This is a genomic window from Streptomyces sp. NPDC091279, from assembly GCF_044757465.1.
GTDB lineage: Bacteria > Actinomycetota > Actinomycetes > Streptomycetales > Streptomycetaceae > Streptomyces.
The window spans coordinates 56,529-287,214 of sequence record NZ_JBIVVA010000003.1 but is presented as its reverse complement, the minus strand read 5'-3'; the positions used below and the strand labels follow the sequence as shown (position 1 = coordinate 287,214).

Sequence of the window (230,686 nt, the reverse complement as noted above, 5' to 3'; positions counted from 1 at the left end):
CTCACCGCGCTCCTCCAAGTCCTCACCGGGGACTTCTGGAACGTGGAATTCCGGCCCCTCACCAGTCACTACGTCCAGGAGGCGCTGGTCTCTCCCGAAGACCCGCGAGCCTCAGAAGTCGCGCTGTTCTCCGGCGGACTGGATTCCCTCAGCTGGGCCGCCACCCGTTCGCGCGCCGACGACGCCCGACCGCTGCTGCTCGTGATGTTTCGCGAGATCGGCCTGCTGCGTCTCCAACAGCGGGTGTACAAGGCCGTCGAGCGACTGGTCAGAGTACGGCCGGTTCTGCTGTTACCGATGAGCCAGACCCCGGCGGGCGATGGCTCCGGCCTGCGCTTGGAAACCTCCTCCCGCACCCGTGGTCTGCTGTATGCGGCGGGCGCGATCCGCGCCGCCACCGCACACGGGGTGGACACCGTGCACATTCCCGAGAACGGCCAGCTCGCCCTCAATCCGCCCCTGACACCGGCGCGTTCGGCCGCTTGTTCCACGCGTTCCGTGCACCCACGCACGCTGGCCAGTCTGAACGCCTTGGTAACTGCCGTGAGCGACACGGGGAGCGCGGTGAAGGTGGTCAATCCCTTGGCGCAGCTCACGAAAGGCGAGGTGTGCAAAGCCGGACGCGATGCGGGCCTTACCTCGTCCGACCTGGAGTCCACCCTGAGTTGCGGCAAGCCGCCAACCCGCCGAAACGGCGGCCCTCCCATCGCCAATTGCGGCGTCTGCTTCCCGTGTCTCGTGCGCCGCTCCGGACTACTCCACGCTAACGGCACTGACGGCACCCGGTACGAGGCATTGCCGTGGGCGGACGGTCTACCGCTTGATCGGGGTGCCGACTGGCGGGCGTTGCAGCGGTGGCTGCTGGGTCAGTACACCCTTACGGATGTCCTCACCGATACTCCGCTGCCGCGGGACATGGATCCCGCGGTTGCCTTTGGCTTGATCAGGCGGGGGAGGGAGGAGCTGGAGCGCTTGCTTCGGATCGCGGCTGTCGCCGGGGACGCTGACGCGGCGTAGGCGGCAACCTGGAGTGAGAGCCAACAGCACATTTACGAAGGCCAGTTGGGACGTACTCTTCTCTCTGGGCTGAGAGCTGCGGCAGGGATGACGGTTCTGTATCCGTTCCTTGCCGTGAGCGCCGGGCAGCAGAGGTAACAGGGGGAGACGTCGTGGAGATCCAGATCACCGTCGATGCGCAGGGCGACGACGCAGCGGCGCATGATCTGTACTACTGGCTCCGCCAGGATCATGAGCTCCGGCGTCATGCGGAGATCCAACTGGCAGGAGCTCCCGAAGTTTCTGACCGCATGAGCGCGGGCGAGATCATCAACATGTTCGTCAGCAATGGCATTGCTGCCGCGAGCCTGTTGGTGAACATCGTGGTCGCCTGGCGAGCGGCCCGCCCTTCGCCGCCGGGAGCCGTGACTTTCGAACGCGGAGGCATGACGGTGACCGTGCACGATACGTCGGACGAAACCTTGCGCCGAGTCGCAGTGCTGTTGGCTCCCGAACCCCACAGAGGGAACCCGGAACTCGCTGGTCCGGGACAGCCGACCGCCACGTCAGTTTCGGGGAATCGGTGATGGGGCTGCCTGACCCTGACGCAACACGTGTGGTGCTGATCGGTGCGGACGAGTACCAGAACTTCCCGGACCTGCCGGCGGTGCGCAACAACCTCGCCAGGCTGGCGGAGCTGTTCAGGTCCTCGGACGTGGGAGGTCTCCCCGCGGGACATGTCGTGACGGTGTGTAATCCTGCCGATTATGAGGAGGTACTTGACGTCGTCCACCAGGCCGCGAGCGAGGCGACGGACACGCTGGTGGTGTACTTCGCCGGCCACGGTATGCGATCGCCCGATGGCCTTCTCCATCTCGCACTGGGCTATTCCGAGCAAGGCCGGAAGCTGTACAAGTCGGTGGCGTTCAGCCATCTCCGCGCCGCAGTGCTGGAAAGTACGGCGCCCAGAAAGGTCGTGATCCTGGACTGTTGCTACAGCGGTGCCGCGCTGGAGGGTTACATGGGAGGGGCGGACGACTTTGCGGACCAGACCGCCATCGAGGGCACCTGTGTCATGACCGCCTCGGCCGCGACGCAGGCCGCCATGGCTCCTGCGGACGCGCGTTACACCGCGTTCACGGGTGAACTCGTGAAAGCCATTTCCGAGGGCGTCCCAGACGTGCTCGATCCACTCGACATGAACTCCCTCTACCGTCACGTCAGCCGCGAACTGTCGTCAAAGGGCATGCCCAAACCTCAGCAACGCGCCGGTGACCAGGGGCACACGATCGCGCTGTTCCGAAACAAGTGGAGGCCGCCTCAGGAGAAGCCCACGCTCGCGGCACTGCGTGAGGAGTGGTTCCACGCGATCCAAGAGGGGTTGCTCTGGCATGTCAGGAATATCCCGGCACTTGGCAAGGGCCGACTGCGTATCGACTTCGGCGCGCCCGATCTCGTCGGATCCCTGCTGGTAGTGCGAATCGCCGCCCAGCTCGCTCGTGGTGAGAGCACGGCGCATATCCGTGACACGCTCGCCGACAGCCCGTTTTTCACTGCGCCTGGCCCCGACCGCGATGAGCTCACCGAACTCATCGCCAAGGTCCAGTCCGGCTTCGAGCGCGACGGGCTGGCCACCACCGTGGTGGTCCTCGACGGCCTGGGACTGATCCCCTGGAGTCCGGAGAGCACGGACATGCTCCTCCTCGAATACTGGACTGCCCAGCGAGGACGTACGGTGTTCCGCACACGCGTGGAGCGTGAACTCAGGGAGTTGTGGGACAGCACGGACACGCGTGTTCACGAGGCACTCTCGGCGTTGCCGTCCTCCCCGCTGGAGGCATACCCCGACGTGTGGGAGAGGCTGAAAGACGAGCCCGACTTCCGTGTCGGAAACGTAGGAGCCATGGTGCTCGGGCAGCGTGGTGGCGGCGACCGTGCCTGGGATCGGTGGATGTCCACCCGTACCTGGAGCATTCTCAAGGCGCGCCACCTGGTCCGCCTCGGCGGAGATCTCGCCCGCTGCCAGGCCGCGCAGCATGCTCTCGGACGTCTTCTCGATCAGGCTCCTCCCGGCGATGAGTTCAGCGGTGTTCTTGAGCGGGCTGAAAAGATCGTTCAGGAGCAGTTGGAGCACATCGCCCTGGCAGTGGAGGGTATGAGTGCCATCGAGTACGAGCTGCTGCGCGAGCGCAGCCGGGACGAGCACTTCCAGGACAGGTGTCTCGTCACCTTCCAACAGCATCTGCGGGGGCGGTACCGATCCTTCGACTCTTTCCCCGAGCACGTGACCGCACACGGAATGTGGGGCCCCCTTCCATGGTGGTCGATCGCCCTGCACGGCGAGCGCGAACAGTCGGCGGCGCAGGAACTGCTTGCCCGCGGCGGCATGCAGATGAGCGTCACCGCGAAGAGCCGTGACGCCGACGAGGTCGTCATCACCTGCCAGGAGCCCGGTCCCGGCCCCTCGCGCGTCACAGCGCGTCTCGGCTTCGATCTCCTCGACGCCGTACACGCCTGTGAACTGCTCCTTCTTGCCCGCCGACAGTCGGTGACGGTGGATTTCGTTACGGAACACATCGACGAGTGGGACTACCACGAGGTCAACCTCATCGGCACGTTGCCCATCGACATAGGCGCCGACACCGGAGCCGTCCTTGCCGACATCGCGACTCGTGCCCTGCGCCGGCTCTTGCCAGGCGCATCGGGCTCGGCGTTTCACGATGAAGCGATCCCGTCGCTGGAGAGCCTTCTGAAGGCATCACGGCTCCCGCGGGTCTGCCGCTACCCCAGGTAGCGGCGAGCCTGGACACCCCCTTGCGGTCCGGGCCCAGTCTCTCCGGCTTTGTGGCGGGGGTGCGCGTGCGTGCGTTTGCTCCTGCCGCTGCACGCGTCGTCGTCACGTGCTTCCGATGCCGCGCCAGGGTGCCACTGACCCGCGTGGTCGTAGGGCGCATGCGGTCACCACCAGTGCGTGGCCGAGACGGCATGGACGCGCCTGACGTGGGCTCGTCCTCCGTCCACAAACCGGTCTCGGCCGGTTCCGCGCGCGATAGGCTCGACCAGGCACTTTGCACAGTGGTCCGTGAGGAAAGCCTGGGGAGGCCGGACGGTGACAGCTCAGGGAGGCAGGTCGGCACCGGGGGCCGGTGCGCCCAAGCCGGGTCCGCCGCGCCCTGCCCGCCAGTGGTTCCAGGAGCGCCCCTCGCCTTATCCGTGGGAGCAGGACGCACTGGACCAGGTGCGCGCCCTGATGCCGCAGGCCGAGCCCTACCGTGCCTGGGCCACGTTCTCCTTTACCGCCATGTCCGGCCGGGTCAACGAGTGCGACCTGCTGATCGCCGTTCCTGCCGGTCTGTTCCTCGTCGAGATCAAGGGACACCCAGGGCAGCTCCACAACACCGGGTCGACCTGGAACTTCCAGGGGCCCGACCGCATGCGGACCATCAACAACCCCCTGCACCTGACCGACCTGAAGTCCAAGGAGCTGAAGAGCCAGCTCCAGTGGGCGGCGCGCAAGCTGGGCATCTCCGAGCGGGCGGTACCGCGCGTCGAGCCCGCGGTCTTCCTGTCATCGCCCGACTTGGAAAGCCATCTGGACGAGGTCCAGCGGATCAAGGTCTACGGCCGTGACGACGGCGGCAGCGGCCTGAAGCGGATCTGGCAGGACTTCCTCGGCCTGCCCCCGGACCGTCCCGAGCGACGCGTCACCCCGGAGTTCTCACGGCACACCCTGCCGCAGCTGCTCAAGGCGATCGGCATCCGCCAGTCCACGGCCCACCTCCGTTTCGGCGATGCCTGGAAGATGGAGCCGCACCCGCTCGACGCGGGACCGTCGTGGGAGGACCGTCTGGCCACCCGGGACGACGGGCTCGTCCAGGAGGAGGGCCGCGTCCGTATCTATCTGGTGAGCCAGATGGCGACGGAAACGGCCCGCAGAGCCACGGAACGGGCCGCACGCCGCGAATACCAGGTGCTGCAGGGCATCACGCACCGCGGCATCGTCGACGCCCTCGACTACCGCGAGCACCAGGGCGGACCGGCGATCCTCTTCCGGCACCGTCATGGTGATCTCCGCCTCGACCAGTACCTGGACACCTATGGTGGCAGGCTCACGCCCGAGATTCGTCTGGACCTGGTCAGGCAGCTCGCCGAGGCGGTCCGTTACGCGCACAACCGCTCGCTCTACCACCGGGCCCTCGCGGCACGCTCCGTCTACGTGTCTTTCCGGGCCGACGGGGCGGGCCCCGAGCTGCGGATCACCGACTGGCAGACCGCGGCCCGGGACTTCGACAGCAACGCCACGTTCTTCCGCTCCATCGGAGGCTCCGCCCTCGACGCCGCCCTGATCGAGGACGCGGCCCGCGTCTATCTCGCCCCAGAGTCGGACCAGCCGTACGCGGACCCGGCCGATCTGGACATCTTCGGCCTCGGTGCCGTCGCCTATCTAATCCTGACCGGCCAGCCCCCGGCCACCCAGCGCAGCGGCCTGGCCGAGCGGCTCCGCACGGACGCGGGGCTGCACTTGTTCGCGGTGACCGATGGCCTGCCCGAGGCACTCGACGACCTGGTCTTCCGGGCGACCCGAGCCGACGTCAACGAAAGGCTCGGATCGGCCGAGGCGTTCCTGGACCTGCTCGACCAGGCGGAACGCGCCAGTATCCTCCCGGACTCGCCGGCAGCGGCCTGCGTCGACCCGCTGGAAGCGGTGCCCGGACAGTCGCTCGACGCGGAATGGTCGGTCCGCCGTGTCCTGGGCACCGGCGCCACCGCCCGCGCCCTGCTTGTGGAGCGGGCCACCGAGGACGAGGACGGCCGCACCCAGATCGACGAGCATGTCTTCAAGGTCGCCCTCGACGAGGAGAAGGCCGGGCGGCTGCGCGCCGAGGAACGGGCGCTGCGCAAGGTCGGCGGCGGCTCCGTCGTCCAGCTGCGTGGAGAGGGGCTGCGGGAACTCGGCGGGCGGACCGTCCTGGAGCTGGAGTACGCCGGCGAGCAGTCGCTCGGCGCCCGCCTGCGCGGCAAGGGGCGGCTGACTTACCACGAACTGGAGCGCTTCTCCGACGACCTGTTCCACGCCCTCGACCAGCTCGCCGCGCAGGGCGTACGCCACCGCGACATCAAGCCGGACAACCTCGGCATCCAGCGCCGCAAGGACCGCACCTGGCAGCTCAAGCTGTTCGACTTCTCCCTGACCGACGCCTCCGACCGGGACGTGAAGGCCGGCACGCGCGGCTATCTCGATCCGTTCCTCGGCTCGATGCGCCGCGCCCACTACGACGACCACGCAGAACGGTACGCCGCGGCCGTCACCCTCCACGAGATGGCGAGCGGTGAGCGCCCCTTGTGGGGCGAGGGACAACTCGACCCGCTGACCAACGAGTCGGCACAACTGCACATTGCCACCGAGCTGTTCGAGCCCGCACTGCGCGACGGACTCACCGCCTTCTTCCAGCGTGCGCTGCACCGGGACACCGAGTACCGCTTCGACACTCTGCGGCAGATGTGGGACACCTGGCGGGCCGTGTTCCGGGCGGCCGACGCGACCGCGCCCGCCACGACTCCCTCCACCGTCGGCACGTCGTCCGACGACCCGGAGGAGGCCCGCGACCGCGCCGCTGCGGCGGCCGAACTGACGACGCCGCTGGAGGCCGCCGGGCTGTCCCCCCGGGCCGTGTCGGTGGCCGGCGGCCTAGGCGCCACCACGGTCGAGCAGCTGCTGGACATCCAGCCGTACGCGATCTCGAAGGCTCGGGGCGCGGGAGCCCTGGTCCGCAAGGAACTCAACCGGCGCCGCAAGCAGTGGGCGTCCGCGCTGCGCCCGGCGGCGCCCCACGCACCCCCTCGGCGCACACCCGACGACACTGCCCCCACGCCACCGACCCCCGGTTCCGACGAGGTCCGCATCCTGTCGATAGACGACATGGCTGCCTTCCTCGCTCCCGAGCCCGGCCGCAAGGGCTCGCACCGCGCTGAGGTCGTACGCCTCACCCTGGGGCTGCCGCCCGAAGACGGCGGACTCTCCCCCCTCGGCTTCTGGCCCGTGCAGGCCCGGATCGCCGACCACCTGGGTATCAAACAGACATCCGTCTCCCGGCACCACCGCATCGAGATCAGGAAATGGGCGGAGACGCACTGGCTGGCGCCGGTCCGCACCGAACTGACCGAGATCATCCAGTCAGTCGGCCGGGTGATGACCGCCGACGAGGCCGCGGTCGAACTGCGGGCCCGGCACGGCGCCGGGTCCGACACGGCCGAGCGGACCTTCGCCGGCGCCCTGGCTGTCGTACGGGCCGCGGCCGACGCGGAGACCGCCGAGCGCCAGGAGGAGGACGCCGCCGAGCAGCACGAGCCCAGGTTCGCCGTGCACCGGCGTGGCGACACGGTCCTGCTCGCCTCCGAGTCCCTGCCGGGGGCAGACGATCCCAGCCCGCGCGAGCTGGCGGACTACGCGGCGCTCCTCGGCCAGGCGGCCGAGCGGCTGGCCGGACAGGACCCCCTGCCCGGCCGCGGCGAGGTCCTGCGCATCCTGCGGTCCGTTCCCGCGCCCGACGGACTGGCCCCGCTCGCGGACACCCGCCTGGTCTCCCTGGCCGCCGCGACGGCTCCAGGCGTCGCGGCCACCCCCCGGCTGGAGCTGTATCCGCGTGACCTGAGCCTGGAACGGGCGCTGCGGATCTCCCAGGCGGGCGCGGGCATCCGCCGCGACCGGGGGATCACCGTCGGCGAGCTTGTGGCCCGCCTGCGCGCACGCTTCCCCGCCCTGGACCTGCTATCGGGTGGACAGGAACCCACCCACGTGGAGCTGCTGGACGCCTTGGAAGGCGCGCGCTTCGACCTCGTGTACGACGACGAGGCCGAGAAGTTCTTCCCCAGGCCGCCGGAGTCGGTGGGTCCGTGGAGCTCCACCGGCGCCCTCACCAGCTACCAGCCGCCCACGCCCCGCACCCGCGCCGACCGCGAGGACCCGCACGGCCCGCTGCGGGACTGGCTCACCGGGCTGGCGGAGCGGGGCGGGTTTCTCGCCCTCACCGTGAAGGGAACGTCGTTCGCGGGGGCGGCGGAGGCGGTGGCTGCCGCCTTCCCGGTCGAGGCGGTCGACCTTTCGGCCGTGTTCCTCACCGCCTTCCGTGCCCTTGCCACCGAGAAGGGGCAGGACTGGGAGAAGGTCCTGCGCGCCGACAGCCTCTCCACTCCCGGTGGCATCAAGCCGGGACTGGCGTCCTTCGTGCGGGTGGTCTGGCAGCGCGTGGAGCAGACGGTGCTCGCACGGGCCGACGCGCCGCGCACTGTCCTGTTCCTCCACGACGCGGGACTGATCGCCCGTTACTGGGACGAGGGCGGTCACGCCTTCCTGGTCCGGCTCCAGAACGCGGCCCGCCGCCCGGCCGACGTGCCGCACGGCCTGTGGCTGCTGTGCCCGGTCGAGAACCGTGCCCAGGGCGCGGCACTCGACGGCCGCACGGTTGAGGTGATCGGTGGGGACGGGGAAAAGGAGCCTCTGGACGGGGAGTTCCTCAAGTCGCTGGAGCCGCTTCGGGGGTGAGCCGCCGACGCTGGTCGGCGGCTCACGACTTGCGCGGAACCCCGCCCTTGCGGCCGATGTTGAACGCCAGCCGGTATACGTCGGGCAGGTCCAGGGCGCCACTGGCGCGTTCGGTGAGTACGCCGAGGGCCACGAGTTCCTCTATTAGCGCGAAGGGGTCACCGGGGTCACGGGGGCCGCTGCCGCCTTCGGGTTCTTCCTCGTCCTCGGACCCTTCGCCGCCTCCGTCGGCCTCGGCCATGTCCCGCAGGATGTCGGTGAGACCACCCCGCTCCCACAGAAACCGGACCTGGGACGGCTCCATGGGCACCTGTACGCCCTCGAACTGTTCGATCGCGGTGGCGGCCCAACCGATGTCGTCCCTCAGTTCCGCCACCCGCAGATTCGAAGCGGCGTGCAGGCTGTCTCGGATCGCCTCGTAGTACAGCGGCTGCGGGTGCCCGGCATGCTGTTCGGCCGTCAGGGTCGCGGCGGTGCGCAGGGCGAGCAGCCAGGTTCTCGGGCTCACCCGCCCTTTGCCGTCCTGGAGATGGTTGGGCACCCAGGTGAACGTGTGGCCCTTGCGCCGGTCGGTTCCCATGTAGGGCCCGGCCAGTGTGATGAAGACCTGCTCCTGGCGCTTCTCGTCGGCGATGACGTCGACCGGGGCGATGAACCGTCCCTCGCCTTCAGGCTGCCACTTGCCGTGCTGCTCGCGGAACTTCTCCGCCTCCGGGCTCTGGTGGTTGCCCAGCTGGTGGAAGAGCAGCCCGTACAGGTTCTCCCGGCTCCACTCCAGGTCGGTAGCGTTCGCCCCCAGCTTCGAGGCGTCCGGGAATGTCCTAGGCGCGCTGTCGTACATGTCGGGGCGTACGAAGATCTTGGCGCGCAGTGCTCCCGTGGTCAGCCGCAGCTCCAGCGCGACCTGGAACAGCGCCGACACCAGCAGGTCGGCGGTCCTGCGGTCTCGGTGCAGGTGGTCCAGGGCGTCGAAGAGCAGCACGCGCGTCTCGCCGCTGTCCCGGGCCTCCCGGTCCGCCTTGCTGAGCGCGTCGTCGTATGCGTCCTCGTTCTCCTTGGCCCACCGGATGCGGTCGGCCCAGTCGGGGATGCCCGCGATCTCCGGTACGCCGAGCGCCATCATCACGACCGAGTGCCAGAAGATCTCGAACACCTCGGGATCGGCTCCCTCCCCCAGCAACCGGGCGATCTTACGCTTGCCGGGATACGGGGTTCCGGTGTTGCCCCCCGTAGTGAACCCCGTGGTGACCCGGACCCGCCGCAGCCGCGGCATCATGTACGACCTCGCGGCCACCTCCCGCAAATCGGGGTCGGCCAACGCCTTCGCCCAGTACGTCTTGCCCGTGCCGCGCGCTCCGCGGACCACGGTCACGTCCGGGTCGAGGGCGAGGCGGTGACTGGACGGGGTGAACAGCCGCCGCAGGTCGGGACCCTCCGTGTCCGCGTCGAGCGCGACACCGAGGGCCCTGGTGATCAGGGTGCGGTACTCGTCGGTGGTCGGGACGGCGGTCATGAGGACTCCGGGGCGGGGTGTGGTTCCGGCAGCAGGCGTTCCACCGTAGTCGTGAACGTCCGGTATGCGGCTTCGACGAACGGCAGCTCCGGCCAGTCGCGGCTGCGGAGGGGGTCGAGGCCGACCAGGTCGTTGCCGAACAGGATGGGGATGGGGGAGTGCGGGGCGTCGTCATCCTCCAGAGGAGGGTGGTACGGCTCTTCGTCCTCGTCCCCACTGCCGGTGGCGTCCGTGTCGAGCTGGTCATAGAGCGTCGAGGCGAACAACTGCTGGGCCCGGTCACGCAGCGCGGGCAGCCGCTTCGCGTCCCCGGCGGAGTGGAACATGGCCGCCACGATCCGCAACCGCTCCCGCAACTCCCGGGCTAGGTCGGGGCGCTGCCGCCACTGCTCGAAAAGCATCCCGTACCCCTCCCAGGTGGAGGGATTGTCCACCGCGAACAACAGCGCGAGCCCGCTGAGACGGGTCAGGGTGACTGCCGCGATGTCGTGCATCCCGGCCCTGCTGTCCAGTAGGACGATGTCCGGTGGCCGCGACAGTTCGGTCACCTGGTCCTCGCAGGCGGCGATCGCCTGCTCCAGCCGCAGGGAGAAGGGGCGTTCGCCGTCTCCGGGGCTGAGCCCGGCGAGGTCGCTGTAGATGCGGTTGAGCTTGGCGAGATAGTCGTACGACTCTCCCGCCAGCGGAGAACCACCGGCGGGCGCGAGCCACACTTCCCCGTTGCCCTCCTTGAAGCGCAACGCGGTGCTGCGCGCCACCAGCTCCAGCCCCTCGGCGTTCCCGACCCCGGCCTCTATCAGATGGTCGACGATGCCGTGGCGGGGGATACCGGCGGGGTCCTCCAGCAGGTTCGAGATGCCCGGTGACTCCAGGTCGAGGTCGACCACGAGCACGCTGCGGCCCTGTCCGGCCAGATGCCGGGCGAGGACGGCGGTGGCGGTGGTGCGTCCGACGCCGCCCTTGAAGCCGTACATCGCCACCCGCCGGTCCCGGCGCCCGGCGGTTCCAGTGGAGGGCGGAGGGGCGGTCCGGGCCCAGTCGGTGCCGATGACGGTCCGTTCCAGCGCGTGGACACTGCCGGTGCCGGCGCCCTGCGGGGGGCTGATCTCGACGCGGTCGTCGGCGTCGAAGTACAGCTCGGGCGCGAACAACTTGTTGCCGTACAGGAGCGGTTCGAGTCCGGTGAAGGGCTTCGTGGCGGCCGTGAACGTGTCCCGAAGCGCCACCACTCGCGTGTCGTCGTGCGTGAGGGGGTTTCCCCGGTCATCGATGATGAGACAGGCCCGGCCCAGCACGTCCCGGGTCACGACGACATCCATGCCGAACTGCGCCGCGGCCTGCCGGGCGTGCTCGAGGGCGGCCTGCCAGGCGGTGTCGAACCGCACGGGGGTACGGCTCATGCGCGGGTCCTCGTTCCCAGGATGCCGGCCTGTTCATGGGCGGCGATGAGGTCGTACGCGGCCTTCAGGTGCCGGTCGAGGATGGTGTCGGTGATCGCGGTGCCGTCGCAGTAGCGGTCTCCGACGTCCCAGTCGGCGAACGGATTCTCCCAGATGAGCTGTGTGAACAGCGCACCCGACCCGCCGCCTCGGCGGCGGTGGGCGACGGCGGTGAGGTGTTCCCAGAGCTCGGGGAGGTGGCCGTGCTTGTTCGTCCACTGCGGCGTCCTCCGGGAGCGGTCCAGGTACTTCACCTCTGGATGCTCTGGCATGTTCCGCGCGTTGAGCCGGGAGCCTAGGAAGTCGATCAGGATGGCCTTGACGGCACACTCAGCCGCCAGCCCGGCCAGATGGTCGGCAGATATCCGCAGGTCCTTCTCGGAGGCCAGCGTGGCCGCGCGATAGTGGTTCCTGCTCGCCGCCGCGAAGGCGGGCGGCTGTGCCGCGGTGGATGTGGAGGGTGTCGAGGCCGTCACGACGATCACCTTAACGAGCTGGCCAAGGGAGTGGCGGGGGCTTTTCCCAGATCGCGAAGGCCCTGAGCCCTCGTGCGGGGGCGCGGGTGCGGCAGGATGGGAGGTCCGGTCCGCGGGGACGCGGTGGGGTTCTTACGCGGTGCATGGAGAAGGAAGCGAAGAGTGACGGTGACGACTGAGGGTGCCGAGCGTGCTCAGGGCGTGGACAAGGTGGCCCTGCTCAAGGACCTGAAGAAGCTGGTCGTCAAGCTGGAGGACGACCTGCGAGCCCGCAGCGAGTCCGAGGAGGAGTTCCGCACCGGTCTGGACCGCGAGTGGCGTGAGGCCAAAGAGGCCCAGCGTACCGCCCTCTCCTATTCCGCCTGGCGCGACGAGCGTGTGACTCAGGCAGCGGTGGCGTGGGTGCTTGGCTGCGTCTTCGTCCGCTTCTGCGAGGACAACGGCTTGATCGACGAGCCGTTCCTTGCCGGCCCCGGCGAACGCCTGGCTGAGGCGGAGGCGAGGCACGAGGCGCATTTCCGCACCTACCCGCACCACAACAACCGCGACTGGCTCATCACGGCGTTCCGCCACCTGGCGAGTACTAACGAGACGGCCGCTGGTCTCTTCGACGAGGCACGCAACCCGCTCTGGGGCCTCACCCCTGGCTACGAAGCGGCCACGGAACTCCTGACGTTCTGGCGCCGCTGGGGCGCGGACGGCGAGATCCGCTACGACTTCACCGACCCCGAGTGGGACACGCATTTCCTCGGTGACCTCTACCAGGACCTCAGCGAGCACGCCCGCAAGACGTACGCGCTGCTCCAAACCCCCAAGTTTGTCGAGGAGTTCATTCTTGACCTGACTCTGGAGCCAGCGATCGCCGACGACGGGAAGGGCTTCGGCCTGAACCCCGTTTGGACCAGCCCTGACGGCAGAGAGCGCCGCGGCCTGCGCACTATCGACCCGGCGTGTGGCTCCGGCCACTTCCTGCTCGGTATCTTCGACCGCTTGCTCGACAAGTGGCGGCGTGCCGAACCCGGCACGGACAACTGGACATTGGTCCGGCGCGTTCTGGAGTCGGTACACGGTTGCGACAAGAACCCCTTCGCGGTGAGCATTGCCCGCTTCCGGCTCCTGGTCGCCGCGATGCGCGCGGCAGGCGCCGAGCGGCTGGCGGACGTACGACCGTTCCCGATCAACGTGGCTGTCGGTGACTCGCTGCTGCACGGCCGGGACGCGGCGGGTATTCAGACTGACCTGGACACGCTGTTCGCGGAGGCGGTCGTGGGGCGTGAGGAGGGGGCTTATGCGTATGCCACGGAGGATGTGTGGGAGTACGCGAAGAGGGTCGACCTGCTGGGGCGGGGGTCGTATCACGTGGTGGTGGGGAATCCGCCTTACATCACGGTGAAGGACAAGCAGGAGAACGAGAACTACCGGGCGGCGTACGACGCGTGTGCGGGGACCTACGCGTTGTCGGTTCCGTTCGCTCAGCGGATGTTCGAACTCGCGGTGAAGGGGCCGGGCGGGCGGCTGGGCGGCGGCGGGTTCGTGGGGCAGATCACGGCGAACTCCTTCATGAAGCGGGAGTTCGGCAAGAAGCTGATTGAGGTCCTCTTCCGAAATCGGGTCGAGCTGTCGCATGTGATCGACACCTCGGGTGCCTACATTCCGGGGCATGGGACTCCGACCGTGATTCTGGTCGGGCGCAATCGCATTCCCAGCCCCGAACGGACGTTGCGGGCGGTGCTGGGTGTACGGGGTGAGCCCGCGCAGCCGGAGGAGGCGTCGCAGGGGGCTGTGTGGCGAGCGATTGTCGAGCAGGTGGGCAGGCCGGGAAGTGAGTCGGAGTGGGTTTCGGTGGAGGACGCGGCGGCGGTTGGGTTCTCTACGCATCCCTGGTCTGTAAGCGGTGGTGGTGCCGGGGCGCTTGTCGAGTATGTGGCTGCTCATGGCGAACCGATGGAACGGCGCATCTCAAAGCCGATCGGTCGTGCCATTCGGGCAGGTGCTGATGAGGCGTATATGCGCCCGATGCGTTCGACCTACACACCGCGGGCCGACAAGCGTGCCCTGCGGCCGTTGATGGTCGGAGAGATCGTCCGCGACTGGAGGGCAGCTCCTGACGTCGCCATCTGGAACCCCGACTCAAAGTCGATTCATGAGGAAGGGCTCGGCGAGGAATTGTGGCCTTGGCGTGCCACGCTGGCCGCTCGCAAGACCTTCCAAGGGAGCATGGAGGACGCGGGCCTGGAGTGGTGGGACTACATGCAGTACACCTCGTCCGCCTACGCGACTCCGCTGTCCATCTCGTTCGCGTTCGTGGCGACGCACAACCACTTCGTGCTGGACCGGGGCGGGAAAGTATTCAACCGTTCCGCTCCCGTGATCAAGCTGCCTGAGGGGGCTGGGGAAGATAGGCACCTGGAGCTGCTGGGGGTGCTGAATTCTTCGGCGGCTTGTTTTTGGCTGAAGCAGGTAAGCCAGGGCAAGGGCGGCAGTGGACTTGGCCGAGGGCTTCAGGATGAGGAGTGGGAGGAGCGGTACGAGTTCACCGGCACCAAGCTGCAAGAGTTCCCTCTCCCGGCCAAGCTCCCGCTCCACCTTGGCCGCGTCCTCGACGCGCAAGCACAGAAGCTCATCAAGCTGGAGCCATCGGTCGTGTGCGCCAAGCGCGTTCCGGAACGGCACGCGCTCCTTGAAGCCAAGGTCGACTACACCAAAATCCGTCGGCGCATGATCGCTCTCCAAGAGGAACTGGACTGGCAGGTCTATGGTCTCTACGGGCTGCTCAACAACGCCGAGACAGTCCGAACCGTGATGCCGTCGCCCGATCCTGACACCATCCCTGAGGTCAAGCTCGGTGAGCGTGCCTTTGAGATCGTGCTCGCGCGGAAAGTCGAGGCCGGCGACCTGGACACAGCCTGGTTCACGCGCCATGGCTCAACCCCCGTCACCGAGATTCCCGCTCGCTGGCCTGACTGGTACCGGAAGATCGTCGAGGCACGCATCGACCTCATCATTACCAGCCGCAAGGACATCGCCCTGATCGAGCGCCCCGAGTGCAAGCGGCGCTGGGCTGCCGACACCTGGGAGAAGAAGGAACGAACCGCGCTGCGGAGCTGGCTGCTAGACCGCTGCGAGGACGAGGGCCTGTGGTTCGAGGTACGTGACGGGCTGCGCCGCCCCCGGACGCTGACCGTCAACAACCTTGCTGACAGGCTTGGTTCGGACCCTGACTTCGCCTCCGTCGCCGCCCTCTACGCCGCCGATCACCTGAAGAAGCCGGACCTCCCCCTCGCGCAGATCCTTAGCGAGGTCATTGCCGACGAGCACGTGCCCTACCTAGCCGCCATGCGCTACAAGGACTCGGGCCTCCGCACCCGCCGGGAGTGGGAGAAGGTGTGGGAGAAACAGCGCGAGGAGGACCGCAACGGTACGCGGCTCGACATCGACCCACCGACGAAGTACAAGTCCTCCGATTTCCTCAGGCCGTCCTACTGGAGTCACCGTGGCAAACTCGACGTTCCCAAGGAACGGTTCATCTCCTACCCGGAGGCAGGCCCGGACAGCGACTCCACGCTGATGCTCGGCTGGGCCGGTTGGGACCACAAGGACCAGGCGGTGGCCATCACGCAGCTCATCGAGACGCGCGTCAGGAACGACGCGTGGGGCGCCGACCGGCTCGTTCCGATGCTCGCGGGACTGCGTGAGGTCATGCCGTGGTTGCACCAGTGGTACAGCGTGCCCGACGACGAGTGGGAGGGTGGCTCGCCGGCGGAGGAACTGGAGGCGGAGTTCCGGCGCATGCTGCGGACGCACGCCGTGGGCGAGGCGCAGATGAAGGACTGGCGTCCGGTGCGGAAGACGCGCGGCCGGAAGGCAGCTCAGCCCGACAAACAGACCGAACAGCCCGCGTTGGACGACGAGTAGAGCAGTGTCAGGGGAGAGAGGTGTCACTCTCCCCGGGCCTTTCTACAGCGGGATCAACAGCGGCATCGTTGGATCGCGCCCAGCGAGCTTCGTTTTACGGCTTCTCCGCATCCTGTCGCGCTTCTATACGTCGAGGTGTCTGAGACCCACCACGCCCTGCCGGTGTAGTCCGTCGCGGTCAGTGGCATGGAATCCGCAGCCGCGGGCCGGAGCCTGCCTTTGATCGACGTCCAGCCCTCCTGCTGGAGTACGGCCGGACTGGGCAAGACGGCTTGGGCGGAGGTGGACCTCCAGACCGGGCCAGCGCTACCGGGTAGCCACACCAGGCGATCCATCCCAGTCCTGTCACCCACCGTGACCTCCTGCCGTGAAACCCGTTGCGATCTCCTCTCCCGCCGTCGGACCCACCTGGCAAGATGGACCGTGCGCCGCACCGAGGGGGGCGCTGTCCGGCCGGCCGCCAGCACAGTGAGGGACTGATCACCCGATGTCGACCACAGAGCTGTTCCTCCGCGATGTCATCGACATCAAGGAGGACGTCCACGCGGGCGATTTCAAGGTCGACCTCTCCCAGGGCTTCCACGAGGCCGACGAGCGGGTGGCGGAGTACGTCGTCACCGAGCAACTACAGAAGGCGTTCCGCAAGGCGCTCGGCCTCGTCGCGAAGGCCGTACGCACCGGCGACTCGCACGCCGCTTACCTGCACGGTTCGTTCGGCGCCGGTAAGAGCCACTTCCTGACCGTGCTGCACGCCGTGCTGAACGGCCATGAGGGGGCCCTGAACAAACGGGGGCTGAGGGAGGCCGTCGCCGAGCACGGCGACTGGCTGGGCCGCAAGCGGTTCCTGATGGTCCCGTACCACCTCGTCGGTTCGACCGACCTCGACTCTGCGCTGCTCGGCGGCTACGTGCACACCGTGCGGGAGCTGCACCCGGATGAGTCGACCCCTGCCGTCTACCGGGCGGACGCGCTGCTCGCCGACGCGGACCGACAGCGGACGTTCCTCGGGGACGACGACAAGTTCCGGCAGTGGCTCGGGGCTGGCGCGGACGCGACCGCGTCTAACGGGGGAGGGGCGTCCGGAGCGGACGACGAGGACGACCTGCCGGGCATCGACGGCAGCGCGGACCTGCCCGGCGCGGGCGGTTGGAGCACCGCCGAACTGGACCGCGCCTTCGCCGCGCCGCCCGGCAGCGAGGACCGCGAGCGGCTGGTGTCGGCGCTGCTGACCGGGCCCATGGCCGCCTACACCCAGGCCGCCCGCGGCGACGCCCGCTCCTTCATCCCGTTGGAGAACGGCCTCAGGGTCATCTCCCGGCACGCCCAGTCGCTCGGCTACGACGGCGTCGTCCTCTTCCTCGACGAGCTGATCCTGTGGCTCCAGGCGCACATGGGCGACCAGGACTTCGTCCGCGACCAGGTGCAGCGGCTGGTCAAGCTGATCGAGTCCGCGGACAGCGGCCGGCCCGTGCCGATCGTGTCCTTCGTCTCCCGCCAGCGTGACCTGTCCCAGCTGATCGGCTCCGACGTGGCGGGCGCGGACGTACAGAACCTGGAGCAGCAGGTCGACTACCTCGCCGGCCGGATCGACGTCGTGGAGCTGGAGGACAGCAACCTCGTCGAGATCATCAAGCACCGGGTGCTTGCTCCCCGTTCGGGCATGGAGCAGGCACGTGACGACGCGTTCAAGATCGTGGAGTCGTCGCGGGACGAGGTGCGGCAGGTGCTGCTCGACGCGCAGGGGCGCACCGAGGCCGACTGGGACGACTTCCGCACCCTGTACCCGCTCTCGCCGGCCCTGCTCAATGTGCTGGTCGACCTCTCCGGGGCTCTCCAGCGCGAGCGGACCGGTCTCAAGCTCGTGCAGGAGCTGCTGCGTCGGCGGCGCGACGACCTGAGGCTCGGCCAGCTCGTCCCGATAGGCGATCTGTGGGACGTCATCGCCGCGCGGACCGGTGAGGCGTTCACCGCGAAGCTCCGCAAGGAGTCGGAGATCGCCCACCGTTTCCACGGCCGCGTCCGCGACCACCTGCTGACCAAGTACGGCTCCGAGGACGACAAGCGCTTCCAGACCGACGACCGGCTGGTGAAGACGCTGCTGCTGGCCTCCCTCGCGCCCAACGTGCCCGCCCTGATCCGGCTCACCGGCGGCCGGCTCGCCGCGCTGAACCACGGGACCATCAGGACCCGGGTGGGGGATGCCGGGAGCATCGCCGTCCAGCGCCTTCAGGAGCTCCAGGCCGAGGGGTTCGACGGCGAGTTGCGCAGCGAGGGCGACTCCGCCGACCCGGTCTTCCATCTCCACCTGTCCGACCTGGACGTGGAGCCGCTGCTGGAGGAGGTGCAGGGCGTCGCCGACCAGGACGGCTACCGCCGCCAGTGGATCAAGGATCAGTTGTGGGCGGCGCTCGGCATCTCCGACGCCCAGGCGTTCGTCTGCGAGCGGACGGTCGTCTGGCGCGGCACCAAGCGCACCGTCGAGTTCGTCTTCGGCAACGTACGCGATCCGCACCTGCCCGACGCGGAGTTCACGCCGCAGAGCGAGGGAAACATCCGATTCGTCTTCGACTACCCCTTCGACGACCACGGCCGCTCACCGATGGACGATGTACAGCGGGTGGAGCGGATGAAGCGGGCCGGGAGGACGGCACCGACGATCGTCTGGCTGCCGCACTTCCTGTCCGAGCAGAAGGCCCGCAACCTCGGCCGTCTACTGAAGATCAATTATCTGCTGGAGCGCGACCGGCTCGACGACCACACGGCGACCCGCCCCGCAGAGGAACGCGTCCAGATCCGCAACCAGCTCAAGGCGTCCCGCGACAGCCTGACCAGCCAGCTCACCGAGGCACTGCTCCAGCTCTACGGCATCGCCCGCACCGAGCCCGGGACCGCCGGTGCGGAGGTGCCCGAGGGGCATCACCTGATCTCGCTCCAGCCGGGCTTCACCCGTACCAGACCCGAACCGGCGGTCGGCTTCGAGGAGAACCTGTTCCTGCTCGCCGACGGGCTTCTCGGCGCCCTGCACCCCAAGCACCCCGACTTCGATCCGCGGCTCACCCGCAAAGCCATCACCACGCGAGAACTGAAGACCACGCTCGAATGGATCACGAGGGCGATGGAGGATGGCTCCCGGCGCGTCGTGGTCGACAGCCAGCAGATCCCGATGGTCCGCAAGATCGTGCACGCCCTCGGCCTGGGCGAGGTCCACGACGGGCCGCTGAACGTCACCACCGACTGGCGCCTGCGCATCAACAAGAAGGCGGCGGAAACCCCGGACGCCGGTCCGGACCTGTCCGTCGACGACATCCGTCGCTGGATCGAGGACCTCGGTTACACCGGCCTGGACCGTCACGTCAGCAACCTGATCATTGCCACGTACGCCCTGCTCGACGATCGTACGTGGGTCTACCAGATCTCGCCCCTGCCCAAGGCCCCGGAGCTGGAACGGATCGCCTCCGGATACGGACTGCGGGCGGTCGAGCTGCCCACCGAGGACGAGTTCCACACCGCGCTCGGCCGTGCCGGGACCATCTTCGGCAAGACCGTCTCGCGGGTCCTGTTCGCCCGCAATGTCGCCCGGCTCGCCGAAGGCGTGCGCGCGGTCGCGGAGGAACACCGCGTGGCCCTCGGCGAGACACGCACCCTGCTGACGGAGAACGCCGCTCACCTTGGACTGACCGGACCGGACGGCGCCGACGCGCCCCGCATGAGGTCCACCAAGGCCGCGGCCGACCTCGTCGCTCGGCTGCTGCGCACCACCGAACCGGCCCCGTTCGTGCGGGAGCTGGCCGCCGCCGCGTACGACGTGACGGACGAGGAGATCGCCGCGGCCCTCCGGTACGCTCCGGAGGTCGCCGCCGCGCTGCGCCGCACCGAGTGGTCCCTGCTGGCGGAGACCGTACGTGACCTCGCCGGACGCGAGGACAGCGTCGGCGAACGGGCGGCCCGGTTCCGCGACGAGGTGCACCGCACCGCCCGCGAGCACGAGCAGGCCGTTTCGCTCGTGCCCGTTCTGGACCGGCTCCCCGACACCGTCATGGCGCTGATGCGGGAGGCCACCCGCCTCACTCAGGGAGCGCAGCCGGCCCAGCCGACCGCTCCGCCGGTCACGCCCCAGCCGACCGCCGAGGACATCAGCTTCACCACCCACGGTGAGCCCCCTGTCCCCTCGACGCCCACCACCCCCACGCAGCCTTCCGCGTCGGAGCCCGACGACACCACCCGGGACGGGGGCGACGCGCAGAACGCCCGCCCGCGTGCCGTCCACCTCATCGAGCCCACCCATCTGGAGACGTCGCTGGCCAGCACGGTCGCCGAGCTCGGCACGGAGATCCGCGCCTATATCGCGGCCCATCCCGGCACCCGTATCAAGGTCTCCTGGCACCCAGTCACCGAGTCCGAGGGCTCGAACGGACCCGCCACGGAACCGGGCGACGGGGACACCGACTGATGCCCCCGGCCCTGCCCCGGGTGGGCCGCCGTACCGTCGAGGCCCTGCTCGCCGCGAACGCCGAGGCGCTGCGCGAGCGCACCCTCGTGCTCGTCCACGGTCAGTACGCGCCCGGCGCCCCGATGCGGTTCACCGTCACCCTGCACGGCGAGGCACGCCGCGTCCAGGTACGGGACGAAGCCTCCGTCCTCGGTGTCCTCACCGCCCTGCACGAGCACCGGAGCACGGCCTCTGCCTCCGCCTCCTCTGCCGACGTACTAGTGGTCACGACGGGCGTCGACGACGAGCAGCTCGGCTGGGACGTGCGCGGCAGGGCCGTACGGCGCAAGACCCTGACCGTCGAGAACGCCGAGGTCGTCCTCCAGCGTTTTGGCGCCACTGCCTTGGACCCGCGCATGTACCGCGAGCGATGGCTTCTGGACGCCCTTGTCGAAGCCGAGCCCGCTGACAGCGGCTGGCCCCGGGTCGGCGGTGTGCTGACCCGGGACGCGGCACTACGCGCGCTGACCGTCGAACGGCTCGGGCTGCGCACGGCGGGCGGCTCCAGCGGCCAGGATGGGCAGGCAACGCTCGACGCCGACACACTCCTCGCCTGGTCGCGCACTCCCGCCGGCCCCCGGCGGTTCGCCGAACTGGGCGCCACCGAACGGACCGAGCTGAAGAAGTGGCTCGCGGAAGTCGCCGGGCCCGCCGTCCCCGTTCTCCTGTCCCTCGCCGAGACCGGGCTCGGGCACGATGCCCTGGCGCTCGGCCTGCTCGGCGCGGTACTGCGGGACTCGTCCGTCGAACCCGACACGGTACTCGCGCTCGGCGGCCTGTTCGGGCAGGTCATGCCCCGCCGGTCGGAACTCGCCGCGTTCACCGACGCCGTGGAGGGAACCCTCACCCGCTGGATCGCCGACGCCCGGACCAGCGAGGACGCCCGTCGGAGGGTCGTCGCCGTACTCGAACGGGCCGACGAACTGGCCGACACGGCCGGCCTCACCCCGGGGCTCGCCGCAAGCCGCTTCCTCCCGTCCAGCTTCACGGCACAGCTCCGCAGGACCGTCGCGGACGCTCGCGTCTCCCCGGCTGCGGGCGAGGCCGCGCTGGACGACCTGCTCGGACACAGCCTGGCCGCCCTGCGCCCGGACCACATCCAGGCCGCCGAGACGGCCGTGCGGGTCGCACGCTGGCTCAGCGGCCCCGAACCCACCGTCCCCACCGTGGCCGCCGGGGTACGAGCCCATGTCTCCGACTGGGGCTGGGCCGACCGCGCGCTCACCGTGTTGTGGGCGGGCGACCCCGACGGTGACCTGGAAACCGGCCGTGACCTGAACGCCCTGTACGAGCAGGCACGCGAACGCAGACAGCGCCTCGACGAACAGTTCGCCGCGCGGCTCGCCGCCTGGGCCGTACACGCCACCGCCGAGCACCCCGAGGGCTGCCTCGTCATCGAGAACGTGCTGGACACCGTCGTACGCCCGTTGGCGGGCCGGACCGCACCGCTCCTCCTCGTCCTCGACGGCATGAGCAGTGCCGTAGCCGCTCAGCTCGGCGAGGAAGCCGAACGCGACGGCTGGCGTGAGATCGTGCCCCGCCCGGAGACGGGAGAGGCCCCGGTACGCCTCGCGGCCGTTTCCATGCTGCCCTCGATCACCAGGGCCAGCCGCGCATCGCTGCTGGCGGGCGAGGCGACCGCAGGAGGCCAGTCCGCCGAAACCGCGGGCTTCAGCGCCCTGTGGAAGGGGCGACGCAAGGCGGCAGTCCTCTTCCACAAGGCCGCCATCGGCGGCGAAGCGGGCCACGCCCTCTCCCACGAACTTCTGATCGCGCTCGCCTCGGACGCGGTGGTGGGCGTGGTCCTCAACACCATCGACGACGCTCTGGACAACGGCCGGCAGGGCCGCGGCACCACCTGGTCTCTCACCGACGTCACCCACCTGCGCGAACTGCTCGCCGCCGCCCGCAACTACGGCCGTCCCGTCGTCATCGTCTCCGACCACGGACACGTCCTGGAGCGCGGCAGCCGCGACGACACCCCGCCGGTTGAGGCCGACGGTGCGGAGGCCGCCCGCTGGCGCACCGGTGGCTCGGCGGGCGAGGGGGAGGTCGCCGTCCACGGCTGGCGCGTGCGGGAAGGCTCGGGGGCGGTGATCCTGCCGTGGCGCGAGGACATCCGCTACACCGGACGCCGAGCGGGGTATCACGGTGGCGCGTCGCTGGCCGAGGTCACCGTCCCGGTACTCGTCCTGCTCCCGGCCGGGGAGGAGGCCCCGAAGAACTGGGTGCCGCTGCCGCGCGAGCTGTCGACGCCGGGATGGTGGCGGACACCGGCTGCCGGTGCCACTGCGGCCTCTGCTGCCGTGGCGACCGGCCAGGCGTCACCTGTCGCCCCCGAGCGGCCCGCGCAACCGGCGTCGCACTCGCAGGACGCACCTGCCACCGAGGCGCGGCCGTCCACAGGACCGGAGGCCGGCCGCCGGGCCGCCGGGTCGCTGGGAGCGACGGTGGTGACCAGCGAGGTGTACTCGGCACAGAAGGAGTACGTCCGCAAGGCGCCCGAGGCGAACGTGGTGTCCGCGGTCATCGACGCACTCGTCAGCGCGGGCGGGACCATGTCCCCGGCAGCGCTCGCCGCGGCGATCTCCGCGACCGGACGGGTCCGCCGAAACATCGAGGGGTTCATCGCCACGGTGCAACGGCTACTCAACGTCGAGGGCTACCCCGTCCTGGGGTTCATCGACGGTGGGCACGCCGTGAAACTCGACGTGCCGCTCCTGCGCGAGCAGTTCCTGCCGAAGCAGAAGGACGGGGAGAACGGAGACATGACCGAGGGCGGGAAGCGGGAGGAGACGGCATGACCGACTCCGCCTCCGTGAGCGCGGTCCGCCGCCGCGAGGTCATCGACGCCCTGCGTCGTGGCACGGTCCCGCAGTCCGGCCTCGACCTGTTCGCGGTGGGACTGGACCGGTTCGAAGCCGCCCTGGACGACGATCTGGCCACCGTCACGCGCGGTGGCGCGGCCTTCCACGCCGTGCGTGGCGACTACGGCTCCGGCAAGACCTTCTTCGCTCGGTGGCTGGCCGAGCGGGCCAAGCGCGCGGGACTTGCCACCTCGGAAGTGCAGATCTCCGAAACGGAGACGCCGCTGCACCGGCTGGAAACCGTCTACCGCAGGCTTACCGAGCGCCTTGCCACCGCGACCCACCAGCCCAGCGCGTTGCGCGCCGTCGTCGACTCGTGGTTCTACACCCTGGAGGAGGAGGTCCTCGACGGCTCGGAGATCGACGAGGACGACGAGGAAGCCCTCGCCGCGGCCGTGGACACCCTGATGGAGCGTCGGCTCGCCGACGTCGCCCGCACCACACCCGCGTTCGCCGCCGCCCTGCGCGGTTACCGTCAGGCCGTCGTAGCCGGGGACGGCGCGACCGCGGAAGCCCTGATCGCCTGGCTCGGCGGCCAGAAGTCCGTGGCCGCCTCCGCGCGCCGGGCCGCCGGTGTGCGCGGAGACCTGGACCACTTCGCCGCGCTCGGGTTCCTCCAGGGACTGCTGACCGTGCTGCGCGACTGTGGTCATCCCGGACTGCTCCTCGTGCTCGACGAGACGGAGACCCTGCAACGCGTCCGTGGTGACGTCCGGGAGAAGGGGCTCAACGCGCTGCGCCAGCTCCTGGACGAGATCGACGCCGGACGCTTCCCCGGACTCTTCCTCGTCATCACGGGAACCCCCGCGTTCTACGACGGGCAGCAAGGCGTCCAGCGGCTCCCGCCCCTGGCCCAGCGGCTTGCCACGGACTTCACGACTGACGCCCGCTTCGACTCTCCCAGGGCTGTCCAGCTGCGACTGCCCGGCTTCGACCTGCCGCGCCTGGTTGAACTCGGCCGGAAGACGCGCGACCTCTACCGGGGAGCGGCATACCATCCCGACCGGGTCGCCGCGCGGGTCGACGACGCCTACGTCAGTGAACTGGCCACCGCCGTCACCGGAGGACTGGGTGGCAATGTCGGGATCGCCCCCCGGGTCTTTCTCCGCAAGCTCGTCGCCGACGTCCTAGACCGCGTCGACGAGTTCGCGGACTTCGACCCGCGTGAGCACTACCAGCTCACCGTCTCGTCTGGTGAACTCACCGACATCGAACGCAACGCAGCTGCTGACCGGGCGGACGCCATTGAGCTGGAACTGCCATGAGCGCCGCCGACGCCCTGGAACCGGCGCTGGTCCACCACATCGTGAACACCCTGAGCTGGAAGGGACTGCGCCCGCTCCAGGAGGCTGCTGTCGCGCCGCTGACCGCGGGTGAGGACGCCCTGCTGCTGGCACCGACGGCGGGTGGGAAGACGGAAGCGGCCTGCTTCCCGCTGCTCTCCCGGATGCACGCCCAGGGCTGGTCCGGCACGTCGGTGCTGTACGTGTGCCCGCTCAAGGCACTGCTGAACAACCTGCTGCCGCGGCTGGAGACGTACACCGCTTGGCTCGGCCGGACGGCGGCTCTCTGGCACGGTGACACACCGGCCGGTACCAGACGGCGCATCCTTGCGGCCAGGCCCGACGTACTGCTCACCACTCCCGAGTCGCTGGAAGCCATGCTGGTCAGCGTCAACGTCGACCACGCCTCCTTCTTCTCCGGGCTGCGCACCGTGGTGGTCGACGAGGTCCACGCCTTCGCCGCCGACGACCGCGGCTGGCACCTGCTGGCAGTTCTGGAACGCCTCCAGCGAGTCGTGGGCCGCTCCGTGCAGCGCGTCGGCCTCTCCGCGACCGTAGGCAACCCCGAAGGACTACTCACCTGGCTCCAGGGTTCGGGTGCCGGAAAACGCCCAGGCCGAGTGGTAGCGCCTCACCTGACCGAGGCACAGCCGGCGCAGCAAACCGCGCCGACCTCTGTGCCGTCCGGTGACATCCAGCTCGACTACGTCGGCTCGCTCGACAACGCGGCCACGATCATCAGCGCCCTCCACCGGGGCGAGAAGCGTCTTGTCTTCTGCGAGTCACGACGTCTCGTCGAAGAACTGGGCGCCAAACTTCGCGCCAAGGGCGTGACCACCTTCCTGTCGCACGCCTCACTGTCCCTCGACGAACGCAGACGCGCGGAGACCGCTTTCGCCGAAGCACGCGACTGCGTCATCATCTCCACAAGCACCTTGGAGCTGGGCATCGACGTCGGAGACCTCGACCGGGTCATCCAGATCGACGCGCCCGCTTCCGTCGCCTCCTTCCTCCAACGCTTGGGGCGCACCGGGCGCCGCGCCGGAACAACCCGCAACTGTCTCTTCCTCGCCCTCGACCAAGGCGGGCTCCTGGCCGCCGCGGGACTGCTTCTGCAATGGTCGCGAGGCTGGGTGGAACCGGTGACCGCACCGCCTGAGCCACGGCACATCGTCGCCCAGCAGTTGCTTGCCCTCTGCCTTCAGGAACACCGTGTCGGAGATCGGCTCTGGCAGGAGTGGTGGAACGGCCTGGGACCGTTCGGCGGGTCGGCGGAACCGATCGTCCGGCATCTGGTCGAGCAGGGATACCTGGACCAGGACGGCGGCATGCTGTTCATCGGTCCTGAAGCCGAACGACGCTTCGGCCACCGCCACTTCATGAACCTCACCGCCGTCTTCACCGCACCCCCGCAATTCACTGTCCTCCAGGGCCACACCGAGATCGGCCGTACCGATCCCGCGCTGCTCACCGAGCAGGTCATCGGCCCCCGCCGCCTCCTTCTCGCCGGCCGAAACTGGCAGGTCACCTACATCGACTGGCGACGTAAGCGCTGCTTCGTCGAACCGGTCGACGGCGGAGGCAAGGCGAAGTGGAGCGGCACGGGATTCGGCCAGGGCGCCTCCTTCGAGATCACCCGAGCCGTGCGCGAGGTATTGCTGGGGGCGGATCCGCCCGTTGCCCTGACCCAACGCGCCATCACTTCACTCAAGGAGGCACGCGACGTCTTCCTGGAGAAGGTCCACCCGGGCGGCACGCTGATCGTGCGGGGGGACGGAGGACAACTGCGTTGGTGGACCTGGGCAGGTCACCGGGCGAACGCCACTCTGTCCGCCACGCTGGAGGGGGTAGCGGTGCCGGCCCAGCGGATCAATGATCACTGGATCCGTCTACGGGAAGACCTCACCCCACCAGTGTGGAAAGAAGCCCTGAGCGATGCCCCCGATCGACTCTGCCTTCCCGCTGTCGACGAACGAGCGGTGCGAGGACTGAAATTCGGGGACGCGCTGCCGCCTCGGCTCGCAGAGGCGACGCTGTCGGCCCGATTGGCGGAGCTGGACTCCGCTGCGGCAGTACTCGCCGAACCTGTGCGATTCGTCTACGAGGTCTCGTAGGCTCTTGGCATTGCGACGACAAGGTCAGTAGCCGCCACTGCATCAGCGATCTTCGAAGCGCTCCGATCAGCGAGGGCACACGCAGATCGCCAGCTCTTCCGATAATGTGGTTTGGAGATCGAGGTGTGGGTTCGCCGCTCAAGTCCCAGTTTCTGGCGGCACCCCTTGTTCCAGGTAGGCGGTCAGGCTGGCCGCGCGAGCTTGGAGCCCGGCGGTGATCCGGCGTACGAGGCGGGGGATAGTGAGCTCTGGCAGCTGCTCGGCGTCGTGGAAGTCGTAGCTGCGGAGCTCGTCGGCCTGCAACGCGATTTTCTGGCGCTGGTCCGCGCTGAGACGGCCGCCGTCGAAGAGGTAGAGGACCTTATCTCCCTCCCCTGGATTCGGCGCCCAGTCCACGACGAGCAGGCGGCCGATGTGTGGCTTGATGCCCAGCTCCTCGTGGACTTCACGGAGGCAGGCTTGTCGGGGAGACTCCCCCTGCTCGACGTATCCGCCGGGGATGTCGCGGTAGTCCTTGTATGAGGGTTCGACGAGCAGGACTCGGTCGGCGTCGTCGAAGAAGAGTGCGCCGGCCGCCATACGTGGGTGGGCCATCTTCGCTTCGTGCTCGTTCTCGGTCACGGGACGGACTTTAACCGCCGACGACGCCGAGTCTGCGTGCCAGGTCTGCCACCGGCTGGGATGGGTGGCCTCGGGTGCCTCGAATCGCGTCGTGCAGCGCATGCCGGTAGGCATAGATACCGGCCTCCTGCAGCATGGCGGTCTCATCGGCGTTGACGATCTGGGCCTGCAGTTCGGCGAGCCGCCGCTCGGCGCCGAAGACGTCCTTGCGGTGCCGGTCGGCCTCCTTGCGGACCCGCTCGGTCTCCTTCGCCGTCCGGCGCGCGTCGCCGAGAATCTCCTTCGCCGTCTCGCGCGCGTCCTTGAGGATCCCCTCGGCCTCCTCGGCGGCTTCGGCGGACATCCGCTCACGCAGCTCAGCGGCCTCCGCCTCGACCTGCCGCACAAGGCCGGCGACCCGCGCGGCATCCAGTCCCTGCGTCTGTGCGATCCACGCCCGCAGCTCCTCGGCCTCGGACACCGCATCCGAACGCCGGCGCCCGAACAGCCCTCCCTTCCGAGGAGCCGGCACCGCGGTCGTGCTCCCGGGAGCGGCCGCGACTGGCACCGCAGAGGCTCCCGTGGCAGGGCCCACAGCGAGAGCGTCGGTGGTGGAGTCGGCCTCAGGAACCCACAGCTGCCATCCCGCCGGCATCGGGGGCCACAAGGGGTCGGGCCGCCACTCAGGCGGCGGCATCCATCCCGCGGGTGGCACAGGCCAACCCGGCGGCGGATTGAAACGGTAAGTAATCATTCCCCACCCCCTCGCCCCTGAGGCTCCCCAGCACACAGGACGCCGGATATTCCCGGCAAACGTAGAGTGACATTTTCTTGGTGATCAGCCACTTGATCACCCGCATATTCCACCTCGTAACCATCCTGTGACTATGTGTGAGGGTCTCTCCGGGGGAGGGACACGACTTCCAGGTGGAACGCGACGAAGTCCCCGGCCGGGCGAACTGGCCGACGAGCCAATGAGTCTCGTACGTGGACGGAGCGTCGTCCGGTGAGACACGCTACGAGGGACAGCGCGGATGGCCGGACGTGCTGCTGTGTCCCCTTGCGCTTGCTGCCGGGCGAAGACATCTCGCGCGATGCATCGCAGGGCGGCGTCAACTTGGTGATGAGGAGCCGGTGCCGGTAGTTATGGCAAACGCCCAGTGATGGGTCCAACAGACCTGGCTCAATAGGCACATGGAGATTGGCGAGCACTGGGCCTACCGCGCGAGGCCGAAGGAGCTGGGCGGCGCGGTTCGCCAGGTGGAGGTCGTTCGCGTGGGCGGCCCTGGCAGGTCTGGCTGGGTCCACATGCGGTTTCTCGAAGGCGATGCCGCCGGCCTGCAGGAGTGGGTCAGTTCCGGCTCCCTCGTAGCGCCGTGGGCGGATGTCGATACGTTCCGCGCGGACGACGCAGCAGAGTTGACGCTGGTGGAGTCCTCACGCCACGTCCGGGGCAGCACGGAATTCGAGGCCGCCCGCATGATCCTCGGATTCGTTCGCCCGAAGAACAGGTTGCGACTGCGCCGAACGGTGGCGGACGCAGGCGTTCTGGAGCTGAGCCGCCTCGACGAGACTGCACCGCTCATCGGCATGGACGCCGCCGAACTACGCGGCGACACCATGGTGTTCGAGAACCACCGCGGAATGTGCCTGGCCGGGTGGCCGGTCACCGAGCGCATCGCCCGCCACGTGGCCGGACGCCTCGCCGACGAGATCCTTCCGGAGGTGGACCGCAAACAGCAGGACATCGAGCAGGAGCGTGCCCAGTCCTCCTGGTACTCCTACAGCCGGCGTGACGAGCGCAAGTTGGACGCGGAGGCGGCAGTCCTTCGCACCGTCCGAGCGTGGTGCGGCCAGGACAAGGCTGACCGCTACGACGAGTTGGTTGCGCTGCGCGCCGAGGTCATCCGGCTCGGGGAGTTGGTCGAGAAGGCGGTCAAGGCCCTACGCGACCGCGGCCATGGCGTCATCGCCTCCACCATTGAGCGCGACCTGGGCGTCCATATCTCCAGCCTTGATCCTGACGTGCGTCGATGAGACCGCGCCACGGATCTGGCTCCGCCCTAGGTGGTGCCGGCTGAGCAGGAGGCTTCGTCTCCTGCTCCGGCCGGTGTGGGTGCCAGCCGTCGAGGAACGGCCGCAGTTGATCTCCCGTCGGCTCCGCATGAAAGTTGAGAGAAGCCAAGCCCTTGTTGCTAAGGGTGGGGTCGAGCCGGTCGGCCTCCGCCTTCCCCCAAGCCGACCACTCTCGCAGCCTCTTGGCTTCGAGGGCGTCTTTCGACGCCGCGGCGGCTTCATCCAGAGCGGCACAGAACATTCGGATCTCCCCTGCGGCCTGCCACTGCTCAAGGGCCGTGCCGAAGCGCTCGGCCCGTACCGCGTGAACCGCCTTGACCGAAGCCACGCTGACGGCGGCCTCCCACTCCCGCCGCTCCCGCTCCTCTCGCTCCGCTTCCAGCCGCCGGCGCTCGGCCTCCTGACGCTCCCGCTCCTCTCGCAGCCGCTGTTGCTCCGCCTCACGTTCCAGCCGAGCCCGTTCCTGTTCCTCCGCACGGGCCTTCAGCGCCCTCAGGACTGAACCGATCTGGTCCTCCAGCGGCTTCTTGGCGGTGTCGGCCCACTCCTTCTTCCAGCCGTAGCTGTAGCCCGATTGCTGGCTGACCAGCAGCTCCAGCTCGCCGGACGGCTCGAACTTCTGGGCTGGGGTGACACGTTGCCAGTCGTATGTACGGCGGCCTGGCTGCTTAGGAACGTACCGGACCGGCTTCTGCCGTTCGCGGAAGCTGACCTCGTACGTCCTGCCGTGGACGGTGAGCAGCGGCCTCGGCTGTCTGCGCTTCTTCGACACCGCGATCTCGCCGTGGCGTGCGAGGGCTTCCTCGGCGAGGAGCCGGAGCAGCGAGAGCACCCGGGGGAGGACCTCCTCCGAGATCTCGAAGGCGCTGTGGTCCGCGCTGACTGCGGCGATCACGTCCTCGACATCGGTGATCACACGGCTGCGCGCCAGCCGGATACGGTTCCACTCGGTTTCGTCCTCGCCGGTCACTCGGAGCAGGCCGAGGAAGAAGTCCCCCTTCGCCCGCCCGCTGTACTTCAGGCTGTATCCCTCGGGGGCACACTGCCGCGCCGCGTCGAACGCCCTGCGGTAACGGGCCCGCTCCTCGTCGCTGGGGTTCGGGATCCGGAGGATCCGCCCAGCCTGCTGTACCTCCGCGATCAAGGCGGCTCCGACTTCCGCCGGCGACAGCTGGGGGGCCTTGGGGGCGCGCTTCGACGCCGGCTTCGTTGCGGACGGGGCTGCGTCTTGCTTCTGTGGCGGAGGGGTCGGTCGTGCCGGTTGGTCGGAACCTGTTGACCGCTGCTTGCGCTGAGCTGGTTCCGGCCGGTCCGGGTGATGGCCGTGTTCCAGGTAGAAGCGTCCCGCGTCGGTGATATCCGCCTGCCATTTCCCATCCTGCTTGGGCATGGTGATCAGACACCGCTCCTTCAGCGCGCGAGCGGTGAGAGCGAACTCGGGGCTGTCCGACGTGACGGGGTCGGCTCCATCCCCGATGCGGGTGAGGAGTGCGAGCTGCCGGTCATTTAACGGAGACCATCGGTGCATGTCGATCGTCGTACCGTCTGTTGTCTCCTCGGCACAAGCCGTGGGGAGGACTCCTGCGGAGCGCACGGCGTACTCGGAGGCGGAACACCTCTCGCTGGGAGCCGCCGGGGAGCCGCTCCCCGAAGTCGGCTCCCAAATGGCTCCCAAAACGGGGCCGCAACGCAAATCAGGCCCGGCACTGATCTCTCAGTACCGAGCCTGACCTGGTGTTTCGGCTGTCGGGGTGGCGGGATTTGAACCCACGACCTCTTCGTCCCGAACGAAGCGCGCTACCAAGCTGCGCCACACCCCGATGTCGCTGCTTGTCGCGGCGACGTCGTTTACTTTAGCCCACCGGTGGCTAGAGACGAAATCCGGTTTTGGCGCGGTGGTGGACGGTGTTGGGGCGGGCGTGGTCGACGGCGACGAGGACGACCGCGAGGGCGTAGCAGGCCAGGCCCAGCAGGAGCGCGTTGCTCAGAACGCTCTTGTAGCCGTGGAGGTCGATGTCCAGGAACGGGTAGAGATAGCGGCCCGACGTCCCCGGCAGGATCAGTTCGCCCCGGGTGAGGGTGAGGGCGAGGTAGATCAAGGGGTACAGCATCCACGTCGATGCCTGGCGTACCCGAAGGCGGGCCGGCGGTGTCAGCAGCAGCCAGTCCAGTGCCGCCGCGACGGGCGTCACCGTCTGGAGGAGTTGGCTCGCCAGTGAGGCCCAGCCGGACGGGCCGTGCACCGTCGGCGTCATCGTGAACGGGGGAGTGCCGTCGGCCAGGAGCAGGTGGTACACCGCGCCGGTGATCATGACGTACAGCAGCGTCGCGCCGGTCAGGGCGGAAGGGAGCGGGCGCCTGGCCGACCAGGCCCTGCGGGCCGCCGAGACGCAGACCAGCGCCAGTAGGATGTTCGACTGGACCGCGAAGAAGGTGAGGACGCGGACCGGGCTGCCGAGGAACAGTTCGATCGTCACGCCCGTCACCGCGGCCAGGGCGATCAGCAGACGGTAGACGGCTGTCAGGGGGTGTCGTACGGGGGCCACCACCGCAGAGGCGGGGACCGGCGCGGGCAGCAGCGCGGGGATGCCCGGGACCACGGGAAGGTCCGGGATGTCCCTCGGTATCGGGGTGGTCATGCCCTCACGCTAAGCAGGTTGGGCGAAACGGGCGATACAGGGCAAGCCGTGTGGGTTACACGGGCCCACCCGCCAGCCGAGCACCGCGCTCCTCAGCCCCCCTCACGACGCCGAGCGGCCCAGCCCCTTCCCCGCCCCCGCGACGCCGAGCGGCCCAGCCTCTTCCCCGCCCCGCCCCTCACCGACCCCCCCGCACCCCCCCGCCCCCTCACCGAACCCGGCGTCCCCCGCCCCGTTCCACCAGTGTCAGCAGGGTTGCTTCCGGGGGGCAGGCGAAGCGGACCGGGGTGTAGCGGTTGGTGCCGCAGCCCGCCGAGACGTGGAGGTAGGACGTACGGCCCTCCGCGTCATGCGTGGAGAGGCCCTTCACGCGGTCCGTGTCCAGGTCGCAGTTGGTGACGAGGGCGCCGTAGAAGGGGATGCAGAGCTGGCCGCCGTGGGTGTGGCCGGCCAGCACCAGCGGATACCCGTCCGCCGTGAACGAGTCCAGGACCCGCAGGTACGGCGCGTGCACCACGCCCATCGAGAAGTCCGCCGCACCGGACGGACCGCCGGCCACCTGCGCGTACCGGTCGCGCTTGATGTGCGGGTCGTCCAGTCCCGTCAGCTCCAGCGACGTGCCCTCGATCTTCAGGGTGCCGCGTGTGTTCGTGAGGTTGAGCCAGCCCGCGGCGTCGAAACCGTCGCGCAGGTCCTCCCACGGGTTGTGGATCGCGCCGGTGGCCGGCGGGTTGCCGTTGAGACCGGTGCGTCCGCTCGCCTTCTCCAGGAGGTAGCGGGCGGGGTTGCGCAGCTTGGGGCCGTAGTAGTCGTTCGAACCGAACACATACGCGCCCGGGAACTCCATCAGCGGGCCGAGCGCGTCCAGGACCTCGGGCACGCCCTCCGGGTCGGACAGGTTGTCGCCCGTGTTGATCACGAAGTCGGGGCGCAGGCCGGCCAGCGAACGCAGCCAGCGCTGCTTCTTGTACTGCCCGCCGACCATATGGATGTCGGAGACCTGGAGCACGCGCAGCGGGCGCATCCCGGTCGGCAGCACCGGGATCGTCACCCGCCGGAGGCGGAAGGAGCGGGCCTCGAAGCCCGCCGCGTACAACACACCGGCGGCGCCAGCCGCCGCGAGGGACAGAGGTACTCCGTATCGCGCGCGCATTCCTCCATCGTGTCAGACGGGTCTGACAGTCCACGCCCCACCGCCCCTCCCGCCGAGGCGCCCCACGGCCCCAAAACAAGGGGCGTCGCTCCTCGCGCACCTGCGACAATCGGGCCATGACCACCAACCTCAAGTCGAAGCTGCACGAAGACCTCAACGTCGCGATCAAGGAGCGGAACGAACTGCGCTCCTCGACGCTCCGGCTGACGCTCACGGCGATCACCAAGGAGGAGGTCGCGGGCACCGAGAAGCGTGAGCTCTCCGACGACGAGGTCCAGACGGTGATCGCCAGGGAGGCGAAGAAGCGCCGCGAGGCGGCCGACGCGTTCGCCCAGGGCGGCCGCGCCGAGCAGGCCGAGCGCGAGAAGGCGGAGGGCGAGGTCCTCGCCGAGTACCTGCCCAAGCAGCTGAACGACGACGAGCTGAACGGCATCGTCGCGCAGGCCGTCGCCGAGGCCAAGGCCGCCGGTGCCGAGGGCCCGCGTGCCATGGGCACCGTCATGAAGATCGTGAACCCCAAGGTGGCCGGTCTCGCCGAGGGCGGCCGGGTCGCCGCAGCCGTCAAGAAGCTGCTCGCGGGCTGAAACAACGCCTCTCTCTCAGATGACGACGGCCGCCGCCCGATCCAACTCGGGCAGCGGCCAACGTCGTTCCCACCGAGTCGGCAGGCCGGGTGCCGCACGCGCAACGCGCTGCCCGCCAGCCGTCGTTCCCGCCCTACCGGGCCGCCCGCGCGCTGGTACCCGGAACGGCCGATCGGCCCGCCTCGGGACTGCGAGGTGGGCCGATCGGTCAGGAAGCGGAAGCGGAAGCGGCCAGGTCGGCCGGGGCTCAGCCCCTCCGGCCGCCACGGCCGCCGTTGCCGTTGCTCGTGCCCTGGAACAGGTTGTCCGGGATCGAGAACGTCGGCGTCGGGAAGGTGGTACCGCCGGTCGTGCCGCCGGTGCTGGCGTCGGTGCCCCCGGTCACGCCGCCCGTGCTGGTGCCGCCGACGAGGCCGCCGATGAACCCGGTGTCGGTGCCGCCGCCGTTGTTGCCGTCGTCGTTGCCGGGGTTCTTGCTCTTGCCGCCGTCGGGGATGTTGACGAGATTGAAGTCCGGCGCGGGCTTGCCCTGGAGGGCGCCGGTCATCATGTCGCGCCAGATCGGGCCCGGCACCTCGCCGCCGTACACCTTGTCGTGCGGGACGCCGCCGATGGTGATGTTGATCATGCGGCGCTTGTGGGCCGGGTCGCCGACCCAGACCGCGCCCGCCATGTTCGGCGTGTACCCGACGAACCAGGCGGCGTAACGGCTGTCCGTCGTACCGGTCTTACCGGCGCTCGGGCGGCTGCCGAGGCCCGCCTCCTGGCCCGTACCGTCCTCGACGACGCCCTTGAGGAGCGTGCTGACGGTGTCGGCCGTGGTCCGCGACATCGCGCGCGAGCACGTCGACTTGGGCACCTGGAGCGACTTCTTCTGGTTGCCGACGGTCTGCGTGATCGACTGGATGGCGACCGGCGTGCAGTACATGCCGCGCGAGGCGAACGTCGCGTACGCGCTCGCCATGGTCAGCGGGGACATCTCCTGGGTGCCGAGCGCGATGGACGGCGCCTGGACGATCTTGCCGCCGTCCGCGCGGCTGACGCCCATCTTCTTGGCCATGTCGACGACCGGGCAGATGCCGATGTCGCTGATCATCTGCACGTAGTAGGTGTTGACCGACTTCGCGGTCGCTTCCTTCATGGAGTACGGGCCGTGCTCCGACTCGTCCTCGTTGGTCAACTTGGCCGGTTTGGCGGGGTCGTTGCGCCAGTTCTTGCCGCCACAGATGGAGACCGGACTCGGGTACTCCATCTCGTACGGCGACGAGTACGACTTGGTGGCCGGCATCCCGCCCTCCAGCGCGGCGGCCGCCACGATCGGCTTGAACGTCGAACCGGGCTGGTACCCCGCGCCGCCGCCCATGCTCTGGTTCACCGACAGGTTGATCGTCGTCTGATGGTCCTTGACGTCGATGCCGTACGGCCGGGACTGGCCCATCGCCAGGATCTTGCCGGTGCCGGGCTGCACGATGGTCGCGGCGGTCGCCACGTCGTCGCTCTTGTAGACGTGCTCCGCGATGGACGTCTGCGCCGACTCCTGCGCCTGCGGGTCCAACGTCGTACGGATCGTCAGGCCGCCCTGGTTCCAGACCTTCGCGCGGGCCTCGCTGGTCTTGCCGAAGACCGGGTCGGTCAGGAACACCTGGCGCACGTAGTCGCAGAAGAAACCGGCGCCCTTGACGGCGGTGATGCAGCCGTTCTTCGGGCGGCTGGTGTTCAGGCCCAGCGGCGCCTTCATGGCCTTGTCGGCCTCCGCCTTGGAGACGTCGCCGACCTCCGCCATCCGCGCGAGCACGGTGTTGCGGCGCTTGGTGGCCTCCTCCTCGTCGTTGACCGGGTCGTACCGGCTGGGCGACTGGACGATGCCGGCGAGCAGCGCCGACTCCTGGAGGTTCAGATCCTTGGCGGGCTTGGAGAAGTAGCGCTGGGCGGCGGCCTCGACGCCGTACGCCTGCTCACCGAAGAACGTGATGTTCAGGTAGTTCTCCAGGATCTTCTTCTTGCCCAGCTCCTCCTCGACCTGGATCGCGTACTTCAGTTCCTTGATCTTGCGGCCGAGGGTCTGCTGGGTGGCCTGCGCGACCTTCGTCGGGTCGTCACCGGCCTCCTCCACGAAGACGTTCTTGACGTACTGCTGCGTCAACGTCGAGGCGCCCTGGGCCACCCCGCTGCTGCGCACGTTCTTGTTGAGCGCGCGCAGCACGCCCTTGAGGTCGACCGCGCCGTGCTGATAGAAGCGCGAGTCCTCGATCGCGACGATCGCCTTCTGCATGTACGGCGACATGTCCGTGAGCGGCACGACGGTCCGGTCACGCGAGTAGACGGTCGCGATCTGCCCCCCGTCCGCGTCGAGGATCGTGGTGCGCTGACTCAACGGCGGTGTCTTCAGGTTCGTCGGGAGCTCGTCGAAGCTCTCCACCGACCCCTTGGCCGCGAGTCCGAGCGCGCCGAAGGCGGGCAGGGCGATACCGGCCAGGACGGCACCGGCGAGCACGCTGACACCGAGGAATTTGGCGGCCTGCTGCGTAGGGGACAGACCGCCGCCCGAGCGCTTCTTTGGCATGAGGGCAGCCTACGTTCTCATTCGCCGGACACGCGTATATGCCTTGGCCTAAGCTGCTCTCACCTGTCACAGCAGTAGGACTACGTATCAATACGTCCCGCGACCCCGAATCGTTCCGGACGTACCTCATATTTTTGGGGAAGGCGTGTCCGAATCCGCCTTGTGTGTCACCCGAAGTCCGTTGCGTCTCAACAGAACTGCCCCGGTTTGCCGGGATGATCACGCTTGTCGCCCGCTCACTCCCCCGGGTGATCTGCCGCTTACCCATAGTCCGTTCGGGCCATTCAAGATTGGGCCCGACGGGGGTGTTGCGCTGTCTCCGCCTTCCGTAACGTCCTCAACTGGCTGCGGTGAATATGCCGCTGCCGCCGTGGGGGAGCCTCGATTCGGGAGAGGACGGCGCCGGTATGGGCTGGGTAACCGACTGGAGTGCGCAGGCTGCCTGCCGCACTACCGATCCGGATGAACTGTTCGTTCAGGGAGCAGCGCAGAACAGGGCCAAGGCGGTGTGCACCGGATGCCCGGTCCGCACCGAGTGCCTGGCCGATGCGCTCGACAACCGCGTCGAGTTCGGCGTGTGGGGAGGCATGACGGAGCGGGAGCGTCGCGCACTGCTGCGCCGGCGGCCCACGGTGACCTCGTGGCGCCGGCTCCTGGAGACGGCGCGCACGGAGTACGAGCGCGGCGCGGGCATCCTGCCGCTCGACGACGACGAGATCTACGAGAACTACGCGGCGGTGGGCTGACCCACCCCGCACCCCCACGGCCCACGGTCACCGACGACCGGTCTCCGATCGCCGATCTCCGATCACCACCGGTCTCCGATCACCACCGGTCTCCGAATCGCTGGTCAACAGCCGGGGAGGCATGGGCCGTTGACCCAACGTCCTTGACGGCCCCGACGGTTTCGGCGGACTCGCGCGCTTCGACCGGCCAGGCGGCCTCGACCCACTGACTCGGCCTACTGGCGCACTGGCCCACCGTGTCGCTCGATACGGCCTGACCCCTTTCACGGCTTCGGCCGGTACGGCCTGACGCGTTCCATGGTTTCGGCCGCTACTACGGCTTCGGTCGAACACCTCTTCAGTCGAACGTCCTTCAGTCGAACGTCCTTCGGCCGGGCGGTCTCCGGCAGGGCGCTCCTCGACCGGACCGCCCTCGGCCGACGGACCGCCCTCGGCCGACAGGACGCCCCTGGGCGGCCGTCTCCCGGCCCGTCGGCGTCGACGGGTCAGCCCTCGGCGGCGTCGGGGCGTTCGGCCGTGAGACGGCCGCCGATGGCCCGCAGCCCCGCGAGGTCGTGCACATCGCCGGGGAGCGCGGCGACCTCCGCCACGGCCACCTCGGGGTGGCGGGAGGAGAAACGGTCCCGCGTGCGCTGCTCGCGGGAGAGCAGCCGCATCCGGTCGGCGTGCAGCCTCAGCAGGCCCGCGGTGAGCCGGTCGACGCTCTGGGTGTCCTGGTCGTGGTGGCCGGTCCGGCCGTCCTGCTCGGGACCGGGGGGATCGGTCCTGGCGGCGGACGCCGTGCCGGAGGCCTCGGGGGGAGCCGTCGAGGTGGTCGAGGTGTCCGAACCGGCATACGTGTCGGGAGTGTTACGAAGACGAGCTTTCCCGCCGTCCTGATCCACAATGCGGGGCTCCACAAGATTTTCCGCGGCGGCGAGCGCCCGCTCGGCCGACAGCCGGTCGGCGCCGCTGCCGTGGACCCGGTTGAGCACCAGACCGGCGAGCGGCATCGACTCGGCGGCCAGCCTCTCCACGAAGTACGCGGCCTCCCGCAGCGCGTCCCGCTCCGGCGCCGCGACCACCAGGAACGCCGTCCCGGGCGCCTGGAGCAGCTTGTACGTGGCGTCCGCGCGGGTACGGAAACCGCCGAACATCGAGTCCATCGCCGCGACGAACGTCTGCACGTCCTTGAGCAGTTGCCCGCCGAGCACCTTGCCGAGGGCGCCGGTCATCATCGACATGCCGACGTTCAGGAACTTCATCCCGGCCCGCCCGCCGACCTTCGCGGGCGCCAGCAGCACCCGGATCAGCTTGCCGTCCAGGAACGAGCCGAGCCGCTTGGGCGCGTCCAGGAAGTCCAGCGCCGAACGGGACGGCGGGGTGTCGACGACGATCAGGTCCCAGGCGTCGCGGGCCCGCAACTGGCCCAGCTTCTCCATCGCCATGTACTCCTGGGTGCCCGCGAAACCCGCCGACAGCGACTGGTAGAAGGGGTTCGACAGGATCGCGGCGGCTCGCTCCGGGTCCGCGTGCGCCTCGACGATCTCGTCGAACGTGCGCTTCATGTCGAGCATCATGGCGTGCAGTTCGCCGCCGGCCGTCTCGTCGATGCCCTTCACCCGGCGCGGGATGTTGTCCAGCGAGTCGATGCCCATGGACTGGGCGAGCCGACGGGCCGGGTCGATGGTCAGGACGACCACCTTGCGCCCCCGCTCGGCGGCCCGCAGGCCCAACGCCGCCGCCGTCGTCGTCTTGCCGACCCCGCCCGAGCCGCAGCACACCACGATCCGCGTCGTGGGGTCGTCGAGCAGCGGGTCGAGGTCGAGCACGCGCGCGGAGGCGAGCCCGGGACGCGCGCCGGTGCTGTCGTCGGTGGGCGTCGGTTGTGGACTCATGACATCCCCTGTTCGCGCAGCTCGGTGGCGAGTTCGTACAGGCCCGCGAGGTCCACGCCCTCGGCGAGCAGCGGCAGTTCGCGCAGCGCGAGCCCCAGCTCGCCCAGGGCCGCGCGCTGCTCCTGTTCCAGCGCGTGCCGCTCGGCGTACTCCGCCGCCTGGGCCAGCAGCGGGTCCACCAGCTGCTCCGCCTTGCCGCCGCGCCGGGCCCCGCCGAGCCCCGCGTCGGACAACGCGCGGGCGACGGCGGTGCGCGGCACCTTCCGTACGTGTTCCAGGTCTGCCGGGTCCAACACCTCCGGGCGCACCATGTTCACGATGATCTCGCCCACCGGCAGCCGCGCGGCGCGCAGTTCGGCGATGCCGTCGGCGGTCTCCTGGACGGGCATCTCCTCCAGCAGCGTCACCAGGTGCACGGCCGTCTCCGGCGACTTCAGCACCCGCATCACGGCCTGCGCCTGATTGTGTATCGGGCCGATCTTCGCGAGGCCCGCCACCTCGTCGTTCACGTTCAGGAAGCGGGTGACCCGGCCGGTCGGGGGCGCGTCCATCACGACGTGGTCGTAGACGAACCGGCCGCTCTTGTCCTTGCGCCGGACCGCCTCGCACGCCTTGCCGGTCAGCAGGACGTCCCTGACCCCCGGCGCGATGGTGGTGGCGAAGTCGATCGCGCCGAGCTTCTTCAGGGCGCGGCCCGCGCTGCCCAGCTTGTAGAACATCTGGAGGTAGTCCAGCAGCGCCAGTTCGGGATCGATGGCGAGGGCGTACACCTCCCCGCCACCGGGAGCGACGGCGATCTTCCTCTCCTCATAAGGCAACGCCTCCGTCTCGAAGAGCTGCGCGATGCCCTGCCGACCCTCGACCTCGACGAGAAGCGTCCGCTTCCCCTCCGTCGCGAGGGCCAGCGCGAGGGCTGCGGCGACCGTCGTCTTTCCGGTCCCGCCCTTGCCGCTGACGACCTGGAGCCTGCTCACGTCTTCGAGCCTAACCAGTCCCTGTGCCAACCACGCGACAGGCTGTGGATAACTCGGTGTCCTTCGGCCGGGGCTGAGCCCTCCCGGGCAGCGGCTAGAGTCGGCCACATGACCAAGTGGGAATACTCGACCGTGCCGCTGCTCGTCCACGCCACGAAGCAGATTCTGGACACCTGGGGCGAGGACGGCTGGGAGCTGGTGCAGGTCGTGCCCGGGCCCAACCCCGAGCAGCTGGTGGCCTACCTGAAGCGGGCCAAGGCATGAGCGGCGCCGTCGAGGCACGGCTTGCCGAACTGGGCCTGACCCTGCCGGACGTCGTGCCGCCGCTGGCCTCGTACCAGCCGGCCGTGCGCTCCGGCGGCTATGTGTACACCTCCGGCCAGCTGCCCATGGTGGCGGGCAAACTCCCCGTCACCGGTAAGGTCGGCGGGGAGGTCACGCCGGAGGAGGCCAAGGAACTCGCCCGCGTGTGCGCGCTGAACGCCCTGGCCGCCGTCAAATCGGTGACTGGCGATCTCGACGCCATCGCGCGCGTGGTGAAGGTCGTGGGCTTCGTCGCCTCCGCGTCGGACTTCACCGGCCAGCCGGCCGTCGTCAACGGCGCCAGCGAACTCCTCGGTGAGGTCCTCGGCGACAAGGGCGTGCACGCGCGCAGCGCCGTGGGCGTCGCGGTGCTCCCGCTGGACGCACCGGTCGAGGTCGAGATCCAGGTGGAACTCGTCCCGTAGTCCCGTAGTCCCGTGGTTCAGGCCCGTGGTTCACGGTCCCGCAGGCGTTCGTCAGGCAGGCGTTCGGCGAGCGGCACCGACGAGGTGGGCGGGAGGAACGAGGCGGCGGCCCCGCGGTCGTCCCTCCTGCTCCGGCCACCTCTCGAACATTCGCGCGCCACGGGATAGCCTCCGCCCATGGCGAATGGGCAGTGGTTCCCCGAGGAGTGGCCGGAACGCATCCGCGCGCTCGCGCGGGGCACACTCACCCCGGCCGTCCCCAAGAGGGCGGCCACCGTCATGCTCCTCAAGGACACCGACGCCGGACCCGTCGTCCATATGCTGCGCCGACGCGCCTCCATGGCTTTCGCCGGGGGCGCGTACGCGTATCCGGGCGGCGGCGTCGACCCGCGCGACGACGAGCCCGGCATCCGCTGGGCGGGCCCCACGCGCGCGTGGTGGGCACGGCGGCTCGGGGTCGACGAGGCCGAGGCCCAGGCCCTCGTCTGCGCCGCCGTGCGCGAGACCTACGAGGAGGCCGGCGTCCTGCTCGCCGGGGACGCCCCCGACACCGTCGTCGGCGACACCACCGGCGCCGACTGGGAGGCCGACCGCGCGGCCCTGGTCGAACGGGAGCTGTCCTTCGGTCAGTTCCTGGAGCGCCGGGGCCTGGTGCTGCGGTCCGACCTGCTCGGCGCCTGGACGCGCTGGATCACCCCGGAGTTCGAGCCGCGCCGCTACGACACGTTCTTCTTCGTCGCCGCCCTCCCGGCCGGGCAGCGCACCCGCAACGCCTCCACCGAGGCCGACCGCACCGTGTGGACGCGCCCCGCGGAGGCCGCCGCCCGCTACGACCGGGGCGAGCTGCTGATGATGCCGCCCACCCTCGCCACCCTGCGCCAACTGGTCCCGTACGCCAGCGCCGCCGACGCCCTCGCCGCGGCCCCCGCGCGGGACCTCACCGCCGTTCTCGCGCGGGCCCGCCTCGACGGTGACGAGGTCGTGCTGTCCTGGCCGGGACACGACGAGTTCACCCGGCGCGTCCCGACCGACCTGCCGACCGGTGGAGCCCCCGTATGACGGACGCGGCAGCCCTCCCCGGCCAGCCCCGGGACGCGGTCCTCTCGGGGCCCGCCACCGCGCGCGCGGTCAACGTGCTCGCGCCCAACGCGTCGGCGATGACCCTGGACGGCACCAACACCTGGCTGCTCGCCGAGCCGGACTCCGACCTCGCCGTCGTCGTCGACCCGGGGCCGCTGGACGAGGGTCATCTGAGGGCCGTCCTGGACGCGGCGGAACGTTCCGGCAGGCGGGTCGCGCTGACCCTGCTCACCCATGGCCACCCCGATCACGCGGAGGGCGCCGCCCGGTTCGCCGAGCTGACCGGCACCCGGGTGCGGGCCCTGGACCCGGCGCTGCGCCTCGGCGACGAGGGACTGGCCGCCGGGGACGTCGTCACCGTCGGCGGCCTGGAGCTGCGGGTGGTGCCCACCCCGGGCCACACCTCGGACTCGCTGTGCTTCCATCTCCCGGCCGACCGGGCCGTCCTCACCGGCGACACCATCCTGGGGCGCGGCACGACCGTCGTGGCCCACCCCGACGGCCGCCTGGGCGACTATCTGGACTCGCTGCGGCGGCTGCGGTCCCTCGCGGTCGACGACGGCGTCCACACCGTGCTGCCGGGCCACGGCCCTGTCCTGGAGGACGCGCAGGGCGCCGTGGAGTTCTACCTCGCCCACCGCGCCCACCGGCTCGCCCAGGTCGAGACGGCGGTCGAGGACGGCCACCGCACCCCGGACCAGGTCGTCGCCCACGTCTACGCGGACGTCGACCGCTCCCTGTGGCCGGCCGCCGAACTCTCCGTACGGGCCCAGCTGGACTACCTGCGCGAGCACGGCATCATCTAGGCCGCCTCGTCCGGCCGGGGTGCCTTGATGCCGTGCACGCGTGCGTACTCGTCGGCGAGCCAGGGGCCGAGGTCGTCGACGTAGCGGCGCAGCACCGCCGGGTCGCCGTTCGGTTCGTGGCCGAGTCCTGCGGCGGTCTGCATCTCCCACGCCCGCTGCTCGTAGTACGACCCGAACACGTCGGCCATCTCGGTGAGGTCGCTGGTCCAGCCGTTCCAACGGGGCATCACGAGCGTGAACCCGGTGCGCACGAGGTGGCGGGACAGGAAGCGCACGAGGCGCCGCCTGGCCGCCTCGGACGCCGGGTCGGCCGCGTTCCCGGCCGCCTCGATCCGCCGGCGCCAGCGGGGCAGCAGCAGCGCGAGATCGCCGTTGGTCTCCCGGGCGAGGTGGGAGTCGGGGCGGTAGCGCGGCAGGTACTCGGCGAGATCGTCGCCGAGCAGCGGGGTGCACAGGCAGGCGACGAACCAGCCCAGGTCGTAGGTCTCGGCGTCGCTCAGCAGCCGTTCCCTGCCGTACAGCAGCGCGGCGACCCCGTCGACCTCGGGGAACTCCCGGTCGACGGCCGCGCCCAGCGCCGCAGCGGCCGCCCGGTCCGCCGCCGTGGGCTCCTCATGCAGGGCGACGAGCAGATCCAGGTCGCTGCGCCCCACGCGCGCGGTGCCACGCGGGACCGAGCCGTAGAGGTAGGCGCTGTGCAGCCGGGCCCCGAAGGCGTCCAGGAGCCGGTCACGGGCGAGCGCGACGACCGGCCGGAACGTGGACGGCACGCGCGCGAGGGAGCCTTCCCGGGCGATGTACCCCTGGGCGTCGAGCCCTCTGGAGGGAGCCTTTTCAGCCATGAGCCCACTCTGCCAAGCCCGGCCCACCCGGACCCCGGGACGGGGCCGTTCGAGCGGGAATGAGCCGAGCGGCGCCTCCTAGGGCCCCAGCAGCGTCCACGCACGCGTGACCGGCCCCACCACCGCTGTGAGGCACAGCCCGGCGCCGAGAAGCCCCCACACGCGCGTGGAGGCCCCATGCCGAAGGTGAGGGCCAGCCCCGCGCAGCGCCGAAGCCTCCACACGCGCGGGGACAGCCCCGAGGCCGGGGAGGTGTCGGCATGAGCCGCCTGGAAGCGCCCACACGCGCGGGAACAGCCCGGCCGGGCTGTTCCTCTCGGCACGGGGTCCGTCATGAAGCCTCCACACGCGCGGGGGCAGCCGACGCCACGACCCCGCAAACCCACGACTCCACCAGAAGCGTCCACACGCGCGGGGGCAGCCCGACGACCACCGTCACCCGACGGGCCGAGGCCCTGAAGCGTCCACGCGCGTGCGGACGCCCTCGTCGATGCTTCTGGCCACGGCCCAGCTCCTGGGAAGCCTCCACGCGCGCGTGGACAGCCCTTCACGCCCCGGCGCCCAGTCGCGCACCGGACCGAAGCGCCCACGCGCCCGACGACTGCCCCGGCGGGCGGCACCGCCAGCCCCACCCGCCGCCAGGACGCCCCCGCACGCGAGAACGGCCCCCGAGCTTCTCGGAGGCCGTCACGCGCGCGTAGGGGCGGGCGTCAGCGTGAGCGCTTCGCGAGCCGCTCGACGTCGAGCAGGATCACGGCCCGCGCCTCCAGGCGGAGCCAGCCGCGCTGGGCGAAGTCGGCCAGCGCCTTGTTCACCGTCTCCCGGGAGGCGCCGACCAGCTGGGCCAGCTCCTCCTGCGTGAGGTCGTGCACCACGTGGATGCCCTCCTCGGACTGCACGCCGAACCGGCGCGACAGGTCCAGCAGGGCGCGCGCCACGCGGCCCGGCACGTCCGAGAAGACCAGGTCGGACATCTGGTCGTTGGTCTTGCGCAGCCGCCGGGCGACGGCGCGCAGCAGGGCGCCGGCCACCTCGGGCCGTACGTTCAGCCAGGGCTGGAGGTCGCCGTGGCCGAGGCCGAGCAGCTTCACCTCGGTCAGCGCGGTGGCCGTCGCGGTGCGCGGACCCGGGTCGAACAGCGACAGTTCGCCGATCAGTTCGCCGGGGCCGACGACGGCGAGCATGTTCTCGCGGCCGTCGGGGGAGGTGCGGTGCAGCTTGACCTTGCCCTCGGTGACGACATAGAGCCGGTCACCGGGGTCGCCCTCGTGGAAAAGGGAGTCCCCGCGCGCGAGGGTCACCTCACTCATGGAGGCACGGAGGTCCGCGGCCTGCTCGTCGTCGAGCGCCGCGAAGAGCGGGTTGCGCCGCAGAACGTCGTCCACGAGTACTCTCCTTGTCGACCTGCTCAGGGGATGTTCTTCCCCCACTTACCAGGGGACCGTGCTCCCCATCTTGCCGGACGGTCCAAACAGTGTGATCTGTCACAAGGATGCCGCACAGGTGTCCCGAGGTAAGCGGCAGGGGTCCAATCGGGGGCTGATCTTCCGGCTCCGGGGCGGATGTCAGTGCCGGGCTCTAGGCTGGCCGGGTGTCCAAATCGCCGGTGAGAGCACAGGCCAAGGGGGCTGGGCAGGTGGCAGTACGTCGTGATTCCGCTGTGGGCGAACAGGCGTCCGACGGGGGAGAGAAACCGGCAAAAGCAGCAAAGAAGGCGGCCGTGACGAAGACGGCGTCCGCGCGGAAGGCGGTCGCCGAGGGGGCGCCCCCGGCGCGCGGGGCAGTGGTGAAGAAGGCCGCACCGGCGCGCACGGCGGCCGACGGGAAAAGCGCTCCGGCGCGCAAGACGGCGACGGCGAAGAAATCCGCCCCCCTGAAGACGTCCGCGCCCGCGAAGACGTCGGCGCCCGCGAAGAAGTCCGCCGTCGCGAAGGCAGCCGCTCCGGCGAAGGCGACGTCGACCGCCGCGAAGAAAGCCGCCTCCGCGAAGAAAGCCGCCCCCGCCAAGAAAACGGCCCCCGCCAAGAAAGCCGCGAAGTCCGCCCCCGCGAAGACCTCCGCGCCTCCCTCGGGCGAGTCGCACACCGCGCTCGTCCGCCGGGCCCGCCGGATCAACCGCGAGTTGGCCGAGATCTACCCATACGCCCACCCCGAGCTGGACTTCGAGAACCCGTTCCAGCTCGTCGTCGCCACCGTGCTGTCCGCCCAGACGACCGACCTGCGCGTCAACCAGACCACCCCGGCGCTGTTCGCCAAGTACCCCACCCCCGAGGACCTGGCCGTCGCCAACCCGGAGGAGGTCGAGGAGATCCTGCGCCCCACCGGGTTCTTCCGGGCCAAGACGAAGTCCGTCATAGGGCTCTCCAAGGCGCTGACCGAGCAGTTCGGCGGTGAAGTGCCCGGCCGCCTGGAGGACTTGGTCAAACTGCCCGGCGTCGGCCGCAAGACGGCGTTCGTCGTTTTGGGCAATGCTTTCGGCAGGCCGGGCCTCACTGTGGACACGCACTTCCAGCGGCTGGTGCGGCGCTGGCAGTGGACCGGCGCGACCGAGCCCGACAAGATCGAGGCCGCCGTCGCCGAGCTGTTCCCGGCGAGCGACTGGACGATGCTCTCGCACCACGTGATCTTCCACGGCCGCCGCATCTGTCACGCCCGCAAGCCCGCGTGCGGCGCCTGCCCCATCGCCCCGCTCTGCCCGGCCTACGGCGAGGGCGAGACGGACCCCGAGAAGGCCAGGAAGCTGCTCAAGTACGAGAAGGGCGGCTTCCCCGGCCAGCGTCTCAACCCGCCGCAGTCGTACCTCGACGCGGGCGGCAAGCCGGCCCAGCCGCTGGCGGCCGGATGACGCCACGCCGGGCGGCACGGGCCGCGGAACGATCAGGGGGCGGTCACGGGTGGCAACGGGCAGAACGGGGGCGGCGATGAGGCGTACGAGTCATACGCGGGAGGCCGGACCGGTGGTGGTCAGCGACGAGGGCCTGCCCGACTGGCTCGACCCGGTGGCACGGGCCGCCGAGACGCTCGAACCGGCCCAGCTCAGCCGTTTCCTGCCGCCCGAGGACGGCGCCGGGCGGCAGTCCGCGGTACTGGTCCTGTTCGGCGAGGGCACGCGCGGACCCGAGCTGCTGCTCATGGAGCGGTCCAGTTCGCTGCGCTCGCACGCGGGCCAGCCGTCCTTCCCCGGCGGCGCCCTCGACCCCGAGGACGGCGACCCGGCGGCCGACGGACCGCTGCGGGCGGCGCTGCGGGAGGCCGAGGAGGAGACCGGCCTCGACCCGTCCGGCGTCCAGCTCTTCGGCGTGCTGCCCCGCCTCTACATCCCCGTCAGCGGCTTCGTGGTGACGCCGGTGCTCGGCTGGTGGCGCACCCCGAGCCCGGTCGGGGTCGTCGACCCGGCGGAGACCGCACGCGTGTTCACCGTTCCCGTGGCGGATCTCACGAATCCGGCCAACCGTGCGACGGTCGTGCACCCCGGCGGCCACCGAGGTCCGGCATTTCTGGTCGAATCGGCCCTGGTGTGGGGCTTCACGGCCGGGATCATCGACCGTCTGCTGCACTACGCGGGCTGGGAGCGGCCATGGGACCAGCACAAGCAGGTCCCGCTCGACTGGCGGTCGTGACAGGGTGTCTGCCGTGCTCTGTTCGGTGACGAGGCGAGGCAAGAAGCGGTGAACGTGCTGGACATCCTGTTGCTGGTCGCCGCCGTGTGGTTCGCGGTCGTCGGTTATCGCCAGGGCTTCGTGGTCGGCATCCTGTCGGTGATCGGCTTCCTGGGCGGCGGTCTGGTGGCGGTGTACACGCTGCCGGTCCTGTGGGGCGCCCTGACGGACAACGCGGAGGTCAGCACGACCGCCGCCGTCGTCGCGGTCGTCGTCGTCATCGTCTGCGCCTCCGTCGGGCAGGCCCTGACCACCCATCTCGGCAACAAACTCCGCCGCTACATCACCTGGTCGCCCGCGCGCGCCCTGGACGCGACCGGCGGCGCCCTCGTCAACGTCGTCGCGATGCTGCTGGTGGCCTGGCTGATCGGCTCCGCGCTGGCCGGGACGACGCTGCCGACGCTCGGCAAGGAGGTGCGCAGCTCCAAGGTGCTGCTCGGCGTCTCCCGGGCGCTGCCCACGCAGGCCGACAACTGGTTCGCGGATTTCTCCACCGTCCTCGCGCAGAACGGTTTCCCGCAGGTCTTCAGCCCCTTCTCCAACGAGCCCATCACCGACGTGCAGCCCCCGGACCCGGCCCTGGCCGGCAGTCAGGTGGCCGCCGACGCGCGCCGGTCCATCGTCAAGGTGACCGGCACGGCGACGAGTTGCGGCAAGGTCCTGGAGGGCTCCGGCTTCGTCTTCGCCGACCGGCGTGTCATGACCAACGCGCACGTGGTCGGCGGCGTCGACGAACCCGTCGTGCAGGTCGGCGGCGAGGGCCGGCGCTACGACGCGAAGGTCGTCCTCTACGACTGGCACCGCGACATCGCCGTCCTGGACGTGCCCGAACTGGACGCGCCCGCCCTGCGGTTCACGTCCACCGACGCGCGCAGCAGCGACGGCGCGATCGTCGCCGGGTTCCCGGAGAACGGCGGCTACGACGTCCGCTCGGCCCGGGTGCGCGGCCGCATCATGGCCAACGGCCCGGACATCTACCACCGTGGCACCGTCCGCCGCGACGTCTACTCGCTGTACGCGACGGTCCGCCAGGGCAACTCCGGCGGCCCGCTGCTCACCCCGCAGGGCCAGGTGTACGGCGTGGTCTTCGCCAAGTCCCTGGACGACGCCGAGACCGGCTACGCCCTCACCGCCGACGAGATCCAGGAGGACATCGTCAAGGGGCGCACCGCGAACCAGCAGGTGGACAGCGACAGCTGCGCCCTCTGAGGACGGACGACGGCGACACCATCGCCAACGGCGCCGAGGCCGCCGTTGGCGGGAGTCAGTTGCGCGGGTGGCGCAGGCGTACCGAGACCCAGCGGGCCCGGCGGCGCAGGATGCGCGGAATCCCCACGCGCGGATCTGCCTCCTGTGTCTGCGAAGCGCCCCCTCGCTGGTGGGGGCTCAGGCCACCCACCGGGCGGCGATTACGTGCTGCGTCACTGTGGTCGTGCGTCCAGCCCATACCCCGTCCTCTGCCCCCGCCCCAAGGTCCATAACCACCTCGGGGGCGCTCAATTGGCCTATGCGCGAGGCAAGTCGGTGTTCGTAGGACAGGCGTTCCGTTCCGGATACCGGGCGCATCGGGCCGGTCACCGATCGGGTTCGGGGTCTTTCAGCCAGTTGACCAGTTCGGTGGAGAACGCGACCGGGTCCTCCTCGTGCGGGAAGTGCCCGAGCCCGTCGAACAGCCGCCAGCGGTAAGGGGCTTCGACGTACTCGCCGGAGCCGGCCGCGCTGCGGATGCGCAGCACGGGATCGAGCGAGCCGTGCAGATGCAGCGTCGGCACCCGCAGCGGCCGTTTCATCCGTCGGTTGAACTGGATGCCGTCCGGCCGGGCCATCGACCGGACCATCCAGCGGTACGGCTCGATCGAACAGTGCGCGGTCGACGGGATGCACATCGCCCGGCGGTACACGTCCACCGCGTCGTCCTGCGGCGGGCGCGGCCCCGACCAGTCCCGGATCAGCCGGCCCACCAGTTCGCCGTCGTCGGCGGTCAGTTGCCGTTCCGGAATCCAGGGCCGCTGGAACCCCCAGATGTAGGAACCGGCGTTCGACTGCTTGACGTCCGAGAGCATCGCGGAGCGCCAGCGCCGGGGGTGCGGCATCGACGCGACCGCCAGTCGGCGCACCAGCTTGGGGCGCATCACGGCCGCCGTCCAGGCCAGATAGCCGCCCAGGTCGTGCCCGACGAGCGCGGCGTCCGGCTCGCCCAGGGAGCGGATCACGCCGGTGATGTCGAGCGCCAGGTTGGCCGGGTCGTAGCCGCGCGGGGTGCGGTCGCTGCCGCCGACGCCCCGCAGATCCATGGCGACGGCCCGGAAGCCCGCGTCGGCGAGCGCGGTCAGCTGGTGCCGCCAGGTCCACCAGAACTGCGGGAAGCCGTGCAGCATCAGGACCAGCGGGCCGTCGCCCACCTCGGCGATGTGGAAGCGGGCACCGTTCGCGGCGACATCGCGGTGCGTCACCCGGGTCCCGTCGGGGAGGGTGTCCGGTCTGACGACCGAGGCGGGCTGCGCCGAAGGTGTGGCGGGGTCGGTCATGAGGTCGAGCGTGCCACAACCGTGACGGTGGCGGGCGGGTGCTCCTCGATCGCCGCGGGCTGCGGGCGCGGGTGCGGCTTCGCGTTCTGGAGGACGCCGGCCGACTGCTTCACGGACGCGGCGACCTTCTGCGGCCCCTGGCCCCTCTTCGCCTTCTTCAGGAAGACGACGCCGATCAGCGCGAGCCCGACCGCGAGCAGCACGTTCGCCGCGAACGACAGCAGGAAGCAGAGGGCGAGATTCCAGTCGGTCCAGGTCCTGATGCCGTACGCCAGCGCGAAGTTGAGCATCGGCAGCGAGAACACCAGCACGAACAGGGCGACCACGAACGCGCCGCTGCTCACCGCGCCCCGCTTGACGTCCTGCTTCAGCTGCGCCTTGGCCAACGCGATCTCGTCGTGCACCAGCGCCGACATCTCGGTCGTCGCCGAGGCGAACAGTTGGCCGATGCTGCGTTCGGCGCCGACCGGGCTGCCGTCGGGTGCGCTCATCGCCGTCTCCCTCGTATCACTTTGTACCGTCCCGTCAGATCATGCCGGACGGTCGTCCTCATCGCCTGCCCCGCCCGTCACTTCGGCACGCCCGTGGCGCGCCGCGGCGGTCTCCTGCGCGCGCCGCCGGTGCTCGGCGGCCTTGCGCTCGTGGATCTGCGCCATCCGCAGGTGGTACGCCGGATCGTCCTGCTCGTAGACGTCGGGGACGCCGTCGCCGTCGTCGTCGCGCTCCTCCGCCTCGCACAGCCGGCGGTACTTGGTGTTCCGTATCTTCAGCAGCACGGTCGCCAGCAGGGCCGCGATCAGGGAGCCGGTGAGGACGGCGGCCTTGACCTGGTCGGTGAGGGCGGTGTCACCGGCGAAGGCGAGTTCGCCGATGAGCAGCGACACGGTGAAGCCGATGCCGGCCAGCACGGCCACCGCGAACACGTCCGCCCAGGCGAGGTCGTCGCTGAGCGAGGCCCGGGTGAAACGTGCCGTCAGCCAGGTGCCGCCGAAGACGCCGAGCGTCTTGCCGACGACCAGACCGAGCACCACCCCGAGCGTCTCCGGCCGCGTGACCACGTCGACGAGGGCGCCGCCCGACACCGTGACACCGGCGCTGAACAGGGCGAACAGCGGCACCGCGAGCCCCGCCGACAAGGGGCGCACCCGGTGCTCGACGCGTTCGCCCGGGGAGCGCGTCTCGTCGGCGCGGGTGGTGCAGCGCAGCATGAGGCCCATGGCGACGCCCGCGATGGTGGCGTGGACGCCGCTGTTGTACATCAGCCCCCAGATCACCAGGGCGAGCGGCACATACACGTACCACCCGCGCACGCCCCGGCGCAGCAGCGCCCAGAAGACGACGAGGCCGACGAACGCGCCCGCCAGCGCCACGAAGCCGATGTCGCTGGTGAAGAAGACGGCGATGATCAGAATGGCGAAGAGGTCGTCGACGACGGCGAGGGTGAGCAGGAAGGCGCGCAGCGCGCTCGGCAGCGAGGTGCCGATGACCGCGAGCACCGCGAGCGCGAACGCGATGTCGGTCGCCGTCGGCACCGCCCAGCCGCCGAGCGCACCACCGCCGATGCCGCTGGTCAGGGCGTAGACCAGGGCCGGAACGGCCATGCCGCACAGCGCGGCGGCCACCGGCAGCGCCGCCGCCCGGGGGTCGCGGAGATCACCGGCGACCAGTTCGCGTTTCAGTTCGATGCCGGCGACGAAGAAGAAGACGGCGAGCAGGCCGTCGGCCGCCCAGTGCGCCACCGAGAGGTCGAGGCCGAGGGCGCCGGGACCGAAGTGGAAGTCGCTCACGCGCTGGTAACTGGCGTGCAGTGCGGGGACGTTCGTCCAGATCAGCGCGGTGACCGCGGCGACGAGGAGGAGGACGCCGCCGACCGTCTCGGTGCGCAGCGCGTCCGCGACGAAGGTCCGCTCGGGCAGGGAGAGCCGGCCGAGCGCCCGGCGGGCGGGGGTGGTGCGGGGGGCGGGCACGGCGGGGTCCTTCGGTCGGAGGGCAGCGCGAATCGCTTGCCGACCAGACTTCCCGGCGCACCTATCGACGTACTGTACCCAGCATGCCTGCCGGGCAGTCGGGCGATCTCCACAGTAGGGAGGAAAGGGGCATCCGGCATGTCCGGCCGGACGCCCCTCCGTCGTCGCCCGGGTGCTCAGTCCTCGCTGGGGGTGGCGGGGAGCTTCGCCTGGATAACGTCCATAACTCCTGAATCGGTCAGGGTGGTGACGTCGCCCAGCTCACGGTTCTCCGCGATGTCGCGCAGCAGGCGGCGCATGATCTTGCCGGACCGGGTCTTCGGCAGCTCCGCCACCGGCAGAATCCGCTTCGGCTTGGCGATCGGGCCGAGCGCGGAACCGACGTGGTTGCGTAGGTCGGCGACGAGCTTGTCGTCCTCGTGCGCGGTGCCGCGCAGGATGACGAACGCCACGATCGCCTGGCCGGTCGTCTCGTCCGCCGCGCCGACCACGGCCGCCTCGGCGACCGACGGGTGCGAGACGAGCGCGGACTCGACCTCGGTGGTGGAGATGTTGTGGCCGGAGACGAGCATGACGTCGTCGACCCGGCCGAGCAGCCAGATGTCGCCGTCGTCGTCCTTCTTGGCGCCGTCGCCCGCGAAGTACTTGCCTTCGAAGCGGGACCAGTACGTGTCGAGGAACCGCTGGTCGTCGCGCCAGATCGTGCGCAGCATGGACGGCCACGGCTCGGTCAGGACCAGGTAGCCCCCGCCGCCGTTCGCTACCTCGTGCGCCTCGTCGTCGACGACGGTCGCGCTGATGCCGGGCAGCGGGGTCTGCGCCGAGCCGGGCTTGGTCGCGGTGACGCCGGGCAGCGGCGAGATCATCATCGCGCCGGTCTCGGTCTGCCACCAGGTGTCGACGATGGGCGCCTTGTCGGCGCCGATGTGCTTGCGGTACCAGATCCACGCCTCGGGGTTGATCGGCTCGCCCACCGAGCCCAGCACGCGGAGGCTGGAGAGGTCGAACTTGGCGGGGATGTCGTCGCCCCACTTCATGAACGTCCGGATCGCGGTCGGCGCCGTGTACAGGATCGTCACCCCGTACTTCTGCACGATCTCCCAGAACCGGCCCTGGTGCGGGGTGTCCGGGGTGCCCTCGTACATCACCTGCGTCGCGCCGTTGGCGAGCGGCCCGTAGACGATGTAGGAGTGCCCGGTGACCCAGCCGACGTCGGCCGTGCACCAGTAGACGTCGGTCTCCGGCTTGAGGTCGAAGACGGCGTGGTGGGTGTACGACGTCTGGGTGAGATAGCCGCCCGAGGTGTGCAGGATGCCCTTCGGCTTCCCCGTCGTCCCGGAGGTGTAGAGGATGAACAGCGGCTGCTCCGCCCCGAACGCCTCCGGGGTGTGCTCGGTCGACTGCCGCTCGACGATCTCGTGCCACCACACGTCCCGCTCGCCGTCCCAGGCCACCTCCTGGCCGGTACGGCGGACCACCAGCACGTGTTCGACGCTCGGCACGCGCGCGACGGCGCCGTCCACGGCGGGTTTCAGCGCGGACGGCTTGCCGCGCCGGTACCCGCCGTCGGAGGTGATGACGACCTTGGCGTCGGCGTCCTCGATGCGGGTCGCGAGCGCGTCGGCCGAGAAGCCGCCGAACACCACGGAGTGCGCGGCGCCGATCCGGGCGCACGCCAGCATCGCGATCGCCGTCTCCGGGATCATCGGCATGTAGACGGCGACCCGGTCGCCCTTCTGGACGCCCAGTTCGAGGAGGGCGTTGGCGGCCTTGGAGACCTCGTCCTTCAGCTCGGCGTAGGTGAGGGCACGGCTGTCGCCGGGCTCGCCCTCGAAGTGGATGGCGACCCGGTCGCCGTGCCCGGCCTCCACATGGCGGTCGACGCAGTTGTACGCGACGTTCAGCTCGCCGTCCTTGAACCACTTGGCGAACGGCGGGTTCGACCAGTCCAGCGTTTCGGTCGGCTCCTTGGCCCAGGTCAGGCGGCGCGCCTGCGCGGCCCAGAACCCGAGCCGGTCAGCCTTGGCCTGCTCGTACGCCTCTGCGGTGACGTTGGCGTGTGCGGCCAGGTCAGCCGGCGGCGCGAAGCGTCGCTCCTCCTTCAAGAGGTTGGCCAGGCTTTCGTTGCTCACGACATCTCCCTTTCCCAGGGTGTCCGTTGTGTCCCAGGCCACAGCTCATCAGACCCGGGGGTCCGGTGACAAGGGTCGACCAGCAAATTGGTTTAGACCTGTCCGAATGCAGATCCCCACCAGGTCAACCGGGGCATCAACACGCACGGACGCCCCCCGAAACCAGTTCAGCCTTCCCCCTTCACCCTGCGTACACACCAGCGGCGCGCGGCTCCCACCTCAACGGGCCCGCGCACCGCACCCGTTGTTCACCCGGACCGCTCGGCCGCCTCCACATGGTCGAACACCGTGGCCCGGCCCTCCCCGGCGAGCAGATACGCCTGCGCCTCGCCCACGTGGAAGTACATCCCGTGCAGCTCCAGCCCGCCGCCGAGCAGGGCGCGGGCGACCGACTCGTGCGCGCGCAGATGCGCCAACTGCTGCACCACGTTGGTCAGGCACAGCTGCTCGACCGCGTCGGCCGCCGCCCGCCCGGCCAGCCGCGCCCGCGGGCGACGCCGGTCGGCCATCCGCTCCACGCTGGGCAGCCCGTGCCGCAGCCACCGTTTGAGCGGCGTCTGCGGGCCGCCCGGCTCGGCGTCGAGCAGCGCCTGCATGGCCCCGCACCCGGAGTGCCCGCAGACCGTGATGGACCGCACCTTCAGCACGTCCACCGCGTACTCGATGGCCGCCGCCACCGAGTCGTCGCCGCTCTCCCGGCCCGGGGGCGGGACGAGGTTGCCGACGTTGCGCACCACGAACAGGTCGCCGGGACCACTGGAGGTGATCATCGACGTGACCAGCCGCGAGTCGGCGCAGGTGAGGAAGAGCTGCGAGGGCCGCTGCCCCTCCCGCGCCAGCCGCGCCAGCTCACCCCGGACCAGCGGGGCGGTGTTCCGCTGGAACGCGCTGATGCCACGGGCCAGTTGGTGAGCACGCGGAGTGTCGGCAGCGCCGGGCGCGCTGTCGGTGCCGTCGGCCCCCGGGGCGGCCGGGGTGGCCGGGGTGGCCGGGGTGGTGTCGGGACGCGTGGTCGGTGCGGGGGAGCGCGGGTGGTCGCAGTGGTGGTTGCGCCAGGGCGTCCAGGGACGGCACCGGCAGGAGGTGGGCGGCGTGGGCTGGACGGTGCCGGGGGTGCCGACGGGGGTGGTGTCGCCGTTGTCCGTCCTGCTCTCGGTGCCCTGTCCGCGAACTCCGGTGCGGCGGCCGGTCAGTTCGACGGTGCCGCCCCGCGCGGTGTGCGTGTTCTGCCAGTCCTGAAGGGACTCGTAGGCCGCGTGGTCCATGAAGGACCCGTCCAACTCCACGACGGCACGGGTGCCGTGGGGTACCAGGTGCAGGGCCCGGGTCAGGCGGGGCACCGCGAGGAACGTCAACTGCCCTCGGACGTGTACGTGATGGGCTCCTTCCTTCTCCTCGTGGGTGATGCGGGTGCGGGCGAGGCGGTGCAGGGCGACGGCGACCGCGACGGCGACCCCGAGGCAGACGCCCTCCAGGATGCCGAAGAGGACCACGCCGAGGGTGGTCACGACATAGACGAGCACTTCTCGATGGCGCGTCACCGTGCGGATGTGGTGCAGGGACACCATCTGGATGCCGACGGCCATCACCAGGGCGGCGAGTGCGGCGAGCGGGATCAGATCCAGGACCGGGACCATCAGCAGCGCGGCGATCACTACGAGAACGCCGTGCAGCATCGTGGAGTTCCGGCTGACGGCACCCGCGTTCACATTCGCCGAACTCCGCACGGCCACACCGGCCACGGGCAGTCCGCCGAGGGCGCCGGAGACGATGTTGGCGGCGCCCTGGCCGAGCAGCTCGCGGTCGAGGTCGCTGCGGCCGACGCGGGTGGTCAGGCCGGGGCGGGCGGCCACCATCTTGTCGACGGCGACCGCGCCCAGCAGCGACTGCACACTGCACACCAACGTGGTGGTCAGGACGGCGGCGACGACGCCGAGCACCGGGCCCTCGGGCAGTCCGGCGAGGGCGTGACTGCTCCAGGACGGCAGGTCGACCCTGGGGACGTCGAGGCCGGTGAGCGCGGCGGCGGCGGTGGCACCGGCGACGGCGACCAACGGCGCCGGGACGCGCCGCAGCAGGCGTCCGGTGCGGCCGGGGACGCGGGGCCAGAGCAGCAGCAGGGTCAGGGTCAGAGCGCTCACCGACACGGCCTCGGGCTGGAGCCCCGCCAACTGGGCGGGCAGCGCACGGAGGTTGTCGAGGACGGAGCTCTGCGGGGTGCCGCCCAGCACGATGTGCAACTGCGCGACGGCGATGGTGACACCGATGCCGGCCAGCATGCCGTGCACGACGGCGGGGCTGACGGCGAGTGCGGTGCGGGCCACCCGCAGGCAGCCCAGGCCCAGTTGGGCGAGACCGGCGAGGACCGTGATGGCGCAGGTCACGCGCCAGCCGTAACGGTGGATGAGGTCGGCGGTGACCACGGTGAGACCGGCGGCCGGGCCGCTGACCTGGAGCGGGCAGCCGCCGAGCCGGCCGGCCACGAGCCCGCCGGCCGCGGCGGCGACCAGGCCCGCCTGGAGCGGGGCGCCGGTGGCCAGGGCGATGCCGAGGGACAGCGGGAGCGCGATCAGGAAGACCGCGATCGAGGCGGACAGGTCGGCACCGGCGATCCGGAACCGGCCGGTCGGGGGCGGTGGGGGGCTGTGTGAGTGGTGGATGTTCTTCGTCCGAGTCGGGTCGGTGGCGTGGGTGGTGGCGCAGGCTGACATGGTTCCCGTCTCCTCCGGGGCAGCGCGGTCGCGGAACAGGTGAACCCCCGTCGGGGACGGAGGGCGGGTCGCGGCCGTGGGTCACGGCGTGCAGCGGCGGGATGAATCAACGCTTGGTAAACGAATCGTAATCCAGAGTAAAGGCATGGCATAGCTTTTCGGAGCAAACGGCGCAATGCATCACCTAGGTGAGTGAACCAAGCATTTTGTCGGCTTGTCGTATTAATTCCTTCTCGGCCTCGTGCGACCTTGGCGGCGCTGTCGGCCTGGCCCGGCACATCACCAGAAAACGCCCTGATCGGCGTTGGCCTGAGAGAAGGAAGAAGGTGGGCGGAAGATGGCCGCCACCCAGAGGATCGCCGTCGGCGCGGTGATCACCGCGACCTGCGCCGCGTCGCTCGCCGGCTGCGGACTCGGCTCCGACACCACATCCGGCGCCCCCGGTCCGCAGAAGGACAAGCAGGGTCACGCTCCCGGGAGCGTGACCCGCCTGATCGGCGACGGCTCCACCGCGTACACGGGTGCGCAGCCGCACCTGCCCCGGGCCGAGCGGCTCAAGCCCGGCCAGAAACCACCGCAGTTCGTCGTCTTCTCGTGGGACGGCGCCGGGGAGGACAGCCAGAAACTGTTCTCCCACTTCAGGAAGGTCTCCAAGGCCAACCACGCCACGATGACCTACTTCCTGAGCGGCGTGTACCTGCTGCCGGAGGACAAGCGCGACGAGTACAAGCCGCCACAGCACTCACCGGGCCGCTCCGACATCGGCTTCAACGACGAGCAGGGCATCGCCGACACCGTCAAGCAACTCCGCCTGGCCTGGCAGGAGGGCAACGAGATCGGCACCCACTTCAACGGCCACTTCTGCGGCGCCGAGGGCGGCGTCGGCACCTGGTCGGTCGAGGACTGGAAGAGCGAGATCGCTCAGGCGAAACGTTTCGTGAAGTCCTGGAAGACCAACTCCGGGATGAAGAAGGCGGCTCCGCTGCCCTTCGACTACGACAAGGAACTCGTCGGCGCCCGCACGCCCTGCCTCGAAGGCCAGAAGAACTTCATGAAGGCCGCCCGCGAGCTGGGCTTCCGCTACGACACCAGCGGCGTCAACAACCAGCTCTGGCCCGGCAAGAAGGAAGGGCTCTGGGATCTGTCCATGCAGCTCGTGCCGTTCCCCGGGCACTCCTACGAACAGCTCACCATGGACTACAACTTCATGGTCAACCAGTCCGGCACCGAGACCCAGGGCGACCCCGACAAGCAGGCCTACTGGGGCGACCAGATGCGCGACGGCCTCCTCCAGGGCTTCCAGCGCGCCTACGACGGCAACCGCGCGCCGCTGATCATCGGCAACCACTTCGAGTCCTGGAACGGCGGCACGTACATGAACGCCATCCAGGAGGTCGTCGAGAACGTCTGCAACAAGTCCGACGTCCGCTGTGTCTCCTTCCGGCAACTGGCCGACTGGCTGGACGCCCAGGACCCGCAGACCCTGGCGAAGCTGCGGTCCCTGAAGGTCGGCCAGGCCCCGAAGCAGGGCTGGGCGCCCTTCCTGTCGGCCCAGCCCGCCCCCGCTCCCAAGGGCGTGCCCGGGGCACCGGCCGTCAAGCAGTGAACGCCGGGGCGTTCGGCGCCGTCAGACGTCGGCCGTGACGCCCTCGCGGAGCACGAACCCGGGGTCGACCTGCGCCGCCAGGTCGGCCCCGGTGCGCGCGTTGCCCCAGGAGGCGGCGTTCTTCAGATGGAAGTGGACGGTCTGCCGGGTGTAGCGCTCCCAGTCACGCCGCTCGTACGCCGCGTCCGCTGCGGTCTGAAGGGCGCGCAGGGCACGGCGGTTGGTGTCCTCAAGGAACTCGAACCGGGGCGGGCGGCCCTTTTCCATGGCGCGCACCCAGTCCGAGTGCCCGACGGTCACCAGCAGGTCGTCCCCGACCTCGGCCCGCAGGAAGTCGAGGTCGTCCTCGCCCTGCACCTTGTTGCCGACGACCTTGAGGGCGACGCCGAAGTCACGGGCGTACTCCTTGTACTGGCGGTAGACGGAAACCCCCTTGCGGGTCGGTTCGGCGACGAGGAACGTCATGTCGAAGCGGGTGAACATGCCGGAGGCGAACGAGTCCGAGCCGGCCGTCATGTCGACGACGACGTACTCGTCCCGGCCGTCCACCAGGTGGTTCAGGCACAGCTCCACCGCTCCGGTCTTGGAGTGGTAGCAGGCGACCCCCAGGTCGGCGTCGGTGAAGGGGCCCGTGACCATCAAACGGACGGCGCCGCCGTCGAGTTCCACCGGCCGGGCGCAGGCGTCGTAGACCGGGTTGTTCTCGTTGACCCGCAGCAGCCGGGAGCCCTCGCCGGGCGGGGTCGTCTTGATCATCGTCTCGACGGAGGCGATGCGGGGGTTGGAGCCGCGCAGATAGTCCTTGATCAGCGGCAGCCGCTCACCCATCGCGGGCAGCGCGGCGGCCTGGGTCTCGTCCAGGCCGAGAGCGGCCCCCAGATGCTGGTTGATGTCGGCGTCGACGGCGACGACCGGCGCCCCGGTGGCCGCGAGGTGGCGGATGAACAGGGAGGACAGAGTGGTCTTCCCGCTGCCGCCCTTCCCGACGAAAGCAATTTTCATGTTCACAAAGGGTAGTCGGTCAGTGGCTTTGCGTGGCATGCCTTCGTGAAGAACACCACTCCTTCGTGGGGCGGGCAGCCGGGGTGCGTAGGGTCGTACTCATGAGTACGACAGGCGCGACCGCCGATCCGCTCGCGGCCCTGGGCTCACTGCCCGGCGTGCCCGAATCCGTGGAGTCCGTGCGCAAGTCCGTGGACCGGGTCTACGGGCACCGCATCATGCGGCGCCGCAGCAACGAGATCACCGGCGAGGCGGCGCTGCGCGGAGCCCGCGGTTCCGCCGCGCTGTCCGGCGCCGACTGGGCGCTCGAAGAGGTGCGTCGGCGCACCGACTTCAGCGGTGACGACGACGCGCGCGTGGTGGGCGCCGCGCTGCGGCTGACCGCCGAGGCGGGTCAACTGCTGTCCATCTGGCGGCAGTCGCCCCTGCGGGTGCTGGCCCGGCTGCATCTGGTGGCCGCGGCGGGACGGGCCGACGAGATCGGCCGCCCGCGCCAGGAAGGCGAGCCCGTCGACGAGCCGCTCATCGAACTGCCGGCGCCGAGCGCCGCCGAGGTGCACGGCCGCCTTGAGGGCCTGTCCGAGCTGATCATCGCGGGCAGCGCGGCACCGGCCCTGGTGACGGCCGCGATCGTGCACGGCGAACTGCTCGCGCTGCGCCCCTTCACCTCGCACAACGGCCTGGTCGCGCGCACCGCCGAACGCATCGTCCTGGTCGGCAGCGGCCTCGACCCGAAGTCCGTCTGCCCGGCGGAGGTCGGCCACGCCGAACTGGGCCGCGCGGCCTATCTGGCGGCCCTCGACGGCTATGTCTCCGGCACACCCGACGGCATGGCCGCCTGGATCGCCCACTGCGCCCGCGCGGCCGAGCTGGGCGCACGCGAGTCGACGGCCGTGTGTGAGGCGCTCCGGCGCGGAGCGGCGTAGGGCGGCGAAAAGGCCCCCCGCGCGCGGGGGGCCCGAAAAGGGTTGCGGCGGTACGGGATGCGTACCGCCGCCAGCATGTCGGCCGAGTTACCAAGCGTCCTCGATATATGCCCATCAGGCCGGGGACTCTGCCCGTGCCTGGTGCGGCTGGCCCGTAATCGACGGGTCGACGTCGCGTGGGTGCCCGGTGTCCATGCGCGGTCCGTGGGGCCTTGTGCGTCGGTGAAGGTGATCCTCTCGGATGTCCTTGGTCTCGCGGGCCGTTGCATCCTTTGTACTCCAGCACCGCAGCAAGCGGAACCCCTGCCTACGGTTCTTTACTTTTCCGCTCAATCAGGTGCGAAACGGGCGGGTTTCGGACGCGGCTGCCCGGTGAGCGGGCGGCGCGCTGTCAGAGGGCCGTCGTGCGGCGCCGGTTCGCGTACCAGACGAGGCCCGCGGTGGCCGCGGCGGCGCCTATCGCGGCGGCGGCGACCAGCGCCGGGCGGGGCGGCACGGAGAACGACGGGATGCGTTGCTTGAGCCGCACCGGGCGGTGGAAGTCCAGGATCGGCCACGCGCGCGTGAGGGCCTCGCGGCGCAGCGCCCGGTCCGGGTTCACGGCGTGCGGATGCCCGACACTCTCCAGCATCGGCAGATCCGTCGCCGAGTCGCTGTAGGCGTAGCAGCGCTCCAGGTCGTACCCCTCGGACTCGGCCAGCTCCCTGATCGCCTCGGCCTTCGTCGGGCCGTACGCGTAGTACTCCACCTCGCCGGTGAAGCAGCCGTCCGCGCCGACCACCATGCGGGTCGCCACCACGCGGTCCGCGCCGAGCAGTTCGCCGATCGGCTCGACCACCTCGGCGCCCGACGTCGACACGATGACGACGTCACGGCCGGCCGTGTGGTGCTCCTCGATCAGGGAGGCGGCCTCGTCGTAGATGATCGGGTCGATCAGATCGTGCAGCGTCTCGGCGACGATCTCCTTGACCTGTTCGACGTTCCAGCCGCGCACGAGCCCGGAGAGGTACTCGCGGGTGCGTTCCATCTGGTCGTGGTCCATACCGCCGACGAGGAAGACGAACTGTGCGTAGGCGGCCCGCAAGGCGGCCCTGCGGTTGATCAGACCGCCTTGGTAGAACGACTTGCTGAAGGTGAGCGTGCTCGACTTGGCAATGACCGTCTTGTCCAGGTCGAAGAAGGCAGCCGCGCGGGGCAAGGACCAGTTATCCACGACCCCGAGCATAGGCGCAGCCCATTCGGCGTAAGGTGGGGCGCGTGGGTTTGCCTGAGAAGGCTCTCGGGTACACCATGGAAGTCACGGATCGTTCGCGACCGTGCGAACCCGGCCCGACTCCTCCCCCCCCCGAGTCTGGCCGTGGGGACGACCCCCGCTCTCCCCCCCGGCGGGGGTCGTCGCACGTCCGGGTGGGTTTTCTCCTCTCTCCAACGGCTGTGAAGCCGTCCCGAGGCGGCTGCGGCCGCCCCTTTCGCATGCCCACGACCCGTCACTGTGCGTGACTGATTTGCTGCTCTGCGGAAGGCTTTTCGGGGGCGCGCAAGGGGTGTGCAAGGGGTGGCGGGGCGCGGTGCCCGGTGCGGTGCGGTCATCACCGGTATGGGTGACGGAGATATTCACAGGACCTGAGTCATCCACAGTTTTCGACCAAGATCCACATCATTTCCGAGATCCCCTCATCGTGATTCCCAACCCGCCCGGCTCGCGCCGAGTTCATGACCGGAGCCGGTTTGTCGGACGGGGTTCGGCCGGTTTCCACCTGCCGTGCATAGGGAGGCCGCTTTTCCGGTTCTTCCCGCCTTTGGGAATCGCGTGGCCGCACGGGCGGCACGTCAGACACAGCGATGGGGGACGCAGACCATGGCAGGAGCCGTCACACACGAACCACCGCCCGCCGCCTCCGGGCGGCAGGCCGGACCACTGATCGTCACCGAGGACGTCCAACTCCTCGACGACCTGCTGCGGCTGTGCGCCGCGGCCGGAGCGACACCCGAGGTCCACCCCACCGTGCCGGAGCGCGCGGGCAGGTGGGAGGCGGCGCCGCTCGTGCTGGTCGGGGACGACGCCGCACTGCGGGTGCGCGGGGCCGCGCGCAGAAGGGGAGTGGTGCTGGTCGGCCGCGACCAGGACGACTCGGGCGTCTGGCGCCGCGCCGTCGAGATCGGCGCCGATCACGTCCTGATGCTTCCCGACGGGGAACAGTGGCTGGTCGACCGCATCGCCGACGTGGCCGAGGGCGTCGGCCGCCCCGCCCTCACCGTCGGCGTGATCGGCGGGCGGGGCGGCGCCGGGGCCTCCACGCTCGCGTGCGCCCTCGCCGTCACCTCCGCCCGCGAGGGGCTGCGCAGCCTGCTCGTGGACGCCGATCCACTGGGCGGCGGACTCGACGTACTCCTCGGCGGCGAGACCGCCGACGGGCTGCGCTGGCCCGCCTTCGCCGCCTCGCGCGGCCGGGTCGGCGGCGGCGCCCTGGAGGAATCCCTGCCCCGACTGCACTCCCTACGGGTGCTCAGCTGGGACCGAGGAGACTGCGTCACCATCCCGCCGCAGGCCGTCCGGGCGGTGCTCGCCGCGGGCCGACGGCGCGGCGGCACGGTCGTCGTCGACCTGCCCCGCCGCCTCGACGAGGGGGTCGCGGAGGCTCTCGCCCAGCTCGACCTCGGTCTCCTCGTCGTCCCGGCCGAACTGCGCGCCGTCGCGGCGGCCGGGCGGATCGCCTCCGTCATCGGCATGGTCGTACGGGACTTGAGGGTCGCCGTCCGTGGGCCCTACGCCCCCGGACTCGACGACCGTGAGGTGGCCCGGCTGCTCGGGCTGCCGCTGGCCGGCGAGGTACCGGTCGAGTCGGGGCTGCTGCGCCCCGGCGAGGGCAGGACGCCCCCGGGAGGGGCCGGGCGCGGTCCACTGGCCCGCTTCTGCAAGGGGTTCTGGGAGCGGGCGTTGATGGAGGCGGGGAACGCGTGAGCGGGTCCGGGGTGACGCGTCGACGGGCGGAGCGGAATCCGGCGGGCGCCGGAGCGGACGGCTCGCCCGGACTGCTGGACGGGGTGCGGCAGTGGCTGGTCGAGAGCGGGGCCGAGCCGACCCCCGCACGGGTGGCGCAGGCGCTGCGGCACCAGGGGCGGGTGCTCGGGGACGCCGAAGTCCTCGGCGCGGCCGAACAGTTGCGCTCCGAGCTGGTCGGCAGCGGGCCGCTGGAGCCGCTGCTCGCCGACCCCTCGGTGACCGACGTACTGGTGTCGGCGCCCGACCGGGTCTGGGTGGACCGGGGCGGCGGCCTTGAGCTGACCGCGGTCGCCTTCCCGGACGCGGCGGCCGTACGACGCCTCGCCCAGCGGCTGGCCTCGGTCGCCGGACGACGACTGGACGACGCACGGCCGTGGGTCGACGCCCGGCTGCCCGACGGGACCCGGCTGCACGCGGTCCTGCCACCGGTCTCCGTCGACTGCGCCTGTCTGGCCCTGCGGGTGGTCCGGCCGAAGGCCTTCACGCTCGGCGAACTGGTCGCGGCGGGCACCGTGCCGCCCGGCGGGGACCGGCTGCTGCGGGCGCTCCTGGAGGCCCGGCTGTCGTTCCTGATCAGCGGGGGCACGGGCTCCGGGAAGACGACGCTGCTGAGCGCGCTGCTCGGACTGGCCGGACCGGGGGAACGGGTCGTCCTCGCCGAGGACTCGGCGGAGCTGCGCCCCGACCATCCGCACGTCGTCCGCCTGGAGACCCGGCCCGCCAACCAAGAGGGCGCCGGACTCGTCACCCTCCAGGACCTGGTCCGGCAGGCCCTGCGGATGCGCCCCGACCGACTGGTCGTCGGCGAGGTACGTGGGCCCGAAGTCGTTCATCTGCTCGCCGCGTTGAACACCGGCCACAGCGGCTGCGGCACCGTCCACGCGAACGCGGCGGCCGACGTACCGGCCCGCCTGGAAGCGCTCGGCACGGCGGCCGGGCTCGACCGGGCCGCGCTGCACAGCCAGTTGGCCGCGGCGCTGTCGGTGGTCCTGCATCTCGTGCGGGACCGGGCCGGGCGGCGGCGGATCGCCGAGGTGCACGTCCTGGAGCGGGACCCGACCGGCCTGGTGCGGACGGTACCGGCGCTGCGATGGGGCACGCGGGCGTTCGTCCGCGAGCCGGGGTGGGGGCGGTTGCGGGAGTTGCTGCGGGACGCGAACGCCCTCGACGTCGACGAGGAACAGGAGGCGGAACGGTGACGGTGACCGGGGTGGCCATGGCGTGTGCCGGGGCGGCGGTGTGGCTGTTCGGGGAGTGGAACTCGGGGGCCAGGCGGGCGCGGTTGCTGCTCGCGGGCGGCGGCGTGGTGGGCGCCGGGCAGCCTCCCTGGGGGGAGTTGGCGGCGGGACTGCGGCGGGTTCGGGGGCGACTGGGGCCCGAGTGGTGGGCGTTGGCGGCCGGTCTTGTGCTCGCGGTGCTGGGCGCCTCGGTGGTGCCGGTCGTCGCGGGGGCGGCCGGGGTGCCGGTGCTGCGGCGGGTGCGGCTCGCGCGGGCGGCCCGTGCGGCACGGGAGCGCCGGGGGGACGCGGTGATCGCCCTGTGCGGGGCGCTCGCCGGGGAGGTGCGGGCCGGACGGCAGCCGGGGGAGGCGCTGCTGCGGGCGGCGTGGGACTCCGGCGGGCTCGGTGAGGCGCAGCCCGCAGTGCTCGCGGCGGCCCGGTTCGGCGGTGATGTGCCGGGCGCGTTGGCCTCGGCGGCACGGGAGCCGGGCGCGGCGGGGCTGCGGGGCCTGGCGGCGTGCTGGCGGGTGGCCGTGGACCAGGGGGCGGGCCTCGCGGCCGGACTCGACCGGCTCGAAGGGGCGTTGCGCGCGGAACGGGACCAACGTGCCGACCTGCGCGCCCAGTTGGCGGGCGCCCGATCGACGGCCCTGATGCTGGCCGCGCTGCCCGTCCTGGGCCTCCTCCTCGGCACGGCCCTGAACGCCGACCCCCTGCACGTCCTGCTCCACACCGCCGCCGGCCTGGGCTGCCTGATCACCGGCGGCGCACTGGAGGCGGCCGGGATGTGCTGGGCGACCTGGATCGTACGGAGGGCGGAGGCGGGGTGAGGGGCGCCGAGGGGGCGGGCGGGACTCGTGCGGGGCCGGGGCTAGGCGAGGCGATGCGGGCGGGACTCGTGAGGGGCGGAGGTCGGGGGCTGCGGCGGCAGCGGGGCGGGTGGAGGGTGCGGGCGGCGGCGGTGGTGAGCGCGCGGGTGGATCTGGCGAGGGGCGGAGGCCGGGGTGACGGCGAGCCGGGGTGGATGAAGGGAGCGGCAGGTCGGCGTGAGGGGAGGCGGGCGGAACTTGTGAGGGGCGGGGCCCGGGTGATGGCGGGGCGGGGCGGTGAAGGGGACTGGGGGCCGGGGTGAGGAGACGGGCGGGTCTGGCGAGGGGCGGGAGGCCGGGGTGATGCGGGGTCGGTGGGCCGAAGGGGACCGGAGGCGCGGGCGGGGGCGGAGTTGGCGAAGGGGTGGGTGCGGGGGCGTTGTGCGGAGGCGGTCAGTGGCGGTGTGTGAGGAGGACGGTGTGGTGAGCGGGGAAGTTGTCCACAGGGTGGGGGTGGTCCTGGGGGTGTTGGTCGGGGCCGGGTGGCTGGTGCGGAGAGGGGTGGCCGCGCGGTGGGAACGCAGGGTGCGGCGGCGACTGGCCGACCTGGTGGCGGGCGCGGAGGCGGTCCCCGGTGAGGTGCGGGTCGAGGCGCGGGAGGTCGTCCGGCGGTGGGCGCCATTGGCCGGGGTGGCCGGTGCCGGGTGGGTGCTGGTCGGCGGTGTCGCCGGGGTCGCCGTGGGGGTGGGGGCCGCGGCGGGGTTGTGGTGGTGGCGGGCACGGCAGAGGGCGCGCGGTGCCCCGGAGTACGACGCGGGGGAGGCGGCGGATCAACTACCGCTGGCTGCCGACCTGTTGGCCGCGTGCATCGCCGCCGGTGCGGGTCCCGTCGTTGCCGCGCACGCCGTCGGGGAGGCGCTGGGCGGCCCGGTCGGGGACGCGTTGGCGCGGGGCGCGGCAGAGGTGCGGCTCGGCGGGGAACCGTCCGAGGCCTGGCAACGGCTCGGCGCGCTGCCCGGCGCGGGCGGGCTGGCCCGGCTGCTTGAGCGGGCCGGTGAGTCCGGGCTGCCCGCTGCGGGACCGGTGACCCGGCTGGCGGCGGACGCCCGCGCCGACTGGACCCGCACCGCGACGGCCCGGGCCAGACGGGCCGCCGTCATGGTCACGGCACCGGTCGGACTGTGCTTCCTGCCCGCGTTCATCGCGGTGGGCATCGTGCCCGTGGTGATCGGCCTCGCGGGCGGGGCGCTGGGAGGGGGTGGTCGATGACGGGCGGCACGGGAGCGGGCGGCAAGGACTGACGCCGGGCCGAATCAGCGGGTTCGGCGGCAGGTGGTGAGACCAACGGAACTGATCTTCATGGGGGTTGAGATGTACCAGGCGGTGCGGGCGCGGTGGTGCGCCCTGGTGTGCGGGACGCGCGGGGCACGACGGGACGCGGGGATGGTCACTTCGGAGTACGCGATGGGCATCGTGGCGGCGGTGGCGTTCGCGGTGGTGCTCTACAAGGTGGTGACCAGCGGGGCGGTCAGCGCCGAGTTGCAGGCGATCGTGAAGCGGGCGCTCGATGCGGGGATGTGAGCGGCGGCACGACGCCGGGTTCGTGACGGCGGAGTCGGCCATGGTGCTGCCCGTGCTGGTGATGTTCGTACTGGCGCTGCTGTGGGGCCTGTTGATGGTCGTCACGCGGATTCAGTGCGTGGACGCGGCCAGCGCGGGAGCCCGGGCGGCGGCCCGGCAGGACCCGCACGAAGCCGTCGTCCGGGTGACCCGGGAGGTCGCGCCGCGCGACGCCAAGGTCACGATCGGCCGGGAGGGGGAGCAGGTCCGCGTGGTCGTCGTGGCCCGGCCGCGCGGGTTGGGCGCTCTGCCGTTCGAGGTGCGGGAGGAAGCGGTCGCGGCGGCCGAGGACGCCGAGGTCGGAGTGGAGGGCGAACGGTGAGGAGGGTGCGGGGCGTGACGGGGGCCGACCGGGGCTCCGCCACTGTCTGGAGCGTCGGCGCGATCACCCTGCTGTGTGTGGTGTTCGGGGGCGTACTGGCCGTGGGGCAGGCCGCGGTGACCCGGCACCGTGCCGCCGCCGGTGCGGACATGGCGGCGCTGGCGGCGGCGGACCACTGGGCCAGGGGCGCCCCGGAGGCCTGCGCCCGGGCCGACCGGGTGGCCCGGGCCCAGGGCGCGCGGCTCGTGCGGTGCGTGGTCGTCGGCGATGTGTCGGATGTGACGGTGGGTTCGGGCGGGGGCCCGTTCAGGGCGGAGGTGAGGGCACGGGCTGGGCCGGGGCGTGCCGCAGGAGTGTGGTGAGGAGGCGGATGGCGCCTCGTTTGTGGAGGGGGTCGTTGCCGTTGCCGCATTTGGGGGACTGGATGCAGGACGGGCAGCCGGCGTCGCACTCGCAGCCGGCGATGGCCTCACGGGTGGCGGTGAGCCAGGCGTGGGCGGTGTGGAAGGCACGCTCGGCGAAGCCCGCGCCGCCGGGATGGCCGTCGTAGACGAAGACCGTGGGGAGGAGGGTGTCGGGGTGCAGGGGGATCGAGACGCCGCCGATGTCCCAGCGGTCGCAGGTCGCGAAGAGGGGCAGCAGGCCGATGGAGGCGTGCTCGGCGGCGTGCAGGGCACCGCCGAGGATCTCCGGGTTGATCCGGGCCTCGTCCAACTGGTCCTCGGTGACCGTCCACCACACCGCGCGGGTGCGCAGGGTACGAGGAGGGAGGTCGAGTCTGGTCTCGCCGAGCACCTCGCCGGTGAGGACACGTCGACGCAGGAAGGAGACGACCTGGTTGGTGACCTCGACGGAGCCGTAGCAGAGGCGGCCGTCGCCCCACGGGATCTCGGTGTCGGTCTCCAGGACGGAGATGGCCGTCGTGTCGCGGGCGACCGTCGAATACGCCGGGTCGGCCCGCTCGACCAGGGCGACGGACTCGTCCAGGTCCAGTGAGCGCACCAGATAGGTGCGGCCCTGGTGCAGATGGACCGCGCCCTCGTGGACGGTCGTGTGCGAGGACCCCGCGTCGACGGTGCCGAGGAGGCGGCCGGTGCCGTTCTCGACGATCTGGACCGGCGGTCCGCCCTCGCCACGGATGTCGGTGAGGTCGGCGGCCCGTTCCCGGCGCGTCCAGTGCCAGGCCTTCGTGCGGCGGCGCAGCAGCTTCGCGGCCTCCAACTGGGGCAGGAGTCCGGCCGCAGCCGGGCCGAAGAGGGTGAGGTCCTCCTCGGTCAGCGGGAGTTCCGCGGCGGCGGCGCACAGGTGCGGAGCGAGGACGTACGGGTTGTCCGGGTCCAGGACCGTGGACTCCACGGGCCGTTCGAACAGCGCCTCGGGGTGGTGGACGAGAAAGGTGTCCAGGGGGTCGTCGCGGGCCACCAGGACGGCGAGGGAGCCCTGCCCGGCCCGTCCCGCGCGGCCCGCCTGCTGCCACAGGGACGCGCGCGTGCCCGGGTACCCGGCGATCAGCACGGCGTCGAGGCCGGAGACGTCGATGCCGAGTTCCAGGGCGGTGGTGGCGGAGAGGCCGAGGAGTTCGCCGGAGTGCAGGGCCTGTTCGAGGGCGCGGCGCTCCTCGGGGAGGTAGCCGCCGCGGTATGCGGCCACCCGCCGGGCCAGCGAGCGGTCGACCTCGGCGAGGCGTTCCTGGGCGATGAGGGCGATCAGTTCGGCGCCGCGCCGGGAGCGGACGAAGGCGACCGAGCGGACGCCCTGCACGGTGAGGTCGGTCAGCAGGTCGGCGGTCTCGGCGGTGGCGGTGCGGCGGACCGGGGCGCCCTTCTCGCCGTGGAGCTCGGTGAGCGGGGGCTCCCAGAGCGCGAACACCAGTTCGCCACGTGGTGAGGCGTCGTCGGCGACCTCCACCACGGGCAGGCCGGTCAGGCGGCGGGCGGACACCGCGGGCTCGGCGGCGGTCGCGGAGGCCAGCAGGAAGACCGGGGAGGCGCCGTACCGGGCGCACAGGCGGCGCAGCCGACGCAGCACCTGGGCGACGTGCGAGCCGAAGACACCCCGGTAGGTGTGGCATTCGTCGATGACGACGTACTGGAGCGACTTCAGGAAGGAGGACCAGCGGGGGTGGGACGGGAGTATGCCCCGGTGCAGCATGTCCGGGTTGGTCAGGACGTAGTTGGCGTACTGGCGGACCCACTCGCGTTCCTCGAACGGGGTGTCACCGTCGTAGACCGCGGGGCGGACCGCGTTTCCCAGCGGTTGTGAAAGTTCCTTCACGGAACGCAACTGGTCGGCGGCGAGCGCCTTGGTCGGGGCGAGGTAGAGGGCGGTGGCGCCACGGCCGTTCGGCGCCTCGGAGCCGTCCAGGAGGGCCGACAGGACGGGCGTGAGGTACGCCAGGGACTTCCCCGACGCCGTGCCGGTGGCGACGATCACCGAATCGCCGTCCAGGGCGTGTTCGGCGGCCTGTGCCTGGTGGGCCCAGGGGTGTTCGATGCCGGCGACCTGGACCGCGGCGATCACTTCGGCCCGAATCCGGTCAGGCCAGACGGCATGACGACCCGCCCGCGGGGGCAAGTGCTCCGTATGGGTGATGCGCGAAGCCCGGCTCGGCCCGGAGGCGAGTCGGCCCAGGATCGTGCCCGGTGCGAGCCGGGAAACGGGGTCCGTCGGGGATCTTTCGGGTCGGTGATTCTTGGCCATTGGCACCGAGTGTGTCACTGGCGTGACGGACAATGGGACCAAGGCGTCGTGCGGGCCCGCCGGTAAGTGATTGAATGCCATCGCGGCTGGCGAACCGTTCCGGGGGCTCCGCCGAGGTGTCCCGAGGGACGACCGCTCGATAGCAAGGTGCTGGAGGAACCGTGGACCTGTCCCTGTCGACCCGTACCGTCGGCGATCGTACGGTCGTCGAGGTCGGTGGCGAAATCGACGTATATACCGCGCCCAAGCTGCGTGAGCAGCTGGTCGAGCTGGTCAACGACGGGAATTTTCATCTCGTCGTGGACATGGAGGGCGTCGACTTCCTCGACTCCACCGGGCTCGGCGTGCTGGTCGGCGGACTGAAGCGGGTGCGTGCCCACGAGGGCTCGCTGCGCCTGGTCTGCAACCAGGAGCGCATTCTCAAGATCTTCCGTATCACCGGTCTCACCAAGGTGTTCCCGATCCACACCTCGGTCGACGACGCGGTGGCGGCCACCGACTGACCGCCGGCCCGGGAACGGCACCACCGCGACCGGGCGGAAGAAGTCCAGCGAGGGGGTCCGGGCGTTCGGTGGCCCGGCCCCCCGACAGCACGTCCCGTAGTTTCGAGGGGGATGCATGGCCACCGTCGAGCTCCGCTTCAGCGCGTTGCCCGAGCACGTCAGGACCGCCCGTCTGGTGGCGGCAGCGGTGGCGCGCAGGGCCGGAGTGGACGAGGCCGTCCTCGACGAGGTCAGGCTCGCGGTCGGCGAGGCCTGTAGCCGAGCCGTCGGACTGCACCAGAACGGCGGCATCGACGCGCCGATCCAGGTGCTGTTGATCGAGGAGGAGAAACAGTTCTCCATCGAGGTCGGCGACGAGGCACCCCGCTCGACCCCCGGTGCCGGTGGACCGGGCGCCGCCGGGGACGACGTCGATACCGAGGAGGACGAGATGGGCCTCGCGGTCATCAGCGGCCTCGTCGACGACGTCGAGGTCACCGCCGGGGAGCACGGCGGGTCGATCCGTATGACCTGGCCGACCACCCCGCACATCGTGCCGGTCGCCTGACGCCGAGCCGGCGTCGTACGCACGCACTGTCCAGGGCCCTGCCGACGCGGGGCCCTGAGTCTTTTCCGGCCGCCGCCGAATTCGTGAAGGAATTCACGACCGCCGGCGATCATTCGGGTTCGAATGGCCGATGCTGTGATCACGCTGCATAGTGGTGCCCATATAGGAGTTGATGTCGGCGTCCATGCCTCCGGGGCGTTACCGCATTATGGTCGCGCAACCGGACGTCGATCATTTGCCGATGGCGAATGAAGGCCAATTCCCTTTGCCGTGCCCTGTATTGATCAGGTTCCGCTCCCTACAATCCGTCCACGTCTTGAGCTCAGTCCAAGCGTCAAGGAGGACGAATGGCGGGGCTTTCCGTCTCTCGGCAGTTGGATCACTCCACATCCCTCGCGGCAGCGGTACTGACCGACGACAACCGGATCATCGTGGTGGTCATCGCGGTCGTCGCGCTGGCCGCCCTCGTGGTGGCGGGCGTCCTGGTGCGTCAGGTGCTCGCGGCCGGCGAGGGCACCGACCGGATGAAGGAGATCGCGGCGGCCGTCCAGGAAGGCGCGAACGCCTATCTGGCACGGCAGTTGCGCACCCTCGGCGTATTCGCCGTCGTCGTGTTCTTCCTGCTCCTGTTGCTGCCCGCGGGCGACTGGAATCAGCGCATCGGACGATCACTGTTCTTCTTGATCGGCGCCGGATTCTCGGCGGCCACCGGCTATATCGGGATGTGGCTCGCCGTGCGCAGTAATGTGCGCGTCGCCGCGGCGGCCCGGGAAGCGACTCCGGCGGCGGGTGAACCGGAAAAGGATCTCACCGCCGTCGCCCACCGGGCGATGAAGATCGCTTTCCGTACGGGCGGCGTCGTCGGCATGTTCACGGTGGGGCTCGGGCTGCTGGGCGCCTCCTGCGTGGTGCTGGTGTACGCGGCCGACGCGCCGAAGGTGCTGGAGGGGTTCGGCCTCGGCGCCGCCCTCATCGCCATGTTCATGAGGGTGGGCGGCGGCATCTTCACCAAGGCCGCCGACGTCGGCGCCGACCTGGTCGGCAAGGTCGAACAGGGCATCCCGGAGGACGATCCGCGCAACGCCGCGACCATCGCCGACAACGTGGGCGACAACGTCGGGGACTGCGCGGGCATGGCCGCCGACCTCTTCGAGTCGTATGCCGTGACGCTGGTCGCCGCGCTGATCCTCGGCACGGCGGCCTTCGGCGACTACGGGCTCGCCCTTCCGCTGCTGGTGCCGGCGATCGGTGTGCTCACCGCCATGATCGGCATCTTCGCGGTCGCCCCGCGCCGGTCCGACCGCAGCGGCATGTCCGCGATCAACCGAGGCTTCTTCGTCTCCGCGGTGATCTCGCTCGCCCTGGTCGCGGTGGCCGTCTTCGTCTACCTCCCCGGCAGCTACGCCGGTCTGCACGGCGTCAGCGACGCGGCGATCAGGGCGAAGGACGGCGACCCGCGGATCTTCGCGCTGGTCGCGGTGGCGATCGGCATCGTCCTCGCCGCCCTCATCCAGCAGCTGACCGGCTACTTCACCGAGACCAACCGCCGCCCGGTCCGCGACGTCGGCACGTCCTCGCTCACCGGCCCGGCCACCGTCGTCCTCGCCGGTGTCTCCCTGGGGCTCGAATCGGCCGTCTACACCGCCCTGTTGATCGGCCTCGGCGTGTACGGGGCGTTCCTGCTCGGCGGAACGTCGATCATGCTCGCGCTGTTCGCGGTGGCGCTGGCCGGCACCGGGCTGCTCACCACGGTCGGTGTGATCGTCGCCATGGACACCTTCGGGCCGGTCTCCGACAACGCGCAGGGCATCGCCGAGATGTCCGGCGACGTCGAGGGCGCCGGTGCGCAGGTGCTCACCAACCTGGACGCCGTCGGCAACACCACCAAGGCCATCACCAAGGGCATCGCCATCGCCACCGCCGTCCTGGCGGCGGCGGCGCTCTTCGGGTCGTACCGGGACGCGATCACGACCGGCGCGGCCGACGTGGGCCAGAGACTCAGCGGCCCGGGCTCGCCGCTGACCCTGTCCATGGACATCTCGCAGCCCAACAACCTCGTCGGGCTCATCGCGGGCGCCGCGGTCGTCTTCCTCTTCTCGGGCCTCGCGATCAACGCCGTGTCGCGGTCGGCGGGCGCGGTGGTCTACGAGGTGCGGCGGCAGTTCCGCGAGAAGCCCGGGATCATGGACTTCAGCGAGAAACCCGACTACGGCAAAGTCGTCGACATCTGTACCAAGGACGCGTTGCGGGAGCTGACCACGCCGGGGCTGCTCGCCGTGCTGGCGCCCATCTTCGTCGGGTTCACGCTCGGCGTCGGCGCGCTGGGCGCCTATCTCGCGGGCGCGATCGGCACGGGCGCGCTGATGGCCGTGTTCCTCGCCAACTCCGGCGGCGCGTGGGACAACGCCAAGAAGCTCGTCGAGGACGGCCACCACGGCGGCAAGGGCAGCGACGCCCACGCCGCGACGGTGATCGGCGACACGGTCGGCGACCCCTTCAAGGACACCGCGGGGCCCGCGATCAACCCGCTCCTGAAGGTCATGAACCTGGTGTCACTGATCATCGCCCCGGCAGTGATCAAGTTTTCCTACGGGGCGGACCGGAGCCTCGGACTGCGGATTCTGGTCGCCGCGCTCGCCCTGATGGTCATCGTCGGCGCCGTGTATGTCTCCAAACGGCGCGGAATCGCCGTCGGCGACGACCCGGACGCCGGGCAGGGCACCAAGTCGGCGGACCGGGCGGCCGTTTCGTAGGCGGCTCCGACGGGCCTCCGGCGGCCGGGAACAGCGGCTGCCGGGCGGCGGAACGGCCCAAGAGGCGGGCGGGCGGCGCGTGTTGACGCGTCGTCCGCCCGGCCGGTGTCGCGGCCCTCGCCGTGAGGCTTCTCTCTCTTGGTGCAAATGGCTGCAATAAGGGGCCTACCGGATGGCTGGGCGGCAGGGGGCGGGCGTCTGCCGTGTAGGGTCCGGGGGCTCAGAGCCATGGAAGGGACCAATCCGGTGAACAAGAAGCTCGCGGCCACACTGTCCGGCGGGGCGGTACTGGTACTGGCACTGTCGGGATGCGGCAGCAGTGACGACAGCAACGACAAGCTGGACGCCTGGGCCAAGCAGGTCTGCGACGCGGTCCAGCCGCAGGCCAAGAAGATCGAGGCCGCGAACGCCGCGATCCAGAAGGAGAGTTCCGAGAACAGCCCGGCGAAGGACGTCAAGAAAGCAGACGTCCAGGCCTTCCAGGACATGTCGGACGCGTACAAGGCGATCGGTGCGGCCGTGCAGAAGGCCGGCGCTCCCGACGTCGAGAACGGTGCGAAGAAGCAGAAGGACGCCGTCAAGGAACTCGACGGCATCGCCTCGGCGTACGCCTCCCTGAAGAAGCAGGTCGAAGACCTCGACACCAAGGACCAGGCGAAGTTCGCCGACGGTCTCAAGGGCATCGCCACCGGCCTCGACAAGCTGGGCAAGACCGGCAACGACGCCCTCAAGGCACTGGAAGAGGGCGACGTCGGCAAGGCGATGGCCAAGCAGGCCAGTTGCAAGAGCGCGTCGGCCCCGGCCCCGTCGGCCACCTGACGTTCCCGGGCGGAACGAACCCGGCACGGAGAACGGTCCGGCAGACCCCGAAAGCCTCGGTACCCGCGCGTACCGAGGCTTTCGCGCGTGCGGGTGTCGGACGGGCGCTTCCGACGGCGTACGCGCGTGTGCCTCGTCGGCTCGTGTGGGCGTTCGCGATGTCAGTGGGAGCGGACACAATGGGGAGCGTGAGTGATTCCGGTCTGTCCTCCCTGCCCGTCCTGCCCGCCTCCGACCGCCCCGAGACAGCCGCCCGGCTGCGGGACGCCTTCCTGGCCGCGTCCTTCACCGCCGACGGTCTGCTCGATCTGCTCGGCGCCCCCGCGTACGCGGCGCTGGCCCGCAGCGAGACCGTGCCCGCGCTCCGGGCGACCCGCGGGGACACCTCGCTTGAGGTGCTCGTCCGGCTCTTCCTGCTGCGGCAGCCCGCGCCGCACGCACGCGTGGCCGACGTCCTGCCCGTCGCCGAGTGCCTGGAGAGCGGCTGGCTCACCACCGTCGGCGACGACGAGGTCGCCGCGACCGTCGACGTGCGGCCCTACGGCGGACCCGACGGCGAGGACTGGTTCATCGTCTCCGACCTGGGCTGCGCGGTCGGCGGCGCCAGCGGGATCGGCAACCGCGCCGAGGGGGTCGTCCTGGGCGTCGGCGGTGCCTCCACGACGCTGGCCGGCATCACCGTCCGCACGCCGGTCCCGGCCGCCCTCGACCTCGGCACCGGCTCCGGCATCCAGGCGCTGCACGCCACCCGCCACGCCACGCGCGTGACGGCGACCGACCTCAACCCGCGCGCGCTGCATATCACCGCCCTCACCCTGGCGCTCTCCGGCGCGCCCGCCGCCGATCTGCGCGAGGGGTCGCTGTTCGAGCCGGTCGCGGACGGCGAGACGTACGACCTCATCGTGTCCAACCCGCCGTTCGTCATCTCGCCGGGCGCGCGACTCACCTACCGGGACGGCGGGATGGGCGGGGACGATCTGTGCCGCACGCTCGTTCAGCAGGCGGGGGAGCGGCTGAGCCGGGGCGGGTTCGCGCAGTTCCTCGCCAACTGGCAGCACGTGGAGGGGGAGGAGTGGCAGGACCGGCTGCGCGCGTGGGTGCCGCGCGGCTGCGACGCCTGGATCGTGCAGCGCGAGGTGCAGGACGTCACCCAGTACGCCGAGCTGTGGCTGCGCGACGCCGGGGACCACCAGGGGGACTCGGCCGCGTACCAGGCGCTGTACGACGCGTGGCTGGACGAGTTCGAGGCGCGCAAGGTGAAGGCGGTCGGCTTCGGGTGGATCACGTTGCGCAGGAGCGACGCCGCCGAGCCGTCGGTCACCGTGGAGGAGTGGCCGCACTCGATCGAGCAGCCGCTCGGGGACACCGTCCGCGCGCACTTCGACCGCCTCGACTACCTGCGCGTCCATGACGACGCCGCCCTGCTCGAAGGCCACTTCAGGCTCGCCGCCGAGGTCGTCCAGGAGCAGGTCGGGCTGCCCGGCGCCGAGGACCCCGAGCACGTCGTGCTGCGCCAGCACCGGGGGATGCGGCGGGCGACCAAGGTGGACACGGTCGCCGCGGGCTTCGCAGGCGTGTGCGACGGCTCGCTGAGCGCCGGTCGCATCCTGGACGCCATCGCCCAACTGGTCGGCGAGGACCCGATCCTGCTGCGCGACCGCACCCCCGCCCAGCTCCGCGTCCTCGTGGAACAGGGCTTCCTCGAACCGGCGTGAGGGGAGCGGGCAGGGAGCGGGAGGGGCGCGCGGGAGGGCGCGGTACAGGGGGAGCCGGGCGCCGGGTCGGGCACTCGTGCCGGGGTGGGCTGATGCGGGCGGGCGCGGGGCCCGGGCGGCGGCGCTGGGGCTCCGGGGCTGACTGATGCCGGGGCACGTGCGCGTGGGCCCGGGAGCAGCGGGTGCCGGGGCACGTGCGCGTGTGGGCGTCGGGCTCGGGGCCAGTGGGGGCCGGGGCAGGTGGGCTCGCGGCGGGCTGGTGTGCGCCCCGGGGCGGCATGGTCGGCAGGGGGGAAATCGGCCAACATCCTGGCGGGGGTGTGAGGTGCCGGGTGCCTTGGGCGCTGGGGGCGGTGGGGCACGCGCGCGGTGGAGGCATGCGCGCGATGGAGCACGTTGCGGGCGGGGCGTGCGCGCCGTGGGCACGCGCGCGGGTGGGGGGCGTGGACCGGCGGGGTGGGTGGCGTGACGGTGCCGTCATGGCCGTTGGCGTGCGGGGGAACGGGAAGGGCGTGCGGAGTCGGCCGGGAGGGAGCCGGTGCTCAGGGGGCGTTCCCTCGGGCGCGGGGGCGTACGACCAGCGGGTTGGGGGGCGTGGGGCAGGGGGTGGCGGTGGTGCGTTCACCTCTGGTTCGCCGGGGCGCCGTCCGTGCGTGCCAGTCTGCCCGGGCGAGGTGCGTGTCGACGGGGAGAAAAGGGGCAGGGGAGCCATGGAGAGCGGACCGGCGATCTTCGCGGGCGCGGTGTTCGCCCTGTTCGGAGGCGCGCTGCTGGTGTGGACCGGGGTCCGGGCGCGGCAGGGCGAGCCCGTCGCGCACGATGTGAACCCCGTCGCATCCCTGACCCTCGCGAGCCTCTTCGCGCTGATCGCGCTGATCCTCTCCGCGTGGTGCTTCACGCGACTCTGAAGGACCGCGCCGAGCTGGGGCGCCACCGCCAGATCGTGATCGTCCGGATCGGCTCGAACAGGCCGGTGGGTACTCCGGGCGGCAGGAATGGCGGTAGTCGGGTTACCGTTCGAGTGGCCGTTGCGGGCTTTTCCCGTTTGACACGGGGGCGGGATGTACCGTCACACTCCGCAGCGACACCATGACCCGACCCCGGGACGAAGGCCTGGGGAGGCCACAGCACCGACCGGAGAGAAGAGCGAAGTTGTCCCCGACCAGCGAGACCGCACAGGGCGGGCGTCGACTCGTCATCGTCGAGTCGCCTGCCAAGGCGAAGACGATCAAGGGCTACCTCGGCCCCGGCTACGTAGTCGAAGCGAGCGTCGGGCACATCCGCGACCTTCCGAACGGCGCCGCGGAGGTGCCCGAGAAGTACACCGGCGAGGTCCGTCGCCTCGGTGTGGACGTCGAACACGACTTCCAGCCGATCTATGTGATCAACGCCGACAAGAAGGCGCAGGTCAAGAAGCTCAAGGACCTCCTCAAGGACTCCGACGAGCTCTTCCTCGCCACCGATGAGGACCGGGAGGGCGAGGCGATCGCCTGGCACCTCCAGGAGGTCCTCAAGCCGAAGATCCCGGTCAAGCGCATGGTGTTCCACGAGATCACCAAGGACGCGATCCGGGCGGCCGTCGCCAACCCGCGTCAGCTCAACCAGAAGCTCGTCGACGCGCAGGAGACCCGCCGCATCCTCGACCGCCTCTACGGCTACGAGGTCTCGCCGGTCCTGTGGAAGAAGGTCATGCCGCGGCTGTCCGCCGGGCGTGTCCAGTCCGTCGCCACCCGGCTCGTGGTGGAACGGGAACGCGAGCGCATCGCTTTTCGTTCTGCTGAGTACTGGGACCTGACGGGCACCTTTGCGACCGGCCGCGCGGGGGACTCGTCGGACCCGTCGTCGCTGGTCGCGCGCCTCCAGACCGTCGACGGCAGGCGGGTCGCGCAGGGCCGCGACTTCGACTCCCTGGGACAACTCAAGAGCGAGCAGATCCTCCACCTCGACGAGGCGAACGTCCGTGCGCTCGCCGCCGCCCTGGCGGACACCCGGTTCGCCGTCCGCTCCGTCGAGTCCAAGCCGTACCGCCGCTCGCCGTACGCCCCGTTCCGTACGACGACGCTCCAGCAGGAGGCCAGCCGCAAGCTCGGCTTCGGCGCGAAGGCGACGATGCAGGTGGCCCAGAAGCTGTACGAGAACGGCTTCATCACCTACATGCGTACGGACTCCACGACCCTCAGCGACACGGCGATCACCGCCGCCCGCACCCAGGTCACCCAGCTGTACGGCGCCGACTACCTGCCGCCCCAGCCGCGCACGTACGCCGGCAAGGTCAAGAACGCCCAGGAGGCGCACGAGGCGATCCGTCCCTCGGGCGACCGCTTCCGCACCCCGGCCGAGACCGGCCTGACGGGCGACCAGTTCCGTTTGTATGAGCTGATCTGGAAGCGGACCGTCGCCTCCCAGATGAAGGACGCGACCGGCAACAGCGTCACGGTCAAGATCGGCGGCACCGCGTCCGACGGCCGCGACGTCGAGTTCAGCGCCTCCGGCAAGACGATCACCTTCCACGGCTTCCTCAAGGCCTACGTCGAAGGCGCCGACGACCCGAACGCGGAGCTGGACGACCGCGAGCGCCGCCTGCCGCAGGTGGCCCAGGGCGACGCGCTGACCGCCGAGGAGATCACGGTCGACGGGCACGCCACCAAGCCCCCGGCCCGCTACACCGAGGCCAGCCTCGTCAAGGAGCTGGAGGAGCGGGAGATCGGCCGCCCGTCGACGTACGCGTCGATCATCGGCACCATCCTCGACCGCGGCTACGTCTTCAAGAAGGGCACGGCGCTCGTCCCGTCGTTCCTCTCCTTCGCCGTCGTCAACCTCCTGGAGAAGCACTTCGGGCGGCTCGTCGACTACGACTTCACCGCCAGGATGGAGGACGACCTCGACCGCATCGCGCGCGGTGAGGCGAAGTCCGTGCCGTGGCTGAAGCGTTTCTACTTCGGCGAGGGCACGGTCGCCGGTGTGGCGGCCGACGCGGGCAACGGCGACGGCGACCACCTCGGCGGCCTCAAGGAACTGGTGACCGACCTGGGCGCGATCGACGCGCGCGAGGTGTCGTCGTTCCCGGTGGGCAACGACATCGTGCTGCGGGTCGGCCGGTACGGCCCCTACATCGAGCGCGGCGAGAAGGACTCCGAGAACCACCAGCGCGCCGACGTGCCCGAGGACCTGGCGCCGGACGAGCTGAGCGTCGAGCACGCCGAGGAACTGCTCGCCAAGCCGAGCGGCGACTTCGAGCTGGGCGCCGACCCCGAGTCGGGGCACCAGATCATCGCCCGTGACGGCCGTTACGGCCCCTATGTCACCGAGGTGCTCCCCGAGGGCACCCCGAAGACCGGGAAGAACGCCGTCAAGCCGCGCACCGCGTCCCTCTTCAAGTCCATGTCCCTGGACACGGTCACGCTGGCGGACGCGCTCAAGCTGATGTCGCTGCCGCGTGTCGTCGGCGTGGACGCGGAGGGCGTGGAGATCACCGCGCAGAACGGCCGCTACGGCCCGTACCTGAAGAAGGGCACGGACTCGCGGTCCTTGCAGACCGAGGACCAGCTCTTCACGATCACCCTGCAAGAGGCGCTGGAGATCTACTCCCAGCCCAAGCAGCGGGGCCGCGCCGCCGCCAAGCCGCCGCTGAAGGAGCTGGGCGAGGACCCGGTCAGCGGGAAGCCGGTGGTAGTGAAGGACGGCCGGTTCGGTCCGTATGTCACCGACGGGGAGACCAACGCGACCCTGCGCTCAGGCGACAGCGTCGAGGAGATCACCCCGGAACGCGGATTCGAACTCCTCGTCGAGAAGCGGGCGAAGACCCCGGCGAAGAAGACGACCAAGAAGGCGCCCGCGAAGAAGACGGCCGCCAAGAAGACCGCCGCGAAGAAGGCCGCCCCGGCCAAGAAGGCGACGGCGGCCAAGAAGACCACGGCGAAGTCGACGACGGCCAAGAAGACGACGACCGCCAAGAAGGCGACCGCCGCCAAGTCCGCGGAGGACTGAGGCGGTTCGCTCGCCCCGCCGATTCCCGGCCCCGCGGCCCCGCCGCCCCCTGACCTCCGGATCAGGTGGGCGGCGGGGCCGCGGAGTTGTCAGGGGCGCGAGCCGTTGTCAGGGGGCGCGGGCGGTGGGTCTTCCCTTGGACTGCGGCGCCGCACGATCCGTATGACCGGTTGGTCCGGACGGCTGGTCCTGACCGGATGGCTGGTCCTGAGCGGAAGGCGATCGGGCCTGAGTGGAATCGGTCCGGGTCGGGCTGGTTGCGTGACGGAACCGTTCGCGAAAAGAACGCCCCGACAACGCTTTGGTGTCGGGGCGTGCGTACGTTCGGACAGGTACGACTGGTTGTCAGTGGCTGCCGATAGGCTGAAAGCATGACGCGAGCCGAGCAGCCAACGGCCCACCACCCGGCCCCCGACGACGCACTGGTCGCGGACTCCCGCGAGCGTGCCGTCCGCGCCTTGCTGCGCGAACCGCAACTGAAGCGGCTGTGGAGCGCCCAACTCGTGGGCGGAGTCGGCGACATCCTCGCCCTGCTGGTGGTGGTCCTCCTCGTCCTCCAGGCAGCCATCGCCGAGGGAGCCTTCGGCGGCGGCTACCGCGGCGTGGCGTTCGCAGTGGCGACCGTTTTCGCCGTGCGGATCTTCGCGACGATCCTCTTCGGGGCGGTGCTTCTCGGCCCGCTCGCCTCGCTCACCTCGCAGGAGGGCCCACTCGACCGCCGGTGGACGATGGTCGGCGTCGACGGGCTGCGGGCCGTGCTGCTCCTCATCGCGCCCCTGTGGATCGACTGGACGCCGGACGACGCGCCGGCCGTCCTGCTGGTCACGGCCTTCGTGACCGGGGTCGCCGAGCGCTTCTGGACGGTCTGCCGGGAGAGCGCGGCCCCCGCGCTGCTGCCCGCCCCGCCGCTGGAGGGCGCGACGGTACGGCCGTTGCCCGACCATCTGGACGCGCTGCGCCGGCTCTCCCTGCGCACCGGGTTCGTGGCCGTGCCGCTCGCCGCCGCCGCGCTCGTCGCCGCGTCCCTCGTCAACAACCTGCTGGGCGCCGGGATCGACTGGTTCGCCCAGCACCAGGCGGCGCTGGCCTCCTATGTGGCGGCCGGGCTGTTCGCCGCGTCCCTCTCGGTGCTGACGTTCCTGGAGCTCCCGGCGTCGCGCACGCCACGCGCGCGTTCCCCGCTGGAGGGGCTGCGCCGCCCCAAGTCGGGCAACGACATCGACAAGGGCCGCACGGGCACGATCCCGCTGCTCGTCCTCGCCTCGGCGTCCGTCGCGGGCGCGATCGCCGCCGCCGTCGCCGTCGCCGTGCTGCACGCCAAGGAACTGGGCGGCGGCCCCGTCCTGTACGGCCTGCTGGTCCTCGGGCTGACCGGCGGTGTCGTCGTCGGCATCCGCACCGCCCCGAAGGTGCTCGTGACGCTGTCCAGGCGTCGGCTGCTCGCGCTGGCGATCGCCTTCACCGGCGTCGCGCTGCTGGCCGCCGGGCTCGTCCCGGACGTCACCACCGTGGTCCTGATCGTCGCGCTGGCCGGTGTCGGCGCGGGCGTCGCGGCCAACACCGGGCACACCCTGCTCGACCAGGAGGCCGAGGAGTACCGCCGCGCGCGGACCACCGAGCACCTGCACGCGGTGGTCCGGGTCTGCGTGGCGCTCGGCGCGCTGGTCGCCCCGCTGGTCGCCGCGGCGATCGGCCCGCACCGCCTGGAGAACGGCAAGTTCGTCTTCGCGCACGGCGGCGCCGCCTTCACCCTGATGCTCGTCGGCGCGCTGCTGCTGCCGGTCGCCGCGCTGGTCCTCGCCAAGGCCGACGACCGTTCCGGCGTCCCGCTCCGCAACGACCTGCGGGACGCGCTGCTCGGCGGCGACGACCGGGCGACGGGCCGCGCGACGAGCGGCTTCTTCATCGCCCTGGAGGGCGGCGACGGAGCAGGCAAGTCCACCCAGGTCGAGGCGCTCGCCGAGTGGATCAGGGCCAAGGGCCACGAGGTCGTCGTCACCCGCGAGCCCGGCGCGACGCCGGTCGGCAAGCGGTTGCGGTCGATCCTGCTCGACGTGTCGAGCGCCGGGCTCTCGCACCGCGCGGAGGCGCTGCTGTACGCGGCCGACCGCGCGGAGCACGTCGACACGGTGGTCAGGCCCGCCCTGGAGCGCGGCGCCGTCGTCATCTCCGACCGGTACGTCGACTCCTCGGTCGCCTACCAGGGCGCCGGGCGGGACCTGTCGCCCACCGAGATCGCCCGCATCAACCGCTGGGCCACGGACGGACTCGTTCCGCATCTGACGGTGCTTCTCGACGTTTCGCCGGAGATCGCGCGCGAACGGTTCACCGAGGCGCCGGACCGGCTGGAGTCCGAGCCGGCGGAGTTCCACGCGCGCGTGCGCTCCGGGTTCCTCACGCTGGCCGCGGCCGCCCCCGGCCGGTACCTCGTCGTGGACGCGGGCCAGGAGGCCGAGGCCGTCACGACGGTCGTCCGGCACCGCCTCGACCAGCTGCTGCCGCTCTCCGAGGCCGAGGTGAAGGCCCAGGAGGAGGCGCGCAGGCAGGCCGAGGAGGACGCCCGCCGCAAGGCCGAGGAAGAGGCCGCCCGCAAGGCCGAGGAGGAACGGCTGGAGCGCGAGCGCCAGGAGCAGCTCGCCCAGCTGCGCGCCGAGGAGGAGGAGCGCAAGCAGCGCGAGCTGGAGGAGGCGCAGCGACGCGAGGCCGAACGGCAGGCCGAGGAAGCCCGGTTGCGGGCCGAGGAAGCGCGCCGCCGCGCGGAGGAGGAGCGGGCCCGGCTGCTCGCCGAGGAGAAGGCCCGCGCGGAGGCGGAAGCCCGCCGCAAGGCCGACGCGGAACGGCGTCGTCAGCAGGCCGAGGAGGAGGCCCGGCTGCACGCCGAGGCCGAGACCCGGCGCCTGGAGAAGCAGCGCAAGGCCGAAGAGGCGCTCCTGCGCGCGGAGGAGGCCCGCCGCCTCGCCGAACAGGCCGCGACCGCAGCGGAACGGCGCCCCAAGAAGTCGAATCCGTCGGCGAGTTCGGGACCGGGGGACGACGCGGCGACGGTGACCACGCCGATGGTCACGCCGGAGGAGGCCTCCGGGGCCGCGGGTGCCGGTGCGCGATGGGGCCGGGGGTCCGTGGACCCGGACTCCGGCTCGGACTCCGGCTCCGGCTCCGGCTCCGGCTCTGGCCCTGGCTCGGAAGGGTCTGGTGGGGCGGGCGGTTCGGGTCCGGGGCGGGGTTCGGGTCGTCCCGAGGGGGCGGCGTGGGGTTCGGGCGGTGCCTCTGATGAGACGGCTGTGCTGCGGCCGGTGCGGGACGGTTCCGGGCGGTCCGGCGGTGAGTCCGAGTCCGAGGTGACGGCGACCCTGCCGAAACCGCCGGTTCCGGAGGGCTCGGCCGAGGAGACGGCGGTGTTGCCGCCGGTCGTGCCGGGTGCGGCTGAGGAGACGGCGGTGTTGCCTCCCGTGGTGCCGGGTGCCGCCGACGAGACGGCTGTGCTGCCGCAGGTGCCGCCCGCGAGCGCCGACGAGACCGCGAAGCTGCCTCCCGTGCGGGGCGGCGACCCTGCCGACCGGGTGCCGCCGGGGTTCTTCCGGGACGAGTCGGGCGCCGGCGCGGCTCCGGGGCAGCGGTACGGCGATCTGGGCGAGGACCGGACACGCGAGCTGCCCCAGGTCGGCGCGGACGTGCCGCCCGCCGGTGCGCAGGCGCCGCGCCGCAGGCCTCGCTCGGACTGGGCCGAGGAGACGCCGTTGGACGACCTGCCGTCCCTGGCCGACGAGTTGCTCGGCCCGCGCGAGGATGAGCGCGGCGATGACGCGGGGCGACGCGGGGGGCGCGGGCGCTGAGCGTCGGCGGGAGCGGGAGTTGACGATGCGCCGAGGGTGGTGAGGCGGCGCGGGAGTTGACGGCGGGGCGGTGTCCACGGGAGTGGGGGCCGCCCCGGTTGTGTTTGGTGGGGGTGGTGGTGTGTGTGGGGGCGGGTGCTGGGGCTGTCGGGGGTGCTGGGGTTGTCCGGCTTGATGGGTTTGATGGGCTTGCGCTCGGGGATTGGGCGGGGCTGGTGGAGGTGGGCTCCGGTCGGTGGGGGCGGGTGGTGGCGCTTGCGGTCGGGTGGGGTGGTTGGGGGCTGGCCGGTGGGCGGTGGTGGGGTGTGGGCTGGGCGGTGCGGTGGGCGTCGGATGCGCCGGCTCGGGGAGGCCGGTGGGCGTCGGTTGTGGTGGCGTCGTTTGCCTTGGTGTCGTTCGGGCTGTTCGGGTTGGGGTTCGGTGGTGTTCGTTCTGGGGTGGGTGCGGGTGTGATTCTGCTGGTGGGCGGCGTTGTCAGTGGTAGCCCGCACAATGGGGGGCGGAACGTGGGACGTGACGAAAGGGCGGGGTGACGTATGACGGTGTGGGACGACCTCGTCGGTCAGGAGAAGGTGGCCGAGCGGCTCGACGCGGCTGCCCGGGACGCCGACGCCCTGGTCACCGCGGCCTCCGCGCGCACGCCCCCGCCGGAGGCCTCGAAGATGACGCACGCGTGGCTGTTCACGGGGCCCCCGGGCGCCGGGCGTACGCACATGGCACGGGCGTTCGCCGCAGCGTTGCAGTGCGTGTCCCCGGACCGCGCGCTCGGCGGCTCCCCGGGCTGCGGGTTCTGCGACGGCTGCCACTCCGCGCTGATCGGCACGCACGCGGACGTCACCACGGTCGCCGCCGTCGGTGCGCAGATCCTCGCCGACGACATGCGGGACACCGTACGGAAGTCGTTCACCTCACCCGCCAACGGCCGTTGGCAGATCATCCTCGTCGAGGACGCCGAGCGGCTGAACGAGAAGTCGGCGAACGCCGTCCTCAAGGCCGTCGAGGAGCCCGCCCCCCGCACCGTCTGGCTCCTGTGCGCGCCCTCCCTGGAGGACGTGCTGCCCACCATCCGCTCCCGCTGCCGTCACCTGAACCTGCTGACGCCCTCCGTCGCCGCCGTCGCCGACATGCTCGTACGGCGCGAGGGCGTCGAACCGGACGTGGCCGCCGCCGCAGCCCGAGCCACGCAGGGCCACGTCGACCAGGCTCGCCGCCTGGCCACCGACCCGGCCGCCCGGGCGCGACGTGCCGCCGTGCTGAAGCTGCCGTTGCGGGTCGAGGACGTCGGCAGCGCGCTCAAGGCCGCGCAGGAACTGGTCGACGCGGCCGCCGACGACGCCAAACAGCTCGCCGAGGAGATGGACGGCAAGGAGACGGACGAGCTGAAGGCGGCGATGGGCGCGGTGCAGGGCGGGCGGATGCCGCGCGGCACGGCGGGCGTGATGAAGGACCTGGAGGACATGCAGAAACGGCGCCGGACCCGTACCCAGCGCGACAGCCTCGACCTCGCCCTCACCGACCTGACCGGCTTCTACCGGGACGTTCTCGCCCTTCAGCTCGGCTCCCGGGTGGCGATCGCCAACGCCGACGCCGAGGACGCCCTCGAACGGCTCGCCCGCAGCGGCTCCCCCGAGGCCACACTCCGCCGCATCGAGGCGATCGGCGCCTGCCGCGAGGCCCTCGACCGCAATGTGGCGCCGCTGCTGGCGGTGGAGGCGATGACCATGGCGTTGCGGGCGGGGTGACGGGGGCGGGGCGTGGGGGTGGCGTGGGGGTGGGTGCTGGTGGGGGTGGTCGGGCTGGTCGACGTTGGTCGGACTGGTCGGCTTGAGCGGTTTGGTCGGCTCGACCTGGCTCGATCTGGCTTGGTCGGGTGGATCGGTTTGGTTCCGGTGGGCTGGCTCGGCGGGATTAACGGGCTTTACGGGTTCGGTGGGCTCGACCAGTTCGGTGGGGCGACGGTTTGGTGGGTTCGGCCGGGTGGGGGCTTGAGGGGGCAACTGGCTTGCTGGGCGCCTCGGTTGCCCTGTATGCGGGGCTGCGGGCCTGCGGGCCTGCGCGACCTGCGTGACAGAAGTGGCCTGCGTGGCGGGGAAGGCCCTCGTGACGGGGAGGGGCTGCATGGCAGGGATGGCCCTGCTGACGGGGATGGCCCTCGTGACGGGGGTGTCGGGGTGGTCGGGATGATCAACGGGAGGTTGACCAGGTAGCTCGTACGGGGCAGTTCGGATACAGAGAGCACTTCATCGATCGCACAGAGTTAGGGTCGTTTGATGCACATCAGGCGAACTCCCCGCCCGACCACCCCGTCCTCCGGCCCCGGGCGTCACGCGACCGGCGCGCTGCTCGCCGTTGCCGCGCTGCTCGTCGCCGCCTGCTCGCCCTCGGGCTCGGTGGACTCCGCCGAGGGGGCGGCGTCGGTGACCCTGGCCGCGCTGCCGAAGGCCACGCCGGCGGCGTTGTCGCCGTACTACGCGCAGAAGTTGGCGTGGCGCAGCTGTGGAGTGTCCGGCTTCGAGTGCGCGACGATGAAGGCGCCCCTCGACTACGACGCTCCGGCCGCCGGTGACATCAAACTGGCCGTCGCGCGCAAGAAGGCGACGGGCAAGGGCGCGCCGCTCGGCTCCCTGATGGTGAACCCCGGCGGCCCGGGCGGCTCCGCGATCGGCTACCTCCAGCAGTACGCCGGCATCGGCTACCCGGCGAAGGTACGGGCCCGTTACGACATGGTCGCGATGGACCCGCGCGGGGTCGCCCGCAGCGAGCCGGTCGAGTGCCTGAGCGGGCGCGCGATGGACACGTTCACGCAGACCGACACCACCCCCGACGACCAGCGGGAGACCGGCGAACTCGTCGACGCGTACAAGAAGTTCGCCGAGGGCTGCGGGGAACGTTCGTCGAAGATGCTGCGCCATGTGTCCACCGTCGAGGCGGCCCGGGACATGGACATGCTGCGCGCCGTGCTGGGGGACCGGAAGCTGACGTACGTGGGGGCGTCGTACGGGACGTTCCTGGGGGCGACGTACGCGGGGCTTTTCCCGGACCGGGTCGGGCGGCTCGTGCTGGACGGCGCGATGGACCCCTCCCTGCCCGCGAGCCGCATGAACCTCGACCAGACGGCGGGCTTCGAGACGGCGTTCCAGTCGTTCGCGAAGGACTGCGTTCAGCAGTCGGACTGCCCGCTCGGCGGCAAGGGCACCACGCCCGCGCAGGTCGGCGACCACCTGAAGGCGTTCTTCCGGAAGCTCGACGCCCATCCGATCCCCACCGGCGACGCGGACGGCCGCAAGCTCGGCGAGGCCCTCGCCACCACCGGCGTCATCGCGGCGATGTACGACGAGTCGGCGTGGGCGCAGTTGCGCGAGGCGCTGACGTCGGCCATGAAGGAGAAGGACGGCGCCGGTCTGCTGGTCCTGTCCGACAGCTACTACGAGCGCGACGCCGACGGCCACTACGCGAACCTCATGTACGCCAACGCCGCCGTCAACTGCCTCGACCTCCCCGCCGCCTACTCCACGCCGGAGCAGGTGAAGGACGCGCTGCCCGCCTTCGAGAAGGCGTCGCCGGTCTTCGGTGAGGGCCTCGCGTGGGCGTCGCTGAGCTGCGCGTACTGGCCGGTGAGGCCGACGGGGGAGCCGCACCGGATCGAGGCGAAGGGCGCGGCGCCCATCGTGGTCGTCGGCACCACGCGCGACCCGGCGACGCCCTACCGCTGGGCCCAGGCCCTCTCCCGTCAACTGTCCTCCGCCCGCCTCCTCACCTACGAGGGCGACGGCCATACGGCGTACGGGCGGGGCAGCGCGTGCATCGACTCGGCGATCGACACCTACCTGCTCCAGGGGACCCCTCCGGCGGAGGGAAAGCGCTGCTCATAGCGCGTGTCGGCGGGGCGGGCCGGGGGCGTCGCGGGGTGCTCCGAGGGGTGGCGCGGAGCACCCGCGAAACTGTGTAGACTTACCGTCGTTGCCGACCGCACCATGGTGCGGAGAGCGCGCCGCCTTAGCTCAGATGGCCAGAGCAACGCACTCGTAATGCGTAGGTCTCGGGTTCGAATCCCGAAGGCGGCTCTGTGGAAGCCCCAGGACTCACTCGCCGTGACCTGGGGCTTTTGCTTTTTTCGCCCCCGGCGTCGGCCGACCCAGCCTCCCCCGGCGTCGGCCTACCCAGCCTCTCCCGGTGTTGGTCGGCGCGGCCTTCTCCGGTGTTGGTCGGTGCGGCCTCTCTCGATTGGGTGGTCGAGTCTGGCGAGGTTGAGGTGAAGGCGGGCCGGGGTTCTCCGGTTCGTGTGCTGTGTGGGCGCATGGTTGGCGTTCCTCGTTGAGTTGCTGTGGGCCGGGCTGTCCAAGCGTTCAAGATCTCTCTACCGTGGGTGTCCGACTGCCCTGCGGGGCTGGATGGGCGAAGGGGGCTGTGTGGAAGTCGAGTTGGGGGCTCTCGCGGTATCGGGGGCGACAGCACTGGTCGAGCTGCTCGTGTCGGAGGCGTATGAGCGGGCGAAGAACGGACTGGTCCGGATCTTCGGACCGCGCTCTTCGGATGAGGCCGCCGCAGAGGAACTGCAAGCGGATCGTGAGGAGTTGGACAGGGCGCGGGAGGAAGGTGACACGGACGCCCAGGGCCGTGTCCGGGAGCGTCTGGAAGGGCGACTGTCGGGAATCTTCCAGCAAGATCCGGGGTCCGTGGAGGAGCTGGCGCGGCTGTTGTCCGAGCTGGCGCCGGATGCCTCACGTACCTTCGTCAACCTGGTCAGCGGCGGTGTGAACCACGGTCTGGTCCTTCAGGGTTCGCCCGTTCACGGTGACATCCACTACCACGTTGCGCCGGCACCTTCGCCGGGGTCGGGCCGTTCTGTCAGGCCCGACCAAGTGCCGGTCGTGACCGGGCCGTTCAGCAACCGGACCGATGAACTCGCGGCCTGGGAAGCGCGACTCGGCATGCTGGAGGGCAGCTCCGTCGGTATCGATGTACTGGTCGGACCTCCCGGAGTCGGCAAGACGGCCATGGCCTGGCGGTGCGCGGAAAGGGCCAGAGAACGGTTCCCGGACGGGCAGCTGTACGTGGATTTCGCGGCCCTGCGTGACCAGGTCACGCCGCTCAGCGGGCCCGGTGGGGACGTCTCCGAGGCGCTGGCCATGTGTCTGAGGGCCCTGCCGGGCGGTGACGTCGGCATTCCGGACTCGCTCCTCGACCGGACCAACCTGTTCCGGTCGCGTACGGCCGACCTGCGTATCCTCCTCGTCCTCGACGACGTCAACCAGGCCGCGCAGGTTCGTGCTCTGATTCCCAAGGGGCCGGGCAGCGCCGTACTGGCCACGAGTCAGGGCCGGATCGGTGACCTGACCGTTCGCAGCGGCGCCCGGTTGACACCCGTCAAGCCACTGAATGCGCACGGCGGGCTGGAACTGCTGACGGACCAGTGCGGTGCGGAGGCGGTCGAGGCCGAACGGGAGGCGGCGGAACGCCTGGTGGGCTTGTGTGACGGGTTACCCGTGGCCTTGCAGGTCGTGGCGGCGCGGCTCGACGACGAGCTCCTGACCATGGCGGAACTGGCCGCCGAACTCGAAGACGAGGCCGGTCGACTGGCCGGACTGGCACTGGACGGGGAGGAGTCCTCGGTGTCCGCTGTATTGGGCCCGTCCTACCGGTTGCTGCCGCCCGCTGCGGCGCGGCTCTACCGGCTGCTCGGGTGGCTGCCGTTCGGTATTTTCGACGTCGGCGTGGCCGCGGTCGGCGCCGGTATCGACCCGGGGAGCGCGAAGCGCCTGCTGGGCGTGCTGGTGAAGGCCAGCCTGCTGGAGAAGATGCACGACGGCCGGTACCGCATGCATGACCTCATTCGGCTGCATGCCCGGGAGTGTGCGGTCGAGGTGGAGCCGGCGACCGAGCAGGCGGCGCTGACGAAGCGGGTGGGCACGCACTACCTCGTTCTCACCGCGTTCGCCGACCGGGCGCTCAGGAAGGAGCGGCTGCGGATCGCCGACCTCGCGGACCTGCTGCGGGACGCCGACGACCCCTTCGCCGCGGCCGGCGGGCCACCGCCGCTTGAGTGGCTGGACACCGAGCGTTCCGCCATCCTCGCGGTACTGCGCGGCGCTGTCCGGCACGGACTCCACGCCCTGGCCTGGCGTCTGGCCGAGGCGTTCTCGGTGCTGTTCCTGTACCACCGTTATCTCAGGGCGTGGACGGAAGCACTCGAACTGGGCATCGAAGCGGCTGCGGCAGCGGCGGCCTCGGCGGACACGGCGGGCGAGGTCGAGGAGGCGACGGCAGGCGAGGCCCGGCTACGCAGCCTGCTGTCACGCCCGTTGCTCGACCTCGGTGAGAACGACCGGGCGGGAGTGCAGCTGGAGCGGGCCGTCGCGCTGGCCGAGACGACCGGGCGCCTCGCCCTGCGCGCCTCCGTGCAGGAGTTCCTCGGCCGATACCTGGACGTTGTCGACCCGCCCGAAGCGGTCGGGGCGTATCGGTGCTCCCTCGAACTCAACGAACGTGCCGGGGAGACCCGCGGAGCCGCCCTCGTCACCTTCTTCCTCGGGTGCGCGCTGGATGTCCGGGGCGATCACGCGGACGCCCTGGTCCTGCTGCGCCGGGCGCAGCGGGACCTGGAGAACCGGGTGGAGCCCGACCTGCGGATGGCGGCCCGGGTGAAGGCTGCCATCGGCATCGTGCACGGTCATCTCGGCGACACCGGGCAAGCGCTCCGTGACCTGCTGGCGGCGGCCCGTGCGCTGGCCGGGGTGGCGGACGGGATGCAGTACGAGGCGCAGGCCCGGGTGCAGCTCGCCGACGTCGCCGAGCGGGCGGGCGGCCAGGAGGAGCTGGTGCGTGAGTGTCTGAGCCGGGCCGCCGACATCTACGAGGCACGCGGCAACCGCCGCCTGTCGGAGGAACTGCGGCAGCGGTTGAACGATCTCGACGGCTGACCCACTGATCCGCTGACCCACTGACCCGCTGAGCCACTGACCCGCTGAGCCTGGTTTCCGGTGTGGGTCGGCGGTCAACTGGTCAGCGGGTCGGCAGGGCGGGACGGAGACGCAGGACGACGTCCTCGTCCCGCAGGTCGCCGATGCGCAGCGTCACATGGGTTCCGTCCAGCGGAATCCCCGCACGCAGACAGGCATGGACGACTGCGGCGGGCACACCCGGGTCCAGTTCCGGACCGGTGGTCGCCGCCTCCACGACCCGGCCGTCGCTGAGCCCGATCAGACAGCCGCCGCCACGCACCGCCGACGCCGCGACCAGGCTTCCGGGCAACTGGGCGAGGGTGTCCTCGATCCAGCGCAGGGCCCCGACCGAGGTGGGCGCGGCGTGGCGGCGGACGAGGACCGAGGCGCTCTCGGTCAGCCGGAGGTCGCGTTCGTCGTCCGCGCAGGCCAGATGCGTGAAGAGGGTGTCGGAGTCCGGAGGCGTCCTGCCGTGTGCGGCGACGGTTGCTGGGAAACGGCGCATGGTGACGGTCGGCGCTGTCCGGTCCCCGGCGACGCTGGTGGTCACCTCCCATGAGGTGACCGGTGTGTCGGGTGGATCTGGAACCGGCAGTACCAGGGCGGTCGGGGGCGAGGAGGTCGGTTCCGGCAGCTTCAGCAGGCGGTAGAGGGCGGTGCGGAGCCGGGCGAGGGCCTGCCCCGGCTCGGCGAAGGCCTGCGCGGCGACCGCCGCGTACCGCTCGGGCGGGTGCTCGCGTACGACGTCCTCGACCTGTCGGCGCAGGTCCCCGCGCGGATCGAGCCGGGGTGCGACGGCCGCCAGGTCGTGGACGGCGGTTCCTGGCACCGCGTCACCGCCGAACGTCGCCAGCAGCAGCGGGGTGCCTGCCGCCGCCCCGTACAGGGTGACCGAGCCGTGATCGCCCACGAGGACGTCCGCGGCGACGAGCGCGGGCCGCCAGGCATGGACGGTCGGCATCAGCAGCAGCCCCGCGTCCAGGGCGGCTGCCTGCACGGTGCGGATCTGCCAAGTCCCGTGGGCCGACCACACGTTGGGGTGGACGATCGCGCCGACCCGGTATTCGTCGTAGGGAAGTCGCGCGATGAGGTTCGGCAGGAGATCCGGGTGGCGGCCCAGGAGGGAGGTCGGCCCCCAGGTCGAACTGATCATGACCAGACGCTGGTGTTCCGTGACACCCAGAGCCTCGCGGTACGCCTTCCTGCGCGGCCGGCTGGTGGTCAACTCGTCGAAGCAGGGGTCGCCGACCAGCAGCGTGCGCCCGGCCGCTTTCGGATGGGCGGCGAGCAACTGTTCCTCCTGGGCCGGGTGGGAGACCGCCAGCCAGGCCCGTCCCGACTCCAGCAGGGAGTCCGGTACGACCCCGGAGAGCCTCTCGTGCGGACTCCGGGAATCCGGCACGAGCTTCTGGAAGCCGACGCCGTGCGGCAGCACGAGCACCGGACAGTCGCCTTCCGGCACGTCGATGTTCTCGCTGGCGGAGAGGATGAGGTCGGGGGCGATGTGCCCCAGCTGCTCCCAGGGCATGACCCGGCATCCGGCATGGTGGAGGAGGTCGAGGACGCCGGAGCCGAAGGCGGACGTGGGGTCGTGGGCGAAAACGACGGTCACACGGGGGTCGCCGCGCACGAGCAACGGCAACGTTTCCAGGACGCGTACGGTCGAGGTGACCGTACGGGCGGCGACGACAAGGGTGCGTTCGCCAGGGAAGGTGCTCCAGCGGTGGGCGTCCCGCCCCACGGGCACGCGGAGCGGCCGGCTACCGGACAAGGCGCCCGCCTCTAACAAACCCGCTCCTCCAGCTGGTCAGAGGCTCGCGGCTCGCGGCTCGCGGCTCGCGGCTCGCGGCTCGCGGCTCGCGGCTCGCGGCTCGCGGCGATGGTGCTTTTATCGCTTTTCAAGCCGGTTGGCAATCTTTCGGGAAGTTTCATGGCGAGTAAGTGCACGTGTGAACTCGTACACGGTAGCGAATCACGCCGACCGCAACGTAAGCATCGGTCAGGTCGGGCCGTTCCTGCCGTTGTAGACACCGAGGCCGATGTGGTGGGTGCTCTCCGTCGGTCGAGTTCGGCGTGGGCGGCAGGCGTTTGATGTCGGTCATCGCTCGTGGCCGAGGTCGGTCGATAGGTGGTTCAGGAGGGTGTGTGCCGCGTTGGGGATGACCGTGCCGGGTGGGAAGACGGCTGCCGCTCCCATCTCCAGGAGGGTCGGCACGTCCTGGGGTGGGATTACTCCGCCTACGACGATCAGGATGTCTTCGCGGGCTTCCTTGGCCAGTTCGTCGCGTAGGGACGGGATCAGGGTGAGGTGCCCTGCGGCGAGGGAGGAGACGCCGATGATGTGGACGTCTGCTTCTACCGCTTGGCGGGCCACCTCGGCCGGGGTCTGGAAGAGGGGGCCGACGTCGACGTCGAAGCCGAGGTCGGCGAAGGCGGTGGCGATGACCTTCTGGCCCCGGTCGTGGCCGTCCTGGCCCATCTTGGCGACCAGGATGCGCGGGCGGCGGCCCTCGGCCTCGGCGAAGGCGTCGACCAGGGAGCGGGTGCGGTCGACGGCGGCGGAGTCGCCCGCTTCCTTGCGGTAGACGCCCGAGATCGTGCGGATCTGGCTTGCGTGGCGGCCGTAGACCCTTTCCAGGGCGCCTGAGATCTCTCCTACCGTCGCTTTCGCGCGGGCCGCTTTCACCGACAGTTCCAGGAGGTTGCCCTCGCCTGCGGCTGCTTGGGTGAGGGCGTCCAGTGCTTGCTGGCAGGCCTTCTCGTCGCGTTCCGCTCTGAGGCGGCGCAGTTTTTCTGTCTGTTGGGTGCGTACCGACGTGTTGTCGACCTTCAGTACGTCGATCTGTTCGTCGGTTTCTACGCGGTACTTGTTGACGCCGATGACCGGCTGACGCCCGGAGTCGATGCGGGCCTGGGTGCGGGCTGCGGCTTCCTCGATGCGGAGTTTGGGGATGCCCGCGTCGATGGCCCGGGCCATGCCGCCCGCCCGCTCGACCTCCTCGATGTGCTGCCAGGCCCGCCGGGCGAGGTCATAGGTGAGCCGCTCCACGTAGGCGCTGCCGCCCCACGGATCGATGACGCGGGTGGTGCCCGACTCCTGCTGGAGGAGGAGTTGGGTGTTGCGGGCGATGCGGGCGGAGAAGTCGGTGGGCAGGGCGAGGGCCTCGTCGAGGGCGTTGGTGTGCAGCGACTGCGTGTGGCCCTGCGTCGCCGCCATCGCCTCCACGGCTGTCCGCGTCACGTTGTTGAAGACGTCCTGCGCGGTCAGGGACCAGCCCGAGGTCTGTGAATGGGTGCGTAGGGAAAGGGACTTGGGGTTCTGCGGGGCGAACTGCCGTAGCAGTTTGGCCCATAGCAGGCGGGCTGCCCGCAACTTGGCGATCTCCATGAAGAAGTTCATGCCGATCGCCCAGAAGAACGACAACCTGGGCGCGAACGCGTCTACGTCCAGGCCCGCTTCCCGGCCCGCCCGGATGTACTCGACGCCGTCGGCGAGGGTGTATGCCAGCTCCAAGTCGGCTGTCGCGCCCGCCTCTTGCATGTGGTAGCCGGAGATGGAGATGGAGTTGTAGCGGGGCATGCGCTGGGAGGTGTAGGCGAAGATGTCGGAGATGATCCGCATCGACGGTTTCGGCGGGTAGATGTAGGTGTTGCGGACCATGAACTCTTTGAGGATGTCGTTCTGGATGGTCCCGGCCAACTTCTCGGGCGGGACGCCCTGTTCCTCGGCGGCGACGATGTAGAGCGCCAGCACGGGGAGCACGGCGCCGTTCATCGTCATCGACACCGTCATCCTGTCGAGGGGGATGCCGTCGAAGAGTTGGCGCATGTCGTAGATCGAGTCGATCGCGACGCCCGCCATGCCGACATCGCCGGTCACGCGGGGGTGGTCGCTGTCATAACCCCGGTGGGTCGGGAGGTCGAAGGCGACCGACAGGCCTTTCTGGCCGGCGGCGAGGTTGCGGCGGTAGAAGGCGTTGGACTCCTCCGCTGTGGAGAACCCGGCGTACTGGCGGATGGTCCAGGGCTGGTTGACGTACATCGTCGGGTACGGGCCGCGCAGGAACGGGGCGATGCCCGGGTAGGTGTCCAGGAAGTCCAGGCCCTCCAGGTCGTGGCCCGTGTACAGCGGCTTGACCTGGATGCCCTCCGGGGTCTCCCACAGCGGCGCGGCCTCGCCGGTGGCCTGTTCGGCGGCCTTGGACCAGTCGTCGAGGTCGGCGTCGGCGGCCGGGGTCCCCAGCTCGATGCCGGTGAAGTCGGGGATGTGCCCCATCGTTGCCATCAGGACACTCCCATGCGGTCGAGGGTGGTGGAGAGCACGGCTACGGCGTCGCAGCCCGCGAAGACATAGGTGTCGACGTCGGAGTACGGTCCGGGGCGGCCCGCGAGGAACACGTGCCCGGCACCGGCCGCCCTCAACTCCCCGGCGACCAGGGCCGCTTGCTCCTCGTACAGGGCGTCGCTTGAGCAGAGGCACGCCTCGGTGGCGCCGCTCTCCGCGAACTCGCCCTCGGTGACCGGCTCGATGCCGCCCGCCTGGAAGAGGTTCGACGCGAAGGTGAGGCGGGCTGTGTGCGCGGCGGCCGGGCCGAGGGCGGCCAGGTAGATCCGGGGGCGGGCGCCGGTGGCGGCGAGATGGGCGTCGGAACGGGCACGCAGCGCCTCGTAGGCCTCGTCGCGCCGGACGCGGGGGAGGCCTCCGGAGGGCGGCGCGGGGGCGGGTGCGCGGGCGACGGGTCTCTCCGTCAGGTGGGGGAACTCGCTGACGCCGGTGATGGGTTCGCGGCGCTCGGCGAGCTTCGCGCTCCGGGCCGACCAGGTCTCGGCGAGGCGTTCGGCGATCATTCCTGATGTCAACGCGGCTTCCTGGCCGCCCACTTGCTCGATCTGCTGGAAGAACTCCCAGGCTGAGTGGGCCAGTTCATCGGTCAGCCGCTCCGCGTACCAGGAGCCGCCCGCCGGGTCGATCACCCGTGCCAGGTGTGATTCCTCGATGAGGATCGTCGACGTGTTGCGGGCGATCCGGCGCGCGAACGCGTCCGGCAGGCCCAGCGCATGGTCGAACGGCAGCACGGTGACCGCGTCCGCCCCGCCCACCCCTGCTGCCAGCGTCGCGACCGTCGTGCGCAGCATGTTCACCCACGGGTCGCGGCGCGTCATCATCACCGGCGAGGTCACCGCGTGCTGCACCTGCGCTCCGGCTGCCGGTGCCCCGCACACCTCGGCCACCCGGGCCCAAAGGCGCCGCGCCGCACGGAACTTGGCGATCGTCAGGAACTGGTCGGCGGTGGCCGCGTACCGGAACTCCAGCTGCCCACAGGCCTGTTCGACACTCAGACCGGCGCCGGTCAGCTCCCGCAGATACGCCACGCCGGTCGCCAGGGAGCAGCCCAGCTCCTGTGCCGCCGAGCCGCCCGCCTCGTGGTACGGCAACGCGTCCACGGTCAACGCCCTTAGCCCCGGGTACGTTTCGGCGCAGCGCCGGGTGAGGTCGGTGAGGGGCGGGATGCTGGAGGGGCGGCCGGTGCGGGCTTGGTGGGCCAGGGGGTCGGCGCCGAGGTTGCCGTGGACCAACTCCGGGGGGATACGCCGTTCCGTGCAGAGGCGTAGTAACGCGCTTGCGGCCGGCCCGACTTCGGCACCCGCGTCCAGGACGATCGGCGCCAGGTCGAGGTGGACGCCGTTCAGCACTTCGGGGAGGGACGCGAGCGGGATGGCGTTCGGGCCGATGGTGAGCCAGAGGGACGTGGCGCCGTTCTCCAGGTCGGTGAGGACGGCGTCGTTGTCCGCGATCGTGTGGCGTTGGCGTACGTCCCAGCCGCTGACGGTGTTGCCCTCGGGCCTGCTGCCCCGGAGGTAGGGGGCGAAGCCGGGGAGGCCGGGGGCGGGGGCCCGGTCGCGCGCGGTGTAGAGGGGGCGGGTGGTGAGGCCGTCCTCCAGCGGCGTGGACAGCGCGGCCTCGGCTGCCTCGGCCGTGACCTCCCTGCCCGACTTGCGCAGGACGCCCGCCACCAGCTGCTGCCACTCCTCATGGAGTGGGGGAGGGGACGGGGGCTCGGGGCTTGTCCGCATGGGGGCTCCTTTCCTTGGTGGAGCGGTGACTTGGGCGCTTCAGCCGGTCGGGAGCGCGGTGCGGGCGAGGATCGTGCGGATGCGGGTGATGACGTCCGGTGCGCGGTCGGCCAGGTAGAAGTGGCCGCCGGGGAAGACGTGCATCTCGAAGGTGCCGTTGGTGTGTTCGCGCCAGGCCTCGGCGTCGTCGAGCGGGACCTTCGGGTCGGCGTCGCCCGTGAGGGTGACCACCGGGCAGCTCACCCGGTGGAAGCGCTCCGGCTGGTAGGTCTCGGCGGCGCGGTAGTCGGCGCGCAGGGCCGGGAGCACCATGCGCAGCATCTCGTCGTCGCCGAGGATGCGGGCGTCGGTGCCGGACAGCTGCTTCAGCTCGGCGACGAGGGCCTCGTCGCCCAGCGTGTGGACGTACTCGGGGGACAGGCGCGAGGGCGCGCGGCGGCCCGAGGCGATGAGCACGGCGGGCGGCGTGCCCGCGCGCTCCAGCAGACCGGCGAGTTCGAAGGCGACGGAGGCGCCCATGCTGTGCCCGAACAGGGCCAGCGGCCGGTCCGTCCAGCCGTCGAGCAGGACGGGCAGGAGCCGGTCGGCCAGCTCGGTGACGCTGCTCGCGCACGGCTCGGTGCGCCGGTCCTGGCGCCCCGGGTACTGCACCGCGAGCACGTCGGCCACCGAGGACAGCGCGCGGGCCACCGGCAGGAAGAAGCCCGCGGAACCGCCGGCGTGCGGCAGGCACAGCAGCCTGGCGCCGCTGTCGGGCGCCGGGTGATAGCGGCGTATCCAATGCCCCGGTTCGAGCGAATTCGCGTCCACACTCGGCTCCGTTTTCCGTGGTTTTTTCTGATTTCGGATTGCTGAGGAAAATGAGGCAGCGTCATTTTCGCAGGCGGCTTCAATGTATCACTCAAGGGTCGCTCAAGGAATGCTCAGGAATTACTCTTGATGGCGTTTGCGCGCATGTGACCTGTAGTTCTTGTTGGCCGCGATGAAGTGAGAAAGTGCGGTGAAAGAGGGGTGGAAAAGGAGAGCTGTACGGTCCTGGCAGAGTCGAACTATGTGGAATCGAAAATCCGTCCTTCCGTGTGGATCTGATTTCTCTTCTTTCGCCGATGTGTCCGCCGACCGAGGGTGCACGCCATGTCGTCTAATGACCCGATCGCGATTATTGGTCTGTCGTGCAGGCTGCCCGGCGCACCCGACGCCGAGGCGTTCTGGCGCCTGCTGCGGGACGGGGGTGACGCCGTCGCGCGGGGGTCGGGCGCGACCGGTCCGCGGGAGTGCCGGCTGCCGGCCGGGCTCCTGGACGGCGTCGACCTCTTCGACGCCGAGTTCTTCGGCATCTCCCCGCGCGAGGCCGCGGCCATGGACCCGCAGCAGCGCCTGATGCTCGAACTGAGCTGGGAGGCCCTGGAGGACGCCGGGATCGTGCCCGCCGTTCTCGAAGGGGCCGAGGTCGGCGTCTTCGTCGGCGCGGTCTGGGACGACTACGCCACCCTGCTGCACCGGCACGGCGCGGACGCGCTCACCCATCACACGATGACCGGCGTCCAGCGCGGCATCATCGCCAACCGGATCTCCCACGTCCTGGGCCTGCGGGGCCCCAGCATGGCCATGGACACCGGACAGTCCTCGTCCCTGGTCGCCGTCCACCTGGCCTGCGAGAGCCTGCGCCGCGGCGAGTCCACCCTCGCCGTCGCCGGTGGCGTCAACCTCATCCTCACCCACGAGAGCACGGACACCGTCAGCGCGTTCGGCGGGCTTTCCCCGGACGGCCGTTGCTACACCTTCGACGCGCGGGCCAACGGCTTCGTGCGCGGCGAGGGCGGCGGCGTGGTGATCCTCAAACCGCTGGCCGCCGCCCTGGCCGACGGCGACACCGTGTACGGCGTCGTCCGGGGCAGCGCCGTCAACAACGACGGTTCCGGCGAGGGCCTGACCGTGCCGAGCCGGCATGCCCAGGCCGCCGTGCTCGAACGCGCCTACCAGCGGGCCGGGGTGGACCCGGCCGACGTGGGGTACGTCGAACTCCACGGCACCGGCACCAAGGTGGGCGACCCCGTCGAGGCGGCGGCGCTCGGCGCGGTGCTCGGCGTCAACCGGCCGGACACGGCTCCCCTGCCCGTCGGCTCGGTGAAGACGAACATCGGTCACCTGGAGGGCGCCGCGGGCATCGCCGGGCTCCTCAAGGTGGTGCTGGCCCTGCGCCACCGACAGCTCCCGCCGAGCCTGAACTTCACCCGCCCCAACCCCGCGATCCGCCTGGAGCAGCTGAACCTCCGCGTGCAACGGGAACTCGGGCCCTGGGCGGACACCGACGGCCCCCTGACGGCCGGCGTCAGCTCCTTCGGCGTGGGGGGCACCAACTGCCATGTGGTGGTGAGCGCGGGGCCCCTGGGGGGAGGCGGGAGCGAGCCTGGACGGGAGACCGTGGGTGCCCCCGAGAGCGAGGGTGGGTGCGGGAATCCGCCCAACTCCGGTTCTGGCGTGCTGCCTTGGGTGGTCTCGGGGCGTTCGGGCGACGCGGTGCGGGGGCAGGCGGAGCGGTTGCTCGGGCATGTGCGGGAGCATCCCGGGCTCGCTCCGGCCGACCTCGGGGTCTCGTTGGCCAGTACCCGTACCGCCTTTCGGCATCGGGCCGTGGTGCTCGGCGCCGACCGGGCGGACCTCGTGGCCGGGCTGGGCGCGCTGGCGGGCGGGGAGGTCTCCGCAAGTGTGGTCAGCGGCACGGCCGTTGAGGACACCGGGGTGGTGTTCGTGTTCCCGGGGCAGGGGTCGCAGTGGACGGGGATGGCCGTTGAACTCCTAGCTTCAGCACCGGTGTTCGCTCGGCGGATGCGGGAGTGTGAGGCGGCGCTCGCTCCCTACGTCGACTGGTCGTTGGCCCAAGTGCTGGGCGACGACGAGGCGTTGGGGCGCGTGGATGTCGTTCAGCCCGTGCTGTGGGCGGTGATGGTGTCGTTGGCCGAGCTGTGGCGGTCTTACGGGGTGGAGCCCGCTGCTGTGGTGGGGCATTCACAGGGGGAGATCGCCGCCGCCTGTGTCGCGGGGGCGTTGAGTCTTAGTGACGGGGCGAAGGTTGTTGCGCTGCGGAGTCGGGCGCTGGTGGCGTTGTCCGGGTCCGGTGGGATGGTTTCCGTTCCTCTGTCCGTGGACGAGGTGGCCCAACTGCTGCCTGGCGGGGTGTCCGTGGCTGCCGTGAACGGGCCCGCGTCGGTCGTGGTCGCCGGTGATCCGGCGGGCCTCGATGCCGTGCTGGACCGGGTCGAGGGGGCGCGGCGGATTCCCGTCGACTACGCCTCGCACTGCGCCCATGTGGAGGAGGTCGAGGAACGGCTCCTCGCGGAGTTGGCGTCGGTGCGGCCCAACTCGCCCCGGGTGCCGCTGTGTTCGACGGTGACCGGCGAGTGGCTCGACGACGCCGGCGTGGACGCCGGGTACTGGTACCGGAATCTGCGGCAGACCGTACGGTTCGAGGAGGCGACGCGCGCCCTGCTGGAGCGGGGGCATCGGACGTTCGTCGAGGTGAGCCCGCATCCCGTGCTGGCCATGGCGATCCAGGGGACCGCAGAGGAGGTCGGCGCGCAGGCCGCCGTGGTGCCGTCGTCGCGGCGCGGTGACGGCTCCCTGCACCGGGTGCTGACCTCGCTGGCCGAACTGCATGTGCGGGGCGCCCACGTCACCTGGGAGCAGGCGTTCCCGGCGGACGCGCGCCGGGTCCCGCTGCCCACCTACGCCTTCCAGCGCCGGAGCCACTGGCTGGACACGTCGGCGGCGCCGTCGGCTCCCCGTCCCGTGACCCCGGCCGTGACCCCGGCCGGGCCCGCGACCGCCCCCTCGGCCGACCTGCCCGAGCAGCCGGGCGGGGCTGAACTCCTCGACCCCGGAAGGGCGTTGGAGCTGGTCCGCGCGCACGCCGAGGTCGTTCTCGGACACTCCGGGGTCATGGCCGGCCACTCCGGGCCCGGGGCGATCGAAACGGACCTGACCTTCAAGGAACTGGGCTTCGACTCGTTCATGTCCGTCGAACTGCGCAACCGGCTCGGCGCCGCGCTCGGCCGCCCCCTCCCCGTCGGCCTCCTCTTCGACCACCCGACGCCGCAGGCCCTCGCGGCGTCCCTGGCCGCGCCGGAGCAGGCGGTTGCGCCCGTGGCGGTGGCGTCGAGGTCGGACGAGCCGATCGCGATCGTGGGGATGAGCTGCCGTTATCCGGGTGGGGTGGGGTCGCCGGAGGAGTTGTGGCGGGTGGTGGCGGACGGGGTGGACGCCACCGGGGAGTTCCCGACCGACCGGGGCTGGGGCCTCGACACGCTCTACGACCCGAACGGCCAACGCCCCGGCACGAGTTACACCCGCTCCGGCGGTTTCCTGGACGACGTGGCCGGGTTCGACGCGGCCTTCTTCGGCATCTCGCCCCGGGAGGCCCTCGCCGTCGACCCGCAGCAGCGGCTGCTCCTGGAGACCACCTGGGAGGTCTTCGAACGCGCGGGCCTCGACCCCGAGACCCTGCGGGACAGCGACACCGGCGTCTTCGTCGGCGCCATGGCCCAGGACTACATGCCGCGCCTGCAAGAACTGCCCGTGGAGTTCGACGGCTACGGCCTGACCGGCAGCACGGGCAGCGTCGCCTCCGGCCGGCTCTCCTACGTCCTGGGCCTGCGCGGCCCTGCGGTCACCGTGGACACCGCGTGCTCGTCGTCCCTGGTCGCCCTGCATCTCGCGGCGCAGTCCCTGCGGCAGGGTGAGTGCACGCTCGCGGTGGCGGCCGGTGTGACGGTCATGTCCACGCCGGGGATGTTCGTGGAGTTCTCCCGGCAACGGGGGCTCTCGGCGGACGGGCGCTGCAAGGCGTTCGGCGCGGGCGCGGACGGCACCGGGTGGTCCGAGGGCGTGGGCGTGCTGCTCCTTGAGCGGCTGTCCGACGCCGAGCGCAACGGCCACCCCGTCCTTGCGGTGGTGCGGGGCAGTGCGGTGAATCAGGACGGCGCGTCCAACGGCCTCACCGCGCCCAACGGTCCCGCTCAACAGCGCGTGATCCGGCAGGCGTTGGCCAACGCCCGCCTCGAACCGTCGGATGTGGATGCCGTGGAGGCGCACGGTACCGGCACGACCCTTGGCGACCCGATCGAGGCGCAGGCGTTGCTTGCGGCCTACGGGCAGGATCGTGAACGTCCGCTGTATCTGGGGTCGTTGAAGTCCAACATCGGGCACACGCAGGCCGCCGCCGGGGTCGGGGGCGTCATCAAGATGGTGCAGGCCATGCGCAACGGGAGGTTGCCCCGGACGCTGCACGTGGACGAGCCGACGCCGCATGTCGACTGGGCGTCGGGCGCGGTCGAGCTGCTGACCGAGGAGCGGGACTGGGTGGTCGACGGGCGTCCGCGCCGGGCCGGGGTGTCGTCCTTCGGCGTGAGCGGGACCAACGCCCACGTGATCATTGAGCAGGCGGCGACGGTCGGGGGGCGGTCTGGGGTTGCCGTTGGGCGGGCGGGCACGGTTGACGATCGCCCCGTCAGCCCCGTTGGGCGGGCTGTCATCGGCGCCGACCGGCCCGGCGTTCCCGTCGCGCAGGCGGTGGCGGGCGTCGACTCGGCTGCCGTTCCCGGTGGCGGAACGGATCACGCGCCGGTGGTGTGGGCGTTGTCCGGGCGGACCGATCGGGCGTTGCGGGCCCAGGCCGGGCGGTTGCGGGGGCACCTTGCCGAGCACCCCGGTCTCGCCGTGGGGGACGTCGGCCAGGCGCTGGCCACCACCCGGTCCGGTTTCAATCACCGGGCGGTGCTCGTCGGGCGCGACGGCGATGAGTTCGACGCCGGGTTGCGGGCGCTGGCGGCCGGGGAAGAGGTCGCAGGACTGGTGCGGGGGACGGCCGTTGAGGACACCCGGGTGGTGTTCGTGTTCCCGGGGCAGGGCTCCCAGTGGACCGGGATGGCCGCCGAACTCCTCGCTTCAGCGCCGGTGTTCGCTCGGCGGATGCGGGAGTGTGAGGCGGCGCTCGCGCCCTACGTCGACTGGTCGTTGGCCGAAGTGCTGGGCGACGAAAAGGCGTTGGGGCGCGTGGACGTCGTTCAGCCGGTGCTGTGGGCCGTGATGGTGTCGTTGGCCGAGCTGTGGCGGTCCTACGGGGTTGAGCCCGCTGCTGTGGTGGGGCATTCCCAGGGGGAGATCGCCGCAGCTTGTGTGGCGGGGGCGCTGTCGCTGGAGGACGGGGCCAAGGTCGTCGCCCTGCGCAGCCAGTTGATCCGCGCCGAACTCGCCGGGCACGGCGGCATGGCCTCCGTGAACCTGTCCTACGACGCCCTCGCACCCCATCTCGCCGACTGGGCAGGCCAGTTGTCCGTCGCGGCCGTCAACGGTCCCGCCTCCCTCGTCGTGAGCGGCGACGACGAAGCACTCACCGGGCTCCTCGACCGGCTCTCGGCAGCGCAGGTCCGCACCCGCCGTATCCCGGTGGACTACGCCTCCCACTCCGCCCAAGTGGAGTCGATCCGCGAGGAGTTGCTCACCGCGCTGGCGGAGCTGCGGCCGAGCGGCTCCCGGGTGCCGTTCTGGTCGGCGGTGACCGGTGAGGCGATCGACACGGCCGGGCTCGACGCCGCGTACTGGTACACCAATCTGCGGGCCACCGTGCGTTTTGAACCCGCCGTACGGGATCTGCTGGACCACGGGCACGGTGTGTTCATCGAGGTCAGCCCGCATCCGGTGCTGGTGCCGGGCATCCAGGAAGCCGTCGGGAGCACGGGCGGCCCTGCGGTCGTCCTCGGCTCGCTGCGCCGTGGCGACGGCGGTGGGCGCAGGTTCCTGACCTCCCTCGCCGAGGCCCACGCGCACGGCGTGCCGCTGGACTGGAACGCCGTTCACCCCGGCGCGTCCGCGACCGGCGTCGAACTGCCCACGTACGCCTTCCAGCACGAGCGGTACTGGCTGCCGTCCGCCCCTGCGCGCGGGCGGGGCGCCGGTGGCCCGGACGACTGGCGCTACCGCGTCACCTGGCGTTCGCTGCCCGTCGCCGCGTCGTCGCGACTGGACGGCACCTGGCTGCTGGCCGTCCCCGCGAGCCGACAGGACGACCCCCTCGTGGCGAACTGCACGCGCGCCCTCAGCTCCGCCGGGGCGACGGTGGTGCGCTGGACGGTCAGCGACGACCACCTCGGCAACGTCACTGCCGTTGCCAACGGCGGTGTGGGCGACGGCAGTGTCGTCAAGGGCGGTGTCGCTAACGACGGCGTCGTCAACGGCGGTGTGGGCGACGGCCGTGTCTTTAACGGCGGTGTGTCCAACGGTGGTGTCGGCAACGTCAGTGACGTCACCAACGGCCTTGTCGGCGGCGGCGGTTCGGTATTGGCGGGCCCGCTCGGTCTGCCGTTGCCCGGCGTTTCGTCGACCGGCGTGGATCTGGCCGGTGTGCCGTTGCCCGGTCTGGATCTGGCCGGTGTGGTGCCGTCCGGCACGTCGTTGAGCGGTGTGTTCTCGTTGCTCGCGCTCGATGAGCGGCGTCTTGCGGGGTCGGCCGCGCCTGCCGGGTTCCATGGCACGCTCGCCCTGTTCCGCGCCCTGGACGGTGCGGATGCCGGGGATGTGCCGGTGTGGCTGGCGACCTGTGGTGCCGTCGCCGTTCGCCCCGATGAGCCGTTGCCGAGGCCGGATCAGACGCTGGTCTGGGGGCTCGGCAGGGCCCGTGCGCTGGAGCGGCCGCAGGTCGGGGGCGGTCTGCTCGACCTGCCTGGCGATACCGATGCCGATGCCGGCGTCGGCGGCGATGCCCTCGCCGTGTTGCCGGCCGTGCTGGCCGGGGTGGATCACGAGGACCAAGTCGCCGTTCGCGAGGGGCGGTTGTACGGCCGTCGGCTGGTGCGTCCGGGGGCCCGGCAGGCGTCCGGACGGCCCTGGCGGGCGCGGGGCACCGCTCTGGTCACCGGGGGCACCGGCGCACTCGGCGCCCAGGTCGCCCGATGGCTCGCGCGGGCCGGGGCCGAACACCTGGTCCTCACCAGCCGCCGTGGCCCCGACGCCGACGGGGTGGCCGAACTCCGTTCAGAACTCGTCGAGTTGGGCGCCGAGGTCACCGTCGTCGCGTGCGATGTCGCCGACCCGGAGCAACTCGCCCGGCTGCTGGACTCGTTGCCCACGGACCGTCCGCTGCGGACCGTGGTGCACGCCGCCGGGACCCTGGTCGAGGCACCGCTCGGGGAGGTGACCGCCGCCCAGGTCGAACAGGTGCTGCGGCCCAAGGTCGAGGGCGCCCGGCACCTGCACGAACTGACCCGCGAACGGGGCCTCGGACTGGACGCGTTCGTGCTGTTCGCCTCGGGTTCGGGGGTCTGGGGCAGCGCCCGCCAGGGTGTCTACGGCGCGGCCAACGCCTACCTGGACTCCCTCGCCCGGCACCGCCGTGACCAGGGACTTCCCGCCACCTCCGTCGCCTGGGGCGCCTGGGGCGGCGGCGGTATGGGGGCCGTGGACGGGGCGGCGGACGCCTGGCGCGGGCTCGGCGTGCTGCCGATGGACCCGGACGCGGCCGTCACCGCCCTCGGCCACGCCCTGGACGCCGACGAGAGCGCCCTCACCGTCGCGGACATCGACTGGAGCCGGTTCGCCCCGGTGTTCGCGTCCGCCCGGCCCCGGAAACTCCTCGCCGACCTGGCCGAGGCCCAACGCGCGCTGACCGATGGGGAAGGTGACGAACTCGACTGGCCTGGAGGGGAGTTGGCCGAGCGGCTGGCCCAACTCACCTCATTCCGGCGGGTCGACGCTCTGCTCGAACTCGTTCGCGGTGCGGCAGCAGCCGTTCTCGGGCACGCCGACGAGCAGGCTCTCCAGCCCGAACGTGCCTTCAGGGACGCCGGGTTCGACTCGTTGACCTCCGTCGAACTCCGCAACCGCCTGAACGCGGCCACCGGCCGCACCCTGCCCGCCACCCTGGTCTTCGACCACCCGTCCCCCCTCGCCCTGGCCCGCTTCCTCGACGCCCTCCTCTTCAACCAGGAGCGGGACGCCACCGCCACCGCCACCGCCTCCGCCGACGCGGGGTCCGCCGTGGCGGTGGCGTCGAGGCCGGACGAGCCGATCGCGATCGTGGGGATGAGTTGCCGTTATCCGGGTGGGGTGGGGTCGCCGGAGGAGTTGTGGCGGGTGGTGGCGGACGGGGTGGATGCCACCGGGGAGTTCCCGACCGACCGAGGGTGGGACCTCGACGCGCTCTACGACCCCGACCCGGCGCACGCCGGAACCTCCTACACGCGCCGGGGCGGCTTCCTCCAGAACGCGGCACTCTTCGACGCCGAGTTCTTCGGGATGAGCCCGCGCGAGGCGGTGGCGACCGACCCGCAGCAGCGGCTGCTCCTGGAGACCACCTGGGAGGTCTTCGAACGCGCGGGCCTCAACCCGGCTGCTCTCAGGGGGAGTTCGACCGGCGTCTTCATCGGTGCCATGGCCCAGGACTACGGCCCCCGCATGCACCAGGCCCCGCAGGAACTGGAGGGCTACCTCCTCACCGGCAACATCGGCAGCGTGGCCTCGGGCCGCATCTCGTACACGTTCGGCCTTGAGGGCACGGCCATGACGGTCGACACTGGGTGCTCCGCCTCGCTGGTGGCACTGCACCTCGCGGCGCAGGCGCTGCGGCAGGGCGAGTGCTCCCTCGCGGTGGCCGGCGGCGTCACCGTGATGCCGACACCCGGCGTCTTCGTCGAGTTCTCCCGGCAACGGGGCCTGTCGGTGGACGGCCGCTGCAAGGCGTTCGGGGCGGGGGCGGACGGCACGGGGTGGTCCGAGGGGGTGGGGGTGCTGCTGCTTGAGCGGCTGTCCGACGCCGAGCGCAACGGCCATGAGGTGCTGGCCGTGGTGCGGGGCAGCGCGGTGAATCAGGACGGCGCGTCCAACGGCCTCACCGCGCCCAACGGTCCCGCTCAACAGCGCGTGATCCGGCAGGCGTTGGCCAACGCCCGCCTCGAACCGGCGGACGTGGACGCTGTGGAGGCGCACGGTACCGGCACGACCCTCGGTGACCCGATCGAGGCACAGGCGCTGCTTGCCGCGTACGGGCAGGGGCGTGAACGTCCGCTGTATCTCGGGTCGTTGAAGTCCAACATCGGGCACACGCAGGCCGCCGCCGGGGTGGGCGGCGTCATCAAGATGGTGCAGGCCATGCGGAACGGGACGTTGCCCCGGACGCTGCACGCGGACGAGCCGACGCCGCATGTCGACTGGTCGGCCGGAGACGTCCAGCTGTTGACCGAACCCCTGCCCTGGCCAGAGACCGGCCGACCCCGCCGCGCCGGCGTCTCCGCATTCGGAGTCGGCGGAACCAACGCTCACGTGATCATCGAGGAGCCACCGGAGGGGAGTGAGCGGGGGGCGGGGCTCGCGTCGCCCTCGGCTGGGGCGGGGGTGGCTGTGCCGGATGGCGGTGGGGCCGTGTCGGGTGGTGTCGCGCTCGGCGCTGCCGCGTCGGCATCGGGCGGTGTCACGCTCGCGTCCGGCGCTGCCGTGCCCGTACCCGGTACCGCCGAGCCCGAGCCCGAGCCCGCCGCACCCGCATCCGGTGCCGCCACCTCCGCCCTCGGTGCTGGCGCCGCCACCCCCGAACCCGCCACCCCCCTCCCCTGGATGCTCTCCGCCCGCACCCCCCGGGCCCTCCACGCCCAGGCCGACCGGTTGCGGAGCCACCTCCAGGAACACCCCGGCCTCTCCCCGGCGGACGTCGGGTTCTCTCTGGCGACGACGCGGGCGCCCTTTCCGCATCGGGCCGTTGTGCTGGGCGCTGGGCGTACCGAACTGCTAGGCGCCCTCGATGACTTGGCGTGCGGCAGGGACGCTCACGGTGTGGTTGGAGGGGTGGCTGCTGATGACGCCCGGGTGGTGTTCGTGTTCCCGGGTCAGGGGTCGCAGTGGACGGGGATGGCCGTTGAACTCCTCGCTTCAGCGCCGGTGTTCGCTCGGCGGATGCGGGAGTGTGAGGCGGCGCTCGCGCCCTACGTCGACTGGTCGTTGCCTCAAGTGCTGGGCAACGAAGAGGCGTTGGGGCGTGTGGATGTCGTTCAGCCTGTGTTGTGGGCTGTGATGGTGTCGTTGGCTGAGTTGTGGCGGTCTTATGGGGTTGAGCCGGCCGCTGTGGTGGGGCATTCGCAAGGGGAGATTGCTGCTGCCTGTGTCGCGGGGGCGTTGAGTCTTGGCGATGGGGCGAAGGTTGTTGCTCTGCGGAGTCGGGCCCTTGTTTCGTTGTCCGGGTCTGGCGGGATGGTTTCCGTTCCGTTGCCCGTGAGCGACGTGGGCGAGCTGCTGCCTGCCGGGGTGTCCGTGGCCGCCGTGAACGGGCCCGCGTCTGTGGTCGTGGCCGGTGATCCGGCCGGGCTTGATGTCGTGCTGGACCGGGTCGAGGGTGCTCGCCGGGTTGCTGTGGACTATGCCTCGCACTGTGCCCATGTCGATGCCGTTCAGGGGGAGTTGAGCGAGGCGCTCGCCGGTGTCAGTGGCCTTCGGCCCCTGGTGCCTTGGTGGTCTTCCGTGACCGGGGCGTGGGTTGAGGAACCCGTTGAAGAGGGGTACTGGTTCCGGAATCTGCGGCAGGCGGTGTTGTTCCAGCCGGCCATCGAGGCGCTCGTTGCCGCCGGGCACGGGGTGTTTGTCGAGGTCAGCGCGCATCCGGTGTTGACGGCCGCCGTGCAGGACATCGTGGCCGGGCTCGGGGCGTCGGCTGTGGCGCTGGGGAGTCTGCGGCGCGGGAAGGGTGGGCTCGGCCGGTTCCTGACCGCGCTCGGTGAGGCCTACGTGGCCGGGGTGCCGGTCCAGTGGGCCGGTGCGTTCCCGGCGGGCGCTCGTCGGGTGCCGTTGCCTACCTATCCCTTCCAGCAGCAGCGGTACTGGCTGACCTCCGCGTCGACCACCGAACGGCACCCCCTCGCGCTGACGGCCACCGCCCTCGCAGACTCCGGTGAGATCCTGCTGACCGGGGACTGGTCGCGGCGGACCGCGCCCTGGCTGTCGGACCACGCCGTGTCCGGCACCGTGCTGCTGCCCGGCACCGCCTTCGTGGAACTCGCCGTCCAGGCCGCCGACCAGGCGGGTTGCGACCAGGTGACCGAACTCGCCCTGCACAACCCGCTGACCCTGCCCGCCGACGCCACCGTGACCCTTCAAGCGCTGGTCGGCGCGGCGGACAGCACCGGGCGACGGACCCTGGTGATCCACTCCCGCACCGGCGCCGACGGGCCCTGGACCAGGCACGCCAGCGGCCAACTCGGCGCCGCCGACACGGCCGTTGAGCGGTCGGAAGAAACGGCAGAACCGGCAGAACCGGCCGGGGTTTGGCCGCCGGGTGGGGCGGTGCCGGTTGACACCGGTGGGTTCTATGAGCGGCTTGCCGTGGCCGGGTATGAGTACGGGCCGGCTTTTCGGGGGCTGCGGGCCGTCTGGCGGGACGGTGACGAGTTGCTCGCCGAGGTGGCGTTGCCCGATGAACAGCGGCTGGATGTAAGGGCGTTCGCGCTGCATCCCGCGCTGCTCGACGCCTGTCTGCACACCATGGCGGCCGACGCGGTTCTCTCCGACGCGGCCGGAATCCGGCTGCCGTTCGCCTGGAGCGGGGTGCGCGTGCGCGCTGCGGGCGCGACGACCGTCCGGGTGCGGGTCCGCCGACTCGGTGAGGACAGCGTGTCGGTGACGGTCACCGATCCCGGCGGAGCGCCGGTGGCGACCGTGGAGCGGCTGGCGCTGCGGCCCGTCTCCGCAGGGCAGTTGCGTGACGCGGAGCGGCGTCAGGAGCACCACGACGCGCTGTTCCGGGTCGAGTGGACCCCCGAGCCGTCCTCAACCGACCCTGCCCCGGCCCCCGTTCACACCTTCACCGACCTCGCCGCACTGCGGGCCGCCGTCACCGGGGACACGCCCCTCACCGGCACCGTCGTGCTGACCATCGACGGCGTGCCCGGCGACCCCATCGCCGCCGTACGGAACGAGACGGCCCCCGTCCTCGACCTGCTCCACGCCTGGCTCGACGACGAACGCCCCGTGCCCGCACGGCTGGTGGTGGTCACCCGGGGTGCCGTCGGCGTACGGGACGACGAGGACGTCATCGACCTGGCGCACGCCCCGCTGTGGGGGTTGATCCGCTCCGCGCAGACCGAGCATCCGGGCCGGTTCGTGCTCGTCGACACGGACGGGGACCCACGTTCCACGGCCCGGCTCGCCGCCGCCATAGCCCGCGACGAACCCCAACTCGCCCTGCGAAAAGGCGAATTGCTCGTCCCCCGGCTGGCCAGGGTCACGCCGGGTCACCCCGTCGACGGGCCCGTCTGGGACCCCGACGGCACCGTACTGATCACCGGCGGCACCGGAACGCTCGGCGGCCTCGTCGCCCGGCACCTCGTGGCCGAACACGGTGTACGCCACCTGCTGTTGGCCGCCCGGCGCGGTCCCGAAGCCCCGCGAGCGGCCGAACTCCTCCGTGAGCTAACCGAGTTGGGTGCAGAGGTGACCGTCACCGCCTGTGACGTTGCCGACCGGGACGCGTTGGGCGCGCTGCTCGCCGCGATTCCCGCCGACCATCCGCTGACCGCCGTTGTCCATACGGCCGGTGCCGTCGACGACGGCGTCCTCACCGCGCTCGACGCCGACCGGCTCGACACCGTGGTGCGGCCCAAGGCGGACGCCGCCGTCCACCTGCACGAACTGACCCGGGATCTCGATCTGTCGGCGTTCGTGCTGTTCTCCTCGGCGTCGGCCACCTTCGGCACCGCGGGGCAGGCCAACTACGCGGCGGCCAACACCTTCCTGGACGCCCTCGCCCACCACCGCCGCTTCCACAGCCTGCCCGCCACCTCCCTGGCCTGGGGTTACTGGGCTGAGACCAGCGAACTCACCAGCGGGCTCGGCGACAACGACGTGAACCGGCTGGCCCGCACCGGCGTGCTGCCGCTCTCCGCCGCGCAGGGCCTGAGCCTGTTCGACGCGGCCCAGGAACACCCCGACGCGCTCCTGGTGACCGCCCGCCTGGACCTCCCGGCGCTCCGGGCGGCCGCCGGACCCGTCGCCGCCGTCCTGCGCGGACTCGTACGGACCCCGGTCCGCGCCCAGGCCGGGACCGGACCCGCGGCCGCCGGTGCCCCGGCCGGACTGCGCGGCCGCCTCGACGGGCTGTCGTCGGCCGAACAGGCCTCCCTGGTAACGGAGTTGGTGCGCACACAGGTGGCCCTGGTGCTCGGCCACGGCGGCGCCGACGACGTGGACCCGGAACGCGCCTTCAAAGACAGCGGCTTCGACTCCCTCACCGCCGTCGAACTCCGCAACCGGCTCGGCGCGGCCACCGGCCTCACCCTCCCGGTCACCCTGGTCTTCGACCACCCCAACCCCGGCGCGCTCGCCGCCGACCTGGTGGCCCGGCTGCTGGGCACCACGGCCGAGCGGACCCCGCCGACGGCGGCCGGGACGCCCGCCGACGAGCCGATCGCGATCGTCGGCATGGCCTGCCGCTACCCCGGCGGCGTCGGTTCCCCCGAGGAACTCTGGGATCTGGTATCCGCAGGTCAGGACGGTGTTGCCGGGTTCCCCGCCGACCGGGGCTGGGACCTCGACGCGCTCTACGACCCCGACCCGGACCACGCCGGCACCGCGTACACCCGGCAGGGCGCCTTCCTCTACGACGCCGCAGACTTCGACCCGGGCCTGTTCGGGATGAGCCCGCGCGAGGCGGTGGCGACCGACCCGCAGCAGCGGCTGCTCCTGGAGACGACCTGGGAGGCCTGCGAGCGCGCCGGCATCGACCCGACCGCCCTCAAGGGCACCCCGACCGGCGTCTACATGGGCGTCATGTACAACGACTACGCCTCCCGCCTCCAGCACGTCCCCGACCACGTCGAAGGCCAGCTGCTGACCGGCAGTTCGGGCGCCGTCGCCTCCGGGCGGCTGGCGTACACCTTCGGCCTCGAAGGCCCCGCGGTCACCGTCGACACCGCCTGCTCGTCGTCGCTGGTCGCCCTGCATCTGGCGGCGCAGGCGCTGCGGCAGGGCGAGTGCACCATGGCCCTGGCCGGTGGCGTGACCGTGATGGCGTCGCCGGGTGTCTTCGTGGAGTTCTCCCGGCAACGTGGACTCGCCGCCGACGGCCGCTGCAAGCCGTTCGCCGCCGCAGCCGACGGCACCGGCTGGGGCGAGGGCGTGGGCGTGCTGCTCCTGGAACGGCTCTCCGACGCCCGCCGCCACGGCCACGACGTGCTGGCCATCGTGCGCGGCAGCGCGGTGAACCAGGACGGCGCCTCCAACGGCCTCACCGCCCCCAACGGCCCCTCCCAACAGCGCGTGATCCGGCAGGCGTTGGCGAACGCCCGCCTCGAACCGTCCGACGTGGATGCCGTGGAGGCGCACGGTACCGGCACGACCCTTGGCGACCCGATCGAGGCACAGGCGCTGCTTGCCGCGTATGGGCAGGATCGTGAACGTCCGCTGTATCTCGGGTCGTTGAAGTCCAACGTCGGGCACACGCAGGCCGCCGCCGGTGTGGGCGGCGTCATCAAGATGGTGCAGGCCATGCGGAACGGGACGTTGCCCCGGACGCTGCACGTGGATGAGCCGACGCCGCATGTCGACTGGTCGTCGGGCGCCGTCGAGCTGTTGACCGAGGAGCGGGCCTGGGCGGCCGAGGGGCGTCCGCGTCGCGCCGGGGTGTCGTCCTTCGGCGCCAGCGGGACCAACGCCCACGTCATCATCGAGGAGGGGGAGCGGACGGCGGAGGGTCAGCGAGCAACGGAGGGGGAACAGTCGGCGCAGGGGGAGCGGGCAGCCGACGGCTCCGGCGCGCTCCCGGCCGACCCTTCCGTGCCCTGGGTGTTCTCCGCCCGTACGGGGCAGGCGCTGTTCGCCCAGGCCGCCGCACTCGGGGCCGCGCTCCGGGCCAACCCCCAACTGCCGCTGGCCGATGCCGGGTTCACGTTGGCGACCACGCGTGCCGTACTGGAACACCGGGCGGTGGTGGTCGCGGGGGACCGGGAGGGATTCCTGGCCGGTCTTGACGCCGTGAGCGAGGGCGAGGGCGTCACCGGCACACCCACCGGCGCCGGCCGGGTGGTGTTCGTGTTCCCGGGGCAGGGGTCGCAGTGGACCGGGATGGCCGTTGAACTCCTCGCTACAGCGCCGGTGTTCGCTCAGCGGATGCGGGAGTGTGAGGCGGCGCTCGCTCCCTACGTCGACTGGTCGTTGGCCCAAGTGCTGCGCGACGACGAGGTGTTGGGGCGCGTGGACGTCGTTCAGCCGGTGTTGTGGGCGGTGATGGTGTCGTTGGCCGCCTTGTGGCAGTCCTATGGGGTTGAGCCCGCTGCTGTGGTGGGGCATTCGCAGGGGGAGATCGCTGCCGCTTGTGTCGCGGGGGCGTTGAGTCTTAGTGACGGGGCGAAGGTTGTTGCGTTGCGGAGTCGGGCGCTGGTGTCGTTGTCCGGGTCCGGTGGGATGGTTTCCGTTCCTCTGCCCGTGGGCGAAGTGACCGAGCTGCTGCCTGCCGGGGTGTCCGTGGCCGCCGTGAACGGGCCCGCGTCGGTCGTGGTCGCCGGTGACCCGGCGGGGCTTGACGTCGTGCTGGCCCGCGTCGAGGGTGCTCGCCGGGTTGCCGTGGACTACGCCTCGCACTGTGCCCATGTCGACGCTGTGCAGGGGGAGTTGGCTGAGTCGCTGGCCGGCGTCGGTGCTGGTCGGCCCGTAGTGCCCTGGTGGTCTTCGGTGACCGGGGCGTGGGTCGAGGAGGCTGTGGAGGAGGGGTACTGGTTCCGGAATCTGCGGCAGGCGGTGTTGTTCCATCCGGCCATCGAGGCGCTCGTTGCTGCCGGGCACGGGGTGTTTGTCGAGGTCAGCGCGCATCCGGTGTTGACGGCCGCCGTGCAGGACATCGTGGCCGGGCTGGAGTCGGCAGCTGTGGCCGTGGGCACCCTGCGGCGCGGGAAGGGTGGGCTCGGGCGGTTCCTGACCGCGCTCGGTGAGGCGTATGTGGCCGGGGTGCCGGTCCAGTGGGCCGGGGCGTTCCCGGCGGGCGCTCGCCGGGTCCCGTTGCCGACGTATCCCTTCCAGCACCAGCGGTACTGGCTCGCCCCCGCCCCCGTGCGCGACGCCGATCCCGACACCGCGCTCACGCACCCGGTGCTGCACTCCGTCATGGCGCTGCCCGGCTCCGACCGGCTGCTGTGCACGGGGCGGATCTCCCTGCGGGAGCACACCTGGCTGGCCGACCACGGCGTCGGCGGTACCGTCCTGCTGCCCGGCGCGGCCTTCGTGGAACTCGCCATCCAGGCCGGTGACCAGGCGGGCTGCGACCGGCTTGAGGAGCTGATCCTCGAAGCGCCCCTGGTGCTCACCGAGGACGCCGACACCCGGGTGCAACTGGAACTCGGCGCCCCGGACGACACCGGCCGCCGTTCCCTCAGCGTTCACGCGCGCGGCCGGGACGCGTCGGAGTGGACCCGGCACGCCACCGGCACCCTCGGGCGGGCCGACGGACCTGCCGGCGAGGGCCTCACGGTCTGGCCCCCGGCGGACGCCACCCCCGTGGACGCCGAGGGCTTCTACGCCGGTCTCGCCGCGCGCGGTTACGACTACGGGCCCGCCTTCCGGGGCGTACGGGCCGCGTGGCAGGGCGACGGGCGCGCGTTCACCGAGGTCGCCCTCGACCCCGAACAGCGGGAATCCGCACGGCGGTTCGGCATCCACCCCGCGCTCCTCGACGCCGTACTGCACGCCGTCGGGCTCGGGCCCGCCTCCGCAGCCGACGGTGAGGCGCTGCTGCCGTTCTCCTGGCAGGGCGTCACGCTGCACGCGACCGGCGCCGACGCCGCCCGGGTGCGGGCCGAGTTCACCGGCCCCGACACGGTCGCCCTGACCGTCGCCGACGCCGACGGGCTGCCGCTCGCCTCGGTCGAGTCGCTGACGGTACGGCCGGTCTCCCTCGGACAGTTCACCGGCGACCGGGTCAACGACGGTCTCCTGCACGTCCGTTGGCAGGAACATCGGGGAGAGGCCCAGGAGCTTGCCGGACCCGGCGTTCTGCTGGGGGCGGCCGAACCGGGTGTGCGGGCCGCCCTGTTGGCGGCCGGGGTCCGGGAGGCTGCCGATCTCGCGGGCGTCCCCGCCGGGACCGACGTCCTGGTCCTCGCTCCGCCGGTCGTTGAGGGAGATGTCGTTTCCGGGACCGAGCAGCTCGTGCGGGACACCGTCGAGTTGATCCAAGCCGCGCTTGCCGATGACCGGCTCGCCGGGGCCCGCCTGGTCCTCGTCACCCGGGGTGCGGTGGCCACCGTCGTTCAGGAGGACGTGCGGAACCTGGCCGGGGCCGCCCTGTGGGGGCTGTTCCGCACCGCGCAGTCCGAACACCCGGGCCGTTTCCGGATGGTCGACCTCGACGACACCGACGCCTCGGCGGCGGCGCTGCCTGCGGCGCTCGCGTCGGACGAACCCCAACTCGCCCTGCGCGCAGGCGCCTTGCACACCCCGCGCCTGACCGCGCCCGACGCCGACGGGACGTTGGCGCCGCCCGCCGAGGGAGCCTGGCGCCTCGATGTCACGGCGGCCGGGACCCTGGAGAACCTGGCCCTGCTGCCCGCCCCGGCCGCCACCGCACCGTTGGCCGCAGGGGAGATCCGGGTGGCCGTACGCGCCGCCGGACTCAACTTCCGGGACGTCCTCATCGGGCTCGGCATGTACCCCGGCGCGGGCATCATGGGCAGCGAGGGCGCCGGAGTGGTCGTCGAGACCGCACCCGACGTCACCCGATTCGCCCCCGGTGACCGGGTGTTCGGGCTGTTCCTCGCCGGTGCCTTCGGGCCCGCCGTGGTCGCCGACCAGCGGATGGTCGCCCGGATGCCGGACGGCTGGACGTTCGCGGAGGCCGCCGCCGTGCCCGTCGTCTTCCTCACCGCCTACTACGGCCTCGTCGACCTGGCCGGGCTCGGCGCGGGCGACCGGGTCCTCGTGCACGCCGCCACCGGCGGGGTCGGCACGGCCGCCGTCCAACTCGCCGCCCACCTGGGCGCGGAGGTGTACGCCACCGCGAGCCCCGCCAAGTGGCCCGCGCTGCGCGCCCTCGGCGTGCCCGACACCCGCATCGCCTCCTCCCGCGACCTCGCCTTCGAGGAACGTTTCCGGACGGCCACCGAGGGACACGGCATGGACGTCGTACTCGACGCGCTGGCCGGGGAGTTCGTGGACGCGTCGCTGCGACTGCTGCCGCGCGGCGGGTGGTTCGTCGAGATGGGCAAGACCGATCCGCGCGACCCGGCGACCGTCGCCGCCGACCATCCGGGCGTCCACTACACGGCGTTCGAGCTGATCGAGGCCGGGCCCGCACGGATCGGCGCGATGCTCACCGAGCTGCTCGCGCTCTTCGAGAGCGGCGCGCTCACCCCCGCCCCCCTCACGACCTGGGACGTCCGCCGCGCCCCCGAGGCCGTCCGGCACCTCAGCCAGGCCCGGCACATCGGCAAGGTCGTCCTCACCGTCCCGGCGCCGCCCCGCCCCGACGGCACCGTCCTGATCACCGGCGCCACCGGCGCGCTCGGCTCGGCCGTGGCCCGGCACCTCGTGACCGCACACGGCGCACGGCACCTGATCCTGGCCGGCCGACGCGGCCTCACCGCACCCGGCGCGGCCGAGCTGCGCGACGAACTAGCCGCGCTGGGCGCCGAGTTGACCGTCGCCGCCTGCGACACCGCCGACCGGGCGCAGCTGGCGGCGCTGCTCGCGGCGGTCCCCGCCGAGCACCCGTTGACCGGTGTCGTGCACGCGGCGGGCGTCCTCGACGACGGGCTGATCACGTCGCTGACCGGCGACCGGATCGACGCCGTGCTGCGGCCCAAGGTCCGGGGCGCCTGGCAGCTGCACGACCTCACACGCGACCTGGACCTGTCGTTCTTCGTCCTGTTCTCCTCGGCCGCCGCCGTCCTGGGCAGCGCGGGACAGGCCAACTACGCCGCCGCCAACGCCTTCCTCGACGCCCTCGCCCAGCACCGCAGGGCGCGCGGGCTGCCGGGCACCTCGCTCGCGTGGGGCCTGTGGGAGGAGCGCGGCGGCATGACCGGCCACCTCGACGACACCGACCTCGCCCGGATGGCCCGCTCGGGCATCCTCCCGCTCACCACCGAGGAGGGGTTGCGGCTGTTCGACGCGGGCCGGGGAGCCGACGAGGCGGTCCTCGTGCCGTTGCGGCTCGACACCCGTGCCCTGCGCGAAGCCACCCCGGGCCACTCCCCGTTGCTGCGGAGCCTGGCTCGCCCGGCAGCCCGCAGGACGGCCGGGGCGACGGCCGCCGCGCCCGTCACCGGACCCACCCTGCGCGACCGGCTGGCCACCATGACCGCAGGTGAACGCGGGCGGACCCTCCTCGACCTGGTCCGCGCCCACACCGCCACCGTGCTCGGCCACGACCGCCCGGACGCGGTCGGCCCCGCCCAGCCGTTCAAGGATCTCGGCTTTGACTCCCTGACCGCCGTCGAACTCCGCAACCGCCTCGCCACCGCCACCGGCGTACGGCTTCCGGCGACCCTCGTCTTCGACCACCCCACCCCACTGGCGCTCGCGGAGCGGTTGCGCGCGGACCTCGTCGACGACGCCGTCTCCGCAACGGCGCTGCTCGACGCCGAACTCGACCAGCTGGAGGCGTCGTTCGCCGCCGCCTCGGTCACCGAGCCCGACACGGTGGCCTTCGCGGCCCGGCTGCGGGCGCTGCTCAAGCGGGTCGAAGGGCCCGCCGCCGGGGCACCGGACGGCGGCCCGTCCGACCTGCCGGACCTCGGCGACCTGGCGGATCTGCCCGACCTGTCGAACGCCAGCGAGGACGAACTCTTCGCGATCATCGACGCCGATCCGAACCACCTCTGACCGGTCGATCCGGTCGATCCGGTCGATCCGGCGGATCGGCCGACTCTGGCGGCCAGTTGATCCGCTGGGTGGCCGACCCGTTGACCCGTCGATCCGCTCAACCGCCGTACTCCGGCGGCGCGTTACCGAACTCCCCACCTCCTTCAGCGCATTCGACGTCGATCGCTGATCTCCCCCAGTTGAACGAGGCAGGCCATGGCTACTGAACAAGAGCTGTTCGACTACCTGAAGAAGGCGACCACCGACCTGCGTCAGGCCCGCCGCCGGGTGCGCGAGCTGGAGACGGCGGGCGAGGAGCCCCTCGCGATCGTCGGGATGGCCTGCCGCTACCCCGGCGGGGTGACGACCCCCGAGCAGCTGTGGGAGCTGGTCGCGAACGGCACGGACGCGGTGTCGCCGTTCCCCGCCGACCGGGGCTGGGACCTCGACGCCCTGTACGACCCGGACCCGGACCACATCGGCACCTCGTACGCGCGGGAGGGCGGCTTCGTCGAGGGTGTCGACCGTTTTGACGCGCCGTTCTTCAGCATCTCGCCGCGTGAAGCGCTCGCGATGGACCCGCAGCAGCGGCTTCTCCTGGAGGTCACCTGGGAGTTGCTGGAGCGGGCCGGGGTCGACGCGGCCGGGCTGCGCGGCAGCAGGACCGGGGTGTTCACCGGCATCAGCCACCAGGACTACGCCCTCGGGCTGCCGCCGTCCGAGGAGGTCTCCGAGGGCCACCTCATGACCGGCAACGCGATCAGCGTCGTCTCCGGGCGGGTCGCGTACACGTTCGGCTTCGAGGGGCCCGCCGTCACCGTCGACACGGCGTGCTCGTCGTCGCTGGTGGCGATCCATCTGGCGGGGCAGGCGCTGCGGTCGGGGGACTGCTCGCTCGCGGTGGCGGGCGGCGTCACCGTCATGGCCACGCCGAACGCGTTCACCCGGTTCAGCCGGGAGCGGGGCCTCGCTCCGGACGGCCGCTGCAAGCCGTTCGGCGCGGGCGCGGACGGCACCGGGTTCAGCGACGGCGTGGGCGTGCTGCTCCTGGAACGGCTCTCCGACGCCCGCCGCAACGGCCACGAGGTGCTGGCCATCGTCCGGGGTACCGCCGTGAACCAGGACGGCGCCTCCAACGGCCTCACCGCACCCAACGGCCCTTCCCAACAGCGTGTGATCCGGCAGGCGTTGGCGAACGCCCGCCTCCAACCGTCGGATGTCGACGCCGTCGAGGCGCACGGCACCGGCACCACCCTCGGTGACCCGATCGAGGCGCAGGCCCTGCTGGCCACCTACGGGCAGGGGCGTGAACGGCCCCTGTATCTCGGGTCGTTGAAGTCCAACATCGGGCACACGCAGGCCGCCGCCGGGGTCGGGGGCGTCATCAAGATGGTGCAGGCCATGCGCAACGGCACCCTGCCCCGCACCCTGCACGCCGACGAACCCACCCCTGAGGTGGACTGGGCCGCCGGTGCGGTCTCCCTGCTGACCGAGGCCAGGACCTGGGAGAACGGCACCCGGCCGCGCCGGGCCGGCGTCTCGTCGTTCGGCATCAGCGGCACCAACGCCCACCTCATCCTCGAACAGCCCCCGGAGGAGGCGCCGGCCGGCCCGGACGCCGAGCCCGCACCCGACCGGCCCTCCACCGCCCTTCCCTGGCTGCTGTCGGCCCGCTCCACGGCGGCCCTGCGCGAGCAGGCCGCCCGGCTCGCCGCGCACACCCTCGCCCACCCCGAACTCGCCCTCACCGACCTCGCGTTCTCGCTGGCCACCACGCGCACCGCGCTCGACCACCGGGCCACCGTCGTCGCCGCCGACCGGGACGCGCTCCTCGCCGGACTCACCGCCCTCGCCGACCCCGGACACCCCGGCCCCGCCGCCCCCTGCGAGGCCGTCCCCCGGGTCGCCTGGGTGTTCTCCGGACAGGGCTCCCAACGGCCCGGCATGGGACGGGAGTTGTACGCCCGGTTCCCGGTGTTCGCTGACGCCCTCGACGAGGCGTGCGGCGAACTCGACCGCTGGGTCGGCCGATCCGTGCGGGACGCGATGTTCGCGGACGCCGAAAACCCTTCGAACGGCGCCGAGTTGGCTGACACCGGGCTTGCGCAGCCCGTGCTGTTCGCGTTCCAGGTCGCCCTGGCGCGGCTGTGGCGGTCCTGGGGGCTCAGCCCCGACGTGGTCGCCGGGCACTCGGTGGGTGAGTTCGCCGCCGCGCACGTGGCGGGCGTCCTGAGCCTGCCGGACGCCGCCCGGGTGGTCGCTGAACGCGGCCGCCTGATGGCCGAGTTGGCCCCGGGCGGCGGCATGACGGCGGTGACGGCGAGCGAGGCGGACAGCACCGCCGACCTGCCCGCAGGCGTCACGGTCGCCGCCGTCAACGGCCCGACGGCCACCGTGCTCGCCGGTCCCCTCGACCTCCTGGAGACAGCGGCCGAACGGCTGCGCGCGCGAGGCGTGCGCACCCGGGCGCTGCGGGTCAGCCACGCCTTCCACTCGACGCTGGTGGAACCGATGCTGGCGGAGTTCGGCGCGGTGCTGGCCGACGTGACCTGGCGGCGCCCCGAGGTGACCTTCGTGTCGACGCTCACCGGCACCCCGGTCTCCGACGAACTGTGCGACGCCGCCTACTGGACCCGCCACGCGCGCGAGACCGTTCGGTTCGCGGACGCCCTGGGCGCCCTGCGGGACCTGGGCGTCACCGCCCTGCTCGAACTGGGCCCCGACGGCACTCTGTCCGCGCTGGCCGGGGACGCCCTGGGCACCGCCATCCCCGCCCAGCGCAAGGACCGGGGCCAGGAAGAGGCGCTGCTCGGCGCCCTCGCCGGGCTGTGGGAGCACGGCGCCGCCCCCGACTGGCCCGCCGTCTTCACCGGCACCGGAGCCCACCGCACCGCCCTGCCCACCTACCCCTTCCAGCGCGAGCGGTACTGGCTCGACCCGGTCAGCGCCCTGCCCGGACGCCCGGGGCTGCTCGGCCTGACCGCCCCGGAACACCCGCTGCTCGGCGCGGCCGTCGCCCTCGCCGACGGCGACCTGGTCCTGTTCACCGCCCGTCTCTCGCCGCGCACCCACCCCTGGCTCGCGGACCACGCCGTGCAGGGCACGGTCCTGCTGCCCGGCACCGCGTTCGTGGAACTGGCCCTGCACGCCGGTGACCGGGCCGGCTGCCCCCGCCTCGACGAACTCACCCTGGTCACCCCGCTGGTGCTGCCCGCCACCGAGGCCGTCCATCTCCAGGTCGTGGTCGCCGCTCCCGACGCGTCAGGGCGCCGGGTGACGACCGTGCACTCCCGGCCCGAGGACGCCGCCGACGACGTTCCCTGGACTCTCAACGCCACCGGCTTCCTCACCGCGGCGTCCGCTTCCGTCCCGCCCGGCGACCTCGCCGTCTGGCCGCCGGAGGGCGCAACGCCGCTGCCGGTGGCCGACTTCTACGAACGGCTCGGCGCGGCCGGTTACCACTACGGCCCCGCCTTCCAGGGGCTGCGCGCCGCCTGGACCCGCGACGGCGAGACGTTCGCGGAGGTCGCCCTGCCCGCCGAACGGCAGCAGGAGGCCGCCGCGTTCGGACTCCACCCCGCTCTCCTGGACGCGGCCCTGCACGCCACCGCCGTCGACACCACGGAGGACGCCCGCCTGCTCCCCTTCGCGTGGACCGGCGTCACCCTGCACGCCACGGGCGCCGCCGCCCTCCGCGTCCGGGTGACCCCGACCGGCCCCGAAGCCGCCCAGATCCTGACCACGGACCCCACCGGCACCCCGGTCGCCACCATCGACACCCTCACCACCCGCCCCCTGGACGCCGGGGACCTGACGGGGGGCCGCACGGCACAGGGGGACGCGCTGTTCCGGGTGGAGTGGACGGCGACGCCGATGGGGACCTCGGGTGCGGGCGAGTTCCCGGGTGCGACCCCGGATGCGGTCGAAGGGGCGGCGGGCGCGTGGGCGGTGCTGGTGGATACGGGGTCGGACGCCATCGGCCTGGACGCCGTCGCCGACCGGTATCCCGGCCTCCCCGAACTGGCTGCCGCCCAGCCCCTCCCCGGCGTTGTCCACGTGTCCTTCCCGGCGGGCTCCGAGCTGTCGGCGTCGGCCGCGCACGGCACCGCTCAGCGTGCGCTGCGCCTGGTGCGGGAGTGGCTCGCCGAGGAGCGGCTCAGCTCCGCCCGGCTCGTCCTCGTCACCCATGGGTGCGACGACCCGGTGAACGCCGTGGTGTGGGGGCTGGTGCGGGCCGCGCAGTCCGAGCATCCCGGGCGCTTCGTTCTGCTCGACGTCGATGAGGAGCCGTCGGCCGACGTCCTGAACGCCGTCGCGGTGTCCGTCGAACCCCAACTGCGGCTCAGGCAAGGCGTGTTGGAGATACCCCGGCTGGCCCGGGTCGCCGCCCCCGCGCAGGCCCCCGTGGCGTGGAGCAGCGAGGGCACCGTCCTGATCACCGGCGGTACTGGTGGCCTCGGTGGTCTCGTCGCCCGGCATCTCGTCGCCGAACACGGCGTGCGGCACCTCGTGTTGGCCGGGCGGCGCGGCCCCGACGCCCCTGGTGCTCGCGAACTCCGTGCGGAACTCGGCGCGTTGGGCGCCCATGTCACCCTCGCGGCCTGTGATGCGGCCGACCGGGACGCCCTGGGCGCGCTGCTCGCCGGGATCTCGGAGCGGCATCCGCTGACCGCCGTTGTCCACACGGCGGGAGTGCTGGCCGACGGGGTGGTGGAGGCCCTCACCCCCGAGCGGCTCGATGCCGTGCTGCGGCCCAAGGTGGACGCGGCGCTGCACCTGCACGAGCTGACCCGGGACCTGGACCTCTCGGCGTTCGTCCTGTTCTCCTCCGCGTCCGGCCTGCTCGGCGGCCCCGGCCAGGCCAACTACGCGGCCGCGAACGCCTTCCTGGACGCCCTCGCCCGGCACCGCACGGCCGCAGGACTGCCCGGCGTCTCCCTCGCCTGGGGCGCCTGGGACGCGGGGGCCGGCATGACCGGGACCCTCGACGCCCTGGACACCCGGCGGATGACCCGGGGCGGCATGCTGCCGCTCGGCCCCGAACTGGGCCTGGCGCTCTTCGACACCGCCCTCGCCCTCGGCGTGCCCGACCCCGCCCCGGTCCGCCTCGACCTCACCGCGCTGCGCACCTCCGCCGAACCCGTGCCCGCGCTGCTGGGCCGACTGGTCCGCGCCAGGCGGCGCAGCGCCGAGAACCCGCCGGGCACGCCCGCCGCCGGTCTGGCCGCACAGTTGGCCGCCCTGCCGGAGGCCGAACGCGCGACCCGGCTCACCGCACTCGTCCGCGCGCAGGTCGCCGAGGTCCTCGGATACGCCGACCCCGGTGCCATCGGCGACGGCCGGGCCTTCAAGGACCTCGGCTTCGACTCGTTGACCGCCGTCGAACTCCGCAACGCCCTCTACGCCAGGACCGGGCTGCGGCTGCCCGCCACGCTCGTCTTCGACCACCCGACCCCCGGCGCCCTCGCCGCGCACCTGGGCGAGGAACTCCTCGGCGCCGGGGCCCCGGCCGCGCCGGTGACGGCAGCCGCGAGCGCGACGACGGACGAGCCGATCGCGATCGTCGCCATGGGGTGCCGTTTCCCCGGCGGGGTCGTGTCGGCGGACGGCCTGTGGGACCTGGTGGCCGGGGGAGTGGACGCCATCTCGGGCTTCCCCGCCGACCGGGGCTGGGACCTGGAGTCGCTCTACGACCCCGACCCCGACCGCCTCGGCACCTCGTACACACGCTCCGGCGGCTTCCTGGACGACGTGTCCGGGTTTGACGCCGAGTTCTTCGGAATGAGCCCGCGCGAGGCGATGGCGACCGACCCGCAGCAGCGGCTGCTCCTGGAGACCACCTGGGAGGTCTTCGAACGCGCGGGCCTCAACCCGGCGTCTCTCAGGGGCAGTTCGACCGGCGTCTTCCTCGGCGTCATGTACAACGACTACGCCTCCCGGCTCCAGGACACCTTCCAGGGCCACATCTCCAGCGGCAGCGCCGCGAGTGTCGCGTCCGGCCGGATCTCGTACACGTTCGGCCTTGAGGGCCCCGCGATGACCGTCGACACGGCGTGCTCGTCGTCGCTGGTGGCGATCCATCTGGCGGCGCAGGCGCTGCGGCAGGGCGAGTGCGGCATGGCCCTCGCGGGCGGCGTCACGGTCATGTCCACGCCCACCACCTTCGTGGAGTTCTCGCGGCAGCGGGGGCTGTCGGCGGACGGCCGCTGCAAGGCGTTCGGCGCGGGCGCGGACGGCACCGGGTGGTCCGAGGGCGTGGGCGTGCTGCTCCTGGAGCGCCTGTCGGATGCGGTGCGCAACGGACATGAGGTGCTGGCCGTCGTCCGGGGCAGCGCGGTGAATCAGGACGGCGCGTCCAACGGCCTCACCGCGCCCAACGGTCCCGCTCAACAGCGCGTGATCCGGCAGGCGTTGGCCAACGCCCGCCTCGAACCGTCGGACGTGGACGCCGTGGAGGCGCACGGCACCGGCACGACCCTCGGGGACCCGATCGAGGCGCAGGCGCTGCTGGCGGCTTACGGGCAGGATCGTGAACGTCCGCTGTATCTCGGGTCGTTGAAGTCCAACATCGGGCACACGCAGGCCGCCGCCGGGGTCGGGGGCGTCATCAAGATGGTCCAGGCGATCCGGCACGGCCTGCTCCCCAGGACCCTGCACGCCGAGCGGCCCAACCCGCACATCGACTGGTCCACCGGCGCCGTCGAACTCCTCGCCGAGCCCCGCCCCTGGCCCGACACCGGCCACCCCCGACGCGCCGCCATCTCCGCGTTCGGCGTCAGCGGCACGAACGCCCACGTCGTGGTGGAGGGGCCACCGGGGCAGCGCGGGGCCACGCGGGCCGAGCCGGGGGCGGCGGCCCCGGTCCAGAGTGACGTCACGCGAGCCGCCTCCGGGTCTGCGACTCCGGCCCAGGATGGCGTCACGCGGGCCGAGCCGGGGTCCGGGACTCCGGCCCAGAGTGGCGGGGCCGCCCCCGGGGCCCCGGTCACCGTGCCCTGGGTGCTGTCGGCCCGCACGCCGGACGCGTTGCGTGATCAGGCCAGGCGGCTGATGGCGTTGCTTGACGGGGACGGGGAGGCTGGCCGGGTCGGCCCGGCTGGCCTGAGCCCGGTCGATCGGCACCTGCCCGGCCAGGGCTCGGCCGACCCGCTCCTCGATGCCGTCGGCATCGGTCACGCCTTGGCCACCACCCGGGCCGTCTTCAGTCATCGGGCCGTGCTCGTCGGCCGGGAGCGGGACGAGTTCCGGCGCGCTCTCGACGCCCTGGTGACGGACAGCGTCTCCGCCGCGCTCATCCGGGGCACGGCGCGGGAGCGGGGCAAGGCCGCGTTCGTTTTCCCGGGGCAGGGGTCCCAGTGGACGGGGATGGCCGTTGAACTCCTGGCTTCAGCACCGGTGTTCGCTCAGCGGATGCGGGAGTGTGAGGAGGCGCTCGCGCCTTACGTCGACTGGTCATTGGCCCAAGTGCTCGACGATGAGCAGGCGTTGGGGCGCGTGGATGTCGTTCAGCCGGTGTTGTGGGCGGTGATGGTGTCGTTGGCCGAGCTGTGGCGGTCCTACGGGGTCGAGCCGGCCGCCGTGATCGGGCACTCCCAGGGTGAGATCGCCGCCGCCTGTGTCGCGGGGGCGCTGTCGCTGGCCGACGGGGCCAAGGTCGTCGCCCTGCGCAGTCGGCTGATCCGGGCCGAACTCGCGGGCAACGGCGGCATGCTCTCCGTTCAACTGCCCCTGGAGGAAACGGAGTCCAGGCTGACCCCCTGGCGTGACCGCCTCTCCGTCGCCGCCGTCAACAGCCCCGCCACCGTTGTCGTGGCGGGCGACGCCGACGCCCTCGACGCACTGGCCGCCGTCTGCGAGGCCGACGGTGTGCGGGCCCGGCGCGTCCCGGTGGACTACGCCTCCCACTCCGCGCACGTCGACTCCCTGCGCGACCAACTCCTCGCCGACCTCGCCGACATCGCGCCCCGATCCGCCACCCTCCCCTTCTACTCGGCGGTCACCGGCGCCCCCTTCGACACCACCGCGCTGACCGCCGACTACTGGTACCGCAACCTCCGTGAGACCGTCCGGTTCGACGCGGCGACCCGGGCCGCGGCCGAGCAGGGGCACACCCACTTCGTCGAGGTGAGCCCGCACGCCGTGCTCACCGTCGCGATGCAGCAGACCCTGGAGGCGGCGGGCGCCGACGCCGTCGTCACCGGGACGCTGCGGCGCGGCGACGGCGGCCCGGCCCGGATGCTCACTTCGCTGGCCGAAGCCCACGTCGGCGGGGTGTCCCCGGACTGGGGCACGGTCTTCGCGGGACTCGCCCCGCGCCCGGCCGTCCCGGCCGCCCTGCCCACCTACGCCTTCCAGCACGAGCGGTACTGGCCACCGGCGGTCACCGGCGACCGTGCCGACGTCGCCTCCGTCGGACTGCGTTCCACCGCACACCCGTTGCTCGGCGCCGCCGTGCCGCTGGTCGGGGACGACCTCGTCCTGGTGGGCCGGCTCTCCCTCGCCACCCACCCCTGGCTCGCGGACCACGCCGTACGCGGAACGGTGCTGCTGCCCGGCACCGCCTTCGTCGAACTGGCCCTGCACGCCGCGGACCACGTCGACTGCGCCCGGATATCCGAGCTGACCCTCGAAACCCCGCTGGTCCTGGACCCGGACACCGCCCTCCAGATCCAGGTCACCGTACGCGCCCCCGACCTCGCCGGACACCGCGCCCTGACCATCAACTCCCGTGCCGCGCAAGCCGATCCGGACACCCCCTGGACCCTGCACGCCACCGCCACCCTGGCGCGCACGACCGCCGCCGCCCCCGCTGTCGACCTCGCCGTGTGGCCGCCGACCGGCGCGACCCGGCTGGCGACCGACGGCCTGTACGACGACCTCGCCGCGACCGGCCTCGGCTACGGCCCCGCCTTCCGGGGGGTCCGTGAGGTGTGGCGCCGGGACGGTGATGTCTTCGCCGAAGTCCGGCTGGGGGAAGGGGAGTTCGAGGACGCGGAACGGTTCGGGGTGCACCCGGCGCTGCTGGACGCGGCGCTGCACCCGTACCTGTTCACCCGGCAGGACGACGGGATCTCCCTGCCCTTCGCCTGGACCGGGGTCTCTCTGCACGCCCACGGCGCGAGGGCACTGCGGGTGCGGCTCGCCGCCGACGGCCGGATCGAGGCCGCCGACGAGACCGGCGCGCCCGTCCTCACCGCCGACTCCCTGCTCACCCGCCCGCTCCCCGGGACCCCGCTCACCGGCGTCCGCCGGGACGGGCTGTTCACGATCGCCTGGCAGCCCTGCCCGGCCGCAGGACAGGCCCCGTCCGGGGTCGCCGTCCTCGGCCCCGACGGGCTCGGCCTCGCCGACGAGTTGGGGGTGCCCGCGCACGCCGGTCTCGCCGCGCTGACCGGCGCCGGACCGGTTCCCGAGGTCGTCCTCGCGCCGGTGACCGGCGCCCCGGACGCCGACGGTGACGCCGTCCTCGCCGCCGTCACCGAGGCGCTGGCCCTCGTGCAGGGCTGGCTGGGGGACGCGCGCTGCGCCGGGTCCCGGCTCGTCGTGGTGACGCGGGGCGCGGTCGCCGTCGACGCGACGGAGGACCCGCACGACCTCGTGGCCGCCGCCGTACGCGGCCTGTTGCGCTCCGCCCAGTCCGAACACCCCGACCGCATCACCCTGGCCGACCTCGACGAGCCCGCGACGTCCCTCCCCGCCCTCTTGGCCCACACCGGCACCGGCGAGCCGGAACTCGCCGTGCGCGCCGGAACCGTCCGCACGGCCCGCCTGCTCCGGGCAACGGCCCCCGCCCCCGCCCCTGCCCCCACCTCCACCCCCGCCCCCGCCTGGAGCGCCGACGGCACCGTCCTCATCACCGGCGGGACCGGGCTGCTCGGTGGGCTCGTTGCCCGGCATCTCGTTGTCGAACATGGCGTCCGGCATCTCGTTCTGGCCAGTCGGCGGGGGCTCGACGCTCCTGGTGCCGGTGAACTCGTCGAGGAACTCGGGGTGTTGGGGGCCGAGGTGACCGTCGTCGCCTGTGATGTCGGTGATCGGGGTGCGCTTGCCCGGCTGATCGACGAGTGGCCGCCGAGTGCTGTGGTTCATGCCGCCGGTGTGTTGGACGACGGTGTTGTCGGCTCGCTCACGGCGGATCGGCTGGGGGCGGTGTTGCGGCCCAAGGTGGACGCGGCGCTGAACCTGCATGAGCTGACCCGAGGACTCGACCTCTCGGCGTTCGTGCTGTTCTCCTCCGCCGCCGCTGCCTTCGGGGCGCCGGGACAGGCCAACTACGCCGCCGCCAATGCCTGCGTGGACGCGCTCGCCGCCCACCGCAGGGCGTTGGGGCTGCCCGGTCTCGCCGTGGGCTGGGGGCTGTGGGAGGAGGCCGGCGGGATGACCGGCCACCTCGGTGCCGACGACGTGGCCCGGCACCGTGCCACCGGTGCCCTCCCGTTGAGCAGTGCGGACGGGCTGCGCCTGTTCGACGCCGCTGTCGAGGGCGCGGACGCCCACGTGGTCGCCGTTCCGCTGGACCTGGCCGCTCTGCGGGCCGCGCCCGAAGTGCCCGCGCTGCTGCGGGCGTTGGTGCGGAACGTCGCTCGGCCCGCTGCCCGCAGTGCCGACGTGGGACCGGCCTATGCGCGACGGCTGGCCGTCCTGTCCGGGCCGGAGCGGGAACACGCCCTGCTCGACCTGGTCCGTACGCACGTCGCGGCGGTCCTCGGCCACGCGGGACCCGAGGCCGTCGACGAGACCAGTGCCTTCGGCGACCTCGGCTTCGACTCGCTGACCGCCGTCGGCCTGCGCAACCAGCTCACGGCGGCGACCGGCCTCCAGCTCCCCGCCACCCTGGTCTTCGACCACCCCACCCCGACCGCGCTCGCCGCCCACCTGCGGTCCCTGCTGGTCAGCGAACCCGTAACCGGTGCCGGGTCCTCCGTCGCCGTCCCGTCCGCGGGCTCCCGTTCCGACGATGATCCCGTCGTCGTCATCGGGATGGCGTGCCGGTATCCGGGCGGGGTGCGGTCCCCGGAGGACCTGTGGCGGTTGGCGGCCACGGGCACCGACGCGATCGCGGCCATGCCCACCGACCGGGGCTGGGACATCGAGGGCCTGTACGACCCGGAACACCGGCGCCCGGGCACGTTCTCGACCCGCGAGGGCGGATTCCTGTACGACGCGGCCGAGTTCGACGCGGCGTTCTTCGGCATCTCGCCCCGCGAGGCGCTCGGCACGGACCCGCAGCAACGGCTGCTCCTGGAGACCGCCTGGCACGCGTTCGAGGACGCGGGCATCGACCCGGCGACCGTACGCGGCAGCCGCACCGGCGTCTTCGCCGGCGTGATGTACCACGACTACGGCTCCGGGCTGCCGTCCGTGCCCGACGACGTCGAGGGCTACCTCGGCGGCGGCACCTCGGGCAGCGTCGCCTCCGGCCGCGTCTCCTACACCCTGGGCCTGGAGGGTCCCGCGATCACCGTCGACACCGCCTGCTCGTCGTCGCTGGTGACGCTGCATCTGGCGGCGCAGGCGCTGCGGCAGGGCGAGTGCACCATGGCGCTGGCCGGTGGTGTGACCGTGATGGCGACGCCGGGCACCTTCGTGGAGTTCTCCCGCCAACGGGGCCTGGCGCCCGACGGCCGCTGCAAGGCGTTCGGCGCGGGTGCGGACGGCACCGGCTGGGGCGAGGGCGTCGGCATGCTGCTGTTGGAGCGGCTGTCCGACGCCCGGCGCAACGGCCATGAGGTGCTGGCCATCGTCCGGGGCACCGCCGTCAACCAGGACGGCGCCTCCAACGGCCTCTCGGCACCGAACGGCCCCGCCCAACAGCGCGTGATCCGGCAGGCGTTGGCGAACGCGCGCCTCGAACCCTCGGACGTGGACGCCGTCGAGGCGCACGGTACCGGCACCACCCTCGGCGACCCGATCGAGGCGCAGGCGCTCCTGGCCGCGTACGGGCAGGAGCGTGAACGTCCCCTGTACCTCGGGTCGTTGAAGTCGAACATCGGGCATACGCAGGCCGCCGCCGGTGTCGCCGGGGTCATCAAGATGGTGCAGGCGATGCGGAACGGGACCCTGCCCCCGACCCTGCACGCGGAGGAACCGAGCCCGCATGTCGACTGGTCGGCCGGGGACGTACGGCTGTTGACGCAGGCGCTGCCCTGGCCGGAGACCGGTCGTCCCCGCCGGGCGGGCGTGTCGTCGTTCGGTGTCAGCGGCACCAACGCCCACGCCATCCTGGAACACGCCCCCGAACAGGGCAGTTCCGCAAGGCCAGTTGGGGAGGGCGGGCCCGTCCCGTGGGTGCTGTCCGCCCGGTCGGACCGGTCCCTGGAGGAGCAGGCCCGTGCCCTGGCCGTCCATGCCGACGCCCACCCGGAGGTGACCCCGGCGGACCTCGGTCTCTCCCTGGCGACCACCCGCTCGGCCCTCCCGCACCGGGCCGTGATCCTCGGCACCGAGGCCGCCGACCCCCGCACGGCCCTCCTCGCTCTCGCCCAGGGCGACCTGCCCGCCCAGCTCGTGCGGGGCGTCGCCGACATCCGGGGCCGGACGGTGTTCGTGTTCCCGGGCCAGGGGTCGCAGTGGACCGGGATGGCGGTGGAACTCCTCGATTCCGCGCCGGTGTTCGCTCAGCGGATGCGGGAGTGTGAGGAGGCGCTCGCGCCTTACGTCGACTGGTCGTTGGTCCAAGTCCTGGACGACGCCGAGATGTTGGGGCGCGTGGACGTCGTTCAGCCTGTGCTGTGGGCGGTGATGGTGTCGTTGGCGGCGCTGTGGCGGTCCTACGGGGTCGAGCCGGCCGCCGTGATCGGGCATTCCCAGGGTGAGATCGCCGCCGCCTGTGTCGCGGGGGCGCTGTCGCTGGCCGACGGGGCCAAAGTCGTCGCCCTGCGCAGCCAGTTGATCCGCGCGGAACTCGCGGGCAAGGGCGGGATGCTCTCCGTCGAGCTGTCGGCACAGGAGGCGGAGGCCCGGCTGATCCCCTGGAGCGAACGGCTGTCCGTCGCCGCCGTCAACGGGCCCCGCTCCACGGTGTTCGCCGGTGACCCGGACGCGCTCGACGAGATCCGCGTGTCCGTCGAGGCCTGCGGCCGCCGGGTGCGCACGATCCCCGTCGACTACGCCTCCCACACCTTCCACGTCGAGCCCCTCGAAGCCCGACTCCTCGGCGAACTGGCGGGAATCACCCCGCGCGCGGCCGACATCCCGTTCTTCTCCACCGTGACCGTCGACTGGCAGGACGGCGCCGGACTCGACCCCGCGTACTGGTACCGCAACCTGCGCCGCCCGGTCCGCTTCGAGCAGAGCGTGCGGGCCCTGGCCGCCCAGGGGTTCGGGTTCTTCGTCGAGACCAGCAGCCACCCCGTCCTCACCCACGGCATCCAGGAGACCGCCGAGAACCTGACCACCGGTGCGGTCGCGCTCGGCACGCTGCGCCGCGACCACGGCACCCTCGGCCGGTTCTGGCGCTCCCTGGCCGAGGCGTACGTCCGGGGGCTCGACTGCGACTGGTCGCCCGCCTTCCCGGGCGGACGGCGGGTCGGCCTGCCGCTGTACGCCTTCGACCGCAAGCGGTACTGGCTCGCGTCAGGACCGCACCGGGCGAGCACCACCGGCCCTGCCTCCTGGCGGCACCGCGTCACCTGGCAGCCCGTCACCGACAGCGGCCTCAACGGCGATGCGGACGAGGGGAGTTGGCTCGTCGTCCGGTCCTCGGCGTCGGACGGGCACGACTGGACGCGGCACCTCGTCGGCCCGGGCGTGATCCCCGTCGTCGTCGACCCGGCGGCCGTCGACCGGGCGGAGTTCGCCCGACTCCTCGACGCCGCCACGCCCGCCTCGGAGCCCCTCTCCGGCGTGCTCTGCCTGCTGGCCGACGACCAGCGGCCGCACCCCGACCAGCCGACGGTGCCGGTCGGGACCGCCGCCACCCTCGCCCTCGCCCAAGCCCTGGGCGACGTCGACCTGGAGGCCCCGCTCTGGCTGGTCACCCGGGGCGCGGTCGCCGTGCGGCCCGGGGAGCGGCCCGAGCCGGGGCAGGCCCAGGTGTGCGGCCTCGGGCGCAGCCTCGCCCACGAACACCCCGAGCGCTGGGGCGGCCTGCTCGACCTCCCCCGCGACCTCGACGCACCCACCCTGCACCGGCTCACCGGGCTGCTGCGCCGCACCGACGGCGAGGACGAACTCTCCGTCCGCCCCTCGGGCGTGTACGCCCGCCGGCTGGTCCGCGACGACGACCGGGCCGCCGTTCCCGCCGAGGCGTGGCGGCCGACCGGCACCGTCCTGGTGACCGGCGGGACCGGAGCCCTGGGCGGCCATGTCGCCCGCTGGCTCGCCCGCAACGGCGCCGCACACGTCGTCCTCACCGGCCGCCGGGGCCTGGACGCGCCGGGCGCCGCCGAACTCCGTGCCGAACTGGTCGAGTTGGGCGCCGAGGTGACCGTCGCGGCCTGTGACGCCGCCGACCGGGACGCGCTGGCCCGGCTGATCGCCGCGCACCCGCCGACCGCCGTGATCCACACGGCGGGCGTCCTCGACGACGGGGTCCTCGACCAGCTCGACACCGGCCGCCTCGCCACCGTGTTCGCGCCGAAGACCGCCGCCGCCACCCATCTCCACGAGCTGACACGGGACTTGCCGCTGACCGCGTTCGTCCTGTTCTCGTCGGCGGCCGGGGTCCTCGGCAGCGCGGGCCAGGCCAACTACGCCGCCGCCAACGCCCACGTGGACGCCCTCGCCGAACAGCGCAGGGCCGACGGGCTCCCGGCGACCTCCGTGGCCTGGGGCGCCTGGGCCGGGGGCGGGCTCGCCATGGACGCCGGTGTCGTCGAGCAGCGGCTCCGGCACAGCGGGGTCAGCCCGATGCAGCCGGAACCGGCCGTGCGCGCGCTCCAGGGCGCCCTGGACGCCGGTGACACCACGCTCCTCGTCATCGACGTCGACTGGCAGCGGTTCGCCGCCGCAGGCACCGTCGCCCCGGCCTGGCTGCGCGCCCTGGCCATCCCAAAACCCGCCGCCGGAGCCGGGGAACCGGCCGCCGACGACCGGGCCGGGGCGTTGCGGCGGCGGCTCGCGGAGCAGTCGCCCGGCGACCGGACCCGCACCCTGCTCACCCTCGTCCGGAGCCAGGCCGCCGCCGTCCTCGGCCACGACGGGCCCGACGCGGTCCCCGGCGACCGGGCCTTCCGCGACCTCGGCTTCGACTCCCTGACCGCCGTCGAACTCCGCAACCGGCTCACCGCCGTCACCGGCCTGAAACTGCCCGCCACCCTGGTCTTCGACCACCCCTCGGCCACCGCACTCGCCACCCACCTCGCCACCCAACTCATCGGTGGGACACCCACGTTGGGGCTGCCCGCCGTGGCACCTGCCGTCGCTGACGAGCCGATCGCGATCGTCGCCATGAGCTGCCGGTTCCCGGGCGGGGTCCGGACCCCGCAGGAGCTGTGGGAGCTGCTGGCGGCGGGACGGGACGCCGTCGGGGAGTTCCCGACCGACCGGGGCTGGGACCTCGACGCCCTCTACCACCCCGACCCCGAACACCTCGGCACCACCTACACCCGCCACGGCGCGTTCCTGCACGACGCCGCCGAGTTCGACGCCGCGCTCTTCGGGATCAGCCCGCGCGAGGCGCTCGCCATGGACCCGCAGCAACGGCTGCTCCTGGAGACGGCGTGGGAGGCCTTCGAACGGGCGGGCATCGACCCCACCGCCCTCCAGGGCACCGCGACCGGCGTCTTCGTCGGCACCAACGGCCAGGACTACGTCAGCGGACTCACCCGGGTGCCCGACGGCGCCGAGGGCTACCTCCTCGCGGGCAACGCGGCGAGCGTGGTGTCCGGGCGGCTGGCGTACACCTTCGGCCTCGAAGGCCCGGCGGTGACCGTGGACACGGCGTGCTCGTCGTCCCTGGTCGCGCTGCATCTGGCGGCCCAGTCGCTGCGTCAGGGCGAGTGCGCGCTCGCGGTGGCCGGCGGCGCCTCGGTCATGTCGACCCCGGCGTCCTTCGTGGAGTTCTCCCGGCAACGTGGACTCGCCGCCGACGGCCGCTGCAAGCCGTTCGCCGCCGCAGCCGACGGCACCGGCTGGGGCGAGGGCGTCGGCCTGCTCCTCCTGGAGCGCCTCTCCGACGCGCGGCGCAACGGCCACGAGGTGCTGGCCATCGTCCGAGGCAGCGCGGTGAACCAGGACGGCGCCTCCAACGGCCTCACCGCACCCAACGGTCCCGCTCAACAGCGCGTGATCCGGCAGGCGTTGGCCAACGCTCGCCTCCAACCGTCGGACGTGGACGCCGTCGAGGCGCACGGCACCGGCACCACCCTCGGTGACCCGATCGAGGCACAGGCGCTGCTGGCCACGTACGGGCGCGCACGCCAACACCCCTTGCTGCTCGGGTCGGTGAAGTCCAACCTCGGGCACACGCAGGCCGCCGCCGGGGTCGCCGGGGTCATCAAGGCCGTCGAGGCCATGCGGCACGGCATCCTCCCGGGCAGCCTGCACATCGACGAGCCCACCCCGCACGTCGACTGGTCCGCCGGGGCGGTGACCCTGGCCACCGAGAACACCCCGTGGCCCGAGACCGGCCGACCCCGCAGGACGGGCGTCTCCTCGTTCGGCGTGAGCGGCACCAACGCCCACGTCATCCTGGAACACGGACCGTCGGCAACGACGTTTGCAGGCAAGGGAGTTGACGAGTTCTCCCCGACCGCTGAACAGCCCGCACACCCCCTGCCGTTCGCCCTGTCGGCCCGTACGGAGGCGGCCCTGCGGGCCCAGGCGGGACGGCTCCTCGACCGTCTCGGCGCCGAGGACGCACCGGCGCTGCCCGACACCGCGTACTCCCTCGTCACCTCCCGTGCCGCCCTGGAACACCGGGCCGCACTGGTCGCCGCCGACCGGGCCGGCCTGCGCGCGGCGCTCACCGCGCTCACCGAGGGCCGCACCCCGCCCGGCGGCGCCACCGGCGTCGTCCGCGGGACACCCGAGGTCGCCTGGGTGTTCTCCGGACAGGGCTCCCAACGGCCCGGCATGGGACGGGAGTTGTACGAGCGGTACCCCGTCTTCGCGGAGGCCCTCGACGAGGTGTGCGCGGAGACCGACCGCTGGCTCGAACGGCCGCTGCGCGAGACGATGTTCGACCGTTCCGACGACGGATCGGCCCTGCGGAACACGGCGTTGGCGCAGCCCGCGCTGTTCGCCTTCCAGGTGGCGCTGGCCCGGCTGCTGGCGTCCTGGGGGCTGCGGCCCGACGCGGTGGCCGGGCACTCGGTGGGCGAGTTCGCCGCCGCCTGTGTCGCCGGTGTCCTGAGCGTGCCCGACGCGGCCCGCCTGGTGACCGCGCGCGGCCGGCTGATGGCGGCGCTGCCGCCGGGCGGTGGCATGACCGCCGTCGAGGCCGACGAGGCCACCGCCGCCGCCGAGTTGCCCGACGGGGTCGCCGTCGCCGCCGTCAACGGCCCCTTTGCCACCGTGCTGTCCGGTCCCCTCGACGCCCTCGCGGAGCTGGCCGAACGGTTCCGGGCGGCGGGGGTGCGCACCCGGCCGCTGCGGGTCAGCCACGCCTTCCACTCGCCGCTGATGGAACCCGCGCTCGCCGAGTTCGCCGAGGTGCTGGCGGACGTGGAGTGGCAGCGGCCCGAGGTGAGGTTCGTGTCCACCCTGACCGGCGGCCCGGTCACCGACGAGCTGTGCGACCCCGCCTACTGGACGCGGCACGCCCGCGAGGCGGTCCGGTTCGCCGCCGCCGTCGACGCGCTCGGTGCATCCGGCGTCACCGTCCTGCTCGAACTGGGCCCCGACGGCACCCTCACCGGAATGGCCGGGGACGCGCTGCCCGTCGTGCTGCCGACCCAGCGCAAGGACCGCGGCGAGGAACCGGCCATTCTGAGCGCCGTCTCGGGACTGTGGGCGCACGGCATCGCCCCCGACTGGCCCGCCCTCCTCGACGGCACCGGCGCCCGCCACGTCGCCCTGCCCACCTACCCCTTCCAGCGCGAGCGGTACTGGATTCGCGGCGCCGGCGCACCCGTCGGCGGGATGAGCGCGGCCGGGCTCACCGACGCCGACCACCCCCTCCTCGGCGCGGCCGTCCAACTCGCGGGCACCGCAGGCGCGTTGTTCACCGGGAGCCTCTCCCTGCGCACGCATCCGTGGCTCGCCGACCACGCGGTCTCCGGCGTCGCGGTGCTGCCCGGCACCGCCTACGTCGAACTCGCGGTGCGCGCCGGCGACCAGGTCGGCTGCGGCCGGGTCGACGAACTCACCCTGGAGGCACCGCTGTTGCTCCCGGAGCGAGGCTCGGTCCAGCTCCAGCTTGCGGTCGGCGCCCCGGACGCCACCGGACGCCGTTCCCTGGACCTGCACGCCCGCCCGTGGGACCCCGCGCAGGAGGGCGAGTGGACCCGGCACGCGACCGGCGTACTGGCGGCCGACGCACCGGCGGAGCCCTTCGACCTGACCGCCTGGCCGCCCCCGAACGCGGTCCCGGTCCCCGTCGACGACCTGTACGAGCGGATCGCCGGGACCAGCTTCGGCTACGGCCCCGCCTTCCAGGGGCTGCGCGCCGCCTGGCTGCTCGACGACACGGTGTTCGCGGAGATCGCCCTGCCCGAGAGCCACCGGGCCGACGCGGAACGGTTCGGACTGCACCCGGCGCTCCTCGACGCCGCCCTCCACACCCTCGCGCTGCGCCCCCGGCCCACCGACCCCGACGCGCCCTACCAGGACCGGATGCCGTTCTCCTGGAGCGGCGTCACGCTGTACGCGACGGGCGCGGACGCCCTGCGGGTACGGCTGGACGGCACCGGGCCCGACCTGGTGTCCCTCGCCGTGGCCGACGGCGCCGGGCGCCCTGTCGCCGCCGTGGACGCCCTGCGGCTGCGCCCGGTCGGCACCGACCTCGCCGCCGGGGCGGGCGGCGCCCGAACGCCGCTGTTCACCCTCGACTGGACCGAGGTCCCCGAGGGGACACCGGCCGAGGTGAGCTGGGCCGTCGTGGACGACGCCGTTGCCGGAGCGGGGGAGATTCCCTGGCCCGCCGACGCGGGGTCCGGTGGGGGGTCCGGTGCGGTGGCCGGTGCGGGGTCCGGCACGGTGGTGGTGGCGTGCCGGTCGGCTTCCGGGCCGCACGACGCCGTGCACCGGGCGCTGGCCTGCGTGCAGTCCTGGCTGGCCCAAGAGGCCTCGCCGCAACGGCCGTTGGTCTTCGTGACCGAGGGGGCCGCCGGGCCCGGCGCGCGTGACCTGACGTACGCGCCGGTGTGGGGGCTTGTGCGCAGCGCGCAGAGCGAACACCCCGGCCGATTCGTGCTGTTGGACCTCGACCGGGCCCCCGACGCGACCGCCCTGGACCAGTACCTGCCCCTCGCCCTGGCCACCGGCGAGCCCCAACTCGCCCTGCGCGACGGCACGTTGCTCGCACCCCGGGTCGCCGCCACCGCCACCGGTGACACCCTGCCGATCCCGGACGGCACCGACGCCTGGCGCCTGGACATCGTCGACCGGGGCACCGTCGAGGGCCTCGCCCTGGTGCCCGACCCGCGCGGCGCGGCGCCGTTGGCCGCCACCGAGATCCGGGTCGCCGTCCGCGCCGCCGGGATGAACTTCCGTGACGTCCTGGGCACGTTGGGCGCCTACCCCGGTGACGCGGTCATCGGCATCGAAGGCGCCGGTGTCGTCGTCGAGACGGGCGACGAGGTGACCGGAATCGCCCCGGGCGACCGGGTGATGGGCCTGTTCTCCGGGGCCTTCGGGCCGCTCGCGGTCACCGACCACCGGATGGTCGCGCCGATCCCGCACGGCTGGTCCTTCGCGACCGCCGCCTCCGTACCGGTGGCCTTCCTGACCGCCTCCTACGGACTCCGCGACCTCGCCCAACTCCAGTCGGGGGAGCCGGTGTTGATCCACGCCGCCGCCGGTGGGGTCGGCATGGCCGCCGTGCAGCTCGCGCACGGCCTGGGCGCCGAGGTGTTCGCGACGGCGAGCCCCGCCAAGTGGGACACCCTGCGCGCCCTCGGCATCCCGGACGACCGCATCGCCTCCTCCCGCACCCTGGAGTTCGAGGAGCGCTTCCGCACCGCCACCGGCGGCGAAGGGCTCGGCGTGGTCCTCAACTCGCTCGCGGGCGACTACGTGGACGCCTCCCTGCGCACCCTGCGTCCTGGCGGCCGGTTCCTGGAGATGGGCAAGGCCGACCTCCGCAGCGCCGACGCGGTCGCCGCCGAGCTGCCGGGCGTCAACTACGCGGCGTTCGACCTGATGGACGCCGGACCCGACCGGATACAGCAGCTGTTCCGCGAGGTCCTCGCCCTCTTCGCCGACGGCACCCTCACCCCGCTCCCACTGGCGACCTGGGACGTCCGCCGGGCCAAGGACGCGTTCCGCACGATGAGCCAGGCCCGCCACACCGGCAAGATCGTCCTCACCGTGCCCACCCCGCTCGACCCGGACGGCACCGTCCTCGTCACCGGCGCGGCCGGCGCCCTCGGCGGCGCCGTCGCCCGGCACCTCGCCGAACAGCACGGCGTACAACGGCTGTTGCTGCTCGGCCGCCGGGGCGCCGACACCCCGCAGGCCCGGCGGCTGCTGGCCGACCTCGCCGCACTCGGCGCCGAGGCCACCTTCACGGCCTGCGACACCGGCGACCGGGACGCGCTGGCCGCTGTCCTGGCCGACGTGCCCGCCCGGCATCCGCTCACCGCCGTCGTGCACTGCGCCGGGGTTCTGGACGACGGCGTGATCGAGGCGCTCACCCCCGAGCGGGTGGACCGGGTGCTGCGCGCCAAGGTGGACGCCGCCCGCAACCTGCACGACCTCACCACGGGCGCCGACCTCGCCGCGTTCCTCCTGTTCTCCTCGGCGGCCGGGATCTTCGGCAGCCCCGGCCAGGCCAACTACGCGGCCGGGAACGCCTACGTGGACGCCCTCGCCCTGCACCGCCGAGCGGCCGGTCACCCGGCGCACTCGCTGGCGTGGGGGCCGTGGACGCCCGACGACGGCATGACCAGCACGCTGGCCGCCGCCGACCGGGCCCGGGTCGGACGCGGCGGCATGGAGACGCTGTCCACCGCCGAGGGCCTCGCCCTCTTCGACGCCGCCCGCACCGCGGAACCGGCGCTGCTGATGCCCGTCCGGCTGGGCATGGCGAACCTGCGTGAGCAGGCCCGCACCGGCGCCCTCGCCCCGCTGCTGCGCGGGCTCGTCACCACCCCGGTCCGGCGCGTCGCCGACAGCGCCCCCACCCCGGCCGACGGCGACGGGCTGGCCGTGCGGCTCGCCGGTCTGAGCGGCCCGGCGCAGGAGGAACTCCTCCTGGAACTCGTGCGCGGGGAGGCGTCGGTGGTCCTCGGGCACGGGTCGCCCGACGCCGTCGAGGCCGACCGGGGCTTCCTCGACCTGGGCTTCGACTCGCTCACGGCCCTGGAGTTCCGCAACCGGCTGGGCGCGGTCGCGGGGCTGCGGCTGACCGCCACGTTGATCTTCGACCACCCGACACCGCTCGCGCTCGCCCGGCACCTGCGCCACCAACTCCTCCCGGACCCGGCCCCGGACCAGGAGCCGGTGGCGGACCCGGCCCCGGACCCCGGCGCCCCGACGGGCGGCGAGATCGACGAGATCGACGAGATCGACGAGATCGACGGCATGGCACTCGACCACCTGGTCCAACTGGCGCTCGAAGGCGACGCCCGCTGACCGCCACCGGACGGCGATCACCGATCACCGAGGAGAGATGATGGCTGACTCCCACCAGACCGATCAGCAGGTCGTGGCGGCGCTGCGCGCCTCGCTCAAGACCAACGAGCGCCTCCGCCGCCAACACCGCGAACTCACCGACGCCGCCCGGGAACCGATCGCCGTGATCGGCATCGGCTGCCGTTTCCCCGGCGGCATCGCGAGCCCCGAGGCCCTGTGGGACCTGGTGAGCGCGCGGCAGGACGCGCTCACCCCGTTCCCCGCCGACCGGGGCTGGGACCTCGACACCCTGTACGACCCCGACCCGGACCAGCCGGGCGCCTCCTACGTCCGGGTGGGAGGTTTCCTGACCGACGCGGCCGACTTCGACCGGGTCTTCTTCGGCATCTCACGCCGCGAGGCCGCCGCCATGGACCCGCAGCAACGGCTGACCCTGGAGACGGCCTGGGAGGCCTTCGAACGGGCCGGGATCGTGCCCGCCGCCGTGCGCGGCAGCCGGACCGGCGTCTTCGTCGGCGCCGCCGACCAGGGCTACGGCATGAGCCTGTGGCCCCCGCCGGAGGACCTGGAGGGCTACCTCCTGACCGGCGGCGCGTCCAGCGTGATCTCCGGGCGGGTCGCCTACACCCTCGGCCTCCAGGGTCCCGCGCTCACCGTGGACACCGCGTGCTCGTCCTCACTGGTCGCCCTGCATCTGGCGTGCCAGACGCTGCGCCTGGGCGACTGCGACCTGGCGCTGGCCGGCGGCGCGTCGGTGATGGCGACGCCGGGACCGTTCACCGAGTTCTCCCGGCAGCGCGGCCTGGCCCCGGACGGCCGGTGCAAACCGTTCTCGAACGACGCCGACGGCACCGGCTGGGGAGAAGGCGTCGGCATGCTCCTCCTGGAACGGCTCACCGACGCCCGCCGCAACGGGCGCCGGGTCCTCGCGGTGGTCCGGGGCAGCGCCATCAACCAGGACGGCGCGAGCAGCGGACTCACCGCGCCCAACGGCCCCGCCCAGCAGCGCGTCATCCGGCAGGCCCTCGACCGGGCCGGGCTCGCACCGGCCGATGTGCACCTCCTGGAGGCGCACGGCACCGGCACCGCGCTCGGCGACCCGATCGAGGCCCAGGCGGTCCTGGCCACCTACGGTCAGGACCGCCAACTGCCCCTGTATCTGGGGTCGGTGAAGTCGAACATCGGGCACACCCAGGCCGCCTCCGGGGTCGCCGGTGTCATCAAGACGGTCATGGCGCTGCGCCACCGCACGCTCCCGGCGACCCTGCACGCGGACCCGCCCTCCGCCGCCGTCGACTGGTCCACGGGTGCGGTGTCCCTGCTCACCGACAGCGCCCCGTGGCCGGACACCGGGGAGCCCGGGCGGGCGGCGGTGTCGTCGTTCGGGGTCAGCGGCACCAACGCGCACATCGTCCTGGAGGAGGCCCCGGACGCGCATGAGGAGGCCTGGCGGGCCAACTCGGCCGAGGGTGAGGGGAGTTCGGCGTCGGTGCCGTGGGTGCTGTCCGCGCGGGGTGAGGACGCGCTGCGCGCCCAGGCCGCCCGCCTCCTCGCGCACACCGAAGCCGGGCCCGCGACCGACGTGGACGCGACCGGCCGGGCCCTGGCCACCACCCGGTCCGTCTTCGAACACCGGGCCGCCGTGACCGCCCCCGACCGCGCCGGGCTCCTGGCGGGCCTGACGGCCCTCGCGGCGGGTGAGCGGCACTCCGCTCTGGTCACCGGCACCGCCCGCCAAGGCGGCCGTTCCGCCTGGCTGTTCCCGGGGCAGGGGGCCCAGACGCCGCGCATGGGACGGGAGTTGTACGCACGGTTCCCGGTCTTCGCCGAAGCCATGGACAAAGTCTGCGAACTGCTCGACGCCGACCTCCGACGGCCGCTGCGGGACGTGCTGTTCGCCGCCGACGGCACCGAGGACGCGGCCCTCCTGGACCGCACCGAGTTCACCCAGCCCGCGCTGTTCGCCGTCGAGGTCGCGCTCCACCGGCTCCTCGAATCCTGGGGCCTGCGACCGGACTTCGTGCTGGGCCACTCGGTCGGTGAGATCGCCGCCGCGCACGTCGCGGGCGTCCTGACCCTCCAGGACGCCTGCACCCTGGTCGCCGCGCGCGGCCGCCTGATCGAGGCGCTGCCCGCGAGCGGCGCCATGGTCGCCGTCCGCGCGGCCGAGGCCGACGTGCTGCCCGCGCTCGCCGGACTGACCGACCAGATCGGCATCGCCGCCCTCAACGGCCCTGCGGCCACGGTCATTTCGGGCGACGAGGCGACCGTGCTCGGGGTCGCGGAACAGCTCACCGCCGACGGGTACAAGACCCGGCGGCTGACCGTCAGCCACGCCTTCCACTCCCCGCTGATGGAACCCATGCTCGCGGACCTGGCCCAGGTGGTCGGCGGCCTCACCTTCGCCGCCCCCGCCATCCCCCTCGTGTCCACCGTCACCGGCGAGCGCGCCGACGTCCGCGAACTGGCCACCCCCGCCTACTGGTTGCGCCAGGTCCGCCAGGGCGTCCGCTTCCATGACGGCCTGCGCACCCTGGAGGCGGCCGGGGTGACCCGGTTCCTGGAGACAGGGCCCGGCGGTTCCCTCGCCGCGATGGCCCGGGACTGCCTCACCGCCCCCGACGCGCTCGTCGTACCGGCCCTGCGCCGCGACCGCCCGGAACCCCGCACCCTCCTGACGGCCCTGGCCCACCTGCACGTGGACGGCGCCACCGTCGACTGGCACGCCGTGCACGCCCCCGAGCCCGCCCACCCGGTGGACCTGCCCACCTACGCGTTCCAGCACGAACGGCTGTGGCCCACCGCCGACCGCACCGCCCGGGGCGACGTCGAGGCCGCGGGCCTGGCCGCCCCGGACCACCCGCTGTGGGGCGCCTCCACCGAACTCGCCGACGGGGGAACGGTGTTCACCGGCCGCCTCGCGCTGCGCACCCACCCCTGGCTGGAGTACCACGCCATCGCCGGCACCGTCCTGCTGCCCGGCACCGCCTTCCTGGAACTGGCCCTGCGCGCGGGCGAACAGGTCGGCTGCGAGCGGGTCGGTGACCTCGTCGTCGAGGAACCCCTCGTGCTCTCCGCGACCGGCGCGACCCTGCTCCAGCTGGTGGTGGGCGACCCGGACGGGCAGGGCGCGCGCGAGCTGCGGATCTCCTCCCGCCCGGCCGACGGCGCCGACGGGCACCCCTGGACGTGCCACGCGAGAGGCGTCCTCGAACCGGCGGGCGGGCCACCGGAGTTCGACCTCCGGCAGTGGCCGCCCGAGGGCAGCGAACCGCTCCCCGTGGACCGGCTCTACGACCGTTTCGCGGGCCGGGGCTACGAGTACGGGGACGCGTTCCGGGGGCTCAGGTCGGCCTGGCGGCGCGGCGACGACACCTTCGCAGAGGTGGAGCTGCCCGCCCAACAACAGCCGCTCGCCGAGCGGTTCGGCCTGCATCCGGCGCTCCTGGACTCCGCGCTGCACGCCGTGGGCCTGGGCGGCTCGGACGACCCGGAACAGCCTGCGGTCGCCCCCGTGGTGTTCTCCTGGTCCGGCGCCGCCCTGCACACCCCCGGCGCGACGGCGCTGCGGGTGCGGCTCACCCGGGTGGGCCCCGAGGAGGTCTCCCTGGCCGTAGCCGACCTGACCGGATGCCCGGTGGCCTCGGTGGATTCCCTGGTGCTGCGGCCGATCGCCGCCGAACAGCTCACCCGGGCCCGCGCCGCCCGCCACCCGTCCCTGTTCGGCCTGGAGTGGACCCGCGTCCCGGCGGGCGCCCCCGCCCCGGCGGCCGGGGTCTGGGCGGTGGCGGACGCCTCCGGCACCGACTGGGGCCCCGGGGTCACCGTGCACCCGGACCTGTCGGCCGTCCGGGAGTCCGCCGTACCGGACGCGGTCCTTGTGCCCTGCCTGGACGCCACCGGACCGACCGAGGCGGCACTGCGGGCCCTGGAGCACGTGCGGGCCGCGCTGGCCGAGGACGGCGGCCCGGTGGTGCTGCTGACCCGGCGAGCGGTGGGCCCGGACGCCACCGACCCCGCACAGGCGGCCGTCTGGGGCCTGGTGCGGGTGGCGCAGGGCGAACACCCGGGCCGGTTCGTCCTGTTGGACATCGACGACGAGCCGGAACGTGGCCTGCCCGCCCGCTGGCTCCCCGCGGTCCTGGCCACTGGAGAACCCCAACTCGCCCTGCGCGCGGGCACCTTGCACGTCCCCCGGCTCACCCCGCTCCCGGTCCCCGACCCCGCCCCGCTCCTCGACCCGGCCGGCACCGTCCTGATCACCGGCGGCACCGGAGCACTGGGCCGCACCCTGGCCCGGCACCTGGCCCGCACCCACGCGGCGCGCCGCCTGACCCTGCTCGGCCGCCGGGGCCCGCACGCGCGGGGCGCCGCCGAACTGGTCGCGGAACTGGCCGAGTTGGGCGCCGAGACGACAATCGTCGCGTGCGACACCGCCGACCGGGACGCCCTCGCCGGGGTACTGGCGGGGATACCGGCCGAGCATCCCCTCACCGCCGTGTTCCATCTGGCGGGCGTGCTGGACGACGCCGTCCTCACCTCCCTCACCGCTGAGCGGGCCGCCCCGGTGCTGCGCGCCAAGGCCGACGCCGCCCACCACCTCCACGAGCTGACCCGGCACGTCGACCTGTCGGCGTTCGTGCTGTTCTCCTCGGCCGCCGGCACCCTCGGCACCCCCGGCCAGGGCGCCTACGCGGCCGCCAACGCCTACCTGGACGCACTCGCCGCGCACCGCAGGGCCCAAGGGCTGACGGCGACCTCGCTGGCCTGGGGACTGTGGGCGCAGCCGGAGGGCATGGCGGGCGACCTCGACGCAGCCCACCTCGGGCGGATCGCCCGCGCGGGCATGACCCCGCTCACCGAACCGGACGCCCTGGCCCTGCTCGACGGCGCCTGCGCGACCGGCGAGGCCCTCGTGCTCCCCGCCCGGCTGGACTTCGCCGCACTGCGCGGCCTGGCCAGGTCCCGCCCCGACGCCTTCCCGGCACCGCTGCGCGGCCTCGTCCGCACCCCACGCCGACGCGGGACACGGACGCCGGACGCGGCGGGCGGCGCTGCGGCCCTGCTGCGTCGGCTCGCTGCCCTGCCCGACGCGGAACGGGACACGGCCCTGCTCGACCTGGTCCGCACGGAGGCGGCGGCCGTCCTCGGCCATCCCGCCCCGGACGCGGTGGCGGTCGACGGGGAGTTCCTCGAAATGGGCTTCGACTCCCTCGCCACCGTCGAACTCCGCAACCGTCTCGCCGACGCCCTCGGGGTCCGGCTGCCGACCACCGCCCTCTTCGAACACTCCACCCCGACCGCCCTCGCCCACCGCCTGCGCACGGCGATCCCCCGGCCGACGACGCCGGTACCGCTGCCGGTGCCGACGGACGGCACACCGACGCCGGACCCGTCGGCCCAGGGCCCGTCGGCCACGGACCCGTCGGCCCCGGTCACGGCGGCCTCGAACACGCCGACCCTCGACGCACCGGCGCCGGAAACGCTCGTTCCGCTGCTGGAAAGGGCGTGCGCGCAGGACCGGTTCGAGGAATTCCTGACCCTCCTGATGGCCGCCTCGGAATTCCGCCCGTCCTTCGACACCGACCAGGCCGCCCACCTCGCCCCGAAACCCCTGGTATTGGCGCGGGGCGAGCAGGCGCCCGGCATCATCTGCTTCCCTTCCATGCTGGCGGTGTCGGGGCCGCACCAATACGCGAGACTCGCCGCCGAATTCCGTGGGAAACGGTCCCTCACGGTCCTGCCCGAACCCGGGTTCCTGCCCGGCGAGCCGCTCCCGGCCGGCGTCGAGGCGCTCGTCGAGGCGCAGGCGACGGCCGTGCGGCGGGCCGTCGGTGAGGCGCCGTACGTGCTGCTCGGGCACTCCTCCGGCGGCCTGATCGCCCACGCCGTGGCCTGCCGACTGGAGGCGGAGGAGCGCGGCCCCGCCGCATTGGTCCTGGTCGACGCGGTGATGTTCGGTGACGAGACCCTCGGCGGCCTCGGCCACGGGCTGGCCGACGGCATGCTCGCCCGGGGCCGCGCCGACGCGCCCCTGAACGACGACCGGCTCGTGGCCATGGGCGGCTACGTCCGGCTCTTCGGCAGCTGGCGACCGTCCGAACTCGCCGCGCCCACCCTGCTGGTGCGCGCCGCCGACCCCCTGCCCGGCACCCCGGAGGACACCGTCTGGCGTTCGTCCTGGCCGTTCCCGAACACGGCCATGGACACCTGCGGAAATCACTTCACGATGCTGGAGGACCAGGTGGCGGAAACGGCCCGGGTGATCGAGAAATGGCTCACGGAATCCCTGTGAACAGCCCTGGAATATATGGGCAGTTCTGAATGCCCCTGTATCCCTCTGCATCCCTCTGCATCTCCCTGCATCGCTCCTGCGGCGAAAGGAAAGAAATGGTGAACGAAGTGGCGGACGCCGCCAGGGTGCGGCACGCGGTCGTGCTCGGTGGCGGGCTCGCGGGCCTGCTGACGGCGGCGGTCCTCACCGGGTACGCGCAGCGCGTCACCGTCGTCGAACGGGACCGGATGCCCGAGGGCCCGCAGCCCCGCAAGGGCACCCCGCAGGCCCGGCACGCCCACATCCTCATGACCAGCGGCGTGGCGGCCATCGAGACCCTGGTGCCCGGCTTCACCCGCCGCCTGCTCGCCTCCGGAGCCCACCAAGTGACCGTGCGGACAGGGGTGTTGACCTGCTCGGCCAACGGCTGGCTGCCCCGCGAGGGCGACTTCCAGCAGATCATCACCTGCGGCCGCCCCCTCCTCGACTGGACCGTCCGCGAACTGGTCCTCACCGACGACCGCATCACCCTCCTGGAGGAGACCGACGCCGACGGACTCACCGGGGACGCGCGCCGGGTCACCGGCGTCCGGATACGCGCCCGGCGCGGCGAAGAGGCGGACCACACCGGGCATCTCGACGCCGACCTCGTCGTCGACGCGACCGGGCGCGGCTCCAGCGCCCCGAGCTGGCTGGCGGCGCTCGGGGTGCCCCCGGCCCGTGAGGAGAAGGTCGACACCGGACTGGCGTACTCGACCCGGATCTTCCAAGCCCCGTACGAGGCCGCCGGGTTCCCCCTGGTCAACGTGACGGCGGACCCCGGCGATCCGCGCCCGGGGCAGGCCGGCACGCTGCTGCCGATCGAGGGCGGCCGCTGGATCGTCACCCTCTCCGGCATCCGGGGCTCCCAACCCCCGTCAGGGGAACGGGAGTTCGCCGAGTACGCGCGGGGGCTGCGGCACCCGGTGATCGCCGACCTCATCGCGGCCGCCGAACCCGTCGGACCGGTCCACCAGTCCCGTTCCACCGCCAACTGCCGCCGCCACTACGACCAACTCCCGCTCTGGCCCGCCGGGTTCACGGTCCTCGGGGACGCCGCCGCCGCGTTCAACCCGGTCTACGGGCACGGCATGAGCGTCGCCGCCAAGGAGGCCCTCGCCCTGCGGTCCGTGCTGGAGCGGCACGGCCCCGACCCGGCCCGCTCCCGGGATTTCCAGCGGGCGGTCGCCGGGGCGGCCCGGGACGCCTGGACGCTGGCGGTCGGACAGGACCTGCGCTACCTCCCGGACGACGGGAGCCAACGACGGCTGCCCGCACGGCTGTTGCGCCGTTACCTGGCCCGTTTCGCCCGGGCGTCAGCGAGCCGCCCCTCGGTGGCCTCCGTCGCCGCCGACCTCTACACCCTCTCCGCCCCGCTGTCCCGGGTGACGGCGCCGAGGACCGTCCTCGGCACCCTCCTCGGCCCCGCCCACCCCCCGCTCACGGCACCACCGCTGACCGACGACGAACGCAAACTCCTGGTGTCCGTCACCGGAGTCGCCTACTGACCCCGGCCCCGCTCGGCCGTCAACTCCCCTTCCCCCAACCGCCCTTCCTTCTGCCAGCCTCGGAGGAACCCATGACCGGCACCTGCCCCGTGCGGCTGTACAGCCCCGACTACTTCCACAATCCCCACCCCGCCCTCACCGACCTGCGCGACGCGGGCCCCGTCCACCGCGTGGCCCGCCCCGACGGCCTCGACGTATGGCTGATCACCCGCTACGACGAGGCCCGCGCCGCCCTGACCGACACCCGGTTCTCCATGGACGGCCACCGCGTCCAACAGGCCCTCGGCGCCCACGCGTACGGGTACCTCGACCCCGCCAACGACGCCCCGCACACCCTGCTCTCCAGCGACCCGCCGGACCACACCCGGCTGCGCCGCTTCGTCAACCGGGCCTTCACCGCCCGCCGGATCGCCGCGCTGCGCCCTCGGGTCCAGGCCATCGTCGACCGGCTGCTCGACGACCTCGCCCCGCTGCACGGCGCCGACCTCATGGAGTCGTTCGCCGCCCAGGTCCCCATCGAGGTCATCTGCGAACTCCTCGGGGTGCCCGTCGAGGACTGCGACCACTTCAAACGGTGGACCTCCGCGCTGTTCCTGCCCCACACCGGCACCGCCGACGACCCCGCCACCGACGCCATGCGCAGCCTCGGCGCATACCTGACCGACCTCGTCGCCCACAAACGCGCGACCCGCGACGCCCAGGACGGTCAGCACGCCCAGGACACCCAGGAAGCGCACGACGACCTGGTCACCGCGCTCATCGCGGTCCGCGACGACGGCGACGGCGACCGGCTCTCCGAACACGAACTGGTCAGCATGATCGTGCAGTTGCTCATCGCCGGGCACGAGACCACCGTCAACGGCATCGGCAACGCCGTGTTCACCCTGCTGCGCCACCCGGACCAACTCGCCGCGCTGCGCAGCGATCCGTCCCTCATCCGCACCGCCGTCGACGAACTCCTGCGCTACGAAGGCCCGTTGGAGACGGCGATCCTCCGCGTCGCCGTCGAGGACGTCCCCGTCGGCGACACCGTCATCCCGGCCGGCGCGTTCGTCAAGGTCGTCCTCGCCTCCGCCGACCGCGACCCCGCTCACTTCACCGACCCCGACGCCCTCCGCGTCGACCGCGAGGAGAACCGGCATCTCCAGTTCGGACACGGCACGCACAACTGCCTCGGCGCCCATCTCGCCCGCACCGAGATGGAGATCGCCCTCGGCTCCCTGCTCGCCCGCTTCCCCGACCTGGCCCTCGCGATCCCGGCCGACGACGTCCGCTGGCGCGAGATCATGATCATGCGCAGCCTCACGGAGCTGCCGGTCACCTGGTGACACACCCCCGCGAAACGGCGACGGAAGCCGGACGGAAGCGGCCACTTCTACGCTGACGCTGATACTCGGGCCGGGTGGCGACACCCGGCCACGGGCTGCTACCGAGGAGCGGAACATGGGAGAGGAACGAGGGGAACGAACGGGGCGAGAGAGTCCAGGAGGACGAGAGGTACGCCAGCGGCGAGGGGGCCCAATTCCGGTGCCGCAGGCGGGGCGAGCGGGCCCAATTTCCGTGCCGCAGGCTGGGCGTGCGGGGCCGACTCAGGTACCCCAGACAGGACACACTGGCCCAACTCCGTTACCGCAGACGGGGCGTGTGGGTCCGGCGGGTCGAACAGGGCGTGAGGAGAGGGTCGTTCGCGAGGAGCTGCGGATCACCATCCTCGGCAGGCTGGCCGTCGCCCGGCGCGACGGACGCACCGCCGCCCCCACCGCGCCGAAGGAACGCAAGATCCTGGCGCTGCTGCTCCTCAACCACGGCCGGGTCGTCCCCACCCACACCCTCGCCGAGGAACTGTGGTCCGCCCACCCGCCCCGCAGGATCGGCGCCTCGCTCCAGACCTACGTCCTCAACATCCGCGACCGGCTCGCCCGTGAGCTGGGCCTGCCGGGCAGATGGGTCCGTGACCACCTCGTCGTCACCAGCAACGAGGGGTACCGATTCCCGTCCGCCGACGGGCACTTCGACCTCGCGGAGTACCTCCGCCTCGCCGACCTCGGGGAAGCCGCCACGGCGCGCGGCGACAGCGCGGACGCCGTGCGGGCGCTGCGGTCGGCGGAGAGCCTGTGGCGCGGCCCGGTCCTGCCCGACCTCGAACACGGGCTGCCGCTGCGGTCCGAGATCGTCCGCCTCGAACAACGCCAGCTCGTCGTACGGGAGTTGCGTATCGAGGGTGAGTTGCGGCTCGGCGGCCACCGGCGGCTGGTGAGCGAACTGGCCATGCTCACCGTGCGCCACCCCTACCACGAGCGGTTCCACGAGTACCTGATGCTCGCCCTGCACGCCTCGGGCCAGACGGTGCAGGCGCTGGAGGCCTACCAGCGGCTGCACCGGGCCATGGTCCAGGAGATCGGCATCGAACCCTCGGCCCGCACCCGCCGCCTCCATCAGGACATTCTGTGCGCCCGCGTCCCGGAGCCCGCGACACCGAACGCCGGACAGCCCCGAATTCCTTCCTGAATGACGTGTCCGGTCCCGGCCATTCCCTCTCTGGAACATCCCGGCCAACCTCCGGGAATCGAACTCGAACGATCGCCATTCTCCCGTTGCCTCGTTACTTTCAATTGAGTGTGAAATCCGGTTGCGGCCAACTCGATTGACGGAATGTGGGTGACTGGCGGATGGGTATGTGGGCCACTCCCGCGGAAGTGCCACGGTCAGAGATTCCTTTCAGGCTGCTGGGCCCGTTGGAACTCGTCGACGACAACGGAAGAAGGTGTCTGCTTCCCGGTCGGCAGCAGGCCGCGATGTCCGCTCTGCTGATCCGCGCCAATCGGGTGGCGAGCATCGATCAACTGGTCGACGCCATCTGGGAGGAGACGCCGCCGCCGACGGCCAGGGCGCAGGTGCAGTTCTGTATGCACACCCTGCGCCGGGCCCTGGACGATCTGCGGATGCCCGCCCGGATCGTCACCCAGCCGCCCGGCTACCGGCTCGACGTCCACGAGGACCACCTCGACAGCCACTGCTTCGAACGGCACGTCGAGAACGCCCGCGCCCTCACCCGCGCCCGGCGTGCCGAGGAGGCCGTGGACGCGTTCCGGCGCGGGCTCGGCCTGTGGCGCGGCGCCGCGCTCGACGGTGCCGGGCGGGCCCTGCGCGATCAGGTGCTGTGGCTGGACCGGATGCGGGGCGAGGCCCTGGAGCAGAGCATCGAGCTGGAACTCGGCCTCGGACAGCACCGGGAGGTGGTGGGGCGGCTGCGCGTGCTGCTCGCGGCGGACCCGCTCGCCGAGGGGTTCCGCCACCACCTCATGCTCGCCCTCTACCGGTCGGGCATGAAGGGCGAGGCGCTCGACGTGTACCGGGACGGGTGCGCGCTCATGGCCGAGCAGTTGGGTCTGGACCCCGGCGAGAAGCTGCGCCGCCTCCAGGAGGCGATCCTCGCCGACGACCCGGCCCTGTTCCCGGCCGAGGAGAGCGCCCCCCGCCCGGTCGCCTTCCTCACCCACCTCTTCGCCGACCGCCCGCTCCGCCAACTCCCCGCCGACCTCCCGGACTTCACGGGCCGCACGGATCTCGCCGCCGACCTGTCCGGGCTGCTCGCCAACGACGGCAACGACGGCAACGACGGTGACGGCGACCGCGCTTACGGCTGCGGCGACGCCTGGCCGGGCGGGCGGGCCGTACCCCGCATCGTGAACATCACCGGCATGGCGGGGGTCGGCAAGAGCGCGTTCGCCGTGCACCTGGCGCACCGGCTCTCCGACGCGTTCCCTGACGGCCAGCTCTACGTCGACCTCGGCGGCGTTCCGTCGCCGGGGCCGGGTGCGGCGCTGGCCCAGATCCTCACCGGGTTCGGGTACGACGCGGCGGCCCTCCCCGGGGTCTCCGCGAGCGCCGCCCTGTACCGCAGCCTGCTCGCCGACCGGAAGGTGCTCGTGCTCCTGGACGGGGCCGAGGACGAGAAGGAGGTGGCCCCGCTGCTGCCCGGCTCCGCCAGCTGCACGGTCCTCGTGACCAGCCGCCGTCGGCTCACGGGGCTGCCGGGCGCCCGGTTCGTGCCGGTGGAACCGTTCACCGAGGACGAGGCGACGTCGTTGCTGGCGCGGATGGCGGGGCGGGCCCGGGTCGAGCGGGAACCGGGGGAGGCGGCGGCCCTGGCCGACCTCACCAGCGGGCTGCCGCTGGCGCTGCGTATCGTCGGCGCCCGACTCCGGGCCCGGCCGCACTGGCCGCTCGCCACGATGGTGCGGTCCCTGGAGGACGAGCACCGCCGCCTCGACGCCCTCATCCACGGCGAACTCGCCGTCCGCGACCGCCTGTTGTCCGTCCACGCGGGCCTGGACGCGGAGGAGGCCCGGCTGCTGCGGCGGCTGGGGGCGCTGGGCGGGCGCCGGTTGCCGCGGTGGACGGCCGCTGCGGTTCTGGACGGCGGCTGGCAGCACGCCGACGACCTGCTGGAACGGCTCGCCGAGACCGGCCTTCTCGACACGTCCGCGGCCGAACCCGGGCACTTCCGCTGGACCGACCTGGTCCGGGTCTTCGCGACGGAACGCCTCCGCGGGGAAGAACCGGAAGCAGAGCCGGCAGCGCTGCGCCGAGCCCTGCAAGGCTGGCAGTCCTTGGCCGAACGTGCCTCCCGGCTCCCCCGGGGAGGGGGCCCCGCCGGTCCGGGAACCCCGGGTGCATCCGAGGGTGACGAGGCCTGGCGGGTGCCGGACGAGTACGCGGTGGGCATCGTGGCCGATCCGGTCCAGTGGTTGGACGCGGAGCAGGACACGTTGCATGCGACCCTTGCCCGGGCGCGCTCCCTGGGCCTGGCCTCCCAATGCGCCACCCTGATAGCGACCCTGACCCCCCTGACCCCCTACCACCCATGCCCCACGGCATAACACCCCTACCCAAGCACGGCACCGCTGGGTTTGCCGTGGTCGGGTGCGGCGCCGTTGTGGCTGGTCGCGCAGTTCCCCGCGCCCCTTCCCGGCGATGCCCCTGGGGTGTCTTTTGGGGCTCGCGAGCCTTTCAAGGCGCCCGAGGGCGTCGCCGCTTAAGGGGCGCGGGGAACTGCGCGCCTAGCCGCGACGGTGCCGCACTTGCCCCCGGAGCCTGCCTCGCCCCGGCGGAACCGGCCTGGACGGTAAGGGACGTCCTTCGCACCCCCGTGAGGGAACCGCACCCGGCTACGTTGAGGACGCGGCCGTGGCGCCACCACGACCGCCCCGCCGCCCACCCCCTGTCACCCACCGAGGGAGCCCCCGTGACCCCGCCGCAGAACCCGGCATCCACCGCCTGGAAGCCCCTCCGCGAGGAAGAGGAAGAGGAAGCCGGCGCCCCCCTCGTCCTCGCCGTGGACTTCGCCGGCTCGGGCCGCCCGGAGTCGACGTTCACCGCACTGTCCCCCCTCCTCGCCCCCGGCGTGACGCTGTGGGAGACCCGCCAGCCGGACCCGGAACTGGCCCGCACCTTCGACGGCGAGGACTTCGTGAGGTTCTGGGCGCAGGCGGTGCGGGCCACCGGCCGCCCCGTGCACGCCGTGCTCGGCTACTGCGTGGGCGGCCTGTACGCGGCCCGCCTCGCGCAACTCCTGTCGGAGGGGCAGGACACGCCGCCGCGTGTGGTGCTCTTCGACCCCGAACTCCCCGACGTCGCCGGGATGACCGCCGACTTCCACGCCGCAGTAGCCCGGCTCTCCTCGGTGCTGACGCCGCAGGAGCACGCCCTGGCGGACCGGGTCGCTGAGGAGGCGGCACGGGACTTCACCACCGTCGCGGCGTTCGGCGCGGCCCTCACCAAGTCGTTCGCGGAGATCGCGCACACCGCGTTCGCGCGGGCGGGACTGCTCACCGAGCTGGCCGACGAACTGACGCTCACCTACGAGGCGTTCGTGTCGTACATCGCGGCCGCGTCGGCGTACGACCCGGCGGAACTGTGGCCGAACGCCACGGCGGTGACCTCACCCACCGCCGACCCGAACGCCCGGCACGCCGGTCACCGCGTCCCGGTCGAGGTGGCCCACGAGGACATCCTGCGCAGCCGGACAACGGCAGACACGGTGAACGCCCTCCTCATCTGAACCGGCCCGGACCGGCCCCCGGCGACCAGCCCCACCGCACCCCCCGCCTCACCCCCGCCTCACCCCCCGTCCACGAACCCCGCCAGCGCTTCCGCTCGGCGGTGTTCGAAGATGTCCTGGAGGCGGAGGGTCAGGCCCTCGGTGCGGGCTGCGGTGATGAGGTGGATGGCCGTCATGCTGGTGCCGCCTCGTTCGAAGAAGTCGTCGTCGGGGGTGATGGCGGGGACGGCGAGGACGTCGGCGAAGAGGCGGCAGATGAGGTGTTCGGTCGGGGTCGCGGGCTCGCGGCCGCCGGGCGGTGCGGCGAACTCGGGGCGGGGAAGGGCGGGGCGGTCCAGCTTGCCGTTGGGGGAGAGGGGGAGCGCGTCCAGGGGGACGACCGCGGCCGGCACCATGTACGCGGCCAGCGACTCGCCCGCGTACGCCAGCAGCTCCGCCGGCACGCACCGCGCCCCCCGCGCCGCCACCACGTACGCGACGAGGTGCTGGGCGCCGGGCGCGTCCTCGCGCACCACCACCGCGGCCTGCGCCACGCTGTCGTGCCGTTGCAGGACCGCCTCCACCTCGCCCAGTTCAAGGCGCTGCCCGCGCAGTTTTACCTGCCCGTCCGCGCGTCCGGCGAAGACGAGCGTGCCGTCGTCGGCCTGCCGGACCAGGTCACCGGTGCGGTACATGCGGGCGCCGGGCGGCTGCCACGGGTCGTCGAGGAACCGCTCCGAGGTCAGGTCCGGGCGGTGCAGGTAGCCGCGGGCTACCCCCGCGCCCGCGAGATACAGCTCCCCGGTCTCCCCGGGCGCGCACGGCCGCCGTCGGTCGTCCAGGACGTAGGCCACGGTGTTGGCGACCGGCAGCCCGATCGTGGGCGCCGGATACGCGGACAGCCGCGCGATGAACGCGTCCACCGTGCATTCGCTCGGCCCGTACAGGTTCAGGGCGAGCAGGTGCGGGAGCGTGCGCAGACGGTCCCACTGGGCGGGGCCTATCGCCTCGCCGCCGAGGGCCAGGACCCCGGGGCGGTGCGGGTGCGCCGGGTCGAACAGGCCGTTGTGGTCGAGCTGTTCGGCGAAGGTCGGGGTCGTCTCGATGACGTCGACGCGCTGCTCCACCAGGTAGCGGACCAGGAGTTCCGGGTCCCGGCGGGTGGCGTCGTCGACCAGGTGCAGTTCGTGGCCCTCGAACAGCCAGAGCAGCGGGTCCCACGCGGCGTCGAAGGACTGCGCGGCGGTGTGCGCCACGCGCAGCCGGTCCCGGCCGAGGTGGTCGGTGGCCGGGCCGAAGAACAGTTCGCGGTGCGAGGCCACGAGGTTCATCAGGGAACGGTGTTCGACGGTCACCCCCTTGGGGCGGCCGGTCGAGCCCGAGGTGAACAGCACATAGGCCGCGTCGTGCGGCGTGATCGGCCGCGCCCGGTCCGCCGCGCGCACCGGCGCCGCGGACCGGGCGGCGATCGCGGCGACCACGTCCGGGTCGTCGAGGAGCAGCGCCGGGACGCCGGGCGCGAGCCGGTCGGCCAGCGCGCGGGTGGTGATCGCCAGACCGGGCCGCGCGTCGGTGAGCATGGCGGAGATCCGCTGCGCCGGGTAACCGCTGTCCACGGGCACGTACGTGGCGCCCGCGGTGAGCACGGCGAGCAGCGCCACCACCGAGTCGGCCGTCCGGGGCAGCAGCACGGCGACGCGGTCCTCGCCGCCGACGCCCCGGCCGAGCAGCTCCCGGGCCAACCGCTGGACGCGGGCGTGGAGTTCGGCGTAGGTGCAGGTCGCGTCCGGGGCGACCAGGGCCGTCGCCGCGGGCCTGGCCGAGGTGGCCCGGTGGAGCAGGTCCGGCAGCAGCACACCGGGCACCGGACGTACCGGGCCGGTCAGCGCGTGCGTGACGGTCGGGGTCATCGCTTCTCCTACTTTCCTCGTGGTGCGGGCCCTCGGGGCGAAAGGGGCGAAAGGTGTGGAAGTGGTGGAAGTGGTGGAAGGGGGGAAGACGGGCAGGGGGTGCCGTCGGTCCGTGACCGCACCCCCCTGCCCGTCGGTGTCCGGCTCAGCTCGACAACTCCCGTATCCCAGCGGCCACTTCACCGACGTACGGGTCGTTGAGGACCGTGAAGTGGGTGCCGGGGACGGCGCGGATGTCGGCCGTCCCCTCGTACAGTCCGCCGATCCGCCGCCGCACCCGCTCCAGGGCCGCGTCGTCGGCCTCCCCGGCCCGGAAGATCACCACGTCGCAGGGGATCGGCCGGGGCGTGTAACGGAGCATCGCGCGGACGTTGCGCTGGAAGGCGCGCCGGTAGACGCGCTGGTCGCCGCCCATCCGCTGGAGGTCGGGCCGCCTGCCGAGCGCGGCCTGCACCTGCTGGCGCACCCCTTGGACGAGGAGTTCGGGCAACGTGAACTGGGGGCGCCCGTGGGTGTCGATCACATAGCCGTCGATGCCCAGCACGCTCTCCACCACCTCCCCGGCGGTGATCAGCTGGCGGGCCATCTCGTGGGCCACCATGGCGCCCACCGACCAGCCGCCGACCCGGTAGGGGCCCTCGGGCCTGGCCCGGCGGACGATGTCGACGTGGTGCGCGGCGATGTCCTCGATCCGCGCCCCGGCCGACAGGGTGTCGTCGAGGAGCGGTGACTCGATGCCGTAGCAGGGCTGGTCGTCGCCGAGTTGGCGGGCGAGGGTGCGGTAGCACAGCGAACTGCCCACCGCCGGGGCGGCCAGGAACAGGGGCGTACGGCTGCCGGTGCCGCGCAGCACCATCAGCCCGGGGACCGCCGGTTCCCTCGGCACCGCCGCCGACGCGGACCGCTCCGGTGCCACGTCAACGGGGGCTGCCGGGGCCGCCGTTGACGTGGCACCGGCCGCGCGCAGCAGGGCGCTCAGATCGCCGAACGTGGCGGTCTCCGCGAACGCCGTCAACGGCAGCGAGACCCCCGTGCGGTCCCGCACCCGGCTGATGAAGTGCACCGCCATCAGGGAGTCGCCGCCCAGCGCGAAGAAGTCGTCCCGCGCCGTCGTGGCGGGCACGCCCAGCAGGTCCTGCCACACCTCCCCGAGCGCCGCCGTCGCCGGATCGCCCTGCGCCGCGCCCCCGGAACCCGGCCGCGAGCCACCACTACCGCCACCGCTCTGCGCGGCAACGTCGCCGAGGGCGCCCGGCACCGGCTGCGCGGCCGTCGGCGCGGGCGGCGCCGCCGGGGTCGCGGGGCGTTCGAGGCGGACGACCGGCGGCAGGGAACCGGCACCGGCCAGCGCGGGCAGCGTGGCGAGCGTCGCCGCGTCCAGCCTCGGCACCTCCACATGGCGCCAGGCGCCGTCGGCCCCCGGGTCGAGGAGCCGGCGCCAGCGTTCCGGCGCCGGGTCGTGGTCGTCGTCGACGGTGACCACCAGCGTGGGCCGGTCGCCCGGCGCCCCCCGCAGCGCCGCCGCGACGGCGACGGCCTGTTCCTCGCGGGCGACGGCGCCGGGGCCGACCAGGTGGATCAGCGTGCCGCAGCCGTGCTGCTCGGCGCGGGCGGCGAGTTCCCGGACGACGCCCGCGCCGACGGGCCCACGAGGCGGGTCGCTCCGCGAGGCGAGCAGCACGGTGTGGTCGGCCAGGTCGGCCAGGTCGTCGACGGGCAGCGCGGTCACCTCGCCGAACCCGCTGTCGCGCAGCGCCGTCCGCCAGGTCGCGCGGTCGAGGTGGACGGAGTCCGCGCGCAGGTCGTCCTCGAAGTCCCACCACCCCGGCGCAAGCCCCCACACCAGGTGCTCCCACCGGTCGGTGCGGGTGATCTCCACGAGACACAGGGCACCCGTGTCGGTCAGCAGGTCCCGCAACCGCCCGCCCACCTGCCGCACATCGGGCGCGACATGCAGGGAGTTGTAGGCGAGGACCAGGTCGTAACCGCCCGGCACGAGCCCCTGGGCCACCGCGTCACGGGTGAAGTCGAACGACGAGAACGTCATGTTCCGCGCACCGGCGTAACGCTCCCTGGCCCGCCGGACCAGCAACGGGCTCACGTCGGTGACGTGGTACGACACATGGTCGCGGGCGTCCCAGCCGTCCAGCAGCCGTTCCGCGAACCCGGCCTGGCCCGCGCCGACTTCGAGGATGCTCAGCGGCCGGTCCGCGCCGACGGGCAGCCCGCGGATCGTCTCCACGAGGGTGTCCAGGCAGGCGAGGGCGTCACCGACGACGACGTCGTTGGCGCGCAGGTGCTCCCGCATCAGCTCGGGGCGGGCGTCGGGGTACAGCACCGACACGGGGGTGCGCCGCCCGGCGAACACCTCCGGGAGCGCGCCGACACAGACGTCCAGCAGGCCGCGCAGGCCGGAGACCTCGTCCAGGGCGTCGCCCGCGAGCAGCGCCTCCGTCGCCCGGTCCGCGAAGTCCGCGCTCAGCTGCCAGGCCGTGTCCGGGCCGCCGGTCAACCAGCCCTCGGCCGCGAGCACGCCGATCAGCATGCCGACGTAACGGGGCAGGCGCGTCTGCGGGTCGAGCCGTCGGCGCAGTTCGCCGTCGGAGACCAGGTCGCCGGGCGCGACCCCGCCCGCCGACAGCAGGAACCGCCCCACCAGCCCGGCGCAGTACCGGTCCAGATCGGCCCGCAGCCCCGCCTTGGCGGACAGCCGCTCCCCGCCCTCCCACGCCGCCCCGGCAGCCACCGCGTGAACCGGCAGCGGCCCACCCCCCTCGCTCACCACCACACCGACCTCGGCCCCGCCGACGGCCAGTTCCCGAACGAGCCCGACGGCACCGGGCAGTTCCGCAACCCCGACGGCCAACCGCCCGGTCAGGGGCGTGGCGGGCGGGGCGCTCACGGCGGTTCCGGCAGCTTCGGCAGACCCAGTGCCCCCCACACCCCTGCCGTTCCCGTCGTTCACGCCGATCCCGGCGTTCCATGCCTCCTCCGCCTCGACCCGCTCTCTCGCCAGGGCCCACCAGTAGCGGCCGCGCCACGCGAACAGGGGTGTTTGGGGGTGGAGTTGGGGCCAGGTGGAGGGGCCTGGGGATTCCGTGGGGCCCAGGTCCAGTAGGTGGAGCAGGCCGTTGGCCGTGCGGGACTGGTGGGCTGCCCAGGCGGTCAGTTCGGCGGCGTCGGGGCGGGTGGCCTCGCCGTTGCCGAGGACGTCGGTGATGCCCCGGGCGAGGAGGAGGAGCGGGATGCCCCGTTCGCGGGTCCGCTCCACGAGGCGGCGTACCGGCTCGGGCAGGTGAGGTCCTTCGGCCGGGGGCAGCACGGCGACCACCACGGCGTTCGCCGGAGCGGTGTCGAGCCCCGTCGGCACCCCGTCCGCGCCGACCTGCGTCCAGTCGGTCCGGGTGCTGCGCACGTCCGGCGCGCACAGGGCGTCGGCCAGCAGGCAGGCGCCGGTGTCGGGGCGGTCGCGGACCAGGAACACCGCGTCGTGGGCCGGGGCCGCCGCCGGGGTGTCGTCGCGCGTCCAGCGGCGGCGGGAGAGCAGGGGGCCGCTCCCGGTCGGCGCCGTGGCCACGGCGGTGGGCGCGGTGGTGCGGGTCGGGCGCATGGGCAGCGGGCGGGAGTCCAGGGCGACGGGCGGCAGGGCCGTGCGTCGGGGCGCCGAGTCCGGGAACAGGTCGTTCCAGACCGGCTGGAGTCCGTGCTCCCACAGCCGTCCCACCGTCTCCAGCAGGCTCTGCCGCTCCCGGGCGGGCGCCCGCCCGATGGTCGGCACCGCCGTGCGGCCCCCTCCCCACGCCGGGTGCGACCGGACGTAACGGGTCATCGAGTCGCCGGGACCCAGCTCCACGAACAGCCCCGACGGACCGTCGAGCAGTGTGCCGATGCCCTCCGTGAGCCGCACCGTCGTGCACAGGTGGGCCGCCCAGTACTCGGGGTCGGCGGCCTGCTCGGCGGTGAGCCAGGAGCCGGTGAGGTTGGAGATCACCGGGATGCCCGGCGCCCGCGCGGTGACCTTGGCCAGCGCCGCGCGCATCACGTCGGCCGCGCCCGCCATCACGTCGGAGTGCGAGGCGAGCGGCGAGCGGAGCACCGTGAACTTGACGTCCCGGCGCGTCAGGGTCGCCGCGAACGCCTCGGCCGCGTCGACCCGGCCGGAGATCACCACGTTGCCGGGGGAGTCGACCGCCAGGCCGACGCCCTCGTGCGCGGCGACGAGCGGCGCGGCCTCCTCGACGCTGAGCGAGACGGCCAGCATCCGGCCCTCGGGGGACGCGAACATGGCCTCGCCCCGGGTGTGCACGAGGCCGAGGGCGTCGGACAGGTCCCAGACACCCGCCAGCAGCGCGGCCACGTACTCGCCGCTGCTGTTGCCGAGCAGCGCCGTGGGCCGGATGTCCCAGGCGGCGAGCTGTTCGGCGAAGGCGTAGCCCTGGGCGAGCTGGACGACCTGCTGGTTGCGGGTGTCGGTCAGCCAGTCGGGGGAGGTGTCCGGGTCCATCACCCGGGCGATGTCGATGCCGAACCGGTCGAGGGACTCCTCACGGACCCGGTCGAACACCTCGCGGTAGCGCGGCAGCAGCGCGTGCGCGGCCCGCCCGGCGCCGGGTTTCAGACCCGACTGGCCCGGCATGGTCAGGACCACCCCGCTCCGCCGGGGATCGTCGGGGGCGCGCACGGCGGTGGCGGCGCCGCGCAGGACCTCCTCAGCCTCCGCCCGGTCGGCCACGACGTGCGCCCGGCGCAGCGGGAAGTGCCGGCGGGCGGTGGCGAGGGTCCAGGTCGTGTCGTCCAGACGGGGCGCCTCCCGTTCCGGCGCCAGCTGTTCGGCGAGCCGGGTGCGCAGCAGGTCGAGCCCCGCCTCGGTGGGCGCCGACAGGCACAGCAGCCGGGGTACCTCGGGCTCCGGGTCCCGGCGCGGCGGCGCGGGCGGGCTCTCCAGGACGAGGTGCGCGTTGGTGCCGCCGAGCCCGAACGAACTCACCCCGGCGAGCAGCGGACCCTCCCCCGGCCAGGGCCCCGACTCGGCGCACACCTGGAAGGGGCTGTCGGCCAACGCCTCGGCGGGCGCGGTGACATGGGCGTTGGGCACCAGGGTGCGGTGCTGGAGCATGAGCGCGGTCTTGATCAGCCCGGCGACCCCGGCGGCGGCACCGGTGTGCCCGATGTTGCTCTTGATCGCGCCGATCCGGCACCGCTCGGCACGCGCCTCGCCGCTCGCGGTGGCGGCGAACGCGGCCGTCAGACCGGCCAGTTCGACCGGGTCGCCGACGGCGGTGCCGGTGCCGTGGGCCTCGACGTAGCCGATGTCGTCGGAGACCGCGCCCGCCTGCTCGTGGGCCAGGGCGATCACATCGCGCTGCCCGGGCACCGACGGTGTGCTGTAGCCGATCTTCTCGCTGCCGTCGTTGTTGACGGCCGAGCCGCGGATCACCGCGACGATCCGGTCCCCGTCCCGCACGGCGTCCGCGAGCCGCTTGAGAACGACGACCCCGACCCCGCTGCCCGGGACGGTCCCGTTGGCGTCCGCGTCGAACGGGCGGCAGTAGCCGTCCGGCGAGGCGATGCCGCCCTCCTTGTACCGGTAGCCGGTGTTCGCGGGCAGCCGCAGCGAGGCCCCGCCGGCGAGGGCGACGTCGCAGTCGTGGCCCAGCAGGCTCTGCACGGCGAGATGGGTGGCGACCAGCGAGGTGGAGCACGCGGTCTGGATGGTGATCGCGGGTCCGCGCAGGCCCAGCTTGTAGGCGACCCGGGTGGCCATGAAGTCCTTGTCCCGGGCGAGCTTCTCGGTGTCGAGCCGGTCGTCGTCGGCGAAGTCGGCGCGGGGGGTGTCGCAGCCGGCGAACACGCCGATCCACACATCGGGCCTGCGGGTGTCGAGGCCCGCGTCCTGGAGGGCGGTGAACGAGGTCTCCAGGAACACCCGTTGCTGCGGGTCCATCCGGGTCGCCTCGCCGGGGCTGTAGCCGAACAGGGACCAGTCGAAGCGGTCCGCGTGCGGCAGCACACCCCGGGCGGGCACGTAGTCGGGATGCCGGACGTCGCTCTCCGCGACGCCCGCCGCGAGCAGCTCGGGCACGGTGAACCGGGAGATGCCGTCGACGCCCTTCTTCAGGTTCTCCCACAGTTCGCCGACGTCGGCGGCGCCCGGGTAGCGGCACGCCATGCCGACGATGGCGATGCCGCCGTCGTCGAAGGTGTCGTCGAACGCGTCGTCGAACGCGTCGTCCGCCCGCTCGGCCGCGGCCTCGGCGGGGATGGGCCGGTCGGTCATGAGGTCTCCTCGTGATTCTGCGGACGCCGTACGGCCCGTGCGCCCCGGGCCCGGGCCGCCCGGCCGCCGCGCGCGGCGGCGGCCCGGCGCGACGGCGGGGTGTCGCCGCCCGGGGCGGCGGTGTCGCCGGCCAGCGCGGCCGCCATGGTGTGCACGGTGGGGTGGGCGAACAGCCAGTGCATGGGCAGGTCGGGGGCCAGCTCCGCGCGCAGCGCCCCGTGCAGGGCCGCCAGCAGCAGCGAATTGCCGCCGAGGTCGAAGAAGTTGTCGTGGACGCCCACCTGGTCGGTGCGCAGGACGGTGCGCCAGGCCTCGGCGACCCGCCGCTCCAGTTCGGTGCCGGGCAGCTGGCGCGGGCCCTCGCCGACGAGTTCGGCCCGGGTGGGCCTCGGCAGCGCGGCGTGGTCGACCTTGCCGTGCGCGGTGCGGGGGAGTTCGGGCAGGGTGAGGACCGCGTCCGGGATCATGAAGCGCGGCAGGTGCCTGCGCAGTTCGCCGAGGACCTGGGCGGTGTCGACGGGGGAGCCGTCCCGGGGCACCAGGTAGGCGACCAGTTCGGCCGTCTCACCGGGGAAGGTACGGACGGCGGCGTGCGCGACACCGGGGGCGCGGCGCAGATGGTGTTCGATCTCGGCGGGCTCCACCCGGTGTCCGCGCACCTTGACCTGCCGGTCCAGGCGGCCGAGGTAGTCGAGGGTGCCGTCGGGCAGCCAGCGCCCCACGTCCCCGGTGCGGTAGAGGGGTTCGGGGCGGCCGTCGGGGTCGGTGGGCCGAAACGCCTTGGCGGTGAGTTCGGGGTGGCGCCAGTACCCGGCCGACAGGGGGGTCCCGGCGATGCAGATCTCCCCGGGGACCCCGGCCGGGCAGCGCCTGCCCTCGGGGTCGAGGACGTACAACCGGGCGCCGGTGACGGGCCGGCCGATCCGGGTCATCGGCACCGGGGCGTCGACGTCGACCTGGTGGGTGCCGACGAAGACGGTGGCCTCGGTGGGCCCGTAGGCGTTCAGAATCCGGTAGCCGGGGCGGCGGGCGGGCAGCGAGGTGATCGCGGCACCGCCGACGATCAGCTGGCGCAGGCCGGGCAGTTCATGGCCGAGCGACCAGATGATCTCGGCGACGGGGGTGGCGGCCCAGGCCACGGTGACCTCGCGGTCGTCGAGCCAGCGGGCGAAGCCGTCGGGGCTGAGCTGCTCCTCGTACGGCAGCAGGACGGCGCCCGCCGCCAGCGTGGGCCAGATCTCGGCCTGCGCCACGTCGAAGCCGACGCTGACGCCGTGACTGACCCGGTCGTCGGGGCCGAGCCCCAGGAACTCCTGCTTCCACAGCGAGAGTTGGGCGAGGCCGCCGTGGGTGACCGCCGCGCCCTTGGGGCGTCCTGTGGTGCCGGACGTGTAGAGGACGTAGGCGATGTCCGACGGGGCGGGCACCGGCAGCCGCCCGTGCCGGGGCCGCTCGGGCGTCCGGCGGGCCAGGGCCACGTCGAGGACCGGCACGGGCAGCGCGCCGGGGTCCGCGACGAGCGCGGGGTCGGTCACCACGACCCGGGTGCCGAGGTCGGTCAGCACGTGCTGGACGCGGTCGGCCGGATAGGCGGGGTCGATCGGGCAGTAGGCGCACCCGGCGAGCCAGGCCGCGAGCATCGCGACCACGTAGTCGGCGCCCCGGTTCAGCAGGACGGCCACCACCGGCTGCGGGTCGGTGGCGTACGGTCGCAGTTCTTCGGCCAACTCCCGTGCCCGGGCGACCAGTTCGGCGTAGCTGAGGGTCTCGGCCGCGGTCACCACGGCGGGCGCCTCCGGCCGCGCCGCCAGATGCTCGGCGAGCAGTTCGGGAACGGTGGTCGGCGTGTAGGGGGCCGGGCCGTTCTCGTACCCGGCGAGCAGCCGCCGTTCCTCCTCGTCCATCAGGTCGAGGGCGCGCACGGGGCGGTCGAGCTGGTCGGGGAGCCGGTCGAGCACGAGGGCGAACAGCCGGGCCAGCCGGTGCGCGTCCACGGCGGTGACCCGGTCGCCGCGATAGCTGAGGGTGCCCTCGATGCGGTCGCCGGTGACCTTCACCCCGAACAGCAGGCCGTACTTGACCGACTCGCCGCCCTGCGCGGTGACCGGCGCGAGCGGGGTGAGCCGGGCCGCGCCGAGCCGCCGTTCGGGCGCCTCGTCGAGGGTGGCGAGGGTGACGTCGAGGAACGGCGTCCAGCCGGGCCTGCGCACCGGGTTGAGCCGGTCCACGACCGACTCGAAGGCGACGTCCTGGTGTTCCAGGGCGTCCAGGAGGGTCGCGCGCAGCTGCTCCAGGAGCCCGCCGAGCGTCATGCCGTCGGCCAGGGACGAGCGCAGCGCCACGGTGTTCATGCAGGGGCCGATCACCCCGGCCAGCTCCTCGCTCCGGTTGCCGAGCGGGGTGCCCAGGGTGAGGTCGTCCTGCCCGGTCCACCGGTGCAGGACCGCCGCGAGGGCCGCCGCCACCACCGGGTACCAGCTGACCTTGTGCCGGGCACCCACCGCCTGCACCCTGCGCAGCAGATCGGGGGCGAACGGCAGCGGCACCACGCCGTGCGGTTCAGGCTCCGGCACCGCGCCGAGCGCCGGGTAGGCCGGGGCGCCCGCCAGCGCGCCGGTCCACCACTCGACCAGGGCGCGGCCTTCGGGGCCGTCGTTCCTGGCCCGCTGGGCGTCGATGTACTCCCGGTACTGCACGGCCGGCGCCAGCGCGGGGGCGGCCGGGGCGCGGTCCTGGTGGGCGGCGGGGTCGCGGACCGGGTCGGTGAGGCGGTCCGGGAGGGTGGCGAGCAGGTCGCCCAGCTCGCGGGCGATGTCCTCGGCGTCCGCGCGCCGGAACCGGTCGCCCCGGTAGGACAGCAGGACCCGGGGCTTCTCGCCGCCCGGGAACAGGGTGAGCGACAGGCCGAACTTGACCCGGTGCCCCCAGAACCCCTCGGGCAGCAGCCGTCGCAGGGTGGCGTCGCCGAGCCGGGTGTCGGCGCGCGGCACGTCGTTCACGTTGACGAAGAACTCGCTGTACGGCGTCCAGCCGGTCCGCCGCTCCGGGGCGAGCCGCCGCAGCACGGCGTCGAAGGGCACCCGCTGCCCGGCCATCGCGTCGAAGACGGACTCGCGCAGGCCGTTCAGCAGGTCGCCGACGGTGGCCGTGGCCGCCGAACGGGAGCGCAGCACCAGGGTGTTGAGGCAGGGCCCCACGACCTCGGCGGCGCCGGGGCCCTCGCGCAGGGCGGCGGAGGTGGCGAGGGTGAGGTCGTCCTGTCCGGTCCTGCGGTGCAGGACCGTCGCCAGGGCCGCCGTGGCGAGGGTGAACCAGGTGGTCCGGTGCGCGGACCGCACCGGGCGCAGCCGCTCCGTGAGGTCGCCGGGCAGGTCGACGGCGACACAGCCGTCGGGCTCGGCGGTCTCGGGCGGGGTGAGCGCCGGGTAGGCCGGGGCGCCGTCGAGCCGCTTCGCCCACGCGTCGAGGTCCCGCTCGTGCTCGCCGCTCGCCTCCTGTTCCCGGCGGTCGTGGAGGAGGTCGCGGTACTGGGTGGCGGGGGGCAGGGCGGGGGTGGTCCCGGTGCGGACGGCCTCGTAGCAGGCGGCGAGGTCGCGCAGCAGCACCGGGACGGACTCGCCGTCGAAGGCCAGGTGGTGCACGCAGAGCGCGAACACCTGCTCCTCGTCGGAGAGTCGGGCCAGGGTGGCGCGCAGCAGCCTGCCCGAGCCGGGGTCGAAGGGCTGCCCGGTCTCGCGGTGCAGCCAGGCGGTGGCCCACCGGTCGTGGCCGTCCGGGCCGAACCCGGTCGCGTCCTCCACCACCGGCTCGGGCACCCACGGCTCGCCGACCACCTGGTGGAGCCGGCCGAGGTGTTCGACGAACCGGGTGCGCAGGATCTCGTGCCGGGCGACGACCAGGGCCAGGGCCCGGGAGAGGGTGGCGGGGTCGAGGGCGCCGGTGACCCGCCAGACCAGGTGGATCTGGTAGTTGCCGGAGTCTGCGCCGCGCTCCGCGGCCCAGGTGTTGCGCTGGAAGTCGGAGGCGGGTTCGGCACCGTCCGGCAGGTCCTGGGCGGGCGCGTCGGAGCCGTCCCGCTCCGTGTCGACCCGGTCGGCGAGGGCCTGGAGCGTGGGGTGTTCGAAGACGTCACGCAGCGTGAGCCGCACCCCGAGGTGCTCACCGACCAGGCCGATCAGCTGCGCCGCCAGCAGGGAGTGACCGCCCAGCTCGAAGAACGACGACCCGGCGGTGAGGGTGTCGGTGGGCAGCAACCGGCGCCACAGGGCGGCGAGTTCACGCGCGGTGGGCGTCAGATCCTGGCCGGGAGCGGCGGTGGCCCGCCCGGCACCCGACGGCACCCGCTCCCGCTCCGGGGCGAACGTCGGCTCAGGGGCCGGGGTGAACGTCGGCTCCGGGGACAGGGCGGCCGTCGCCCGCTCGTAGAAGTGGCCGAGGTCGCTGAGGAAGGGCCGCGCGGAGCCGACGTCCCACACCAGGTGGTGGACGCACAGGGAGAAGACCTGCTCGTCGTCGGCCAGCCGGATCAACGACGCGGTGAGCGGGCGCCCGGAGGCGAGGTCGAAGGGGTAGCGGGCGTCCTCCTCCAGGAGCCGGGCGAGCGTGGCCGACCGCTCCTGCTCGTCCAGTTCCCGCAGGTCCGCCAGGCGCGGCCGCGGTTCCCAGGCCGGGCCGACCGACTGGCCGAGGACCCCGCCCGCGTCCACGAACCGGGTGCGCAGGATCTCGTGCCGCTCGACCACGTCCGCCAGCGCCCGGGTCAGCGCGGCGGGGTGCAGCGTGGGGCTGACCCGCCAGGCGAGCGGGACGTTGTAGAGGCCGACGTCGGGGTCGAGCCGTTCGGCGAACCAGATGCGTTCCTGGAACCCCGCCACCGGCAGCAACGCGCCGTCGGCGGTGGGCTGTTCGGCGAGGTCGGGGGCCAGGTCGTCGATGAGTGTCACTGGTCGTTCCCTTCAGCCGGGGCGGCGAGATGGGCCGGGGCGGCGAGGTGGGCCGGGGTGCGCAGGCACTGGAGGACGCCGGTGGGCCGCCCGTTCTCCGCGAGGCCGGCGCAGACGGCGGTGTGGTCGGGCTGCTGGCCGCTCGCGGCGGCCTCGGCGGCCGCCCACAGATCGGCGATCCGGCGCCGGGCGTCGGTGCAGAACACGTCGGCGACGTCCTGCGGCCAGGTGTGCCCGGCCCGCGCGAGGGTCGCCGCCCGGGCGAGGACGACCGCCATCGTCAGCAGCTCGTTGACGACGCCGTTGACGCAGATGACGATGCGCTCCTCGGCGAGCAGCTCCTCGGCCGCCGGGTACTTCGCCCGCATCCGCAGCAGGAACCGGGCCAGGTCCTTCGCCTGCCGGGTGGTGTGCCGGGCGTGCTCGACGTTGCGCTCGGTGAGGTCGTCGGTGGACAGCTCGGCCAGGTCCTCGTCGTCGTAGAGGTCGTCCGCCACCTGCGGCTCGGGGTAGTACCGGGGCAGGATGAGCCGCCCGGCCCAGTAGTCGAGCGCGAAGTCCACGCCCCCGGAGATCCGCAGGTTGCGGGCGTCCCGCACGAGGCGTTCCAGCGGGACGGCCACCGCGCCCCGGCGGGCCTTGCTCGGGCCGGTCTCGTAGCCCTCGGCGCCCAGGACCGACATCGACCGGTCGAGGACCCGCCAGGCGGCGAGCGAGGCGATGTTCTTGACGGCGAGCTGCTCGAACGCCGTGTTGACCGGGCCGTCGATGTCGGGCTGCAACACCGTCCACCGGGTCAGGGTGTCGATGGCGAAGGTGTCGGCGGCCGAGGAGGCCAGCATCCGCTGGATCTCGTCGTACTCGTCGACGGTGCGCCCGTCGATGGAGCGGCGGGCCGCGAAGTCCCGTGACCACTCGGTGCCGAGCCGGGAGAAGGCCAGGGACGGCGCGGCGATCAGGTGGTTGCGGCCGAGCAGGGTGGCGAGGTTCGCGGTCCGGGTCATCCGCCCCGACCAGGTCTCCTCCAGGAGCATCTGCTCGCGCGGGACCCGGACGCGGTCGAAGGTGAACGCCCCGTTCGGGAAGCCCTTGATGCCCATGAACTCGTGCCGGGCGTGGACGCGCAGGCCCGGGGTGTCCGCGTCGACGAAGAACAGCCGCCGGTGGTCGGTGCCGTCCTCCGTGACGGTCGCCGAGATGATCACGACGTCGGCGATGGGCGCGTTGCCCACGAAGACCTTGTCGCCGGTGATCAGGTACGCCGCGCCGTCCTCGGTGGCCACCGCGACGGTCCGGCGGACGGTGTTGGCGGCGCCCTGCGGCTCGGTGTCGGCGGTGCAGGAGACCGCGCCGCGCTCGACCCGCGACCGGACGAAGTCCCGCAGCGGGCCCGGCGCCAGCTGGGGCAGATAGGCGCTGATCCCGATCGCGTTGTCGATGGCGAGGATCAGGGCGACCGCCAGCGACCGGCTCGCCACCTCGGCGATCACCCGGAAGACGTTGTACTGGGAGAGCCCCCAGCCGCCGCTCTCCACCCCGGTGGCCAGCTTGAGCAGCCCGCGCTTGCGCAGTTCGTCGAGGAACCCGGCGGTCAGGGCGCCGGTCGCGTCCACGGTCTCCGGGTCGATCCACTCCGCCATGAACCGGGCGATCTCCGCCAGGGCACGGTCACCGGCCTCCCGGTCCGCGGCGTCCTGGCAGGGGAACGCGTCGATCAACCCCCAGTCGAGTCTTCCCCCGTACAGGCCTTCGAGAAAACTCGGGGAACCGGGCCTGCTGAGAAGGTCTCGCGCGGACGCCATGGCGGTCTCCCATTTCCTTTGTGTGTGCCGAGTTTGTGTGCCGAACAATGAATGACTTCGTGCGGAGAAATCGTGTCCGGCCGGGGCGGGCGCGATCAATGGGAAATGTTCCAGTGCCCTGCGGGGCCGGTTCCGAGATCTCCCAGTCGTCGCCCACCGGTCTGGCAGCACGGCGTTGACCGGTGCTTACCTGTCGAACGGCCAGCGCCTGCTGGGTCGTTGTCGAACAGAGGTGAATTCGCGGTGAGTATCGATCAGTCGCACAGCGCGCCACAGAACCTCACGTCCGTCGAGCGTGAGCTGATCGACGTGTGGCAGGAATTGCTCGGAACGGATGATCTGGAGCCCGACGAGAACTTCTTCTTCCGGGGTGGCCATTCCCTGCTGGCCATCAGGTCGATCATCCGGATCAAGGAGCGCACCGGGGTCGAGATCCCCTGCCCCGTGATCGCCGAGAACCCGACCGCCCGCGAGCTGGCGGCCTGGATCGACGAGAACGGCGCGGCCACCGGCGCCGCCGCCGGCCAGGAGGTCGAACTGACCCGCTGGGACCGGGAACTGCCCGCCCCGCTGTCCCCGGCCCAGGAGCAGATCTGGATCTTGCAGCAGCTCCACCCGGACAGCCAGAGCTACCATTTCCAGGCGCTCCTGCACTTCGACGGCGACCTGGACAGCGGCGTCCTGGAGGCCGCGCTGAACGCCGTCGTCGAGCGGCACGAGGTCTTCCGCACCTCGGTCCACCTCGGGGAGAACGGCGCCCCGACGCAGCGCGTCCACCCGTACGCGCCGCACGCCCTGCCGATCACCGACCTCGCCCACCTCGACGAGGCGGAGCGGGAGCAGGGCCTGAAGGAGCTGACCGACCGGCTGCTCGCGGCGCGGTTCCGGCTCGAGCACCCGCCGCTGGTCCGCTGGCACCTGGTGCGGCTCGCCGCGGACCGGCACGTCCTGCTGCACGTGGAGCACCATCTGATCCACGACGGCTGGTCGTTCAACGTGTTCCTCAGCGACCTCGCGGAGTACTACCGCCGGCTCGCCGAGGGGCGTGAACTGCCCGTCGACACCAAGGAGTTCGACTTCGTCGACATCGCCGTCTGGCAGCGGGCCCGCCTGGAGTCCGGCGCGCACGACGGCCAACTGGCCTACTGGCGCGAGCGGTTCGCGACGCCACCGGCCCCGCTCCAACTGCCCACCGACCGGCCGCGCCCGGCGGTGCCCAGCTTCGAGGGCCGCGCCCTGCGCATCACGCTGGACCGTGAACTCAGCGCCGGACTGCGGACGTTCGCCCGCGGCCAGGGCGTCTCCCTCTACCTCGCCCTGTTCTCCGGCTGGCTGGCCGAGCTGAACCGGCTCACCGGACAGCGTGACCTGTGCGTCGGCAGCTCACTGGCCAACCGGGTGCTGCCGGAGACCCAGCAGATGATCGGGATGATCGTCAACAACCTGCCCATGGGCGTGAGCGTCGACCCCGCCCAGCCGTTCACCGACCTGCTGGCCGCCGCCGGCCGGACCCTGCTGGGCGCGCAGGCCAACCCGGACGTCCCCTTCCACCGCATCCTGTCCGCCGCCCACACCTCCCGCGACGTCTCCCGCAACGCCTTCTTCCAGGTCAGCTACGGCTTCCACGACGCCCCGCTGGCCTCCCTCGCGCTGCCCGGGGTGCGGCTGTCGGTGACCGAGGGCATCTCCAACGGCTCCGCCAAGTTCGACATGAGCATCATCGTGGTCCCCCGCCAGGAGCAGACCATCGGCCTCTCCCCGGACGAGCACGACGAGACGATCACCCTCATCTGGGAGTACGCCACCGACCTCTTCGACGAGGCGACCATCGAGGGCTTCGCGGCCGCCTACCAGCGGCTGCTGCGCTGGGTCGTCCAGCACCCCGACACCCCGCTGGCGCAGTACGCCGCCGAGCCCGCCGCCGACCCGGTCGCCGAGCTGATCAGCGCCGTGTGGGCCGACCTGCTGGACGAGCCCGTCATCGGCCCCGACGACGACTTCTTCGAGCTGGGCGGCGACTCGATGCTCGCCATCCGCACCGCCGCCCGGCTCGTCGAGCCGCTCGGCGTCACGCTGCCCGCCCTGGAGGTGCTGCGCCACCCGACCGTCCGTGAGCTGTCCGCCCGGATCGCGGAGCTGCGCGCCCCGGAAGCCCTGCGGTGAGCGGGCGCGGCACGTCCTTCGCGGGAGACTTCCGCCGGCTGTGGGCGGGCCAGACGATCAGCCAGCTCGGCAGCCAGATCACCCCCCTCGTCCTGCCGCTGATCGCCATCGGTGAACTCGACGCCGACAACGCCGCGGTCGCCGCCCTGGTGACCGCGCAGTTCCTGCCGTTCCTGCTGCTCGGCCTGCCCGCGGGTGTGTGGGTCGACCGGCTGCCGCGCCGCTCGGTCCTCATCGTCTGCGACGTCGGCCGGGCCCTGGTCCTGCTGACCGTCCCGGCCGCCTTCCTCGCGGACGCCGTCTCGATGCCGCTGCTGTACGCGGTGGCCTGTCTCCAGGGCGCGTTCACCGTGTTCTTCGACGTCGCGTACCAGACCTATCTGCCCGAGATCGTCGCGACCGAGCATCTGGCCGACGCCAACGGCAAGCTGGAGCTGAGCAGGTCGGGGGCGCAGATCGCGGGGCCGGGCCTCGCCGGTCTGCTGGTCTCCGCGCTGCGGGCGCCCCTGGTCCTGGTCGTCGACGCCCTGTCGTACCTGCTGTCCGCGGTGTTCCTGTGGCGCATCCGCACCCGGTCGCCCGCGCCCCAACGGGCCACGGGGCAACGGCTGTTCAAGGAGATCGGCGCCGCGCTGCGCTGGATCTTCCGCAACCGCGCCCTCGCCCCCCTGGTGATCTGTCTCGCGCTGCTGAACTTCTTCTCCGGCGGCATCATGTACTCCCTGCTCATCCCGTACGCCGTCCGCGAGTTGGGCATGTCCGCCGGAACCGCGGGGCTGCTGCTCGGCCTGAGCAACGTCGGCTTCGTGGCCGGCGCGCTCCTCGCCAGCAGGCTCGGCAGGCGGTTCGGGGCCGACCGCTGCATGGTCGGCGCCGTCGCGCTCAACGTCGTCGGCCTCGGCCTGCTGCCGCTGGCGTCGGGGGCGTACGCCGAGGCGGTCTTCGTCGTCGGCATGGCCCTCGGCTGGTTCGGCACGGTCGTCTTCAACATCCATCAGGTGACGCTCCGTCAGACCATCACCCCGGCCGCGATGCTGGGCCGCGTCAACGCCTCCATCAGGTTCGTGATCTGGGGCGTCATCCCCCTCGGCGCCACCACCGGCGGCTTCCTCACCGAACGCGCCGGGCTGCGCGCCACCTTCTGGATCGCGGCCGTCGGCGGCGTCCTCGGCCTCCTCGTGATCGCGTTCGGCACCCTGACCCGTCCGGCCGCCCCCGCCGAGCGGGCCGACCAGACCGACGCAGAAAGGCACATCCCGGCATGACCATCCACAGCCTCGTCCACCGGCACGCCGTGCGGACCCCGGACCACCCCGCCGCCACCGGACCCGACGGCACCCTCACCTACCGGGACCTCGACGCCGCCGCCGCGCTCGTCGCCGACCGGCTGCGCGCCCTGCCCGACGCCGGTGACGTCGTCTTCGTCGACCTGCCCGCCTCCGTGCGCCGCGTCGCCGTCCTGCTCGGCGTGGTGCGCGCCGGAAAGGCGTACGCCGTCGCCGACCCCGCGTGGCCCGCCGACCTGCGCGCCGAGATCGCCGGGCTGATCGGCGTCCGGCTCACCCTCACCGACACCGACGCCGCCGACACCGCCGACACCGCCCCCGGCACCTGGGCCCCGCCGTCGGCCGAGGAGCTGCGGGCCGCCCCGGTCGCGTCGGAGCCGGCGGCGGGCGACGACTCGGCACCGGCCTGCCTGCTGTTCACCTCCGGCACCACCGGCACCCCGAAGGCCGTGGTGTGCCCGCACCGCGGGGTGACCCGGATGTTCCACCCCGAGCCGCTGATCGGCTTCGCCGACCGTCCCGTCGTTCCCCAACTGGCCCAGCTCCAGTGGGACATGGGCAACTTCGAACTGTGGGGCGCGCTGGTCAGCGGCGGCACCGTGCTGGTCACCGACAGCCCCTATGTCACCCCCGACCTGCTGGCCCGGCTGGTGAAGGAACAGGGCGCCGACCACCTCTGGATGACGACCTCGCTCTTCAACCTGCTGGTGGACGAGGGCGTCGGCTGCTTCTCCGGCCTCACCTACGTGACCCACGGCGGGGAACGGCTCTCGCCGCCGCATGTGCGCCGGTTCCTTGAGGAGCACCCGGGCATCCAGCTCATCAACGGCTACGGGCCCGTCGAGAACACCATGCTGACCACCGTCCACCGCATCCGCACCGCCGACACCGAGGACCCCGCGGGCATCCCCATCGGCGTCCCGGTGCCCGGCACCGAGGTCTTCGTCCTCGACGACCAGCAGCGCGAGTGCCCGCCCGGCACCCCGGGCGAGCTGTACACCGGCGGCCTGGGCGTCGTCCTCGGGTACGTGGGGCGGCCCGAACTCGTCGCCGAGCGCTTCCTCGACCTCGACCTCGGCGGAGCGGTCCGGCACGTGTACCGCACCGGCGACAAGGCGGTCCTGGGCGAGGACGGGCTCCTGCGCTACCTCGGCCGGGCCGACCGCCAGGTCAAGATCCGCGGCCAGCGCATCGAGCTGGACGGCGTCGAAGCCGCCCTCGGCCGGCTCACCGGCGTCCGCGCGGTCGCCGTCCGCGCGGTCACCGACGCCACCGGCGGCGTGGCCGGGCTCACCGCCTACTACGTACCGGACCCGGAAGACCCCGCCGACGCCAAGGCCCTCGCCCGCAGCGCCCGCGCCACCCTCCCGGCCTCGCATGTGCCGTCCCGGTTCCGCCAGGTGCCCGCGCTGCCCACGACCGCCCGCGGGAAGGTCGACTACCAGGCCCTGGAGACGCTGTGACGACCGCCGTCCGCCCCTGGCTGCGCGCCCCGGCGCCCGTCCCCGGGGCCCGCGCCCGGCTGCTGTGCTTCCCGTGCGCGGGCAGCGGCAGCATGATGTACCACCCCTGGCGCCCCCTCCTCCCCGCCGACCTGGAACTCTGGCAGGTCCAGCCCCCGGGCCGGGAGGACCGCACCAGCGAACCGCCGCTCACCCACGTCTCCCAGATGGTGGACGCGCTCCTGCCCGAACTGCGCCCCCTGCTCGACAAACCGGTGCTGTTCTTCGGGCACAGCATGGGCGCGCTGCTCGCCTACACCCTCACCCTGCGGCTGCGCGAGGAGGGCCTGCCGCTGCCCCGGCACCTGTTCCTGTCGGCCCGCCCGGCCCCGCAGCGCGGCCACCGGGGCCCGACCCGGCACATCCTCGACGACGCCGCGCTCCTGGACGTGCTGCGGGAGCTGGGCGGGACACCGGAGGCGGCGTTCTCCGTCCCCGGCCTGGTGGAGTCGCTGCTGCCGCTGGTGCGCGCCGACTTCACCGTCTCCGAGACCTACCGGCACACCCCGGTGCCCCCGCTGGACGTGCCCGTCTCCGTCTTCGGGGGGCTCGCCGACCGGCTGGTTCCCACGGAGGCCCTGGAGGACTGGCGGGAGTGCACCCGGGACCGCTTCTCGCTGCGGCTCTTTCCCGGCGGCCACTTCTATCTCCACGACGCCCTCGACCAGATCGTCCAGGTCATCGCCGACGAGCACGCGGCCACCGGCTCCCGGCAGTCGGCCGGGTCCGTCCGGTGACGGGCCACCGAGTACGGCACAGCGCGGCGTTCCGCGTCCTCACCCCTAGGGAAACCTCATGACCACCACCGCCACCCCCATCGAGCTGAAACCGTCCGCGCACCCCCTGCCGGACGCCGAACGAGCGGCGCTCATGGCCGACCCCGGCTTCGGCCGGTACTTCACCGACCACATGGTCACCATCAGCTGGACCGAGGAGCGCGGCTGGCACGACGCCCAGCTGGTGCCGTTCGCGCCGCTGTCGCTCAGCCCGGCCAACATGACCCTGCACTACGCCCAGACGATCTTCGAGGGGCTCAAGGCGTACCGGCAGCCGGACGGTTCGGTGGCCGTGTTCCGGCCCGAGCGCAACGCCCGGCGGTTCCGGGAGTCCGCGCGCCGCCTGGCCATGCCGGAGCTGCCGGAGGAGCTGTTCCTCGCGGCGCTGGACGCGCTCGTCGCGCAGGAGGACGCGTGGGTGCCCGAGGACCGGGAGACGTCCCTGTATCTGCGCCCGTTCATGTTCGCGACCGAGGCCGTGCTCGGCATCAGGCCGTCCCGCGCCTACCAGTTCCTGGTCATCGCCTCCCCGGCCGGTTCCTACTTCCCGGCGGGCATCCGGCCGTTGTCCGTCTGGGTGTCGGAGGACTACGTGCGGGCCGCGCCGGGCGGCACCGGCGCCGCCAAGTGCGGCGGCAACTACGCCGCGTCCATGATCGCCCAGGCGCAGGCGGTCGAGCAGGGCTGCGACCAGGTGGTCTGGCTGGACGCGATCGAACGCCGCTGGATCGAGGAGATGGGCGGCATGAACCTCTACTTCGTGCACGGCGACCGCATCGTCACCCCGATCCTCAGCGGCTCCCTGCTGCCCGGCATCACCCGGCACTCCCTGCTCGGCGTCGCCGCCGACCTCGGCTACGAGGCGTCCGAGGCCCGGGTGAGCGTGCACGACTGGCGCCAGGACTGCCTGGAGGGCCGGGTCACCGAGGTCTTCGCCTGCGGAACGGCCGCAGTCATCACCCCGGTCGGCCAGGTGCGGTCCGCGCGCGGCGACTGGCAGGTCGGCGACGGTCAGCCCGGCCCCGTGACGCTGCGGCTGCGGGACGCGCTCCTCGACATCCAGACCGGCCGGGCCCCCGACCGGCACGGCTGGATGCGCCGCCTCGGGGCCGCCCCGCAGCCCCCGGCCGTCACCCCGGCTCCGGCCACCGGGCAACCGCGCGGAGTGCTCGCCCGCTCCGTGTGACCCAAGTCCTCTCAAGTCCCCCGAAGTCCCCGCACAGTCTGAGGAGTCGACATCGTCATGAACGCCCTACCGGACGACGGTTTCCACGTCTTCGACACCACGCTCCGCGACGGAGCACAGAGCGAAGGCATCAACCTCACCGTCAGCGACAAGCTCGGGATCGCCCGCCTCCTGGACGACTTCGGGGTCCGTTTCATCGAAGGAGGCTGGCCCGGCGCCAACCCCCGCGACACCGAGTTCTTCCGCCGCGCCCGCGAGGAGATCGACTTCCGGCACGCCACCCTCGTCGCCTTCGGCGCCACCCGCAGGGCCGGCCTCCGCGTCGAGGAGGACCCACAGGTGGCCGCGCTCCTGGAGGCCGGCACCGAGGTCGTCCAACTGGTCGCCAAGTCCCACGACCGGCATGTGGAGACGGCCCTGCGCACCACCCTGGACGAGAACCTCCGCATGATCAGCGACACCATCGGCTGGCTGCGCGGCCACGGCCGCCGGGTGTTCCTGGACTGCGAGCACTTCTTCGACGGCTACGCCGACAACCCCGGATACGCCCTCGACGTCGTCCGCACCGCCCACGAGGCCGGCGCCGACGTCGTCGTCCTGTGCGACACCAACGGCGGCATGCTCCCCGACCGGGTCCACGCCGTCGTCTGCGAGGTGCTCGCCGCGACCGACGCCCGCCTCGGCATCCACGCCCAGGACGACACCGGCTGCGCCACGGCCAACACCCTCGCCGCGGTCGACGCGGGCGCCACCCACGTCCAGTGCACGGCCAACGGCTACGGCGAACGCGTCGGCAACGCCAACCTCTTCCAGGTCGTCCCCGCCCTGGAACTCAAGCGCGGCCGCACGGTCATGCCCGCCGGGGCGCTGGCCCTGATGACCCGCACCGCGTACGCCATCGCCGAGCTGGCCGGGCAGGCACCCCCCTCGCACGAGCCGTACGTGGGGGCCTCCTCCTTCGCCCACAAGGGCGGCCTGCACGCCGCCGCGATCAAGGTCGACCCGGCGCTCTACCAGCACATCGAACCCGAGCTGGTGGGCAACACGATGCGCATGCTGGTCTCCACCATGGCCGGCCGCGCCTCGATCGAGCTGAAGGCCGAGGAGCTGGGCCTCGGCCTCGGCGGCGACCGGGAGACCGCGGCCCGCCTGGTGGCCCGGGTCAAGGAGCGCGAACTCCAGGGATACGCCTACGAGTCGGCCGACGCCTCCCTCGAACTCCTCATCCGCGCGGAGACCGGCACCCTCGGCGAACGGCCCTTCGAGACCGAGTTCTGGCGGGTCGCCGTCGAGCACCGTGCCCACGGCGACCTCCGCGCCCGGGTCAACGAGGCCGCCGTCGAACTGCGGGTGCGCGGGCGGCTGTCGCTGGCCACGGCCCAGGCACCCGACCCGGTCCGGGCGCTGGATCTCGCCGTCCGCCGGGCGCTCGGCCCGGACTCCGCGGTGCTGGCCCTGCTGCGGCTGGCCGATTACCAGGTCCGCATCCTCGACGGCGTCGGCGAGAGCGGCTCGGCCGCCCGGGTCCTGCTCACCATGACCGACGGGGTGGAGGAGTGGACCACGGTCGGCGCGGCCGAGGACGTCGTCACGGCCGCCTGGCAGGCCCTCGACGACGCCTATGTCTACGGGCTGCTGCGCTCCGGGGCCGGACCCGCCGCCGGGGCCGGGGCCTGGGCGGCGCCCCGCCGCGCGCGGGAAGGGGCCGTTCCCGGCGCCGTGGGCTGACTCCAATTCGGCCACAGGTCCGTTCCCTGTGGCCGAATTCCCGCGTTCACAAGGGATTTCAGTGTGTGGAATTCCGTGGACACATTAGGCCGTTCCTGATCTTGCCACCCGGTTTTGGCGACAGGGCTCCGGTCCTCCCGGGAGACTGAAAGGGCAAACATTCTCCGGGGATTCTCGGCGACCCACGTGGCGTTCGTGATGTCAGACGTCACGCAGGAACGGATGTGTTCGGTGATGACTTGTGTCGTCTTCAACAATATGGGGTTGGGCGGAAGCACGTCGGCTGACGGCGATGTGCGCGATCGGACGGGTGAGCGGCGCGGAGGTGCGGTTTCCGATGCTTACTAATGGACTGGTCGAGGTGGCGATCTGGAAGACGGATCTGTCCCTGGTGGTGACCTCGGCGGCCGGGACCACCCGGAAGCTGGGACTGCGCAGGGGCGGCCATGTCACCGCCGCCGAGGCCGAGGCGCCACGCCTCGCGGACTCCTTCGGCACCGCCCACGCCCTGGCCCTGAGCGGCGGCACCGTCAGCTGGCAGGTGCCCGACGCGACGCACCTGTGGATGGTGATGCTCTCGCCCGACCTGACCCCGGACGGCGCGGTGTGCGGCGTCATCGGGACCGCCTGGCAGCTGCCCATGGGCGGCGACAACGCCTCCACGGTGCCCGCCGTGGAGTTCCCGCGCCCGGTCCCCGGCGCCTGCCGCGACGACGGCGAGGCGCCCGCACCCGACCCGGTCCAGGCCGATGTCCTCCTGCGTGACCTGCCGGTACCCGTGCTGAAGGTGTCGTCGGGGCTGCGGGTCGTGGGGCTCAACCCGGCCGCAGCCGACCTCTTCGGCTGCCGTCCGGACGAGGACCTCGGGCGCCCCGCCCTGTCCGACCTCATGCGCGACGGGGTGCCGCCACCGGCCGCCGAACCCCGCCCGGTCGGCTTCGTGCGGCGCGACGGAAGCGCGTTCCGGGCGAGCTGCACGCGAATTCCCTGGCCGCACGGGGACGGCGCGGCGGAACTCGTCGTCCTGCACGGCGAGATCGCCCCGGCCGCCGCCGCGGAAATCCAGGGACCGGCCGCGCGACCCGCCCTGACGCCCACCGAGACGACCATCCTGGAACTGACGGCGCAGGGGCTCACGAGCACGCAAATAGCGAAGCGACTGCATTTCAGCACCAACAACGTCGAGTACCACCTCGCCAATCTGCGCATTCGCATGGGCGGCGTGAACCGTGTCGCCCTGGTGGCCCGGGCGTATGTGTGGGGTCTGCTCCAGCGGGGTGCCTGGCCACCGGCGGCCGTCGTCACCAGCGCGGACGCGGAAGCGGCATAGCGCCGGCCTCCCATTGGCCCAAAGCGGCATGGACGCTTGCGGTCGTCGGATTCGCTTCCTCGGCGGTCATGGCCTTGGCAGGATGAGAAGCGAAGCAAGGCGAAGCGGAAATACTCCGGACCCGGGGTTTTCCAATCCTTGCCCCGGACTTTTCACTTTCTCTACCTTCGACTTTCTCCGGAAACGCCCCGGAGAGCCCCCCGTGAAATCCCCCTGGAGGAAAGCCATGTCTCTTCGCACCCGCCTTCTCGCCTATTCCGCGCTCCTCTCGATCACCGTGGGCTCGTTCACGGTGGCCGCCGCCGACGCCGGTCACGACCGCTCGGACAGTGCGGGCGTCCACTCCGCGGAGGACGGCGACGGCCTGATCTGGGACTGACCCCCGCGGCCCGGCCGCACCACGAGCCCGGACTCCCCCGCCGCCCACGCGGCGGGGGAGTCCGGGCTCGTGGTCGTTCCCGCGTTCCCCGGAAGGTCAGGGAATTGTCAGTGATAGCGAGCCAATAGTGGGAGGAAAGCCCGATCGCGTGAGGTGGGCGGAAGGCAACGCCAGTCAAACCCCCCACGCGAGCGGCTGCGCGATGTGCGAACCCGTGCTTTCCCCCGAAGGGGCCGGTGCGGCGCGTCGCGCGCGTCGCCGCGAGAGCAGGCCCGGAGGCGATCAGGACATGCAGCGGGAACGCGGACGCACACCCGAGGAGCGGCACCGTCGGCGGGTGGCCCGTGGCGGGCCCGCCACGGCCCCGCCGCGCGCCTGTTCGGTCGGACGGGCACGCGCCGGCCTGCGGCCGAGGTTAATGCCCGGCGGGCCCCGACTCGGGGACGGTACGTGGAGATGCCGTGCGGGACGGCCGGACGGGGCCGTACGGCGCACGCCGCACGACGTGCCTGCCGGGGGCGAGTGATCGGTGTGTTCGAGTATCTGGGTCTCACCCCCGCTCAGGAGCGCGTCTACCAGGCGGTGCTCAACGCCCCCGACCTCTCCGCCGACCAGCTGGCCGACCAGCTCGCCCTGACCGTCGAGGAGGTCATGACGGCCTTCGACGCCCTGCTCGCCCTGCGTATCCTGCGCCGGTCGCACGAGGACCCGGGGCGGGTGTTCGCGGTGGACCCCATGGTGGGCCTGCGCGAACTGCTGGAGCGGGAGCAGTCCCAACTCCTGGAGAGCCAGCGGAAGATCGCCGCCAGCCAGACCATGGTGCTGCGGATGCTCGGGGACCGGGGCGCCCGCGCCGAGGCCAACCCGGGCGACGGGGTGCGCCAGCTCGTCGGCGTCGACGAGATCCAGCGCAGGCTGGAGCGGCTCTCGCAGGACGTGCTGCACTCCGTCATGACGTTCATGCCCGGCGGAGCCCAGTCGGGCGCCGCGCTGGCCGCCGCCCGGCACAACGACAAGCGTGCCCTGGACCACGGGGTGGCGATGCGGACCATAGGCCTGGACTCCATCCGCCGGGACGAGGAGACGCTGTCCTACGCCCGCTGGCTCACCGACGCGGGCGGCGAGTTCCGGACCATGCGGGAGCTGCCGCCCCGGATGGTCATCGTCGACAAGCGGATGGCGCTGGTGCCGATGGACCCGACCGACACCCGCAAGGGCGCCCTGTTCATCACCGAGGCCGGTCTGGTCGCCTCCCTGGTCGCCCTCTTCGAGCAGGTGTGGGAGGTCTCCACCCCGCTGGGCGCCGACCGGCACCTGGACGCCGAGAGCCTCTCCCCCCAGGAGAAACGGTTGCTTCTGCTCATCGCACAGGGCTGCACGGACGAGTACGCGGCCGGGAAGCTGTTCATCTCGGCCCGCACGGCACGCCGGTTGATGGCGTCCATCATGGAGCGCCTCGGCGCCCGCAGCCGGTTCGAGGCGGGGGTCAAAGCGGCCCAGAGGGGATGGCTGTGAGGGGCGCACGGCACCGGCCGTCCCGCGCGCGGGAGCGGAGACATCAGATGTCTGAACGTTCAAATAGGGCACGGCAGTTGGCTAAGCTGCGGGTCCGTCGCAGCGCCGCTCGCCAGAAAGAAGCAAAGGTGTGGAACCTGTTTTTCGTGTCCTCGGACCGCTCCAGGTGACCAGCCCGCTGGGGAGTCTGAAGCTGTCGGCGCCGCGCGAACGCGTCGTCCTCGCCCAACTGGTCCTCAACGCCAACCGGCTGGTCTCGGTGGAACGGCTGGCGGAGGCCGTCTGGGGATACTCCGCACCGTCCACGGTCCGCACCCAGATCCAGATCTGTGTGTCGAGAATCCGCCGCTCCCTGGAGGACATCGGCCTCGCCGACCGCATCCAGACCGTCTCCCCCGGCTACCAACTCACCGCCGACGAGGCCGAGGTGGACCTCCTCGTCTTCGAACGGCAGGCGGCGGAGGCCCTGTGCGTCATCCGGCAGTGCACCACCCCCGGCCCGGTCTCCGAGGCCGTCGTGCTCGGCCGCCGTGCGCTGCGCCTGTTCACGGCCGAGCCGCTGCTCGACGTCGACAGCGAGGTCGTCCAGGCCAAGGCCCGGCATCTGGCCGAGCGCAGGCTCCAGGTCCTGGAGGAGTGCCTGAAGGCCGAACTGAAGCTGGGCCAGGCGGCCGACGTGGTCGACGAGACCTCCCGGCTGGTCGTCGAGAACCCGCTCCACGGCAGCCTGCGGGTCACGCAGATGAAGGCCCTCCAGGTGCTGGGCCGCCGCGCGGACGCCCTCGCCACCTACCAGGAGGGGCGCCGGGTGTACCGCGAACACCTCGGCGTGGAGCCCGACCCCGAACTGCAACGCGCCTACGAGGCGATCCTGCGGGACCTGTCCCCGGAGCGGGGCGCGCTGACCGGGCCGGGACACGAGCCCGGCAGGACCGCCCGCCCGAGCCTGGGGCACGGGGTGCTGCGCAGGCCGACCCTCAACCGCGGCCAGCTGCCACCGCCGTTCCCCTTCCATCTCGTCGCCCGGCCGACCGAGGCGCGCGATCTGTACACCCACCTGACCGCGCCGGCCCGCGCCGACGTCCCGCCCGGCATGCCGAGGGTCGTCTCCATCTCCGGCATGCGCGGGGTGGGCAAGGCCGACTTCGCGGTGGCGTCCGCCCACCGGCTGGCCGACGACTACCCCGACGCCCAGCTCTTCGCCGACCTGGGCACCGAGGGCGGCGCGCCCGCCGACGAGCACGAGATCCTCGCCAAGCTGCTGGGCGGTCTTGGCGTCCTCGCCGCCCAGGTCCCGGCGGAGCCGAAGGAGCGCGAGCTGCTCTACCAGCGGCTGGTCGCGGAACGCCGGGTCCTGGTCGTCCTCGTCAACGTCGACGACGCCCGCCTCCCTTTCCTGCTGATCCCCCGGGCGCCCGGCTGCGGGGTCATCGTCACCAGCAGGGTCCAGCTGGTCCCGGACATCCCCGCCCACCGGATACGCCTCGGCCCCCTCGACCCGGACGCGTCGGTGAAGTTCCTCGCCCAGCTCATCGGGAAGCAGCGGGTGGCCGCCGAACCGGACCACGCCCGCACCCTGGGCCGCCAGTGCGCGGGCCTGCCGCTCGCGCTGACCGCGCTGGCCGACCGGCTGAAGAACGCCACCGATCTCCCGCTCGCCTGGTGCGCGGCGCTGCTGCGGGAGGAACGCACCCGGCTCGACCGCCTCGGCCACCAGGGCGGCGACGTCCGTACCGCCGTGCGGGCCGACTACGACGAACTGAGCCCTCTCGCCCGGCGGTTACTCTGCCGGCTCTCCCGGCGGCACGCCGAGGACTTCGCGCCGCTGGCCGCCGAAGGCCCCACCGGCTGCGGCCGCAAGGAACGGCTGGAGTCCCTGGACGAACTGGTGGAACGGCAACTCGTCAGCGTCCGCGACGACGACGGCGCCGCACGCCGCCAGTACCGGCTGCTCGGACTGGTCCACCTGGTGTGCCGGGAGGAGACCGCGGGCCCGGGGCGCGGGACCGGCCGCGCGGTGCCCAGGAGCTGCGGTTGTGGCCGCCGAGGCGTTGTTCATGAAACCGTAACCGACGTATGCTGAACGGGAATTGATGGACCATCAGACCCTTCAGACCTCATGAGCCGCCGGGACGACGGGCGGACCCGCGGCCCCGGGAGGGGGAGCGAAGGGGTGGAGGCGACGCCCTTCCGCCATCGGGAACCTCAGCGATCGCCTCGCGGTCGCGGTCCGAACCGATCGACTGGAGGGCACCCTTGATCGGCACTTCCCGCTCCGGTGACCCGCTGGCCGGTGTCATGGCGGGCCCGTACAACGACCCCGTCACCGGCGAGCGCCACGTCCTGATCCAGCAGCCCCGCGAGGAGATGCTGCGCGATCCACGACGGCTCGCCTCGGCCTGTGCCACGCTGCACCGCCTGTACCCGCGCGTCGAGAGCTTCCTGACCCGGACCCCGCCGGGCATCGAACTGTCGGAGCCGTGGCGCCGCCGCCTCACCTACGTGCGGTGCGTCGACCCCGCCAAGTGGCCGGCCCCGACGGGTGGCGGGCCCCGGGTGACCCTCGCGGCCGGCGCCGCCGACGACGACCTGGTGCGGGCCTGGCTGGTCCGGGCGTTCCGGGCGGGCGGCGGGGTGGTGCACCACCCGGTCAGCGAGTTCACCGCCGCGGCGCAGGCCGCCTTCTTGTGCGCGTCGCCCTACCGGATGTCCTTCATCGCCTGGCGCGGGGAACGGGCGGTCGGCCACGCGACGCTGCTGACCGGCGCCACCGACGAGGTCACCGGGGAGTCCGTCACCGAGCTGGTCGATCTCCTCGCCGAGGACGAGGCCGGCGCGGACATCGCCCGCGTCGTCCTGCTCCGCGCCGCCGCGGGCCACGCCGCGACCACCCGCAGCCCCCTGATCGCGGGCCTCCTCCACACCGACCCCGAATCCGCCCCGGAGGGACGGGAGTTCGCCCAGTCGGTCCTCATCACCCCGGCCCTACGCCGCAGATGGACGATCGACCACGCGTACTGGTGGGCCCCGGCCCATTCTTAGGCCCCGCACCTCACAGGTGGTCCGGTGTGGCCGTCGTGCGCAGGGCGTTGGTCATCAGGTCGCGGACCAGGGCGGCGAAGCGGAGGACGGCGTCGCGGGCCTCGGGGGTGTCGGGGTGGGCCGCGCGTACGTAGGTGCGGTCCGGGAGGCGGTTGACCCAGAAGCGGGGGACGCGGGTGCGGCCCATGGCGATGAGGGCGGTGACGTTGTGGTCGCTCCAGTCGCGCACCCCCGGCAGCGACCGGAAGTCCAGGAACGACGCCAACGGCAGTGACTGCGTGGCCTCCTGGAGCAGCGGCGCGAGTGACGGGTCGCAGCGCGTCACGCCGGGCAGCGTCACGCCGTTCGCCTCCTGGGCCCGCAGCAGACCGGCCTTGGCGGCGGTCAGGACCTCGGCGAACGTCCCACCCGTCGCCGGGAATTCCACCGGCACCGTGTTGACGAACCAGCCGTGGGCGTGCAGCCAGCGCCGTTCGTCCCGGGTGTGGACGAGGGTCAGCGCCCGGTAGGTCTCCGGGCCGCCGAGGGTGCGCCCGCACAGGGCGAACGCGGCCTGCACGCCGGCCGCGAAGTCCACGCCGTGCGCCGTGCAGAGGCGGCCGAACGCCGTCGACTCGGCGGCGTCGAGGAGGTCCACGGTGACGGCGGCGGCCGGGTAGGTCGTGCCGGGTTTGATGCCGAGGTCGAAGGCGGCGGGGTAGGGGGCGCCGTCGAGGAACGTGCGCCAGCGGGCGACGGCGGGGGAGTCGGCGTCGAGCCGGTCGGAACGTTCCCGGTCGAGGTGGCAGAAGTCGACGTAGGAGCCGGTCTCCGGCAGCCGGGCCGGGGTGCCGGTGACGGCGGCGGTGTAGTAGGCGCGCAACTCGCCGAAGCTGCGCAGGATCGACAGGCCGTCGGTGTGCGCGTGGTCGATGGCGAGGTGGACCGTGGACCCGGTCTCCCGCAGCACGGCGGAGACGACCAGCGGCGGCCAGACCGTCGGATCGGTGTCCCGCGCGAACCGGGCGCTCAGGTGCGCGCGTATCTCCTCCGGCGACGCGTGATCGCTCAGGGAGACGGGTGTGAAGGTGACCGTCTCCGGGTCCACGGCGTGGCGCCGGAATCCGTCACCGGCCGGTGCGAACCAGGTGAGCAGCGTGCTGTGGCGGCGCAGCCAGGTCGTGAGGGCGCTCGTCAGGGCGGCGGTGTCCAGGCGGCCGGGCAGGTCGAAGGCGAGGCCGAGCCAGGTCTCCGGCGGCGCGCCCGCGCGGGCCCCCTCGGCGCGCGTGCGCAGATGCGTCTCCTGGAGTTCTCCGGCGGGCGCGGGATGTTCCGGAGCGAGGGCCGCCGCGGCAAGCACCTCTTCGGGCACCTGGAATTCGACGAGTTCCCCGGCAGTAGGAACGAACTCGGGCAGCGGGACCATCAGCATGCGGCATTCTCCTCCACCGGGACCAAATTGAACCGAACCATATGAGGGGCTTGTTTCGGTAGAGCAAAACGGTTGTGAATGTTTCGCGCAGGCGGATTTTTCGGTGAAAGCGGGGGAGCGGGGCGCGGGACGGCTCATTGGATTCGCCCAGAAAGCCGCCGCCGGGCTTCCGGAAATGACCTGTAGGGGACGGTTGGTTGGCGGGAATATCACCTTAAAGTGGGGCGTAAGGGGCTGCTCACCCCACCCTTTTCGGTCTTTGTCGAAGTGCCTCCATTGTTGGTTGAAAGTTTGCGAGCCCACTCGGTAACGTGGTTCGCCAAGATCGGAAAGTCGCTCCGGAATGGCTGTCGAGTGCGAGCTGCAAATAGTGCACGTAGAGATGTCGATGTGGGCGGATTCGATGCGTACGGAGCCGGGAATTCACTGAACCGCTCCGCAGCGCGGTACGGAGCCGTGGACCCCGGATTTCGGGTCATCGCGCCGAAAGAACCGGACGAGGGGAGCACCGGGTGACGTCGGCTCGACAACCCCGGCTGCCCCGCGGGTTCCACTACCTGCTCACCGGCGTCACGGTCACCCTCACCGGCTCCCAGGTGACCGTCCTCGCCCTCCCCCTCACCGCCATCGGCCTGCTGGGCGCGGGCCCCTTCGAGAGCGGCGTGCTGCTGGCGTGCAGCCGGGCGCCGTACCTGGTGTGCGGGCCGATCGCCGGGGTCGTCGTCGACCGGCTGCCGCACCGCCCGCTGCTGATCGCCGCGAACACGGTGATGGCGCTCACCCTGGCGACCGTGCCGCTGGCCGCGCTGACCGGCCACCTCGCCATGGGCCTGCTGTACGCGGTGGCCGTCGTGGTCGGCACCGCGAGCGTCCTGGCCGACGTGGCCTATCTGTCCTGCGTGCCGACCGTGGTGGCGCCGTCCCAACTGGTCCGCGCGCAGAGCCGGTTGGAGCTGGGGCACTCCGTCGCGATGGCGCTCGGACCGCCGCTCGCGGGCTGGCTGATCGGCGCCTTCTCCGCGCCGACCGCGCTGCTCGCCGACACGGCGTCCTTCGTGGTGGCGGCGGCCGTCCTGCCGTTCGTCGTGATGAACCCGGTGGAACCGGCCATCGCACCGGAGACGACGGTGACCGCGCCGACCCCGTCAGGTCCCCGGCGCGGCTTCATCGGCTCCGTGCTCGCCGAGGCCGTCGAGGGCGCGCTCTTCGTCCTGAAGGTCGCCCCGCTGCGCGCCGCCACCCTCTCCACCGGCACCTTCATCTTCTGCTACAACGCCTACACCGCCGTTTTCCTGCTGTATCTCACCAAGCGGCTCGGGTTCTCCGCCGGGGTCGTGGGCATGGTCCTCGCCGTCGGCGCGGCCGGTGCGATGGCCGGCGCGCTCGTCGCCCGCCCGCTGGCCCGGCTGCTCGGACTCGGCCGGGTGCTGGTCGTGGCGGTCCTGGTGAGCGCGGCCGGCGCGCTGGTCACGCCGTTCTTCGGGGCGCCGGGGTGGACCGCGGTGGCGGCGGTGGCGGTCTCGCAGTTCGTGCTCTGGGCGGGCCAGCAGGTCTACAACGTCCATCAGGTGCCGCTGCGTTACACGTTGGCGCCGCCTTCGCTGCACGGCCGGGTCAACGCCAGCATCCGCACCATGGTCTGGGGGCTCGCCCCGCTGGGCGCGCTCCTCGGCGGCATCGGCGGTGCGTGGTTCGGCACCCGCGCCACCCTGCTGCTGAGCGGCGTGCTCAGCGCGCTCGCGACGGTCTGGATCGTGCGCTCGCCCCTGTGGACCGTCCGCACCGCCCAGCTCACGCCGGAACCGGCCGCCCCGGCCGCGGAACGGGACCGGCCGACCCTCGACGCCGTTCCGGCCACCGACGCCGACGAGACCTGAACGGCCCGGGACCGGGCCCCGTTTCCGGATGGGGGGCGATGGCTGGCCGTCGGCCGGGCGGCGTGGTGCGCTGTGTCTGTGTGCGGAGGAACCGTGGGGGAGGCCCGCCGCACGGACCGTCGGAGCCGCAACCGGACAAGGACCCTCCGCCTCATGGTGACCACCTCCCTCCCCACCGCCCCGCAGCCGACCACCTCGCCCGAGGACGCCGCCGCCTTCCTCACCCGCATGCCCGACCTGGAGCAGGCGCTCGCCTTCTACCACCGCCATCTGGCGCCCGAGGACGCGATCGATCTCTCGGTCGCGGAGAACGTCCTCGTCTACGACCACTCGATGCAGAAGATGGTGTTCGACCCGCTGAGGCCGCTGCCCGCGCCGAACATCCACTACATGTCCCCTTACGGGACACCGGAGTTGAGGCAACAGGTGGCGGCCCTGCTGACGCGGGCGTTCGGCCTCGCCGAGCGGAAGCCCGAGGAGCAGGTGCAGCCGGAGGACGTCTTCGGTACGGCCGGGGTGGCCTCCGCGCTGGAGTGCCTGGCGTTCGCGCTCAAGAACGAGGGGCCGAGCGAACTGCCGCCGCCGCTGGTGGATGGCGACGGCGTGCTGATCCCGGCGCCGTACTGGCAGGGCTTCAACTGGTCGTTCGAGCAACGTCCGAAGCTCACCTGCGTGCCGGTGCCCCTGCCCACCGACGGCCCGCACGCCTTCCGGCTCACCCTCGACCTCATCAAGAAGCAGTACGAGGAGCACCGCAAGCAGACCGGCAAGGCACCCCGGCTGCTCGTCCTCACCAACCCGCACAACCCGCTCGGCGTCAACTACCGCAAGGACCTGCTGGAGGACATCTACGCCTGGGCGCTCGGCTCCACGGATATGCACATCATCTCCGACGAGATCTACTGCCACTCCCAACTGGACTGCGGCACAACGCCGTTCACCAGCGCCGTCGCCCTCGACGCCTACGCCACGTACCCGGAACGCATCCACGTCGTCTGGGGGTTCGCCAAGGACTTCGGGCTCTCCGGCTTCCGTACCGGGTTCGTCGTCTCACGCAACCCCGTGGTCCAGGACGCGATGCTGGGCAGCAAGGACCCCGGGGCGGAGCAGCGGCACCCGATGTCGTGGTTCACGCCGTTCGACTCGCTCAAGCACTATCTGATCGGCGCCGTCCTCACCGCCAAGGGCCCCGAAGCCGACCTGTACACGACGTACGCGATGGAGAGTTACCGCCCGCTGCTCACCGACAGCTTCCACCAGGCCAAGGCCGCCCTGGACAAGCACGGGATCAGGTACGTCCACCGCGACGGCGACAACGCGGCCCAGTTCTTCTGGCTCGACCTGCGTGAATACCTCAAGTGGGTCGCCGTACCGCCGAACCGGACCGACCCCTACCCCCTCACCGACCCCCACCTCGACGACGAGGAACAGAACCTCTTCAACTACCTCCGCGACGCCCCCACCCACGTCTCCCTCCTCCCCGGCGGCGTCATGCACTCCCCCACCCCCGGCTTCTTCCGCCTCTGCTACACGGCCCACCAGCCGGCCGAGGTCCGCGAGGCCATCGACCGAGTAGCAGAGGCCCTGTCCCACCTGGGCCCGGACAAGTAACGAAGGCCCACCTCACGCCCGCTCCGCCGGTGCGGGGGTGGGGTAACGGGCAACGGCCCGTTGAGCATTCCGTCGGACCGGCCCCGCCGAGGCGGTCACTGGTGCTCGCCCTTCTCCCTCTCCGCCCTCGTCATCCAGGCCTGGCACCCCCCTCGGGCCAGCCCTCCCACGACGAGCGCCACGAGAATGGCCCCCCAGTCGACGACGTGAGGCAGACCGGGGAAAAACGCAAAGAAGACGACCGTGACGACCGCGCCGACAAGGAAGGCGACGATCCCGGCTCGTCGCCGACGTGTTCTCCGCGCCTGGTCCAGATCCGGTGCCTTGTGCTGCTCGATCATGAACGACTCACTTCGTGATGTGGTGACACTGGCTCACACGCCGCACCCCATTGACGCGCAGATGGGCGCACGCCTTTGCCATAACGAGGCACACTCGCGGTGGAGTTGGGTTCGGGCCCGTGACCATGTCGTCGTTCGCGGGGCGGAGGGGCGAGGTTGGGCTGTTCCCCGGCGGGCGCCGGGGTTGTTCGGGTGGCCGCACGTACGTCTGGCGGGAATCCCGACTGGAGTTCGACGGCCGCAGGGCCCCGGGACGGGCGTCGGTGCCGGGCGCGACCCGCGTCGTTCCTTCTCCGGCCGGTGTCAACAGGCTTGCGGCCTGCGGGAGTTCGCCGGGGGGCTGGCCGGCGGGGCGTCCCGTCCGGCGGGAACTTGACCCTCGTTCACCCAACAACGGGTGTGGTTTGGCTGGTTTCCTGGCGGGGGCGGCACGGAGTCGGGCACAGTCTGTGCATGAGCGGTTACGAAGACGGAGTGCCGGGGTACCTCACCTTCCGGGTCGCCCCGCAGGACGGGCCCATCGCGGCCTTCGCCGAGCAGGAGGCCTGGCAGGCAAGGGAGTTGTACCCGGACATCCTCGGACTGGCGCTGGCCGAGTACTTCTGGGCCAAGGAACTCGACACCGGTGGCTGGGAGTTGTCCAAGTTCCCCTCCGATGTCCCGCAGGGCGCACGGGAGTCGCTGGGGCACCACTTCCGGATGCGCTCGGTGGCGGCGCAGGAAGCCGGTGACACGAAAGCGGCCGAGGTGTGGATGGCGGCGGGCATCCGCATGGACTACGAGGTCATCGACGAGATCCGGGTCCGCGGCGAACGCTTCCGGATCGTGCGCGCCTCCCGGTTCCTGCGGACCGGCCCGAACGGCCCCGAGCCGCCCCGCCCGTCCGACCCGGACCCCGGCGAGATCGGCGAGGGCCGCGACTTCCCGTCCAGGACCGAGGGGTTCGTCGTCGACCCGCACACCAGCACCGGTCTCTCCGAAGGGCTGCTGCGGCTGGACCTGTTGCGCTTCGTCGGCGCGGTTCCCGGCTCGCCGCCCGGCGTGCGGCGGGACGCGCTGCGGGCGGCCGAGGAGTACCCGGGCGGGGTGCTGCTGCCGGCGGTGTTCATGATCTCCGAGCGGGTGGACGGCCAGTGGACGGCGTTCCACCCCGGTTCGTCGGACGCCACCCCGCAGGGAGCGCGGGACGGCCTGACCACCTGGCTGCGGGTCATGGCACCGTTCACCCTGCGGATGACGGAGGAACAGAAGGCGGAGTTCGCCCGCGCGGCCGACGTCTTCGACGAGAAACGGCGCAACAACCTCATCGTCGACGGCCGCCGCTTCCGTGTCGTCCGCGTCGAACGCCTGATGCGGGTCGGACCCGACGGCCCCGAGAAGCCGCGCCCCAGCGACTTCGACCCCGAACCCCCGGTCTCCGCCCACACCGACCAGTTGCAGGAACAGGGGCTGCTGGACCTGGACGACGAGGACGAGCCCACCGACCCCAGGATCGAGCGGCAGGTGAACGAGTTCCAGGCCCTCTGGGAACGGGAGTTGGCCCGCCGCACCGCCGCCAAGGAACTCCGCGAGCAGAAACGACGCGGAGCGACCGGAAAGACCGACGTCTGACGGAAGCCGAAGCCAGCCACCGCGCGAGGCGGCCGGGGCGAACTGGGGGAGGGGGCCGGGGTGAAGCGGCCGGGGTGAGCCGGGCCGGTGGGTCAGGTTCACCCCGGCCACCTCACCCCACCCCCCGTGGCGCGTCCGGCGTCCAACTGGCGTATGTGGGAAGTCCTCAGTGTGAACGGCTAGCATCGCGGCCGACATGGTCGTCCAGCCGGGGCCGCGAGGGGCTCGGTGGGGACGGCCCGGCAGGGGTGAGGTGAGGGCATGGCGGAACCGGTGGCACCGAGGATCGCGGTCGCCGTGGTGACCATGGGCAACCGGCCCGACGAGGTCGACGCCCTGCTGCGGTCCGTGGCCAAACAGGACGTCGCCCCCGCGCGCATCCTGATCGTCGGCAACGGCTGCCCGCTGCCCGACTTCGCCGACCGCCTCGACCTCCCCGGCGAGGTCACCCTCCTCCCGCTCGACGAGAACCTCGGCTGCCCCGGCGGCCGCAACGTCGCCCTCGACCGGGTCCGCGCCTTCGGCGACGTGGACATCGTCGTGGAACTCGACGACGACGGCCTCCTCGTCGACCCCGACGTCCTGCGCCGCGTCCGCGACCACTTCGCCGCCGACCCGCGCCTGGGCATCGTCGGCTTCCGCATCGCCGACGAGCACGGCGAGACCCAGCAACGGCACGTGCCCCGGGTCGGCGCCTCCGACCCGATGCGGGGCGGTTATGTCACCGGGTTCCTCGGCGGCGGCCACGGCTTCCGGACGGCGATGCTCGACGAGATCGGCGACTGGCCGGCCGCGTTCTTCTTCGCGCACGAGGAGACCGACCTCGCCTGGCGCGCGGCGGACGCCGGCTGGCGGATCAGATACGCGCCCGAACTGCTGCTCCAGCACCCCAAGACCTCGCCCGCCCGGCACGCCATCTACTACCGGGTCAACGCCCGCAACCGGGTCTGGCTCGTCCGCCGCCGCCTCCCGCTCCCCCTCATCCCCGTCCACCTGGGGATCTGGACGCTGCTCACGCTGGCCAGGACCCGGTCGGCGGCGGGGCTGCGCGCCTGGTTCGGCGGCTTCGTCGAGGGCGTGCGGCAACCCGCCGGTGAACGACGGCCCATGAGCTGGCGCACGGTCTGGCGCCTCACCCGCCTCGGCCGCCCACCCGTCATCTGAGCGGCCCCCGCCAACTCCCCGCCGCCACCGGCCCCGTCGGCTACTTCGCGTCGGCATAGCACTCCACCACCGCCGTCGTGAACGGAAACCGCACCGGCGTCTGCCCGAACGTCAGCCGCCCGGCCAGGTCGGACGCCTCCCGGATCGCCGCCACGACCGTCGCGGCCTCCTCCTCGGGACAGTGCACGATCACCTCGTCGTGCTGGAAGAAGACCAGCTCGGCCGCCATCCCCGCGCAGGTCTGCCGCAACGCGGCGAGCAGCAGCAGGGCCCAGTCGGCGGCGCTGCCCTGCACGACGAAGTTCCGCGTGAAACGGCCCCGCGCGCGGGAGTCGGCCGAGGAGTGACCGGACGTCCAACCACCGCCCCAGGCACCGGCGTCGGCCGCTTCCCCGGTGCCGTCCGGGCCGTCCTGGGGCAGCCCGGCCTCCTCGGAGCCGTCGTCGCCGGTCCGCGCCACCGGCGGACAGGTGCGGCCCAGCCAGGTGCGCACCAACCGCCCCTCCTCCCCGGCCCGCGCCGCCTCGTCGACGTAGGCGACCGCACGCGGGAAACGGCGCCTCAAGGCGGCGAGGTTCTTCAGGCCGTCGCCCGAGGTCTGCCCGTAGACCGCGCCGAGCACCGCCAGCTTGGCCTGGCCCCGGTCGCCGGAGAAGGCGCGCTCGGAGACGGACTGGTAGAGGTCGGTCTCCCGGCCGGCCACCTCCATCAGACCGGGGTCACGGGAGATGGCCGCCAGCACCCGGGGCTCCATCTGGTCGGCGTCGGCGACGACCAGCCGCCAGCCGGGGTCGGCGACCACGGCACGCCGGATGACCTTGGGGATCTGCAACCCGCCCCCGCCATTGGTCACCCAGCGCCCGCTGACCGTGCCGCCCGCGTGGAACTCCGGCCGGAACCGCCCCTCGCGCACCCAGTCCTGGAGCCAGGACCAGCCGTGGGCGACCCAGATGCGGTACAGCTTCTTGTAGGCGAGCAGCGGCGCCACCGCCGGATGGTCGATCTCCTCGATCTCCCGGTGCCGGGTGGACCTGACCTTGATGCCGGCCTGCGCGAACGCCTTGACGACATCGGCGGGCAGGTCGGGCCGGACCCGGCGCCCGAAGGCGGCGGACACCTCGTCGGCCAGCTCGGCCAGCCGACGCGGCTCGCCCCCGCCCGCGTACCGCTCGCCGAGCAGCTCGTGCAGCATCCGGCGGTGCACGTCGGCGCTCCACGGCAGCCCCGCGCGGTTCATCTCGGTGGCGACCAGCATCCCCGCCGACTCCGCCGCCGTCAGCAGCCGCATGCGGTCGGGGTGCGCCGTCGCGTCGTGCCGCCGCTGCTGCTCGGCGTGCACCTCGACGAGGTCGGTGAGCGGGAGGTGGACGGCCTCCGGCTCGAACAGGGAGGACTGCGCGCCGGGTTCGGCGGCCCGCGCGGGCGGGTCGGGCGGTACCGGGCCGCCGCGCAGCCGGGCCAACGCGGCGGCGGCCGACCGGGGTTCGCCGTACCGGCCCTCGTGGCCGAGCAGCAGGGTCTCGGCGTCCTCGACGTCGTAGCACCGCTCGACCCGCACCCCCGCGGCGAGCAGACGCGGATAGACCTCCGCCGTGGACCGCCACACCCACCGCCCTGCCTCGGGCCGCCCCCGCACGGCCGCCACCAGGTCCGGTTCCCGTCGCACCGGCCCCGCGGGCAGCCCGCCGGGGCCGAGGGGGACGACCTCAGCGCCGCCCCCCTCGGCCGGAGCGATGGCCCACCTCTCCGTCATGCCCCGAGTGTCGCAGCCACCACTGACAACGCCCCGCTACCCGGCCTCCTCCTCGCTCTCCGCCGCCTGCTTCTGCGTCTGGAGGTAGCGCACCAGCAACTCGGTGACCTGGGTCTCCACCGGTTCCTTGGTGACGCCGAGACCGGCGAGGACCCCGGTGCCGTGCTCGAACTCCAGGAGGGCCAGCAGGATGTGTTCGGTGCCGATGTAGTTGTGGCCGAGGCGCAGGGCCTCGCGGAAGGTGAGTTCCAGGACCTTGCGGGCGTCGGAGCTGTAGGGCACCAGCTCCGGGGTCCGGTCGACGGCGGGCGGCAGCACGGCCCTAGCCGCCTCGCGCAGCGCGTCCACGGAGACGCCCTGCCCGCCGAGCACATGCGCCGCCAGCGCCTCGGGCTCGGCGGTCAGACCGAGGATCAGGTGAACGGGGTGGACCTCGGAGTTGCCCGCGGCCTCGGCCTCGTTGTGCGCGGCGACGACCACGTTGCGGGCACGCGGCGTGTAGCGGCTGAAGCCCTGGTTCGGGTCGAGGTCGGACTCCTTGGGCACGAACCGCTTCTGCGCGGCCTGCCGGGTCACGCCCATGCGCCTGCCGATGTCGGTCCAGGAGGCCCCGGAACGCCGGGCCTGGTCTACGAAGTGGCCGATCAGATGGTCGGCGACCTCGGTGAGATGGTCGGCGGCGATCACCGCGTCCTCCAACTGCTCCAGAGGCTCGGTGTGCACCTTCTTGATGGCATCGATGAGGTCGTCGAGACGTACCGGCGACGTCACAGTCAGGTTCTCCGTCATGCGTCAACCCTAGGTTGACACCAGGACCCCGTCAACCCCGGGTTGACACTTCGCATCACCTCAAGGACGGCCGTCAACGGCGAACAGCGGCCGACCCCTGTCGAGGGTGACCGCTGTTGTGTCCGCCGGGCTGCCGAGCATCCATCCGCCCCGGTACCGCTCAGGGGAGACGTTTCTCCACCATCATCATCATCTTCCCCGGCCGTACCGTGGCACGGGCCACCGGCTTCACCGTCTGGCCCGGCGCCAGCCCGAACCGTACGCGGCGCAGGATGGTGGGCAGGGCGGTGAGCAGTTCGGTCATGGCGTACCGGTCGCCCAGGCACTTGTGCTTGCCAGCGCCCCACGGCACGAAGGACCCCGGCAGCAACTGATGCTTGCTGTCCAGCCACCGGTCCGGGTCGAAACGCAACGGGTCGGGATAGAGCGCCGGGTCGCGGTGCAGCGCGTGCTGGCAGTACGCGAGGTCGGTTCCGGCGGGCAACGTGAAGTCGCCGAGGCGGGTCTCGGTGAGGGTGCGGCGGGTCACGAGCCACCCTGTGTGATGCAGCCGGAGCACCTCCCGTATGACCCGTTCCAGAAAGGTGAAGCGGGGAACGTCGTCGAAGGTCACCGGGCGGTCGCCGAGCACCTCCTCCACCTCGGCCAGGACGCGGGCCTCGATCTCCGGGTGCCGGGCGAGTTCGTAGACCACCCAGGCCAGCACGGTCGCGGTGTTCTCGGTACCGGCCAGCGCGAGCGTCAGGATCTCCGAGCAGACCTGGTAGTCGCTGAGCGGCTCGCCCGTCGTCTCGTCCCGCGCGGCGAGCAGCAGGGAGAGCATGTCGCCGGTGTCGTAGCCGGAGGCGCGCAGTTCGGTGACGGCGGTGCCGATGGTGCTCCGCACGGCGCTGCGGGCCTCTTCGAACCGGCGGTTGAAGGGGATCGGCAGGCGCTCCACCCAGTCGGGCATCATGACGCGCACGCCCACGCTGTTCATGACGGTCGCCAGATTCGTGCGCAACTCCCGGAAGGTGTCCCCGTCGAGGCTCCCGGAGAAGACCGTCTGGGCCAGCATGTCCAGGGAGAGCTGGATCATCGACTCGCGCACGTCGAGCCGTTTGCCCGGCTCCCAGCTGTCGAGCGCCGCGTTGACCTCGCCGCGCATGATGTCGACGTATCCGGCGATCTCGGTGCGGCCGAAAGCGGGTTGGATCTGACGCCGTTTGCGCACGTGCTCACGCCCGGCGACGGTGACGACGCTCTCGCCGAGCAACTGGCCCATCTTGTCGAAGAACCGGCCCTTGTCGAGGCTCGGTCCCAGATCGGTGAGCATGGTGTGGATCAGCTCGGGGTCCTGGACGATGACCGTGCGGGTGCCCGGCTGGAGGGTGATCTCCACCAACGGGCCGTACCGGGCGCGGAGCGACGCGATGAAACCGAGGGTGTCCCGATAGAGCGGTATCGCGTGACCCAGCACGGGAAGTGATCCCGCCGCTCTGGGTATAGGGGGAGGCGCTACCTGCGTCATAAAGCGTCAAGCTCCCTTCAGGGTGATCAAGGCGCTGAATGACTTCCCTTCCACCCCTCCCGGGCAATCCGCCGCAAGGAGTGTTTTTCGCCACGGCCCCACCCCCTGACCTGGCCGAGAAGTGACCCAGGAGAGAGGAGTGACGCAAGTGACGTGGATGACGCAGGGGTTGAGAACGGATCGACCTCAGCACGGACTCCGCAACAACCGGCACACTCACGCACACCTTCAGCAATCGCCGCCAAGGGGCACGGGGCGGTGTCGACATGCGGCCCCGCCGCGCGGACGCGCCCAGCCCCAACGGCACCGCACCCGCCCCCTGCTGATCGCCCCACGGCCAGGCCAACGCCGCCAAGGGGCACGGGGCGGTGTCGACATGCGGCTCCGCCGAGCGGTCGCGCCCAGCCCCAACGGCACCGCACTCGCCCCCTGCTGATCGCCCCACGGCCAGGCCATCGCCGCTAAGGGGCGCGGGGCGGTGTCGATATGCGGCTCCGCCGCGCGGTCGCGCCCAGCCCCAACGGCACCGCACCCGCCCCCTGCTGATCGCCCCACGGCCAGGCCAACGCCACCAAGGGGCGCGGGGCGGTGTCGACATGCGGCTCCGCCGCGCGGACGCGCCCAGCCCCAACGGCACCGCACCCGCCCCCTGCTGATGGTCGACGGACATTCCTGGCCGTCCAGGGGCGTGGGGCGTACCGATATGCGACTCCGCCGCGCGGGCGCGCCCAGCCACGACGGCGCCGCACCCGCCCCCCGCTGATCGTCGACAGACACCCGCTCCAGCGGATACACGCCACTCGCACGAAACGACGTGTGGGCCCCGGGCGTCCGGTGATTGACTCGGCTGCCATGACCACGCTGACGACGCACAGCTCCCCGGCCCCCGCCGCCCCCGCTTCCGTCCCAGCCCCCACCCCCGCCCCCGACCTGGACGTCCCCGCGATCGTCGACGAGACGGTCCGCCTGCTCAGCGCGCACTACCCGCCCCCGGACGTCGCCGAACAACTCTCCGTCCTGCTGCGCCGCAGGCTCGCGGAGGGGGCGTACGACGTCGGCGCCGCCGAGGAGCTGAGCGCCCTGATCACCGCGGACCTCCGCTCGGTCAACGGCGATCCCCGCCTGCGCCTCACCTACGACCCCGGCAGCGGAGACGCACCCCGCCTCGACCTGGCCCCGGTCCCCTAGAACCCCGCTCGGAGCACGCGGAGATCGCGGGGCGGGGCGCGCACTCCGCCAAGCTGCTCCGAGCAGGGGGACCTCCACGGCGTTGTCGTCACCCCTGATCCGAACGTGAGGCCACAGGCCCGACCCCCGTTGTCAGTCCCCCGTGCAACGATCGAAGGGTGAGCAGCACCTCCAGCAACGGCACCAGCAACGGCACCGGCACCAGCACCGTCGACCGTGCCTTCGCCGCGGCCCTCTACGCCGACACCGGCGCCGCCCTCGACACGGGCGCCTCCGCGCTGGCCGCCGACCCGGACGCGGACGCCGAAGTCGCGCGCCGGGGACGGGAGTTCGTGGCAACGGCGTGGCAGCGCGGGTGGCAGCCCGCCGACGTCGTCCGGATCGTCCGGCGTGACCTGGACGACGTCCACATACGGTTGGTCGCGGAGCTGATCCGGGCGCAGGCGCCGGACGACCGCGCACGGGGACCTCGCTGGGCGGCGCAGTTGGCGGAGCTGCCCGACGAGGCGCCGCCCCGCACGGACCGTTTCTCGCGGGCGACCGCAGTCCTGGAGCTGTACCGCCTGCTCCTGCGCCTGCCCGCGCTCGAACCCCTGGACGAGCGGGCGTCCGACGGCCCACCCCGGCCCGCCTCCAGGATGCTCACCCGCATCCGGGCGCTGCTCGCGAAGGCGGAGGCGACCGGGTTCCCGGAGGAGGCGGAGGCGTTGACGGCGAAGGCGCAGGAGTTGATGGCCCGGCACAGCGTCGACGAGGCGTTGCTCGCGTCCCACGCGCCCGCGCCGGACGCCCCCGGCGCCTGCCGGATCGGCGTCGAGCCACCGTACGAGCAGGCCAAGGCGGTCCTGCTGGACGCGGTGGCCGACGCGAACCGCTGCCGCGCGGTGTGGAACGAACCGTTCGGCTTCTCCACGGTCGTCGGATTCGAGGCCGATCTGGAGGTCGTCGAGCTGCTGTTCACGTCCCTGCTGGTGCAGGCGACGACGGCCATGACGAAGGCGGAGGCGGCCCAGCGCGCGGGCGGGCGCCGGCGCACGAAGACGTTCCGGCAGTCGTTCCTCGCGGCCTACGCGCACCGGGTGGGCGCGAGGCTCGCGCGGGCCGCCGAGACCCAGGTGAGCGACGACCTGCTCCCGGTGCTGGCCACCCGCGAGGTGGCGGTCACCGAGGCGACGGACCGGATGTTCCCGCGGACGACGACCACCCGGCTGCGCGGGGTGACGGACGAGGCCGGCTGGACGGAAGGAGCGGAAGCGGCGGACCGGGCCCAGGTGGCCCACCGCCCCCACCTCACCTGACCCTCGGTCTCCTCAGTCCCCTTAGTCCCCGGCCTGCTGCAACGCCGTCACCGACGCGTCCGGCGTGCCGCTCCCCGTCCCCTTGAGCGCGACCTCGCCGTACGACCACGCGAAGCTGTGCTTCTCGGAATCGCCCGGCAACGAGAACTCCCCGGTCTTCACCGCCAGGCTCTTCGCGGCGCCCGCCGCCCCGCGCACATAGGTGAGCGTGAAGGACGCGGTCCCGTCCTTCGCCAACGTCACCTTCTGAGCCTTGGCCGCCTTGTCCTCGGGCACGGCCACACTCGTGCCGTCGGCCTTCAGGCTGACGCCGGGAAAGCCGTTCACCGTGCACTCGGCGCCCCGGTTGGTGATCGTCACGGTGACGTTGCCGGTGTCCCCGGTGTCCGGCGCGGCGCTGGCATCGACCTGCACCCCGACACCCCCGAGCACACAGGCGTCCCCCGCCTTGCCCGCCGAACTCTTGGCATCCTCCCCGGAGCCCCCGCCCCCACAGCCGACCAACAAGAACCCCACACCCACAACAGCAACAACAAGCCGACCAACGCGCATGAACACCCTCAACTAAGAACGAACCCAACCAAGCCCAACACCCAAACATCATCACCCACCCCCACCCAACCCAGGAAAGGGGAGCGCGGCTAAGGAGCAAGGCCCTGCATCAATATGCGACTCCGCCCCCCCCAGGCACGCCCAGCCCCGCCCCACTGACCGACTCACGCCCAGGCCAACGCCGCTAAGGGGCGCGGGGCTGTATCAACATGCGGCTCCGCCGCGCGGGCGCGCCCAGCCCCCACGCACCCGCACCCAACTTCCGCCGAGACCACGCAGGCCCACTAACCAACTCACGCCAAGGCCAACGCCGCTAAGGGGCGCGGGGCTGTATCAACATGCGGCTCCGCCGCGCGGGCGCGACCAGCCCCCACGCACCCGCACCCAACAATCAACCGGCAACCCCCCCGCCGAGGGGAAGCGCGGCCCCTACGACCCCACCCCCGCCGTAGGCAACCCGCTAGGCCACTTACCTTCCTCAGCCCGCGTAAAGCTCTCCGCCCCCAACCCCCCAGACCACGTCACCTTCAACACAGACTTCCCGACGGAGTCGACCATCCCAGTCCCCCTCTGGGAGTCCCCCTCAGTACAGCTGAGATGAATCATCTGCATCCCCGCCTCCTCCCCCGCAGTCCCCCCGCACACCGTCCCCCCAGCGACAAAGAGCCCCGCCTGCTTCCCGGTGACAACCAACGCCACAGCCTTCCCGCCACTGGTGGCGAGCCAACTCCCCTGAAGCCCGTCGGAAGCGACAGTCCCGTCACCCCCACTCGCGCCGCCACCCCCCGTGGCAGAGGCGGAGGCGGACGGAGAAGCAGAGGACGAGGCAGAAGCAGAGTCCCCCGCCCCTCCCGAGGAGGACCCCCCACACCCGGCGAGCCCAACCACCCCCGCCACAACCCCCGCCACCACAACACCAGCCCGAACCCTGCCCGGAAGCGCCCCCACCAGAGCACCCCCCGCCGGAGGCGACCCCACCTGAAGCGCCCCCACCGGAGCACCCCCCGCCGGAGGCGACCCCACCTGAAGTGAACCCACCAGAGCATCCCCCGCCGGAGGCGACCCCACCTGAAGTGAACCCACCAGAGCATCCCCCGCCGGAGGCGACCCCACCTGAAGCGCCCCCACCGGCGCACCCCCCACCGGAGCACCCCCCGCCGAAAGACCCCCCTCCCGAAGGGAGCGGACCCCCACCAGCCGAGCCCACGATGTCGTCACCGATTTCGCCGAAGTCACGGAAAGCTCCAAGCTGTAGCGGGGTGGCCGAAACGCCCGCAGCAAGCTACCAGTCACCCCCCTCCCCTCTCTGGGAGTGCGCTGTGAGACTTACCAGGAGGACTTGCGAACCCCCGGCAGGAACCCCGCATGCGCCAGCCCGCGCAACGAGACCCGGGACAGCCCGAACTTCCGGACATACCCGCGAGGCCGCCCGTCCACCCCGTCCCGATTCCGCACCCGCGTGGCACTCGCGTCCCGCGGCTGCCGCCCCAACTCCCGCCGCGCGGACACCCGTTCGGCCTCCGTCGTGGACGGCCCGCGGATGATCTCCTTCAGTTCGGCGCGCCGCACCGCGTACCGGGCGACGACCTCCTGACGCCGGTCGTTCCGCGCGACCTTGCTCCGCTTCGCCATCAGACCCGCACCCCGCGTGCGCGCATCCGGGCCACCGCGGCCTCGATGCCGATCGCGTCGACGGTCTTGACGGCCCGCGCGCTCAGCCGCAGCCGTACATGACGGCCCTCGCTCGGCAGCCAGTACCGCTTGGACTGGATGTTGGGGTCGAACCGGCGGGACGTCCGCCGGTGGGAGTGGGAGACGCGGTTGCCGAAGCCGGGCCGGGCGCCGGTCAGCATGCAGTGCGCGGACATGGGTGACGTACCTCTCTCGAAGCGCTGTCGCTAATGGATGTCATTTTCAGTAAGGTAGCAGCATGGCACGCAACGAACTCCGCCCGGTCGTCAGGCTCCGGTCCACGGCGGGGACCGGCTTCACCTATGTGACCCGCAAGAACCGCCGCAACGACCCCGACCGCATGACCCTGCGCAAGTACGACCCGGTCGCGGGCCGCCACGTCGACTTCCGAGAGGAGCGCTGAACCACCGCCATGCGCAACGGAATTCACCCCGCCTACGGCCCCGTCGTCTTCCGCGACCGGGCCGCGGGCCACGCCTTCCTCACCCGCTCGACGATGACGAGCGAGAAGACGGTCGAGTGGGAGGACGGCGCTACCTACCCGGTCGTCGACGTCGAGATCTCGAACGTGAGCCACCCCTTCTACACCGGCACCGCCCGCGTCCTGGACACGGCCGGACGAGTCGAGCGCTTCGAACGCCGGTTCGGTAAGCGGGGCGGCGCGTGAGCCTCCCGGTGGCGATCGTCGGCGGGCTGCACGCCGAGGCCCGCCGGGAGACGGTCGCCGCGCTCCTCGCGGAGGTGCCCGGCAGCGTCGTTCTCCACCACGACCTGGCAACGGCGGCGGCGGGCACCGTCGTGCGGACCGTGCGGGACGCGACCGGCGTCCTGTCGGCGGGGGAGACGCCCCTGGTCGACGACTGCGCGTGCTGCGCGCTGCGCGAGGACCTGGTGCCCGAGCTGCGCCGGCTCGCCGAGGCGGGCGGCACCCGGCTCGCCGTCGTCGAGCTGTGGGACTCCGTCGAGCCCAGGGCGATGGCCGAGGTGGTCACCGCCGGCGGCCTCACCGTCACCGGCGTCATCACCGCCGTCGACCCGGCGCTGGTCCTGCCGTGTCTGGGCAACGGCGACGACCTCGCCGAGAGGGGTCTCGCCGCCGCCGCGACCGATCGGCGCACGGTCGCCGACACCTTCGCCCGGCAGCTGGAGTACGCCCCCGTCCTCGCCGTCGTCGACTCGCCGGAGGCCGACGAGGAGGACCGGGGGCTGCTCGCCCAGTTGCATCCGACGGCCCGTCAAGTTCCCTTGCACGCAGGGGAGTCGGGGTCGCTGTCGCCGTTGGCGGCGGCGGCGCTCGGGGGGTTCGACGTGGCGTCGGCCGCAGCCGCCCAGCACCCGGCGTGCGCGCTGCTGCCCGCCGAGGCCGACGCGCACGGCGTGGCCACGCTGGTCTGGCACCGGCGCCGGCCCTTCCATCCCGGGCGGCTGTACGCGGCGTTGGAGGACCTGACCTGCGCGGCGGCCCGCAGCCGGGGCCGGTTCTGGCTGGCCGACAAGCCCGACGCGCTGCTGCACTGGGACGCGGCAGGGGGTGCCCTGTGCGTGGAGAGCGCGGGGCCGTGGCTGGCCGCGCTGCCCGACGCGGCCTGGGACCTGGTGGAGCCGGTGCGCCGGGTCGCCGCCGCCCTCGACTGGCACGCCGAGCACGGCGACCGCTGCCAGCATCTGGTCTTCACCTCGCCGGGACTCGACCGGGACGGGCTCGAACTCCTCCTGGACTCCTGCCTGTTGACCGACGCCGAGTACGCCGCCGGACGCGCCGCCTGGCAACGGCTGCCGTCCGCCTTCGACACCCTCCTGGAGATCTGATGCCGCGCCCCGGCGACAGCAGGCCTCTCGCGTAAGGGAGATGACACTGCCGCCGTACGCCGGAAGGTGACCCGCAGGCCAACTCCCGTCAACCAAGGGCGGTTTCGGGGCGTTCCCCGGCGCCCCGCGAACGTTTCGCCCGCGGCCGACGTGGAGGTGGGTAACCCGCAGAGGGAACAACGGCAGGGGCGACCGCGTCACGGGACGGTGCCGGTGGCTATGTTGTCGGAGTTGTCGGACGTATGCCCGCATGGCCGGCCGGGTCCGGGGCAGGCGCTGAAGCGTCTCCCGTGAAAGGGGTCCACCGGCGGATGCGGGTGAACGGGCACACGGGTGAACGGGTAAAGGGGCCGTCAACGGAGTAACCGTGGGGCCACTGCGCGTGCACGTGCATCTGCTCAGGCAGCTGCACATGAACAGAGTTATGATCCGGGTCAGTTGACCAATGCATCAAATGGCCACACCAGCCAGTGCACATCCGGGGAGCTACCTGTGGACCACGACGTGTACGACGCGTACGACCTCTATGACGTTGAGGGCGTGTCCGGCGTGTTCAACGGCATGGACGCCGCCGGGCTGCACGGTGTGGCCTGGCAGAAGAGCCGGCACAGCAACTCACAGGGTTCCTGCGTGGAGTTCGCCCGGCTCCCCGGCGGCGACGTCGCCATGCGCAACTCCCGCTTCCCCGACGGTCCCGCACTCGTCTACACGCGCGCCGAGATCGAGGCCATGCTGCTGGGCGTCAAGGACGGCGAGTTCGACCACCTGATAGTGGGCTGACCCCTGTCCGACGGGGAGTTGGCCCCGGCGGGTCGCCCCGAGACCGGGTGACGCGCGTAGAACCACCGCGTCACGGAGCCCCGTTGCCTATCAGTCGACCAGCAGGCCCGGCTCCGACGGCAGCCGGAAGAGGGCCCAGACGACCTTGCCGCCGAGGGTGCCCGCGAGCGGGTGCCAGCCCCAGCCGTCGCTGAACGACTCGACCAGGAACAGTCCGCGCCCCGACTCCGCCGAGAAGTCGTCCGTCTCACGCGGCGCGGGGCTCTCCCTGCTGGGGTCGCGCACCGCGCACACCAGCCGTTCGGTCCAGCGCATCAAGTGCAGCCGCACGGGCGGACACTGTTCGACCGACCGGTCGTCGCACGGCGGCAGCGCGTGCCGCAGGGCGTTGGTGACCAGTTCCGAGACGACCAGGCAGACGTCGTCGAAGCGCTCGTCGGCGTTCCACTGGTCCAGGGTCCTGCGGGTGAACTGCCGTGCCTCGCGCACCGCTTCGTGGCGGGCCGGCAGCGCGCAGGAGGCCGCGTTGGACACGGCCGCGCGGTCGAGCGGCGGAAGGCCCCGCCGTAAAGGCGCGAGCATGGTCGATCCATTCGTCCCCATGCGAGGCACTCCCGGGAATTCGCGGTCGTTGCGATGCAGCGGTTGCGCGGGACCATGGTTTCGGATGCGCAGAGCAGATGCAAGGGCAGATGCACGTGCACGCGACCGAATTGGCCACTCCTGTCCCGCTTGTGGGCTATTTTTTCCGCCAAGTTGCCTCCCGACCCTTGCCAAGTTTCTGAGAAACCTGTGCGGAAACGCCTGTTCTTTCCCATCTCTGTAATCGGACGAGTACTGCTCGAAGTGTTTTAGTGGCAGACTTCGAGGCTTGGAGACGTTGGGGAGGCTGGCGAACGTGAGCGCGGGAGAGCCAGGATCGGTGGTGCGGCGCATGCTGCTCGGCTCGCAACTCAGGCGGCTGCGGGAGGCGCGGGGCATCACGCGGGAGGCGGCCGGATACTCGATCCGGGCCTCCGAGTCGAAGATCAGCCGGATGGAGCTGGGCCGGGTGAGCTTCAAGACCCGGGACGTCGAGGACCTGCTCACCCTCTACGGCATCACCGACGAGGCCGAGCGCAACTCCCTGCTCTCACTGGCCCGGGAGGCCAACGTCGCGGGCTGGTGGCACAGTTACTCGGACGTCCTGCCGAACTGGTTCCCCACCTACGTCGGCCTGGAGGGCGCGGCCTCGCTGATCCGCGTGTACGAAGTCCAGTTCGTGCACGGCCTGTTGCAGACCGAGGAGTACGCCCGCGCGGTGGTCAGGCGCGGCATGAAGGGCGCCAGCACCACCGACATCGAGAAGCGGGTCGCGCTGCGCCTGGAGCGGCAGAAGTACCTCGTCTCGGAGAACGCCCCCGACTTCCACATCGTCCTGGACGAGGCCGCCCTGCGCCGCCCCTACGGCGACCGCGAGGTGATGCGCGGCCAGCTCCAGCACCTGATCGAGTTCTCCGAACACCCCAACATCCGCCTTCAGATCATGCCGTTCGGCTTCGGCGGGCACTCCGGGGAGAGCGGCGCGTTCACGATCCTCTCCTTCCCCGAGTCGGACCTCTCGGACGTCGTCTACATGGAACAGCTCAGCAGCGCGCTGTACCTCGACAAGCACGAGGACGTCATCCAGTACGAGACCGCGCTCAAGGAGTTGCAGCAGGACAGCCCGGGTCCGGACGAGAGCCGCGACCTTCTGCGGGGACTCCTTCAACTCTCCTGAAACACCCGTACGATGACAGGTGCTCAGGTCGTGACGCGGATCGACGGATCTGGTGCGTCCGCTAGTGATTGAGGGATCACATGTCGCCGTACTTCACCGAACTGGCCCAGCAGTACATCGACGGCGCCTGGCGCCCGGGCACCGGCTCCTGGGACATCATCGACGTCAACCCGTACAACGGTGAGAAGCTCGCCTCGATCACGATAGCCACCGTCGACGAGGTCGACGCGGCCTACCGGTCCGCCGCCGCCGCGCAGAAGGCGTGGGCCGCGACCACCGCGTACGCCCGCCGCGCCGTCTTCGAGAAGGCGCTGCGCCTGGTCGAGGAGCGCGAGCCGGAGATCACCGACGTGATCATCGCCGAACTGGGCGGCACCCGCGTGAAGGCCGGTTTCGAGATCCACCTCGCCAAGGAGTTCCTGCGCGAGTCGATCCAGCTGGCGCTGCGCCCCGAGGGCCGCCTCGTGCCGTCGCCGGTCGACGGCAAGGAGAACCGCGTCTACCGCGAGCCGGTCGGCGTCGTGGGCGTGATCAGCCCCTTCAACTTCCCGTTCCTGCTGGCCATCAAGTCGGTCGCCCCCGCCCTGGCCCTCGGCAACGGCGTGGTCCTCAAGCCGCACCAGGACACCCCGATCGCCGGCGGCTCCCTGGTCGCGAAGATCTTCCAGGACGCGGGTCTGCCCGGCGGTGTGCTCAACGTCGTCATCACGGACATCGCGGAGATCGGCGACGCGTTCATCGAACACCCGGTCCCCAGGGTCATCACCTTCACCGGCTCCGAGCAGATCGGCCGCCACGTGGCGACGGTCTGCGCCGGACTCTTCAAGCGCACGGTGCTCGAACTGGGCGGCAACAGCGCCGTGGTGGTCCTCGACGACGCCGATGTCGACTACGCCGTCGACGCGGCCGTCTTCAGCCGCTTCATCCATCAGGGCCAGGTCTGCATGGCCGCCAACCGGGTCCTGGTGGACCGTTCGATCGCCGACGAGTTCACCGAGAAGTTCGTCGCCAGGGTCCGCGCCCTCAAGGTCGGGGACCCGGGCGAGCCGGGCACCGTCATCGGGCCGGTCATCAACTCCTCGCAGGCGGACGCCGTTTCGGCCGTCGTCGAGCAGGCGGTCGCGGAGGGCGCGACCGCCCTGGTGCACGGCAGGACCACCGCCAACGTGGTCGAACCCTCCGTCCTCACCGGCCTCCCGGAGGATTCGCCGCTGCTGCGCCAGGAGGTCTTCGGCCCGGTCGTCTTCCTGGTGACCTTCGACGGCGAGGAGGACGCCGTGCGCCTCGTCAACGACACGCCCTACGGCCTCAGCGGCGCCGTCCACACCGCCGACATCGACCGGGGCGTGGCCTTCGCCCGCCGGATCGACACCGGCATGTTCCACGTCAACGACGGCACCGTGCACGACGAACCCCTCGTCCCCTTCGGCGGCGAGAAGAACTCCGGCGTCGGCCGCCTGAACGGCGAGGCGACCGAGGCCGCGTTCACGACCTCGAAGTGGATCTCCGTCCAACACGGCCGCAGCCGCTTCCCGTTCTAGCCCCACGCCACCACCGGCGGCCCGGCGCCGGTGGCGCTGACGCGGGGGAGCGGGACCGGGCGTGGGCCGGGCCGATCGTCCCGGGTCCTAGGCTGGCCCCATGTCAGCGATCCGTCTCCTCGTGCTCGGCGCGATCCGTCAGCACGGCCGGGCCCACGGCTACCAGGTCCGCAACGACCTGGAGTACTGGGGCGCCCACGAGTGGTCCCACGCCAAGCCCGGCTCGATCTACCACGCCCTGAAGCAGATGCAGAAGCAAGGGCTGCTGCACGCGCACGAGATCGCCCCGTCCACCGCCGGGGGCCCACCGCGCACCGAGTACGAGATCACCGACTGGGGCACCGACGAGTACTTCCGGCTGCTGCGCGAGGCGTTGACGGCCTACGACCAGCGGATGGACGTCAAGTCGGCCGCGATCGGCGCCATCGTGGACCTCCCGCGCGCCGAGGCGGTCGCCCTCCTCAAGGAACGCGTCCGCCGCATCGACGCCTGGCGCGCCGACGTCACCGAGCACTACGTCCCCGAGAACGGCCCCGGACAACTCGGCCACATCGGCGAGATCATGAACCTCTGGGTCCACACCGCCGACGGCGAGGCCGCCTGGACCGAGGGCCTGATCACCCGCATCGAGAACGGCGCCTACACCTTCGCCGGCGAGGGCACCCCGTTCCGGGGCATCCTCACGGACACCGAGGAGAACCCGTACGCGACGAGGGAGCGGCACCCGGGGGACACGCACTAGTCAAAGGTGACCAGCCAGTCATCAAACTTGACGAGCCCAACTGATCAATCTTGACGAGCCCAACGGCCCGACTGGTCAAGGTTGACGAGCCGCCGCCCCCGCGACCGCCGGCCCCACGCCACCGCCCCCAGCCGACGTCGCCTAGTGATGGAACCCCGTCGCCGCGTCCTTGTCCCTGGTCGACGGGCCCGACTGGCGGCGGAGTTCGGGCAGGAGGCGGGAGAGGTCGTCGATGAAGAGATCGGCGAGGTCGTGGGAGAACCCGTTGCGGCACACCACCCGCACCACGGAGAGGTCCTCGCGGTGCGGCGGGAAGGTGTACGCGGGCACCAGCCAGCCGCCCTCACGCAGCCGCCGGGCCACGTCGAAGACGTCGTAGGCGGTGACGTCGGCGGCGGTGGTGAACGCGAACACCGGCAGTTCGTCGCCCTTGGTGAGGAGCCGGAAGTCACCGAGCGCCTCGACGCGTGAGGCGAGCGAGACGGCCACGTCCCGGGTGGACTGCTGCACCGCGCGGAAGCCCTCCCGGCCCAGCCGCAGCAGCGTGTAGTACTGCGCGACGACCTGGGCGCCGGGCCGGGAGAAGTTCAGGGCGAAGGTCGGCATGTCGCCGCCGAGGTAGTTGACGCGGAAGACCAGTTCCTCGGGGAGCGCCTCCTTGTCGCGCCACAGCGCCCAGCCGACGCCCGGGTAGACGAGCCCGTACTTGTGCCCCGAGGTGTTGATGGACGCCACGCGCGCGAGGCGGAAGTCCCACACCAGGTCGGGATCGAGGAACGGCGCGACCATGCCGCCCGAGGCGCCGTCCACGTGGACCGGGATGTCGAGTCCGGTGCGTTCCTGGAGGGCGTCCAGGGCGGCGCACAGGTCGGAGATCGGTTCGTAGGAGCCGTCGAAGGTGGAGCCGAGGATGCCGACGACGCCGATGGTGTTCTCGTCGCACAGCTCGGCTGCGGCCTGTGGGTCGAGGTGGTACCGGTCGCCCTCCATGGGGACCTGGCGGGCCTCGACCTCCCAGAAATTGCAGAACTTGTCCCAGCAGACCTGGACGTTGACGCCCATGACGAGGTTGGGCCGCACGTCGCGTGCCGGGTAGCGGTCGGCGTTGCGCTGCGCCCAGCGCCGCTTCAGGGCCAGCCCGGCGAGCATGCACGCCTCGCTGGACCCGGTCGTCGAACAGCCGACGGCGGCCGACGGGTCGGGCGCGTTCCACAGGTCGGCGAGCATCGCCACACAGCGCCGTTCCAGCTCGGCGGTGCGCGGGTACTCGTCCTTGTCGATCATGTTCTTGTCCCGGCACTCCGCCATCAGGACACCGGCCTGCGGCTCCATCCAGGTGGTGACGAAGGTGGCGAGGTTGAGCCGGGAGTTGCCGTCCAGCATCAGTTCGTCGTGGACCAGCTGGTACGCCGTCGACGGGGGCAGCGGCGCGTCCGGGAGGCGGTGGGTGGGCGGCGCCTCGGTCATGCCGGCGACCGGATTCGCCTCCCCGAAGAACGGGTTGACGGACATCGGGCGCTCGTCGCGCTTCTGGGGACCTTGGTGGAGGGGCATGACCTGATGTCTCCTCGGAGGGATCGCTCGGGGCTCGGCCGGGGGCTCACGGGTGGGGGCGGATCACAGGACGGGGCGTCCGTCGTCGCGCAGTTGCATCTGGGGCCGGCCGGTCACCAGCAGCCAGGCCGGCAGCGAGGCGAAGCACAGCAGGGCGAGGATCGCCGGGGACGCCACCAGGACGGCGGCCGTGAACAGGCTCACCCAGCCCTGCCGGGTGACGGCCAGGAGCATGCCCAGGACCCCGGACGCGACACCGACCGAGGGATCGACGCCGGGCACCAGCGCGTGCGCGGCCAGCCCGAAGGCGGTGCCGATGAAGACCGACGGGAAGATCCGGCCGCCCCGGAACCCGCAGGACGCGGCGACCAGCAGCGCGGCCAGCTTCACCACCGCCATCGTCAGGAACTGCCCGCCCGACCAGCCGCCCGGGTCCCGCGCCAGCTCCCCGACCTCGTCCAGCCCCTTGAAGAGCGTCAGATGGCCGCCCACGGCCGCCAGCAGGCCCAGCACGAGCCCACCGACGGGCAGGGCGAGCAGCGGGTGCCGGAGGCGCTGGAAGGCCCCGTGGACGGCCGGGAAGGCGTAGACGGCGATCATCCCGAGGGCCGCCGCCAGCGACGCGACCACCAGCGAGGCCAGCAGATCGCCCCAGCCGGGCCGACTGAACCCCGGAAGACGCAGGTCGAACGTCGGACGCGCCACCAGCGCCGTGGTCAGCGCGCCCGCTGCCGCCGCCGCCAGCGGCCCGAACAGGCTGTCCCACAACGGCCCGCGCAGCCGCCGCCCGGCCAGCGCCTCGGAGATCACCAGCGCCGCCGCCACCGGCGTGCCGAACAGCGCGCCGATCGTCGCCGACTCCGCGAGCGCCGGCCACAACGCGCCCGGCATCCGTGGCAGCAGCCGCCCGCCCAGCCAGAACGCCAGCCCCACGTTGACGGCGATGATCGGGTTCTCGGGGCCGAGGCTCGGGCCGCCCGCGAGTATCAGCACCGTCGCGACGAGCAGTCCGGGCAGCACGCGGGGCGCCATCACGCGCGCGTCCAGCCCCAGCGTCGCCGGGTCGGGTCCCGCGTGTCCGGGCGCCTTCCACACGACGAGGCCGACCAGCACGCCGGTCGCGGTGAGCATGACGAGCATCCACAGCACGGAGTACCGGCCCACCCCGAGGGCGTCGGGCAGGTCCGTCCACAGCACCTCCTGCAACCGCTCCGCGACCGCGCTCACCCCGAGGAGCACCAGGCTCGCCACCACACCGACGACGACCGCCGGGACCAGCAGCGGCAGCAACGCGCGCGCGGGAGGCGCGTGCGGGGTGGGCGCCGGTCGCGCGGTGTCGTGGACCACGGCCTCACCATAAGCGGACAAAAGGCACCCAACACCTGGAACGTCCCCCCAGGCGCCCCCTGCTGGAACGCTGCCAGGACTTGCACCTCACGCGGCGTGAGGACCCATCGTGGAGGGCGTACCGAGGAAGGAGCGGACGACGTGAGCTACTCCGCAGAACAGGACGGCTGCTCCACAGGAGACGGCTACTCCGTAGGAAGGGTCGCCGCCGTCGCCGGCGTCACGGTGCGCACGCTGCACCACTACGACGCCATCGGCCTGCTCGTCCCGGGTGAGCGCAGCCACGCGGGCCACCGGCGCTACACCGACGCCGACCTCGACCGGCTGCAACAGGTCCTGTTCTACCGGGAGCTGGGCTTCCCGCTCGACGAGGTCGCGGCCCTGCTCGACGACCCGGAGACGGACCCGCGCGCGCACCTGCGCCGCCGGCACGAGCTGCTGACCGCCCGGATCGAGACGTTGCAGAAGATGGCCGAGGCCGTGGAGCACGCCATGGAGGCACGCAGGATGGGCATCGATCTCACCCCCGAGGAACGGTTCGAGGTCTTCGGCGACCAGGACCCCGAGCGGTACGCCGAGGAGGCGCGGCAGCGCTGGGGCGACACCGAGGCGTACGCCGAGTCGCGGCGCCGGGCCGCCCGCTACACGAAGGACGACTGGAAGCGGCTCCAGGCGGAGACGGACGCCTGGGGCGAGCGCTACGCGGCCCTGATGGCCACCGGTGAGCCGCCCACCGGGGCCCCGGCGATGGACCTGGCCGAGGGAGCACCGCCGGTTCATCGACCGCTGGTTCCTCCCGTGCTCGTACGAGAGGCACCGGGGTCTCGCGGAGATGTACATCGCCGACGAGCGCTTCAGGGCGTTCTACGACGCGCTGCACCCGGGCATGGCCCAGCATCTGAAGGACGCGATCCTCAAGAACGCGTCCCGGCACACCCCGTAGGGGACCGGCCCGGGGGTACCCGTCACTCCCGGGCCAGGATCACCGCCGTTCCGTAGGCGCACACCTCGGTGCCGAGGTCCGCGGCCTCGGTCACGTCGAAGCGGAAGGCGAGCACGGCGTTGGCGCCCCGCGCGCGTGCCTGCTCGACGAGCCGGTCCATGGCCTGGTTGCGGGTCTGCACCAGCGTCTTGGTGAGCCCCCGCAGCTCGCCGCCGACCAGTGACTTCAGTCCCGCCCCGAGCTGGCTGCCCAGATGCCGGGAGCGCACCGTCAGGCCGAAGACCTCGCCGAGGACCTCCTGGACCCGGTGGCCGGGTACGTCGTTCGTCGTCACGACCAGCACATCGGGCTGAGGACCCTGTCCGCCGCCGTATTCTTCGATACCCATGGCCCACAGCCTGCTCCCAGGGTCCGCACAGCGCATCCTGGAGACAGCTGGGGAACCTGGGGAGGACACATTGCGTTGATAGCTTTGTGCGGCCTCGCTTGGATGCCGTATCCGCCCCCATCCCCCAGGAGCCCGGAACCGTGACGACGCTTGCCCTCGGCCCGAGTTGGCTCGATCCGAACTACCTCCTGGACACCTTCGGCATCTGGGGACTGCTGCTGATCGTCTTCGCGGAGTCCGGCCTGCTCATCGGCTTCTTCCTGCCCGGTGACTCGCTGCTGTTCACGGCGGGCCTGCTGATCACCTCGGGCCAGCTGGACTTCCCGCTGTGGGGCGCCGTCGCCCTGATCTGCGTCGCCGCGATCCTCGGTGACCAGGCGGGCTACATGTTCGGCAGGAAGGTGGGCCCCTCGCTCTTCAGCCGCCCCGACTCACGCCTCTTCAAGCAGGAGAACGTGGTCAAGGCCCACGAGTTCTTCGAGAAGTACGGCCCGAAGTCCCTGGTCCTGGCCCGCTTCGTGCCCATCGTGCGCACCTTCACGCCGATCATCGCGGGCGTCAGCGGCATGAAGTACCGCTCGTTCCTGATCTTCAACGTGATCGGTGGCGTCCTGTGGGGTGCCGGTGTCACCCTGCTCGGCTCGTGGCTCGGCAAGATCGACTTCGTCAAGGAGCACATCGAGACGATCCTCATCCTGATCGTCCTCGTCTCGGTGATCCCGATCATCATCGAGTTCCTCCGGGCCCGCTCCAAGAACAAGAAGGCCCCGGCCCCGCAGCAGCTCCCGGCCCCCCAGATGGACGACGCGACCACCCAACTCCGCCGCATCCCCTCAACGGACACCCCCCAGTACAACCCCCACCAGCACCCCCCGTACAACAACAACACCCAGTACTAATCCGCTGGGCCCCCGCGCCCCAACAGGTGGGCGCGGGGCAGTACCGATCTACGACTCCACCGCCCGGCCGCGACAAGCGCCCCGGACCTCCCAGCCAACGGCCGGGCACGCCGCCAAGGGGCGCGGGGCTGTATCGATCTGCGGCTCCGCCGCGCGGGCGCGACAAGCCACGACGGCGCCGCACTCACCCACAACCCCGCCGCGCGGGCGCGACCAGCGGGCCTGGGCTTCCACCCGACGCCCGGGCAACGCCGCTAAGGGGCGCGGGGAACTGCGCGACCAGCCACGACGGCGCCGCACCCGCCCACGGCCCGGCCGCGCGGACGCGACAAGCGGCCCGGCCCTTCCAGCCCACGGCCGGGCACGCCGTTAAGGGGCGCGGGGAACTGCGCGACCAGCCACGACGGCGCCGCACCCGCCCACAACCCCGCGTATCCAGGGGCGCGGGGAACTGCGCAAAACCCCCCACCGGCCCGCGCCCGCAAGCGAACCCCAGCCAGCCCCCCCCGCCCCCGCAGGAACCGCAGGTTCGTTGCCCACCCGACGTCAGAACCCTCGCGTCCGCTTCGCCGCCCGGCGCCCCGCCCCACCCGCCCCGGGCAACCGCAGAAACAGCCGAGAGATCTCGGACCCGAGGTTCACCCCGATCGCGATGGCCATGGCGAGCGCAGCCGCCTTGGAGAGCGACACAAGCCCCTTGTCCACATCGTTCTGCGCGATCGCGAGCAGCCCGAAATACGTCGCGGACCCCGGCAACAACGGCCCGATCGCCGCAGTGGTGTACGGCAGCGCGGAAGCGAACCGGTACCGGGACAGCAACTGCCCGAACAACCCGACAAGCCCCGCCGCCACCGCCGTCGAGGCGACGGGCGAGATCTCGCCGGTGTAGTGCAGCGCGCCGTACACCACCCAGGCGACCCCGCCGTTGAGGGTGACGGCGAGCACGGTGGATCGTTCCTGCTGGAGCAGCACGGCGAACGCCAATGACAGCAGCATCGCCGCCCCGATCTGCCACAGCGGCCGATTGGAGGTGCCGAGGGCGACATCGGGATTGAGATGGGCGCCCAGCTGCACGCCGACGTAGAGCATCACGAGCACGCCGATGACGATGCCCACGAACAGGTACATGACTTCGAGGAGCCGCGCGGACGCGGTGATGTAGAAGCCGGTCAGACCGTCCTGCACGCCCGCCACCAGCGCCCGCCCCGGCAACAGCGCGAACAGCCCACCGGTGATCACCGCGGACGCCTTCACGTCGACGTGCGCCACCGTGAGCACGATCCCCATCAGCGCGGGCGGCATCGCGGCCACCGTGAACTGGTAGAACTCCGGCAGCCCACGCCCCGCGCACAGCCACGCCAGCCGGTCGCCGAGCATCGCGCCGAGCGCCGCCGCGACGAACACCACGGGGTCACCGCCGACGAGCACCGAGGCCGCGCCCGCGAGCAGCCCGCTCGCCACGGTCAGCCCCCAGGTCGGGTACGGGTGCCGGTTACGGCGTATCTCGGCGAGCCGCCGGTAGGCCTCCTCAAGGGAGAGATGGGCCTCCGGGTCGCTGAGGTCGTCCACCAGCTGGAACACGGCCGCGAGCCGCGTGTAGTCGGTCACCCGGCGCCGCACGGTCCGCGACGCGGTCACCGGGTCGTCGACCAGGGACGGCTGGTAGGAGATCGACAGCAGCGTGAAGGTGACGTTCGGCTCGCAGCGGTCGAGCCCGTAGGAGCGGCACACCGCGAACATCGCGGCCTCCACGTCCTCCGCGCCCTCGCCGCCGGCCAGCAGCAGTTCGCCGATGCGCAGGGTCAGGTCGAGCACGCGCGGGACGGCCGGGCCGCCGCCCTCGTCGGTTTTCTGCGCCTGCTCGGGCGCGGGCCGCTCGGCCACCGGCATCCGCAGCATCGTGCGCATCCGGTCCTGCCACGGCGCGTCCTTGGTCAGGCTGACCACCGGGACCCCGCCCGCCGGGGTGAACGCGGTCGCCGCCTCCCGCGCGCTGTACGTACGCGGCGTGTTGAACGCCGACCCCTCCGACTCGGCCGCCGCCGGCTGGCCCACGCCCGCCGGCACGGCGAACTCGGACGTCGTCTCGGGCTCCCCGCCCGCCGGTCTGGCGACCACGAGCCCCGCCGGGATCGCGAACTCGGACGTCAGCTCGGGGTCGTAGCCACTCCTCGCCTCGTCCGACTGCGGCTTTCGGTCCTCCGCCTCCGTCACTGACGCAACGCTCCCTGAACGACGCCTTCGGTACCCCTCAGTATGCGCACAGACACGCGAACGGGCCGCACGCGCATGCGTACGGCCCGTCGGACCATCGGGAAACGGGAGCCTCAGTGGCCGCCCTGGTCCTTGAAACGCTTGTAGGACCGCTCGATCTCGGCCTCCGCGTCGGTACGGCCGACCCAGTCGGCGCCCTCGACGGACTTGCCAGGCTCCAGGTCCTTGTAGACCTCGAAGAAGTGCTGGATCTCCAGGCGGTCGAACTCGGAGACGTGGTGGATGTCGCGCAGGTGCTCCACGCGCGGGTCGGTGGCCGGCACGCACAGCAGCTTGTCGTCGCCGCCCGCCTCGTCGGTCATCCGGAACATGCCGATCGCACGGCACTTGATGAGGCAGCCCGGGAACGTGGGCTCGTCCAGGATGACGAGCGCGTCCAGCGGGTCGCCGTCCTCGCCGAGGGTGTTCTCGACGAAGCCGTAGTCGGTCGGGTAGGCGGTCGAGGTGAAGAGGCGACGGTCCAGGCGGATTCGACCGGTCTCGTGGTCCACCTCGTACTTGTTCCGTGAACCCTTCGGAATCTCGATCGTGACGTCGAACTCCACCGGTGGCTCCTCCATGATCAGCACATAGTTCTGGTGGTTAAGTGTCCCTCATGGCGCTGAGTGATCGCGAAAGGGGCTGGTGTCGTGGCTGAGCTGAGGCCGTGGCGGGCCGCGAGACCGCACCTGGTGCGGGCCGCGAACGCCGTACGACCGCGTCTGGCGCGCGCCAAGGAAGCCGTTCGGCCGCCGGTCGCACGCGCCGCGAAGGCCGTGCGGCCACGCCTCGCGCACGCCGTGGCCGTCACAAAACCGCAGCTCACACGGTTCAGGACGGCGAAGCCCGGCAGGACCTGGCAGTACACCGCCGTCGCCGCCGGCGCCGGTCTGGCGCTGACCGCCGTCGTGGTGACCGCCGCGGGTCCCTGGGACTCCGCAGGTCAGCGTACGGCCGAGCACGACCGCGCGGCCGCCCTCGGCGACATGGGTGGCGCAGATCACGGCGAACCCGCGCCCGCCCCGAGCGCCGGTTCCGTCCTCGCAGGCCTCGACACCACGGCGACGTCGGGGAAGTCGGGGAAGTCGGCGCCGTCGCCCACCTCGCTCGCCGGTGTCGTCGGCCCGCTCCTGAAGAACCCGGCGCTCGGCCGCCGCCCCGCCGCCGCGGTCGTCGACATGACCAGCGGCGAACGGCTGTACGGCAGCGGCGCGGACGACGCCCTCACCCCCGCCTCCACCACCAAGATCGCCACCGCCGTCGCCGCGCTCTCCGCCCTCGGCGCCGACCACCGCTTCACCACCCGGGCCGCGCTGGAGGCCGACACCAACGAACTCGTCCTGGTCGGCGGCGGCGACCCGACGCTCACCGCGCGCGCGTCCGAAGGCGGTTGGGCGAGCCTGCGCACCCTGGCCGCCGCCACCGCCAAGGAGCTGGCCGACAAGGGCCTGCGCGACGTCACCCTGTCCTACGACACGACGCTCTTCGCCGGTCCCGAGATTCACCCCATCGGGATCAACGACAACCTCGCCCCCGTCACCTCCCTCACCGCCGACGAGGGCCGCACCGACGACTCCACCAACGGCCCCGTCACCCGGGTGGCCGACCCGGCCAAGGAAGCCACCCGGACGTTCGCGTCCCTCCTGCGCGCGCACGGCGTCAAGACCTCGGCGCCCGGCCCCTCCAAGGCCACCGGCCGCTCCGAGACCCTCGCCACCGTCTCCTCGCCGCCCCTGTCCGCCCTGGTCGAACGCATGCTGACCAACAGCGACAACGACATCGCCGAGACCCTCGCCCGCCAGGTCGCCGTCAGCACGGGCGAGCGCGCCGACTTCCACGGCGGCGGCGCGGCGATCGCCGCCACCCTCAAGAAGCTCGGCCTGCCCCTCAAGGGCAGCGCGTTCCACGACGGCAGCGGCCTCGACCGGGCCGACCGGCTCACCGCCGACCTCCTCACCGCCCTCCTCGTCAAGGCCGGTGACGCGGACCGGCCGGAGCTGCGCGCGGTCCTCACCGGCCTGCCCGTCGCGGGCTTCACCGGCACCCTGAGCAGCCGTTACACCGACGGCGCGGCCGGCGTCGTACGCGCCAAGACGGGCACCCTGACCGGGGTGAACGCCCTGGCCGGCACCGTCGTCGACCGGGACGGACGGCTGCTGGCGTTCGCCTTCCTGACGTCCCGCACGACCGACCCCGTCGAGGCCCAGTCGGCGCTGGACCGGACGGCCACCGCGCTCGCGGGGTGCGGCTGCGGCTGACCCGGTCCGCCGCGTCCACGGCCTGCCCCAAGGGGGAACGCTCACGTACCGTTGACGCATGACGAGCATCGGTGGTGCAGAGATGGTCGACTGGAATCTCGCGGTCGCGACCGCGACCCGGCTCGCGCGGCCCGGTCCCGAGGTGAGCCGCGACGAGGCGCGCGCGATCGTCGCGGAGCTGCGCCGCCACGCGAAGGCCGCCGAGGAACACGTGCGCGGCTTCACCCGGATGGGCACCGAGGAGACCCACGACACCCCGGTCCTGGTCGTCGACCGCCCCGGCTGGGTGCGCGCCAACGTCGCCGGGTTCCGGGAGATCCTGGGGCCGCTCCTCGACAAGATGCAGGAACGGCGCGGCAGCGGCCCCGGTGGCGCGGTGCTCGGCGCCGTCGGCGGCAAGGTCACCGGCGTCGAACTGGGCATGCTGCTGTCCTTCCTCTCCTCCCGCGTCCTCGGCCAGTACGAGACGTTCGCCCCGCCCACCCGCGACCTGCCGGCCGGCGCGAACGGCGGCGGCCGGCTGCTCCTGGTCGCCCCGAACATCGTTCACGTCGAACGCGAACTCGACGTACAGCCGCACGACTTCCGGCTGTGGGTGTGTCTGCACGAGGAGACGCACCGCACGCAGTTCAGCGCCGTGCCGTGGCTGCGGGACCATCTGGAGGGCGAGATCCAGTCGTTCCTGGGGGAGACCGACGTCGACCCCATGACCGTTCTGGAGCGGGTGCGGGAGGCGGCGCAGTCGCTGTCCGGGGCGCGGCCCGACGCCGAGGAGGACGACGGCGGGCGGTCCTTCGTGGAGCTGGTGCAGACGCCGGCGCAGCGGGAGATCCTCGGCCGCCTCACCGCCGTGATGTCCCTCCTGGAGGGCCACGCCGACTTCGTGATGGACGGCGTCGGCCCGGCCGTCGTGCCGTCGGTCGCCGAGATCCGCGAGAAGTTCCAGCAGCGCCGCGCGAAGGGCGCCTCCCGGCTCGACTCCGCGCTGCGCAAACTGCTCGGCCTGGACGCCAAACTCCGCCAGTACCGCGACGGCGAACGGTTCGTGCGGGCCGTCGTCGAGGAGGTCGGCGTGGACGGCTTCAACCGGGTGTGGACCTCGCCCAACACCCTCCCGACGAGGGCGGAGATCGCCAAACCGGCGGACTGGGTCACACGGGTGCACCGCAAGCCCGAGTCGTGAACCCGGGGGCGGGTCGTGAGGGGAATCCGGCCGACGGCAGGCGAACGCCCCCGCAATCACCCGTCCGAGGGACCGTGGGCGATGGGTAGGCGTGCGATGCTCGGGTAACGGCTCGGTTCTGTCACCATCTACACACTCTGAGTGACCTTCCCGGGTTCACGCCTCCCCCCAAAAACTTCATGAAGGGAACCGGACATGGGTCCCCATCCTGCGGTCGCGGCGATACGCCTGGCGGTACGCCGCGTCCTCCACGACATCCTCAACGACCACCGGGCCACCCCGGCCGCCGGGCCCGGGCGCCCGCCGTCCCCGCTCGTGCTCGTCGCCTGCTCCGGCGGCGCCGACTCCACGGCCCTCGCCTCCGCTCTCGCGTTCGAGGCCCCCCGGCTCGACGTCCGGGCCGGCGGCATCACCGTCGACCACGGCCTCCAGCCCGGCTCCGATCTGCGCGCCGACGAGGTCGTCCTGCGCCTTCGCCGGCTCGGCCTCGACCCGGTCGAGTCCGTCGCCGTCACCGTCGGCCGCGAGGGCGGCCCGGAAGCCGCCGCCCGCGACGCACGCTACGCCGCCCTCGACGCCGCCGCCGCCCGGCACGGCGCCGCCGCCGTCCTGCTCGGCCACACCCGCGACGACCAGGCCGAGACCGTCCTGCTCGGCCTCGCCCGCGGCTCCGGCATCCGCTCCCTGTCCGGAATGGCCGCGGTCTCGGGGGCCGACGGCCGTTACCGACGCCCCTTCCTGCAACTCGACCGCCAGACCGCCCGCAAGGCCTGCCTGGTGCAGGCGCTGCCGGTCTGGGACGACCCGCACAACACCGATCCCGCCTACACCCGTTCCCGGCTGCGACACGAAGGCCTGCCCGCGCTGGAGAAGGCGCTCGGCAAGGGCGTCGTCGAGGCGCTGGCCAGGACGGCCCGGCTCTCCCGCGACGACGCGGACGCCCTGGACGACTGGGCCCGCCGGGTGGAGGGCTCCGTCCGCGACGACCACGGCGTGCTGGAGTGCGCCAAGCTCTACGCGCTGCCGCCCGCCGTACGCCGCCGGATTCTGCGCCGCGCGGCCATCGACGCCGGTGCCCCCGCCGGGTCGCTGTTCGCCCGGCACATCGAGGAAGTCGACCGTCTCATCACCGGATGGCGAGGTCAGAAGGCCATCAACCTCCCCGGCCGGGTCGTCGCCCAACGGCAGGGTGGCAGACTGGTCATCCGGCAAGGCTGAGTCCCGGGACCAGGAGCGACCCTCCGACGTCCGGGCAGGCCGGTGGGACGACCGACCGAAAGTGATGCGGGTGGACGCGAAAGACATGGGCGCCGATCTTGAAAAGGTGCTCATCACCAAGGAAGAGATCGACGCCAAGCTCGCCGAGCTGGCCGCGAAGATCGACGCGGAGTACGCGGGCAAGGACCTGCTCATCGTCGGTGTCCTCAAGGGCGCGGTGATGGTCATGGCCGACCTCGCGCGGGCGCTGTCCACCCCCGTCACCATGGACTGGATGGCCGTGTCCTCCTACGGCGCGGGCACCCAGTCCTCCGGTGTGGTGCGGATTCTCAAGGACCTCGACACCGACATCAAGGGCAAGCACGTCCTGATCGTCGAGGACATCATCGACTCCGGGCTGACCCTGTCCTGGCTGATCTCCAACCTCGGCTCCCGCGAACCCGCCTCGCTGAAGGTGTGCACGCTGCTGCGCAAGCCGGACGCCGCGAAGGTCGCCATCGACGTGGAATGGGTCGGCTTCGACATCCCGAACGAGTTCGTCATCGGCTACGGCCTCGACTACGCCGAGAAGTACCGCAACCTCCCGTTCGTCGGTACGCTCGCGCCCCACGTCTACGGCGGCTGAACCCGGGGCAACCCGAAGGGCTCAACCCGGTAGGACGATCGGGAACCCCGGCGGGCCTCCCGCCGTTGGAGCATGCAGACGGGTGTGCCAGCTCTCCTGTGCGTCTTCGGGCCACAATGCTGGGGTACCGTCAGAAGAACTGTCTTATCAAACTCACTATGGCAGGAGGGACGGGGCGAATTCGCTCCGTATGGATGGACGTGAAGCGATACTTCCGTGGGCCGGTCATGTGGATCGTGCTGGCCGTCCTTGCCGTGGTCGTGTTGATGCAGGTCGTCGGCTCGTCCGGCGGCTACAAGACGGTGGACACCGGCAAGGTCGTCCAGGCGATCAATGACGACAAGGTCGAGCAGGCCAAACTGACGACCGGTGACGAGCTGACCATCAAGGTCCAGCTCAAGGACGGCGTCAAGGTCGACGGCAGCTCGAAGATCCAGGCGAGCTACATCGGCGACCAGGGCGTGGCTCTGGCGAGCACTCTTCAGACGAAGTACCAGGACAAGCAGATCCCCGACGGCTACACCGTCTCGCCGACCAAGCAGAACGCTTTTGTCGGCATCCTGCTCTCCCTGCTCCCCTTCGTCCTCATCGTCGTCGTGTTCCTGTTCCTGATGAATCAGATGCAGGGCGGCGGCTCCCGCGTCATGAACTTCGGCAAGTCCAAGGCGAAGCTCATCACCAAGGACACCCCGAAGACGACGTTCTCGGACGTCGCGGGCTGCGACGAGGCCGTCGAGGAGCTCCACGAGATCAAGGAGTTCCTCCAGGAGCCGGCGAAGTTCCAGGCCGTCGGCGCCAAGATTCCCAAGGGCGTACTCCTGTACGGCCGTCCCGGCACCGGCAAGACGCTCCTCGCGCGCGCCGTCGCCGGCGAGGCCGGGGTGCCCTTCTACTCGATCTCCGGTTCCGACTTCGTCGAGATGTTCGTCGGCGTCGGTGCCTCCCGGGTCCGTGACCTCTTCGAGCAGGCCAAGGCGAACGCCCCGGCGATCGTCTTCGTCGACGAGATCGACGCGGTCGGCCGCCACCGCGGCGCCGGCCTCGGCGGCGGTCACGACGAGCGCGAGCAGACGCTGAACCAGCTGCTCGTGGAGATGGACGGCTTCGACGTCAAGGGCGGCGTGATCCTCATCGCCGCGACGAACCGGCCCGACATCCTCGACCCGGCGCTGCTGCGCCCCGGTCGCTTCGACCGGCAGATCGCGGTCGACCCGCCGGACCTGATGGGTCGCCTGGAGATCCTCAAGGTCCACCAGAAGGGCAAGCCCGTCGCTCCGGACGTCGACCTCGCGGCCGTCGCCCGGCGCACCCCGGGCTTCACCGGCGCCGACCTGAGCAATGTGCTCAACGAAGCGGCGCTGCTGACCGCCCGCAGCGACAAGAAGCTGATCGACAACTCCATGCTGGACGAGGCGATCGACCGGGTGGTCGCGGGCCCGCAGAAGCGGACCCGGATCATGTCGGACAAGGAGAAGAAGATCACCGCGTACCACGAGGGCGGACACGCCCTGGTCGCGGCGGCCTCACCGAACTCCGACCCGGTGCACAAGATCACCATCCTGTCGCGCGGCCGGGCCCTCGGCTACACCATGGTCCTGCCGGACGAGGACAAGTACTCGACCACCCGCAACGAGATGCTCGACCAGCTCGCCTACATGCTGGGCGGGCGCGCGGCCGAGGAACTGGTCTTCCACGACCCGACCACGGGCGCCGCCAACGACATCGAGAAGGCCACCACCACGGCCCGCGCGATGGTCACCCAGTACGGCATGACCGAGCGACTCGGTGCGATCAAGTTCGGCGGCGACAACACCGAGCCCTTCCTCGGCCGTGAGATGGCTCACCAGCGCGACTACTCGGAAGAGGTCGCCGCTCTGGTGGACGAGGAAGTCAAGAAGCTCATCGAGAACGCGCACAACGAGGCCTGGGAGATCCTGGTCGAGAACCGCGACGTCCTCGACAACCTCGTCCTGCAACTGCTGGAGCGGGAGACGCTGGGCAAGGAGGAGATCGCCGAGGTCTTCACCACCATCGTCAAGCGCCCGCCCCGGCCCGCCTGGACGGGTTCGTCCCGGCGTACGCCGTCCACCCGTCCGCCGGTGCTCTCCCCCAAGGAGCTCGCACTGACGAACGGCGCCAACGGCTCGACGCCGGCCGTCTCCACCGCCAAGGCACCGGCTGCGGACTCCGCACCGGCGACCGAGACGACCCCGGAGGAGAACCCCGAGAGCTGACCGCTTCCGGGGGCCCCGATGGGCCCGGAGTGCATGCCGCGCCCCCCAGGTTTTAGCCTGGGGGGCGCGGCGTTTCCGTAGGCCCGCAGATCAGAGGCGTGATTTCCCACGCACCGCACAGGAACGAGGCACCCAGATGATCGACCCCGTGTCGCTCGGCGGCGAGGCATCGAGCGGCGACTTCGACGAGAAGCGCGCCGAGAATGCCGTTCGCGAGCTGTTGATAGCCGTGGGTGAGGACCCCGACCGCGAGGGGTTGCGGGAGACACCGGCGCGGGTGGCGCGGGCGTACCGGGAGATCTTCGCGGGGCTGTGGCAGCGGCCGGAGGATGTGCTGACGACCACGTTCGATCTCGGGCACGACGAGATGGTGCTGGTGAAGGACATCGAGGTGCTCAGCAGCTGTGAGCATCACCTGGTGCCGTTCGTGGGCGTGGCCCATGTCGGGTACATCCCGTCGGCCGACGGGAAGATCACCGGGTTGTCGAAGCTGGCTCGGCTCGTGGATGTCTATGCGCGGCGGCCGCAGGTGCAGGAACGACTCACCACGCAGGTGGCGGACTCGTTGATGTCGATACTGGAGCCGCGTGGGGTGATCGTTGTCGTCGAGTGCGAGCACATGTGCATGTCCATGCGGGGGGTGCGGAAGCCGGGGGCGAAGACGATCACCTCCGCGGTGCGGGGGCAGTTGCGGGACCCCGCGACTCGCAACGAGGCGATGAGCTTGATCATGGCTCGGTAGTTTTGAGGGTGCCCGGTGGGCGGGGGCGGCGCCCTGTGGGTGGGGTGCGGTGCCCGGTGGGCGGGTGCGGCGGCGTCGTGGCTGGTCGCGCCCGCGCGGCGGAGCCGCATATTGATACAGCCCCGCGCCCCTTACGGGGGCGCTGCCTGGCCGTGGGCTGGAATGTTCGGCCTGCTGGTCGCGGCCGCGCGGCGGAGCCGCATATTGATACAGCCCCGCGCCCCTTAGCGGCGTGACCTGGCCGTACGTTGATAGCGGCCCGGCGCCCCTCAGCGGCGCTGCCCGGCCGTGGGTTGGAAGCTCGGGGGCGGCTGTCAGGCGGAGGCGGGGGCTCCGTTGGGGGGGTTGGGGTCGTTGTCCTCGGGGAGGCGGCAGGTTTTTTGGAGGTAGAGGGCGGCCGCTATGACGGCGATGCCCGCTGCCACCGAGAAGCCGGCGTAGATGGCCTGGTCGCGGCGGGCCGGGATGTCGAGGATCTCCAGCAGGAAGACACCCGTGCCGCCGTACATGCCCGAGACGAGGGCGGCGACCAGGGCGCTGGCCTGGCCGAAAACGACCGCGCGGGCCGCCATCAGCGGGTCGACACCCTTGGCCTCGGGCCGCCGTTCGCGCTGGGCCTTGAGGCGGGCGCGGATCGACAGCGCCGTGGCGAGCAGGATCACGGCGATCAGGGCCAGGACGACGGGCGCGGCCAGCGGGACGCTGGGGAGGCTCCCCACCGAGTTCCAGAGACGGGCGCCCGCCCAGGACAGGATGCCGGCGACGACGAACACGCCGACCAGCACCCTGATACGCAGCTCTCTCACGGTGTTCCTTCAGCTCCCCCGGTCCCGGACAGTGTCGTCCTGACCTTAACGACTACTCGGGCAGGTGAAGTTCCAGATCCTTGCGGGGTTCGACGCCCTCGCGGGTGACGGTGTGGAGGAGGTCGGCGACCGGGCCGTGGCCGGGCACCCGCGCCTCCGGGTCGACGTCGTACCAGGGGGCCAGCACGAAGGCGCGTTCGTGCGCGCGCGGGTGCGGGAGGGTCAGGTGCGGATCGTCGTCCACGACGTCGGCGTACGCGACGATGTCGACGTCGAGGGTGCGGGCGCCCCAGCGCTCGTCCCGGACGCGGTAGAAGGCCTCCTCGACGGCGTGGGCGCGCTCCAGGAGCGAGGACGGCGGCAGGGTCGTCTTCAGCAGCACGACCGCGTTGAAGTACGTGGGCTGGCTGCCGGGCTCGACGCCCCACGGCTCCGTCTCGTACACCGGGGAGACGGCCTTGACGCGGACGCCGGGCGTGTCCTCCAGGGCGTCGATGGCGCCCTGGAGGGTCTCCAGGCGGTTGCCCAGGTTGGCGCCGAGGGCGACGACGGCGCGCTGGGGGTTGTGCAGGGTGGTGTCCGCCGCGTCCACCTGCTGAACGACGGAGGCAGGCACCGGCTGAACGGTCGGGTCGCTCTGACCCGCGGTGAAGAACGCGGTCATACTCGGCTCCGGGTGATGGTGACGGTCACGTCGTCGAACGGGACGGTGATCGGCGCGTCCGGCTTGTGGACGCAGACCTCGACCTCCTCGACCCCTTCGTGCTTGAGGCAGGCCTGGGCGATGCGCTCGGCGAGCGTCTCGATGAGGTTCACGGGCTCGCCCTGGACGACGGCCACGACCTCCTCGGCGACGACGCCGTAGTGGGCGGTCTTCGTGAGGTCGTCGTCGGCGGCGGCCGGCCGGGTGTCCAGGCCGAGGACGAGGTCCACGATGAAGGTCTGGCCCTCCTCGCGTTCCTTGGGGAACACGCCGTGGTGTCCACGGGCCTTGAGGCCGCGCAGCGCGACACGATCCACGCGAATCACTCCTGCCAGTCGTCGGTCTCGGCCGGTCGGTGCCGGGTGCGGGCGGCACACCGGACACGGACGAATCTACCCGCGGGCACTGACAGCGCCGGGCCTCGGGGGCGCGGGCCGCGCCGGGTCCAGGAGGTTTCACCGTGTGTTTCCCCTGCGGAACCCGGCGGCTCACGGGTTGGTAGCCGCCCCTACCCACGGGTTCGTGTGTCCAACCACTCTGCCCCGCTCTTCCGTCCCGACGGGCGTCGGGAGACGGCCGTCCGGCCGTCTCCTTCCCGTCTGCCCGCTCACGGCGATGTGGTGTCGTCCTCGTCGTCGTCGGTCTCGGTGAGGACCGGGGAGGCGTGGTGGGACCAGAGTTTCCAGCCGTCGCCGGTGCGGCGGAACACGTTGGTGGCGACGACCAGCTGGCCCACCAGCGGTCCCAGTTCGGCGCCGCCCTCGGGGGCCGGGCCGCCGCTGAGGATGTTCTCGGTGCAGGTCACCAGGGCGGTGTCGCCGGTGACGGAGACATGCACGTCGGTCAGGAAGAACTGGATGTAGTCCGTGTTCGCCATGATCAGGGCGTACGACCTGAGAACCTCGCCGCGCCCGGTGAGCACAGGCCAGCCCGGGTGCACGCAGGAGATCACGCCGGTGTCGGCCGGGTCGTGGTACTCCTCGTCGACGCCCAGCTCGGCCGGGGTGAGCCAGAGCGCGGACACCGTCTCGAAGTCACCGCGCTCCATCGCCTCGTAGAAGGCGGTGTTGGCGGCCTCCACCTGCTCGACGTCGGTGTGCGGGGCGCTCACCGGCCCGCCCCGGAGGGCGTGTGGGAGGACGTGCCCGGCGTGTGGCCGGTGGCGCGCGCCGTCTCCACGGCGTGCGCGACCCGTACCGCGTCGGCCGTCGCGCGCACCTCGTGCACGCGCACCGCCCACGCGCCCGCGTACGCGGCGAGGGCGGAGACGGCGGCGGTGGCGGCGTCGCGCTCCCGCGCGGGGGGCGGCGCGCCCTTCGGGTCGGCCAGGACGCGGCCGAGGAAGCGCTTGCGGGAGGCGGCGACCAGCAGCGGGTGGCCGAGGGCGTGCAGCCGGTCGAGGTGGGCGAGGAGGACGAGGTCGTGCTCGGCGTTCTTGGAGAAGCCGAGGCCCGGGTCGACGGCGATCCGGTCGGGGGCGACCCCGCCGGCCAGAACGGCCTCCACGCGTGCGTGCAGTTCGTCGATGACCTCGGCGACGACGTCGTCGTACACGCCGTTGACGGTGTCGCCCTGGAGGAAGCCGCGCCAGTGCATGACGACGAAGGGTGCCCCCGCCGCCGCGACGAGCGGGATCATCGCGGGGTCGGAGAGGCCGCCGCTGACGTCGTTGACGAGGACGGCGCCGGCCGCGAGGGACTGCTCGGCGACCGAGGCGCGCATCGTGTCGACGGAGACGAGGACGCCCTCGGAGGTGAGGCCCCGCACGACCGGGACGACACGCCGCAGCTCCTCCGCCTCGTCCACGCGGGCGGCGCCCGGGCGGGTCGACTCGCCGCCGACGTCGACCAGGTCGGCGCCCTCCGCGGCCAGCGAGAGGCCGTGCTTGACGGCGGACGTGGCGTCGAAGAAGCGTCCGCCGTCGGAGAACGAGTCCGGCGTCACGTTCACGACGCCCATGACCGCGCAGCGGTCCCATTCCGGAAGACCGGCGACCCGCCCGCGTCCGTTCTGCTTGCTCATACGTTCAGCCTAGGCCCCGGGGCAGGCCGCAGAGCCCGACGGCCCGAGCGGGCACCCCCTGCTTCTGGGCGGGACAGGGGTTCCGTTCGGGCCGTCGGCCGGGGCGCGAGGGGGTCAGGCGGCGCGTACGTCGTGCTCCTGGGGGACGTGCGCGCAGGGGCGGGGCGTGGTCCGGCGGCGGCGCAGGAAGCGGGGCAGCGGCAGGGCGACGTCGACGAAGCCCTCGGCCTGCATCGCGGCGAAGCCGATGCGGGGCAGGTCGGCCGAGGCCCGGTAGACCACGAACCGGGGCTCCCAGCGCGGCTGGAACTTGGCGTTGAACTTGTACAGCGACTCGATCTGGAACCAGCGGGACAGGAACACCAGGAGCCCGCGCCAGGCGCGCAGCACCGGTCCCGCGCCGATCTTCTCGCCACGCGCGAGGGCGGAGCGGAACATCGCGAAGTTGAGGGACACGCGCGTGATGCCGAGTTTCGGCGCTGCCTGGAGGGCGGCGACGATGAGCAGTTCGTTCATGCCGGGGTCGGCTGAGCGGTCCCGGCGCATCAGGTCGAGGGAGACGCCGTCGCGGCCCCAGGGCACGAAGTGCAGCACCGCCTTGAGGTCGCCGTAGGGGCCCGTTCCGTCGCCGGCCTGGTGCGCGGTGGCGATCAGGCAGTCGCCGTCGGCGGGGTCGCCGACCCGGCCCAGGGCCATCGAGAAGCCGCGCTCGGTGTCGGTGCCGCGCCAGGCGTCGGAGGCCTCCCGGATGCGCTCAAGCTCGGCCTCGCCGAGGTCACGGACGCGTCGGACCCGGGTCTCGTAACCGGCGCGCTCGATGCGCTTGACCATCTGGCGCACGTTGCGCATCGCACGGCCGGCGAGGGAGAAATCCGCGACGTCCACCACCGCCTCGTCGCCCAGTTCGAGGGCGTCGAGCCCGGTCTCGCGGGTCCACACCTCGCCGCCGGTCTCCGAGCAGCCCATCACGGCGGGGGTCCAGGAGTGCGAGGTCGCCTCGTCCATGAAGCGCTCGATGGCGCCGGGCCAGGCCTCGACGTCGCCGATGGGGTCGCCGCTGGCGAGCATCACGCCGGACACCACCCGGTAGGTGACGGCCGCCTTGCCGCTGGGCGAGAAGACGACGGCCTTGTCACGCCGGAGCGCGAAGTGGCCCAGGGAGTCGCGGCCGCCGTGCTTGTCGAGGAGGGCGCGCAACTGCGTCTCGTCCTGCGCGGTGAGCCGGGCGGCCGGGTGCTCGGGGCGGAACGCGAGGTAGATCGTCGTGATCGCGGTGAGCAGGCCGAGGGCGCCAAGCGAGAAGGCGACGGTCCAGGAGGTGGTGCCCTGGTAGGCGACCGGCCCCTCGAAGCCGAACAGGCCGAACAGGACGTGGGTCAGGCGATCGGCCAGGCTCGGGTCGCCGACCATGCGGTGCGGGTGGACGCTGACGATGACCAGTCCGAGGACGAGGGAACCGGCGCCCATGAGGACGAAGTTGGCCAGCGCGCGCCAGCGGCTGCGCGGATCGGGCAGCGCCGCGAACTGGTCGCGGTGGATCAGCAGCGGGGCGAGCAGCGCGAGGGAGATGAGCGCGCCGATGACGGAGTGGCGGTACATGAACTGCGCCACCGCGCCGGCCGGCAGCAGCACCACCGCGGCCCGCCAGGCCCGCCGCTTGCGCCGCCTGAGCCCGTGCGCGAGCAGGAGCAGCAGCACGCCGGAGCTGAGCGAGAGCGCGGCCGCGAACGGCCCGAGCGCGCCCGGCAGCACCTCGGCGATCGTGTGCATCCGGCTGTGCCGGAACCGTGGGAAGACGCCCGCGGCGACGTCCAGGAGGCCCACGAGGGCGCCGGCCCGGGCCACGAGGACGGGAACCGCCTCGGGGCGCGGTCCCCGCGGGACGAACCGCGCAGCGCGTGTTCGAGGGGGAACCCCGCCCGACATTTCCTCATCTGTCTTGACAGACATCGCATCCCGTAGTTCCGCGAGAGATCTTGGACCCGGGCCCGATTCGGGCATCCGGCGACATTGCGCCCTCTAGGACGGTGTCTCGGAGTATGAGGTTCACTCATCTCCTCAAAGCCGGTTCAAAGGTCCGGGAAAGTCCCGGACAAGCCCTCGCGAAGCGGTGGGGGGCTACGGAGAAAGTACAGGCAGGAAGCTGTCCATGGGTCTCACGAGCAACAAGGTGCTGGTGCTGGCGATCTTGTTCGCCGTACTGCTGTTCGGCGGCACGGTATGGCTGTGGCCGCGACTCGCCCGGCGGAACTGGCGGGTCGTCGGCGGACGGGTCGTCCTGCTGCTCGCCACCCAGCTGGCCCTGTTCATGTCGCTCGGTCTCGCCGCCAACCAGGCGTTCGGCTTCTACGCCAGCTGGGCGGACCTCTTCGGCCGGGAGAAGGACCAGGGCGTCGTCATCAACCACACGGCGCAGGGCGGCTCCGGCGGCCCGCTCCAGATCGTCGACACCGCGCGCGTGGGTGACGCCAGGCCGCAGATCGGCGGTGAGATCCAGAAGGTCGACGTGGTCGGCCGCACGACCCGCATCGCGACCCCCGCGTACGTGTATCTGCCGCCGGAGTACTTCCAGGCGCGCTTCCGCACCCGGACGTTCCCGGCGGCCGTCGTGCTGACCGGCTACCCGGGCACCGCCGAGGCCCTCTTCAAGAAGCTGCACTATCCGCGCACCGCGCAGGCGCTCGCCAAGGACGGCCGGATGCAGCCGATGATCCTGGTGATGCTGCGGCCGACGGTGGCGCCGCCGCGGGACACCGAGTGCGTGGACATCCCCAGGGGCCCGCGGACCGAGACGTTCTTCGCCAAGGACCTGCCCGACGCGGTGCTCGCGCACTACCGGGTGGGCCGCGAGCCGGGCAGCTGGGGCATCATCGGCGACTCCACGGGCGGCTACTGCGCGCTGAAGCTCGCGATGCACCACCCCAAGGTGTACGCGGCCGGGGTCGGCCTCTCGCCGTACTACAAGGCGCCGATCGACCCCACCACGGGCGATCTCTTCCACGGCGACAAGGCGCTCCGCAACCGCGCCGACCTGATGTGGTACCTCAAGCACGAACCGGCGCCGAACACTTCCCTGCTCGTCAGCAGCAGCCGGGTCGGGGAATCCAACTACGCGGCCACGATGAAGTTCATAGGGCGTGTGGAGGCCACCGGCGTCACCCGGATCTCGTCGATCATCCTGGATAGCGGCGGTCACAACTTCAACACCTGGCGACGCGAGATTCCGCCCGCTCTCCAGTGGCTCAGCGGCCGCCTCAGCGACCGCTGAACGGGCGGGCGTCGATCGTGTCGACGGGACGTCAGGGGCGGTGCGGACAGGGCCTTGAGGGCGGCGCCGGGGTGCGTTCGGCGCCGGGTCCGGGGCGGTTCAGGAGAAGGCGCTGACCGGCCCTCTCCGGGACTCTTCACGCCCCCTTCCCGCCTTCTCCCCGGGGAACTGCGCGGGGAACTTCGCCGGGAACTTCGCGGCACCTTCCGGGAAAATGATCTTGGTGAATTCGGTGGGCCGTAATTCCTGATCCCCCGTGAACGTTTCGACAGGGCCGCCTTTTTGTGGGGCGGGGCGCCAGCGTTCGCCTACGCGCGGTAAGTTTCTGGCCATGCCACGTGGACGTCATCGTCATTCCCCGCCCCTCCACCGGTTGCTGCCGCCGTCGGCCATAGCGGGCATCTCTCTTGCCTGCGCCTTCGGTCCGTGGGTGTTCACGGCACCCGCCGTGCTCCGGGTGTTCGCCGCGATCGCCGCCGCGACCGCGATAGTCGGGGCGGCCGTCATGCGCCGCTGGGACACGCACGCGGGCAAGCGGGTCGCCGAGCTGACACGCGCGCGGGCGAGCGACGAGTGGCGCAGCGAGGAACGCATCGCCGAGCTGGAGTCCGACCTGGAGGAGTCGCGCACCCTGCGCGGCAAGCTGGAACAGCGACTTCGGGCCAAGCGCACCGAGTTGGCGGCCCTGCGCACCGAACACGCGGCTCTGCTGCGCCGGTACGCCACGGCGGAGACCGAGCGGGCGACGGCCCTGGAGGGACGCCGCCTCCTCGAACTGGAGGCCGCCCCGCTCGCCCTCCCGGCCGCACCGACGGACGCCGGGGCTGTGGCTGCCCCGAAGCCCGCTGCTGCTGCTGACGCCGACGCCGACGCCGACGCCGACGCTGACGCTGACGCGGCCCAGGCGCCCGGGGTCTTCTCGCCCGAGGGCTCCCGGCTGTTCCTGCGGGCCGAGGCGGCGCTGAAGCGGCTCGACGGCGACGCCCCCGAGGCCGACGGCTCCGCACCGGCCGACGACGCCGAGGACGACGTTGCCCGGGCGTCCGACGTTGCCCGGGTCTCCGACGGGGACGGTCCCGACGGTGACGGGGACGGCGGCGTGCGGGCCGGGCGCGGTGCGCACGGCCGGGGTGCCCCCGAGTCCGGCGCCGCCGCGAGGATCGGCGGTCCGCGCCGGAGCGACGACGCGCCCGGGAGCGGGGCGGCGGCGACCCCCGTGGCCACCGGCGACGCGGACGCGGCGCAGGAGGACGAGGCGCAGGGGCAGTCCCCGGCGGTCGACGCACCCGCGCGCGCGACCGCCGTGAGCCCGGACCGGAGCGCGCAGCCGTCCCCGACACCGCCCGGGCACTTCGTCGCGCCGACCGCGGTGGCCGTCGTGCCGGGCACGGGCGCGAGGCGCCCGCTGGTCCAGGGCGGGTTCGACTTCTTCGGCACCAAGGACGAGGCCGAGCACGCGACCCTGGCCTCGATGCAGAACGAGGACCTCGCCGACGTCGTCGGGCAGGAGGCGCTCGCGCTGCACAAGGCCGAGACGGAGGCCGAGTTCAAGCGGGCCGACGCGCAGGCGCCCGCGGTCGGCCAGGTGATCGACCTGACCGCGCACGACGACACCGAGCACATCGACCTCACGGGGCTGCGCAGCGCGGTGTCCTGACGGGGGCGCACCTCACGACCGAGGGGCGTGCGGGGCTACGGCCGCGCACGCCCCTCGGTGTGTTCCGGGGCCGCAGCGGGGCTACGGGGCCATCCAGCGGTCGGGAACGGCGTCCCGGCGGCCGGTGCGGGATCGTTCGGCCTGCGCGCTCAGCAGCCGTGCGGCCTCCTGAGCGTCCCTCAGACCGGCCGTGACGGTCTTGTTGGCCCCCGTGTGCACGTGGATGTCCGCGAGCCGCCACAGGCGCCTCCAGGGCCCCTGGGAGAGCCGGATGC

Annotated in this window: 130 protein-coding genes, 2 tRNA genes and 2 pseudogenes (2 of these 134 only partly in view); 82 read left to right on the top strand and 52 right to left on the bottom strand. The window is 72.1% G+C overall.

Going from position 1 to position 230,686, the window contains the following annotated elements:
- The 4 genes from ACIQOU_RS08235 to pglW all read left to right on the top strand — a co-directional run.
- Positions 1 to 1,017 carry the 3' portion of a 7-cyano-7-deazaguanine synthase gene (locus tag ACIQOU_RS08235; RefSeq protein ID WP_401535077.1) on the top strand. The gene continues 306 nt to the left of window position 1, outside the view, so the window shows 1,017 of its 1,323 coding nt (coding positions 307–1,323); its start codon lies off the left edge, out of view; the stop codon is at positions 1,015 to 1,017.
- A 152-nt stretch (positions 1,018 to 1,169) separates the two neighbouring features.
- Positions 1,170 to 1,583, top strand: a complete 414-nt coding sequence (locus ACIQOU_RS08230) for a hypothetical protein (RefSeq protein ID WP_401535075.1) — start codon at positions 1,170 to 1,172, stop codon at positions 1,581 to 1,583.
- A 29-nt stretch (positions 1,584 to 1,612) separates the two neighbouring features.
- Positions 1,613 to 3,790 carry a caspase domain-containing protein gene (locus ACIQOU_RS08225; RefSeq protein WP_401535073.1) on the top strand — a complete coding sequence of 726 codons (2,178 nt, stop codon included), beginning with the start codon at positions 1,613 to 1,615 and terminating at the stop codon, positions 3,788 to 3,790.
- A gap of 315 nt (positions 3,791 to 4,105) precedes the next feature.
- A complete protein-coding gene (gene pglW / locus ACIQOU_RS08220) occupies positions 4,106 to 8,539 on the top strand; it encodes a BREX system serine/threonine kinase PglW (protein ID WP_401535071.1) in 4,434 nt (1,477 codons plus the stop codon).
- 22 nt (positions 8,540 to 8,561) lie between these two features.
- On the opposite strand, the gene ACIQOU_RS08215 is transcribed toward pglW, so the two are convergent.
- Genes ACIQOU_RS08215 through ACIQOU_RS08205 form a run of 3 tightly spaced genes read right to left on the bottom strand, consistent with a single transcriptional unit; the run spans position 8,562 to position 11,967 of the window.
- A complete protein-coding gene (locus ACIQOU_RS08215; RefSeq protein ID WP_401535069.1) occupies positions 8,562 to 10,052 on the bottom strand; it encodes a hypothetical protein in 1,491 nt (496 codons plus the stop codon).
- Positions 10,049 to 11,452 carry a KGGVGR-motif variant AAA ATPase gene (locus ACIQOU_RS08210; protein ID WP_401535066.1) on the bottom strand — a complete coding sequence of 468 codons (1,404 nt, stop codon included), beginning with the start codon at positions 11,450 to 11,452 and terminating at the stop codon, positions 10,049 to 10,051. The genes ACIQOU_RS08215 and ACIQOU_RS08210 overlap by 4 nt, the downstream gene beginning before the upstream one ends.
- On the bottom strand, positions 11,449 to 11,967 hold the full coding sequence (locus tag ACIQOU_RS08205; RefSeq protein ID WP_401535064.1) for a hypothetical protein: 519 nt from the start codon (positions 11,965 to 11,967) through the stop codon (positions 11,449 to 11,451). Before ACIQOU_RS08205 ends, ACIQOU_RS08210 begins: the two co-directional genes overlap by 4 nt.
- 168 nt (positions 11,968 to 12,135) lie before the next feature.
- On the opposite strand from ACIQOU_RS08205, the gene pglX reads away from it, so the two are divergent.
- The 5 genes from pglX to ACIQOU_RS08180 all read left to right on the top strand — a co-directional run bounded on the left by pglX (position 12,136) and on the right by ACIQOU_RS08180 (position 26,635).
- The gene (gene pglX, locus ACIQOU_RS08200) at positions 12,136 to 15,882 is read left to right on the top strand and encodes a BREX-2 system adenine-specific DNA-methyltransferase PglX (protein ID WP_401535804.1); all 3,747 of its coding nucleotides are present in this window, start codon (positions 12,136 to 12,138) and stop codon (positions 15,880 to 15,882) included.
- Between the two features lie 487 nt (positions 15,883 to 16,369).
- A complete protein-coding gene (locus ACIQOU_RS08195; protein ID WP_401535062.1) occupies positions 16,370 to 20,332 on the top strand; it encodes a PglY protein in 3,963 nt (1,320 codons plus the stop codon).
- Positions 20,332 to 23,175 carry a BREX-2 system phosphatase PglZ gene (gene pglZ, locus ACIQOU_RS08190; protein WP_401535060.1) on the top strand — a complete coding sequence of 948 codons (2,844 nt, stop codon included), beginning with the start codon at positions 20,332 to 20,334 and terminating at the stop codon, positions 23,173 to 23,175. Before ACIQOU_RS08195 ends, pglZ begins: the two co-directional genes overlap by 1 nt.
- Complete coding sequence (gene brxD, locus ACIQOU_RS08185) at positions 23,172 to 24,503, top strand: BREX system ATP-binding protein BrxD (RefSeq protein ID WP_401535058.1); 1,332 nt, start codon at positions 23,172 to 23,174, stop codon at positions 24,501 to 24,503. The genes pglZ and brxD overlap by 4 nt, the downstream gene beginning before the upstream one ends.
- Positions 24,500 to 26,635 (top strand): DEAD/DEAH box helicase, encoded by a 2,136-nt coding sequence (locus ACIQOU_RS08180; RefSeq protein WP_401535056.1) that lies wholly within the window; start codon positions 24,500 to 24,502, stop codon positions 26,633 to 26,635. The genes brxD and ACIQOU_RS08180 overlap by 4 nt, the downstream gene beginning before the upstream one ends.
- A gap of 138 nt (positions 26,636 to 26,773) precedes the next feature.
- Here ACIQOU_RS08180 and ACIQOU_RS08175 read toward each other — a convergent pair whose 3' ends face one another.
- Both ACIQOU_RS08175 and ACIQOU_RS08170 read right to left on the bottom strand, forming a co-directional pair.
- A complete protein-coding gene (locus ACIQOU_RS08175) occupies positions 26,774 to 27,256 on the bottom strand; it encodes an NUDIX domain-containing protein (RefSeq protein ID WP_401535054.1) in 483 nt (160 codons plus the stop codon).
- A gap of 10 nt (positions 27,257 to 27,266) precedes the next feature.
- On the bottom strand, positions 27,267 to 27,716 hold the full coding sequence (locus ACIQOU_RS08170; protein ID WP_401535051.1) for a hypothetical protein: 450 nt from the start codon (positions 27,714 to 27,716) through the stop codon (positions 27,267 to 27,269).
- A gap of 713 nt (positions 27,717 to 28,429) precedes the next feature.
- Here ACIQOU_RS08170 and ACIQOU_RS08165 point away from each other — a divergent pair.
- Complete coding sequence (locus ACIQOU_RS08165) at positions 28,430 to 29,272, top strand: PE-PGRS family protein (RefSeq protein ID WP_401535048.1); 843 nt, start codon at positions 28,430 to 28,432, stop codon at positions 29,270 to 29,272.
- Here ACIQOU_RS08165 and ACIQOU_RS08160 read toward each other — a convergent pair.
- The 4 genes from ACIQOU_RS08160 to ACIQOU_RS08145 all read right to left on the bottom strand — a co-directional run bounded on the left by ACIQOU_RS08160 (position 29,202) and on the right by ACIQOU_RS08145 (position 33,103).
- Positions 29,202 to 30,839, bottom strand: coding sequence for a PE-PGRS family protein (locus tag ACIQOU_RS08160; protein WP_401535046.1), 1,638 nt, complete (start codon positions 30,837 to 30,839; stop codon positions 29,202 to 29,204). The genes ACIQOU_RS08165 and ACIQOU_RS08160 overlap by 71 nt on opposite strands.
- Before the next feature lie 218 nt (positions 30,840 to 31,057).
- Positions 31,058 to 31,131: transfer RNA gene (locus ACIQOU_RS08155), tRNA-Pro, on the bottom strand.
- 48 nt (positions 31,132 to 31,179) lie between these two features.
- The gene (locus ACIQOU_RS08150; protein WP_401535043.1) at positions 31,180 to 31,950 is read right to left on the bottom strand and encodes a Pr6Pr family membrane protein; all 771 of its coding nucleotides are present in this window, start codon (positions 31,948 to 31,950) and stop codon (positions 31,180 to 31,182) included.
- Between the two features lie 208 nt (positions 31,951 to 32,158).
- Entirely contained in the window at positions 32,159 to 33,103 is a 945-nt protein-coding gene (locus ACIQOU_RS08145; RefSeq protein WP_401535041.1) for a metallophosphoesterase, read from the bottom strand.
- 116 nt (positions 33,104 to 33,219) lie between these two features.
- On the opposite strand from ACIQOU_RS08145, the gene ACIQOU_RS08140 reads away from it, so the two are divergent.
- The gene (locus tag ACIQOU_RS08140) at positions 33,220 to 33,687 is read left to right on the top strand and encodes a GatB/YqeY domain-containing protein (protein WP_401535039.1); all 468 of its coding nucleotides are present in this window, start codon (positions 33,220 to 33,222) and stop codon (positions 33,685 to 33,687) included.
- Between the two features lie 247 nt (positions 33,688 to 33,934).
- Here the strand turns inward: ACIQOU_RS08140 and ACIQOU_RS08135 are convergent, their stop codons facing one another.
- Positions 33,935 to 36,250, bottom strand: a complete 2,316-nt coding sequence (locus tag ACIQOU_RS08135) for a transglycosylase domain-containing protein (protein WP_401535037.1) — start codon at positions 36,248 to 36,250, stop codon at positions 33,935 to 33,937.
- Between the two features lie 407 nt (positions 36,251 to 36,657).
- Between ACIQOU_RS08135 and wblA the strand changes: the two genes are divergently transcribed.
- Positions 36,658 to 36,996, top strand: a complete 339-nt coding sequence (wblA, locus tag ACIQOU_RS08130) for a transcriptional regulator WblA (RefSeq protein ID WP_356037608.1) — start codon at positions 36,658 to 36,660, stop codon at positions 36,994 to 36,996.
- A gap of 485 nt (positions 36,997 to 37,481) precedes the next feature.
- Here the strand turns inward: wblA and ACIQOU_RS08125 are convergent, their stop codons facing one another.
- Positions 37,482 to 38,873 carry an ArsA family ATPase gene (locus tag ACIQOU_RS08125; RefSeq protein WP_401535034.1) on the bottom strand — a complete coding sequence of 464 codons (1,392 nt, stop codon included), beginning with the start codon at positions 38,871 to 38,873 and terminating at the stop codon, positions 37,482 to 37,484.
- Entirely contained in the window at positions 38,870 to 39,847 is a 978-nt protein-coding gene (locus ACIQOU_RS08120) for an ArsA family ATPase (RefSeq protein WP_401535032.1), read from the bottom strand. Before ACIQOU_RS08120 ends, ACIQOU_RS08125 begins: the two co-directional genes overlap by 4 nt.
- Positions 39,848 to 39,955: 108 nt before the next feature.
- Here ACIQOU_RS08120 and ACIQOU_RS08115 point away from each other — a divergent pair, with 108 nt between their 5' ends.
- From ACIQOU_RS08115 to ACIQOU_RS08100, 4 genes are all read left to right on the top strand, one after another.
- Complete coding sequence (locus tag ACIQOU_RS08115; protein WP_093836435.1) at positions 39,956 to 40,111, top strand: DUF4177 domain-containing protein; 156 nt, start codon at positions 39,956 to 39,958, stop codon at positions 40,109 to 40,111.
- Positions 40,108 to 40,575, top strand: a complete 468-nt coding sequence (locus ACIQOU_RS08110; protein ID WP_401535029.1) for a RidA family protein — start codon at positions 40,108 to 40,110, stop codon at positions 40,573 to 40,575. Before ACIQOU_RS08115 ends, ACIQOU_RS08110 begins: the two co-directional genes overlap by 4 nt.
- Positions 40,576 to 40,752: 177 nt before the next feature.
- A complete protein-coding gene (locus ACIQOU_RS08105; protein ID WP_401535026.1) occupies positions 40,753 to 41,634 on the top strand; it encodes an NUDIX hydrolase in 882 nt (293 codons plus the stop codon).
- Positions 41,631 to 42,461: an MBL fold metallo-hydrolase gene (locus tag ACIQOU_RS08100; RefSeq protein ID WP_401535024.1), complete on the top strand. Its 831-nt coding sequence runs from the start codon at positions 41,631 to 41,633 to the stop codon at positions 42,459 to 42,461. The genes ACIQOU_RS08105 and ACIQOU_RS08100 overlap by 4 nt, the downstream gene beginning before the upstream one ends.
- Here the strand turns inward: ACIQOU_RS08100 and ACIQOU_RS08095 are convergent.
- Both ACIQOU_RS08095 and ACIQOU_RS08090 read right to left on the bottom strand, forming a co-directional pair.
- Positions 42,458 to 43,303 (bottom strand): nucleotidyltransferase domain-containing protein, encoded by an 846-nt coding sequence (locus ACIQOU_RS08095; protein WP_401535021.1) that lies wholly within the window; start codon positions 43,301 to 43,303, stop codon positions 42,458 to 42,460. The genes ACIQOU_RS08100 and ACIQOU_RS08095 overlap by 4 nt on opposite strands.
- A 710-nt stretch (positions 43,304 to 44,013) precedes the next feature.
- Positions 44,014 to 44,688 carry a Crp/Fnr family transcriptional regulator gene (locus ACIQOU_RS08090; protein WP_093836439.1) on the bottom strand — a complete coding sequence of 225 codons (675 nt, stop codon included), beginning with the start codon at positions 44,686 to 44,688 and terminating at the stop codon, positions 44,014 to 44,016.
- Positions 44,689 to 45,089: 401 nt separating this feature from the next.
- Here ACIQOU_RS08090 and nth point away from each other — a divergent pair, with 401 nt between their 5' ends.
- The 3 genes from nth to ACIQOU_RS08075 all read left to right on the top strand — a co-directional run bounded on the left by nth (position 45,090) and on the right by ACIQOU_RS08075 (position 48,171).
- Positions 45,090 to 46,148 carry an endonuclease III gene (gene nth, locus ACIQOU_RS08085; RefSeq protein WP_401535802.1) on the top strand — a complete coding sequence of 353 codons (1,059 nt, stop codon included), beginning with the start codon at positions 45,090 to 45,092 and terminating at the stop codon, positions 46,146 to 46,148.
- 76 nt (positions 46,149 to 46,224) lie between these two features.
- Entirely contained in the window at positions 46,225 to 46,923 is a 699-nt protein-coding gene (locus tag ACIQOU_RS08080; RefSeq protein WP_401535017.1) for an NUDIX hydrolase, read from the top strand.
- A 48-nt stretch (positions 46,924 to 46,971) separates the two neighbouring features.
- Entirely contained in the window at positions 46,972 to 48,171 is a 1,200-nt protein-coding gene (locus ACIQOU_RS08075; RefSeq protein ID WP_401535014.1) for a MarP family serine protease, read from the top strand.
- Positions 48,172 to 48,226: 55 nt separating this feature from the next.
- Here ACIQOU_RS08075 and ACIQOU_RS08070 read toward each other — a convergent pair whose 3' ends face one another.
- The 6 genes from ACIQOU_RS08070 to ACIQOU_RS08045 form a co-directional block, all read right to left on the bottom strand.
- Positions 48,227 to 48,409 (bottom strand): hypothetical protein, encoded by a 183-nt coding sequence (locus tag ACIQOU_RS08070; RefSeq protein WP_401535012.1) that lies wholly within the window; start codon positions 48,407 to 48,409, stop codon positions 48,227 to 48,229.
- Between the two features lie 127 nt (positions 48,410 to 48,536).
- Positions 48,537 to 49,490 (bottom strand): alpha/beta fold hydrolase, encoded by a 954-nt coding sequence (locus tag ACIQOU_RS08065; RefSeq protein ID WP_401535010.1) that lies wholly within the window; start codon positions 49,488 to 49,490, stop codon positions 48,537 to 48,539.
- Positions 49,487 to 49,981: a phage holin family protein gene (locus ACIQOU_RS08060; protein ID WP_401535008.1), complete on the bottom strand. Its 495-nt coding sequence runs from the start codon at positions 49,979 to 49,981 to the stop codon at positions 49,487 to 49,489. Before ACIQOU_RS08060 ends, ACIQOU_RS08065 begins: the two co-directional genes overlap by 4 nt.
- A 39-nt stretch (positions 49,982 to 50,020) precedes the next feature.
- Positions 50,021 to 51,457 carry a Na+/H+ antiporter NhaA gene (gene nhaA / locus ACIQOU_RS08055; protein WP_401535006.1) on the bottom strand — a complete coding sequence of 479 codons (1,437 nt, stop codon included), beginning with the start codon at positions 51,455 to 51,457 and terminating at the stop codon, positions 50,021 to 50,023.
- Positions 51,458 to 51,633: 176 nt separating this feature from the next.
- Positions 51,634 to 53,631, bottom strand: a complete 1,998-nt coding sequence (gene acs / locus ACIQOU_RS08050; protein WP_401535004.1) for an acetate--CoA ligase — start codon at positions 53,629 to 53,631, stop codon at positions 51,634 to 51,636.
- Positions 53,632 to 53,837: 206 nt separating this feature from the next.
- Positions 53,838 to 56,300, bottom strand: a complete 2,463-nt coding sequence (locus ACIQOU_RS08045) for a SulP family inorganic anion transporter (protein WP_401535002.1) — start codon at positions 56,298 to 56,300, stop codon at positions 53,838 to 53,840.
- A 337-nt stretch (positions 56,301 to 56,637) separates the two neighbouring features.
- Here ACIQOU_RS08045 and ACIQOU_RS08040 point away from each other — a divergent pair, with 337 nt between their 5' ends.
- Positions 56,638 to 57,906, top strand: coding sequence for a hypothetical protein (locus ACIQOU_RS08040; protein ID WP_401535000.1), 1,269 nt, complete (start codon positions 56,638 to 56,640; stop codon positions 57,904 to 57,906).
- 21 nt (positions 57,907 to 57,927) lie between these two features.
- Here the strand turns inward: ACIQOU_RS08040 and ACIQOU_RS08035 are convergent, their stop codons facing one another.
- Positions 57,928 to 58,908 carry an ATP-binding protein gene (locus ACIQOU_RS08035; RefSeq protein WP_401534998.1) on the bottom strand — a complete coding sequence of 327 codons (981 nt, stop codon included), beginning with the start codon at positions 58,906 to 58,908 and terminating at the stop codon, positions 57,928 to 57,930.
- A 101-nt stretch (positions 58,909 to 59,009) separates the two neighbouring features.
- On the opposite strand from ACIQOU_RS08035, the gene ACIQOU_RS08030 reads away from it, so the two are divergent.
- Entirely contained in the window at positions 59,010 to 59,834 is an 825-nt protein-coding gene (locus ACIQOU_RS08030) for an oxidoreductase (RefSeq protein WP_401534995.1), read from the top strand.
- A gap of 391 nt (positions 59,835 to 60,225) precedes the next feature.
- On the opposite strand, the gene ACIQOU_RS08025 is transcribed toward ACIQOU_RS08030, so the two are convergent.
- The gene (locus tag ACIQOU_RS08025; RefSeq protein ID WP_401534993.1) at positions 60,226 to 61,059 is read right to left on the bottom strand and encodes an HAD family hydrolase; all 834 of its coding nucleotides are present in this window, start codon (positions 61,057 to 61,059) and stop codon (positions 60,226 to 60,228) included.
- Between the two features lie 633 nt (positions 61,060 to 61,692).
- On the opposite strand from ACIQOU_RS08025, the gene ssd reads away from it, so the two are divergent.
- The 7 genes from ssd (at position 61,693) to ACIQOU_RS07990 (ending at position 67,171) form a co-directional block, all read left to right on the top strand.
- Complete coding sequence (gene ssd, locus ACIQOU_RS08020; protein ID WP_401534990.1) at positions 61,693 to 62,796, top strand: septum site-determining protein Ssd; 1,104 nt, start codon at positions 61,693 to 61,695, stop codon at positions 62,794 to 62,796.
- Positions 62,797 to 62,807: 11 nt separating this feature from the next.
- Entirely contained in the window at positions 62,808 to 64,037 is a 1,230-nt protein-coding gene (locus ACIQOU_RS08015) for a TadA family conjugal transfer-associated ATPase (protein ID WP_401535800.1), read from the top strand.
- A gap of 17 nt (positions 64,038 to 64,054) precedes the next feature.
- Positions 64,055 to 64,888 carry a type II secretion system F family protein gene (locus tag ACIQOU_RS08010; protein WP_401535798.1) on the top strand — a complete coding sequence of 278 codons (834 nt, stop codon included), beginning with the start codon at positions 64,055 to 64,057 and terminating at the stop codon, positions 64,886 to 64,888.
- Positions 64,889 to 65,350: 462 nt separating this feature from the next.
- The gene (locus ACIQOU_RS08005) at positions 65,351 to 66,136 is read left to right on the top strand and encodes a type II secretion system F family protein (protein WP_401534988.1); all 786 of its coding nucleotides are present in this window, start codon (positions 65,351 to 65,353) and stop codon (positions 66,134 to 66,136) included.
- A gap of 102 nt (positions 66,137 to 66,238) precedes the next feature.
- The gene (locus tag ACIQOU_RS08000) at positions 66,239 to 66,448 is read left to right on the top strand and encodes a DUF4244 domain-containing protein (protein WP_401535797.1); all 210 of its coding nucleotides are present in this window, start codon (positions 66,239 to 66,241) and stop codon (positions 66,446 to 66,448) included.
- Positions 66,435 to 66,809: a TadE family type IV pilus minor pilin gene (locus ACIQOU_RS07995; protein WP_401534986.1), complete on the top strand. Its 375-nt coding sequence runs from the start codon at positions 66,435 to 66,437 to the stop codon at positions 66,807 to 66,809. Before ACIQOU_RS08000 ends, ACIQOU_RS07995 begins: the two co-directional genes overlap by 14 nt.
- Before the next feature lie 5 nt (positions 66,810 to 66,814).
- Entirely contained in the window at positions 66,815 to 67,171 is a 357-nt protein-coding gene (locus ACIQOU_RS07990; RefSeq protein WP_401535795.1) for an Rv3654c family TadE-like protein, read from the top strand.
- On the opposite strand, the gene ACIQOU_RS07985 is transcribed toward ACIQOU_RS07990, so the two are convergent.
- Positions 67,116 to 69,590, bottom strand: a complete 2,475-nt coding sequence (locus tag ACIQOU_RS07985) for a DEAD/DEAH box helicase (protein WP_401534984.1) — start codon at positions 69,588 to 69,590, stop codon at positions 67,116 to 67,118. The two genes, ACIQOU_RS07990 and ACIQOU_RS07985, sit on opposite strands and share 56 nt — an antisense overlap.
- Positions 69,591 to 69,670: 80 nt before the next feature.
- Between ACIQOU_RS07985 and bldG the strand changes: the two genes are divergently transcribed.
- From bldG to ACIQOU_RS07925, 12 genes are all read left to right on the top strand, one after another.
- On the top strand, positions 69,671 to 70,012 hold the full coding sequence (gene bldG, locus ACIQOU_RS07980) for an anti-sigma factor antagonist BldG (protein ID WP_401534982.1): 342 nt from the start codon (positions 69,671 to 69,673) through the stop codon (positions 70,010 to 70,012).
- A 115-nt stretch (positions 70,013 to 70,127) separates the two neighbouring features.
- On the top strand, positions 70,128 to 70,559 hold the full coding sequence (locus tag ACIQOU_RS07975; RefSeq protein ID WP_401534980.1) for an ATP-binding protein: 432 nt from the start codon (positions 70,128 to 70,130) through the stop codon (positions 70,557 to 70,559).
- Positions 70,560 to 70,906: 347 nt separating this feature from the next.
- Positions 70,907 to 73,312: a sodium-translocating pyrophosphatase gene (locus ACIQOU_RS07970; RefSeq protein WP_401534978.1), complete on the top strand. Its 2,406-nt coding sequence runs from the start codon at positions 70,907 to 70,909 to the stop codon at positions 73,310 to 73,312.
- A 228-nt stretch (positions 73,313 to 73,540) separates the two neighbouring features.
- On the top strand, positions 73,541 to 74,131 hold the full coding sequence (locus tag ACIQOU_RS07965; RefSeq protein WP_401534977.1) for a small secreted protein: 591 nt from the start codon (positions 73,541 to 73,543) through the stop codon (positions 74,129 to 74,131).
- 179 nt (positions 74,132 to 74,310) lie between these two features.
- Positions 74,311 to 75,846, top strand: coding sequence for a methyltransferase (locus ACIQOU_RS07960; RefSeq protein WP_401534976.1), 1,536 nt, complete (start codon positions 74,311 to 74,313; stop codon positions 75,844 to 75,846).
- 710 nt (positions 75,847 to 76,556) lie between these two features.
- Positions 76,557 to 76,754 (top strand): hypothetical protein, encoded by a 198-nt coding sequence (locus ACIQOU_RS07955; protein ID WP_401534975.1) that lies wholly within the window; start codon positions 76,557 to 76,559, stop codon positions 76,752 to 76,754.
- A gap of 244 nt (positions 76,755 to 76,998) precedes the next feature.
- Entirely contained in the window at positions 76,999 to 79,833 is a 2,835-nt protein-coding gene (gene topA / locus ACIQOU_RS07950) for a type I DNA topoisomerase (protein ID WP_401534973.1), read from the top strand.
- Between the two features lie 371 nt (positions 79,834 to 80,204).
- Positions 80,205 to 83,666, top strand: coding sequence for a dTMP kinase (gene tmk / locus ACIQOU_RS07945; RefSeq protein WP_401534971.1), 3,462 nt, complete (start codon positions 80,205 to 80,207; stop codon positions 83,664 to 83,666).
- Positions 83,667 to 84,202: 536 nt separating this feature from the next.
- A complete protein-coding gene (locus ACIQOU_RS07940; protein ID WP_401534970.1) occupies positions 84,203 to 85,408 on the top strand; it encodes a DNA polymerase III subunit delta' in 1,206 nt (401 codons plus the stop codon).
- Between the two features lie 528 nt (positions 85,409 to 85,936).
- Complete coding sequence (locus ACIQOU_RS07935) at positions 85,937 to 87,538, top strand: alpha/beta hydrolase (protein ID WP_401534969.1); 1,602 nt, start codon at positions 85,937 to 85,939, stop codon at positions 87,536 to 87,538.
- Between the two features lie 118 nt (positions 87,539 to 87,656).
- Positions 87,657 to 87,730 (top strand) — tRNA-Thr (locus tag ACIQOU_RS07930).
- A gap of 345 nt (positions 87,731 to 88,075) precedes the next feature.
- On the top strand, positions 88,076 to 90,586 hold the full coding sequence (locus ACIQOU_RS07925; RefSeq protein WP_401534967.1) for an NB-ARC domain-containing protein: 2,511 nt from the start codon (positions 88,076 to 88,078) through the stop codon (positions 90,584 to 90,586).
- Positions 90,587 to 90,668: 82 nt separating this feature from the next.
- Here the strand turns inward: ACIQOU_RS07925 and ACIQOU_RS07920 are convergent, their stop codons facing one another.
- From ACIQOU_RS07920 to ACIQOU_RS07905, 4 genes are all read right to left on the bottom strand, one after another.
- The gene (locus ACIQOU_RS07920; RefSeq protein WP_401535794.1) at positions 90,669 to 92,354 is read right to left on the bottom strand and encodes a hypothetical protein; all 1,686 of its coding nucleotides are present in this window, start codon (positions 92,352 to 92,354) and stop codon (positions 90,669 to 90,671) included.
- Positions 92,355 to 92,705: 351 nt separating this feature from the next.
- Positions 92,706 to 94,883 carry a methylmalonyl-CoA mutase gene (gene scpA / locus ACIQOU_RS07915; protein WP_401535793.1) on the bottom strand — a complete coding sequence of 726 codons (2,178 nt, stop codon included), beginning with the start codon at positions 94,881 to 94,883 and terminating at the stop codon, positions 92,706 to 92,708.
- Between the two features lie 8 nt (positions 94,884 to 94,891).
- Complete coding sequence (locus ACIQOU_RS07910) at positions 94,892 to 96,682, bottom strand: methylmalonyl-CoA mutase family protein (RefSeq protein WP_401534964.1); 1,791 nt, start codon at positions 96,680 to 96,682, stop codon at positions 94,892 to 94,894.
- 39 nt (positions 96,683 to 96,721) lie between these two features.
- Complete coding sequence (locus ACIQOU_RS07905) at positions 96,722 to 97,492, bottom strand: thioesterase II family protein (protein ID WP_401534962.1); 771 nt, start codon at positions 97,490 to 97,492, stop codon at positions 96,722 to 96,724.
- Positions 97,493 to 97,816: 324 nt separating this feature from the next.
- Here ACIQOU_RS07905 and ACIQOU_RS07900 point away from each other — a divergent pair, with 324 nt between their 5' ends.
- The 8 genes from ACIQOU_RS07900 (at position 97,817) to ACIQOU_RS07865 (ending at position 153,065) form a co-directional block, all read left to right on the top strand.
- Positions 97,817 to 117,523: an SDR family NAD(P)-dependent oxidoreductase gene (locus ACIQOU_RS07900; RefSeq protein WP_401534960.1), complete on the top strand. Its 19,707-nt coding sequence runs from the start codon at positions 97,817 to 97,819 to the stop codon at positions 117,521 to 117,523.
- Between the two features lie 213 nt (positions 117,524 to 117,736).
- Positions 117,737 to 139,180, top strand: coding sequence for an SDR family NAD(P)-dependent oxidoreductase (locus ACIQOU_RS07895; protein ID WP_401535791.1), 21,444 nt, complete (start codon positions 117,737 to 117,739; stop codon positions 139,178 to 139,180).
- Between the two features lie 73 nt (positions 139,181 to 139,253).
- A complete protein-coding gene (locus ACIQOU_RS07890) occupies positions 139,254 to 145,475 on the top strand; it encodes a type I polyketide synthase (protein ID WP_401535789.1) in 6,222 nt (2,073 codons plus the stop codon).
- A gap of 95 nt (positions 145,476 to 145,570) precedes the next feature.
- Positions 145,571 to 147,001 carry an FAD-dependent oxidoreductase gene (locus ACIQOU_RS07885; protein ID WP_401534958.1) on the top strand — a complete coding sequence of 477 codons (1,431 nt, stop codon included), beginning with the start codon at positions 145,571 to 145,573 and terminating at the stop codon, positions 146,999 to 147,001.
- Positions 147,002 to 147,072: 71 nt separating this feature from the next.
- Positions 147,073 to 148,329: a cytochrome P450 gene (locus ACIQOU_RS07880; protein ID WP_401534956.1), complete on the top strand. Its 1,257-nt coding sequence runs from the start codon at positions 147,073 to 147,075 to the stop codon at positions 148,327 to 148,329.
- Positions 148,330 to 148,645: 316 nt separating this feature from the next.
- Positions 148,646 to 149,509, top strand: coding sequence for a BTAD domain-containing putative transcriptional regulator (locus tag ACIQOU_RS07875; protein WP_401534954.1), 864 nt, complete (start codon positions 148,646 to 148,648; stop codon positions 149,507 to 149,509).
- A 161-nt stretch (positions 149,510 to 149,670) separates the two neighbouring features.
- The gene (locus ACIQOU_RS07870; protein WP_401534952.1) at positions 149,671 to 151,884 is read left to right on the top strand and encodes a BTAD domain-containing putative transcriptional regulator; all 2,214 of its coding nucleotides are present in this window, start codon (positions 149,671 to 149,673) and stop codon (positions 151,882 to 151,884) included.
- A gap of 365 nt (positions 151,885 to 152,249) precedes the next feature.
- Entirely contained in the window at positions 152,250 to 153,065 is an 816-nt protein-coding gene (locus tag ACIQOU_RS07865; RefSeq protein ID WP_401534950.1) for a hypothetical protein, read from the top strand.
- A gap of 59 nt (positions 153,066 to 153,124) precedes the next feature.
- Here the strand turns inward: ACIQOU_RS07865 and ACIQOU_RS07860 are convergent, their stop codons facing one another.
- From ACIQOU_RS07860 to ACIQOU_RS07845, 4 genes are all read right to left on the bottom strand, one after another.
- Positions 153,125 to 154,954: an amino acid adenylation domain-containing protein gene (locus ACIQOU_RS07860; protein WP_401534948.1), complete on the bottom strand. Its 1,830-nt coding sequence runs from the start codon at positions 154,952 to 154,954 to the stop codon at positions 153,125 to 153,127.
- A gap of 145 nt (positions 154,955 to 155,099) precedes the next feature.
- Complete coding sequence (locus ACIQOU_RS07855; RefSeq protein ID WP_401534946.1) at positions 155,100 to 161,231, bottom strand: type I polyketide synthase; 6,132 nt, start codon at positions 161,229 to 161,231, stop codon at positions 155,100 to 155,102.
- On the bottom strand, positions 161,228 to 166,174 hold the full coding sequence (locus ACIQOU_RS07850; protein WP_401534944.1) for an amino acid adenylation domain-containing protein: 4,947 nt from the start codon (positions 166,172 to 166,174) through the stop codon (positions 161,228 to 161,230). The genes ACIQOU_RS07855 and ACIQOU_RS07850 overlap by 4 nt, the downstream gene beginning before the upstream one ends.
- Positions 166,171 to 167,976, bottom strand: coding sequence for an acyl-CoA dehydrogenase family protein (locus ACIQOU_RS07845; protein WP_401534941.1), 1,806 nt, complete (start codon positions 167,974 to 167,976; stop codon positions 166,171 to 166,173). The genes ACIQOU_RS07850 and ACIQOU_RS07845 overlap by 4 nt, the downstream gene beginning before the upstream one ends.
- Before the next feature lie 243 nt (positions 167,977 to 168,219).
- On the opposite strand from ACIQOU_RS07845, the gene ACIQOU_RS07840 reads away from it, so the two are divergent.
- From ACIQOU_RS07840 to ACIQOU_RS07790, 11 genes are all read left to right on the top strand, one after another.
- On the top strand, positions 168,220 to 170,139 hold the full coding sequence (locus tag ACIQOU_RS07840; RefSeq protein ID WP_401534938.1) for a condensation domain-containing protein: 1,920 nt from the start codon (positions 168,220 to 168,222) through the stop codon (positions 170,137 to 170,139).
- On the top strand, positions 170,136 to 171,404 hold the full coding sequence (locus tag ACIQOU_RS07835) for an MFS transporter (RefSeq protein WP_401534935.1): 1,269 nt from the start codon (positions 170,136 to 170,138) through the stop codon (positions 171,402 to 171,404). Before ACIQOU_RS07840 ends, ACIQOU_RS07835 begins: the two co-directional genes overlap by 4 nt.
- The gene (locus tag ACIQOU_RS07830) at positions 171,401 to 172,888 is read left to right on the top strand and encodes an amino acid adenylation domain-containing protein (protein WP_401534932.1); all 1,488 of its coding nucleotides are present in this window, start codon (positions 171,401 to 171,403) and stop codon (positions 172,886 to 172,888) included. The genes ACIQOU_RS07835 and ACIQOU_RS07830 overlap by 4 nt, the downstream gene beginning before the upstream one ends.
- The gene (locus tag ACIQOU_RS07825; RefSeq protein WP_401534930.1) at positions 172,885 to 173,664 is read left to right on the top strand and encodes a thioesterase II family protein; all 780 of its coding nucleotides are present in this window, start codon (positions 172,885 to 172,887) and stop codon (positions 173,662 to 173,664) included. The genes ACIQOU_RS07830 and ACIQOU_RS07825 overlap by 4 nt, the downstream gene beginning before the upstream one ends.
- Positions 173,665 to 173,722: 58 nt before the next feature.
- A complete protein-coding gene (locus ACIQOU_RS07820) occupies positions 173,723 to 174,889 on the top strand; it encodes a branched-chain amino acid aminotransferase (protein ID WP_401534927.1) in 1,167 nt (388 codons plus the stop codon).
- A gap of 57 nt (positions 174,890 to 174,946) precedes the next feature.
- Complete coding sequence (gene cimA, locus ACIQOU_RS07815) at positions 174,947 to 176,617, top strand: citramalate synthase (RefSeq protein ID WP_401534925.1); 1,671 nt, start codon at positions 174,947 to 174,949, stop codon at positions 176,615 to 176,617.
- 337 nt (positions 176,618 to 176,954) lie between these two features.
- The gene (locus ACIQOU_RS07810; RefSeq protein ID WP_401534922.1) at positions 176,955 to 177,947 is read left to right on the top strand and encodes a helix-turn-helix transcriptional regulator; all 993 of its coding nucleotides are present in this window, start codon (positions 176,955 to 176,957) and stop codon (positions 177,945 to 177,947) included.
- 226 nt (positions 177,948 to 178,173) lie between these two features.
- Positions 178,174 to 178,326 (top strand): hypothetical protein, encoded by a 153-nt coding sequence (locus ACIQOU_RS07805; RefSeq protein WP_401534920.1) that lies wholly within the window; start codon positions 178,174 to 178,176, stop codon positions 178,324 to 178,326.
- 531 nt (positions 178,327 to 178,857) lie between these two features.
- Complete coding sequence (locus tag ACIQOU_RS07800) at positions 178,858 to 179,841, top strand: LuxR C-terminal-related transcriptional regulator (protein ID WP_401534917.1); 984 nt, start codon at positions 178,858 to 178,860, stop codon at positions 179,839 to 179,841.
- Between the two features lie 130 nt (positions 179,842 to 179,971).
- Positions 179,972 to 181,924, top strand: a complete 1,953-nt coding sequence (locus ACIQOU_RS07795) for a BTAD domain-containing putative transcriptional regulator (protein ID WP_401534915.1) — start codon at positions 179,972 to 179,974, stop codon at positions 181,922 to 181,924.
- A 173-nt stretch (positions 181,925 to 182,097) separates the two neighbouring features.
- A complete protein-coding gene (locus ACIQOU_RS07790) occupies positions 182,098 to 182,883 on the top strand; it encodes a hypothetical protein (protein WP_401534913.1) in 786 nt (261 codons plus the stop codon).
- A 10-nt stretch (positions 182,884 to 182,893) separates the two neighbouring features.
- On the opposite strand, the gene ACIQOU_RS07785 is transcribed toward ACIQOU_RS07790, so the two are convergent.
- Positions 182,894 to 184,294, bottom strand: coding sequence for a condensation domain-containing protein (locus tag ACIQOU_RS07785; protein ID WP_401534911.1), 1,401 nt, complete (start codon positions 184,292 to 184,294; stop codon positions 182,894 to 182,896).
- Between the two features lie 512 nt (positions 184,295 to 184,806).
- Here ACIQOU_RS07785 and ACIQOU_RS07780 point away from each other — a divergent pair.
- Entirely contained in the window at positions 184,807 to 186,171 is a 1,365-nt protein-coding gene (locus tag ACIQOU_RS07780) for an MFS transporter (protein WP_401534909.1), read from the top strand.
- 153 nt (positions 186,172 to 186,324) lie between these two features.
- Entirely contained in the window at positions 186,325 to 187,782 is a 1,458-nt protein-coding gene (locus ACIQOU_RS07775; RefSeq protein ID WP_401534907.1) for a pyridoxal phosphate-dependent aminotransferase, read from the top strand.
- Between the two features lie 95 nt (positions 187,783 to 187,877).
- On the opposite strand, the gene ACIQOU_RS07770 is transcribed toward ACIQOU_RS07775, so the two are convergent.
- On the bottom strand, positions 187,878 to 188,123 hold the full coding sequence (locus tag ACIQOU_RS07770) for a hypothetical protein (protein WP_401534905.1): 246 nt from the start codon (positions 188,121 to 188,123) through the stop codon (positions 187,878 to 187,880).
- A 453-nt stretch (positions 188,124 to 188,576) separates the two neighbouring features.
- Here ACIQOU_RS07770 and ACIQOU_RS07765 point away from each other — a divergent pair, with 453 nt between their 5' ends.
- Both ACIQOU_RS07765 and ACIQOU_RS07760 read left to right on the top strand, forming a co-directional pair.
- Positions 188,577 to 189,734, top strand: coding sequence for a DUF5954 family protein (locus tag ACIQOU_RS07765; RefSeq protein ID WP_401534903.1), 1,158 nt, complete (start codon positions 188,577 to 188,579; stop codon positions 189,732 to 189,734).
- 261 nt (positions 189,735 to 189,995) lie between these two features.
- Positions 189,996 to 190,898 carry a glycosyltransferase family 2 protein gene (locus tag ACIQOU_RS07760; protein WP_401534900.1) on the top strand — a complete coding sequence of 301 codons (903 nt, stop codon included), beginning with the start codon at positions 189,996 to 189,998 and terminating at the stop codon, positions 190,896 to 190,898.
- Positions 190,899 to 190,938: 40 nt separating this feature from the next.
- On the opposite strand, the gene ACIQOU_RS07755 is transcribed toward ACIQOU_RS07760, so the two are convergent.
- The 3 genes from ACIQOU_RS07755 to ACIQOU_RS07745 all read right to left on the bottom strand — a co-directional run bounded on the left by ACIQOU_RS07755 (position 190,939) and on the right by ACIQOU_RS07745 (position 194,950).
- Complete coding sequence (locus ACIQOU_RS07755) at positions 190,939 to 192,651, bottom strand: bifunctional 3'-5' exonuclease/DNA polymerase (RefSeq protein WP_401534898.1); 1,713 nt, start codon at positions 192,649 to 192,651, stop codon at positions 190,939 to 190,941.
- A 36-nt stretch (positions 192,652 to 192,687) separates the two neighbouring features.
- Positions 192,688 to 193,440 carry a Clp protease N-terminal domain-containing protein gene (locus ACIQOU_RS07750; protein WP_401534895.1) on the bottom strand — a complete coding sequence of 251 codons (753 nt, stop codon included), beginning with the start codon at positions 193,438 to 193,440 and terminating at the stop codon, positions 192,688 to 192,690.
- A gap of 160 nt (positions 193,441 to 193,600) precedes the next feature.
- Positions 193,601 to 194,950 (bottom strand): cytochrome P450, encoded by a 1,350-nt coding sequence (locus ACIQOU_RS07745; RefSeq protein ID WP_401534893.1) that lies wholly within the window; start codon positions 194,948 to 194,950, stop codon positions 193,601 to 193,603.
- 852 nt (positions 194,951 to 195,802) lie between these two features.
- Here ACIQOU_RS07745 and ACIQOU_RS07740 point away from each other — a divergent pair.
- Together ACIQOU_RS07740 and ACIQOU_RS07735 are read left to right on the top strand one after the other, a co-directional pair.
- Positions 195,803 to 196,138: a hypothetical protein gene (locus ACIQOU_RS07740; RefSeq protein ID WP_401534891.1), complete on the top strand. Its 336-nt coding sequence runs from the start codon at positions 195,803 to 195,805 to the stop codon at positions 196,136 to 196,138.
- A 158-nt stretch (positions 196,139 to 196,296) separates the two neighbouring features.
- Complete coding sequence (locus tag ACIQOU_RS07735; protein ID WP_401534889.1) at positions 196,297 to 197,436, top strand: DUF2786 domain-containing protein; 1,140 nt, start codon at positions 196,297 to 196,299, stop codon at positions 197,434 to 197,436.
- A 21-nt stretch (positions 197,437 to 197,457) separates the two neighbouring features.
- Here ACIQOU_RS07735 and ACIQOU_RS07730 read toward each other — a convergent pair whose 3' ends face one another.
- The 3 genes from ACIQOU_RS07730 to rpmB all read right to left on the bottom strand — a co-directional run bounded on the left by ACIQOU_RS07730 (position 197,458) and on the right by rpmB (position 199,856).
- On the bottom strand, positions 197,458 to 197,850 hold the full coding sequence (locus ACIQOU_RS07730; RefSeq protein WP_401534887.1) for a DUF4232 domain-containing protein: 393 nt from the start codon (positions 197,848 to 197,850) through the stop codon (positions 197,458 to 197,460).
- Positions 197,851 to 199,314: 1,464 nt separating this feature from the next.
- Positions 199,315 to 199,620 carry a 30S ribosomal protein S14 gene (rpsN, locus tag ACIQOU_RS07725; RefSeq protein ID WP_401534885.1) on the bottom strand — a complete coding sequence of 102 codons (306 nt, stop codon included), beginning with the start codon at positions 199,618 to 199,620 and terminating at the stop codon, positions 199,315 to 199,317.
- The gene (rpmB, locus tag ACIQOU_RS07720; RefSeq protein ID WP_401534883.1) at positions 199,620 to 199,856 is read right to left on the bottom strand and encodes a 50S ribosomal protein L28; all 237 of its coding nucleotides are present in this window, start codon (positions 199,854 to 199,856) and stop codon (positions 199,620 to 199,622) included. Before rpmB ends, rpsN begins: the two co-directional genes overlap by 1 nt.
- 62 nt (positions 199,857 to 199,918) lie before the next feature.
- Between rpmB and rpmG the strand changes: the two genes are divergently transcribed.
- The 4 genes from rpmG (at position 199,919) to ACIQOU_RS07700 (ending at position 202,269) form a co-directional block, all read left to right on the top strand.
- A complete protein-coding gene (rpmG, locus tag ACIQOU_RS07715; RefSeq protein WP_007383717.1) occupies positions 199,919 to 200,083 on the top strand; it encodes a 50S ribosomal protein L33 in 165 nt (54 codons plus the stop codon).
- A gap of 9 nt (positions 200,084 to 200,092) precedes the next feature.
- Positions 200,093 to 200,347: a type B 50S ribosomal protein L31 gene (locus ACIQOU_RS07710; RefSeq protein WP_401534880.1), complete on the top strand. Its 255-nt coding sequence runs from the start codon at positions 200,093 to 200,095 to the stop codon at positions 200,345 to 200,347.
- The gene (locus ACIQOU_RS07705) at positions 200,344 to 201,489 is read left to right on the top strand and encodes a GTP-binding protein (protein WP_401534878.1); all 1,146 of its coding nucleotides are present in this window, start codon (positions 200,344 to 200,346) and stop codon (positions 201,487 to 201,489) included. The genes ACIQOU_RS07710 and ACIQOU_RS07705 overlap by 4 nt, the downstream gene beginning before the upstream one ends.
- Positions 201,490 to 201,981: 492 nt before the next feature.
- Positions 201,982 to 202,269, top strand: a complete 288-nt coding sequence (locus ACIQOU_RS07700; protein WP_401534875.1) for a DUF397 domain-containing protein — start codon at positions 201,982 to 201,984, stop codon at positions 202,267 to 202,269.
- Between the two features lie 90 nt (positions 202,270 to 202,359).
- Here ACIQOU_RS07700 and ACIQOU_RS07695 read toward each other — a convergent pair whose 3' ends face one another.
- The gene (locus ACIQOU_RS07695) at positions 202,360 to 202,851 is read right to left on the bottom strand and encodes an ATP-binding protein (protein WP_401534872.1); all 492 of its coding nucleotides are present in this window, start codon (positions 202,849 to 202,851) and stop codon (positions 202,360 to 202,362) included.
- Between the two features lie 352 nt (positions 202,852 to 203,203).
- Here ACIQOU_RS07695 and ACIQOU_RS07690 point away from each other — a divergent pair, with 352 nt between their 5' ends.
- The 3 genes from ACIQOU_RS07690 (at position 203,204) to ACIQOU_RS07680 (ending at position 206,311) form a co-directional block, all read left to right on the top strand.
- Positions 203,204 to 204,028: a helix-turn-helix domain-containing protein gene (locus tag ACIQOU_RS07690; RefSeq protein ID WP_401535788.1), complete on the top strand. Its 825-nt coding sequence runs from the start codon at positions 203,204 to 203,206 to the stop codon at positions 204,026 to 204,028.
- A gap of 80 nt (positions 204,029 to 204,108) precedes the next feature.
- The gene (locus tag ACIQOU_RS07685) at positions 204,109 to 205,569 is read left to right on the top strand and encodes an aldehyde dehydrogenase family protein (protein WP_401534870.1); all 1,461 of its coding nucleotides are present in this window, start codon (positions 204,109 to 204,111) and stop codon (positions 205,567 to 205,569) included.
- A 100-nt stretch (positions 205,570 to 205,669) separates the two neighbouring features.
- Positions 205,670 to 206,311 carry a PadR family transcriptional regulator gene (locus ACIQOU_RS07680; RefSeq protein ID WP_401534868.1) on the top strand — a complete coding sequence of 214 codons (642 nt, stop codon included), beginning with the start codon at positions 205,670 to 205,672 and terminating at the stop codon, positions 206,309 to 206,311.
- Positions 206,312 to 206,452: 141 nt separating this feature from the next.
- Here ACIQOU_RS07680 and ACIQOU_RS07675 read toward each other — a convergent pair whose 3' ends face one another.
- Both ACIQOU_RS07675 and ACIQOU_RS07670 read right to left on the bottom strand, forming a co-directional pair.
- Complete coding sequence (locus tag ACIQOU_RS07675; RefSeq protein ID WP_401534866.1) at positions 206,453 to 207,865, bottom strand: glutamate decarboxylase; 1,413 nt, start codon at positions 207,863 to 207,865, stop codon at positions 206,453 to 206,455.
- 63 nt (positions 207,866 to 207,928) lie between these two features.
- Positions 207,929 to 209,212 carry an ion channel protein gene (locus ACIQOU_RS07670; protein WP_401534864.1) on the bottom strand — a complete coding sequence of 428 codons (1,284 nt, stop codon included), beginning with the start codon at positions 209,210 to 209,212 and terminating at the stop codon, positions 207,929 to 207,931.
- Between the two features lie 141 nt (positions 209,213 to 209,353).
- On the opposite strand from ACIQOU_RS07670, the pseudogene ACIQOU_RS07665 reads away from it, so the two are divergent.
- Positions 209,354 to 210,155, top strand: a pseudogene (locus ACIQOU_RS07665) (MerR family transcriptional regulator).
- Positions 210,156 to 210,177: 22 nt separating this feature from the next.
- Here the strand turns inward: ACIQOU_RS07665 and ACIQOU_RS07660 are convergent.
- Complete coding sequence (locus ACIQOU_RS07660) at positions 210,178 to 210,543, bottom strand: YbjQ family protein (protein ID WP_401534862.1); 366 nt, start codon at positions 210,541 to 210,543, stop codon at positions 210,178 to 210,180.
- Positions 210,544 to 210,683: 140 nt separating this feature from the next.
- Between ACIQOU_RS07660 and ACIQOU_RS07655 the strand changes: the two are divergent.
- Positions 210,684 to 211,439: pseudogene (locus ACIQOU_RS07655) on the top strand (DedA family protein); the annotation flags it as partial.
- Positions 211,440 to 211,988: 549 nt separating this feature from the next.
- On the opposite strand, the gene ACIQOU_RS07650 reads toward ACIQOU_RS07655, so the two are convergent.
- Together ACIQOU_RS07650 and ACIQOU_RS07645 are read right to left on the bottom strand one after the other, a co-directional pair.
- Entirely contained in the window at positions 211,989 to 213,656 is a 1,668-nt protein-coding gene (locus ACIQOU_RS07650; RefSeq protein WP_401534860.1) for a threonine/serine exporter ThrE family protein, read from the bottom strand.
- A gap of 113 nt (positions 213,657 to 213,769) precedes the next feature.
- Entirely contained in the window at positions 213,770 to 214,261 is a 492-nt protein-coding gene (locus ACIQOU_RS07645; RefSeq protein ID WP_059193998.1) for an inorganic diphosphatase, read from the bottom strand.
- 123 nt (positions 214,262 to 214,384) lie between these two features.
- On the opposite strand from ACIQOU_RS07645, the gene dacB reads away from it, so the two are divergent.
- The 6 genes from dacB (at position 214,385) to folE (ending at position 221,955) form a co-directional block, all read left to right on the top strand.
- A complete protein-coding gene (gene dacB, locus ACIQOU_RS07640) occupies positions 214,385 to 215,953 on the top strand; it encodes a D-alanyl-D-alanine carboxypeptidase/D-alanyl-D-alanine-endopeptidase (protein ID WP_401535787.1) in 1,569 nt (522 codons plus the stop codon).
- A 58-nt stretch (positions 215,954 to 216,011) separates the two neighbouring features.
- Positions 216,012 to 217,136: a zinc-dependent metalloprotease gene (locus tag ACIQOU_RS07635; protein ID WP_401534858.1), complete on the top strand. Its 1,125-nt coding sequence runs from the start codon at positions 216,012 to 216,014 to the stop codon at positions 217,134 to 217,136.
- A gap of 195 nt (positions 217,137 to 217,331) precedes the next feature.
- On the top strand, positions 217,332 to 218,354 hold the full coding sequence (tilS, locus tag ACIQOU_RS07630; protein ID WP_401534856.1) for a tRNA lysidine(34) synthetase TilS: 1,023 nt from the start codon (positions 217,332 to 217,334) through the stop codon (positions 218,352 to 218,354).
- Between the two features lie 64 nt (positions 218,355 to 218,418).
- Positions 218,419 to 218,979: a hypoxanthine phosphoribosyltransferase gene (gene hpt, locus ACIQOU_RS07625; RefSeq protein WP_401534854.1), complete on the top strand. Its 561-nt coding sequence runs from the start codon at positions 218,419 to 218,421 to the stop codon at positions 218,977 to 218,979.
- 194 nt (positions 218,980 to 219,173) lie between these two features.
- A complete protein-coding gene (gene ftsH / locus ACIQOU_RS07620) occupies positions 219,174 to 221,213 on the top strand; it encodes an ATP-dependent zinc metalloprotease FtsH (RefSeq protein ID WP_401534852.1) in 2,040 nt (679 codons plus the stop codon).
- Between the two features lie 136 nt (positions 221,214 to 221,349).
- Positions 221,350 to 221,955 (top strand): GTP cyclohydrolase I FolE, encoded by a 606-nt coding sequence (folE, locus tag ACIQOU_RS07615; RefSeq protein ID WP_401534850.1) that lies wholly within the window; start codon positions 221,350 to 221,352, stop codon positions 221,953 to 221,955.
- 314 nt (positions 221,956 to 222,269) lie between these two features.
- Here folE and ACIQOU_RS07610 read toward each other — a convergent pair whose 3' ends face one another.
- The 6 genes from ACIQOU_RS07610 to ACIQOU_RS07585 all read right to left on the bottom strand — a co-directional run bounded on the left by ACIQOU_RS07610 (position 222,270) and on the right by ACIQOU_RS07585 (position 227,412).
- Positions 222,270 to 222,761 (bottom strand): DUF3180 domain-containing protein, encoded by a 492-nt coding sequence (locus ACIQOU_RS07610; RefSeq protein WP_401534847.1) that lies wholly within the window; start codon positions 222,759 to 222,761, stop codon positions 222,270 to 222,272.
- A 52-nt stretch (positions 222,762 to 222,813) separates the two neighbouring features.
- Positions 222,814 to 223,425, bottom strand: coding sequence for a 2-amino-4-hydroxy-6-hydroxymethyldihydropteridine diphosphokinase (gene folK, locus ACIQOU_RS07605; protein ID WP_401534844.1), 612 nt, complete (start codon positions 223,423 to 223,425; stop codon positions 222,814 to 222,816).
- A complete protein-coding gene (folB, locus tag ACIQOU_RS07600) occupies positions 223,422 to 223,781 on the bottom strand; it encodes a dihydroneopterin aldolase (protein ID WP_401534841.1) in 360 nt (119 codons plus the stop codon). Before folB ends, folK begins: the two co-directional genes overlap by 4 nt.
- Positions 223,782 to 224,071: 290 nt before the next feature.
- A complete protein-coding gene (locus tag ACIQOU_RS07595) occupies positions 224,072 to 224,575 on the bottom strand; it encodes a nuclear transport factor 2 family protein (protein WP_401534839.1) in 504 nt (167 codons plus the stop codon).
- Positions 224,572 to 225,486 carry a dihydropteroate synthase gene (gene folP, locus ACIQOU_RS07590; RefSeq protein WP_401534837.1) on the bottom strand — a complete coding sequence of 305 codons (915 nt, stop codon included), beginning with the start codon at positions 225,484 to 225,486 and terminating at the stop codon, positions 224,572 to 224,574. The genes ACIQOU_RS07595 and folP overlap by 4 nt, the downstream gene beginning before the upstream one ends.
- Positions 225,487 to 225,600: 114 nt before the next feature.
- Positions 225,601 to 227,412, bottom strand: a complete 1,812-nt coding sequence (locus ACIQOU_RS07585) for a phosphatidylglycerol lysyltransferase domain-containing protein (RefSeq protein ID WP_401535785.1) — start codon at positions 227,410 to 227,412, stop codon at positions 225,601 to 225,603.
- A 223-nt stretch (positions 227,413 to 227,635) separates the two neighbouring features.
- On the opposite strand from ACIQOU_RS07585, the gene ACIQOU_RS07580 reads away from it, so the two are divergent.
- Positions 227,636 to 228,754, top strand: coding sequence for an alpha/beta hydrolase (locus ACIQOU_RS07580; protein ID WP_401534835.1), 1,119 nt, complete (start codon positions 227,636 to 227,638; stop codon positions 228,752 to 228,754).
- A gap of 331 nt (positions 228,755 to 229,085) precedes the next feature.
- Positions 229,086 to 230,411: a hypothetical protein gene (locus ACIQOU_RS07575; protein ID WP_401534832.1), complete on the top strand. Its 1,326-nt coding sequence runs from the start codon at positions 229,086 to 229,088 to the stop codon at positions 230,409 to 230,411.
- Positions 230,412 to 230,492: 81 nt separating this feature from the next.
- Here the strand turns inward: ACIQOU_RS07575 and ACIQOU_RS07570 are convergent, their stop codons facing one another.
- On the bottom strand, positions 230,493 to 230,686 hold the 3' end of the coding sequence (locus ACIQOU_RS07570; RefSeq protein ID WP_401534830.1) for a PH domain-containing protein. Its footprint extends 1,144 nt past the window's final position; 194 of the gene's 1,338 nt are visible here — the last part of the coding sequence; its start codon lies off the right edge, out of view; the stop codon is at positions 230,493 to 230,495.

Bases quoted from the DNA above. Each gene is read 5' to 3' on its own strand.
- ACIQOU_RS08215 (WP_401535069.1), bottom strand. From the start codon at position 10,052: ATGACCGCCGTCCCGACCACCGACGAGTACCGCACCCTGATCACCAGG.
- ACIQOU_RS08210 (WP_401535066.1), bottom strand. From the start codon at position 11,452: ATGAGCCGTACCCCCGTGCGGTTCGACACCGCCTGGCAGGCCGCCCTC.
- ACIQOU_RS08195 (WP_401535062.1), top strand. From the start codon at position 16,370: ATGTCGACCACAGAGCTGTTCCTCCGCGATGTCATCGACATCAAGGAG.
- pglZ (WP_401535060.1), top strand. From the start codon at position 20,332: ATGCCCCCGGCCCTGCCCCGGGTGGGCCGCCGTACCGTCGAGGCCCTG.
- brxD (WP_401535058.1), top strand. From the start codon at position 23,172: ATGACCGACTCCGCCTCCGTGAGCGCGGTCCGCCGCCGCGAGGTCATC.
- ACIQOU_RS08180 (WP_401535056.1), top strand. From the start codon at position 24,500: ATGAGCGCCGCCGACGCCCTGGAACCGGCGCTGGTCCACCACATCGTG.
- ACIQOU_RS08165 (WP_401535048.1), top strand. From the start codon at position 28,430: ATGGAGATTGGCGAGCACTGGGCCTACCGCGCGAGGCCGAAGGAGCTG.
- ACIQOU_RS08160 (WP_401535046.1), bottom strand. From the start codon at position 30,839: ATGCACCGATGGTCTCCGTTAAATGACCGGCAGCTCGCACTCCTCACC.
- ACIQOU_RS08150 (WP_401535043.1), bottom strand. From the start codon at position 31,950: ATGACCACCCCGATACCGAGGGACATCCCGGACCTTCCCGTGGTCCCG.
- ACIQOU_RS08145 (WP_401535041.1), bottom strand. From the start codon at position 33,103: ATGCGCGCGCGATACGGAGTACCTCTGTCCCTCGCGGCGGCTGGCGCC.
- ACIQOU_RS08140 (WP_401535039.1), top strand. From the start codon at position 33,220: ATGACCACCAACCTCAAGTCGAAGCTGCACGAAGACCTCAACGTCGCG.
- ACIQOU_RS08135 (WP_401535037.1), bottom strand. From the start codon at position 36,250: ATGCCAAAGAAGCGCTCGGGCGGCGGTCTGTCCCCTACGCAGCAGGCC.
- wblA (WP_356037608.1), top strand. From the start codon at position 36,658: ATGGGCTGGGTAACCGACTGGAGTGCGCAGGCTGCCTGCCGCACTACC.
- ACIQOU_RS08125 (WP_401535034.1), bottom strand. From the start codon at position 38,873: ATGAGTCCACAACCGACGCCCACCGACGACAGCACCGGCGCGCGTCCC.
- ACIQOU_RS08115 (WP_093836435.1), top strand. From the start codon at position 39,956: ATGACCAAGTGGGAATACTCGACCGTGCCGCTGCTCGTCCACGCCACG.
- ACIQOU_RS08110 (WP_401535029.1), top strand. From the start codon at position 40,108: ATGAGCGGCGCCGTCGAGGCACGGCTTGCCGAACTGGGCCTGACCCTG.
- ACIQOU_RS08105 (WP_401535026.1), top strand. From the start codon at position 40,753: ATGGCGAATGGGCAGTGGTTCCCCGAGGAGTGGCCGGAACGCATCCGC.
- ACIQOU_RS08100 (WP_401535024.1), top strand. From the start codon at position 41,631: ATGACGGACGCGGCAGCCCTCCCCGGCCAGCCCCGGGACGCGGTCCTC.
- ACIQOU_RS08095 (WP_401535021.1), bottom strand. From the start codon at position 43,303: ATGGCTGAAAAGGCTCCCTCCAGAGGGCTCGACGCCCAGGGGTACATC.
- ACIQOU_RS08080 (WP_401535017.1), top strand. From the start codon at position 46,225: ATGAGGCGTACGAGTCATACGCGGGAGGCCGGACCGGTGGTGGTCAGC.
- ACIQOU_RS08070 (WP_401535012.1), bottom strand. From the start codon at position 48,409: ATGGGCTGGACGCACGACCACAGTGACGCAGCACGTAATCGCCGCCCG.
- ACIQOU_RS08065 (WP_401535010.1), bottom strand. From the start codon at position 49,490: ATGACCGACCCCGCCACACCTTCGGCGCAGCCCGCCTCGGTCGTCAGA.
- ACIQOU_RS08060 (WP_401535008.1), bottom strand. From the start codon at position 49,981: ATGAGCGCACCCGACGGCAGCCCGGTCGGCGCCGAACGCAGCATCGGC.
- ACIQOU_RS08045 (WP_401535002.1), bottom strand. From the start codon at position 56,300: ATGTCAGCCTGCGCCACCACCCACGCCACCGACCCGACTCGGACGAAG.
- ACIQOU_RS08040 (WP_401535000.1), top strand. From the start codon at position 56,638: ATGGCCGCCACCCAGAGGATCGCCGTCGGCGCGGTGATCACCGCGACC.
- ACIQOU_RS08035 (WP_401534998.1), bottom strand. From the start codon at position 58,908: ATGAAAATTGCTTTCGTCGGGAAGGGCGGCAGCGGGAAGACCACTCTG.
- ACIQOU_RS08030 (WP_401534995.1), top strand. From the start codon at position 59,010: ATGAGTACGACAGGCGCGACCGCCGATCCGCTCGCGGCCCTGGGCTCA.
- ACIQOU_RS08025 (WP_401534993.1), bottom strand. From the start codon at position 61,059: ATGCTCGGGGTCGTGGATAACTGGTCCTTGCCCCGCGCGGCTGCCTTC.
- ssd (WP_401534990.1), top strand. From the start codon at position 61,693: ATGGCAGGAGCCGTCACACACGAACCACCGCCCGCCGCCTCCGGGCGG.
- ACIQOU_RS08010 (WP_401535798.1), top strand. From the start codon at position 64,055: ATGGCGTGTGCCGGGGCGGCGGTGTGGCTGTTCGGGGAGTGGAACTCG.
- ACIQOU_RS08000 (WP_401535797.1), top strand. From the start codon at position 66,239: ATGTACCAGGCGGTGCGGGCGCGGTGGTGCGCCCTGGTGTGCGGGACG.
- ACIQOU_RS07995 (WP_401534986.1), top strand. From the start codon at position 66,435: ATGCGGGGATGTGAGCGGCGGCACGACGCCGGGTTCGTGACGGCGGAG.
- ACIQOU_RS07985 (WP_401534984.1), bottom strand. From the start codon at position 69,590: ATGGCATTCAATCACTTACCGGCGGGCCCGCACGACGCCTTGGTCCCA.
- ACIQOU_RS07975 (WP_401534980.1), top strand. From the start codon at position 70,128: ATGGCCACCGTCGAGCTCCGCTTCAGCGCGTTGCCCGAGCACGTCAGG.
- ACIQOU_RS07970 (WP_401534978.1), top strand. From the start codon at position 70,907: ATGGCGGGGCTTTCCGTCTCTCGGCAGTTGGATCACTCCACATCCCTC.
- ACIQOU_RS07965 (WP_401534977.1), top strand. From the start codon at position 73,541: ATGGAAGGGACCAATCCGGTGAACAAGAAGCTCGCGGCCACACTGTCC.
- ACIQOU_RS07960 (WP_401534976.1), top strand. From the start codon at position 74,311: ATGGGGAGCGTGAGTGATTCCGGTCTGTCCTCCCTGCCCGTCCTGCCC.
- ACIQOU_RS07955 (WP_401534975.1), top strand. From the start codon at position 76,557: ATGGAGAGCGGACCGGCGATCTTCGCGGGCGCGGTGTTCGCCCTGTTC.
- tmk (WP_401534971.1), top strand. From the start codon at position 80,205: ATGACGCGAGCCGAGCAGCCAACGGCCCACCACCCGGCCCCCGACGAC.
- ACIQOU_RS07940 (WP_401534970.1), top strand. From the start codon at position 84,203: ATGACGGTGTGGGACGACCTCGTCGGTCAGGAGAAGGTGGCCGAGCGG.
- ACIQOU_RS07935 (WP_401534969.1), top strand. From the start codon at position 85,937: ATGCACATCAGGCGAACTCCCCGCCCGACCACCCCGTCCTCCGGCCCC.
- scpA (WP_401535793.1), bottom strand. From the start codon at position 94,883: ATGGGGCACATCCCCGACTTCACCGGCATCGAGCTGGGGACCCCGGCC.
- ACIQOU_RS07910 (WP_401534964.1), bottom strand. From the start codon at position 96,682: ATGCGGACAAGCCCCGAGCCCCCGTCCCCTCCCCCACTCCATGAGGAG.
- ACIQOU_RS07900 (WP_401534960.1), top strand. From the start codon at position 97,817: ATGTCGTCTAATGACCCGATCGCGATTATTGGTCTGTCGTGCAGGCTG.
- ACIQOU_RS07885 (WP_401534958.1), top strand. From the start codon at position 145,571: ATGGTGAACGAAGTGGCGGACGCCGCCAGGGTGCGGCACGCGGTCGTG.
- ACIQOU_RS07880 (WP_401534956.1), top strand. From the start codon at position 147,073: ATGACCGGCACCTGCCCCGTGCGGCTGTACAGCCCCGACTACTTCCAC.
- ACIQOU_RS07870 (WP_401534952.1), top strand. From the start codon at position 149,671: ATGGGTATGTGGGCCACTCCCGCGGAAGTGCCACGGTCAGAGATTCCT.
- ACIQOU_RS07860 (WP_401534948.1), bottom strand. From the start codon at position 154,954: ATGACCCCGACCGTCACGCACGCGCTGACCGGCCCGGTACGTCCGGTG.
- ACIQOU_RS07855 (WP_401534946.1), bottom strand. From the start codon at position 161,231: ATGACCGACCGGCCCATCCCCGCCGAGGCCGCGGCCGAGCGGGCGGAC.
- ACIQOU_RS07845 (WP_401534941.1), bottom strand. From the start codon at position 167,976: ATGGCGTCCGCGCGAGACCTTCTCAGCAGGCCCGGTTCCCCGAGTTTT.
- ACIQOU_RS07830 (WP_401534932.1), top strand. From the start codon at position 171,401: ATGACCATCCACAGCCTCGTCCACCGGCACGCCGTGCGGACCCCGGAC.
- ACIQOU_RS07820 (WP_401534927.1), top strand. From the start codon at position 173,723: ATGACCACCACCGCCACCCCCATCGAGCTGAAACCGTCCGCGCACCCC.
- cimA (WP_401534925.1), top strand. From the start codon at position 174,947: ATGAACGCCCTACCGGACGACGGTTTCCACGTCTTCGACACCACGCTC.
- ACIQOU_RS07810 (WP_401534922.1), top strand. From the start codon at position 176,955: ATGCTTACTAATGGACTGGTCGAGGTGGCGATCTGGAAGACGGATCTG.
- ACIQOU_RS07805 (WP_401534920.1), top strand. From the start codon at position 178,174: ATGTCTCTTCGCACCCGCCTTCTCGCCTATTCCGCGCTCCTCTCGATC.
- ACIQOU_RS07785 (WP_401534911.1), bottom strand. From the start codon at position 184,294: ATGCTGATGGTCCCGCTGCCCGAGTTCGTTCCTACTGCCGGGGAACTC.
- ACIQOU_RS07775 (WP_401534907.1), top strand. From the start codon at position 186,325: ATGGTGACCACCTCCCTCCCCACCGCCCCGCAGCCGACCACCTCGCCC.
- ACIQOU_RS07770 (WP_401534905.1), bottom strand. From the start codon at position 188,123: ATGATCGAGCAGCACAAGGCACCGGATCTGGACCAGGCGCGGAGAACA.
- ACIQOU_RS07765 (WP_401534903.1), top strand. From the start codon at position 188,577: ATGAGCGGTTACGAAGACGGAGTGCCGGGGTACCTCACCTTCCGGGTC.
- ACIQOU_RS07760 (WP_401534900.1), top strand. From the start codon at position 189,996: ATGGCGGAACCGGTGGCACCGAGGATCGCGGTCGCCGTGGTGACCATG.
- ACIQOU_RS07755 (WP_401534898.1), bottom strand. From the start codon at position 192,651: ATGACGGAGAGGTGGGCCATCGCTCCGGCCGAGGGGGGCGGCGCTGAG.
- ACIQOU_RS07750 (WP_401534895.1), bottom strand. From the start codon at position 193,440: ATGACGGAGAACCTGACTGTGACGTCGCCGGTACGTCTCGACGACCTC.
- ACIQOU_RS07745 (WP_401534893.1), bottom strand. From the start codon at position 194,950: ATGACGCAGGTAGCGCCTCCCCCTATACCCAGAGCGGCGGGATCACTT.
- ACIQOU_RS07740 (WP_401534891.1), top strand. From the start codon at position 195,803: ATGACCACGCTGACGACGCACAGCTCCCCGGCCCCCGCCGCCCCCGCT.
- rpsN (WP_401534885.1), bottom strand. From the start codon at position 199,620: ATGGCGAAGCGGAGCAAGGTCGCGCGGAACGACCGGCGTCAGGAGGTC.
- rpmB (WP_401534883.1), bottom strand. From the start codon at position 199,856: ATGTCCGCGCACTGCATGCTGACCGGCGCCCGGCCCGGCTTCGGCAAC.
- rpmG (WP_007383717.1), top strand. From the start codon at position 199,919: ATGGCACGCAACGAACTCCGCCCGGTCGTCAGGCTCCGGTCCACGGCG.
- ACIQOU_RS07710 (WP_401534880.1), top strand. From the start codon at position 200,093: ATGCGCAACGGAATTCACCCCGCCTACGGCCCCGTCGTCTTCCGCGAC.
- ACIQOU_RS07695 (WP_401534872.1), bottom strand. From the start codon at position 202,851: ATGCTCGCGCCTTTACGGCGGGGCCTTCCGCCGCTCGACCGCGCGGCC.
- ACIQOU_RS07690 (WP_401535788.1), top strand. From the start codon at position 203,204: ATGCTGCTCGGCTCGCAACTCAGGCGGCTGCGGGAGGCGCGGGGCATC.
- ACIQOU_RS07685 (WP_401534870.1), top strand. From the start codon at position 204,109: ATGTCGCCGTACTTCACCGAACTGGCCCAGCAGTACATCGACGGCGCC.
- ACIQOU_RS07680 (WP_401534868.1), top strand. From the start codon at position 205,670: ATGTCAGCGATCCGTCTCCTCGTGCTCGGCGCGATCCGTCAGCACGGC.
- ACIQOU_RS07675 (WP_401534866.1), bottom strand. From the start codon at position 207,865: ATGCCCCTCCACCAAGGTCCCCAGAAGCGCGACGAGCGCCCGATGTCC.
- ACIQOU_RS07660 (WP_401534862.1), bottom strand. From the start codon at position 210,543: ATGGGTATCGAAGAATACGGCGGCGGACAGGGTCCTCAGCCCGATGTG.
- ACIQOU_RS07635 (WP_401534858.1), top strand. From the start codon at position 216,012: ATGACGAGCATCGGTGGTGCAGAGATGGTCGACTGGAATCTCGCGGTC.
- tilS (WP_401534856.1), top strand. From the start codon at position 217,332: ATGGGTCCCCATCCTGCGGTCGCGGCGATACGCCTGGCGGTACGCCGC.
- hpt (WP_401534854.1), top strand. From the start codon at position 218,419: ATGCGGGTGGACGCGAAAGACATGGGCGCCGATCTTGAAAAGGTGCTC.
- ftsH (WP_401534852.1), top strand. From the start codon at position 219,174: ATGGACGTGAAGCGATACTTCCGTGGGCCGGTCATGTGGATCGTGCTG.
- folE (WP_401534850.1), top strand. From the start codon at position 221,350: ATGATCGACCCCGTGTCGCTCGGCGGCGAGGCATCGAGCGGCGACTTC.
- folK (WP_401534844.1), bottom strand. From the start codon at position 223,425: ATGACCGCGTTCTTCACCGCGGGTCAGAGCGACCCGACCGTTCAGCCG.
- folP (WP_401534837.1), bottom strand. From the start codon at position 225,486: ATGAGCAAGCAGAACGGACGCGGGCGGGTCGCCGGTCTTCCGGAATGG.
- ACIQOU_RS07585 (WP_401535785.1), bottom strand. From the start codon at position 227,412: ATGTCGGGCGGGGTTCCCCCTCGAACACGCGCTGCGCGGTTCGTCCCG.
- ACIQOU_RS07580 (WP_401534835.1), top strand. From the start codon at position 227,636: ATGGGTCTCACGAGCAACAAGGTGCTGGTGCTGGCGATCTTGTTCGCC.
- ACIQOU_RS07575 (WP_401534832.1), top strand. From the start codon at position 229,086: ATGCCACGTGGACGTCATCGTCATTCCCCGCCCCTCCACCGGTTGCTG.